Consider the following 225,967-nt stretch of genomic DNA (forward strand, 5'->3'; position numbering starts at 1 on the left):
ACAGTAGAGTGCCGGCATGACGTTACGTGTGATCCTGTTTTCCCTTTGTCTGGGCCTGCTGGCCGGCTGTGCCAGCGCGCCGTCGCCCGATGTGCGTCGCACGACCGCGCCAGGGACAGGGGAGGTCGTCGCGGGCACCGCGCAGACCACGCCGCTGAAGGAAGGCGACGCGCCGGTGACCGGGCCGCAGGCGCAGATCCGGCGCGGCAACGGGCAGATGATCAACCGCAGTGCGGCGAGTGCACCGTTGCCGTCGCTGGGCGGCGCCAGCAGTGGATCGGCCACGTTCAATTTCGAGGGCGAGTCCGTCCATGCCGTGGTGAAGGCGATCCTCGGCGACATGCTGGGACAGAATTACGTGATCGCGCCGGGCGTGCAGGGCACCGTGACGCTGGGCACGCCGAAGCCGGTATCGCCGGCCGAAGCCCTCAACCTGCTGGAAATGGTGTTGGGCTGGAACAACGCGCGCCTGGTCTACAGCGGCGGGCGCTACAACATCATCCCGGCCGACCAGGCACTGGCCGGCAGCGTGGCGCCGCGCACCGGGCCTGCCTCCAATGCACGCGGCTACGAGGTGCGCGTGGTGCCGCTGCGCTTCATCTCGGCCAGTGAAATGAAGAAGGTGCTGGAGCCGTACGCGCGGCCCAACGCCATCGTCAATGTCGACGGCACCCGCAATGTCATCACTCTGGCGGGCACGCGCACCGAACTGGAAAACTACCTGCGCACCGTCGAGATCTTCGATGTCGACTGGCTGTCCGGCATGTCGGTGGGCGTGTTCCCGCTGCAGTCGGGCCGCGCTACGCGGGTGGTCGCCGACCTGGAGAAGGTGTTCGGCAACGACAGCAAGACGCCCAGCGCCGGCATGTTCCGTTTCATGCCGCTGGAGGGCGCCAACGCCGTGCTCGTCATCACGCCGCAGCCGGCGTACCTGGACCAGATCCAGCAATGGCTGGAGCGCATCGACGGCGCGGGCGAAGGCAGCCGGCTGTTTTCGTACGAACTGAAGTACGTCAAGGCGCGCGAACTCGCGCAGCGGCTGGCGGAAGTGTTCGGCTCCTCCGGCGGCGGAAGCAGCGGCGACAGCCGGTCGACCGGTGGCGCCGGAAACACCTCGCTGATGCCGGGCACCGATCCCGTGCAGATCAACGATGGCGGCATGAACAGCAATGGCGGCAGCGTCGATTTCGGCGGCAGCAGTGGCAGCAGCGGGAGTGCCGGGGGCGGGCTCGGCAGCGGGTCGCTCTCGCTCAACCAGCGCGACAACGGCAACGGCGCCGTGACGCTGGAAGTCGACGGCAACCGCGTCGGCGTGGCCGCCGTGGAAGAAACCAACACGCTGCTCGTGCGCGCCAGTGCGAGTGCCTGGCAGTCGATCCGCGAAGTGGTCGAGAAGCTCGACGTGATGCCGATGCAGGTGCACATCGAAGCGCAGATCGCGGAAGTGTCGCTGACCGGCGACCTCAGTTATGGCGTGAACTGGTACTTCGAGCGCGCGGTCACGGACGCGGGCCTGCCCGACGCCGTCGGACGCACCACCTGGAGCCAGCTTGCCGGGAACATCGCGGGCAGCACGGTCGGCGGCGTGAATCCCGGTGCCAGCTGGACCTTCCTCGGCCGCAACGCCGCGGCGATCATCTCGGCGCTCGACGAGGTCACCGACGTCCGCCTGCTGCAGACGCCGTCGATCTTCGCGCGCAACAACGTCGAAGCCACCCTCAACGTGGGCAGCCGCATCCCGATTTCCTCGGTCACCGTCAATCCGGGGCTGGGCACCGACAACACCTATAGCCAGGTGCAGTACCTGGATACCGGCATCATCCTGAAGGTGCGGCCGCGGGTGACGAAGGACGGCATCGTCTTCCTCGACATCGTGCAGGAAGTCAGCACGCCGGGCGACGTGCCGGACGACAACGGCAACGTGCGCATCAACACGCGGCGCTTCAAGACCGAAGTCGCGGTCGAGGCAGGCAACACCGTGATGCTGGCCGGCCTGATCAGCGATGGCGCGACCAAGGGCTCGCGAGGATTCCCGGGGCTGAGCCGCCTGCCGGTGATCGGTGGCCTGTTCGGCCGGCAGACCAGCAGCAGCGACCGCAGCGAAGTCATCGTGCTGTTGACGCCGACCATCGTCCGCAACCCGCAGGAAGCCAACGACCTGACCGACGAGTACGGCAAGCGCTTCCGCGCGCTGGAACCCCTGCACACGCCGCGCTCCAAGTGACGCCGCCGGCCGCATCGCCCCTGCCCATCGTCCTGTTGCCGATCGGCAGCGACGACGATGCGCTCGACGCCTGCCTCGGGGCGCTGGACGCCGGCACGCCCGCCGGCACGCGCCTGTGGCTGGCCGACGACGCGCAGGCCGGACCCCGTGGCCTCGCCATCATCGAGCGCTGGCTCGCCCGCACGCGCCTTCAGGCCGATTACACCCGCCGTCCGCGCATGCTCGGCGAGGTCGCGCACGTGGACCAGATGCTCGCCGCGTGCGGCGACGCGGACGTGGTGGTGCTCGCGCCCGACGCGCAGCCCTTGCCCGGCTGGCTGCAACAGCTGGCCGCCTGCTTCGCACGCGACGCCGCCATCGCCACCGCCACCCCCTGGTGCAATGCCGGCGAAGCCGCCGCGTGGCCACGCCTGGGCGAAGTGAGCCCGCCACCCGCCGATGTCGAACGCACGGCGCACGCCTGTGCCGCGATGTCGCCGCTGCATCCCGAGCTGCCCGCCGCCGTCGCGCACGCCGTCGCGTTGCGCGGCAGTGCGCGCAAGCGGGTCGGCGGACTGGACGCGGCGAGCTATGGCTCTTGGTATGCCGCGCTGGTCGACCTGTCGCTGCGGCTCGCCGGCCTGGGGTGGCGCAACGTGCTGTGCGAGACCGCGTTCGTCGCGCGTGGCGGCGAAGGCGGCCCTGCCGACGGCGACATGGACGCCTTGAATGCACGCTGGCCCACGTTCACGCCCAGGCTGGCGACGTTCCTGATGGAGGATCCGCTGCGCGTACCGCGCGAACGGTTGCATGTGTTGTATGCGGAAGCAGGATCGCCGGAGCGCCAGCGTGACCTCTTCGGTTGACGCGTCCGGCATCGCCGCGGTGGTGGTGACGCACGAAAGCGCGTCCAGCATCGACGACTGCCTGATGCGCCTGCGCGTGGCGCATGGCGTGCACGAGATCCGCGTGGTCGATAACGCGTCCACCGACGACACGATGGAGATCGTGCAGCGGCATGCCTTGCAAGATGCGCGCGTGCGCTTCATTGCCAATCCTGACAATCCGGGGTTCGCGGTGGGATGCAACCAGGGCGCGCGCGATACGCAGGCATGCTGGCTTGCGTTCGTGAACCCCGACCTGATGGTGGAAGCCGACACGTTGGCGCGGTTGTGCGCACACGCGGCCGATGCGGCGGCGGACAGGATGCTGCTGGGCGTGGACCTGGTCGACGAGGACGGCATGCGCGATGCCGCCGCGCGCCGTCGCGATCCGGTCTTCGCCGCCATGTTGCGCTCGCCCGGTGCGGCGTCGCGGCTGGGAGTGGCCGTCGACGAGGCGACCCCATTGCAGCCGGTCGACATCATCTCCGGCGCACTGATGCTGATGCCGCGCGCGCTGTTCGACAGGATCGGCGGCTTCGACGAAGGCTACCGCCTGCACGCCGAGGACATGGATCTCTGCCGGCGCGCGCGTGCGGCGGGCGCCCTGGTCGCCGTCGCCAACGATATCCGCGTGCTGCATATCCGCGGCGTGTCGAGTCGCGCCCGCCCGGTATTCGTGGAATGGCACAAGCATCGGGGCCTGTGGCGCTACTTCCGGAAATTCGAGGCCGCGCAACAGGGTCCGGTCACGCAGCTCGGCGTGTTCGCCGCGATCTGGCTGCATTTCGGCGCGGTGCTGGCGCGGATCCTGCTGCGTCGTCGTTGACGCGAAGCTAGTCGCCCGACACGTTGTGTCCGTGCTCGCGCAACGCCTGCAGGGTGATGTCCAGTTGGTGGTCCTGCACGAGCACGTAATCGGTATCGAACGTGGAGATGGCGAAGATGCCCACGCCGGCAGCCGCCAGGGGATCCAGCACGGCCTTCAGGATGCCGGTCAGCGCGAAGTCGAAGGGCCCCTGCAGCTTGAACATGCGCCAGCTGCGCTGGCAGCGGACATCGTCGGGGACGCATGTTTCTTCGCAGACCAGCGACAGTTCGTCGTCGGTCCAGCCGGCATGGCGCATGCCGTGAGTGGGCCACCACCCAGGTAGCGTGGCGTCGGCGGGCAGTTGCGCGACGGCGTAGCGGTCGGGCAGCAGCACCAGCGTCAGCGAGGGCGGGTTCACTCGGCGTGTCCGTTCCACCAGAACAGCGCGTTGACGGCCAGCACCACCACCAGGGTATAGATCAGGGACAGCGGGCCGCCGACGCGCCACAGCTGGCGCGAGGTGTAGTTGGCGGGGCCGACGATCATCGAGATCACCGGGTTGGACGCGGTCATCAGGTTGTTCGACGCGGACAGCGCCACGATCAGCGCGAACGCGGTTGGATTGCCGCCCGCCGCCAGTGCCAGGTTGATCGCCATCGGCACCATCACGATGGTCGCACCGACATGGCTGATGACCAGCGAGAACGCGGTCGTGAGCAGCGCGACGGCGATCTCCAGCACCCAGATGGGAATGCCTTCCGGCAACCGTTCCACGGTATGCCCTGCCACCCACGCGGCCGCACCGCTGCTGTCCATCGCCCAGCCGAGCGGAATCAGGCCGGCCATCAGGAACACCGTCTTCCAGTTGATCGCGCCGTAGGCTTCGTCCATGCGCAGCACGCCGGTCAGCAGCATGCCCGCCACGCCGGTCATCAGGGTCAGCGCGACCGGCAGCTTCGACGTCAGCGCGATGATGATGGTGATGGCGAAGATGGTCATCGCGATCTTGAACTTGTGCGGGCGCTGTTCGCCCTTCGGGTAGTCCGTCACCACCACGAAGTCGCGGCTTTCCGCCGCCAGGCCGAGGTCCTGCCAGATGCTGTGGAAGACCAGCATGTCGCCGGCGCGCAACTTCTCCTCGCGCACGTTCTCGCGGATGACCTTCTTGTCGCGGTTGATCGCCAGCAGGCTGATGCTATTCTGCTTGCGCAGGCGCAGCTCGCGCGCGGTCTTGCCGATGAACTTCGACGTCGGCGGCACCACGGCTTCGGAAATGCCCGCGCGGCTGGGATTGAACAGGTCGCCGAAGTGGCGCAGGCGCGAGGACATGCGCAGGAACTGGTTCTGCGCGAAGTCGCTGATCTCCTGCCGCGCACCCATCACGCCCAGCACGCTGCCCACCCAGATGCGCATGTCCGCGGGCGGGGCAAGACGGGTGTCGTTGCCGGTCTGCAGCGCCAACATCAGCGGCGCATCGTGCAGGGCTTCCGCCTCGCCGAGCGACATGCCGACGAGCGGGCTCTCGGCGCTGACGACCAGCTCGAACACGTCGCCCTCGATCCCGTAGGTGTTGGCGAAGTAACTCTCAGTGCGCGCGGGCGTGACCACGCCATCGCTGTCCTGGGTGTCGTCCTTGAGCTTCCGGTCGCCGACGTACCGGAAGTACAGGAGCGACGCGATCACCAGCGTCAGCCCGATCGGCCACGGCGCGAACATGCGCAGCGGCTCCAGCGTGGCCATGCCGGAGGGCAGGTTGTTGTTGGCGGAGACCAGCAGGTCGTTGAGCAGGATCAGCGGCGAGTTGCCGACCATGGTGAACGCGCCGCCCATGACAATCGCGGCCGCGATCGGCAGCAGCAACCGCTGCATCGACAGGCCGGTGCGCGACGACAATCGCGAGGCGACGGGCATGAACAGCGCCATCACCGACGGGTTCTGCATGAAGGACGAGTTGAGGCTGGCGATGGCCGTGGTCATCAGCAGCAGTCTCTGCTCGATGCCGTGGCCGCGCCGCAGCAGCCACGAGGCCAGCCGGTTCAGCGCGCCGGTACGGTCCAGGCCGGCGCCCAGGATCATGGTGGCGATGATGCTCATCACCGCGTTGCCGGAGAAGCCGCCGAAGATTTCCTCCGGGGCGATCAGCCCGGTGATGCCTAGCACCACCAGCACCACCAGCGCTACCAGGTCCGCGCGGATGCGCTCGAACAGGAACATCGCCATCGTGAAGCCGACCAGCCCGAGGACGAGCTTCATGTCGTTGGTCAGCGTCAGCGCGTTGTCCATCAGAACGGCCGGGATGCGGGATTCGGGATTCGGGATTGACGGGTCGGCCGAGCCACGCAGCCATGCGGACGCAGGCCATCGCGCGGTGGTCGCGCGGGGCAGGAGTGCACGCTCCTGCAGATCCCGAATCCCGAATCCCTAATCCCGGTCATAGACAAGATCCCACACCCCGTGTCCGAGCTTCTGGCCGCGTGTCTCGAAATGCGTCTGCGGGCGCCAGTCCGGACGCGGCACGCTGCCGCGCGGACCTGCCCGGTTGCGCAGGCCGGGCGTCGCATCCAGCACGTCCCACATGTGCTCGGCATAGGCCTCCCAGTCGGTGGCGCAATGCAGCCGGCCGCCCGGACGCAGCTTGCGCGCGATCAGTGCCGCGAATTCGGGTTGCACCAGGCGGCGCTTGTTGTGACGCTTCTTGTGCCACGGATCCGGGAAGTAGATGCGCACTTCATCCAGCGATCCGTCGGCGACTTCGTGCTGCAGCACTTCCACCGCATCGTGGTGGTAGACGCGCACGTGGTCGCTGCCGTCCTCGGCCAGCGCGTTGAGCAGGCGACCGACGCCGGGGGCATGCACTTCCAGGCCGAGGTAGTCACGGTCCTTGTCGTTCGCCGCGGCGAAACGGAGCGCCTCGCCGTTGCCGAAGCCGATTTCCAGCACGCGCGGTGCGGTGCGGCCGAACACCGCGTCGTAGTCGCGCGGCGCGCCGGTGTAGTCCAGCCCGAAGCGCGGCCATTGGGTATCGAAGGCGCGCTGCTGTGCCTCGGTGAAGCGGCCCTGGCGCAACACGAAACTGCGGATTTCGCGCCGTCCGTCGCTGATCGTGAACGGCTTGGGAGGGGTCTTGGCGCCGGGACTGGAAAACGGATCGGTCATCAGCCGATCAGTCCGTCGATCGGGCTGGAGGCGGACGCGTTGCGCTTGCGCGGGATGCGGCCCGCCAGGAAGGCTTCGCGGCCGGCTTCCACCGCTTTCTTCATCGCGCTCGCCATCAGCACGGGGTGTTTCGCGCCGGCGATGGCGGTATTCATCAGCACGCCGTCGCAGCCGAGTTCCATCGCGATGGCGGCATCGGAGGCGGTGCCGACGCCGGCATCGACCAGCACGGGGACTTTCGCGTTCTCGATGATTTCCAGCAGGTTGTACTTGTTCTGCACGCCCAGGCCGGAGCCGATCGGCGCGGCCAGCGGCATGACCGCCACGCAACCGATCTCTTCGAGGCGGCGGGCGAGGATCGGGTCGTCGCTGGTGTAGACCATCACCTGGAATCCGTCCGCCACCAGCTTCTCTGCGGCGGCCAGCGTCTGCACCACGTCGGGATACAGGGTCTTCTGGTCGCCCAGCACTTCCAGCTTCACCAGGGTGTGGCCGTCGAGCAGCTCGCGCGCCAGCCGGCAGGTGCGCACGGCATCGTCGGCGGTGTAGCAGCCGGCGGTGTTGGGAAGAATGGTGTAGCGGTCCGGCGGCAGCACGTCGAGCAGGTTGGGCTCGTTGGGCGACTGGCCCAGGTTCGTGCGGCGGATGGCGACGGTGACGATCTCGGCGCCCGCAGCCTCGGTGGCCAGGCGGGTTTCCTCGAAATCCTTGAACTTGCCGGTGCCGGTCAGCAGGCGGGAACGGTAGGACTTGCCCGCGATCACCAGCGGGTCATGGGGGGCGGTGTTGGACATGCGGCGATTATCGCCCATGAAGCCTCGGCGCGTCCCCCCGGGGTGCGGCAGGCCGAGGCCGTCAGCCGCCGCCGAGCGCGTGCACGATCTCGACGCGGTCGCCGGCGCGCAGCACGTGTTGCGCGTGCTGTCCGCGCGGGATGATCTCGCCGTTGACCTCGATGGCCACGCGTCGCTCGGCCAGCCCCTGCAGCACCAGCAGGGAGGCGATGGTGCTCTGGTCCGGCAGCGCCTGCGGCTGCCCGTTCAACTGGATGTCCATGCCGCCATTGTCGCCGAAGGCCGGCGCGCATGCCGCATTGCAGCGTGTGCAGGCGCGGCCTTGGTGGAACGATGCGCGCCATGCGCAGCCGTACGGCAGAGCCGGCACGCAGTCCCGACCATCCTTTCTTGCCCCGGAGATTCCATGAAGCGTTCCCTTTCGCCTGTCCGTTCCCTGCTGGCCGTGGCGCTGGCCGTGGCGGCGGCCCCCGCCCTGGCGGCGGACAGCCCGTACTCGCAGACGATCTTTTTCGGTGACAGCCTGACCGACTCCGGCCATTTCCGTCCGGCGCTGGTACAGATCGGTGGCCCTTCCGCCGCCATCCTCGGTCGCTTCACCACCAACCCCGGCCTGGTGTGGTCCGAGTATCTGGCCGAGTACTACGGCACGGGTGCCGCCAGCGCCAACCAGGGGGGCACGAACTACGCCGTCGGCGGTGCGCGCGTGGGGACCAACACCTCCGGCGCCCTCGGCGCGATTCCGTCGATGACCACCCAGCTGAACACCTATCTGTCCGCGAGCGGTGGCCGCGCCGATCCGAACGCCCTGTACACCGTCTGGGGGGGCGCGAACGACCTGTTCGCCGTGGTCGCCGGCGCCAACCCCACCGCGACCATCGGTGGCGCCGTCACCGCGCAGGTCGGCATCATCGGGCAACTGCAGAATGCGGGCGCGCGCTACATCCTGGTGCCGACGGTGCCGGACCTGGGCGTGACGCCCTCGTTCCGCGCCCAGGGACCCACGAATGCGGCCGCCGGCACGCAGCTGGCCACCACCTACAACACGGCGTTGTTCGGCGCCATCAACACCGCCGGCCTGCGGGTGATCCCGCTGGATACCTTCACGCTGCTGCGCGAGATCGTCGCCAGCCCCGCGGAGTACGGCTTCGGCAACGTCACCGGCACCGCCTGCAATCCGCAGATCACCGCGTCGTCGGTCACCTGCAGTCCGCTCAACTACGCCACGCCGAATGCAGCGGACGTGTATGCGTTCGCTGATGGCGTGCATCCGTCGTCGAAGGCCCACGACATCCTGTCGCAGTATGCGGTGGCGATGCTCGAAGGTCCGCGCCAGATCGCGCTGCTGCCGTACACCGCGTCGGTGCATGGCCGTGCCCGCGCTGATCGGGTGGCCTCGCACGTTGCGGGCAAGCCCGAGGCGGACGGCATGCGCTGGTGGGGCGACGTGCGGGGCGACTTCCTGCGTTATGACGACGGCAACCTGTACGACGGCGCGGGCCCCATGGGCACCTTCGGCGTCGACTGGTCGCAGGGTTCGTGGGTCTATGGCGCCTTTGCCGGCTACGGACGCGCGAAGTACGACTTCGGCCTGCGCCGCGGCAGTTTCGACGAAAGCGACGCCACGCTCGGCGGGTTCGCCGGCTGGTATGGCGACCAGCTGTGGGCGAACGCGCAGGTCAGCTACAGCTGGCTGTCCTACGACATCGACCGCGAAGTGCAGCTGGGCGGCGTGACGCGCCGGCACAGCGGTTCGCCGGATGGCACCAACCTGACGGTCGGCGCAAGCGCCGGCTACGAATTCGGCGACGGCGCCTTCCGCCACGGCCCGGTGGTGAGCGTGGTATCGCAGACCATCGAGATGGACGGTTACAGCGAGAGCAACGTCAACTCGACGGCGCTGGCCTATCCGGACCAGGACTTCGATTCGCTGATCGGCAGCGCCGGCTGGCAGGTGAGCTACGCGATCAACGATCACCTGGCGCCGTACGCCCGCCTCACGATCGACAAGGAGTTCGAAGACCCGGCCGACGAAGTCTTCGCGCAGTCGCTGTCCATGCCCGGCACGGCCCCCTATGCCGTGCCCGGCCTGACCCAGGACGACAGCTACGGCACGCTGCTGCTCGGCGCGCGCACGCAGCTGTTCGGACTGGACGCGAACCTCGGCGTGAATACCACCGTCAACCAGGGTGGTGGCGCCAACGCCACCGCGTTCATGACCCTGAGCGGCAGCTTCTGATATTGCCGTGCGATGCGGCGCCGGACCGCCGGCGCCGCATTGCCTTGCCGCCCGTCGCGGCATAGACTCGCGCCATCGTGCGGGTGTAGTTCAATGGTAGAACTGCAGCTTCCCAAGCTGCTAGCGTGGGTTCGATTCCCATCACCCGCTCCAGTCCGCGACACCCCCTTCCTGTCATCGGCCCATGCAGCGGGCATGGCATGCTGTGCCCGACCCCCCGTGAACGATTCCCCATGAAGCTCGCCATCCTGTCGCGCAACGGCAAGTTGTACTCGACGCGCCGCCTGGTCGAGGCCGCGCGCCAGCGCGGCCACACGGTCCGCGTGCTGGACCCGCTGCGCTGTTACATGCGCATTGCATCGACCGGTTTCCAGTTGCACTACAAGGGCCGTTCGCTGGCGGGCTACGACGCGGTGATTCCGCGCATCGGCGCTTCCATCACGCGCTATGGCACGGCCGTGCTGCGCCAGTTCGAGCTGATGGGCACGTACAGCCCGAATCCCTCCGATGCCATCCTGCGCGCGCGCGACAAGCTGCGCGCGCACCAGTTGCTGGCCGCTCAGTGCATCGACCTGCCGGTCACCGTCTTCGGCGACAACCCCGACGACACCAGCGACCTGCTGTCGATGCTGGGTCCGCCACCGCATGTGATCAAGTTGAACGAGGGCGCGCAGGGCGCCGGCGTGATGCTGACCGAAAAGCCTTCGGCTTCCCGCAGCGTGGTCGAGGCCCTCCGCGGTCTGTACGCCAGCTTCGTGGTGCAGGAATTCATCGCTGAAGCCGACGGTGCCGACCTGCGTTGCTTCGTCGTGGGCGACGAGGTGGTGGCGTCGATGCGCCGGCAGGCGCCGGAGGGCGATTTCCGTTCCAACCTGCATCGCGGCGGGACCGCCCTGCATGCGGTGGCATCCGATAAGGAGCGTGCCGTGGCGATCCGGGCCGCGAAGGTACTGGGGCTGGGCGTGGCGGGCGTGGACCTGATCCGTGCCCAGCGGGGTCCCCTGGTCCTGGAGGTCAACTCGACGCCGGGGCTCGAGGGCATCGAATCCGTCTGCGGCGTGGACGTCGCCGGGAGGATCGTGGAGCACCTCGCGAGGCAGGCTGAACAGGGCTGACCCGACGCGGCTGTGTCTTTTTCACGTGGAATTAACGCACTCTTTAACGGTCGTTTAATCGAAGGCCGCGTAGCCTTGGCCGGACCGCAGCTCTGCGTTCCTCCCGGTCTTTGCATCTGGAAAGCACAGGATTACGGTAATCGGGGCATTAGTTTGGCCCAGGCGGGCGACCACCCGCCTGGGCCTTGTTTTTTTGCACGCGGCTGTCGCCACGCGCTATGGCAGAATCCGGATTATTCCCATGCCCGAACTCTGCTGGGCGGGGCAGATCCTTCAACCTGACGAACGAGGTGTTGAATGTACAAGGTGGTACTCGGCTCCCTGCTGGCACTGGCCGCTCTCACCGCACACGCCAAGATCGACGCCGGCAACGACGGCGCCCCGGCCAAGGTGAATATCAACGGATCGTTCGAGGAACAGCGACTGGCCATCATCAAGGACCTCGATGGTGGCAAGGTCTATTCCGAGATCAGCCAGAAGGAGCGCAGCGACGTCAAGGATGCGCTGAACCGGATCTCCGGCGCGTTGGAGGCGACGAGTGGCGTGCAGGGCCTCAGCGAAGAACAGAAAGCCCGCGTATTCAACGACCAGGAACTGGTCAACAGCATCCTCACGCGCGCCGGTGAGGACAGCCGTCTGGTGTGCACGCGGGAGAAGGTGGTCGGCTCGCATCGTCCCACGACGCAGTGCCAGACCGTCGCGGAACGTCGCCGTATCCGGGAAAACGACCAGAACACCCTGCTCAAGAGCAACCGGGTCATCCTGCGCGGCAACAACTAAGGCGTCCTGATGCGTATTCTCGTCATTGAAGACAACAGCGACATCGCCGCCAACCTCGGCGATTACCTGGAGGAGCGCGGACACACCGTCGACTTCGCCGCCGACGGTGTGACCGGCCTGCACCTTGCCGTGGTGCACGAGTTCGATGCGATCGTCCTCGACCTCAACCTGCCCGGCATGGACGGGCTGGAAGTCTGCCGCAAGCTGCGCAACGAAGCGCGCAAGCAGACGCCGGTGCTGATGCTGACCGCACGCGATTCGCTGGACAACAAGCTGGCCGGTTTCGATTCCGGCGCCGACGATTACCTGATCAAGCCGTTCGCGTTGCAGGAAGTGGAGGTGCGCCTCAACGCGCTGTCCCGTCGCGGCAAGGGCGTACAGACGCGGGTGCTGGAGGTGGGCGAGCTGGAATACAACCTGGACACGCTGGAAGTCCGTCGCCAAGGCAAGCTGCTGCAGCTCAATCCCACGGCGCTCAAGATCCTGCAGGCCCTGATGGAGGCGTCGCCCGCCGTGGTGACGCGCCAGGAACTGGAAACGCGCGTCTGGGGCGAGGAATTGCCGGATTCGGACTCGCTGCGCGTGCACATCCACGGCCTGCGCGCCGTGGTCGACAAGCCGTTCGACTCGCCCTACATCCAGACGCGCCATGGCATCGGATACCGCATCGCCGCGCCCGATGCCAGCAGCTGAGTCGTCGAAACCCCGCCGCCACCGCCGCTTCCGGCGGCGGCTGCGCACCCGCATCATCCTGTCGTTCGTCCTGTTGGGTTTTGGCCTGACGGTGCTGTTCGCGTATGCAACGATTGTTGCGCGTCAGCGCGTCGAGAACCAATTGGTCGAAGACGTGATGAACCGCAATCTGGATGAATCTTGGCGGCGGTTCGCGCAAAGCGAAGGTCAGGTGATCGGTGCGCCGTTCGAGCAGGTGAAGGCGTATTACTACCTTCCCGACAAGTTTGAAAGCCTCAGGCTTGCAAAGCCGGAGTGGTATGCATTGCCTGACGGCATCCATAACATTACCGACATAGGCGATGACGGAAAGGCGTATCCCTTCAAGCTGGGAGTAAGGAAAACGCCGCAGATCTGGTTCTTCCTTGCTTATGACATGGGGCAGACGGCGCGCGCTGAAGTGCAGTTCAAGCGCGCGGTTTACGGCTCGATCCTTGTGTTCACTGTGTTTTCGCTGGTGGTCGGGTGGTGGTCCGCTTCCCGGGTCATGAGTCCGGTGTCCGAACTCGCCGCACGACTGCGTGCGTATCGCGGCAGTAGCAATCCGAGGCCGCTGGCGCCGCACTTTCCGCAGGACGAGGTTGGTGAACTCGCGAGGGCACTGGATGATTACTCCGGTCGCCTCACCGAAGTCGTCCAGCGCGACCGCGAGTTCAACGCCGACGTCAGCCACGAGCTGCGCACGCCGCTGGCCATCATCCGCGGCTCGGTGGAGCTGATGCTGTCGCGGCCGGACATGGACGAGAAGACGCGCACGCGCATCCAGCGCATCCAGCGTGCCGAGCAGCAGTGCACGGACCTGATCAGTGCACTGCTGCTGCTGTCCCGCAACGAGCGTGGCCACGGCAACACGGACGTCGCGCGCGTGGTCGACCAGTTGCTCGATGCGCATCGCGCCACGCTGGGCGGCAAGCCGCTGATCCTGCGCGTCGAAGGCGAAGGGGGGGCAACGGTCGATTCGCCGGAAGCCGCGCTGTCGGTGGCACTCGGCAATCTGATCGGCAATGCCGTCAAGTACACGAAGGAAGGCGAGGTGGTCGTGCGCCTGCTGCCTGATGCGGTCGAAGTCGTGGATTCGGGCCCGGGGCTCAGCAAGGAAGACGCCGCGCGCCTGTTCGAGCGTGGCTACCGCGGCACGCATGCGGGCCATTCGCAAGGGGGCGGCATCGGACTGTCCATCGTCAGCCGCCTGTGCGCGCTGTACGGATGGCAGGTAGGCGTGCGCCCGGGCGAGCAGAAGGGCGTGATCGCCACGCTGCGATTTTCACCCGATCGCGAGTCGGGCGACGCATCACGGTCGCTCCCCTGACCCCACCGACTGCTGTCAGAGCGTGATCCAGAAGCAGTTGTAGGCGCGGCGCAGGCCGAACGTGGTGTCGGCCGGCGTGGCGCTGTTCTTCAGCGTCTGCACGACGCGCAGTCCCGTCGGCCGTTGCCGTTGCGTTGCGGTCTGCGGGTAATAGCCGTCCTGGTTAGCGTCGACGACGGAGCCTTCCGCATCCAGTATCGGGGCCGGCGCGGGACGGACCGGCACGATATCGACCAGCGGGCGTTGGACCACCACGTCGAGCCGGTCGAGGATGCGCAGGGCACCCGCATCCGACGTGCCGGCCCAGTGGTAGACCCCCGCGAGCCTGTTCACGTCGCCTGCCTGGATCGCCGACGACACCTGCATCACCAGGTCGCTGAGCGTGCGCGAACAGCCGCCGCGGTAAAGCGCGCCGGTGGCGGCGGTCGTCGTCGTGGAAGGCAGACGGTCCATCGCGCCCACGTCCTCGCAGCGCTTGTCGGTGTAGACCGTCTCGCCGGACATCGTCGTGCAGCGTTGGACGCCCTGCTGTTGCGCCCGGGCGGTGGGCGACCCGGCACCGGGACACACGAGGAGGCCGGCGAGGGCGAGGAGAAAGAGGGTCCGCATGTCGCCAGCCTAATCCGGCATGCGCGCCGCGGTCATGGGACGTGCGCACGGAATGAGGGGTTGTTCACCTGCCGGTCGGATGCCCGCTGTGGAGAGCGTCAGGCGGACCAGCCGAGCCTCGACAGGACGGTCTGCGTCGGCTTGGCTAGGTTGAGCGTGTAGAAGTGCAGCGACGGCGCTCCCCCGGCGACCAGTCGTTCGCACAGGTTGGCCACGACGTCCGCGCCGAAGTCGCGGATCGCCTCGGCATCGTCGCCCAGCGCCTGCATTCGCTTGCCTATCCAGCGGGGAATTTCGGCGCCGCAGGCTTCGGAGAAGCGGCGGAGCTGCGAAAAGTTCGAGATCGGCATGATGCCCGGAATGATCGGGATCTCGACGCCGAGCTTGCGCACCGCGTCGACGAAGTGGAAGTAGGCATCCGGGTTGTAGAAGTACTGCGTGATTGCGCCGTTGGCGCCGGCATCGACCTTGGCCTTGAAGTGGCGCAGGTCGGTCAGCGCGTCCTCGGCCTGAGGGTGCGTCTCGGGATAGGCGCCGACTTCGATGTGGAACGTGTCGCCTTGCTCGGCGCGGATGAAGTCGATCAACTCCGAGGCATAGCGCAGGTCGCCCGGATGGCCCATGCCGGAGGGCAGATCGCCGCGCAGCGCGACGATACGCTTGCACCCGAGGGCGCGGTACAGGCGCAGCAGTTCACGGATTTCCTCGCGGCTGCCGCCGACGCACGACAGATGCGGCGCTGCATCGAAGCGATGATGCTGATGGAGGTGGCGGACCGTCTCCGAGGTATAGCTCAGCGTGGACCCGCCTGCACCGAACGTGCACGACACGTATTCGGGCTTGTACGCCTTCAGCCTGTCCGCGGTGCGATCGAGCTGCGCGCGCTGCTCATCGGTCTTGGGAGGGTAGAACTCGAAGCTGATGGAGGGCATGGACGGCGCCGTTCGGGTCGAGAGCGCATTGTATCTCTTCATCCGGATGAATGTGTATGGCTGGTGGCGTCCCGTCCTTCGTGACGGGAATTCGGCCAGATGTGTTGGCGCGGGGGCGGGTACGCTGTCGGCCTTCCGTCACTGGCTGCCGCATGACCATCGTCCTCACTCCCTTCGCCCGCACCCGGTTGTTCCCGACCGAGCCGCGTCGCAACGCCATCCAGGACTGCACGCCTCAGGCCTTCGAGCAGCGTTTGAACACGGAGCCGCCGGTGGCGGTGCTGGCGGGCTATGCGCCGTTCTGCCGACTGCACGTGCATCGCAACTGGACGTCGACACGGTGCCTGACCGTACCGATCACCGACGACAACCGGTCCCTGTTGCGATCAGGCTACGAAGCGCGGTCCTCGAAGGAACTGCCGGTGCTGGTGCGCTGGTTCGAAGGCGTCGAGCCGCCGGTGGCGGACTACCTGGTCGTCATCCTGTACAGCGCGGCGCAGTTGGCGCACGAGCGGGCGCCGATCGAAGGCGACTGGGGCATCGTCGGATGCCTGTACACGCAGGCGCCCGAAGAAATTCCGATGGCGCCCATCACGATGATGCGCAATGCGCTGGGCGTGGAGGAAGGCGGTTCGGGCGTGCCGATCAACCGCGAGGCATACCGGCGCAGCGTCGCGTTCTGGGAGCTCAACGCCAACTGGCGCCCGTAGTCCGCGCCGGGTTGCCGCTCAGCGCGACGCCAGCGCGGACAGGGCGCAGCGCAACTGGGCGGCGGGCGCCCGGGCCACGTCGATCCGTACAACGTCCGCTTCGTCCGTCGGAACTTCGAGGGTGGCGAACTGGCTGTCCAGCAGCGAGGCCGGCATGTAGTGGCCCTGGCGATCATGCAGACGTGCGGCGATCAGGGCCGCGTCGCCCGCCAGGAACAGGAAACGCATCGGCACGCCGGTCGCGCGCAACGCCTCGCGGTGGCGCCGACGCAGGCCCGAAAAGGCCAACACGACGCGCTCGCCCGATGCCGCGCGTTGCCGCAGGTCGGTGGCGATGCGGCGTACCCACGGGGCGCGCATCCGGTCGGTCAGCGGGTGGCCACTGGCCATGCGCGCCTTCGCTGCCGTGCCGTGGAAATCGTCAGCATCCAGGAATGTCGCCTGCCATGCGCCTGCCAGTGCACGTGCGAGCGTGGTCTTGCCACTGCCCGACACGCCCATGACCACGACGACGTGGACGTGGCCGCTCATGCCGGGAGCTCGATGCGCACCTGGTAGGTGCGGCCGGCCTCGATGCCGTGCAGCAGGGAATCTTCCAGCCACGCGCCATCCACGGCGACCCGCGTCGTCGCGACACCCGCAACGCGTTCCATGGCGACATCGAACCAGGCACCCCGGAAACGACGCGCTGCGCGTGCCGACGGCCAATGCGAGGGCAGCTGCGGCGCGATCCTCAACGCATCGCCCTCGCCGCGCAGGCCGAACAGGTGCTCCACCAGACAGCGATACATCCACGCCGCCGTGCCCGTGTTGAACAACTGGCTGGAACGGCCCGCCGTACGCGGGTGCAGGCGCCATGCGCCACGGTAGTAATTGGGCACGAACACCGGCAGCTGGCCGCGCTGCAGGCAATCCTCCGGTGCGGGCGACGGCAGCATCGCGCGCAGCACATGCCAGGCACGGTCCGCGTCCCCGGCCTGGTACAGGCTGTAGAGATAGAACGCCGCGGCATGGTTGTAGACCGCCCCGTTCTCGGCGGTGCCGGGGAACTTCTGCGTCACCCGTCCCACGTCCTCGCGCATGCGCGTGTAAGGCGGGTCGTACATCGCCACGCCGTAGGGCGAGACCAGGTGCGCATCGACCGCCGCGAGCATGCGCGTGCGCTTGTCGTCATCCGGCGCACCGCTGAGCAGGGCCCAGCTCTGCGGATTGAGGAAGATGCGGCCTTCCGTGTCGGCGGCGATGCCGAAGGGGACGTCGTCGTCGGTGATGCCGCGGCCATACCAGTCGCCATCCCACAGGTGCGCGTTCATCGCCGCGTTGCAGGCATCCGCGCCCGCGTGGAATTCGTCGGCGAGCGCGTCATCGCCGCGGCGTGCGCAGACCGCCGCCCATTCCTTCAGGGCGTAGGCGCTGGCCAGCGTCAGCCATCCGGACACACCGCGCCCGCGCCAGCCGACCATGTTCATCGGATCGCACCAGTCGCCCTGCGCGATGTAGCTCAGGCCGCGCGCATCGCGTGCCTTCAGCAGCCAGCGCATGGCGCGATCGATGCGATCGGCGACCGGAGCGGCATCGCCCTCGCGGGCAGTGACCAGTTCGTCGAGGATCGTATCGTCGCCCGTCTCGTCCAGATACGCGCGCAGGCAGATCGGCAGCCATACGCAATGGTCGGTATGCGGGATCTGGTTGATGTATTTCAGTTCTGCACCTTCGGACAGCAGGATGCCATCGGGCATCGCGCCGGACGGCTCCTGTTGCGACAGCGCATGCAGGAACGCCGCCCGCGCCACCTCGGGCCGCAGGAAGCCCATGCCCATGTGGTCCTGCAGGTAGTTGCGCGTCTGCGGATCGGTGGTCAGGCGGTTGACGTCGCCGTGGTAGTACACCTGCCGCGGCAGCCAGTGGTTGGCGAACGCATCCAGCCACGGATCCGGCGTTTCGATGCGCAGGCAGCCCGCGCCGGCCCCGATGTACGCAGTGCTTGCGCGCCGGGCTTCGGTGAACCCGTCCGGTGAAAGATGTCGCGCGCGCAGCTGGCGGATCTCGTCGTCATCGCGTGCGGGCGCGAACACGAAGCGGAACTCCTGAACGTCGTCGTCGTCGAGCGTCACGCGGTATTGCAGCACCGCCGTCGGCATCTCGTACGCTGCCTCGCCACCGCCCAAGTGCTCGCCGTCCACGATGCCCTTCGGGGCATGCAGCCCGCCTTCACCCTCGAATGTCGCCTGGTTCGCTTCCCAGGCGTCCGGCGCGCGCGCGTGCAGGAGCACGGTACGGTCCTTGAAATCGCGCTGGCGGAAATAGTCCTCGACTTTCTGGTATGGCGCGACGCTGTCGCAGACGATGGCGCCCAGGTCGGAGCGATAGCGTCCGGACTGGTTCATCCACGACATGTAGCCGACCGGGAAATACGGGTACAGGCTAAGCCGTCGCCGCCGGCCGGACCGGTTGCGCACGCGCAGCGTCCACAGTTCGGCCACGTCGTCGACCGGCAACACGACGCACATCTCCACGTCGATGCCCGCGCACTGCACGCGCCACGCCACGTCGTCGAGGCCGACGGAGAAGACGAACGAATCCGGTGCACGGCGCACGGGTTCGTGCGGCACGGAGAACAGGCCGCCATCGTCCTCGTCCTTCACGTAGCAGAAGCGTCCCGGATGGTGCGCGTAGTACGGCTGCTCCGGCTGCATGAAGCTCCTGGCTTCCAGCGTCGGCGCATGTGCGTACTTGGCCGGTTCCGGCTGCATGAACTGCGCGGTGGCGAAGCCGCGGCAGTTAAGCTGCAGCAGCATCCGCCGGTTCCACAGGAAGGTCGATGCCGCGGGCATGGCGGTGGGGCTGGCGAGGACGAAGCGGCGGCCGTTTTCCTCGAAGCCGTAAGGTGCCTCCGTCATGCCGCCGCCTCGCGGCGCGATCGCAGCTCGGCCTGCACCTGCGCCAGCGTGGCGTCATCCAGCGGATAGAACCGCATCACCCCCGCCGCGAGCAGGGCGACGCCCCCCGGAATTGCCGTCAGCAGCAGCACGATGCCGAGCCGCGACGCATCCGACTGGGCGGCGTTGGCCACGTAGCCCATGCCGGCCAGGATCCACGCGATCGTCGCCGACGCCAGTGCGCCGCCGAGCTTCTGCGAGAACGTCGCAGCCGCGAAGGTCATCGCGGTGGCGCGGCGTCCTGTCTTCCATTCGGTGTAGTCGGCGCAGTCGGCGTACATGGAGAACGCCAGCGGCGATTTCGGTCCCAGCATCAGTCCCACCAGCAGGTTGAGGGCGAACATCCACCACACGGACTCTGGCGGGATGAAGAACATCGCGCAGCTCACCACGCCGACGCCCGCCATCAACCCCGCCATCAGTCGCCGCTTATCCACGTAGCGCGTCATCAGCGGCGTCAGCCCGGCGCCCACGGCGAGGGCGAGCGCGTACGCACCCAGGAACAGACCGGTCAGGTCAGGCCGACCCAGGTGGTACTTCAGGTAGTAGGCCAATGAACCACCACGCATCACGATGGTCACCATGATGATCAGCGCGAGCGCGAACAGCACCATCCACGGCCGGTTGTGCAGCAGGTCGACGATATCCTGGCGGACGTCGCTGGCCTGTTGCGGCGGCGGCGACACGCGTTCGCGCGTGGACAGCGCTACGGTGACGAAGGCCGCCGTGGCGATCACGCCGTACAGCGAGAGCGTCAGTTGCCAGCCCAGCACGTCGTCGCCACGTCCCAGCCAGCGCACCAGGTCCAGCGTCAGCCAGTTGACCGCCATCGTCCCAGCGAACGCGGCGATGAAGCGAAAGCTGATCAGCTGCGTGCGCTGCTGGCTGTCGCCGGTGATCACGCCCGACAGCGCGGAATAGGGGATGCTCACCAAGGTGTAGGCCAGCATCATCAGCGTGAAGGTGGCATAGGCCCACACCAGTTTCGCGCCCTGGCCGAGGTCGGGCACGGTCCACGTCAGCACACCGGTGAACGCCAGCGGCAACGCGCCGTACAGCAGGTACGGACGGAAGCGGCCGAAGCGGCTGCGGGTGCGATCCGCCAGCGCGCCCATCAGCGGGTCGGTGACGGCATCCACGATCTTGGTGACCAGCATCATGGTGCCGACGGCCGCAGCGGCCAGGCCCATCACGTCGGTATAGAAGATGAGCAGGAACGCGGAAATGTTCGCCCAATAAAGGTTGAAGCCGAAGTCGCCGACGCCGTAGCCGATCTTTTCGCCCAACCGGGGTTCCGTCGAGGGTAGTGCCTTGTCGGCGGGGTGCGCGGTGCCGCCGCTCCCCTGGTCGCGTTGCATGTCCACTCCCGGTGCTGGGTCATTGCGCCGCAGGCCGGGTACCGGCTGGGGCGATGTACGGCGGCCAAGCTTGCGATGATCGCCGGAGCGAGGCAAGCGCCCGGCGGTATGGAAATGGTTGTGAACGAGGGCGCGCGCCGGACCCTCGCTGCACGGAATGCAGAACGGGCGCCCTGGGGCGCCCGTTCTTTCATCGCAGTGATGACGCGGTGATCAGTAGCGGTAGTGATCCGGCTTGTACGGGCCTTCGACCGCCACGCCGAGGTAGTCGGCCTGGTCCTTGGTGAGGGTCGTCAGCTTCACGCCGATCTTCTCCAGGTGCAGGCGCGCGACTTCCTCGTCGAGCTGCTTCGGCAGGCGGTAGACGGTCTTCTCGTACACGTCCTTGTTCGCCCACAGGTCGATCTGCGCCAGCGTCTGGTTGGCGAAGGAGTTCGACATGACGAAGCTCGGGTGGCCGGTGGCGCAGCCCAGGTTCACCAGGCGGCCTTCGGCCAGCAGGAAGATCGCATTGCCGTTCGGGAACACGAACTTGTCGACCTGCGGCTTGATGTTGATGCGCTTGGCGTCCGAGGCGTACAGCGCATCCACCTGGATCTCGTTGTCGAAGTGGCCGATGTTGCAGACGATGGCCTGGTCCTTCATCGCCTTCATGTGCTCGAGGGTGATGATGTCCTTGTTGCCGGTCGTGGTGACGTAGATGTCGGCCTGGCCCAGGCTGTCCTCGACGGTGTTGACCTCGAAGCCTTCCATCGCCGCCTGCAGCGCGCAGATCGGGTCGATCTCGGTGACGATGACGCGGGCGCCATACGCGCGCAGCGAGTGCGCCGAGCCCTTGCCGACGTCGCCGTAGCCGCAGACCACGGCGACCTTGCCGGCCAGCATCACGTCCATCGCGCGCTTCAGGCCGTCGGCCAGCGACTCGCGGCAGCCGTACAGGTTGTCGAACTTCGACTTGGTAACCGAGTCGTTGACGTTGATCGCGGGCACCAGCAGCTTGCCCTGCTCGGCGATCTGGTACAGGCGATGCACGCCGGTGGTGGTCTCTTCGGAGACGCCCTTCCAGTCCTTGACCACGCGGGTCCAGTAGCCGGGACGCTCCTTGGCGACGCGCTTCAGCAGGTCCTTGATCACCTGCTCCTCATGGCTGCCCGACGCACTGTTGACCCACGTCGTGTCGCCCTGCTCCAGCTCATAGCCCTTGTGGATCAGCAGCGTGACGTCGCCACCGTCGTCCACCACCAGCTCCGGGCCCGTCAGGGTGCCGTCGGGCAGGGTGAAGGTCAGCGCGTCGAGCGTGCAGTCCCAGTACTCTTCCAGCGTCTCGCCTTTCCAGGCGAACACCGGCGTGCCGCTCGCGGCGATCGCGGCGGCGGCGTGGTCCTGCGTCGAGAAGATGTTGCACGAGGCCCAGCGCACGTCGGCGCCGATGTCCTTCAGCGTCTCGATCAGCACGGCGGTCTGGATGGTCATGTGCAGCGAGCCGGTCACGCGCACGCCCTTCAGCGGCTTGGTGGCGGCGTGCTTGCGGCGGATCGACATCAGGCCGGGCATCTCGTGCTCGGCGATGTCCAGTTCCTTGCGGCCCCAGTCGGCCAGGGAGATGTCGGCGACCTTGTAATCGCCTTCGGTGGAAAACTTGCGTACTGCGTTCATGGCTCTTGCTCCGGTCTGTGCGATCAGGGTCGCAGGGTATCCGGGCGCCGTTGCAGGTTCATTCCACCGAGCCTGGCCGGACTATGTGGAGAGTCCGCACAGGATGTGCAGGCTCTTGCGGAAGGATCCGCACATGTCACGGTCGCAGCGCCCCTCGGCGAAGGGTCGCCATTATATCGCTTGTTCCGGATGAAACGATGGCGCACGGCTCACGCCTGATCGGGTAGGCTCAGGCATGCTGCCCTGCAGCAGACCAGTTGTCTGTCCGAACAATACCAATCCAGACCAAACCGAACGACGGGATCCACGCCCCCGCATGAACAGCCCCCGCAGTCTCGAATTCGCCCCACCCGATGTTCCCCTGCGTGAAGACGTGCGCCGGCTCGGCACGCTGGTCGGTGACATGCTGGCCGAGCAGGTTTCTCCGGAGTTTCTGGCAGGCGTGGAGCGGGTGCGCACCACGGCGATCGCGCGCCGCCAGGGCGGGGAGCCGCCCCAGATCCTGGCTGGACTGCTGGAGGGTCAGGCGCCCGAACAGGCGGAGTCCCTGATCCGCGCGTTCAGCACGTATTTCCAGGTCGTGAACATCGCCGAGCGCGTGCACCGCATTCGCCGGCGCCGGGACTACCAGCGCGCCGGCAGTGCCCGTCCGCAGCCCGACGGCCTGCACGACACGCTGGCCAAACTGAAAGCGCAGGGCGTGAGCCTGGCGGAACTAGCGGAGTGGCTTCCGCGCATCGACGTGGAGCCCGTCTTCACCGCGCACCCGACCGAGGCCGTGCGCCGCGCGCTGCTCGAGAAGGAGCAGCTGATGGTCGCCAGCCTGATCAACGGCCTGGACGGCACGCGTACGCCCGGCGAACTGGCCACCGACACCGCGCGCTTCCGCATGGCGCTGACGTCGGCGTGGCAGACGGCCGATTCGTCGCCGGTGCGTCCTGGCGTGGAGGACGAGCGCGAGCATGTCGGCTTCTACCTGATCGAGGTGCTCTATCGCGTCATCCCCGTACTGTACGAAACGCTGGAAAGCGCGATCACCGAGGTCTACGGCGTCGCACCCGAGGTGACCGCCCGGCTTCCCCGTGTGCTGCGCTTCGGTACTTGGGTCGGCGGCGACATGGACGGCAATCCGAATGTCGACGCACACACGGTTACCGCAACCCTGGACACGCAGCGACGCGCCATCCTCACGCGCTACCTCAAGGAACTGCGCCAGCTCACGACGCTGCTCAGCCAGTCGAGTTCGATCATCGGGGTGTCGGACGATGTCGTCGCACGCCTCGATCACTACCGCGCCCTGATGCCAGAGGCTGCGAAGAAGTCGCGACCCCGCCATGGCGACCAGCCGTACCGGCTGCTCAACGACCTGATGCGCGCCCGCTTGCAGGCCACGCTGGAAGATCGCCCCGAAGGCTATGCGTCGCCAGACGAACTCGCGCAGGACGTCGATCTCATCCTGCACAGCCTGGAAGCCCACCGCGGCATCCATGCCGGCTGGTTCGCGGTGCGCAGGCTGGCGTGGCGGGTGCGCACGTTCGGTTTCCACCTCGCGCGGCTCGACGTACGGCAGGAATCCAGCGTGCACGCACGCGCGGTGGCGGCCGCGCTGGGCGACGGTGACTGGGAACAGCGCGATGCGGTCGAACGCGCTGCGTTGCTGGGTCCGTACGCCAGCGGCGATGCGGTGCTGCCGGCGTCCGACCAGGAAGGCAACGAGCGCCTGGATGCGGTGTTCGCGGCCCTCGCCGATGCGCGTGCGCGCCACGGCACGGATGCCCTGGGGACCTACATCATCAGCATGGCGCACAGCCGCGCCGACGTACTGACCGTGCTCGCGCTGGCGCGCCGGGGTGGGCTGGTCGACGACGCAGGCCAGGTGCCGCTGGATATCGCGCCGCTGTTCGAAACCATCGACGACCTCGGCCACGGTACCGACGTCCTGCGCGACCTGCTGGCCGATCCGGTCTACCGCGCCCACCTGGCCGCGCGCGGCAACGTGCAAATGGTGATGCTGGGGTATTCCGACAGCGGCAAGGACGGCGGCATCGCCGCCTCGCGCTGGGGCCTGCAGCGCGCGCAGGTGGACCTGGTCGACGCGGCGCAGGAGCTGGGTATCCGGCTGACGTTCTTCCATGGCCGCGGCGGCTCGATCATCCGTGGCGGCGGCAAGACCACGCGGGCGCTGGAAGCCGCGCCGCGCGGCAGTGTGGACGGCCGCCTGCGCGTGACCGAGCAGGGCGAGGTGATCCATCGCAAGTACGGCATCCGCGCGCTTGCGTTGCGCTCGCTGGAGCAGTCGGTGGGTGCGGTGCTGCTGTCCAGCCTGCGGCCGCGTCCCCCCGAGCCGCGCGAGACACGCTGGCGCGAGATCATGGCGCTCGTCGCGCGCGAGAGTTCGCAGGCCTATCGCGCCTTCGTGCAGGCGCCGCGTTTCATGGACTATTTCCGCAGCGCCACGCCGATCGACGTGATCGAGCGTATGACGCTGGGCTCGCGTCCATCGCGACGGCTCGGACAGGATGCCGCGCTCAGCAACCTGCGTGCGATTCCCTGGGTGTTCGCGTGGAGCCAGGCGCGTGCCGTGATCCCCGGGTGGTACGGCGTGGGGACCGGCCTGCAGGCGGCGGTCGTTGCGTATGGTGAAGAGGCACTGCGCGAAATGGCGCGCGACTGGCCCTTCTTCAAGACCTTCCTTGACGACGTGTCGATGGTGCTCGCCAAAGGCGACCTGAGCATCGCCGAGATGTACTCGAAGATGGCCGGCGACCTGCATGAAGAGTTCTTCCCGAAGGTGCAGCAGGAGCATGCCGCCGTCCTGCGCTGGGTGCTGGCGCTCAATGGCAACGACTGGCTGCTGCAGCACGACCAGCGATTGGCGCTGTCGATCCGGCTGCGCAACCCCTACATCGACCCCATCAGCGTGATGCAGGCCGATCTGCTGAAGCGCTGGCGCGCCAGCGACCGCGAAGACGATGCACTGCTGCATGCGCTCGTCGCCAGCATCAACGGCGTGTCGCAGGGCGTGCAGAACACCGGGTGAGCGCGAGATCTGTGGCGTGGGAGCGACGTGAGTCGCGATGAGGCGTTACTGGCGTGCCATCGCGACTCACGTCGCTCCCACATCGGCATCACGGCGCTTCAGCCATCCAGCTCCGACCATCGCTGGTACGCATGGTCCAGTTCCGCCTGTCGGGCGGCAAGTTCATCGTTTGCGCGCTGCAGGTCGGCCGGCGCTTGCTGGTAGTAGGCCGCATCGTTCATCGCGGCCGTACGTGCGGCGATGTCGGTTTCCAGGGCTTCGATGCGCGCCGGCAGCTGTTCCAGCTCGCGCGCTTCCTTGAAGCTCAGCTTGCGCTTGGTGGCGGCCACCGGTTCGGGCTGTTTCGACAGCGCGGGTTTGACCGGTGAGGATGTCGTGGCGGTCGCGCCGGGCACGCGGCGCTGGCGCAACCAGTCCGAGTAACCGCCGACGTAATCCCCCAGTCGTCCTTCGCCCTCCAGCACCAGGGTGCTGGTGACCACGTTGTCGAGGAAGTCGCGATCGTGGCTGACCAGCAGCAGCGTGCCTTTGTAGTCGAGCAACAGTTCTTCCAGCAGCTCCAGCGTCTCGACGTCCAGGTCGTTTGTCGGTTCGTCCATCACCAGCAGGTTGGATGGCTGCGCGAACAGCTTGGCCAGCAGCAGCCGGTTGCGCTCACCGCCGGACAGGCGGGTGATCGGCGCACGCGCGCGTTCGGGCGAAAACAGGAAATCCTGCAGGTACCCGATGACGTGCTTGCGACTGCCATTGATCTCGACGAAGTCGCTGCCCTCGGCGACGTTCTCCAGCGTCGTGCGGGAGTCGTCCAGCTGGCTGCGGTGCTGGTCGAAGTACGCGATCTGCAGGCCGGTGCCCAGCTTCACTTCGCCCTGCTGCGGCGCGAGTTCGCCCAGCAGGATCTTCAACAGGGTCGACTTGCCCGCGCCGTTGGGGCCGATGATGCCCACGCGGTCGCCGCGCATGATCGTCGCGGACACGTCGTCCAGCAGCACGCGACCGTCGTAGGCCTGGGTGATGTGCTTGGCCTCGATGACCTTCTTGCCCGACGACTGCGCCGCCGCGGCCTCCATCCTCACGTTGCCGGACAGCTCGCGGCGCTGGGCGCGCTCGCGGCGCATCGCCTTCAGTGCGGTGACGCGGCCTTCGTTGCGCGTGCGGCGGGCCTTGATGCCCTGTCGGATCCAGACCTCTTCCTGCGCCAGCAGCTTGTCGAAGCGCGCGTTCTCCTGCGCCTCGGCGTGCAGGCGTTCTTCGCGGCGGCGCAGGTAGTTGTCGTAGTCACCCGGCCAACTGGTCAGCTGGCCGCGGTCGATTTCGAGGATGCGGGTGGCCAGCGAGCGCAGGAAGCTGCGGTCGTGGGTAACGAAGACGATGCTGCCACCGAAGGACTTCAGGAAGCCTTCCAGCCAGGCGATCGCCTCGATGTCGAGGTGGTTGGTGGGTTCGTCCAGCAGCAGGATGTCGGGGTTGCGGACCAGGGCCTGCGCCAGCAGCACGCGGCGCTTCATGCCACCGGAGAGCGCCGCGAAGTCGGTCTCCTCCGGCAGCTCCAGCCGTGTCAGCACCTGCTGCACGCGCAAGTCCAGGTCCCAGCCATTGCGCGCCTCGATCAACGCCTGGGCTTCACCCATCGCCTCCATGTCGCCGTCGTGGAGTGCATGGTGGTAGCGCGCCAGCAGCTGGCCCAGGTCGCCCAGGCCCTCGGCGACCACGTCGAACACGGTGCCCTGCGTATCCTGCGGCACTTCCTGCGCCATGCGCGCGACCACCACGCCGTTCTGTACGCGGATCTCGCCGTCGTCCGGCTTCAGCTCGCCGGCCATCAGGCGCATCAGGGTGGATTTGCCCATGCCGTTGCGGCCGACGATGCAGACGCGCTCGCCGGGTTCGATGGACAGGTCGACGTGTTCGAGGAGAAGCGGCCCGCCGACGCTGAAGTCGACCCGCTGGAATTGCATCAGGGACATGCACGTATTGTAGCCGGCGCGCCCTGCCGGCGGCCGCCGGTCAGGCGGTTTCGATGGCCCGGCTGCCCAGTTCGGCGTGCCGGCGTTCCATTTCCTCGCGCAACTGGCGGCGCAGGCGCGCGGCGGCGAAGCGGCGGATCTCGTCCGGCGTGGACGGCGCCAGTGGCGGGACCGGGGTGGTCCGGCCGTCGTCGTCCACCGCCACCATCGTGAAAAAGCAGCTGTTGGCGTGGCGCACGCTCTGTTTGCGGATGTCCTCGGCGACGACCTTGATGCCGATTTCCATCGACGACGTACCGGTGTGGTTGACCGAAGCGAGGAACGTCACCAGTTCGCCCACGTTGATGGCCTGGCGGAACATCACCTGGTCCACCGACAGGGTGACCACGTACTTGCCGGCGTAGCGGCTGCCACACGCGTACGCCACCTGGTCGAGCAGCTTGAGGATCGCGCCGCCGTGGACCTTGCCGGAGAAGTTGGCCATGTCCGGCGTCATCAGCACCGTCATGGTGAGCTGGTGGCTTTTGAGCGATTCCATGGCGCGCCTCCTGGGGGTGAGGCGCGCAGGCTAACCGATCCCGACACGCCCTGTGATGGTCACCCGTGTCGTAGAGCGGAGCTTGCTCCGCTTCACGCCTGGTGAAAGAAAGAACGGGCCGCTTTCGCGGCCCGTTCTTCGAGGCGGAGGCGCTGGATCCCTGTGTTAGCAGGGATGACGGCCCGGCAAAGGCGCCTGCGAACGCAGGCGCGCCGGGTCGTCACTTCAGCTTGGCGTCCTTGCGCAGCGCTTCGGCGCGGTCGGTCTTCTCCCACGAGAAGGCGGTCGCGGTGTGCTTCTTGCCGGCGGCGTCCACGTAGCTGATCTCGCGCGGCTTGCGACCGAAGTGGCCGTAGCTGGCGGTCGGCTGGTAGATCGGGTGCTCGAGGTCGAGCATCCGGGTGATGCCGTACGGGCGCAGGTCGAAGTGCTTGCGGATCAGCTTCTCGATCACGTCGTCGCCGACCTTGCCGGTGCCGAAGGTGGTGACCGAGATCGAGGTCGGCTCGGCCACGCCGATGGCGTAGGAGACCTGCACTTCGCACTTGTCGGCCAGGCCGGCGGCCACGATGTTCTTGGCCACGTAGCGCGCGGCGTAGGCCGCCGAGCGGTCGACCTTCGACGGATCCTTGCCCGAGAACGCGCCGCCGCCATGGCGGGCCATGCCGCCGTAGCTGTCGACTATGATCTTGCGGCCGGTCAGGCCGCAGTCGCCCACCGGGCCACCGATGACGAACTTGCCGGTCGGGTTGATGTGCACCTTGTTCTTCGGCAGCGCGTCCAGCCACTTCTTTGGCAGCACGGGCACCAGGATCTCGGCGCGCACGGCCTCGATCAGGTCCTTCTGCTTGATGTCCGGGTCGTGCTGGGTCGACAGCACCACGGCGTCCAGGCCCAGGACGGTGTTGCCGTCGTAGCGCAGGGTGACCTGCGACTTGGCGTCGGGGCGCAGCCACTTCAGCTTGCCCTTCTTGCGCACCTTGGCCTGCTGTTCCACCAGGCGGTGGCTGTAGTACAGCGGGGCGGGCATGAATTCCGGCGCCTCGTTGCAGGCGTAGCCGAACATCAGGCCCTGGTCGCCCGCACCCTGTTCTTCCGGCTTCTTGCGGTCGACGCCCTGGTTGATGTCGGGCGACTGCTTGCCGAGCATGTTGATGATGGCGCAGGTGTGGCCGTCGAAGCCGACGTCAGAATTGTCGTAGCCGATGTCATTGATGACCTTGCGCGCCAGCGACTCGATGTCGACCCACGCGCTGGTGGTGACTTCGCCGGCCACGATGGCGGCGCCCGTCTTCACCAGCGTCTCGCAGGCCACGCGCGCGCGCTTGTCCTGGGCCAGGATGGCGTCCAGCACGGCGTCGGAAATCTGGTCTGCGATCTTGTCCGGATGGCCTTCGGAGACCGATTCGGAGGTGAACAGGTAGCTGGACATCAGGCTTATATCCTTTGATTCGGATGAAAAGATGGGCGCGCATGATACACGCCGGGGGCGGTGCGTGCATTCTGCGCCGTTCAGGGTCCGCCGGGGTTAAGCGGGCATCAAGCGCACCTGTCACCGGATTGCCAGAAAACCGCAACCGCACTGTCGCAGGCCAGGTGCAGGCTGCGCGGCGAAACCCCGCCGCCGGTCCCGCCATGCATCCGCTGGAACGCCAGATCGCCGAACGCTATCCCCACTGGTTCCGCGGTCGCCGCGCCCGGCTGACCCAGCCGCTGCTGCGCACACTCGGGCGCTGGTCGAAGCTCGACCAGGCCTATGCATTCCTTGCGGACCACGGCCACCTGCAAGGGCTCGACTTCATCGATGCCGCGATCGATCACCTCAACCTGCGCCCGACAGTGGATGCGGCCGGCGAGCAGCGCATCCCGGCGCAGGGACGGCTGCTGATCGTGGCCAACCATCCTTCCGGCGCGCTGGATGCGCTGGCGCTGCTGCAACTCGTCGGTCGCGTGCGCCGTGACGTGAAGATCGTGGCGAACGATGTCCTGTCCGGCATCGCCCCCATCGCCGGTCTGCTGCTGCCGGTGCGGATTCTCGGCGGGAAGCCCAGTGGCGAGAGCGTGCGCGCCGTGGAGCAGGCGCTGGCGGCCGAACAATGCGTCATCGTCTTTCCGGCCGGTGAGGTGTCGCGCCTGGGCCCGCGCGGCGTGCGCGACACCCGCTGGCGCCGCGGCTTCCTGCGCTTCGCGCGTGCGACCGGTGCGCCGGTGCTGCCGATCCGTGTGCAGGCACGCAACTCGCCGCTCTTCTATGGGGCCTCTGCGCTGTTCAAGCCGGCGGGTACGGCGTTGCTGGCGCACGAGATGTTCCGCCGCAGCCAGCGGCGCCTGCAGCTGCATGTCGGCCAGCTGATGCGGATCGATACGGACGGCGATGCAGCCGTGGCGATCGCGCGCGTGCGTAGTGCACTCTACGCGCTCGGCCGGCGGACGCGGCCCGGAACGAACGAGGGCCGCGATGCGCCGGAGCCGCTGCTCGATGCCCTGGCGCCGGACACGCTTGAGGCCTGCATCGCCACCCTCGACGTGCTGGGGCAGACGACGGACGGAAAGCGCATCTGCGTCGGCCGGCTGGCCGGTGGCTCGCCGCTGCTGCGCGAGATCGGCCGGCTTCGCGAACTGACGTTCCGCGCGGTGGGCGAGGGCACCGGCAAGCGCCTGGACGTGGATGCGTTCGACACCTGGTACGAACACATCGTGCTGTGGGATGCCGCCCACAGGAAGATCGCCGGTGCCTACCGGATCGCGCGCGGCGCGCCCGTGCTGGCGGCGCAGGGACTGAAGGGCCTCTATACCGCCACGCTGTTCGACTACGCCGACGACGCGCTGCCACGCCTGGCCTCTGGCATGGAGCTGGGCCGCAGCTTCGTGGTGCCCGACTACTGGGGCAGCCGCAGCATCGACTACCTGTGGCAGGGCATTGGCGCCTACCTGCGCCGGCATCCGCGCGTGCGCTACCTGTTCGGTGCGGTGTCGATGAGCGCCGCCCTGCCGCTGCACGCGCGCGAACAGATCGTGGCGTACTACGCGCACTACTACGGCGATGCGAACGGCGAGGCGCGATCGCGCCATCCGTTCCGCTATACCGCCACGCCGCCGCGTTTCGACGCGCTGGACGCCGATACAGCCTACCGTGTGCTGAAGACCAACCTCGACACGCTGGGCGCGACCATTCCGATGCTCTACAAGCAGTACACCGAGCTGTGCGAGCCGGGTGGTGCGCGTTTCCTGGCTTTCGGGGTGGACCCGGACTTCAGCGATTCGATCGATGGCCTGATCGAGGTGGACCTGCACCGCATCCGGCCGAAGAAGCGCGATCGCTATCTGGGCGAGGCGTGGCGTCCGATGGAAACGGCCGCATGATTCCGCGGGCCGCGCCACCTGCGATGCGGCGCGCGGTCTTCGTCTCCGACGTGCATCTCGGCTCCAAGCACTGCCACGCGGCGGAGTTCGCCGATTTCCTCGCAGGATTGCGTTGCCGGCGCCTTTATCTGGTCGGCGACATCGTCGACCTGTGGTGGATGGCACAGCGCCGCGCGTCCTGGGATGCGGCCCATAACCGCGTGGTTGAGGCGCTGCACGCGCTGGCACGCAACGGGACCGAACTCGTCTACGTGCCCGGCAACCACGACAGGCCGATCCGCCGATTCTGTGGCCTGATGCTGCCTGCCATGCAGGTGCGGCGCCGCGCGATCCACACCACGCTCGATGGGCGCAGGCTGCTGGTCACGCACGGCGACGACTATGACGGCGTCACCCACTTCGGCGGCCTGCAGGAAAAGTTCGGCGACTGGCTGTACTACCGCATCCTCACCGGCAACCGGTTGACCAACCAGTTGCGCCGCCGCTTCGGCCTGCGCTACTGGTCGCTGGCGGAATACCTGAAGCGGCAGAGCGACGCCGCCGAACGCTACATCGCCCGTTTCGTGCAGGCGGGACTCGACGACGCGCGTCGGCGCGGGCTGGATGGCATCGTCTGTGGCCACATCCACCGCGCCTCGCTGCTCCAGCGCGATGGACTGCTCTACGCCAACGACGGCGACTGGGTCGAAAGCCTCACCGCGCTGAGCGAGGAGGCCGACGGCACGCTGTGCCTGCTGTCGCATACCGGCAAGGTGCTGCACGAGGTGGCGCCGCGGTTGCGGCTGGTGCCGCAGGACTCGCAACGCGCCGCGTGAGCGGTGTCGCCGTGCAGGCGAGGTGATGGTCGCCGGCGTGGCGCGCTCCTACAATCACGCCATGGATTCCCTCAGCCAGATCGTTCTGGGTGGCGCCGTCGCCGCCGCCATCGCCCCTGCAGGGCATCGCCGGGCCGCCCTGCTCGCCGGCGCGGCCCTGGGCACGCTGCCCGACCTCGACAGCCTGCCGATCGCCCTCTTCTCCGACAACCCGGTCACGCTGATGACCGTGCACCGCAGCTTCAGCCATTCGCTGTTCGTGTTGCCGCTGGTGGGGTGGCTGATCTGGTGGCTGTTCAGACGCTATGGCCGCGGACGGGTCGCCGCAGCGCCCGCGCGTTGGTTCTGGGCGATCCAGCTGGCATTGGTCACCCATCCCTTGCTCGACGCCTTCACCGTCTACGGCACACAACTGTGGTGGCCGCTCACGCCGCCGCCGGTGATGTGGTCCAGCGTGTTCATCATCGACCCGCTGTATACGGTCTGGCTGCTGGTGGCGTGCGTCGCGGCGTGGTGCCTGCGCGAGCGGGTCGCCGCGCAACGGGTACTGGTGGCCGGCCTGGTGCTGAGCACCGCTTACCTGGGGTGGTCGCTGGTCGCGAAGTCCAACGTGGATCGCGACGCGGAGCGCACGCTGGCGTCGATGGGTCTCGGCGATGCGCCTTACTTCTCGGTGCCGATGCCCTTCAATACGCTGCTGTGGCGCGTGGTGGCGATGACGCCGTCGGGCTATGTCGAGGCCGAGCGCTCGGTACTGGTCGACGAGGGGCCGCTGCAGTTCCGCGGCTACCCCTCCAACGTGCAGGCCTACCGTGAAGCGGCCGGCGTGCCGGCGGTCCAGCGCCTGGCCTGGTTCAACCGCGGCTTCATGCGCGCGCAGGTGCAGGACGGGCGGCTGGTCCTGTCCGACCTGCGCATGGGGATGGAGCCCGACTACAACTTCCGCTTCACCGTGGCCGAGCAGCGCGACGGGCGCTGGCAGGCGGTTGCGCCGGTACAGCACCCCTGGTCGATGCCGGTCTCCGGCGGCGACGGCATGCGCCGCCTGCTGGCCGCGATGTGGCACCGGACGTGGCACCCGTCTGCGGAGCCGGTTCGTGCCGCGCTGGGCCCTGGCACTGCCCCGCCTGCGCCGACTGCGACGCCGGACGCTGCGTCGGCGCCCTGACTCAGTACACCGTCGCGCGCGCCTGCACGAAGGCGTAGAAGAACACGGCGTCAGGATCGTTCTGCACATCGTGCATCTCGCGGCGCATGCCGTCGACGATGTCGCGGGTGACCCGCCCGGCGTCCACGAGCGAATCCGCCGCCGACAACAGCAGTTCCTCCCAGAACGCGATCATGTCCTTGCGCCGTGCGGGCTCGCGGTTGTCGAAGTGCACGGTCTTGATCTCGGTCGCCACGTCGCGATAGCCGCCGGCCAGCAGGAGGTTGCCGAGCTTGGCCCCGATGAACGGGTCGCCGTTGCTGTCGTACTGGAAATCGTTGAACGCCATCCAGTAACGCCAGGTGTTGGGCGAATAAGGATGCAGCAGGAACGAGGAGTTCATCACCTCGGTGATGTAGATCGGTGAGCCCGGCGCCAGGACGCGGCGGACCTCGCTCAGCACGCGCGCCGGATTCGGCACGTGTTCCAGGATCCAGCACAGGAAGGCGGCATCGAATTCGCGCGCGCCGTAGGGCAGGCGGCTGGCGTCGGCCTGCTGCAGCGTGTAACGGTCGCGGCACCAGGGCATCGTGGCGAGGTTCTGCTTCGCCGCCGCCAACTGCACCTCGTTGAGGTCCACGCAGGTGACGTGCACGTCCGGGAACCGGCGCAGCAGGATTTCGGTCTGCGCCCCGACGCCGCTGCCGACCTCGAGAAGCCGGCGCGCGCCGGTGTAGTCGATGTGGTTGAAGAGCGTGCTTTCCAGCAGCCGGGCCTGCTTCATCAGGCGGGCCTGCTCCACCGATGAGAATCCGTGGAGATAGGTGCGGCTTTCAGTCGTCTCGGGCATGGCGGGGTTCCTCAGGCGGCGGCGGGCAGGTCCGGCACGGCACCGGCGATGAGTGCATCGAAATAGTCGCGCGTCAGCCGTACCTGCTCGTCCGCGCTCTCGGCACGATTGACCACGGCACGGAAGGCGATGTTCTCGGGGCGATCCTTCGCATACCAGCCCAGATGCTTGCGGGCGATGCGAACGCCCTGCGGCTCACCATAGAAGCCATGCAAGGCCTCCAGGTGGCCGAGCAGGATGTCGCGGACTTCCTGCAGGGACGGCGGCGGCAGGCGTTCGCCGGTGGCCAGGTAGTGCGCGACCTCGCGGAAGATCCAGGGACGGCCCTGCGCAGCGCGGCCGATCATCACCGCATCGGCCCCCGTCGTCGCCATCACGTGCGCTGCCTTTTCCGGCGAATCGATGTCGCCGTTGGCCACGACCGGAATGCGCAGTGCAGCCTTGATCGCGGCGATGGTGTCGTACTCGGCGGTGCCGGTGTAGTGCTGGTCGCGCGTGCGGCCGTGGACAGCCAGCGAGGCGATGCCGCTGGCCTCGGCGATGCGCGCGATGACGGGCCCGTTGCGATGGTCGCAATCCCAGCCGGTGCGGATCTTCAGGGTGACGGGAACGTCGACCGCCTTCACGACGGCTTCCAGGATGCGGCCCACCAGCGCCTCGTCGCGCATCAGCGCCGAGCCGGCCCAGGCATTGCACACCTTCTTGGCCGGGCAACCCATGTTGATGTCGATGATCTGCGCACCGTGGTCGGCATTGTGGCGCGCGGCATGGGCGAGCTGCTCGGGTTCGGTGCCGGCGATCTGCACGCTGACCGGGCTGGGTTCACCGTCGTGGTCCATCCGGTGCAGCGATTTGTTCGTGTTCCAGAACCGCGGGTCGCTGATGGTCATCTCCGACACCGCCAGCCCCGCGCCCAACCGCTTGCACAGCAGGCGGAACGGCTTGTCGGTGACGCCGGCCATGGGGGCCAGCATCACGGGGGCGTCGATGCGATAGGGACCGATCTGCATGCCGGCATTATCCGCCGTTTGTCCCCGGGGAGAACCGGCAGGACTACGCGCCGTAGCGCGCCGCCAGGTCCGCGCGCAATGGCATCGCCAGCGCGGCACCAGCACGTTCGGTCGACAGCGCCGCGTAGCGGTTGGCGAACCGCACGTGATCGGCAAAGCAGGGCAGTGCGGCCTCGGCCAGCGATGCCGCGAGTGCGCCGTTGAAGGCATCGCCGGCGCCGGTCGTATCGACGACCGTGGCCGCCTCCGCCGCGACGCGGTAATGCGGGCGGGCGTCGCCGCGCAGTGCGTCGTCGGGATGCGACACGTACACGCCGGTGGCGCCCAGCGTCACCACCACGGTGCCGTGGGGGAACAGCTGACGACAGTGCTGGTGCAGGGTGACCCCATCGAGCGTGGCGACATCGTCGGCGCTGATCCGTTCGCCCAGGTGGCGTGCGAGCAGGGCGGCGAATTCGGTTTCGTTCGGCGTGATGACATCGGCGTGCGCAAGCAGTTCGGTCGTCGTCGCGGCATTCGCCGGTGCGGGGTTCAGCAGGGTGGTGGCACCGCACTGGCGGGCGGCCTGCAGCGTGGCCAGCACGGTGTCCGCGGGCGATTCCAGCTGGGCCAGCATCACGCCTGCGGCGACGAGCACGTCCGCCTGCCCCGTGGCGAAGTCGGCCGACAGGGTCGCGTTGGCGCCGGCGCCGATGACGATGGTGTTGCGCCCGTGCGCATCCACATAAATGCCGGCGGTCCCGGTGGGCTCCTCGCTCGCGTCGACGCGCAGTGCCAGGCCGTCGGCGGCCGCCAGATCACGCGCCAGCCGCCCCCCGGCGTCGTCGCCCAGCGCACAGACGAACGTGGTGTCCGCGCCCGCCCGCACCGCCGCGACCGCCTGGTTGAAGCCCTTGCCCCCGGGCCCACTGGCATAACGTCCGGCGATGGTGGCGCCCGCCGCCGGCAGCGCGTCGCAGCGCCAGACATGATCGACATTGAACGAGCCCACGACGACGACGCGGGCGGCAGGGAGGTGCGTATTCATGGTGCGATACCTGAGGTCCGGAACGCGGCATCGCCACGCCCACGGGAAGGGAACGTAAACAGGATGGGCGGGGCGGCCGGCGGCCGCCGCTCCCGGGTCAGCCGAAGTGCGACAGCACGCCGGCGATGGTGGCCGTCATCAGCGTCGCGATGGTGCCGCCCAGCACGGCGCGCAGCCCGAACCGTGCCAGGTCGGAGCGACGCTCGGGCGCCAGGCCGCCGATGCCGCCGATCTGGATCGCGATCGAACTGAAGTTGGCGAAACCGCACAACGCATAGGTCGCGATCAGGCGGCCCTCATCGGTCAGCGTCACGCCGGGCGTCTGCCCGTTCACGATGCCGGCCAGCTGCAGGTAAGCGACGAACTCGTTGATCACCACCTTCTGGCCGATCAGCGAACCCACGGTGGTCGCGTCCTGCCACGGCACGCCGATCACCCAGGCGATGGGCGCCAGCAGGTAGCCGAAGATCGTCGCCAGGTCGGTCGGCTTGCCGATCGCGGAGGCCAGGCCGGTGATCTCGCCCAGCCACGTCAGCGGCGCATTGATCAGCGCGATCAGGGCGATGAACGCGAGCAGCATTGCGCCGATGTTCAATGCCAGCTTCAGGCCATCGCCGGCGCCCGCGGCAGCGGCGTCGATGATGTTGCTGGAGGTCTTCTCCACTTCCATCTTCACGGTGCCGCGGGTCAGCGGCGTGCCGGTTTCCGGGATCAGCAGCTTCGCCACCACAAGCGTGGCGGGAGCGGCCATGATCGAGGCGGCCAGCAGGTGCTTGGCATAGAAGGCCTGCTGCTCCGGGTCGCCGCCACCCAGCATGCCCACGTAGGCTGCAAGCACGCCACCGGCGATGTGGGCCATGCCGCCGATCATCATGGTGATCAGCTCGGACTCGGTCATCTTCGGAATATAGGGGCGCACCGTCAGCGGCGCTTCGGTCTGGCCGATGAACACGCTGGCGCAGACGCTGGTGGTTTCCGCGCCGGAGACCTTCATGACCTTGGTGATGGCCAGCGCCATCATCCGCACGATGAACTGCATCACGCCCAGGTGGTACATCACGCCCATCAGCGCGGCAAAGAAGATGATGGTGGGCAGTACCTGGAAGGCGAAGATGAAGCCGAACTTCTCGGTGTCCATCAGGCTGCCGAAGATGAAGCCGGAGCCCGCCTTGACGAACTCGAGGATCTTCACGAACCCATGGCCCAGCCAGTCGAACACTTCGCGTCCGCCGGGCACCAGCAGCACCAGCGCGGCGAAGGCGATCTGCAGGGTGACGCCCGTGGCGACCAGCTTCCAGTCGATGGCCTTCCGGTTGTTGGAAAACAGCCAGACGATGCCGATCAGCACCGCCAGACCGAACAGGCCAAAGCCGATCCGCCCCAAGACTTCCAGCATGTATTCCCCCAGACCTTGCATGTTGTTCTGACCGGGCAGTCTAGCAGCGCGCCGGCTTCCCCAGACCGTTCAGCCAACCCCTCGCCACGCGACCCAGAGGGCCAGGCCGAAGAACACCACGGCAGCCAGCGTGCGGGCCAGCTTCAGCGGCAGCCTGTCGGCGAACCGATGGCCCAGCCAGACCACCGGCAGGTTGGCCAGCAGCATCCCGATCGTGGTGCCCGCGATCACCTGCCACAGCGGCGTGTACTTGGTCGCCAGCAGGACGGTGGCGACCTGGGTCTTGTCGCCGATCTCCGCCAGGAAGAAGGCAAGGGTGGTGGCGATGAACGCGCCGTGCGCGGGCAGTTTCTCGTTCTCGTCCAGGGTGTCCGGCTTTAGCGTCCACAGGGCCACGGCCAGGAAGCTGGCGGCCACCAGCCAGCGCAGGACGTCCGGTGACAGCCATTGGGTGAGCTCAGCGCCCAGCCAGGCGGAGATGGCATGGTTCACGACCGTGGCGGCGAGGATGCCCCAGGCGATGGGCCAGGGTTTGCGGTAACGCGCCGCAAGCAGCAGCGCGAGCAGTTGGGTCTTGTCGCCGATCTCGGCCAGGGTGACGGTGCCGGTGGAGACCAGCAGGGCATGCAGCGATTGCATCGAAAACTCCGGGGCCAGGCGTTCGCGGATGGACGCGAAGGCAAACGGCACGCAGCCCGGCCCGGGTTAGCGCGACGCCTGCCTTCGGTCTTGCCCGGCGAAGCGGATCGCTTCGTCCCGCGCACCATGGTCGGCTGACCAAGTGTGTTGACGCGCGGACCCCGTCAGGACGGGTGGGCTACTCCCCGGAGGAGGAAAGTGCGCACATTGTAATGAGACGGACGCGGGCACGGCGGAGACGTTCTCATTTAGACGGCGGCGGGAGGCACATGCACGGAATGTTGACTCGCAAATAAGAATCATTATCATCGATGGCGTTCCTTCCCTGGAGCCCACCATGATCCCGACCCTCACCACCTCGCCCATGCTCGACACGCGTTCGCTGCGCGAGCGCCTCTCCTTGCCGGCCACGCCACGCAGCGAAGACCTGCTCCACAGCGACGCTCTGTTGAAGGGGCAGCGCGAAGTCCTGATCCGCCATGGCGACCGCGTCTATCGCCTGCGTCACACCAGCAATGACAAGCTGATCCTCACCAAGTAGTTCCAAGGTCGCCGCCACCGATGGCGGCGACCCGCTTCTCTCTCCACCGGGCCAGCCAAGGATTCTCCGGCCGCCAGCCTTCCGGGTCTGATCACCACCCACAGGAATGCTGTACGCCATGATGCGTCCCACGCTGCTCACCGCGGCCGTGTGGCTGGCCCTTGCCGGCCATGCCCATGCCGCTCCCGCCACCGATGCGGCTTCGCCCTCTTCCTCCAGCGCCGATGCGAATGAACTGGCGCGCATCCAGGTTACCGCCACGCGCAGCGAGCGCGCCGTCACGGACGTGCCGAACACGGTCAGCGTCATCGATCGCGAGGAACTGGACGACCGCCTGGTCCGCGACATCAAGGCACTGGTGCGCTATGAGCCCGGCGTGACCGTGACCTCCAGCTTCGGCCGCTTCGGCCTGGGTGGCTTCCGCATCCGCGGCCTGGAAGGCAATCGCGTACGCATCCAGACCGATGGCATTCCGGTATCGGACGCGTTCTCGATCGGCAGCTTCTCCAACGCGAGCCGCAACTTCGTCGACTTGGACACGTTGAAGCAGGTCGAGATCGTGCGCGGGCCGTCCAGTTCGCTGTACGGCTCGGATGCGCTCGGCGGCGTCGTGTCGTTCATCACCAAGGATCCTTCGGACTATCTCGATGACGGCAAGGATGCGTACTTCGGCTTCCGCCTCGGCTTCGACAGCAGCTGGAACGGCTTGTTCGGCAACGCCACCACGGCCTTCGGCGGCGAGCGCTGGAGCGGCCTGGTCAGCGTGGGCCACCGGCAGGGCCAGGAGACCGAAAACCAGGGCGATGTCGGTGGCGTCGGTGCCACGCGCACGTTGCCGAACCCACAGGAACGGGACGGCCGCAGCCTGCTGACGAAGCTGGTCTTCGCGCCGAGCAAAGGACAGCGGTTCCGCCTGACGGTGGAAGGCAACGAGGACAACGCCGATACCGATCTGTTGACCCAGCAGGGGTATCAATCGCTGACGCGCGCCACCAACGATCGCGTGATCGCGCGCGACCACCAGACGCGTGCGCGCGTCGCCTTCGCGCATGAGTGGGACAACCTTTCGGCGGCATTCGCCGACAGTCTGGACTGGCAGGTCTACCGCCAGGACAGCGAGACCACCCAGTACACGCGCGAGGAACGCGCGCTGCCGGCGCCGACGCTGCGCGACATCCGCGAGCGCGAGTTCAATTTCGACCAGCGGACCTATGGTCTCCAGGCGAATTTCCGCAAGGCGTTCGGCACCTCTGTTCGCCACGACCTGATCTATGGCCTGAACCTCGCACGTACCGAGACACGGCAGAAGCGCGACGGTCTGCGCACGTTCCCGCTGACCGGCGTGAGCACGCCGGTCATGTCGCCGGATACGTTCCCCGTGCGCGACTTCCCGGTGAGCAAGACCACAACGGCCGCCCTGTACGTGCAGGACGAGATCAGCTTCGCTGACGGCGCGTTCCGATTGGTTCCGGGCCTGCGCGTGGACCACTATCGCCTCGATCCGCAGCACGACGCGATCTTCGACGCCGACAATCCGGGCGTGGCGCTGGCGGACATCCGCGAAACCAGCGTGTCGCCCAAACTCGGCATGGTGTGGACGTTCGCGCCGGCGTGGTCGCTGTTCGGTGGATATGCGCATGGCTTCCGATCGCCGCCGTACAACGACGTCAACATCGGGTTCACCAACGTGCAGTTCGGGTACACCGCCATCGCGAACCCGGACCTGAAGCCGGAAACCAGCGACGGCGTCGAACTGGGCGTGCGTTATGCAGGCGAAGTGGCGTATGCGAGCTTCTCGGGCTACTACAACCGCTACGACGACTTCATCGAATCGATGCGGCCCATCGGCTACAACGACGACGGGCTGATGGTCTACCAGTCGCAGAACATTTCCGAAGCGCAGATCCATGGCCTGGAGCTCAAGGCGGGCCTGGACATCGGTGCGCTGTCCGATGCGTGGGCGGGCTGGTCGTTGCGCGGTGCGGCCGCGTGGTCGCGCGGCAAGGACCGCAGCACCGATACGCCGCTGGACAGCGTGGACCCGCTGACCGCGACGCTGGGCCTGGCATACGACGCCTCGTCGTGGGGCGCGGAACTAGCAGGCCGTTTCGTGGACCGCAAGCGCCGCGTGTCGGACCCGGACTACTACCGCCAGGCGGGCTATGGCGTGCTCGACCTGTACGTGCGCTGGAATTTCGCGCCTGGCGCGAAGTTCAACGTCGGCGTCTTCAACCTGGCCGATCGTCGCTACATCGACGCGGGCGACATGGCGCTCGTTGCCACCGGCAGCACCACGCTCGATCGCTACACTGCGCCGGGCCGCACGCTGTCGGCCAGCGTGGCGGTGAGCTGGTAACCGCCATGCCGATACTGCGGGCACTCCCCGGTTCCGTCACGGGCGCATCCACGGATGCGTTCCCGGGCGCCGCGCAACTCGCGGCGTTGGGACCGGTGTTGTGCCTGTATCGCACGCAGCACGGCAGCGAACTGGCAGGCTGGCAACAGGCGGTGCGGGTGGAAGCCCGCGCCGGCGTGGGCAGCGACGGTCTGGACGAACGATTGCTGTTCTTCGACGCGCAGGGACGGTGCTGCTGGCGTCTGTGCCTGTTGCCGGACAGCGATTTCGTGGCCTGGGATCGCCTGGTGGCGTCGCTGCCGCAGGGCGCCGACGGTGAAGCCGCCGGGCTGGCCGACCGCCTGTGGCAACGCCTCGCGGGGCGCTTGCTCGGCGGGCAGTGGCGCGCGTGCGCGCTGCAACTCCATGCGGTGCCGCAGCCCGCCTCGTTGCCGGTGCTGGCCGCCAGCCTGTCGTTGATGTCGGTGTTGGGCGTCAACACGGCGCGTCGCATCGCCCACGCGGAAGGCGCGGAACTGGAAAGTGGGCTGCACGACTGCTGCTGCGCATCGTCGACCCGCTACAACGCGTCCCTGCCTGGCGCGGATCGACAGACCCCCATGGAGGCGGGCGACAAGGTCGTGCCGCTGATCAGACTCAAATGAGAGAAGCCACCATGAAAACACCGGTCGCCACCCTGCTGTCCACCGCCTTGCTGCTGGCCGCAGGCCAGGCCTTCGCCGCCGACCCTGCCCGCGATCGCCAGTCGATCCTGGCGATGCAGGGCGATTACACCGTCGACTTCGCCTTCGACGAAACCGTCCTGCTGCAGCCGGGCTACGAGCGGCAGGCGGCCAGCGCAGCGGCGGCGATGAGACCGTCATCGTCGTCGAAGACACGCCGAGCCGGATCGTCCTCCAGCACATCCTGGTCGACGCCAAGAGTGGCCACGTGACCAAGCACTGGCGGCAGGACTGGACCTACGAGGCACCTACGCGCTTCGAGTTCAGTGCCGATCAGACCTGGAGCGTCCGCGCGATCCCTGCCGATGCGACGCGCGGCGCGTGGACGCAGTGCGTGTATGAGGTCAGCGATGCGCCGCGCTACTGCGGTACCGGCCGCTGGGAGTACACCAACGGCGTGACGACCTGGACCAGCGATCTGAGCTGGCGGCCGCTACCACGTCGCGAGTACACCAAGCGCAGCGACTACAACGCCCTGTCGGTGGTCAACCGCCACACGCTGACGCCGAACGGCTGGACCCACGAGCAGTTCAACACCAAGGTCCTGCGAAAACCTGACGGGGCGCAGGTGGAACTGGCGCGCGAGTTCGGCTTCAACGATTACATCAAGACCACCGAGGTCGACTTCAAGCCCGCGCGCGACTACTGGCAGGCGACGGCCGGCTACTGGGCCAAGGTGCGCGCGCATTGGGATCGATTCCTGTCCCGCGCGCCCGGCGTCCACCTGAAAACCAAGGTGGATGGCATGGCGATGATCATTCCGTTGTTCACCCAGGCCGGCGACGTGCAGGAAGGCAAGATGGTGGCGGATGCGGCCATCGCCAAGGTGTTCGCCGACTGGGTCGAACCCGCACCCGCAGAACGTGCCGCGGCGGCCGGGCAATCGCGCTGAAGGTTCTCTCCGGCACAGGGACGTGCCGCCTTTGCAGAAAAAGACCCCCGCGGTTGCGGGGGCAGGGGATTCATCGGTTTCTCTTCTAGTAATACGTGTCAGAGCAGCGTGCTGCCCTTGCCGGATGGCGGTACGGGCGCAGCAGGCGGCGGGGGCGGCAGCGGCATGTCGCCGCCGTCGTCTTCGAAGGTCTGCACCTTGCCGTCCTGGTCGACGATCATCACGCGCCGACGCTCCACGACGTTCGGCGCCTTGCCGGCGGTCTCGGCCGTACGCGGCTTCACGACCACACGCGATGTCGAGGGAAAACGGAACGCCGCGGCTTTCGGTACGGTCACGGTGCTGGTCCGGGTCTGGCGGTCCCGCAGGTATTCGATCGCGACCTTGGCGTCTTCCGGCTTGTCGCGGAGCGCCTGCGTGACGTCGCGAGGCGAGGTGACGGTTGCGCCGTCGATCTTGCGGATCACATCGCCCGCCTGCAGGCCCTCGAGTTCCTCGCCGACAGACAGCACGAGCACGCCGGCGTCCGTGCCGAAGTAGCGACCCAACGAAGCATCCACCGTCGCCAGGTTGAGGTTGCTCCAGCGGAAGGCATGGGCGAGTGCGGGCAGCTGGCAGTCCTCGCCCTTGCAGTCGCCCAGTCGCCCGAGCTTGCGGAGCTCGAGCTGGACTTCGGGTGCGATGACGGTGCTGATCTCGCCCATCGGCAGGGGCACGCCTTCGATCCTCGGCATGCCGCCGTCGGCGCTGCTGAAGAAGACGGCGCCCGGACCCTGGCCGGCGAATGCTACGCGCGGCGATACCTGGGTGGGAGTGACGCTCGCTTCGTGTGTTTTGCCGTCGCGCTGATAGGTGACGTGCACGGGGGTATCCGCCTTGAGGTTGGCCAACCGCGCGCGCGCGTCGGCCACGCGGGCGTCGGCGGTGGCGCCACCGATCGTCTCGCCGGCCACGCGCAACAGCCGATCGCCCGCCGTCAGGCCGGCCTTGGCCGCGCCGCTGTCCGGCGTCACGCCCGTGATGCGCACGCCTGCCGCGTCGTCGCCCGAGAGCAGCACGCCGAGGCGCGGCCGACGCACGACGATGTGATCGATGTCGACGGGTGCGCGCATGGCGCCGGCGTCCCGCGAGAGTTCGGCGACGCGTTTCGCGGCGCGCTGCAGGTCCGCGCGGGCGGCGTCCAGTTCCCTCTGTTTCGCCGCATCGCCCTGCTGGGCCAACGCCGGCAGCGGTGCGATCAGTGCAAGGGCCAGCAGCGACCGGGATAGGGGCTTGAGCATGGAAGGTCTCCTTGTTGCGTGTTCTGGATCAGTAGATGGCGCTGTCGGCGGCGGTATCGTTCAACGCGACCTGCCAGCGTTGGGTGGCTTCCACGCCGGTGAGCTGGCGCAGCGTGTCGACGCGCTCTTCCCACAGCGCGGTGCGTGTGGCCTCGGACAGGGCGGGTTGCGAGAGGGCCAGGTCGATGTGGCTGACCTGGTCCTGCAGGTCGGCGCTGACGGTGAGGGCCGCCACGTTGCCGGTACTGCTGTCGGGTAGTTGCGCCAGCACGGCTTCGAGTCGCGCGGATTCGGTGTAGAGCGCATCGAGACGGGCCGGCTCCGCCGGCGCACGAACAGGCATAGGGCGCGCAACGGCTGGACGCGGCGACGGCGCGTCAGCGATCCGTTGCGTCGTGGAGACACCCACGGGTGCGGCGGCGGGTTCGGCGGCGACGGATCGCGCCGGCATGTCCGGAAGCGCCGGTGCCGTGGCCACGACCCCAGGCGCGCGTTGCGACGGCGGCATCGGGGTCTGTGCATCCCGCCAGTGCATCAACGGGATCACGGCGGCGAAGAAGGCTGTCGCGGCCATCGCGAGGACGGGACGTCGCCAGCGCACCGGACGTGCCGGCACGCGCGCTGGCGGCAGTGCAGCGACGACGCGCTGCCATGCGCCGTGAGGCGGCGTTTCCAGCGGCAGGGCGCAGAAGGCATCGCCCCAATCGCGCGGCATGGGTTCGCGGGAACGGGAATCAGGCATGGACGGTGTCCTCGATGTTCAACAGCGCCCGCAGCCGGCGCGTGCCGCGGGAGACCTGCGATTTGGAGAAGCTCGGCGTGCGCTGCATGAGCCCGGCGATCTCCTCGTGGGTATAGCCCTCGGCGTGGTAGAGCCACAACACGCTGCGGGTCGCCGCGGGTAGCGCTTCCAGTGCGCGCTGCAGCAGCGCGGCGTCGGCCGCGGCCGCGGGGGGCAGGCCCTGGTCCTGCGGCAGGTCGTCTTCCTCCACCGAAATCTCGGCAACCAGTCGCTTCTGCCGGCGCAGACGCAGCAGGGCTTCGTTGACCGCGATCTGCCGCAGCCACCCCCAGAAGGGGCAGTCGGCGCGATAGTCCGGTAGGTGGTGGAACAGCTTCAGCATGGTGTCCTGCAGCACATCGCCGGCCTCCTCGCGGTCGCCGCAGATGCGCAGCGCCAGCGTGAACACCGGCCGCTCGAACCGTCGGTAGATCTGCTCGAACGCCTCCCGGCAGCCGGTGCGCGCGCGGGCGACCAGGGCGTCGGGGATGTCGATGGCGAACTGCGATCGGCTCAAGCGGGGAAATTCGTCGGGGTTCGGAGGTAGGGATGCGGCGGAAGGCAATACCGTCGCAGGGGCGGTGAAGTTCCCGTCGGCGCCCTGCCTCCGGCGCCTATAATCGAGGCCACATCACGGGAGGGGGCCAGCATGGATTTCGGTATTTCGACACTCGTGGTCGCGGCGGTGGCGCTGTTCATCGTCGTGACCTTCTTCAAGGGCGTCCGCGTCGTCCCCCAGGGGTACGAGTTCACCGTGGAGCACTTCGGCAAGTACACCCACACCATGTCGCCCGGCCTGCACTTCCTCATCCCGTACATGCAGAGCATCGGCCGCAAGGTCAACATGATGGAGCAGGTGTTCGAAGTGCCCTCGCAGGACGTCATCACCAAGGACAACGCGGTGGTGAAGGTGGACGGCGTGGTGTTCTTCCAGGTGCTGGACGCCGCCAAGGCGGCCTATGAAGTGTCCAGCCTGGACCAGGCGATGATCGCCCTCGTGCAGACGAACATCCGCACGGTGATCGGTTCGATGGACCTGGACGAGTCGCTCAGCCAGCGCGAGACGATCAACGCCAAGCTGCTCGGCGTGGTGGACCATGCGACCAGCCCGTGGGGCGTGAAGGTCAATCGCATCGAGATCAAGGACATCCAGCCGCCGCGCGACCTGGTCGACGCGATGGCGCGGCAGATGAAGGCCGAGCGCGACAAGCGCGCCTCGATCCTGGAAGCGGAAGGCGCGCGGCAGTCGGAAATCCTGCGTGCAGAGGGCGACAAGCAGAGCGCGATCCTGGAAGCCGAAGGCAAGCGCGAGGCCGCCTATCGCGAAGCCGAGGCGCGCGAACGCCTGGCGGAAGCCGAGGCCAAGGCCACCGAACTGGTGTCCAACGCCATCGCGCAGGGCGACGTGCAGGCGATCAACTACTTCATCGCGCAGAAATACGTGGAAGCGTTCAAGGAACTGGCCACCGCGCCGAACCAGAAATTCGTGCTGATGCCGATGGAGGCCAGCGGCATCATCGGATCGATCGGCGGCATCGCCGAACTCGCCAAGGAGGCGCTGGGCAAGCAACAGGTTGCTGCGCCGCCGCGCCCGCCGCGCGTCCCGGGAGGCTGACATGAGCATCAAGTTCGCGTTCTGGGCGATCGCGGCGCTGGTGCTGTTCGCGGCGGAAGCGATGGCGCCGGGCGCCTTCATGCTGTGGTTCGGCTTCGCGGCGGTGGCGATGGCGATCGTGGTGCTGGCCGCCCCGGGCGTGGGCTGGCTGGCGCAGGTCGTGCTGTTTTCCGTGCTCGCCGTGATCTCCGTGGCGGTCTACCGCAAGTGGTTCCGCGGCAAGGGGCGGCAGAGCGACAAGCCGCTGCTCAACCGCCGCGCCGAGCAACTGGTGGGAACCGTCGCCACGCTCGACCAGCCCATCGAAGGCGGCCGCGGCCGGGTCAAGATCGACGATGCGTTCTGGACGGTGGAGGGTGCCGACCTGCCCGTCGGCACGCGGGTGCGGGTGATCGCAGTGAATGGCATGACACTGAAGGTGCAGGAGGCGTAAGTGGGCGTTCCGCGGCTGGCGTGGTCGATGTCGGTGCTGGCGCCGTTGGCGGTGGCGGCGACGGACCTCGTCGGCAAGGTCATGCCGCCTTACCCGGACGGGCTCGACGAGTTGGGTGGTAGTTGCGTCTCGGAATCCGCGGATCCGGCCCGCGTCTGCGATTACTCCGTCGGCGTGCTGGCCGCACCCGCCGCCAGGATCGATGGCGACCCCGTGCCGCGCTTCGTGGTGGCAGGCCAGTTCGCCGGCCGCGACGGCGCCCGTGCGCAGTGGCGCATCACCGATGCGCTGCCGTATCCCACCGGTCGGACCGGCTACTACCTTCAGTTCGGCACCTGCCGCGTGAACGGGCGCGACGACGCGCGCGTGGCGGCGATCGTTCGGCAGCACGACACCGCGACGGAATGGCTGAAGGATGTCGCGTGGGCGGGCCGGCTGCGGTTGCCGGATGGCCGCTTCGAGGTGCTGGAGGCGCGTTCCGTGGACTGCATCAACGAGGCCTACTACGGCCTTTAGCGCGCGGCGTACGACGGCGCTCCGTCGTGCCGCACCGCGCTGGTGCGTTCTGGGATAATAGCCCTCTTTGTCCGTCCCGGAATCCGTCATGACCCAGAAGACCATCCTCAACGACACCCATCGCGCGCTCGGCGCGAAGATGGTCGACTTCGGCGGCTGGGACATGCCGATCCACTACGGCTCGCAGATCGAGGAGCATCACCAGGTGCGCCGCGACGCCGGCATGTTCGACGTCAGCCACATGACCGTGGTCGACCTGCGCGGGCCGCGTACGAGGGAATTCCTGCGCCAACTGGTCGCCAACTCGGTCGACAAGCTGCAGAAGCCAGGCAAGGCGCTGTACACGGCGATGCTCAATGCGCAGGGTGGCGTCATCGACGACCTCATCATCTACTTCCTGGCGGAGGACTTCTTCCGCCTGGTGGTCAATGCGGCCACCCGCGAGAAGGACTTGGCGTGGATCACCGCGCAGGCGGCGCCCTTCGACGTCCAAGTCGCCGAGCGCCCGGACTTCGCCATGGTGGCCGTCCAGGGTCCGACCGCCCGCGAGCGCGTGCACGGGCTGTTGCGGGAAGAAGACCGCGCGAAGGTCGGCAAGCTGACCCGCTTCGCCGCCGCCGACGCCACCAGTACCCAGGGCGTGCCGCTGTTCGTCGCGCGCACCGGTTACACGGGCGAGGACGGTTACGAGATCGTGCTGCCGCAGGCGCAGGCGGTGGCGTTCTGGAACGCGCTGCTCGATGCCGGCGTCAAGCCGGCAGGCCTGGGCGCGCGCGATACGTTGCGCCTGGAGGCCGGCATGAACCTGTACGGCCAGGACATGGACGACACCGTTTCGCCCTACGAAGCGGCGCTCGCCTGGACGGTCGCACTGGACGAAGGCCGTCCGTTCACCGGCCGCGCCACGCTGGAGGCGCAGAAGGCGACCGGCGCGGCGCGCCAGATGATCGGCCTGGTCATGGACGAGAAGGGGGTGCTGCGCCACGGGCAGAAAGTGCTCACCGCCCATGGCGACGGCGAGATCCTGTCTGGCACCTTCTCGCCGACGCTCGGCAAGGCGATCGCGTTCGCGCGCGTGCCGGCCGGCGACATTCCGCTGGGCGCCGCGGGCGGCGTACGCGTGGACATCCGTGGCAGGGACGTGCCGGTGCGCGTCGTGAAGTTCCCGTTCGTGCGCGACGGACAGCCGCAGCCGGGTGTCCTGGAGTGAGCCGCGACTGGCAGCCTTCACTTCCGCATTCCTCCGCTAAACTATCGTTCCCTTCCCGACCCACGCAGCGATCCGGAGCACCCCATGAGTGAGATTCCTGGCGATCTGAAGTTCCTGAAGTCCCACGAGTGGGCCCGCGTCGAAGCCGGCGGTCGCGTCACCGTCGGCATTTCCGATCACGCGCAGGGCCTGCTGGGCGACCTGGTCTACGTCGAGCTGCCCAACGTGGGCGACCGCATCGAAGCCGGCAACGCGAGCGCGGTGGTCGAGTCGGTCAAGGCGGCCTCCGACGTCTACAGCCCGATCACCGGCAAGGTCGTCGAGGTCAACGCCGCGCTGGCCGACAAGCCCGAAACCATCAACGAAGACGCCTACGGCGAAGGCTGGATCTTCGTCCTCGAAGCCGAGGAGCCGGAGCAGCTCAACGACCTGCTCTCGCCCGACGACTACGCCGAGCTGATCGAAGACGAAGACCACTGAGGCAATCCTGCAGGCGGTCCCCGACGGGGAGCCGGCGATGGCGGACGATGATCCGCCGCTGCCGGCTCCCCGTTTCGTTTCCGACGCGGCGCAGCGCGCGGAACAGACGGCGGGGTGCGTCGTCGCCGTCGCGCGCCACCTTCCGCGGCGGGAAAAGTGGAATGGCGGGTACGCGCCGGACGTCACGCGTTCGTGCGGCGGAGTGGCATGCGCGGCAGGCGATCGCGAGCGTTCTCCCATCGACGGCATGGTTTCGAACGTCGCGATGCGTCGCCTGGCGAAGAAAAAAGTTTGCGCAATTTGGCGCAATCGGGCTTGTGCGACGCGAAATCCGACACCCCAGACGAAAGTTTTTTTTAGCCGCCGTTCAAGCCATCGGCGTGCACGTCGGTGCGACCGCATGGCATGCCGCGCCGCGTGGCCGACGCGTGGTGCGCGCATGCGCCATGAAAAAAATGCGCGTTTTACCGATGTTTTTTTTCACGCGCATGTCAGTGGGTCGCGTCGAGGGCATCCGCCATCGCCACAGGACGGTGGTTCCGCGCGCTCGCTGCCGCCGTGTCGCCGGGAGGGGCGTCGGAAAAAAGTTGCGCGAAGGTGTTGACACCTTGAAAAACCGTGATTAGGTTTCGCCCCAAGCAGCACCGGCTGCGGAAGCGAGTGAGTCGAATCAACACGACAGCGCGAGAGACAACACAGCCCATCGTCCGCACCCAGATCGCGGTGGACGCAGGCCTCGCTTCCCCCGGAAAAACGCAACGCACCCTTTCCACCGCACCCGTGTCGCCTGGCGACGCGGGTGTTTTCGTATTTGTAGGGAGCCGGGTTTCGCACGCCGGGCGCCCTGGGGAATCCGTATCGCCGCGCGTGTCGCGACGACGGCTGCCGGCGGGTCCGACTCCCGCGGCGTTTCTTGCAGCTGGGCCTGCCTCCGGGCAGATGTGCTGTAACCAGACGTAAAAATCCATAGTTCACTGACGAGGAGCCATCACATGGCAATGAAGAAAGCTGCGAAGAAGAAACCGGCCGCCAAGAAGGCTGCCAAGAAGGCCACCAAGAAGTCTGCTGCCAAGAAGACCGTGAAGAAGGCAGTGAAGAAGGCTGCCAAGAAGGTCGCCAAGAAGGTCGCCAAGGCCAAGAAGGCAGTGAAGAAGGTCGCCAAGAAGGCTGCGAAGAAGGTAGCCAAGAAGCCGGCGAAGAAGGCCGCCAAGAAGACCGCGAAGAAGGCCACCAAGAAGGTAGCCAAGAAGCCGGCCAAGAAGGTTGCCAAGAAGGCCGCCAAGAAGACCGCGAAGAAGGCTGCCAAGAAAGTAGCCAAGAAGCCGGCCAAGAAGGCCGCGAAGAAGGCCGCCAAGAAGCCTGCCAAGAAGTCCAAGAAGAAAGCGGCCCCGGTCGCGCTGCCGGCCACCCCGGCTCCGCTGATCTAAGCCCACCCCGGTTATCCGTAACACCATGGACTCTCTCCCTGTGCCCAGCGGGGGGAGAGTTTTTTTATGCGCGAACCGCTAGGCTGCCGCTTTCCGGATGCCGACGGGGTGGCGCGTGAAGTTCATCAAATGGGTGCTCGCGGCCATTGCCGCACTAGGGCTGGTGTTCGTGGTGGGCGGGTTGTTCCTGCCGTCGACCACGCATGTCGAGCGCACCGTCGTCATCAAGCGCAGCCCCGGACCCGTCTTCGACACGCTCGACTCATTCCGGCGCTTCAACGACTGGTCGCCGTGGGCGGAGTATGACCCGCAGGCCAGGTACACCTTCGAAGGTCCGGACCGTGGCGCGGGCGCGCGCATGCGTTGGGTGGGCAACCGGGCAGTGGGCAGCGGCAGCCAGGAGATCATCGCCAGCGAGCCCCAGCGTCGCATCGTGGTGGCGCTGGATTTCGATGGCAGCCAGGCGCAGGCGACCTATCTGATCGCGCCGGAAGGCGACGGAACGCGCGTGACCTGGGCGTTCGACAGCGCGCACGGGTTCAACCCGCTCAAGCGTTGGCTGGGCCTGCTGTTCGACCGGATGATCGGTGCGGACTACGAGAAAGGGCTGTCCAGGCTCAAGGCGATGCTCGAACAGGACGCGCAACGCTGACGACGACGGCTACCCGGTCGATGGTTCCCCATCGCACCGGCAGGGTCCGATGAGTGCTCAGCGCGGCGATGCGGTCGCGCGCTGCGAAGAAGTCCCGCTGTCCTTCCGGTTGTCGACCGGCGTTCCGTCGGGCGACTCGGCGAGCAGCAGATCGTAGTCGGCAGGCGTTTCTACCCACGGCTGGCCCGGCAGGCCCATCGCACGATCGAGGATGGTCGGCAGCAGGCCGGACGGCAGCGAGCTGTCGCTGTTCCACACCAAGGCCACGCCGAGATCCTGCCCCGGCACGAGGGCGACCAGCCCCCGGTACCCCTGCACGGCACCGGCATGGAAAACCACCTGCTGGCCTGCGTAATCGAACACGCGCCATCCCAGCGCATAACTGGCGGAGTTGACGCGCTCCCGGCGCCAGCCGCCGCGCATTTCCCCGGGCGTCGTCACCACCGGTGCATGCAGCGTCGCCAGCAGGGGCGCGGGCAGCACGTCGGGACGATGACCTGTCTGGGCGATCAGCCACTGCGCAAGATCGCTGGCGCTGGCGTTGACCCCCGCCGCCGGCGGCAGGCGGTAGTAGGTGGGCTTCGGCGTGAGCGACACCCAGCCATTGCGGCTGCGCACGTGCGGACGCGCCCAGCGCGTGCTGCCTTCGATGCCGGCCAGGCCCATGCTCGCATCGTTCATGCCCAGCGGCTTGAAGATGCGGCGGTCCACCGCCTGGTCGTAGAACGTCCCGGACGCAGCGAACACCACGTCGCCGATCAGGCTGAAGGCGACGTTCTGGTAGGCGTAGCACTCGCCGGGCGCGCACTTCAGCGGCGCGTAGGCCAGCTTGCGGGCCACGTCGTAGTACTCGGCATTGGCCTCAATGTCGCGATCGAACGCGTTGTGCGCCTGCAGGCCCACGCTGTGGCTGAGGACATCCGCGACGGTCACGTGCGCCGTCGCATTGGCATCGCTCAGCTGGAACCCCGGCACGAACTGGTTGACCTTGCTGTCCCAGCGCAACGACCCGTCCTGCACCATCAGGCCCGTCAGCGTGCTCGCGAAGGCCTTCGACAGCGACGCCAGCCGGAACACGGTGTGCGAGTCGACCTGTTGCGGGTTCACCACGTCGGTGACGCCATAGCCGCGCGCGCTGAGCACGCGGCCGTTGTGCACGATGGCCATCGCCAGGCCAGGCACGCGCTGGCCGACCGTGAGGTGCTCGGCCATGGTTTCGAACGCACGCACGTCGAAGCCCGCCGCGAGCGGCTGGACGTTCTGCTCCGCCAGCGAGGTGCGGTAGGGACGCGGCTGCGTGGGCGACATGTAGGGCGCCGTGCTGGCCGCCGCATTGCCCGTCGCCGCGGCGGCCTGCGGGCCTTGGCCGGCGGCCTTCCAGCTCGACGGTGTCTGCGCCGTGGACGAAAGCGTCAGCGGCAGCAGCAAGCCGATCATGCCGACACGGAAGACATGGCGCGATCGCCGGCTTTTCTTGGGGTTCATCGTGCGTGGCGCCTGCGTGAGCGGATGCTGTCTGGGATCATAACGCCGCTTTTTTCGGTTGCACAAACAAGGAGAGGTTCCGTGTGCATGTTGTTCATCCTGTTGCGGATTGCGGATGTGCGGAACGTCCCAATTCAGCAAGGTGGACTGCCCGCGATGCGAGGGCTTGCATCGCGTTCAGGAAGATCCACTAGACCACATGCAAGTGCCGCGCCAACAAGGCGCACGCCAGCGCGACGCGCGGGCATCCGCTGAACAGATGCACGGCTCGATCGCCGCGTGGGGGCTGTGTGCGGCGGGTGCGAACTCAGGCGACGGTGGCCAGTGCGCTCGGTGCCGTGTGTGCCGGGAGGTCGTCGCCACACAAGGTGGGACGGCAGCGGATCAGATCCGACGCACGCTCGGCGATCATGATGGTGGGTGCGTTGGTGTTGCCGCCGATCAGCGACGGCATCACCGAGGCGTCGATCACCCGAAGCCCCTCGATGCCGCGCACGCGCAACTGCGGGTCGACGACGGCGTCCTCATCCTCGCCCATGCGGCAGGTGCCGACCGGGTGGTAGACGGTCTCCGCCTTGGCGCGGATGAAGTCGACCAGCTCCGCATCGGACAGGTCGGTGCGGCGGGGATGGATCGGTGCTCCGCGGTAGGCGTCGAACGCGGGCTGGGCGAACAGCTCGCGCGACAGCTTGGCGCACTCGACCATCATCTTCAGGTCGAAGCCTTCCGGGTCGCTCAGGTAGTGGGCTTCGATGCGCGCGTCGGCACGAGGATCCGCGCTCGCCAGCGCGATGCGGCCCCGGCTTCTCGGGCGCAGGAAGCAGGCATGCAACGTATAGCCGTCGCCGGGCAGCCGGTGACGACCGTGGTCGTCCAGCATGGCCGGCACGAAATGCATCTGGATGTCGGGGCGGTCGTCCGGAGCCAGCGGCGAGCGCACGAACGCGCCGGCCTCCGCGATGTTGCTGCTGCCCGGGCCGCGATGCCCGCGCAGGAAGTAGTCGAAGGCCGTCTTCAGCTCGCTGGTACGGTCGTAGGTGATGCGCTGCGTACTGTGCTGCAGGGTGCAGATGTCGAGGTGGTCCTGCAGGTTGCGGCCGACGCCGGGCAGCGCGTGCCGCACGCTGATGCCCGTCTGCTGCAGGTGATCCGCCGGGCCGATGCCGGACAGCATCAGCAGCTGCGGCGAGTTGATCGCGCCGCCGCTCAACAGCACCTCGCGTCCGCACCGCACGACGATCTCATGGCCGCCGCGGGCGTACGCGACGCCGACGGCGCGTCCCTTCTCCAGCAGGATGCGCCGCACCAGTGCGCCAGTGACGATGTCGAGGTTCTGGCGGTCGCGCGCCGGGTCCAGGTAGGCCACCGCCGCCGAACAGCGTGCACCGTCCTTCTGCGTCACCTGGTAGAGCCCGAAGCCCGCCTGCGTCGGACCATTGAAGTCATCGTTGCGCGCGAAGCCGGCCTGCACCCCCGCCTCGACGAAGGCTGCGGACAGCGGATTGGTGTAGCGCAGATCGGACACGTGCAGCGGGCCGTCGCCGCCATGCAGCGTGTCCGCACCGCGGGTGTTGTGTTCCGAGCGGCGGAAATAGGGCAAGGCGCCGGCCCAGCCCCAGCCGGCGGCACCGGCAGCCGCCCAGTCGTCGTAGTCCTGCGGCACGCCGCGGATGTAGCACATCGCATTGATCGAACTGGACCCGCCCAGCACCTTGCCGCGGGGCCACCACAGGCGACGGTTGTCCAGGTGCGGCTCGGGCGCGGTGTCGTAGTTCCAGTTGACACCCTTCTGGCCGACCAGCTTGGCCAGGCCGGCGGGCATGTGAATGAAGGGATGCCAGTCGCGCGGCCCGGCTTCGAGCAGCAGCACGCGGCACGCCGGGTCTTCGCTCAGGCGGTGGGCAAGGACGCAACCGGCCGATCCGGCGCCCACGATGATGTAGTCGTACACATGCTGCCCTGTTGCGAAGTCCGGCCGAACCTAGCGGCGGGGGATAGAGCAAATGCTCGGGCATTCGACGCGTCCGGCGCCGGGGACGCGCACGGCGGGATTCCGGCGGAGCGCATACCCGGAAAGGCTGGCGATGTTGCAGTGCATCGGATACCGTGCGCGCCACAGGCGGGCGGTGCCCGCGTCCCGATGAAACGATCGCAGGCCGCGCCCATGGACCCGTCTTCACCCGCGACCACCCGGTTCGGCCGATTCCGCACGGCGCTGTCGGAGTCGCCGCCGCTGCTGTGGGCGTTCGTGTATTTCTTCTGCCTTCTCAGCGGTTACTACGTGCTGCGGCCGGTGCGGGAAGCGATGGCGGCCTCCAGCGACATCGAAGCGGTGTTTCCGCCGGCACTGATCGCCTTCTTCGCCAGCCGTGGCATCGCGCTCAGCGAATTCACGCTGCAGTTCATCTTCAGCGCCGTGTTCGTCATCATGCTGGTGCTGCAGCCGGTCTATGGCTGGCTGGTCAGCCGCTTTCCGCGCCGGGTGTTCCTGCCGGTGATCTACGGCTTCTTCATCGCCACGCTGCTCGTGTTCTACGCCATGTTCGACAGTGGCATCGCGGGGCGCGGACTGGCCTTCATCCTGTGGATCACGGTATTCAACCTGTTCGCGGTCGCCGTGTTCTGGAGCTTCATGGCGGACGTGTTCACCAATGCCGAGGCGCGCAAGTTCTACGGGTATATCGGCGCAGCCGGCACGATGGGGGCATTCCTGGGGCCCGTGCTGACCAAGACGCTGGTGGTGCGAGTCGGCATTCCCAACATGATGCTGGTGTCGGCCTTCCTGTTCTCGGTCTGCGTGCTCTGCATCTTCAAGCTGCGGACGTGGGCGGTCGCCCGCGAGGCGCTGCGCGAGCAGGTCAGCGGCGAGATCCCCATGGGGGGCGACGTGCTGGCGGGGTTGAAGCTCATCGCGCGCGAGCCGCTGCTGCGCTGGCTGGCCGCGATGGTGGTCATGGGCGTCGGCGTGGGCACGCTGCTCTACAACGAGCAGAATGCCATCGCCCGCACGATGTTCAGTTCGGCCGAGCAGCGCGCCGACTACTTCGCCACGCTCGATCTCGCGGTGAATTCACTGACCCTCGTGGTGCAGCTGCTGGTGACGCGCTTCCTGCTGTCGCGCTTCGGCATCGCGCCGGCGCTGCTGATCCCCGGCTGCGCGATCATCATCGGGTTCTCGATCCTGGCCGCATCGCCGCTGCCCATGATGATCGCCATCGTGCAGGTGGTCACCCGCGCCAGCGAGTTCTCGCTGGCCAAGCCGGCGCGCGAGACTATCTACACGCGGGTCGGCCGCGAGTGGCGCTACAAGGCGGGGGCGGCGATCGACACGGTCATCTATCGCGGCGGCGACCTCAGCTTCGTCTGGCTGCACAAGCTCCTGTCCGCGTTCGGGTCGAACGTCGTGTTCGGTGCCGGCCTGCTGGTCGCCAGCGCCATGACCTTCAGCGCGTGGCGCCTGCTGCGCGAAGAGTCGAAGCTGCCGTCCGAACGGGCGGCGAGCGACCCGTCGACGGCCACGAGGACCTCCTGACGTCCTTGCACGATGCCGCTATGCTGCCCGGCACATGACGGGAGGCCTGGATGGACGTGATCGCTTCGGTGTTGGTGGTACTGGTGGCGGTGCTACACGCCTGGTTCCTGGTGCTGGAAATGTTCCTCTGGACCAAGCCCGCTGGTCTGAAGGCCTTCCGCAACACGGCCGAGAAGGCCGAGACCACCCGCGTGCTGGCGGCCAACCAGGGGCTCTACAACGGCTTCCTCGCCGCCGGCCTGTTATGGGGACTGTTCACCGCGCAATGGAACGTGGTGGTGTTCTTCCTGCTGTGCGTGGTCGTTGCGGCGCTGTACGGCGCATGGAGCGTCAGTCGGCGGATCTTCTACGTGCAGGGCGTGCCGGCGATCGCGGCGTTGGCCGCTATCTGGCTTCTCTGATCCGGCATTTAAACCGATGTGGGAGCGATGTGAGTCGCGACCGCTCCCTCCGGCAGGTCATCTTCGCGGACGGATGTTATGCGTCGCGACTTACGTCGCTCCCACGACGGCTACGCATCAGTCGGTGCGCGGTGGCTTCGGCGACACCCACATGGAGATGCGCGCGCGGAACACCGGCTCGTCCTGCGGATTGCTGACCACCACGTCCATCGGCAGCTCATAGCCATCGACGGATTCGCGGGGCTCGAAGGCCGGGGTCGCGACCGCGGTCATCGTCCCGACGGCCTTCTTCAGGTACTCGACCGTCATGCCCTTGGGAATCCAGCGCATCGAGCGCGGGATGCTGACGTCGGTGGTGAGGCCGCCGACGAATTCAGCCAGGTTGCACAGTGCGATCGCGTGCACGGTGCCGAGGTGGTTGGTGACCGAACGGCGATGGCGGATGGTCGCTTCGCCGCGGCCGGGTTCCAGCCGCACCATGCGCGGGCCGATGCTGCCGAAGTAGGGCGCCTTGAAGCAGATCAGGCGCGAGAACAGCCAGTGGCCTAGCGGCTTGCGGCTCAGGCTGCGGTAGATCTTCAGGACGTCGGCGCTCATCGTGTGCTCCTGTCGCGACGACGGCGGGACATGCCCGCCGTCGTCGTGTCTTTCGTGGTGGCGTCAGGCCGCTTCGCGCGGTTGCCGCTTGTTCTGCGGCAGGTCGTAGTAGCTGGCGGCACGCAGTTCGTGCACGTCGAAGTCGTCCACGGTGATCGTGTCCAGCGTGATCGCGCGCAGTTCTTCCAGCTGCCTGCGCTCTTCCGCGGTGATCCAGCCCTCGCGCACGCCTTCATCCAGCTGCGCGCTGTAGTCCAGGGCTTCGATGTCCCTGGTCTTCAGCGCCTTCAGGAACTTGCGCTCCACCGGCTCGGCGGCCACGGCGGCGGCCAGGTAGCTGTCGATGCGGCCGCCGGGGTTGTTCTCGCACGGGGTCAGGAACACACCCTGGCCCAGGCGGTCGCGCGCTTCGTTCGGCGCCATCAGCAGCATCGCGACGCGATGGCTCAGGCGGTCGCCCGGTGCCACGGCGCGGCGGCCGAACGGGAACACTACCGGCCACAGCAGCCAGCCCAGCGGCTTGATCGGGAAATTGCGCAGCGCCTGCGACAGCGCCAGCTCGATCTCGTACGCACTGTTGTGGAACGCCCACGCCAGCAGCGGCTTGTCGGCTTCCGGGGCGCCGTCGTCATGGTGGCGCTTGAGCACCGCGCTCATCATGTACAGGTGGCTCAGTACGTCGCCCAGGCGGCCCGACAGCGATTCCTTGAACTTCAGCTTGCCGCCCAGCGCGCCCAGCGAGATGTCGGTGAGCAGCGCCAGGTTGGCGGCGTACCGGTCCAGCTTGCGGAAGAACTTCTTCGTGTACGCATCGCCCGGGGCCGCACCGATCTTCGAACCGGTGATGCCGAACCAGAACGAGCGCACCGCGTTGGAGATGGCCCCGCCGATGTGCGGGTAGAGCACGGCATCCAGCTGGTTGACGCCGGCACGGGTATCCGGGTCCTGTGCCGCGCGCATTTCCTTGATGATGTACGGATGGCACAGGATCGAACCCTGGCCGAAGATCAGCAGGCTGCGCGTCATGATGTTCGCGCCTTCCACCGTGATGGCGATAGGCGAGGCCTGCCACGCACGGCCAGCGAAGTTGCGCGGGCCCAGGATGATGCCCTTGCCGCCGACGATGTCCATCACGTCCTTGGCGACATCGCGGCCCATGTTCGTGCAGTGGTACTTGGCGATCGCCGACGGTACCGACGGCACGTCGCCACGGTCCACGGCGGCCGCGGTGGCCTGCGACAGCGCGCTGATCGCGTACGCCTTGCCACCGATGCGGGCCAGCGCCTCCTCCACGCCTTCGAAGCGGCCGACCGACAGGCCGAACTGCTTGCGGATGCGGGCATAACTGCCGGTGACGCGCGCGCCGAACTTGGCGCCGCCGCTAGCGGTGGAAGGCAGGGTGATCGAGCGGCCCACGGCCAGGCACTCGTTGAGCATGTTCCAGCCCTTGCCGGCCATCTCGACGCCACCGATCAGCTGGCTCAGCGGGATGAACACGTCGCGGCCATGGATGGGGCCGTTCTGGAACGGCGAGTTCAGCGGGAAGTGGCGGCGGCCGACGTCCACGCCGGGCGTATCGCGCGGCAGCAGCGCCAGGGTGATGCCGATGTCGCGCGTGTCGCCGATCAGTCCGTCCGGGTCGTACATGCGGAACGCCAGGCCGATGAGCGTGGCGACCGGCGCCAGGGTGATGTAGCGCTTGTCGAAGGTCAGGCGGATGCCCAGCACGTTGGCGCCGTTCCATTCACCCTTGCAGACGATGCCGTAGTCGGGAATCGAGGTCGCGTCGGAGCCGGCAAACGGGCCCGTCAGGCCGAAGCAGGGCACCTCCTGGCCGATCGCCAGGCGCGGCAGGTAGTAGTCCTTCTGTTCCTGCGTGCCGTAATGGTTGAGCAGTTCGCCCGGGCCCAGCGAGTTGGGCACGCCGACGGTGGAGCTGACCACGCTGCTGACCGAGGCGATCTTCTGGATCACCTTGTGGTGCGCCAGCGCGGAGAAGCCCAGGCCGCCGTACTGCTTCGGGATGATCATGCCGAAGAACTTGTTCTTCTTGATGTAGTCCCACAGCTCCGGCGGCAGGTCGGCGTGGATGTGGGTGATTTCCCAGTCGTTGGTCATCCGGCACAGCTCTTCCACCGGACCGTCCAGGAAGGCCTGTTCGTCGGCGGTGAGCTGCGGCTTCGGATAGGCCAGCAGCTTGTTCCAGTCCGGGTCGCCGGTGAACAGGTCGCCTTCGAAGCCGACCGACCCGGTTTCCAGCGCGATGCGCTCGGTCTGCGACAGCGGCGGCAGTGCGCGACGCAGGAAGCCCAGCGCCGGCGCCGTGATCAACGGCTTGCGGATCGCCGGGATCAGCAGCGGCAGCGCGATCGCCACCACCACCAGCGCCGCGACGACGGTGGCCGTGGGGTTGGCGCCCAGCAGCCAGCACGCGACCAGCAGGCTGGCGGTGATCGCGGCCCAGTAGGCGAGCCGGATCCGATGGTAGGCGGCGAATGCGCCCGCCAGCAGGAAGGCGAGGAAGGGGATGACGATGCTCATGGGGTTGCTCCGGACACGGATTCGGTTACATCGGATTCGGCATGGCCCGGCGCAGCCGACAGGCTTGCCAGGTATTCCAGCACGGTGGCGGTAAATGCGTCGTTGTCGTCGCCGGCCACCATGTGCGTGGCCTGCGGCAGGTGCACGTGGCGCGCATGCGGCACCAATCGCTGGAATTCTTCGACGGTCTTCTCCGAGACCAGGTCGCTGCGCCCGCCGCTGATCAGCAGCACGGGGCACTGCACCCGGCGCGCGGCCTCGGCGATGGCCTCCTGGTGCTGGGCGCTGTCGCGCGCGAGCTCGTCGACCAGGCGCGGGTCCCAGTGCCAGCGCCAGCGGCCATCGGCGCCTTCGCGCAGCAGCTCGCGCAGGTCGTCGGCGGATTTGCGCGTGCGACGCTGCGGTTGGTACGCGGCAATGGCGTCCGCCGCGTGATCGAGCGACGCGAAGCCGTCGGGGAACGCGGTCATGAAGGCGAGGATGCGCTGCAGGCCGGCGTGCTCCCAGCGCGGGGTGATGTCCACCAGCACCATGGCGCGGAACAGGCCGGGCCAGCGCGACTCGGCGATCAGCCCGAACAGCCCGCCCATCGACGCGCCGACCAGGACCGGCGGTTCCGGTTGTTCACCGGCCACCACGATCAGGTCGTCGGCGAACTGGTCGCCCGCATAGGGAAGATCGGGGGCATTGCGGCCGGACTCGCCGTGGCCACGCGCGTCGTACGCCAGTCCGGCATATCCCTGTTCGGCCAGCCATTGCCCGGTTCTATGCCAGGCGCCCGCGGTCTGTCCGAACCCGTGCGCGTAGATCAGCGCGGGATGGCTCTGCAGGGCGCGGGGCGACGGGAAACGACGAAGCGCGAGCGGCACCTCCCCCTGTCCTTTCAGCACGCGATCCTGACCGGCGTCGATGACGCGGGAGTGCGGCGCGGTAGCAGGAGAGGTGGAGGTGACCATACGGCCAAGTATGGGCTGTCGCATTTAGAGCAGTCAATCGGTTTGGCATTCGCGTTTCACATGCAACCGATTGATTTGTCTTTATTTGTGGTGCGCTGCAGCATACATACCGCTACACACCTCGGCGTATGGTTAAATGCCGGCCATGAGCACGCCCAGCCCCGAAACACCCGCCAGCGCCCCCGCCCGCAACGCCCGCCTCAGTGCCGACGACTGGGCCCAGGCGGCGCTCGACCTGATTGCGGAGCAGGGGGTGTCGGCGGTGGCCGTGGAACCGCTCGCCCGCCGGCTGGGTGTCACGAAGGGCAGCTTCTACTGGCACTTCCCGTCCCGCGATGCGCTGCTGCAGGCGGCGCTGGAGCGTTGGGAAGTCGGTGAACAGGAAAACATCTTCGGCAGCCTGGAAAAGGTGGCCGATCCGCGCGAACGCCTGCGCGCGCTGTTCCAGCTTGTCGGGCACGAGGTCAAGCCGCACATCATCTACAGCGAACTGCTGAAGGCGCTGGACCACCCCTCCGTGCAGCCGGTCATCGACCGCATCTCGCAGCGCCGGCTGGACTATCTGGTGGCGATGTTCCGACAGGCCGGCCTGCAGCGCACCGATGCCACGCATCGTGCGCGCCTGGCCTATGCGGCCTATGTGGGCTTCCTGCAACTGTCGCTGCAGCTGCAACAGCCGCGCATGACGTCGGAAGAGTTCGAGACCTACCTCGAACACGTCATCTCGACGTTGATTCCGAACTGACGCTTCATAAGGCGGCGCGTGGTCGCCGTGTGGAGGGCGGGCTACGTCGCGCCCGTCATTTGATTGGTGCGGGCTCGTCGACGGCTTGCATGTGCGAAGACAGCAGCCCCAGATCGGCCCGTACTTCCTGATCGTCGAACTGCGTGGTCGAGGTGATACGAACCGTCGCATGAACTCTCGGCTCGGCATCCAGATAGCAATCCTTGCATCACTGGATCGTCAGTACCTTCAGCGTCGACCCTTCCGGGAAGCGCGTCCGCGAGATGACCTCCGGTCCATCAAAGCCGGGCGGCTGGACGACTTTGTAGGTGCTAGGTGAGGGGCCGTAGTTCTGATCCAGGCTCACGCGATAGACGGTCATGTCGGCCGTCGCCCTGTACTCGTTGCCGACATATCGCGCGTACTCCGAATCGCGGCTTACATCTTCGTAGGTGACTGGATAGCAGCCAACCAGCAGGAGCGTCGCGAGCAAAGCAATGAATCTGGCGTTCATCGATGATCTCCTCCCGCGGGGCTCGCGCCGGATCGCCGCGTCTTTCCAGCGCGCGCGACCGCATAGAGCGCGACGTAGCAAAGGCCGAGGGCGAGCGGCAGTGCCCAAGCCTGTGGGCCATTGCCGTAGTTCAGATATGCGGCGTTGATGTGGATCGCGGGTATCGTCGTCAGTGGGAGGGCGATGACGGCACGACCATCGAGCCTGCGTGAGCGCCACAGCAGCCATGCGGATGCCGTCAGCAGCGCCAACTGCAGGTAAACCCAGCCGCGATACACGGCGCTGTCGGACACGAGCAATGCGAGATGCACGGGAATCGACGTCAGTACGCAGGCGGCCAGCAGGCGCGAGAGCAAGCGGAAAGCCCATACGCCGGGAGATGCGTGCGACGTGGCGGCGCGCGTGACCTCCCTCACGCCGGCCCCATCGCCACTTGCCGCACGCCACCCCGCCACTCCCGCTGCTCGCGCACATATCCGCTGCGTTCCAGCCACCGGAAGATCGAGCGCACGGTGACGACGGGGTAGTCGCCGGACAGGCGCGTGCCGACGGGGTGGTCGGTGAAGTCGGTGTTGGCGGAGAACAACCCGCCCAGTACGCGTTTGGAATAGGCGATGTGCACCGTGTCCGGCACGAAGCCGTCGCCGCGGGCGAAGGCGTACGCACTGCGGCGGTCGTAGATGCCGCGATCGGCGAGGGCGGCGGCCATCACTTCGACGAGCCACGCGGTGGAGTTCTGGTAGTCCTCGCTGCCGGGTCGCGCGATCAGGTTGTAGCGTGGGTGGTGCAGGCTGTGGCGTGGCATCTGCTGCAGTCGCGCGGCCAGGCGGTCGGCGACGTCCGGCGTGAACCAGACGATGCGCAGGTCCTGGTTCACCAGGTCGTCGGCGAAGAAGTTCACCAACCCCTGCGCATACAGGCCGGACCGGTCGCTGCCGCATTCGTTGAGCAGGTGCACCACCGTCCAGCGGCCTTCGGCGTGGTCGCGCACCGCGAAACCGGCGTGGCTGTAGACCAGGCCCTGCTTCGACAGGTCGGTGCCGACGCGTGTGATCAGCGCCACCGGCGCATCCACCTCGTCGAGTTGCCGCGCCGCCAGCAACGCGGTGCGCGCGGCGTCCGCCACCTTGTGCGGCGGCATCTCCAGTTGCTTGCAGGCATCGCCCGCGCGTGCCGTCCCTGGCAGCGCGAGGACGAAGGCGAAAAGGCATGCCGCGAACGTGCGGATCACGCGATCACCCGCCGTATCGGTGGCTGTGGATGTGCGGGCGGGCGGCGTCGTTGGCGATGAAGCACAGCGCTTCGCCGGCCGCGCTGAGGATCCAGCCGGTCGACACCGCAGCCACGCTGATGGCCGTGCCGACCGCGATGCCTAGCCGCTTGATCGCCTCCGCGCTCAGGTACACGACGAACGAGGCGGCGCCCACCACGCCCGCTGCGGCGACCGACACCGTGACCGCCACGCTGCCCGCCACCACGGCGACGCCGGTCACCACGGCGGACGCGCCATGGCCCAGTGCGTGGATCACCGCGACGGGCACTTCGATGGAGGCTTCGAGACTGGCCTGCGACATACGGCTGGCGCCATCGGACTGGGGGGCGGCCTGCGCCGGGAGGGTCATGCCGCCGGACAGGGCGGTGGCCAGGGCAAGCGATAGCGAGCGGGCGATCAGGCGGGTCATGGCGGCCTCCGGCGATGTCGCCGCACCTTGGCTGCGCTCGCCCGCGGTGTTCAACCGGCATCGACGAGGTAAGCTCCGGCGCAACAACCGGTATAGGAATCCGCTACCGATGGCCGTCTCGGTCGACCTGATCGATGCCCTGAAGCGCTGCCTGCGCGCGCAGGAACTGACGTACCGCGAACTCGCCGTCCGCATCCGCATGAGCGAAGCGGCGGTCAAGCGCATGTTCTCGCGCCGCGCGATGAGCCTGCAGCGGCTCGAGCAGATCTGCGATGTGCTCGATGTCGGCCTGGCCGAGCTCAGCGCCGAAGCCTCGCGCGGGCGCAAGGCGATGGCCCAACTGAGCGAGGCGCAGGAACAGGCCCTGGTGGACGACCCGCCGCTGCTCATGGCGCTGTTCCTCACCCTGAACCGCTGGCGCCAGGACGACGTGATGGGCCACTTCGGCTTCACGCCGGCGCAGTGGACCGGTCTGCTGGTCAAGCTGGATCGCCTGGGCATCATCGAACTGATGCCCGGCAACCGCGGCCGCGCGCTGACCGCGCGCAACTTCCGCTGGCGTGCCGATGGCCCGATGGAGCGCTACTTCCGGCTCACCCTGCTGACCGATTACTTCGCCGATCCATTCGACGGAGAACAGGATGCGCTGCTGCTGCTGAGCGGCAGCCTGAGCATCGACGGCGTGAAGCAGCTCCGCCAGCGCCTCGAGGAGGTCGCGCGCGAGTTCGATGCGTTGCTCGCCCGCGATGCGACGCTGCCGGCGGAAGACCGGGTGGGGGTCAGCCTGGTGCTGGCGCAGAAGCCGTGGCTGCTGCAGCTGTTCAATCCCTACCGGCGCTCGCGCGAGGCGTAGCCGCCGGGAAGGAGATCGGGCTCGGAATGTCATCGATGGGGCTCGGAAAGCCATCGATGGCCCTTGTTGCTCCATCGATCGCCCTCTGAGCCCCGTCGATGGCACGTTGAGCTCCATCGGCATCGCCCCCGAAGCCCCATCGATCGGGCTCCGTGCTCCATCGATGACATTCCGAGCCCGAGCGATGAGGCTCCGAGGGCGATCGATGGCATGGCGAGTCCCATCGATCGCTCTCGGAAAGCCATCGATCGGGCGTCCGGGCCTCATCGTTGGCTCTCCGAGCTCGATCGATGGCCTTCGGAGCTCCGTCCTTGGCGCGCAACGCCCTGTGTGGCGGGCCTTCTCTGGCCCTGGTGAGACGGAATGACCCTCGTTCCCCCTCCCGGATGACCGCCCGTCGACGTTCTCCTCGTCTGAAGGACAAGACATTGGTATCATTTTGGTCTCACTTTTCGAGGGTGTGGCATGAACGCAGCGGTCGATGTTTTCAAACGCAACGAATTTCCGGGCAGTTCGCTGGCCGCGTTGAACGCCTGGGTCGCCGAGGTCGCCGCGCTCACCCAACCCGACCACATCCACTGGTGCGATGGCAGCGATGCCGAGAACGCGCTGCTGACGAAGCAGATGCTGGCCGACGGCACCTTGCTGCCGCTGAATCCTGAAACCCACCCGCACAGCTGGCTGCACCGCTCCAGCCCGAGCGACGTGGCACGCGTCGAGCACCTGACCTTCGTGTGTACCGCGCAGCCCGACGATGCCGGCCCCAACAACCACTGGATGGCCCCGGCCGAGGCGCACGCGAAGATGGACGCGCTGTTCGCCGGATGCATGCGCGGACGCACGCTGTACGTGATCCCGTACTGCATGGGCCCGATCGATTCGCCGCTCTCGCGCTGCGGCGTGGAGATCACCGATTCGCCGTACGTGGTGGCGAACATGCGCATCATGACCCGCATGGGCGCACCGGCGCTGGCGCGGATCGAGCGTGAGGGAACGTTCGTGAAGGGCCTGCACTCCACCGGCGAGCTCGACCCGGACCGCCGCTTCATCATGCATTTCCCCGACGAGCTGACCATCAAGAGCTTCGGCTCCGGCTACGGCGGCAACGCGCTGCTGGGCAAGAAGTGCCACGCCCTGCGCATCGCCTCGCACCAGGCGCGCCATGAAGGCTGGCTGGCCGAGCACATGCTGATCGTCGGCATCGAGAACCCGCAGGGCGAAACGCATTACATCGCCGCCGCGTTCCCGTCGGCGTGCGGCAAGACCAACCTGGCCATGCTGATTCCGCCGGAAGGCTATCGCCAGGCGGGCTGGAAGGTGTGGACCGTCGGCGACGACATCTGCTGGATGCGCCCCGGCGCCGATGGCCGCCTGTACGCGATCAATCCGGAAGCCGGTTTCTTCGGCGTGGCGCCGGGCACCTCCGACAGTTCCAACCCCAACGCGCTGGCCACCATCAGCCACCACACCATCTTCACCAACGTCGCCGTCACCGACGAGCAGGAGCCGTGGTGGGAAGGCCTGGACACGCGCACGCCGGCGCTGGACTGGCAGGGGCGCAAGTACGATCCAGCCAACGGGCCGGCCGCGCACCCCAACTCGCGCTTCACCGTGTCGGCCAAGCAGTGCCCCAGCTATTCGGCCAAGGCCGAGGATCCGCAGGGCGTGCCGATCAGCGCCATCGTCTTCGGCGGCCGCCGCGCCTCGCTGGTGCCGCTGGTGTTCGAAGCGCGCGACTGGACGCACGGCGTGCTGGTCGGCGCGGCGATGGGCTCGGAAACCACGGCCGCCGCGACCGGCGCGGTCGGCGTGATGCGTCGCGACCCGATGGCGATGAAGCCGTTCTGCGGCTACAACTTCGCCGACTACTTCGCCCACTGGCTGTCGTTCGACCGGGCCGGCGCGAAGCTGCCCAAAATTTTCCACGTGAACTGGTTCCGCAAGGGCGGCGACGGCAAGTTCCTGTGGCCCGGCTTCGGCGAAAACCTGCGCGTGCTGGAGTGGATGATCCAGCGCGTCGAGGGCAAGGCCGACGCGGTGGAAACCCCCATCGGCCACCTGCCGCGCGCCGAGGACCTCAACCTGGATGGCGTGGCGCTGAGCGATGAAGCGCACGACCTGCTGTTCGGCTTCGACCGCGCCGGCTGGCAGGCGGAGTTCGCCGGCATCGGCGAGTACCTGCAGGAATTCGGCACCCGCACGCCGCAGGCATTGAAGGACGAACAGCAACGCATCGCGGCCCGTCTGGCCCACTGATTCCCCGCCTCGCGCATCGTTTTCCTGCGCAAGCCCCGCGCACGTCCTCCCGGGACGCCGCGGGGCTTTTTTGTGCGGGCGCGCGGCCTGCCGTGCTCTGGGATAATGCCGGCGCTCGCTCCCACCGAAGGCCGACATGACCCAGACCCTCCGCATCGCCATGGCGCAGTTCGATTTCCCGGTCGGCGCCGTCGCGCAGAACAGCGAGAGCATCCGCCGCATGATCGCCGAGGCGCGCGACCAGTACGGCGCCGACGTGGTGCTGTTCCCCGAACTGGCGGTCAGCGGCTATCCGCCTGAAGACCTCTTGCTGCGTCCGCGCTTCCTGGCCGATTGCGAAACCGCACTGAGGGAGATCGCCGCCACCACGCACGGCATCGTCGCCGTGGTGGGCTGGCCGCAGAGCGCTGGCAGCGTGGTGTACAACGCTGCCAGCGTGCTGCGCGACGGCGCGGTCGAGGCCACCTACCGCAAGCGCGAACTGCCCAACTACGCGGTGTTCGACGAGCGCCGCTACTTCGACGTGGACCCGGATGGCGGCGCCTGCACCTTCGAGGTGAACGGCGTGCCGCTGGGCCTGGTGATCTGCGAAGACCTCTGGTTCCCCGAGCCGCTGGCCGACACCGCCGAGGCGGGCGCCGTGCTGACGCTGGTGCCCAATGCGTCGCCGTTCGACCGCGACAAGCATGCGCAACGCGATGCGCTGATCGCCGAGCGCACGCGCGAGACCGGCATGGCGCTGGCCTACCTCAACGTGGTCGGCGGGCAGGATGCGGTGGTGTTCGACGGTGCCTCCGTGGTCGCCAACGGCGACGGCACCGTGCATCCGGCCGCGGCGGCCTTCACCGACCAATGGCTGGTGGTCGACTTCGACGTGGCCACGCGTGCGTTCAGTCCGGTGGTGTGGATGGACGACGGCGACGAGAGCCGCGATGCGCTGGCGTGGCGCGCGATCGTGCGCGGCATCCGCGACTACTGCGGCAAGAACGGGTTTTCGAAGGTCTGGCTGGGCCTGTCCGGCGGCATCGATTCGGCGATGGTGCTGGCGCTGGCGGTGGACGCGCTGGGCGCGGACAACGTCACTGCGGTGCGGCTGCCGTCGCGCTATACCGCAGGCCTGTCCAATGACCTCGCCGCCGAACAGTGCGCGGCGATGGGCGTGAAACTGGAAGCCATCTCGATCGAAGCGCCGTTCAAGGGTTTCCTGGACGCGCTCGGCCCGATCTTCGGCGACAGGCCCGCCGACACCACCGAGGAGAACCTGCAGTCGCGCAGCCGCGGCGTGATCCTGATGGCGCTGAGCAACAAGTTCGGCGGCCTGCTGCTGACCACCGGCAACAAGAGCGAATACGCGGTGGGCTACGCCACGATCTACGGCGACATGTGCGGCGGCTACGCGCCGATCAAGGACCTGTACAAGACCGAGGTGTTCGCGCTGGCGCGCTGGCGCAACACCGTGGGCGGCGCACCGGTGATCCCGCCGGCCGTCATCGACCGACCGCCGTCGGCCGAGCTGCGCGAGAACCAGAAGGACCAGGATTCGCTGCCGCCGTACGACGTGCTGGACGCGATCCTGTTCCGTTACGTGGACCTGGAGCAGTCGCGCGACGAGATCGTCGCCGCCGGCTTCGACGCCACCACCGTGGACCGCATGCTGCGGCTGGTGCGCATCAACGAGTGGAAGCGCCACCAGGCCGCGCCCGGCCCCAAGGTCTCGCGCCGCGCGTTCGGCCGCGAACGCCGCTATCCCATCACCAACAAGTACGCGCTGTGAGCGCGACCGCGAGCCGGAGACCGGAATGACAAGGAAGAAAAAGCGTTCACCCCATCGCGACCGGCCCGCGGTGCCGGCGCCGCGTCCGGCCACACCGCCGGACCGGGTGATGCTGGCCCTGGCGGCGCTGGGCCTGCTGATCACCGGCTACCTGGCCTGGACGGCGGGGAGCGGGTCACCATCCGCGTTCTGCGGCGCCGACGGGGGGTGCGATGCGATCCGGCGCAGCGGATGGTCCACGCTGCTGGGCGTGCCGATGGCGCTGTGGGGCTTCGGCCTGTATGCGCTGGTCGCGCTCGTGTCGCTGGCACGCAAGGCGTCGCCGCTGCTGCGCTGGCAACGCCAGTGGCGGCTGGTGCTGCTGGGACTGGCGGTCAGCGTGTACCTCACCGCGATAGGGGCGTTCGTGCTCGATGCGTACTGCATCGGTTGCCTGGCCTCGCTGGCGGTGCTGGCGGCGATGTTCGCGTGGCTGCAGCTGCGCCGTCCCGCCTCGGCGCCGGGCCAGCCGTGGACGCGCTGGTGGGGAGTGCAGGCGGTGCCGGTCTTGTTGGTGCTCGCGGTCCTGCACGTGCACCAGAGCGGACTGCTGCACCAGCGACCCGAGAGCCGTCGCGCAGAGGCGCTCGCGCAGCACCTGGCCGATTACGGCGCGAAGTTCTATGGCGCGTCCTGGTGCGTGGAATGCAGTCGGCAGAAGCGCCACTTCGGCCACGCGGCCGATCGCCTGCCCTACGTGGAATGCTCGCCGGGGGGGCGCAATACGCCGATGGTCTCGGCGTGCGCAGCGGCGGGCGTCACGGTGTTCCCGACCTGGATCATCGACGGCATCGAACACAACGGCGTGATGGAGCCCCGGCAACTGGCGGTGCTGACCCGCTTCGACTGGGACAAGGCCGGCGCAGCCGACTGACCCGGCGGTAATGCCCGGAGAAAGAAAAAGGGCCTCGCGGCCCTTTTTCTTTGCGATCGCCCGACGGCGTCAGTCGTCCTTGCGCTGGTCCACGGAATTGCTGGATTTCTCGCCGGCGAACGGGTTCAGGCGGCGCACCATCCATGGGTAGTCCGGGAACTTGCCGGCCAGCCAGGGGTGCTGCGGATCGTTGAGTTCCAGCACGCGCCTGGCGTCGTCGGCCAGCGTCTTGTTGCCCAGATGGGTGTAGGCCTCGGCGAGCACGGCGATGGCGTCGTACTGATAGGCGCTCTGCGGGTAGGTTTCCAGCAGGTACTTGGCGCGGCTGGCGGCGGACACCCAGGCATCGCGGCGCAGGTAGTAGATGGCCGTGTCCAGCTCATGCAGGGCGAACTGGTCGCGCAGCACGGTCATGCGCTGGCGCGCATCGGCGGCGTACCGGCTGTTGGGGTAGTTCTCCGCGACGCGGGCGAAGTCGTTGTAGCCCTGCATGGGCGTGGCCAGGTCGCGGCGGCTGGCATCCAGGCGCCACACCTTCTGCAGGAACACGGTGTCGCGGTTGGAGTTGGCCAGTCCGCGCAGGTAGTACATGTACGGGATGTTGCGGTGGGTCGGGTAGGTGCGGATGAAGCGGTCGATGGTGGTGACGGCGTCGTCCAGCTTGCCGGCCTTGTACTCGGCATAGGCCGATTCCATCAGCGCCTGTTCGGTGTACGGGCCGTACGGGTACTGGGCGATCAGGCGGCGGAAGCTCAGCAGGCCGCGGTCCCAGTTGTTGTTGGCCATCGCCTGGTGCGCTTCCTGGTACATCACCTCGACCGGCTGGTTCTCCGCCGCGTCCTTCTTCTTGAAGATCTTGCCGCAGCCGGTACCGGCGAAGCCGACGACCAGGGCCAGCAGCACCAGACGGGTGGCGGCGGAAGGGCGGGAGAAGCGGGGAAAGGCACGCTGGGTCATGGGCTGGCGGCAGGCCGCGGCAGGGAAACAGGCCGTCGATGATAGCCTAGGCGCCGCCTTCGCCATGAACAATCGGCCAATACGGACCGGCGCATGGCCTCTCTGGACGTCTTTCCGCATGACCGAACCCGATTCCCTCGATACCCCGCGCACGGCCATCGTGCCCGCCAGTGCTGCCGGCCGGCGCTTCGACGCCGCCCTGGCGGAGCTGTTCCCCGAGTTCTCCCGCTCGCGCCTGACCGAGTGGATCAAGTCCGGCAATGCCCTGCTGGATGGACAGGTGGTGCGTCCCCGCGACCCCGTGCGCGGCGGCGAGACCGCCAGCCTGGACGTGGTGCTGGACACCCAGACCCATGCCGAGCCGGAAGACATCCCGCTCGACATCCTGTACGAGGACGAACACGTCTTCGTGCTGGACAAGCCCGCCGGGCTGGTCGTGCACCCCGGCGCCGGCAATCCGACCGGCACGCTGGTCAATGCGCTGCTGTTCCGCGACCCGTCGCTGTCGGCGCTGCCGCGGGCGGGCATCGTGCACCGGCTGGACAAGGACACCTCCGGCGTCATGGTGGTGGCGCGCACCCTGCCGGCCCATACCTCGCTGGTGGCGCAGCTGGCCTCGCGCGACGTGCACCGGCAGTACCTCGCCGTGGTGGTCGGCGCGATGGTGTCCGGCGGTACCGCCAACGCGCCGATCGACCGCCACCCGCGCGACCGCCTGAAGATGGCGGTACGCGAGGACGGCCGCGACGCGGTCACCCACTACCGCCTGCGCGAACGCTTCCGCGCGCACACGGCGCTGGAATGCCGACTGGAAACCGGCCGCACGCACCAGATCCGCGTGCACATGGCGCACATCAAGTACCCCATCGTCGGCGACCCGCTGTACGGCGGTCCGCTGCGTTTGCCGAAGGGCGCCAGCGACGACCTGATCGCGGTGCTGCGCAGCTTCCGCCGACAGGCACTGCATGCGGAAACGCTGGAATTCGCACATCCGGTCAGTGGCGAGCCCGTGCGGGTCACCGCGCCGGTGCCGGCCGACATGGTCGCCCTGCTGGCTGCGCTGCGCGCGGACACCCAGGCACAACGCAAGTGAATCGCGCGCCCGCCGTCGCGCCCGACTGGCCCGCACCGGCGGGGGTGCACGCCTTCACCACGCTGCGCCATGGCGCGGGCATGTCGCAGATGCCGTTCGACCACTTCAACCTGGGCAACAAGTACGCGGCCGATGGCGATGACCCGGCCGTGGTGGCCCGCAACCGCGCGCAACTGGCGGAGCTGGCCGGACTGCCGTCCGCCCCGCACTGGTTGAAGCAGGTGCACGGCACGGACGTCGTGCGCGTGGACGTGCCTGCCGACTCCGCCGCACCGGAGGCCGTCGCCGATGCGCTGGTGACCTCGGAGCCCGGCGTGGTGCTCGCCATCCTGACGGCCGATTGCCTGCCCGTGGTGTTCGCGGCGAAGGACGGCCGCGAGATCGCCGCCGCGCATGCGGGCTGGCCGGGTCTGTCCAAGGGCATGCTCGAAGCGACCCTCGCCGCGATGCGCACCCCGGCCACGGAGGTGATCGCATGGATCGGCCCGGCGGCCGGGCCGCAGCGCTATGAAGTTGGCGAGAACGTGTTCGACGCCTTCGTCTCGCAGGATGCGGGCGCGGCCGGGGCCTTCGCGCCGACGCGTCCGGGCCATTGGCTGGCCGACCTGCCCGCGCTCGCGCGCCGCCGCCTCGTTGCGCGCGGCATGCGGGCAGAGGACATCCACGGCGGCGATCTCTGCACGATCAGCGAACCCGACCGCTTCTTCTCCCACCGCCGCGACGGCCGCAGCGGACGCATCGCCACGCTGGCGTGGATGCAACCGTAAGCCCGCTGTTCGCAGCATTGCTGGGGCCGGCGTTCACCACGCTGCCGGAACCGGTGCGCGCGCTGCATGTCGCGCAGGGACTGAAGCGGTACGTCGGCGAGGTGCAGGTCGAACGCGGATCGGGCCTGCTGTCACGACTGGTCGCCGCGGCCACGCACCTGCCACCCGCGGGCACGGGATCACTGTGCGTCGAGATCGACGCATCGGCGGACCACGAACGCTGGATTCGCTACATCGGCGGCCGCGCCATGCCCTCTCGGTTGTGGCGCGAGGGCGACGTGCTGTGCGAAAGACTGGGCGTAGCGACGTTCGGGTTCCACCTGGAGGTCGTGAACGGGGCGATAGTCTGGCGCGTCGTCCGGGTCGGCGTGTTCGGCGTGCGGCTACCGCCCCGCTGGTTCACCGGCGTCGGCGCGCGCGAGTCCGCGGACGGCGAGCGTTACGCGTTCGATGTGTGGGCCTCGTTGCCGCTCGTCGGACTGCTGGTGCACTACACGGGCTGGCTGGATGTACGCAACGAGTGAATGGCTGTCCTTCTCCCCGCGTGCGGGGAGAAGGTGCCCGGAGGGCGGATGAGGGGCGCTTCTCGTTGTCGACACGGGGAGCGGGCGTCAGTGCATCGCGCATTGCGCCTGTGCGGTGGCGCGATGGGTGGCAGGCTCCGTTCGCCCCTCACCCGCCGTTGGCATCCTTTCCCCGCGCGCGGGGAGAGGGGGGAATCATCCTGTTTAATGGAGAGGTTGCGTGACGACACGGGATTCATCCCGCCCGCAAGGTCCGGTCATCGTCTTCGACGGCATCTGCGTGCTGTGCAACGGCTGGGTACGCTTCTTGTTGAAGCATGACGGCGAAGGCCGCTACCGCTTCGCCGCCATGCAGTCAGAGCGCGGACGCGCGCTGCTGGCGACGCACGGCCTGGACCCCGACGATCCGGCTTCGTTCCTCCTGGTCGATGGCGATAGCGCGTGGACCGACAGCGACGCCATCCAGCGCGTGCTGACCGGGCTGGGCGGAGCATGGCGCCTGGCGGGGTTCATCGCATGGGTGCCGCGTTCCGTGCGCGATCCGCTGTACCGCTGGATCGCGCGGAACAGATATCGCTTGTTTGGCACCACTGCATGCCACGTGCCGACGGAAAAGGAGCGCGCGCGCTTCCTGTAGCGTGCGCCGCGCGCACGACGGGCGGTGGAGGGATCCTGCGGTCGTGCGCACGGCGCACGCTACGCATTCATCCAGGCGGGTGTCGGGACCCGGCGACGTTCGCGCCTGGCTTCGGAATGACACGGTGTCGTGTACCAACAGAACAGGAGCGGGCGCGGTTCCGTAGCGTGCGCCATGCGCACGGCGGGCGGTTGACGGATCCTGCGGTCGTGCGCACGGCGCACGCTACGCCGTCATCCCGGCTTGCGACGGGATGACGGCGGGGTCCATCAGAAGGTGTAGCGCACCCGGGTGTAGTAGTACGCGCCGTTGCTGCCGATGGGCGACAGCACGTCGTAGGGCAGGTTGCCGAAGTAGTAGATGTCTTCGTTCGACAGGTCCGGGTACTCGTCGGTCAGGTTGAGGCCACCCAGCGCCACGCTCCACTTCGAGGAGACCTTGTATTCGACTTCCGCATCCAGCTGCCACTCGGCGCCGTAGGTCTGTTCCGGCTCGAAGCCGCCGCCGAAGTTGAACACGCGCTTGGCGCTGCCATGGCGGCTCACGCGGCCCAGCAGGTTCCAGCGCTCGCTGTCCCAGTTCGCGGTGAGCTGCGCGCGCGTTCGCGGCGCGGCATCGGTCAGTGTGTTGCTCTCCTCCACGCCGAACAGGACGTAGCTCGGGTCGATGGCGAGCAGTTCCGCCGGCGTGGACGCGATGTTCTTCAGCTCGGTCTTGGCGTAGCTGTAAGCGCCGGTCAGCAGCAGGTTGCCGTCGCCCAGCGCCTGCCGCCAGTTGGCCACCACTTCGGCGCCTTCGGTGCGGGTGTCGGCGGCGTTGATGAAGAAGTTGGCGCTCTGCACGCCAGGCACGCCGAAGTTGTCCAGCACGAAGTCCGTCAGCGCGTCGCCGCTGATGCGTTCGGTAAGCGCCACGCGATCGTCGATGTCGATGCGGAACACATCCAGCGACACGTCGAAGTGCTCGCCGATCCGGCTGGTGAAGCCCAGGCTGAGGTTCAGCGACTTCTCCGGATCCAGGTCCTGCGCGCCGAGTGCGCGGGCGATGGGATTGTTCACCGACAACAGGCGGCCCTGGGTGAGCTGGCCGGATGCGTCGTAGCCGGTGGAGGTCGACTCGAACCCGATCTGGCTCAGCGACGGGGCGCGGAAGTTGTTCGACACCGAACCGCGCAGGGCGAATGTGGGCGCGAACTCATAGCGGGCGGCGAGCTTGCCGGTCAGCTCGCCACCGAAGTCGTCGTAGTGCTCATAGCGCGCGGCGATGTCGGTGGTGAATTTCTCGCCCCACTGGCTGCTGAGGCTGGCGTAGACGCTGGACACGTCGCGGTCGAGGTCGGCGGTGTCCTGTGGCGTCAGCCCGCCGCCGGCCTGCGAGCCGGTCGGGCGGTCGGTGAAGGGACCGGCTGCGTACGAGGCGGGATCGCCTGCGCCGGTCTCGAAGGTTTCATGGCGGAACTCAAGGCCGGTGGCGAACGTATGCGCGCCGAACACGCGGCTCAGGTCGAGGTTGGCGAGCGTTTGTGCGGACTCGTAGTCGCCGGTCTTGAAGCGCGTGGGGCTGGTCGGGCCGAGCGAGGCGTTGAGTGAGTCGCGCAGGCGGTAGGTGAAAGCGTTGCGGCCGTGGTTGAGGCTGGCGTCGTAGTCCCAGTCACCCCACTGCCCGCGCACGCCGCCCACGCCGGCCAGGTCCAGGTTGTCGCCTTCCGAGATCGGGCGGTAACCGTTCGGATACACCTCCTTCCAGTTCGCCACGCCATCGGGGTAGCGGAAATAGTTGGCGCCTTCGGTATCGCTCTGGTGGTAGGTGCCGAAGGCGTACAGCTCGGCCGATTCGCCCAGCGGTACGGCCGCGTTGAGCCACGCGTTGATGTCGCGCGAACTGCCGTCGCCCAGCACGTAGTTGCGCTGGCCGGCCAGGGCCAGGTTGTCCGGCGTCTGTTCCTCGAAGAACGGGATCTGGTCGAAGCCCGCGCGATTGGTGCCCTCGCGCTGCTTGTACTCCAGGCCGACCCGGAAGAAGCCGCCGTCGCCGATGCGGTCGCCGACCTGCGCGCTGAAGAAGCCGCTCTGGCCGTCGGTGACGGTCCGGTCGATCGGCTCCACCTTCGTGTGGTGCGCGCCGTAGCTGGCTTCGAACGCGCCACCTACCGGCGCGTCGTTGAGGATCACGTTGATGACGCCGGCCACGGCATCGGAGCCGTACTGGGCGCCTGCGCCATCACGCAGCACTTCGATGCGCTTGATCGCGCTGACCGGGATGGCGTTGAAGTCCACCGGGGTGTTGCCCTTGCCGATCTTGCTGTCGGTATTGACGAGCGCACTGGTGTGGCGGCGCTTGCCATTGACCAGCACCAGTACCTGGTTGGGGCTCAGGCCGCGCAGCTGTGCGGCGCGGATGTGGTCGGCGCCGCCGGAGTTGGACTGGCGCGGGAAGTTCAGCGAGGGCAGCAGCGCCTGCAGCGCGCTGCCGAGCTCGCCGTTGAGCACGCCTGCCTTGCGGATGTCCTCGGCGGTCAGCACGTCGATGGGCGAGGTGGATTCCAGCGCGGTGCGGTCGGTGGCGCGGGTGCCGGTGACGATCACGGCGTCAAGGTCGGTGGCGCCGGAAGTCTGTGCAGCGGCGGGGAGGGCAAGCGCCAGGGCGATGGCGGCGCCCAGCGGGGCAAGGATCGGATGCGGCATGGAAAGTCTCGTGGAGCGAGGGGAGAAACCGGATAAAGTCTATCGCTTTATTGCGATGAAGCGATATATTAAGTCGCGATGCGGCGGCTGCGTCATCTCTGCTCCCCATCTGCTTATGCCGCCGCGTCATATGGCCGTCGCGTCGGCATGTTCCATCCTGTCCTCCTCCCACGAGGTTTGCCCCATGTCGCACCGTGCTGTCTGGTTGTCGGTCCTGCTTGTGCTCGCCGGCTGCGTGTCCACGCCACCGCCGTCCTCTCCCGCCACCCCCACCGCCTCGTTGCAGGGCGACGAGTTGCGGCCGGCGACCGCCAGTGGCTGGGTACGCAGCGAGCTGTACTTCGGGGTGGGCGAAGAGACGGGGCCGGCCGACCGTCCGCAGGCCGAGCCGATCACCGAGGCGACGTGGCGCGCGTTCCTGGACAAGGAAGTGACCGCGCGCTTTCCCGATGGCCTGACCGTGTTCGATGCCTACGGCCAGTGGCTGTTCCGCGGCGCGAAGGAGCCCAACCGCCTGAAGACCAAGGTGCTGGTGGTGCTGCACGAGGACACGCCGCAGCGCCGCGCCGACATCGAGGCGATCCGCCTGGCATGGAAGCAGGCGACCGGCCACCAGTCGGTGCTGTGGTCGCGCCACGCGGTGGACGTATCGTTCTGAACCCGGTGCGCCCGCCGATCGCGCGGGCGCTTATGCTGGCGACCTCCCGCCCACCCCACTGATTACCGATTCCATGACCGCATCGGCTTCTCCCGTGCGCCGCTGGTTCGTACCCGGCGACCTCAACGGCTTCTTCGGCCTGGTGGTGGACAACCTGTCCATCCTCGGTTTCATCGCCGCCGCGCTGATCGGCATCTTCCAGTTCCCGGCCGAGGTGGTGTTCACCCGCATGTTCCCGGGCACCGCGCTGGGCGTGCTGGTCGGCAACCTGATCTACACGTGGATGGCGCATCGCCTGGCCGCGAAGACCGGCCGCGATGACGTCACCGCGATGCCGCTGGGCCTGGATGCGCCGACCAGCATCGGCATGGCGCTGCTGGTGCTGGGCCCGGCCTTCGTCGGCTTCAAGCAGGCCGGCATGGACGAGCAGGCGGCGGCCACCGCCACCTGGCAACTCGGCATGGCCGCGCTGGTGGTGATGGGCGTATTGAAGCTGGTGCTCTCGTTCTTTGGCGATGCGGTCACGCGCGCGGTGCCGCGTGCGGGCCTGCTGGGGTCGATCGGTGGCGCGGCGCTGACGTTGCTCGGCTTCCTGCCGCTGATCGAAACGCTGCGCCAGCCCATCGTCGGTTTCGTCACCTTCGGGCTGCTGCTGTACGTGCTGGTGGCGAAGGGCAGGCTGCCGGTGAAGCTGCCCGGCGTGCTGCTGGCCTTCATCGTCGGCACCGCGCTGTACTACGGCCTCGGTTTCGCCGGCCTGGGCGCGCCCGGCTTCAAGGTGCCGGATGCGGTGCCGCTCGCGCTGACACTGCCGCTGCCCACGCTGGGCTGGCTCGATGGGTTGGCCTACACCGTGCCGTATCTCCCGCTGCTGCTGCCGTTCGGCCTGCTGATGGTGGTCGGCGGCATCAACGTCAGCGAGAGCGCGCGCGCCGCGGGCGATGACTACCGCACGCGCGACGTGCTGCTGGCCGAAGCGGTCTCCACGCTGGTCGCCGGCGTCTGCGGCGGCGTGGCACAGACCACGCCTTACATCGGCCAGCCCGCGTACAAGCACATGGGCGCGCGCAAGGGCTACACGCTGCTGACGGGCATCTTCATCGGCCTCGGCGGCGTGCTCGGCTACGTGTCAGGCCTGGTGCAGTGGCTGCCGGTGGCGGTGCTGGCGCCGATCATCGTCTACGTGGGCCTGGACATCACCGTGCAGGCGTTCACCGAAACGCCGCGCAAGCACGCCATCGCGGTAGCGCTGGGCTTCCTGCCGTCGGTGGCGTACCTGCTGACGATCAAGTTCGGCAATCCGGCGTGGATCGCGCCCGACCGGTTCGCCGGCCTGTACGAAGGCGTCGACGGGCACGGGCTGCCGGACCTGGCCACCATCGTCACCTTGGGCAACGGCTTCATCATCACCGCGATGATCTGGACCACCGCGCTGGTGGCGATGATCGACGGCCGCAACGGCCGTGCGGTCGTCGCTTTGCTGGTCGGCGCAGTGCTGACATTGTTCGGCATCATCCATTCGGTCGATCCGCGCGGCGGCATCTACCTGCCGTGGGACGTCGACGGCCTGCGCGCGACGATCCTGTGGCAGTTCGCGGGGGCGTATGCGGCGCTGGCGGTGCTGCTGGCCGCGCTATCCCTCCAGAAGAAGCCGTAGGGCGGGCCCTGGCCCGCCGTTTCCGGTGCATGCGCGGACGGTGGGCCAAGGCCCACCCTACGTGAATCCGGGTCTCAGCAGGTCTTGAAACACCGCCGCTTAACCGCATCTGGGTAGCATCGGCTGGCGTTCGCCGGCCCCTGACTCTCTGAGGTTCTCCCCATGCGGATGGACAAACTGACCTCGCGTTTCCAGCAGGCGCTGGCGGATGCGCAGTCGCTGGCCGTAGGCCGCGACCACACCATGATCGAACCGGTGCACGTGCTCACCGCCCTGCTCGAACAGCAGGGCGGCAGCACGCGGCCGTTGCTGGCGCAGGCCGGCGTCAACGTGCCCGTGCTGCGCGAGCGGCTGGGCGAAGCGCTCGACAAGCTGCCCAAGGTGACCGGCCAGGCCGGCAACCTGTCCATCGGCAACGACCTGTCGCGCCTGCTCAACGTCACCGACAAGCTGGCGCAGGACAGCGGTGATACCTACATCGCCAGCGAATGGTTCCTGCTGGCTGCATTGGACGACAGCGGGGCGGCGGGCCAGGAACTGAAGGCCAGCGGCGCCGACAAGCAGAAGCTGCGCGCCGCCATTGAACGCCTGCGGGGCGGCGAGAAGGTGCAGTCCGAGAACGCCGAGGACCAGCGCCAGGCGCTGGAGAAGTACACCATCGACCTGACCGAGCGCGCCGAGATCGGCAAGCTCGATCCGGTGATCGGCCGCGACGAGGAGATCCGCCGCACCATCCAGGTCCTGCAGCGCCGCACGAAGAACAACCCGGTGCTGATCGGCGAGCCCGGCGTCGGCAAGACTGCCATCGTCGAAGGCCTGGCCCAGCGCATCGTCAACGGTGAAGTGCCCGAGGGCCTGCGCGGCAAGCGCGTGCTGTCGCTCGACATGGGCGCGCTGATCGCCGGTGCCAAGTTCCGCGGCGAGTTCGAGGAACGCCTGAAGGGCGTGCTCAACGACCTGGCCAAGAACGAAGGCCAGATCATCCTCTTCATCGACGAGCTGCACACGATGGTCGGCGCGGGCAAGGCCGAGGGTTCGATGGATGCCGGCAACATGCTGAAGCCCGCGCTGGCGCGTGGCGAACTGCACTGCATCGGCGCCACCACGCTGGACGAGTACCGCAAGTACGTGGAGAAGGATGCCGCGCTGGAGCGCCGCTTCCAGAAGGTGTTCGTCGGCGAGCCCAGCGTCGAGGACACCATCGCCATCCTGCGCGGCCTGAAGGAAAAGTACGCGGTGCACCACGGCGTCGAGATCACCGACCCGGCCATCGTCGCCGCCGCGCAGTTGAGCCACCGCTACATCGCCGACCGCCAGCTGCCGGACAAGGCCATCGACCTGATGGACGAAGCCGCCAGCCGCATCCGTATGGAGATCGATTCCAAGCCGGAGGAAATGGACCGGATGGAGCGGCGGCTGATCCAGCTCAAGATCCAGCGCGAGGCGCTGAAGAAGGAAAAGGACGCGCAGTCGAAGCAGCGCTTGGCCGATCTGGAAACCGAGATCGAATCGCTGCAGCGCGAGTTCAACGACCTGGAAGAGATCTGGAAGGCCGAGAAGGCGACACTTACCGGCGCGACGAAGATCAAGGAGCAGATCGAGCGCGCGAAGCTGGAGCTGGAAGCCGCGCAGCGCAAGCAGGACTACGCGCGCATGAGCGAACTGCAGTACGGCCAGCTACCGGAGCTTGAAAAGCAGCTGTCGGCCGCGCAGGAGGCCGAGCAGAAGGGCTTCCGCCTGCTGCAGGACAAGGTCACCGACGAGGAGATCGCCGAGGTCGTCAGCCGCTGGACCGGCATCCCGGTCAGCAAGATGCTGGAGGGCGAGCGCGAGAAGCTGCTGCAGATGGAGCAGTCGCTGCGCGGTCGCGTGATCGGCCAGGAAGAGGCGATCAAGGTCGTCTCCGACGCGGTCCGTCGCTCGCGCGCCGGCATTTCCGATCCCGACCGTCCGAGCGGCTCGTTCCTGTTCCTCGGCCCGACCGGCGTCGGCAAGACCGAGCTGTGCAAGGCGCTGGCGGAGTTCCTGTTCGACAGCAGCGACGCGATGGTGCGCATCGACATGAGCGAGTTCATGGAGAAGCATGCGGTGAGCCGCCTGGTCGGCGCACCCCCGGGCTACGTGGGCTACGAGGAAGGTGGCTACCTGACGGAGGCCGTGCGTCGTCGTCCCTACAGCGTGATCCTGCTGGACGAGGTCGAGAAGGCGCACCCGGACGTGTTCAACATCCTGCTGCAGGTGCTGGACGACGGTCGCCTGACCGACGGACAGGGCCGCACGGTGGATTTCCGCAACACGGTCATCGTGATGACGTCCAACCTGGGGTCCAGCCTGATCCAGGACATGTCCGAGGGCGATGGGTCGGCTGACACGCCGGAGCGCTACACGCAGATGAAGGCGGCGGTGATGGGCGTGGTGCAGGCGCACTTCCGTCCGGAGTTCATCAACCGGCTGGACGACATCGTCGTGTTCCATCCGCTGGACAAGACGCAGATCCGCGAGATCGCGCGCATCCAGACGCGTTACCTAGCCAAGCGGCTGGCCGAACGCCAGATCGCGCTGGAACTGGACGACTCGGCGCTGATGCTGCTGGGCAACGTCGGCTTCGACCCGGTGTACGGTGCGCGGCCGCTGAAGCGCGCGATCCAGGCACAGCTGGAGAACCCACTGGCGCACAAGATCCTGTCGGGTGCGTTCGCCGCCGGCGATACGGTGCGCGTTCGCGCGGAAGGCGGCCAGCTGGTGTTCGAGACCGTCGCGCGCTGACGGACGGTAGGCCAGCGCCTGTCCTGCTTTCGTCCATCGGCGCGTGGTAGTACGTTATGGGGCGGCCTGCGATAGGGCAGGGCCGCCGCCGTGCGCGCGAGGACGCGGAGCTGGCAAGGGGCAAGGGCGGACGGATGGCTGATCATGCAGGGCAGCCGGTGCGTGGCCTGGGCGGGAGCATGCAGGTGCTCCTGTTGGGCGGCATGTGCCTGCTGCTGCAGCAGATCCCGATCCGCTACCGCATCGACTTCTTCGGCGAACTCGCCGATGCCTCGCTGATCCACCTGCATACCGGCCTGCTGCTGGCCATCGCCATGCTGGTGCGCGATGCGCGCGTGGTGGCGGGCTGCTTCGTGCTGACGTTCGCGGGCTGGACGCTCCGCCAGCTCTACCTGTTCGATGACGGCCAGCCCTCGTGGACGTTGGCGTGGGGCGCAGCCTCGTACCTGTTCCAGTACGGCTGGACGCGGCTGTGCGCGCGCTGGATGGGATGGCCGCGCATGGCAGGCACGGGCGTGCAGCGCGGCGACCTGATGCGGTTCGCCGCGATCGGGCTGCTGCTGTACCCCATCATCATCGCGCTGCTGGGCTTCAGCATCGCGCTGGTCAATACGCCGGCCGTGGCGGTGAGCGCCGCCTTCCAGATGTTCTTCGCCAAGCAGTTCGGCGTGGCGGTGGTGACCCTGCCGCTCGTCATCGGCTGGCAGGAACGTACGCTGCCCGCGGCGCGCTCGACGATCGGCCGGCATTGGATGTGGCCGGTGGTGTTGGGGCTGGGCCTGGCGATCAGCCTGTGGGCGGCGGTGCAGGTCCGGCAGTCCTTGGGTGGCGTATCGCTGCCGTCGGCGCCGGTGCTGATGGACTACCGCTTCGCGCTGCTGCTGGTACTCGCCTGGTGCATGCTGCGCCTGCCGCCGCGCTGGGCGATGCTGTCCCTGTCGCTCACGCTGTTGCTGCTGGTCGGCATGGTGGCGGGCACGGCCGAGTACGCCAACACCCCGGTAGGCTTCTTCAACCTGCTGCACATCGCGGCGGAAATGAACATCCTGCTGCTCGCGATGCTCTACCTGTGGCTGACTAACCGCGACCGCTCCGCGCTGGCGGAGCAGCTGTCGGAAGAAACGCTGCGCGACCAGGTCACGGGCCTGCCCAACCTCAAGGCGTTGCGGGGGCGCATGGAAAGGCCACTGCCGCGCACGGAGCTGGGCTACCTGTTGCTCGACCAGACCGACACGCTGGTGGCCGGCTTCGGGCTGGACACCCAGGCGCAGGCGATGAACGCGACCGCGCGGCGGGTGGACGACCTGGTCGAGGCGTACTACGTCGGCACCGGCCAGTTCGCGCTGCTGCCGCGCCCGGGGCGCGACGCCGACCTGTGGGAACGCGTGATGGCCCGCGTCGAACATGCGGAGATCGATGTCGACGGCGAACCGATACGGCTGCTGCCGTACCTCGGCGTCGCGGCGTTCAACGGCGCGCACGCGAGCGTGATCGACCGCGCCGTGCTGGCCGCGTCGCACCTGGCGTTCGAGGCGCGCCAGCACGGGGAACTGCGGCCGCGCTACAGCGACATCGGCGACACCCAGTTGCGGCGCACGCACCGCCGGCAACTGCACGATGCCACCGAAGCCCTGGCCAGCCTGCGCAGCGAGCGCGTGGTGCTGTACTTCCAGCCCATCCGCGATCTGGTGGAGGACATGCAGGGCGAGCCCCGGCCGCTGGCGGGCGAAGTGCTGTGCCGACTGATCGACGAGCGCGGCGACATCATGTCGCCGGCGCGCTTCATGGCACCGCTGGAGGCGGCGGGGCGGGGCGCCGAACTGGACCTGGCGGTCATGCGCGCGCTGTTCCGGCTCCTGCGCAAGACACCGGCCGCGCTGCCGCATTGCCGCGAGATCGCCATCAACCTGACCGGACAGAGCCTGGCGTCGATGAGCTTCCAGGTCGAGCTGCGCACCTTGCTGGCGGGTTCGCCGCTGCCGATGCACGCGCTGTGCTTCGAAGTCACCGAAACCGCGGCCATCTCCAACACCGCGGCGGCCAGCCACCTGCTGGCCGACCTGCGCGCGCTGGGCTGCCACATCGCCATCGACGATTTCGGTACCGGCATGCAGAGCTTCGCGCGCCTGCGGGAGCTGCCGGTGGACGTGATCAAGATCGATGGCTCGTTCGTGCGCAACGTGGCGCAGCTCGGCAAGGACTACGCCGTGGTGCAGGCCTCGGTGGCGGTGGCGAAAGCCTTCGGCGCGGTCACGGTGGCGGAGTTCGTCGAGGACGAGGACACGGAATACTGCCTCCGCCGCCTGGGCGTGCACCGCGTGCAGGGGTACCTCTACGGCGCGCCGCGGCCGCTCGCCGACGTGCTGGCGGAAACGGCCGCCGAGGCCGCCGCCTCGCGCGAGTGAGGCGGCGGCTCAGGCACTCGTGCGCTGCGGGCGGTAGGGCGGCGTGGACATCACCATTTCGGCCAGCGAGAACGCGAGTTCGCGTTCGGCCAGCACGGCGCCGTCGGCGCCGTGTTCCAGCAGGTGCTTCACTTCGCCGTCGCTGTGCGCGCGTGCCAGCAGGGTTAGCGAAGGGTTGATCGCGCGCAGCTTGGCCAGTGTCTCGCCGGCTTCCAACGGCTGGGGGATCGCCAGCACGGCGATCTTGGCGCGCTCCGGGTGCGCTTCCGCGAGCACGCGGTCGGCGGCCGCACTGCCGCGGATCGCGGGAATGCCCGCATCGTGTGCGCGGGCGACGTGGTCGCCGTTGTCGTCGATGACGATCAACGGCACGCCCCGGTCGCGCAGGACGCGTGCCAGCTCGCTGCCCACGCGGCCGTAGCCGATGATGATGGCGTGGTCGGTGACGTCCAGCGACGGACCGGGCGGCACCTCGGGTTCGGCTGGCAAGGGTGCCAGCGCTTCCTGCTTCGTCTGCCAGCGGTCGAGCCACGAAAACAGGAACGGGTTGGCGATGATGGACAGCAGCGAGCCGGCCAGGATCAGGTCGCGCCCGTCCGGCGGCAGGATCTTCAATGCCACGCCCAGCGCGGCCAGGATGAAGGAGAACTCGCCGATCTGCGCCAGGCTGACCGAGATCGTCAGCGCGGTGCCGGTCGGATGCTTGAACGCCTTGACGATGTAGTACGCCGCCACCGACTTGCCGATCACGATGATCCCGAACGTGGCCAGCACCTGCCACGGATGCGCCACCAGGATCGCCGGGTTGAACAGCATGCCGACCGAGACGAAGAACAGCACCGCGAACGCGTCGCGCAGCGGCAGCGAGTCGTTGGCGGCCTTGTGGCTGAGCTCCGATTCGTTGAGCAGCATGCCGGCGAAGAACGCGCCCAGCGCGAACGACACGCCGAACAGCGTGGCCGAGCCGAACGCCACGCCCAGCGCGATCGCCAGTACCGACAGGGTGAACAGCTCGCGCGAACCGGTGGCGGCGATCTTCTCCAGCGTCCACGGGATGGCGCGCCGACCCACCACCAGCATGAAGGCGACGAAGGCACCCAGCTTGATGAAGGTCCAGGCGATGGCCACCATGAACGTGCCGAAGCTGGCACCTTCAGCCTGGGCTTCCGGCCCGAATGCCTCCGCCAGCACCGGCAGCATCACCAGCGCCAGCACCATCACCAGATCCTCGACGATCAGCCAGCCCACCGCGATGCGGCCGCGCCTGGTCTCGAGAAGGCGACGTTCCTCCATCGCACGCAGCAGTACCACCGTGCTCGCCACCGACAACGCCAGCCCGAACACGAAGCCGTTGAGCGGTGTCCAGCCCATGCCCCACGCCAGCGCCCACCCCAGGCCGGTCGCGACCACGATCTGCGCGATGGCGCCAGGAATGGCGATCGCTTTTACTTCCAGCAGGTCTTCCAGCGAAAAGTGCAGGCCCACGCCGAACATCAGCAGCATCACGCCCAGTTCGGACAATTGTGTGGCGAGTTCCTGGTCCGCGACGAAGCCGGGCGTGAATGGACCGACGAAGATGCCTGCGATGAGGTAACCGACCAGCGGCGAGAAGCGCAGTTTGTGGGCAAGCGCGCCCAGCACGAAGGCCAGGGCGAGGCCTACCGCGATGATGTTGATCAGGTCGGTGTCATGGTGCATCGAATGGCGCGGTTCCGCGGCGTGATCGGTCGAGTGTCGCCGATGCGGACGCTTTGTCGCAAACCCGCGACGCATGCCAAGCCTGCGTCGCGCGGTTCAGTTGCCCCCATCATGGGAACGCCCCGCGCGAGGCGGGGCGTTCCGGCGAAGCATGGTGCGCGTGGCTTACCAGGTATAGCTGATCCGCCCGTATGCATAGGCACCGTTGAAGCCGAACGGGCTTTGCGACGGATACGGCAGCTGGCCGGTGGTCGAGGTGTTCAGTGCCGGCGAGATGAACAGGTTCTCGTCCGGATACTCGTCCAGCACGTTGTCACCGCCCACGGTGAACTGCCAACCGCCGGTCTTGTAGCTGAAGGCCAGGTCGAGCAGCCACTTCGCGCCGAACGTCTGGTCCAGCACCGGGTTGGCGTTGAGGATGGTGAACTCGCCGTAGCGCGTGGCGGTAGTGCTGACGCTGAAGCCGCCCTTGGTCCAGATGCCGTTGAGGAAGAACTTGTCGCGCGGCGCGCCCACCTCGAAGCGGCCCAGTTCCACGCGGCCGAAGCGCAGCGCGGTGGGATCGATCGCCGTGAGCGCGGCCGGATTCGGCGCCACGCGGTCGATCGTGGTCTTGTTGTAGTTGTAGCCGCTGGTGAAGTCGAGCGTGCTGGCCGCCAGTGCCCACTTGTACGTGCCGACGATGTCGACGCCCTTTGTGGTCGTGTCCAGCGCGTTGGTGAAGTAGCGCCCGCCCGCGACGTCCGGGAAGCCGTTCGCGTTGAGCCAGGTGCGCACGGCGGTACTGGTCAGGTTCTCCGACAGCGTGATGCGGTCCTTGACCTTGATATGGTACCCATCGATGGTGACGTACAGGTTCTCGACCGGCGTGAGCACCAGGCCCAGGCTGAGGTTGTCCGATTCCTCCGCTTTCAGCGGTTCCGCACCGAGCGAGATGCCGGCCGGGTTGGTCACCCGGAACGTCACCAGGTCGAAGGGCAGCCCGCCGATGAAGTTGGTCGACGTGGTCTGGTAGTACTGCTGTTGCAGCGACGGCGCGTGGAAGCCCGTCGAGGCCGTCGCACGCAGCGCCACCGCGTCGTTGAACGCGTAGCGGCCCGTCAGCTTGCCGGTGGTGGTGTCGCCGAAGTCGCTGTAGTCCTCATAGCGCACGGCGACGCCGGCGGACAGTTTCTCGGTCAGGTCGCCTTCCAGGCCGGCGTAGAACGAAATGTTGTTGCGGTCGAAGCTGCCGCTGTCGCTCGGCCGGAAGCCCGGGAACACCTGCGCACCGGACGGAGCGGGTGCGCCGCCGATCAACACCCCGCCGTTGATGTACGACCCGGGTTCGCCGGCACCGATGGTGAACTTCTCGCCTCGCCATTCCGCGCCGTAGGACAGGGTGACCGGATAGGCCAGGCCCCAGTCCAGTTGCTTGTTGAAATCGAAGTTCAGCACGTGCTGCTTGAGTTCCAGAGAGCCGGCATAGAACGCGGTGGGCGAGGTGGGGCCCAGGCTCCGGTTCAACGTGTTCTGGATGTCGAACTCCAGTTCGTTGCTGCCGTAGGTGTAGCTGATGTCGATGTTGGTGCCGCCGGCGGTGAAGGTCTTGATGCCGCTGGAAACGCTGACGTCGGTGGACGTGTTGAAGATCTGCGGCAGGAAGCCGTCCGGATAGATCGACGGGATGTTGCGCGAGTCGCCGGCCGGGCGGAAGAAGCCGTTGGAGAGCGTTTCCCGCTTGGTATGGAGGCCGTAGGAATAGAACGTCAGGTAGTCGGTGACGTCCACTTCGCCGTTGTACAGGAAGGAGGCGTTGTCGACCTCGGGGTCGCCATAGCGCTGCACGACCTTGCCGCCCGGCGCGCTGGTTGCCGTCACCGTCCCCAGGAAGGGACGTGCCCGGTCGGTCTGGTCCTGATGCCCCGCCTGTGCGGCCAGGTGGACCTTGCCGCTCTCACCGAGCTTGAAGCCGGCATCGGCAAGCGCCTGGTACTGGCGGCCGTCGCCGGCGCTGTAGCCGCCGCCGGTCACGCTGACGCTGCCGCCGCTGTCGGCGCCCTTCAGCACGATGTTGATGACACCGGCGATGGCGTCGGAGCCGTACTGCGCGGAGGCGCCGTCCCGCAGCACTTCAACGCGTTCGATGGCGGAAATCGGGATCGAGTTGAGGTCCACCGGCGAGGAGCTGCGCCCCTGGCTGCCGTTGACGTTGACCAGCGCGCCCGGGTGGTAGCGCTTGCCGTTCACCAGCACCAGGGTGTGGTCGGGGGCCAGGCCGCGCAGCTGGGCCGGACGCATCGCGTCCGTACCATCGTTGATCGCGGCGCGGGGGAAGTTCATCGAGGGCACGGCGCGCGAGAGCGCGGTGGCCAGTTCCACCGTGCCGGTGGACTCCAGCACCTCGGGCGTGATGATGTCGATCGGTGCAGTGGATTCGGCCACCGTGCGATCCGCCACGCGGGTGCCGGTGACGATCAGGGTGTCGAGCGTTTGCGCGTCGGACGACGCAGGGGCTTCCTGCGCGAGGGCGATGGGTGTGGCGAGCGCCAGGGCGACGGCGAAGGCGAGGGGCGAAAGCTTGCGGGTCATGGTGGCTCCAACGGGATGGAAGGACGGCGCAGCAGGGTCGATGGTGGCAGGAAAGTTGCCGCTGAAATCAGTTTTGTGCGTTGCACCAACCCCTTTGTTACCGCCCTATGACATGGATGTCAATGGATTCTTAACAACTGTGAGGCGGCCCGCTACCGATAAACTACGCGGCCGCTCTTCCCCAAATCCCCGTAGGTTGTTTCTTGATTTCCCTTCGTAATTTCGCGCTCCGCCGTGGTGAGCGCCTGCTGCTGTCCAACGTCGACCTCACCCTGCACGCGGGCTACCGCGTCGGCGTGGTGGGTCGCAACGGCGCGGGCAAGTCCAGCCTGTTCGCCGCCGTCCAAGGCGAACTCGAGGCCGACAAGGGCGACCTGGACCTGCCCGGCAAGGTGCGCATCGCCAGCGTGGCGCAGGAAACACCCTCGCTCCCCGACCCGGCGCTGACCTTCGTGCTCGGAGGGGACACCGAGGTTGCCGCCGTGCTGCAGGCCGAGGCCGATGCCACCGCGCGGGAAGATTGGGAAGCGGTGGCCAATGCGCACCAGAAGATGGCCGAGATCGGCGCCTACGACGCCGAGGCGCGCGCCGGCAAGCTGCTGCACGGCCTCGGTTTCCCGGCCGACACGCACCACCGCCCGGTGTCGTCGTTCTCCGGCGGCTGGCGGGTGCGCCTGAACCTTGCGCGCGCGCTGATGATGCCCAGCGACCTGCTACTGCTCGACGAGCCCACCAACCACCTCGACATGGACGCGGTGCTCTGGCTGGAGCAGTGGCTGCTGAAGTATCCCGGCACGCTGCTGCTGATCTCGCACGACCGTGAGTTCCTCGACAACGTCGCGACCCACACGCTGCACCTGCATGGCGGCGGCGCCAAGCTGTACACCGGCGGCTACACCGACTTCGAGCGCCAGCGCGCCGAACAGCTGCGCCAGCAGCAGATCGCGCACGAGAAGGAACAGGCAGAACGCGCGCACCTGCAGAGCTTCATCGACCGCTTCAAGGCCAAGGCATCGAAGGCCGCGCAGGCGCAAAGCCGCATGAAGCGCCTGGCCAAGCTGGCCGGTACCGAGGCCGTGCGCGCGGAGCGCGAATTCCGCATCGAGTTTGCCGAGCCGGCCAAGCTGCCGTTCTCGCTGATCCGCCTCAACCATGTCGAAGCCGGTTACGGCGGCGACGCCGTCATCCTCCACGACGTCGGCTTCGGCCTCGAAGCGGGCCAGCGCATCGGCCTGCTGGGCCCCAATGGCGCGGGCAAGACCACGCTGGTGAAGACCCTGGTCGGCGAGCTGCCGACCATGGCGGGCGACCGCATGGCGCACCCGGACCTGCGCATCGGCTACTTCGCGCAGCACACGGTGGAGTCGCTGCATGAAGGCCAGTCGCCGATGGACCATTTCCGCGAACTGTCGCCGGAAGGCAGCAACCAGTCGTTCCGCGACTTCCTGGGCAAGTGGAACTTCCCGGGCGACCGCGCATTCGAGCCGGTGGATGGCTTCTCCGGCGGCGAACGCGCCCGCTTGGCGCTGGCGCTGATCGCCTGGCAGCAGCCGAACGTGCTGCTGCTCGACGAACCCACCAACCACCTCGACCTGGAGATGCGCGAAGCCTTGGCCGAAGCGCTCAGCGATTTCGATGGCGCGATCGTGATGGTCTCGCATGACCGCCACCTGATCGGCCTGGTGTGCGACACCTTCTGGCGCGTCGCCGATGGCGTGGTCGAGCCGTTCGATGGCGACCTGGACGAATACGCCGCCTGGTTGCGCACGCGCGCCTCCGCGCAGGGCAGCAAGCCGCTGCGCAGCGAGCCCGCGCCCGCCCCGAAAGCCGCGCCAGCGCCCGTGCGCAAGGTCAATCCGGTGAAGTTGGCCGCCGCCGAGGCCAAGGTCGCCGAACTCGAAGGCAAGCTGGCCGATGTCGATGCGCAACTCGCGGACCCGAAGAGCTACGCCGACGCCGAACTCGCCGCGCGACTGGGCCGGGATCGCGAAGCGCTACAGCAGCAACTGGCGAAGGCCGAAGAGGCCTGGTCGGCGCTGTACGACGAGGCTTGAATCGCGCCACCGCCATCCCCACACCCCGTACGTCCGTCCCACCCCCCCCGATCAGCTGCCATGCCCATCTACGCCTTCGAATGCACCCAGTGCGGCCACAGTTTCGACCGCCTGCAGAAACTGTCCGATCCGGATCCCGACACCTGCCCCGCCTGCAGTGCGCACGCGGTGAAGCGCCAGCTGACGGCGCCGTCGTTCCGGCTGGCGGGCAGCGGCTGGTACGAGACCGACTTCAAGAAGGACGGCGACAAGAAGCGCAACCTGGCAGACGGCGGCGAAGGCGCAAAGCCTTCCGGTGAGTCGAAGCCTGCCGAGGCGGCGCCGGCGAAGACCGAAAGTACGCCGGCGAAGACGGAATCGAAGCCGGCGACGCCGTCGTCTTCGTCGTAAGGCAGCTCGGTGTAAGGTGCATTCCTTGGCTAGCGAGGAATGCGATGAGCAGAATTTACGTGGCGATATTCGCGTTGCTGTGCGTCAGCGGATGTGGAGAAAAGGCGCTGCATTCAGGACCCCTGGCGCTGGGAATTGATGCGCCGGTGCCCATCGCCGCCGAGCCTCGTGACCAGTTCTGGTCCAATCTGCGCTTCCACTGCGGCAAGGCCTACGCCGGCCGCATCACGGCCAACCAACCTGCGTCGACCACCCCGGATCCCTTCGAGGGCAAGGCGCTGGTCATGCATGTGCGTGGATGCAGCGACCCGACGCGCGAGATCCGCATTCCCTTCCACGTCGGCGATGACCATTCGCGTACCTGGGTGCTGACGCGCACCGGTACCGGCGTGAGGTTGAAGCACGATCACCGCCACGAAGACGGCAGTCCGGACGCGGTGACGATGTATGGCGGCGACACGGCCGAGCCGGGCAGCACGCGGCGGCAGGCGTTCCCGGTGGACGCGGATTCGATCGTGATGTTCGAACGGGAAGGCCTGGCGGCCTCGGTGACGAATACCTGGGCGATGGAGCTGGTGCCAGGCAAGACCTTCGTCTACGAATTGAGCCGGCCGAACGGCCGGTTGTTCCGGGTGGAATTCGACCTCGCCAGGCCGGTCGACCTGCCGCCGGCACCCTGGGGCGCCGGCGGTTGAATGAGTAGGGATCGCTCAACGCGGCCCGAAGCGACCGCGGCAGCCGCGATCCACCCAGATCTGGGCGCCCGTGTAGCCCCAGCTGTAACCCTCGCGACAGCTGGTGTTCGAGATCTGCTGCAGCAGGATCGGCCGGCCCTGCCGCGGGTCGTACGCGCAGGTCTTGCGGCGGTTGTCTTCGCTGCTGCAGGTCACGGAGTAGTTGCTGGAGCCGCCACCGCCACCGATGCGCGGACCGAACTCGGCGCGGCAGCCGTTGCCCACGTAGACCTGGCCCTGTTGCGACTGCCAGCTCCGGCCTTCCACGCAGGCCGCGTTCGACAGCTGTCGGGTCAGGCGCGAGTGGCCACTCCACGGCGTGCGGCAGGTGCGCCCGCGGCCGTCGTTGCTTTCACAGCGGATCGTGCCGCCGGTGGCGTTGCCCTGGGCGAATTCGCCGCGGCACCCCTTCCATACGGTGATCAGGCCGTCCTGCGAGCTCCACGTGGCGCCCTCTTCGCAGCGGCTGTTGGAGATCTGCCTCACCAGCCGCGACTGCCCCCGCCATGGCGGCGTGCAGCGCTTGGCGTCGCCGCTCTTGCTCTCGCAGAGGATGGTGTTGCCGTTGGAAGGCGGGTTCGGATTCCAGCCGCCGCTGTTGCCGCCGAGCGACTGCGCGATGTCCTGCTTGATCCGACTGAAGGTCCAGTTGGACCGGTTGACCTGGTCCAGGTAGAAGCGGAGCTGGTCGTCCGGAATGCGGCGACCGCGGGACTGTTCGGAATACTCCAAGCTGATGACCCGCGTCTGGTCCTGGACGGACAGCTGGCGAAGGTTCTCAGGTGCATAGGCCCGCGTACCGATCTGGGCGACAGCGCTGCCGGCCACCAGGGCCAGCAACAGTACGAGCACGGACTGCAACAACGGCTTCTTCATGGTGGCACCCTCCTGGGGAGGCGCCAGCATACGCCCGGCCCGTTAAGGCCGTGCAGGGGCGGAGGTGGGGCTGGCGGGCAGGGGACCGGGTAAACTACCCGGCTTGACCGGCCTGTCCGGCCGCGGAACGTCCCGGCCCCGGTCCAAACCCAGTGGAGCCCCCATGCGTACCCATTTCTGCGGCCTCGTCGACGAGGCCATGATCGGCCAGACCGTGACCCTGTGCGGCTGGACCGATGTCGCCCGCAACCTCGGCGGCGTGTGCTTCATCGACCTGCGCGACCACGAGGGCATCGTGCAGGTGACGGTGGACCCGTCCAGTGCCGAGGTGTTCAAGGTGGCCGCGTCGCTGGGGTACGAGGACGTGTTGCAGGTCGAAGGCGTGGTGCGCGCGCGCGAAGCCGTCAACGCCAAGATCCGTACCGGTAAGGTGGAAGTGATCGCGACGAAGATCACCGTGCTCAACAAGGCCGAGCCGCTGCCGTTCCATCACCACGAAAACCCGGGCGAGGACATCCGCCTGAAATACCGCTACCTGGACCTGCGCAGCCCCGACATGCAGCGCAAGCAGCGCACCCGCATCAAGCTGGTGCAGGCGCTGCGCCGCTGGCTGGACGCACGCGGCTTCCAGGACATCGAGACGCCGATCCTCACCAAGGCCACGCCGGAAGGCGCGCGCGACTTCCTGGTGCCGGCGCGCATGCATCCGGGCGAGTTCTACGCGCTGCCGCAGTCGCCGCAGCTGTTCAAGCAGATCCTGATGGTGGCCGGCTTCGACCGTTACTACCAGATCGCGCGCTGCTTCCGCGATGAAGCGCTGCGCGCCGACCGCCAGCTCGAGTTCACCCAGCTCGACATGGAGTTCGCCTTCGTGCGCGAGCGCGACGTGCAGGACGCCGTGGAAGGCATGATCCGCGACATCTTCGCCGAGGTGATGGACGTGCGGCTGGACGCACAATTCCCGCGCATGACCTGGGCCGAGGCGATGCGTCGCTACGGCTCGGACAAGCCGGACCTGCGCATCGCGCTGGAGCTGGTGGACGTGGGCGAACTGGTGAAGTCCAGCGAGTTCGCGGTGTTCACCGCCGCCGCCAACGATCCGGACGGCCGTGTGGCCGCGCTGCGCATCCCCGGCGGTGCGTCGCTAAGCCGCAAGCAGATCGACGAGTACGCTGCGCATGCCGCCAAGTACGGTGCCAAGGGCCTGGCCTACATCAAGATCGACGAGGCTGGCGAAATCTCCTCGCCGATCCGGAAGTTCTTCGCCGAAGACGCCTTCGCGGCGCTGGTGAAGCACGTCGGCGCCGGCAACGGCGACATCGTGTTCTTCGGTGCGGGCGGCTACAACAAGGTCAGCGACTTCATGGGCGCGCTGCGCCTGAAGGCCGGCAAGGACTTCGGCCTGGTCCAGGACGGCTGGAAGCCGCTGTGGGTCACCGACTTCCCGATGTTCGAATGGGACGACGAGGCGCAGCGCTATGTCGCGCTCCACCATCCCTTCACCGCGCCCGCGGTGGACGACATCGGCGATCTGCGTGCGAACGCGAAGACGGCGGTATCCCGCGGTTACGACATGGTGCTGAACGGCAACGAGATCGGTGGTGGTTCGATCCGTATCCACCGCCCCGACATGCAGAGCGCGGTGTTCGAACTGCTTGGCATCGGTGCGGAAGAGGCGGAAGCCAAGTTCGGCTTCCTGCTGGACGCGCTGCGCTTCGGCGCGCCGCCGCATGGCGGCATCGCGTTCGGCATCGACCGTATCGCGGCGCTGATGGCGGGCACGGAGTCGATCCGCGACGTCATCCCGTTCCCCAAGACCACCAGTGCGCAGTGCCTGATGACCGGTGCGCCGTCGCCGATCCCGGACGAGCAGCTTGCTGAAGTCCACATCCAGGTTCGTCCGCGGACTTGACCGCTAAGCGGTCAAGCCCCCGTCATTTCGCCAGGGCGAAATGACGGGCCCCGCGCCGTTGCATGCCACAACCCCGCGGCTGACGCCGCGCCCCCTTGACTCAAGGGGGCTCAACATCAAGAGAACCAAGATGACGGAAGTTGCTTTTTCGCTGGAGTGGGAACGCCTGGGCAATGAAGGCGCCGATGCAGGCCTGGTGACGGAACGCGCGCGCGTGTTCGGCGGCTGGCTGGTGCGTGTCGGCACGTCGCCGGCCGCGATGGCGGTGACCTTCGTACCGGACGGCCAGGGCCGCTGGGACGGCGAGGACTTCGGCGAGGACGACTACGAAGAAGAAGACGAAGAAGAGTACGAAGAGGAAGAAGACGAGGACGCCGACGAGGAAGACGAGGCGGACGAAGAGGAAGAGGAAGAAGAGGACGCGTAAGCGTGCAGATCCGCCGCGCCACCGTCGATGACGCCGCGGTCCTGTCGGACCTGGCGTCGCGCACCTTCACGGAAACCTTCGGACATCTGTATCCGGCGGAAGATCTTTCGGCATTCCTCGCCGACGCCTACGACATCGACAAGCAGCGGGTCATCCTGTCGCACCCGGATTACGCGGTGTGGTTCCTCGAGGACGATGGCGTTGCCGTGGGTCATGCGGCCGCCGGGCCGTGCGGGTTGCCGCACGCGGACGTGGTGAAGGGCGATGGCGAGCTGAAGCGGCTGTACGTGCTGGCCTCGCACCAGAACGGCGGGTGGGGCGGGAAGCTGTTCGCCGAGGTGGAACGGTGGCTGTTGAAGGACGGGCCGCGGACGCTGTGGATCGGGGTGTGGTCGGAGAACTTCGGTGCGCAGCGGTTCTATGGGCGGCAGGGGTTTGTGCGGGTCGGGGCGTACAAGTTTCCGGTGGGGAAGACGCTGGATGATGAGTTCATCCTGCGGCGGGATGCTTCTTCTGTCGGTTGATGCAGGAGCTTCCGCTAGCCCTTCGGTCTAGCGGGTAACTTTTCTTCGTTGACGCAAAGAAAAGTCACCAAAAGAAAGCGTCTTTCACGACGAAGCAATCCCATCAGTTCGTTGCTATCAGAAAACGGCGGACATCCATGTCCGCCGCCCTCCGGGTCTGCTAGTGCTCGCCGCCGTTCGTAGACCGGGAAGATCACGCCCATCCCCGTAGGGGGCGCCGCTTGGGCGCGATGCTTTCCATGCAGGCGGGGATAGAGCATCGCAGGCATGGCCCGCTGCTACAGGACAGCACTGGCGAGGCGTAATACGGCGGACATCCATGTCCGCCGCCCTCCGGGTCTGTTGGGCTCGCTGGCGCATCGGGATGCGGAAGATCGAAAGCGAACGGCCGCTTGATGCGGCCGTTGCTTTGTCTGCGTATTGGAACTTACTTCTGCAGGAAGTCGAGCAGGTCCTGGTTGACGCGATCCTTGTGGGTATCGGTCAGGCCATGGGGAGCGCCGGCGTACACGATCAACTTGGCGTTCTTGATGAGCCTGGCCGAGCTGCGCCCGGCGGCGTCGATGGGGACGATCTGGTCGTCGTCGCCGTGGATCACCAGGGTGGGGATGTCGAACTTCTTCAGGTCGTCGCGGAAGTCGGTGGCCGAGAACGCGGCGATCGAGTCGTAGGTGTTCTTGTGGCCGCCCTGCATGCCCTGCGCCCACCAGCTGTCGATCAGGCCCTGCGATACCTTCGCGCCCGGGCGGTTGAAGCCGTAGAACGGGCCGGACGGGATGTCCTTGTAGAGCTGCGCACGGTTGTCCAACTGGCCTTTGCGGATGCCATCGAACACTTCGATCGGCAGGCCGCCCGGGTTGTCCGCGGTTTTCAGCATGAGCGGCGGAACCGCGCTGATCAGCACCGCCTTCTTCACCCGGCCGGTGCCGTGGCGACCGATGTAGCGCGCCACTTCGCCGCCGCCGGTGGAGAAGCCGACCACGGTGACGTCCTTCAGGTCGAGTGTGTTGATCACGGTGGCGAGGTCATCGGCATAGTGATCCATGTCGTTGCCGTCCCACGGCTGGCTGGAGCGGCCGTGGCCGCGGCGGTCGTGCGCCACCACGCGGTAGCCCTTGGAAGCCAGGAAGATCATCTGCGACTCCCAACTGTCCGAAGACAGCGGCCAGCCATGGCTGAAGGTCACGACCGGACCGTTCTTCGGGCCCCAGTCCTTGTAATAGAGCTGCACACCGTCGGCGGTGGTGATGGTGCTGGCGGTGCGTTCTGCGGCCACCGGCGCGGTGGCCGGTGCGGCCTGGGCGGTCATTCCGGCCTGGGTGGCGACGGCCAGCATGCTGGCGGCAAACGTGCGGGTGAGCGTGTTCATGGGATTGGATTCCTGTGGAGGGTGGTCAGGAACAGCGGTCAGTCGGCGATCGCCAGCGTCACGTCGATGTTGCCTCGCGTGGCGTTGGAGTACGGGCAGACGATGTGTGCAGCGTCGACGAGGGCCTGCAGCTGGTCGCGGGCGATGCCGGGTGCAGCGATGGTCAATTCCGCCTGGATACCGAAGCCGGTGGGGATCTGGCCGATGCCGACCTTGCCGGTGACGGTGGTGGTGCCAGGCAGGCTGATCTTCTGCTTGCCGGCGACGAACTTCAACGCACCCAGGAAGCAGGCCGAGTAGCCGGCGGCGAACAGCTGCTCGGGGTTGGTGCCCGGGCCACCGGCGCCGCCCAGTTCGCGCGGGGTCGACAGCGTGACGTCCAGCGCGCCGTCGGACGAGGTGGCCTGGCCTTCGCGGCCACCCGAGGCGGTGGCAGTGGCGGTGTAGAGGATCGTTTCGATGGACATGGCGTTACTCCTGCAAGGGTGGGGGGGTCCGGAGCGGGGTGGCCGTCCGGTGAGGTGTACTTTGCGCGCTCCGTGCGTACGATTCGTGACGTATAGTCCTGATAACTTGATCGGGAGTACCGATGTGGTCGACAGGCTCGCTGTGCTGCTGGAACGGTTCTCGGTGTCGGCGGAGGTGTTCCATGCCGGCGCGCTCTGCGGCATCAACACGCTGGAGGCGGAGCCTGGCGTGGGCCAGCTGCACCTGATCCAGCGAGGACCGCTGGAGGTGTTCCACGGCAGCGCGTCGCTGCGCATCGACGCGCCCAGCCTGCTGCTCTATCCCCGTGCGATGACGCACCGTTTCGTCAGCGACGACGAACGCGGAGCCGACATGGCCTGCGCCAACGTGCGCTTCGACGGCGGCGCGCAGAATCCGATCGGCGCCGCGTTGCCGGACGTGGTCTGCCTGCCGCTCGATGGCATCGTCGGTGCGCAGGAGGTGCTGGCGTTGCTGTTCGAGGAGGCCTTCACCCAGCGCTGCGGCCGCACCGCGCTGGTCAACCGGCTGTTCGAGGTGGTCATGATCCAGGTGCTGCGGCAACTGATGGAGACCGGCGAGGTGAAGGGCGGGATGTTGGCCGGCCTGTCGCACCCGCGCCTGCGTCACGCCCTCGTCGCCATGCACGAGGCGCCATCGAAGGACTGGACGCTGGACGACCTGGCGGGCGTGGCCGGCATGTCGCGCAGCGTGTTCGCGACGCATTTCCGCGAGGCGCTGGGCACCACGCCGGGCCAGTACCTGCAGGGCTGGCGGGTGGGCCTCGCACAACAGGCGCTGCGGCAGGGCAGGCCACTCAAGGTGGTGGCCTCGGACGTGGGCTACGGCAGCGAGGCGGCGCTGTCGCGTGCGTTCAAGGCGCACAGCGGCATGTCGCCGCGCGAATGGAAGCGCCTGCATGCAACGCACTGACGCGGTGGGCCACGAACCCGCGCTGTCGCCCATACGGCCGCGCATGAATGATGCGAGAGACGACACCACCCGCGTGCTGCTGGTGCACGGCATCTGGAATGCGAAATCCTGGCTCGCTCCCCTCGCACGGCGATTGCGCCGCGAAGGCTTCGAGGTCGAAGTGTTCGGCTATCCCAGCATCCTGGGCGGCCCGGAGCCAGCGATCGCCGCCCTGATCGAGCGGCTGCAGGCCTCGCCGCCGGTGCATCTGGTCGGGCACAGCCTGGGCGGCCTGATAGGACTGGAGGCACTGCGTCGCGCGCCCGGCTTGCCCGTGCGGCGGATGGTCTGCCTAGGGTCGCCGCTGTGCGGCAGCGGCGCCGCCCGCCGTCTGGGTCGGCACGCTTGGACGGCGCCCGTGCTCGGCCGCAGCGGCGCGCTGCTGCAGACGGGCTGCGTGCCATGGGACGGGCACGTACCGGTGGCGATGGTGGCGGGGAACGTCGCGCGCGGCATCGGGCGCCTGATCACCCGGTTCGACGGCGCGTCGGACGGCACGGTCGGACTGGAAGAGACCCGGCTGCCCGGCCTGGCGGCGCACTGCGTGGTGCCTGCCAGCCACACCGGTCTGGTGTTCTCCGCCGATGCCGCCCACCAGGCGGCCTGCTTCCTTCGCAACGGCCGCTTCGACGGACAGGACTGACCTGCGCAGGCGGGCGCGTATAATCCGCGCCCTTGTCAGTGCACTCCGGAAGTCACCATGGGCAGAGGCCCGTCGATCGAAGCCCGCAAGAACGCCACCGATGCCAAACGGGGCAAGATCTTCACCAAGATCATCCGCGAGATCGGCGTGGCGGCCCGCGCCGGCGGCGGCGAACCCGCCAACAACCCGCGCCTGCGTGCGGCCGTGGACAAGGGCCTGTCGGCCAACATGTCGAAGGACGTCATCGAGCGCGCCATCAAGAAGGCGACCGGTGAGCTGGAAGGCGTGGTGTTCGAAGAGATCCGCTACGAAGGCTACGCGCCGGGCGGCGTCGCGGTGATCGTCGACTGCCTGACCGACAACCGCGTGCGCACCGTGGCCGAAGTGCGCCATGCGTTCGGCAAGCACGGCGGCAACATGGGAACGGAAGGCTCGGTCGCCTTCATGTTCAAGCGTCTCGGCGTGCTGAGCTACGCACCGGGGGCCGACGAAGAGAAGATCACCGAAGCGGCCATCGAGGCGGGCGCCGATGACATCGTGGTCTATCCCGATGACGGCTCGATCGACGTGGTCACCGCGCCGGATGCTTTCCAGGCCGTCAAGGAGGCGATGACGGCCGCCGGCCTGGCGCCGGGCCACGCCGAGATCACCTACCGTGCCGACAACGACATCCGCGTGGAAGGCGAGACCTCCCTGCAGGTGAAGAAGCTGCTGGACATGCTGGAAGACCTCGACGATGTGCAGGACGTCTACTCCAACGCCGACCTGGGCGCCGACGCGTACGCGTAAGCCGATCCCGTGACCCGCATCCTCGGCATCGACCCCGGTTCCCAGCGCACCGGCATCGGCATCATCGATGTCGATGCCACGGGCAAGGTGAGCCACGTCCACCATGCACCGCTGGTGCTGCTGGGCGCCGAGGATTTCCCGCAGCGCCTGCGCGTGCTGCTGGATGGGCTGACCGCCATCATCGCCGCGTGGCAACCGGACGAAGTGGCCATCGAGAAAGTCTTCATGGCGCGCAATCCGGATTCGGCGCTGAAACTGGGGCAGGCGCGGGGCGCCGCCATCAGTGCCGTCGTCCTGCGCGACCTGCCGGTGCACGAGTACGCCGCCAAGGAAGTGAAGCTGGCCGTCGTCGGCCGTGGCAGCGCAGAAAAGACCCAGATCCAGCACATGGTCGGCATCATGCTCAACCTGCACGGCAAGCTGCAGGCCGATGCGGCCGATGCGCTGGCCGTCGCCATCACCCACGCACACGTGCGCGCCACCGCCAAACGGCTGGGCGTGAGTTCGCAACTGGCCTGGAGCAGGAAATGATCGGACGTCTTCGCGGCATCCTGGCGTACAAGTCCCCGCCCTGGCTGGTGATCGACGTGGGCGGCGTGGGCTATGAGCTCGAGGCGCCGATGAGCACGTTCTACGACCTGCCGGACGTGGGTCGCGAAGTGCTGCTGTTCACCCACCATGCGCAGAAGGAGGACAGCGTGTCGCTGTACGGCTTCCTGCGCGAGGGCGAGCGCCGGCTGTTCCGCGACGTGCAGAAGGTCAGCGGCATCGGCGCGAAGATCGCGCTGGCGGTGCTGTCCGGCGCCAGCGTGGACGAGTTCGCGCGCATGGTGCAGGCCGGCGATGTCACGGCGCTGACGCGCATCCCCGGCATCGGCAAGAAGACCGCCGAGCGCATGGTGGTGGAACTGCGCGACCGCGCGGCCGACCTGATGGGTACCGGCGTGGGCGGCATCACCGCGCTGCCGGCGGATCCGCAGTCCGAAGCCACCATCGCCCTGCAGCAGCTCGGCTACAAGCCCGCCGAGGCCACCCGCATGGCGCGCGATGCCGCCGCGCCCGGCGACGATGCCGCCATGATCATCCGCAAGGCCCTGCAGGCCGCGCTGCGCTGAGCGCTGCGTTAGAGCATCCCTTCACTTCCACAGCGCTACCCTGCCGGCCGCCATGTCCACCCCACATTCTTCCCACGCCGCGCCCGGCGACACCGGCCAGCACGGTCATTCCAAGGCAGGCATGGTCGCGCTGGTGGCCGGCGCGGTCGGCGTGGTGTTCGGCGACATCGGCACCAGCCCGCTGTACACCATCAAGGAGATGTTCCACCCGCACTTCGGCCTGACGCCCGATCCTGACACGGTGCGCGGCCTGTTGTCGCTGGGCTTCTGGTCGCTGCTGCTGGTGGTGACGCTGAAGTACGTCATCGTGATCATGCGCGCCGACAACGAAGGCGAGGGCGGCATCATGGCGCTGACGGCGCTGGCGCAGCGCAGCCTGGCCAAGGGCTCGCGCATGAGCTACACAGTCGGCATCCTCGGCATCTTCGGCGCGGCGCTGTTCTTCGGCGACGGCATGATCACCCCGCCGATCACCGTGCTGGGTGCGGTGGAGGGCCTGGAAGTCGTGTCGCCCGTCTTCAAGCAGTGGGTGGTGCCGATCAGCCTGGTCATCCTGACCGGCCTGTTCGCCATGCAGCGTTTCGGCACGGCGAAAGTCGGCAGGGCCTTCGGTCCGGTGATGATCACCTGGTTCATCGTGCTGGCCGGCTTCGGCATCTACAACATCGCACACAATCCCTCGGTGCTGGCGGCGCTCAACCCGTACTGGGCGTGGCATTTCTTCGTGACCCACGACTGGCACGCCGTGCTGATCCTCGGCGCCGTGGTGCTGACCGTGACCGGCGGTGAGGCGCTGTACGCCGACATGGGCCACTTCGGCAAACGGCCCATCCGCTGGGGCTGGTTCGGCTTCGTGCTGCCGGCGCTGGTGCTGAACTACTACGGCCAGGGCGCGGTGCTGCTGCGCCATCCCGAAGCGGTCGCGAATCCGTTCTACATGTCGATCCCGGACTGGGCGCAGATCCCGATGCTGGTGCTGGCGACGACGGCGGCCGCGGTGGCTTCGCAGGCGGTCATCACCGGCGCGTTCTCGGTGACGCGCCAGGCCATCCAACTGGGCTACCTGCCGCGCCTGCACATCAAGTACACCTCGAAGGACACCATCGGCCAGATCTACGTGCCGTCGGTCAACCTGATGCTGTACCTGGCGGTGATCGTGCTGGTGCTGAGCTTCCAGAGCTCGGGGGCGCTGGCCACGGCGTATGGCCTGTCGGTCACCGGTACCATGCTGATCGATACCTTGCTGCTGGCCATCGTGGCGTACACGCGCTGGCCGGATTCGCGCCGCTGGGTACTGCCGTTGTGCGGCGTCTTCCTGGTGATCGACCTGGCCTTCCTGTTCGCCAACGGCGCCAAGCTGGTCACCGGCATCGGCGCCTGGGTGCCGCTGTTCATCGGCATCACCGCCTTCACGATGATGCGCACCTGGCGCCGCGGCCGCGAGCTGCTGCATGGCGAGGTGCAGAAGGAAGGCATCCGGCTGGATACCTTCCTGCCGGGCCTGATGCTGGCGCCGCCGGTGCGCGTCCCCGGCACGGCCATCTTCCTGACCGCCGACAAGGGCGTGGTGCCGCACGCGCTGCTGCACAACCTCAAGCACAACAAGGTGCTGCACGAGCGCAACGTGTTCCTGACGGTCGAGACGCTGACCGTGCCGTATGCGCCGAAGAAGAAGCGCCTGAAGATCGATCCGATCGGCGACGATTTCTACCGGGTGGTGATCAGCTACGGTTTCGCCGAAACGCCGGACGTCCCGCAGGCACTGATGGGGTCGTGCGACCAGGGCGGCGTGTATTTCGACCCCATGGAAACCACGTACTTCGCCAGCCGCGAAACCGTGGTCGCGCGTCGACAGGGAGGCATGCCGATCTGGCGCGACAAGCTGTTCGCGGCCATGCATCGGAATGCGGCGCCTGCGACGGGGTTCTTCCGGATCCCGGGCAACCGCCTGGTCGAGCTCGGCGCGCAGGTCGAGATCTGACCGCGCGTCGCGTGCGGGGCGCTGCCGTAAACTTGGGCTCCGCCCCACGCAAGGAGGCAGGATGCCGCCGCATGACCGCCTGACCGTGCTCGACGTGCTGCGCGGCATCGCCATCCTCGGCACGCTGGGCACCAACATCTGGGTCTTCATGTATCCCGGCGGCTTGCTCGGTTACATGGAGTCCGGGTGGGGACGAGCATCGGAGGCGCACTGGGCCGTGCTGGCATTGCAGCAGCTGACCCAGGGCAAGTTCCTCGGTCTGTTGGCGCTGATGTTCGGCATGGGCATCGCCTTGCAGCAGCGTTCCGCGGCGGCGCAGGGTGCCCGGTGGCCGGGTCCGTACCTGATACGCGCGCTGCTGCTCTTCGTCGATGGCGTGCTGAACTATCTGTTCGTCGTCGAATTCGATGTGCTGATGGGCTATGCGCTCACATCGGTGATCGTGGCCTTCATGTTGAAGCTGGGTGCCCGGGGTCGGTGGGCCTGGCTGGCCGTGGCCGCCACGCTCCACCTGATGTTCCTGGGCATCATCGTCGTTGCGCTGGCGCTGTGGGGTGACCAGCTCGCGGCCGAGCCGGCCGTCGCGACGGCAACGGTCAATGCGAGCTGGTGGGACCTGGTGGTGGCGCGGATCGACCACGTCTGGCTCTTCCGCCAGGAAATGATCTTCATCGCACCGATGAGCGTGGCGTTGTTCCTGGCCGGGGCGCGCCTGCTCGATGCGGGCGTGTTCGAGGCTCGCGGCGCGGGCCTGCGCCGTTGGCTGATGGTCATCGGCCTGGGGCTGGCGTGGCCCATCGACATGGCGTTGGGCGTGTTCGGAGGCGAAGCAGGCATCATGGCCGGCCGCTACGGCAGCGCGCCATTCGTGGCGGTGGGACTCCTGGCGGCGGTCGCGGAAGCGTCGCAGCGGCGGCCAACACCCGGCTTCCTCGGACAGCGCTTGGCCGAGGTGGGCCGCATGGCATTGAGTGGGTATGTGCTGCAGAACCTGTTGGCGTCCGCCCTTTGCTACGACTGGGGGCTGGGGTTGGCGCGGCGTGTTCCGGATGCCGCTTCGGTGCCGGTAACGATCGCGGCCTACGTGGCGGTCGCGGCCTGCGTGATGCTGTTCGCCCACGCGTGGCAGCGACATGCGAAGCGGGGGCCGTTGGAGTGGGTGTGGCATGCCTCCTACGAGCGGCTGACGCGCGGGATGAGGTCACGGCCTGTCGTGGCGGCCTGATCGCGCGGTCGCAAGCACAGCCGGTCCGTCATAATGGCGCCATGACCGCCGACCGCATCATCGATTCCTCCGCCACCCGCGAAGACGACGCCATCGAGGCCAGCATCCGGCCGAAGCGGCTGGACGAGTACCTCGGCCAGAAGCCGGTGCGCGAACAGCTGGACATCTACATCCAGGCGGCGAAAGGACGCGGCGAGGCGCTGGACCACGTGCTGATCTTCGGGCCGCCCGGCCTCGGCAAGACCACGCTGAGCCACGTGATCGCCAACGAGCTGGGCGTGAACCTGCGCGTGACCTCGGGCCCGGTGATCGAGAAAGCCGGCGACCTGGCGGCGCTGCTGACCAACCTGCAGCCGCACGACGTGCTGTTCGTCGACGAGATCCATCGCCTCTCGCCCGTCGTCGAGGAAGTGCTGTATCCGGCGATGGAGGATTTCCAGATCGACATCATGATCGGCGAGGGCCCTGCGGCCCGTTCGATCAAACTCGACCTGCCGCCGTTCACCCTGATCGGCGCCACCACCCGCGCCGGTCTTCTGACCGCGCCGCTGCGGGACCGCTTCGGCATCGTGCAGCGACTCGAGTTCTACTCGCCCGAAGAGCTGACCCGCATCGTGCAGCGCTCGGCGCGCATCTTGGGCATGGACTGCGTGCCGGAAGGCGCCGCGGAGATCGCGCGCCGTGCCCGCGGCACGCCCCGCATCGCCAACCGCCTGCTGCGCCGCGTGCGCGATTACGCGCAGGTCAAGGCCGACGGTCATATCGACGTCGATGTCGCGCGCGCGGCGATGCAGATGCTGAAGGTGGACCCCGAGGGCTTCGACGAACTCGACCGCCGCATGCTGCGCACCATCGTCGACAGTTTCGATGGCGGTCCGGTGGGCGTCGAGTCCCTGGCTGCCGCGCTCAGCGAGGAGCGGGGCACGCTGGAAGACGTCATCGAACCCTATCTGATCCAGCAGGGTTTCCTGATCCGCACCGCTCGCGGACGCATGGCGACCCGCAAGGCGTACCTGCACCTGGGACTCACGCCGAAGGGGCGCGTTCCCGAACCGGGCGATGCGTCCGGTGAACTGTTCTGAGCGGCACTGGTTACAGGTTGGTATGCACCACAGGGTGCGGGAGCGCATGCGTTGACTACTGATTCGACGAGGATCGCCGCGGAGGCGGTGCCGTTCATCTTTCCGACACGCGTCTATTGGGAAGATACCGACGCCGGTGGCGTGGTGTACCACGCGCAATACGTTGCTTTCCTCGAACGGACCCGTACCGAATGGTTGCGGGTCCGGGGCCATGCCCAGGAACGACTGCGCCAGACCCACGACCTGGTGTTCGCCGTCCGCGCGATGCGCCTGGATTTTCTGCGTCCCGCGCGGTTGGACGATCTGCTGCACGTGTCGGCGCGCATCCACCAGTGCAAGCGGGCCAGCGTGGTCTTCGCCCAGTCGATCGAGCGGGACGGCGAGGTCCTGCTGACCGCTGAGGTGAAGGTGGCGGCGCTGAGTGCCTCGGGTTTCAGACCCGTTGCGCTGCCCGAGGCGTTGTATGACGAATTCCGCCGGCTCGAAACCCCGGGCCGTCCGCTTTGACCTGATGCGCAACACGAACCGAACGACGAGGAACGACGGATGATCGCAACGCTACTGGCCTTCCAGGACACCGTGGTGGAGGCGTTGCCGCCGGAGACCGCCGCCGCGACGGCCGATGCGGCCGCCGCCACCGTGCACAGCGGCATCAACTACATCGACCTGATGCTCAAGGCCAGCCTGCCGGTGCAGTTGATCGTGCTGCTGCTGCTGGCCGGGTCGCTGATCAGCTGGGTGATCATCTTCCGCAAGGGGCGCGTGTTCAAAAACGCCAACCGCGATGCCGACGAGTTCGAGAGCCGCTTCTGGTCGGGCGCCGAACTGCACAAGCTCTACGCCGGCGCCGCCGACCGCAATCGCATGGTGACCGGCCTGGAGGCGATCTTCGAAGCGGGCTTCCGCGAGTTCACCCGCCTGCGCGACAAGCGCGGCCTTGACGGACGCGCGCAGCTGGAAGGCGCACAGCGCGCCATGCGCGTGACTTATACGCGCGAAGTCGACCAGCTTGAGCGCAACCTGGAACTGCTCGCCAACATCGGCTCCACAGCGCCTTACGTCGGCCTCGTAGGTACGGTGTTCGGCATCATGGTGACGATGCACGACATGCTCAACAGCGGCGAGCAGGCAGGCATCGCCGCCGTCGCGCCGGGCATTTCGGAAGCGCTGTTCGCCACGGCGATCGGCCTGTTCGTCGCGATTCCCGCGGTGTGGGCGTACAACCGCTTCACCACCCGCGTCGAGCGGCTGGCGGTGCGCTACGAGAGCTTCGCCGAAGAGTTCAGCTCCATCCTCCAGCGCCAGAACGCAGCCGAGTAAGCGGAGTTCCCCATGGCCGGAAGCATCGTCCACCGCAAGCGGCGCAAGCTGAAATCCGAGATCAACGTCGTGCCCTACATCGACGTGATGCTGGTGCTGCTGATCATCTTCATGGTGACCGCGCCGCTGCTCACGCTGAGCGTGGACGTGAAGCTGCCGTCGTCCACGGCCAAGGCCGTGGAAACCAAGAACGACCCGATCATCGTCGTCGCCTACCCGGATGGCCGGCTGGGCCTGCAACTGCCCGGCGACAAGGCGCCGCGCACCGTCGACGCGGCGCAGCTCGAGGCCATGCTGGCGCCGATCAAGGCCGAACAGGGCAACGAATTGCGCGTACTGCTCGCAGGCGACGCGGATGCGCCGTACCAGCGGGTGATCGACGCCACCGAGGCGCTGAAGAAGGCCAAGGTGACCAACGTCGTCCTGTGGACCAAGCAGTAACGCGCCATGCACGCTGAAGCCTTCCAGCGACAGACGCTGCCGCAGGACGAAGGGCTGGGCCGGGCGGTTGCGTGGGCCATCGGCCTGCACGTGCTGCTGCTCGTGGTGCTGCTGGTGTCGCCGTATTTCAAGTGGGACCGCGAGCGACTGAATGCCGCAGGCTCGCAATCGATGGAGGCCACGCTCGACGTGTCGTCGTCCGATGCGCGCGCGGTCGAACGGGCGCTCGATTTCCAGCCGGCGCCGATGCCCGAGCCGGTGCAGGAGCCGGCTCCCGAGGACACCGTCCCGCCCCCCCAGCCGATTCCCGAGCCTGCACCGCAGGACGCGCCGGTCGAACGCCAGGCGCAGGCGCAGGAACGCATTCCGGTGCCGGATGAGGTCGACCAGGATGAAGCGCGCCGTGAGGCGATTTCGCAGGAAAAGGCGCGACAGGAGCAGGAGGCCAAGCGCCGCCAGGAACAGATCGACCTGACCGAGCGCAAGCGCCAGGAGCAGGCCGAGCAGCAGCGCCGGCTCGCCGCCCAACAGGAAGAAGACAGGCAAAAGCGCATCGCCACGGAGGCCGCGCAGAAGGCCGAGGCCGACAAGAAGCGTCTTGAGGAGATCCGGCGCCAGCGCGCGCAGGCGGCCCGCGAGGCGCAGCTGGCCGAACAGAAGCTCCGTCAGCTCGCAGATGCGCGGGCGCGGCAGGCGGCGGCCACGGCGACGTCCACGCAGGCGCCGTCCGCCGGTCCGGCGGGCACCGGCGGCACGGATGAGGATCTGAGGGGGCGCTATGCCGCCGCCATCCAGGAGGCTGTCTTGCGTCAGTGGACGCGCCCGGAGTCCGTGCCGGTCGGTACGCGGTGCCGTGTGGTGATCCGCCAGTTGCCCGGCGGCGATGTGGTCAGCGCAGAAGTGCAGCCGGGGTGCGCCATGGATGCGGCGGGGCAGGACTCGATCGAACGCGCCGTACTCAAGGCGCGACCGCTGCCGTACCGCGGCTTCGAGACCGTCTTCGCCCGCACCCTGACGCTGAACTTCGAGGCCCGCGACCGCTGACTTCACGCCGCGTTTCGCTGCCTTCCGTTCACAATTGTTAAAACGTTCACGTGGGGGCTGGTATCCCTTTGCCGCCCCGCCCAACCGCAGAGTCGTTGCCCATGAAGAAACCGTTGCGCTGGTTCGCCTTGATCCTGTTCATGCTCGCCCCGGTGCTGGCGTCCGCCCAGCAGCAGGGTCTGGAGATCGACATCATCGGCGGCAACGCCTCGGCCCTGCCGATCACCGTGGTGCCCATGCCCTACCAGGGTAGCGCGGCCGCTCCGCCGACCGACGTGTCCGCAGTTGTCCGTGCCGACCTCGAGCGCTCGGGCGCCTTCCGCACGTTGCCGGAGGCCCGCATCGCCGAGCGTCCGACCCGGGGTGGCGAGATCCAGTATCCGACCTGGCAGGCCCTGCGCCAGGACTACATCGTGGTCGGTCGCGTGGTGGATGCCGGCGACGGCGGCTATCGCGTCGAGTACGAACTCTTCGACGTGGCCAAGAAGGAGCGCATGCTCGGCCTGGCCATGACGGCGCGCTCGAATGCGCTGCGTGACGTCGCCCACCAGATGGCCGATGCCATCTACGAGAAGATCCTCGGCGTGCGTGGCGCGTTCTGGACCCGCATCGCCTACGTCACCGCTGCCGGCACCGGCAAGGCAACGCGCTACGCGCTGATGGTGGCCGATTCCGACGGTTACAACCCGCAGACGGTCGTGCGTTCGGCCGAGCCGCTGCTGTCCCCGTCATGGAGCCCGGATGGCCGCAAGCTGGCCTACGTCAGCTTCGAGAGCGGCAACTCGGCCATCTATATCCAGGACATCTCGACCGGTGCGCGCGAGAAGATCGCCAGCTTCCGCGGCATCAATGGCGCGCCCGCGTTCTCGCCCGATGGCCGCCAGTTGGCGTTGACGCTGTCGCGCAGCGGCAATCCCGAGATCTACGTGATGGATCTCGGCAGCCGTTCGCTGCGCCAGCTCACCAATACGTCCGCCATCGACACCGAGCCGGTGTGGAGCGCGGATGGCGGCAGCATCTACTTCACCTCCGATCGCGGCGGTCGCCCGCAGATCTACCGCGTGCCCGCCGCTGGCGGCAGCGCCAGCCGGGTGACGTTCGAAGGCAACTACAACGCGACGGCTACGGTGTCGTACGACGGCAAGAAGGTGGCAGTGGTGCAGGGCAGCGGCAACAACTACCGCATCGCCCTGATGGACAGCAGTCTGGGTGGCGCGCGCTGGTCGTCGCTGTCGCCGGGCTCGCTGGACGAGTCGCCGAGTTTCGCCCCCAACGCCAGCATGGTGCTGTACGCCGCACGCGAAGGCGGGCGCGGCGTGCTGTATGCCGTCTCCGCGGATGCGCGCGTACGCCAGCGTCTGGTCGTGGCGAATGCGGATGTGCGCGAACCTGCGTGGTCGCCCTACCGTACCGCTCGTTAAGTTTGTGTCTACAATGTGACCCCTCGCTCCACCTGTCCCCCTGTTCCAATGACGCAAGGAATGACCATGAACAACACCACCCGTGTTCTGATGCTGTCCCTGATGTCCGTCGCCGTGCTGGCGGGCTGCAAGAAGGACGTGAAGCCGACGCCGCCGGCCGACACCACCACCACCACGCCGACCACCCCGACCACCCCGACCACGTCGGGCGTGTACGGCCCGGGCGACCTGGACACCGACGCCTGCCTGCGCCAGCGCGTGGTCTACTTCGACCTCGACCAGGACGCCCTGAAGCCGGAGTTCCAGGCCATCATGGGGTGCCACGCCAAGTACCTGCGTGACCGTCCGTCCTCGCGCATCACGCTGGAAGGCCACGCCGACGAGCGAGGCAGCCGTGAGTACAACATCGGCCTGGGCGAGCGCCGCGGCAACGCCGTGAATTCCGCCCTGCAGGCCAGCGGCGGTTCGGCCAGCCAGCTGTCCGTGGTCAGCTACGGCGAAGAGCGCCCGGTCTGCACCGATTCCAGCGAGTCCTGCTGGTCGCAGAACCGTCGCGTCGAGATCGTCTACACGGCCAAGTAAGCCGTCGTCGCCACGATGATCGTGAAGAAGACGTACTACCTGCTGGTCCTCGCGGCGGCCCTCGTGGCCGCCGCTCCCGCTCACGCGCAGCGCGTCAGCCTGGCCGATCGCGTGGCCGCGCTGGAAGCGAAAGCGAACAATCCGCAGCAGAACCTGGACCTGCTCAACAAGGTCACGCAGCAGGAATCGGAACTGCGTGAGCTGCGTGCCCAGCTCGAGCAGCTGCAGAACGAGAACGAGCAGCTCAGGCAGCGGGGCCGTGACCAGTATCTCGACCTGGACGGTCGCCTGAACCGACTGGAAGGCGGCGCCGCGCCGTCACCGGTCGGCACGCCGACGACCACACCCCCCCTTGGCAGTGCGCCGGCCACCGCGCCGGCGCCCGTCGTGTCCGCTACGTCCGAGCGCCCACCCAGCGTCCACGGGGACACGGGAGCGATGTCCGCGGCCGGTGACGAGCGTACCGCCTACAACGTGGCCTTCGACAAGCTCAAGGCAGGCGATTACGCGGATGCCGCGCAATTGTTCACCAGTTTCCTGCAGCTCTATCCCAGCGGCGTGTACGCCCCCAACGCCCTGTACTGGCTGGGCGAGAGCTACTACGTCACGCAGAACTACGCGCTGGCTGCGGAGCAGTTCCGCGCGCTGCTGGCGCAGTATCCGACCCACGACAAGGCGGCAGGCGCCCTGTTGAAGATCGGCCTGTGCGACTACGGCCTCGGCAAGCTGCCCGAAGCCGAACGCACCCTGGGCGAGGTTATCGCCAAGTACCCGGGCACGGATGTCGCCCGTACGGCCGACGACCGCCTGCGCGCCATCCAGCTCGGCCGCCTGCGCTGAGTCGAGGAGATACCGGTGCTCCTGACGGAGACGCCGGACCGGCAGGGCGTATCATGCGCACCCCATGAATGATGCCGCCCGCCCCAGCGAAATCGTCCAGTCCCCGCTGGAACGCCTCAAGATCACCGAGATCTTCCTGTCCCTGCAGGGCGAGGCGAACGCGGTCGGCTGGCCTACCGTGTTCGTCCGCCTGACCGGCTGCCCGCTGCGCTGCCAGTACTGCGACACTGCCTATGCCTTCCACGGAGGCGAGTGGCGCGAGATCGACGACATCGTCGCCGAGGTCGCCCGGCATGGCGTCCGCCACGTCTGCGTCACCGGCGGCGAGCCGCTCTCGCAGAAGCGCTGCCTGATGTTGCTGAAGAAGCTCTGCGACGCCGGTTTCGACGTCTCCCTGGAAACCTCGGGCGCGATCGATATCGCCGAGGTCGATCCGCGCGTGTCGCGCGTGGTGGACCTCAAGACGCCCGGTTCGAAGGAAATGGCGCGCAACCGCCTGGAGAACCTGCCGCTGCTCACCGCGCGCGACCAGGTGAAGTTCGTGCTGTGCGGCCGCGCCGACTACGAGTGGGCGCGCGGCATGCTGGCCGAGCATCGCTTGCCCGAGCGCTGCGACGTGCTGTTCTCGCCCAGCAAGTCCGAACTGTCGCCGCGCGACCTGGCGGACTGGATCGTCGAGGACCGCCTGCCGGTTCGCTTCCAGATGCAGTTGCACAAGCTGCTGTGGGATGACGAGCCGGGACGCTGAGCAGCGCCTGCGGTAGCCTACCCATCACCCCACGAAACATCGCCCCATGAAGAATGCCGTCGTCCTGCTGTCCGGAGGCATGGACTCCGCCGTCGTCGTCGCCATCGCCCGCGAGCAGGGCTTCGCCGTGCATGCGCTGAGCGTGCGCTACGGCCAGCGGCACACCTCCGAACTCGATGCCGCCGCGCGCGTGGCCACTACGCTCGGCGCCGCCGCGCACAAGACCGTGCACGTGGACCTTCGCAGCATCGGGGGCTCCGCGCTGACCGATGACATCGACGTGCCCGAGGCTGGCGGCCCCGGCATCCCCGTGACCTACGTGCCGGCCCGCAACACCATCATGCTGTCGGTCGCGCTGGGCTGGGCCGAGGTGCTGGGCGCCAGCGACATCTTCTGCGGCGTCAATGCGGTGGACTACTCGGGCTATCCGGATTGCCGCCCGGAATTCATCGAGGCCTTCGAGAAGCTGGCCAACGTGGCGACCAAGGCAGGCGTGGAAGGCGCCGGCTTGCGCATCCAGGCGCCGCTGCTGCGCATGAGCAAGGCCGACATCGTGCGCGAAGGCGTGCGCCTGGGCGTGGATTTCGCGCAGACCGTGTCGTGCTACCAGGCCGACGCCGAGGGCCGGGCCTGCGGCCATTGCGACGCCTGCCGCCTGCGCGCCGCCGGCTTCGCCGACGCCGGCGTGCCGGATCCCACCCACTACGCCTGACGGGCGCGTTTCGCCCCCGTGCGGACGATGCGCTAGAATGCGCGTCCCGGTGCAAGGCCGGGATGCGTTCCCGGGCCGTTAGCTCAGTCGGTAGAGCAGAAGACTTTTAATCTTTTGGTCGAAGGTTCGAATCCTTCACGGCCCACCACGCACATCCCGCCGCCGCGCCATCATCGCGCCGAGTTCGCGTCGGCGCCCGGCAGGGAATCTTCCACGTGGCGATGGCAGTGCGTGACTGGACGGCGCAGGCGATCCAGCGCATCGAAGCGGACTTCAACCGGTCTGCCGACACCCACCTGATCCCGCTGCCGCTGCCCGGTTTTCCCGGCATCGATGTCTATCTCAAGGACGAGTCCAGCCATCCGACCGGCAGCCTGAAGCACCGGCTGGCACGCTCGCTGTTCCTGTATTCGCTGGCGAATGGCTGGCTGCGCGAGGGCGCGCCGGTGATCGAGGCCTCCAGCGGTTCGACGGCCGTGTCCGAGGCCTATTTCGCGCGCCTGCTCGGGTTGCCCTTCATCGCCGTGATGCCGTCGTCGACCTCGCCCGACAAGATCGCGGCCATCCAGTTCCAGGGCGGACGCTGCCACCTGGTCGAGCAGGCGGCGGAGATCAACGAGGTCTCGCGGCGACTGGCGCAGGAAAGCGGCGGCCACTTCATGGACCAGTTCACCTATGCCGAGCGCGCCACCGACTGGCGTGCGAACAACAACATCGCCGAATCCATCTTCAAGCAGATGGAAGCCGAGCCCCATCCCGTGCCGGCGTGGATCGTCTGCAGCCCCGGTACCGGCGGCACCAGCGCCACGTTGGGACGCTACGTGCGCTATCGCCGTCATCCCACGCGCGTGATGTGTGCCGACCCGGAGCACTCGGTGTTCTTCGACCAGTACCGGGGCGCGTGCGGAGGTTGCGACGACACCACGCTGACCTGCGCGCGCGGCTCCGGGATCGAGGGCATCGGTCGCCCGCATTGCGAACCCAGCTTCATCCCGGCGTGCATCGATGCGATGGTGAAGGTGCCCGACGGCTTGAGCCTGGCGGCCATGCGCCACGTCAACGCGGTGCTGGGTCGCCGGGTTGGCGGATCGACCGGCACCAACTTCGTCGGCATCCTCGCCGCGGCCATGCGCATGCGCGAAGAAGGCCAGGTGGGGTCCATTGTCAGCATCCTGTGCGACAGTGGTGAACGCTACGCGCACAGCTACTACAACCGGGACTGGTATCTGGAGCGCGGCATCCCCATCGTGGAGAACGACGATGCCATCGCCGCCGCTGTCGCCGGACGAGGCCTGCCGTCGCTGGCACGGGCCGACTGGCCGGACTGAAATCCCCTTTTTGCAGATGGTATTGCCATGACCAATCCACTCCTCGACTTCTCTGGCCTGCCGCGGTTCGACGAGATCCGCCCCGAGCACATCGCGCCTGCCATCGACCAGTTGCTGGCCGAGGCCGAGGCGGCCGTGAAGGTGGCGGAATCCGTCACGCCGGTGACATGGGATACCTTCGTGGTGCCGCTGGACGATGCGACCGAACGCCTGTCGCGTGGCTGGAACCAGGTGACGCACCTGGAGGCGGTCGCGAACTCGCCGGCGCTGCGCAGCGCGTACAACGCGCAGTTGCCCAAGGTGACCCGCTTCTGGAGCGCACTGGGACAGAATCTTGCACTGTACCGGCAGTACCGCGCGCTGGCGGATGCACCGGAGTCGGCGCAGTACGACGAGGCGCGCCGCAAGGTGCTGGACAATGCGCTGCGCGACTTCCGCCTCGGCGGTGCCGAGCTGCCGGACGCACAGAAGGCGCGCTTCGGCGCGGTGAAGGAAGAACTGGCGAGCCTGTCGGCGAAATTCTCCCAGAACGTGCTGGACGCGACCGACGAGTACGAATTCTGGATCAAGGACAAGCAGCACCTCGGTGGCCTGCCGGCCGACGTGGTGTCGGCCGCACGCGCCGCGGCGAAGGCCGACGACGAACCGGGCTGGAAATTCACCCTGCAGATGCCGTGCTACCTGCCGGTGCAGGCCTACGCCGACGACCGCGCGTTGCGCGAGACCCTGTACCACGCCAATGCGGTGCGCGCCTCCGAACTCGCCGGCAACGACGCACTCGACAACTCTGCGCTGATCGACCGCATTCTCGCCCTGCGTACCGAACTGGCCGCGCTGCTGGGCTTCGCCAGCTACGCCGAGTATTCACTGGCCACCAAGATGGCCGATACGCCGGACGAGGTGCTGCAGTTCCTGCGCGACCTCGCCGCACGCGCCAGGCCGCACGCGCAACGCGACCGCACGGAGCTGGAAGCGTTCGCCCGCGACCATCTGGGTCTGGAAACGCTTGAAGCCTGGGATCTCGCCTACGCCAGCGAGAAGCTCAAGCAGGCGCGCTACAGCTTTTCCGCGCAGGAGGTGAAGCAGTACTTCACCGAGCCGGCGGTGCTGGCCGGCCTGTTCGGGGTGATCGGCGACCTCTACGGCCTGCGTGTCGAGCAGGATGAAGCGCCCACGTGGCATCCCGACGTGCGCTTCTATCGCCTGGTCGACGGCGACGGCACCCTGGTCGGCCAGTTCTACCTCGACCTGTACGCCCGCGAAGGCAAGCGCGGCGGCGCCTGGATGGACGATTGCCGCAACCGCCGCGAGACGGCGAACGGCACGCAGACGCCCCTGGTGTATCTGGTGTGCAACTTCGGCAAGGGCATGGACGGCAAGCCAGCCACCTTCAGCCACAGCGACGTGACCACGCTGTTCCACGAAATGGGCCATGGGCTGCACCAGTTGCTGACGCAGGTCGGTGAACTCGGCGTGGCCGGCATCAACGGGGTGGAGTGGGATGCGGTGGAGCTGCCCAGCCAGTTCATGGAGAACTTCTGCTGGGAATGGGAGCGCGTGCAGTCCATGACCGCCCACGTGGACAGCGGTGAGCCGCTGCCGCGCGCGCTGTTCGACCGCATGGTCGCGGCCAAGCACTACCAGAGCGGGATGGCGACCGTGCGCCAGCTGGAATTCGGCCTGTTCGACATGCAGCTGCACAGCGCGTTCGACGCCGGCAACGACACCGTGCTGGCGCTGCTGGACCGTGCACGCGACGAGGTGGCCGTGAACGTCCCGCCGGCGTTCAACCGCTTCCCCCACCAGTTCAGCCACATTTTCGCGGGTGGCTACGGGGCGGGGTACTACAGCTACAAATGGGCAGAGGTGCTCAGCGCGGATGCCTATGCTGCCTTCGAGGAAGCCCCCGCGCACGTGGCCGAAACGGGGGCGCGGTTCCGGCATGAGGTGCTGGCGCGTGGCGGCAGCCGCAGCGCGGCCGAGAACTTCCGCGCGTTCCGCGGCCGCGCGCCGCGCATCGAGGCCTTGCTGCGTCACGCCGGCATGGCCGGCTGAGCGGTTCGAGCGCGCTCCCGGGCGCCTCGATCCAGGTGCGCACAGGGCCGGGGCCGGGCGTTTGACCATGACTGTAAACGTTTTCATAATGCTTGCCCTGTCATACCCGCGTTCCGGGGAGGATCGCTTACATGCCGCATCAGCGAAGGATCGAGGGCCTGATCGCCGCCATGACACTGGAGGAGAAGATCGGCCAGCTGGGCGCCTTTGCCGATGCGTTGCGGCCGTTCGCGTTCGAGTTCAATCCGGAAACCTTCGCGCGCGATGCCGAGCAGGTGCGCGAGCAGATCCGCAGCGGTCGCGTCGGTGCGCTCTTCAATGGCGTGGGCGTGGCGGAAGGCCGTGAGGCGCAGCGCATCGCGGTGGAGGAAAGCCGACTCGGCATTCCGCTGCTGCTGGGCGCCGACGTGATCCATGGCATGCGCACCGTGTTCCCGATTCCGCTGGGTGAGGCGGCCAGCTTCGAGCCCGACCTCGCCGAGCGCACCGCGCGCGCCACCGCCAGGGAGGCCACGGCCGCGGGAATCCACTGGACGTTCGCGCCGATGGTCGACGTCGCACGCGACCAGCGGTGGGGCCGCGTCGCCGAAACGTCGGGCGAAGACGTCTACCTGTCCTGCGAGTTCGCCGCCGCCCGCGTGCGCGGCTTCCAGGGCGACGACCTGACGGCGTCCGATTCGCTGCTGACCACGCCCAAGCATTTCGCCGCCTATGGCGCGATCTCCGCGGGACTGGATTACAACTTCGTGGACATGGCGCCGCAGACCCTGCGCGACGTGCACTTGCCGCCGTTCAAGGCGGCGATCGATGCCGGCGCGCTGGCGCTGATGAGTTCGTTCAACGACATCAACGGCGTGCCCGCCTCGGCCAACCGCGAGCTGCTGACCGACATCCTGCGCGGCGAATGGAAGTTCGAGGGTTTCGTCGTCTCGGACTACACCTCCGACCTGGAGCTGGTGGCGCACGGTTATGCCAGCGACGAGGCCGACGCCGCGCAGAAGGCGCTGTCGGCCGGACTGGACATGAGCCTGCAGAGCGGCATCTATGCCGGCCACGTCGCCACGCTGGTCGAGCAGGGTCGCCTGACCATGGACGAGGTCGACGAGGCCGTGCGCCGCGTGCTGCACGTCAAGGCCGCGGTTGGCCTGTTCGACGATCCCTACCGCTGCCTGGATGCCGGGCGCGAAGCCGACCAGTCGCACATCGCTGCGCACGATGCGCTGGCACGCGACTGCGCGCGCCGCTCGGTCGTTCTGTTGAAGAACGAAGGCAACCTGCTGCCCCTGAAGAAGGCCGGCCAGCGCATCGCGCTGATCGGGCCGTTCGCCCAGGACACCGCCAACCTCGGCGGCTGCTGGAACATCTTCGGCGACGCCTCGCGCATGGTCGACATGGAGACGGGCGTGCGCGCCGCGCTGGAGGATCCCTCCGCGCTGGTGGTGGTGCCGGGCAGTGGCATCGAGGCACCGCTCGAAGGCGGCATCGAGGCGGCAGTGGCGGCTGCGCGCGAGGCCGATGTCGTATTGCTGGCGCTGGGCGAGCCGCACGAGTTTTCCGGTGAGGCGCAGTCGCGCACGCAGATCGTGATCCCGGCCGCGCAGCAGGCGCTGGCGGAAGCGGTGGCCGCGGCGGGCACACCGGTCGTCGTGGTGTTGCGCAACGGTCGCGCGCTGGCGCTGGAAGGTGCGGTGCGCGATGCGCAGGCGATCCTGGTGGGCTGGTTCCTCGGCACACAGACCGGTCCCGCGCTCGCCGACGTCGTGTTCGGCGACTACAACCCGTCGGCGCGGCTGCCGGTGAGTTTTCCGCAGGATGCCGGGCAGCAGCCGTACTTCTACAACCATCCGGCGACCGGACGCCCCAATGTGCCGGGTACGCCGCGCTTCTTTCAGACGCGCTGGCGCGAAGTCAGCCACGCCGCGCTGTATCCGTTCGGCCATGGCCTGTCGTACACCCGTTTTGACTACGGCGTGCCGCAACTCGACACGGCGCGCCTGGGTTGGGACGACGCGCTGACCATCCGCACGCGCGTCGCCAACCAAGGCACGCGCGATGGCGAAGAGGTCGTGCAGCTTTACCTGCGCGACCGCACCGCCAGCCGCGTGCGGCCGGTGCGCGAGCTGAAACGCTTCCGCAAGATCGCGCTGGCGGCAGGCGCATCCCAGGAGGTGGTGTTCACGCTGACACGCGCCGATCTCGAATTCCACGGCGTCGACAACCGACCCGTCGCCGAACCCGGTCTGTTCGACCTGTGGGTCGCGCCGTCCAGCGCCGTCGGCGACGCAGTGACGTTCGAACTGCTGGCTCCCTGAGTCCGCATGACCTGGCATGAAGCGGCGACGCCGGTCGTGGGCGCGCGCGAGCGCATCGCCACGCGCGTCGTCTTCTTCGTGGCAGGGTTCGCCATCTCCGCCTGGGCGCCGCTGATTCCGTTCGCCAAACGCCGGCTTGCGCTGGACGACGGGCAGTTGGGCCTGATGCTGTTGTGCCTGGGCGTGGGATCGGTGCTGATGATGCCGCTGGCGGGCGGCCTGGCGGCCCGGTTCGGATGCCGACGCGTGATGCTGGCGGCGGGGGCGGTGATCTGCGCGTGCATGCCGGCACTGATGCTGGCGCCGACCCTTCCCCTGCTTGCGCTGGTACTGGCGCTCTTCGGTGCGGGCATGGGCGTGCTCGACGTGGTGATGAACGTGCAGGCGGTGATCGTCGAACGCGCTGGCGGCCGCGCGATGATGTCCGGCTTCCATGGCATGTACAGCGTCGGCGGCATCGCCGGCGCCGGGGGTGTCGCAGGCGCCCTGGCGCTCGGCGCGTCGCCGTTGTCGGCGATCGTCGCCATGGCGATCGTTGCGGCGCTGCTGCTGGCGACCTGCCGCCGCGGGCTGCTGCTGGAAGGGGACGGAGGCGATCATCCGGCGTTCGTGCTGCCGCGTGGACGTGTGTTGCTGATCGGCGCGGTGTGCTTTGCGATGTTCCTGTCGGAGGGGGCGGTACTGGACTGGAGCGCGGTGTTCCTGACATCGGTGCGTGACGCTGACCCTGCCATCGCCGGTTTCGGGTACGTCGCCTTCGCGGTGACGATGACGATCGGCCGCCTGACCGGCGACCGGATCGTGCATGCCCTGGGTGCGTTCCGGGTCGTGGTGTGCGGCGCGCTGCTTGCCGCCGCCGGGTTCGCGCTGGTCGTCCTGGTCGCGTCGCCCCTGGCCGGACTCGCCGGCTTCGCCCTGGTCGGTGCCGGCGCGGCGAACGTGGTGCCGGTGATGTTTTCCGCTGCCGGTCGCCAGCGCAGCATGCCCACGCACCTGGCGGTCGCGGCGGTCACCACGATGGGCTATGCGGGTGTGTTGCTGGGACCGGCGGCGTTGGGCTTCATCGCCAAGCTCACCTCGCTGGCGACCGCGCTGGGATTGCTCGTCCTGCTGCTGACGGCGGTGGCAGCGGTCGCACGCGTCGCCACGCGCGACTGATACGCCTACGGGCGCGGCGCGCCGCGCATCATCGGACCGGCGGGATAGCCGCCGTGCGGGCCGTAATACCCGCCGGGACCATCGTACCGGTCCACGTTGATGTTGAGATTGAAGGTGCGCGGCTTGCCTTCGTCGTCGTACGTGGTCTTGCAGAGGTTGAGGTTCGCTGCGTTGTAGGTGCTGCGGCCATGGCCCTTGCTGTAGCCGACGCCTGCGGTGACGCTGCCCGACACGCCGTCGCCATCCTCATCGCCGTAGCGGACGCAGGGATCGACCGGAGTGGCCGGCGACGCGCCCTTCTTCGGGCGTGCCGGTTGCGTATCGCCATACCAGGTGCCGGGCGGATCCTGACGGTATGCAGCGGAGGAGGGCAGGCTGAGATCCAGCGCTTCGGCATTCGACTGGGCCGATGCCGACGAGGCGCTAAGCAGGGCCAGCAGGGCGAGGGGCAACGTCTTCATGGGCAGTCCCGGAAGCGCGGTCCGCCGGCTGGCCGACCTTGCACGAACGCTACCAGTCGCGGATTGAACGCGGGCTGGATAAAACGCCCGCGCGACGCGGAGCGTCACCCGACCGCGCGCAGCACGTCCAGCACGCGTTGCCCGTAGCGCTCGAGCTTGGCGCCACCAATGCCGCCCACCCGCGCCAGGTCGGCCAGCGTGGCCGGCTGCTGCTCGGCGATGTTGCGCAGCGTGCTGTCGTGGAAGATGACGTAGGCGGGCACGTTCTGCTCGCGGGCCAGCTCCGCGCGCAGGTCGCGGAGACGCTGGAAACGCGGCAGGTCGGCGGCCTGCACCGGGACGCCGCTGCGAGGGCTGCGGTCGCGTTCGCGGCGTTCGCGCTGTTCCTTGCGCAGCTGCAGGCGGCGCTCGCCGCGCAGCACGGCGCGACTGCCTTCGGTCAGGCGCAGGCTGCCGAACTCGGCTTCGACTTCCAGCAGGCCGCAGGCCACCAGCTGGCGGAACACGCTGCGCCAGGTCGTGGCGTCCAGATCCTTGCCGATGCCGTAGGTGGTCAGGTGGTCGTGGCCGCACTGGCGGATGCGTTCGCTCTCGCTGCCGCGCAGCACATCGATGACATGGTTCACGCCGAAGCGCTGGCCGCTGCGATACACGCAGCTCAGCGCCTTCTGCGCAGCCTCGGTGGCATCCCACGTCTCGGCCGGACTCAGGCAGTTGTCGCAGTTGCCGCATTCGTGCGGATAGGTTTCGCCGAAGCCGGCCAGCAGCACCTGCCTGCGGCACTGGGTGGATTCGCAGTAGCCCAGCAACTGGTCCAGCTTGCGCCGCTCCAGCCGCTTGCGTTCTTCGCCGGCTTCGCCCTGTTCGATCATCTGCTTCAGCAGCACCACGTCGCCCAGGCCATAGCAGAGCCACGCCTCGGCTGCTTCACCATCGCGGCCGGCACGGCCGGTTTCCTGGTAGTAGCCTTCCATCGACTTGGGCAGGTCCACGTGGGCGACGAAGCGCACGTCGGGCTTGTCGATGCCCATGCCGAAGGCGATGGTCGCCACCATGACGATCCCTTCCTCGCGCAGGAAGCGGCGCTGGTTATGCGCCCGCACGCTCGCGTCCAAGCCGGCGTGGTACGGCAGGGCATTGAAACCCTGCTCGGCGAGATAGTCCGCGAACTGCTCGACCCGCTTGCGCGACAGGCAGTAGACGATGCCGGCCTCGCCCTTGTGCTTGCGCAGCATGTCGCGCAGCTGGTGGCGGGCATTGTCCTTCTGCACGACGGTGTAGCGGATGTTGGGACGATCGAACGAGCTGACGAACTTCTCGGCGTCGACAAGGTTCAGGCGCTCGGCGATCTCGCGCTGCGTGGGCGGATCCGCGGTGGCGGTCAGCGCGATGCGCGGCACGTCGGGCCAGCGCTCGTGCAGCAGGGTCAGTTCCAGGTATTCGCGGCGGAAGTCGTGGCCCCAGGCCGAGACGCAATGCGCTTCATCGATGGCGAACAGCGCGATGCGGCTGCGGTCCAGCAGCGACAGGAAGCGGCCGGTCAGCAGCCGCTCCGGCGCGACGTAGAGCAGGTCCAGCTCGCCCTGCAGCAGGGCCTGTTCGACCTGCTGGGCCTCGTCCGTGGCGAGCGAGGAGTTCAGGAACGCCGCCCGCACGCCGAGCTGGCGGAGGGCGTCCACCTGGTCCTGCATCAGCGCGATCAGCGGGGAGACGACGATGCCGGTGCCGTCGCGCAACAGCGCAGGCACCTGATAGCACAGCGACTTGCCGGCGCCGGTCGGCATGAGGACCAGGGCATCGTGGCCGGCGGCGAGGTGTTCGACGATGGCCTGCTGGTGGCCACGGAAGGCGCTGTAACCGAAGACGCGCTGGAGGGTTTCGAGTGCGGGGGACGACATGGGGACAAGGATAACGCGGTGAAAGGTGTCAGCCCGCGTTGAGGGCACGATGGGCTATCGGAAATCGGTGTGGCGTGGGGTAGGAGTTGATCCTGATTCGAGCGGGCCACCGTAAGCCCCTCTCCCTGCGGGAGAGCGGTTGGGGTGAGGGGTAACGGAGTCCTTCTCTTCGTGCGGGATTGGTAGCGGCCATTTCCGCAGCAGTTGCTGCTCTTGACGGCTTGCCGGAAGGCGCTTTCCATTTCTTGAATATGGCGCCGCTCGCCGCGGGGGCCCTACTTGTCTTTGCTTGTGCAAAGAAAAGTAGGCAAAAGAAACACACCCCGGCGGTCCGCCCGCCGCTGCGCGGCGGGCGCGCAGTCCCGGCGGGAATTTTCGGACAGGGCATCCTGCCCTGGCCGAAAACGGCGCACGTCCTGTGCGCCGCCCCTGCGGGGTTTTACCCGCCGTGACTGCCGGACCTCAGGGGCCCCGAGAGCCGCAGCTGAAAGATCGACGTGCTTTTTGCCGTTGGTGTTGCCTTCGGGTCCCCATGAGGCACGGCGAGTGGGTCGGGTAAAACCCGAAGGGCGCCGTCATGGATGACGGCGTTTTCGTATGGCACAGGGATGTGCCTTACGAAAATTCCCGACCCAATTGCGAACCCGGAGCGAAGCGCAGGGCGTGCCGCTTGGGGCGTGTTTCTTTGGTTCCTTTCTTTGCACGAGCAAAGAAAGGAACGCCCTCCGCGGCGAGCGGCACCATGCGTCCGAGACAGAAAGCCTCTCCCGCCAGGCCATCGACAGCAGAGCCCATCGCGGATGTGGCAACCGCCAGCGCGGGGCGAAGACATCGACTTCGTTGGTCCTCACCCCAACCCCTCTCCCGCAGGGAGAGGGGCTCAGAAGGGCTCAGACCAAAAACGCCCGGACAAGCCGGGCGTTCTGAGTTTCACTCGGGCATGGCTTACTGCAGCAGCGAGCGCAGCATCCACGCGTACTTCTCGTGCGTCTGCAGACGCTGCGTCAGCAGGTCCTCGGTCGGTGCATCGTCCGCGTCGTCGGCGATGTCCAGCACCTTGCGTGCCGTGCGGCAGACGGCCTCGTTGCCGACCACCAGCTGGCGGACCATTTCGCGCCAGTCGGCGCTGTCGGTCAGCCCCGGCTCTTCCGGGATCGAGGTCAGGCCGACGAATTCGCGGTAGGAGCCCGGTGCATTGAAGCCCAGCGCGCGGATGCGTTCGGCGATCTCGTCCAGCGCCGTCCACTGCTCGGTGTACTGGGTCTCGAACATCGTATGCAGCGAATTGAACATCGCGCCGGTGATGTTCCAGTGGAAATTGTGGGTCTTCAGGTAGAGCGTGTAGCTGTCGGCGAGGAAGCGCGACAGGCCGTCGGCGATCTTCTTGCGTTCGCTGCCGCTGATCCCGATATCGATGTTGGGTGCGGACGGAGCCGAGGCGAGCGGGGCGGTGACGGGTGCGGCCTTGGTCTTGGCGGGCTTGGTCTTCGGCTTGGCCATGCGGATTCTCCTGTGGGTGGGTTGAGGCGGCACAATGGGCACACTAGAACATGTGGCGTGAGCGAAAAGTTTCAACCGTTCCCCGAAGAATGAATACCCCCCGCGATTCCTCTCAACCCCATCCCGACCGTGCCGCCCTCGAGCAGGCACGGCGATCGTTCGACCGTGCCCTGAGCCGCGACCGGGGCCGCCTGCAGGGTCTGTGGTCGCGCTGGCAGGGCAAGCCGGCCGATGCCGGCGCGCGCCAGGCCTTCGAACAGGCGCTGCACGCCTCCGTCGCCGCCCGTGAACGCCGTGGTTCCACGGTACCCGCAGTGACGCTCGACGACAGCCTGCCCATCGCGCGCGAGGGCGAACGCATCGTCGAGCTGATCCGCAACCATCAGGTGGTCGTGATCGCAGGCGAGACCGGCTCGGGCAAGACCACCCAGCTGCCCAAGCTCTGCCTGGCCGCCGGGCGCGGTGTGGCCGGGATGATCGGGTGTACGCAGCCGCGGCGCATCGCCGCGCGTGCGGTGGCGCGCCGCGTGGCCGAGGAACTGAAGACCGAGATCGGCCGTGGGGTCGGCTTCCAGGTGCGCTTCAACGACCAGGTGGGCGACGACACCCACATCAAGTTCATGACCGACGGCATCCTGCTGGCGGAGATAGCCAGCGACCGCTGGCTGTCGGCCTACGACACGATCATCGTCGACGAGGCGCACGAACGCAGCCTCAACATCGATTTCCTGCTCGGCTACCTCAAGCAGCTGCTGCGCAAGCGCCGCGACCTGAAGGTGATCGTCACCTCCGCCACCATCGATACCGCGCGCTTCGCCCGGCACTTCGACGATGCGCCGGTGATCAGCGTGGAAGGGCGCACCTATCCGGTGGAGGTGCGCTACCGCGCGCTGGAGGGCGAGGGCGAGCAGGAGGGGGAGCGCACGGTCAACGACGGGATCGTGGCGGCGGTGGACGAGATCACCCGACAGGACGCGCGCGGCGACGTGCTGGTCTTCCTGCCCGGCGAGCGCGAGATCCGCGACGCGCACCAGGCGCTGGAGCGACGCAAGTACAGGAATACCGAGGTATTGCCGCTGTATGCGCGCCTGTCCAACCAGGACCAGGACCGCGTTTTCAACCCGGGTCCGAACCGGCGCATCGTGCTGGCGACCAACGTCGCCGAGACCTCGCTGACGGTGCCGCGCATCCGCTACGTCGTCGATCCCGGGTTCGCGCGCGTCAAGCGTTACAGCCCGCGCAACAAGCTCGACCGCCTGCACATCGAACCGGTCTCGCAGGCCAGCGCCAACCAGCGCAAGGGCCGCTGCGGACGCATCGCCGAAGGCATCTGCTATCGCCTCTACGCCGAAGCCGATTTCCAGTCGCGCGCCGAGTTCACCGATCCGGAGATCCGCCGCTCCAGCCTGGCCGGCGTGATCCTGCGCATGCTGCAGCTGGGACTGGGACGGATCGAGGATTTTCCGTTCCTGGAGGCGCCCGACGAGCGCGCGGTCGCCGACGGCTGGCAGCAGCTGGTCGAGCTCGGCGCCATCGACGGCGAGCGGCGCATGACCGCCATCGGCAGGCAGATGGCGCGCCTGCCGGTGGACGTGAAGCTGGCGCGCATGCTGGTGGCGGCGCAGGCCGCCGGCTGCCTGCGGCCGATGCTGGTGATTGCCTCGTTCCTGGGCATCCAGGATCCGCGCGAGCGTCCGGCCGATGCGCGCGGCGCGGCCGACACCGCGCACGCGCAGTTCGCCGATGGCCGGTCCGAGTTCGTCGGCGTGCTGCGCCTGTGGGATGCGTACCGGCAGGCGCACGAAGATCTCACCCAGTCCAAGCTGCGCGACTGGTGCGGTCGCCACTTCCTCGGTTTCCTGCGCATGCGCGAATGGCGCGAGCTGCACCGCCAGCTGCGCCTGCTGTGCGAGGAGCTGGGGTGGAAGGAAGAGGCCGTCGAGGCGTCGATGGCGCCGCTGCTCGCCGGCAGCAGCGCGCCGCCGGTCGCGCGCGACGACGCGGCGGCCGCGAAGGCCACGCGCGGCCAGCTGCATCGCGCCGCGCGCCTGGCGCGCGAAGGCAAGCCCGACGCGCCGTTGGCGCCGGTTGCCGCCGGGGTGCTGAAGGAGCCGGCGCACAGCGGTGGGGGCTTCAGTGAGCGCGTGCGGGCCGGCGCCTACCAGACCCTGCATCGCGCGCTGGTGGCCGGCCTGCCCACGCAGATCGGCCATCGCACCGACAAGGGCGATTTCCAGGCGCCACGCCAGCGCCGCTTCCTGCCATTCCCGGCCTCGCCGCTGTCGAAACGGCCGCCGCCGTGGCTGCTGGCGGCCAACCTGCTGGACACGCAGAAGGTCTGGGGCATGACGTTGGCCGCGATCGAACCGGACTGGGTGATCGCCGAACTGCCGCACCTGCTGCTGCGCAAGCATTTCGATCCGCACTGGTCGCGCGCGCAGGGGCAGGTGCTGGCGTCGGAGCAGATCAGCCTGTTCGGGCTGGTGCTGGCACCGAAAAAGCCGGTGCACTACGGCCGCATCGCACCGGGCGAAGCGCACGACCTCTTCGTGCGCCAGGGCCTCGTGACCGGCGAGATCAACACGCGCGCCTCCTTCGTTGCCGACAACCTGAAGACGCTCGAACAGGCGCGCGAGGAAGAAGCGAAACTCCGGCGTGCGGGACTGGTCGCCGACGAGGACTGGCAGGCGCGCTGGTACCTGGATCGCGTGCCATCGGAGCTCCACTCCGCCGCCGGCCTCGATGCGTGGTGGAAAGCGCTGCCGGCCGACAAGCGGCGAGCGCTGCACTGGTCGCTGGCCGACCTGTTGCCGGGCGAGGGCAGCGAGGAAGATCGCTACCCAAAATACTTCGCGCTCGGCGATGCCCGCCTGCCGCTGCAGTACCGGTTCGAGCCCGGTGCCGCCGACGACGGCGTGACGCTGGAGGTGCCGCTGCACCTGCTCAACGCGCTGGATCCCGCGCGGCTTTCCTGGCTCGCCCCGGGCTTCGTGGCCGACAAGGCGGCCGGGTTGATCCGCAGCCTGCCCAAGGCCATGCGGCGCAACTACGTGCCGGCACCGGATTTCGGTCGCGCGTTCTTCGAGGCGTTCGCAAAGCCGACCGCCGATGACATCCGCGGCGAACTGGCGCGCTTCCTGTCGCGTGCGACGGGCGTGGCGGTGGGTGCGCTCGACTTCGACGAGGCCGCGCTAGAGCCGCACCTGCGCATGAACCTGCGCCTGCGCGAGGATCCCCGTGGGGGTGGCGAGGGCAAGGTGCTGGCAGAATCGCGCGATCTCGACGCGCTGCGTGCGCGCTTCGGCGCGAAGGCGGGGCAGGCGTTCGCCGCGCGTGCGGGTCGTGCGATGGCCGCTAGCGGGCTGCGCGATTTCCCCGCGCAACCGATTCCGCAGGACGTTCCTGGCGAAGCGGGCGTGCCCGCCTATCCGGCGCTGCGCGACGACGGCGATAGCGTCGCGTTGCAGGTGTTCGCCGATCGCGCCGAGGCGGATGCGTCGCACCCGCGGGGCGTCCGTCGCTTGCTGGACATCGCCCTGGCCGACAAGGTGAAGCAGGCACGCAAGCAATTGCCCGTGTCGCCCAAGACGGGCCTGCTGTATGCGGCCATCGAGTCGCAGGAACGCCTGCGCGGCGACATCGTCGATGCGGCGATGAATGCGCTGCTGGCGGAAGGGTTGGCGACGATCCGTGACCGCGCCGCGTTCGAACAACGGCGCGAAGATGCCGGCAAGCGCCTGTTCGGCGAGGCCATGGCGCGGCTGGAGCTGGCCGAGGCCATCCTGTCGGCGGTAGCGGAACTGAAGCCCCAGCTCGACGCGCCGTTGATGGGATGGGCGCGGGGCAACCTCGATGACCTGCGCATGCAACTCGCGGCGCTGGTACGCCCCGGGTTCCTGCGCGAGACGCCGGCCGACGCACTGGCGCAACTGCCGCGCTACCTGAAGGCGATGGCCTTGCGTGCGGAGCGGGCCAAGCGCGATCCCGCGAAGGACCAGGCCCGGATGCTGGAGCTCAAGCCGTTCGCCGATGCCCTGGCGCAGGCAACGCAGGAAGGGGTTGCGGCATCGCCCGCCTGGCAGGCGTTGCGCTGGGATCTGGAGGAGCTGCGGGTGTCGGTGTTCGCCCAGGAACTGGGCGCTAGGAGCGCCATCTCGCAGAAGAAGCTAGCGCAGCGCCTGCAGGCCTTGCGCGGATAAGTCGCCTCGCCGGCACGAGACCGTCAGGGCGTCCCGTCGGACGCCATCCGGTTGCGCACAATCTGGCCGAGCTTCTCGGTCGCGATGCGATCGACAGCGGGAGGAAAAAGCACGAGATGCCCTTCCTGCCGCTTCTCCGACAGTGCCGCCAGTAGACCAAGTCGCTGCGGCTTCATCGGCGAAGCCGACGCCAGATGCTGCGAATCCTTCGCGACCCGCGCGCCTTCGATGCCGACGACCCAGAAAAGACGTGGCTCGCCGCCGTCGTCAGGCACCCAGAATCCGCCACGCAGCAGGTTCATTTGTTTGCCTGCGTTGCCGCGGTAGAACGCCGCATCCGGACCCAGATAGAAAACGCCGCCGCCAGCAGCCACGGTGGCGACGTAATCGCCGGCACGCAAGCCCATTTCCATGTCGGGCACGGCCCAACTGGTCGAGCGCTCATCGAAACGGATCTGTTCCGCCAGCATGATCGTCACCGGATTCTCCACCGGGACCAGGGCCGAAGGCTTGAACACGAGTGGCCTGTCCGCGCGACCGGCCATCGCCGGGAGCGCCAGGGTGAGCAAGGCGAAAAAGACGAGCGTCACCAAGACGCTCGGGCGCGCGCGCGCCTCAGTCTTGCATCGCCCGGCGAACCGTCTTCTGGGCGCCGTGGACGTCCGACGCGTCCCACGCCTTTCCCCTCCCAGGATGGGTGCCGATGTGCTGGCCCGTGCCTCGTTTCCGCCCTGTTGCGAAATCTCCATATGTCTCACCTGTATGCCATCAGCTTCCGATCGTTGTCTTGGGCGCCGGAAGCATGGATGGCTCACTGGAACGCATTGCCCGGATCTAGGCTGGAAGCGCCGGGGACGATGCGCGCACAGCACGCCACGTTCCGGTGTGCGGGCGGCATTACTTGACGCGGCGCACCTTGGCGGCCGTGTTGTAACCATCGATGCGGAGGAACCAGTTGTTGAACAGGCCCGGCTTGATCGTCACCGCCGGGTTCGTCTTGCGTACGCCCTGCAGGCTGGCGGACTCGATCTGCTCCCACACCTGGCCATTGGCCAGCGTATAGCGCTTACCTTCGGCGAAGCCCTTGAACTCCCCCTCCAGCGTGCTCTTGATCGGCTCGTCGGAGCCGAAATCGAAAAAGCCGCGGTTCTCCTGCTCCACCTGCTTGCGCGTGTCCGCCTTGGCCTGGGTGACCGCCACCTGGGTCTCCTGCCGCACCTGCTCGACAGCGCGTGCGGTTTCGGTACCCACCTTGCGCGTGAGCCATGCGCTCAGCGTCGCCAGTTCGGCATCGCTCAGCTTGTCGAGGCCGGCGGCCTTGAATTCCTCTGCGCTCATCGATTCGCGCAGGTTGCCGAAGCGCGCGTCGGATGCGGCGTCCTGCGCGAAGGCGAGCAGCGGCGCGCTCGCCAGTACCAGGGATAGAAACAAGCGGCTCATCTTCATGGTTGTTCCTGCGGTCGACTGGCCGTTAGTGTAGTCATTCCGGCGACGCTCGGTCGCCTCTCCGTACGTCCATGGTTCCCCCCGCCCACGACATCGCGACGCTGCTGCGACGGCCGGCCCTGCAAGCGCTGCCTGCCCCGTTGCGCCGCGCGCTCGCCGATGCGGCGACGGCGGCCGGTGCGCAGGACGGCATGCCCGATGCCATCGGGGTGCTGGACGACACGCTGGATACGCTGGCCATGCTCGGCGCCGACGGCGACGTCATCCTGGCGGCGCTGCTGCACGGGGCGCCGGGGCTGCAGGCGGCCGTCGGCCGTGCGGCGGGTGCGCAGGTGCCCGGCCTGGCCGACCTGCTGGAAGGGCAGGTGGCCGCGGCGCAGGTCTGGGCACTGCATGCGGAGCAGACCCGAGGCGCCAGCACCGAAGGCTTGCGCCGCCTGCTGCTGGCCATCGTGCGCGACCTGCGCGTGGTCACCATCCTGCTCGCCCGCCAGCTCGCCCGCATGCGGGCCGCGGGCGCCCTGCCCGAATCCGATCGCCAGGCACTGGCGCGGCTGACCCGCGACATCCATGCGCCGCTGGCCAATCGCCTGGGCATCTGGCAACTGAAGTGGGAGTTGGAGGACCTGGCGTTCCGGTACCTGCAGCCGCAGGTCTACAAGCAGATCGCCACGCAACTGGACGAAAAGCGCGTCGGCCGCGAGCGCTACATCGGTGCCGTCATCGATGCGTTGCGGGCGGCGCTCGCCGACCACGGGATCCACGCCGACATCAGTGGCCGGCCGAAGCACATCTACAGCATCTGGCGGAAGATGCAGCGCAAGCAGGTCGGCTTCGACGAGCTCTACGACCTGCGCGCGGTCCGCATCGCCGTGGAAGATGTCGCCGCGTGCTACGCCGCGCTGGGCATCGTGCATGCGTTGTGGGTGCCGATCCCCAGTGAGTTCGACGACTACATCGCGCGCCCGAAGGCCAACGACTACCGGTCGTTGCATACCGCCGTGGTCGGCCCCGAGGGGCGCACGCTGGAAGTGCAGATCCGCACGCACGAGATGCATGCGCAGGCCGAGCTGGGCGTGGCCGCGCACTGGAAGTACAAGGAAGGCAAGGCCGGCGGCGATGCCTTCGACCGCAAGATCGCCTGGATGCGCCGGCTGCTGGACGGAGCGGCCGAAGGCGCGGGCGGCGACGGCGCACTGGCGGGGGAGCTGGACGCCGAACTGGTCGAGGACCGGGTGTACGCGCTGACGCCGAAAGGCGAAGTGGTCGACCTGCCGCAGGGGGGCACGGTGCTGGATTTCGCGTACCACGTGCACACGATGGTGGGTCACCGCACGCGCGGCGCCAAGGTCAACGGCCGCATCGTGCCGCTCAACCATGTGCTGCGCAGCGGCGACCGCGTGGAGATCCTGACATCGAAGGAGCCCGGACCGCGCCGCGACTGGTTGCTGCAGGCCAATGGATTCCTCGCCAGCGGACGTTCGCGCGACAAGGTGCGTGCGTGGTTCCACAAGCTCGATCGCGCCCGCAACCTGCAGGCCGGGCGCGAGTTGCTGGAAAAGGAGCTGAAGCGCCTGGGCCTGCACCATGCCGACCTGACGGGAGCGGCGAAGAAGTTCCATGCCGACAACGTGGACGAGCTCTACATCCAGGTGGCACTGGGCGATGTGGGCCCGCACCAGGTGGGTCGCGCGTTACATGAAGAACAGCGTGCGCCCGCGGAGCCGGAGGGTTCCTCGCTGCCGGTGTTGCGGCCTCCGCGCAGGGTCGCCAGGCCCGGCAAGTCGAAATTCACCGTGCAGGGCGTCGGCAACCTGCTGGTACAGCTCGCCCGCTGCTGCCAGCCGGTACCGGGCGAGCCGATCGCGGGTTACCTGACCCGCGTGCGTGGCGTCACCGTGCACCGCACCGACTGCGCGGCGTTCGCCCGGCTGGCGGCCACGAGCCCGCAGCGCGTATTGCCGGTGGAGTGGGGCCAGGCAGGCGGCGGTTACGAAGTGGACGTGCAGGTCACCGCGCTGGACCGCAAGTGGCTGCTCAAGGACATCACCACGCTGATCGCGCAGGAAGAAGCCAACGTGCTGGACATCAACAGCCAGGGCAACCGCGCGAATGGCCGCGTCCACCTTCGCCTGCGCCTGAAGGTCGCCGACTTCGGCCAGCTGTCGACGCTGCTCGGGAAGCTGGATGCGCTGCCCGGGGTGGAAGACGCACGACGTTCAGGCTGAGTGGGTATGCTGCGGGCGTGACCCGCGAAGACCACCACGACGCCGGGCGAAGCCGACGCATCGAACCGCACATCGACTGGGCGCGCGTTGACGCATCCGTGCCGCCTTCGCGGCGTACCCCGGTGCCGGCGTGGCGCGACCGGCGGTACTGGCGCTGGGTGGTGGGCATCGTGCTCGCCCTGGCGGTGGCGCTGGTGGCGCTGCGCCAGCCGCTGGCCGACCTGCTGTGGCCCGAGACCGGCGTCCAGTCCCTGCTGGACCAGGCGGACGAGGCGCTGCAGGCCGGCCGCCTGGATGCCGCCGACGGGACGGGCGCGCGACAGCTGTACGAGGCAGCCCAGGCGATGGACAACGACCGCACCGAAGCGGCCGATGGCCTGCGTCGCGTCGCGGAAGCGGCACTTCGCGCGGCGGATTCGGCCCTGCAGCGCCACCGGTTCGACGAAGCGCGCGTGCACCTGGCGCTCGCACGCGATCTCCACGTGCCGCGGCCGGACGCGGACGCGTTCGCCGCCAGGCTGCGCGCCCGGGAAGCGGCGCATGCCGGCGTCGATGGACTGCTTGCGGCCGCGGCGCGTGCGCACGCGGACAAGCGCCTGTCGGAAGGCGATGACGCGGCGTTGCCGCTGTACCAGCGCGTGCTCGCGCTGCAGCCCACGCGCCTCGAAGCCCTGGAGGGTCGGGAGGACGCGCTGTCCGACCTGTTGCAGGAAGCAGGACAGCGGCTGCAGCGGGGTGAATTGGGCGAGGCGGCCAGCAGGATCGCGGCGGCGCGCACCTTCGATCCTGGACACGTCGATCTTCCACAGGCGGAAGCCGCGCTGGCGGCGGCGGTGGATGCACGACGCCGTGCGGGTGCACGGGACCTGGCGCGCGGGCGCTTGTCGGCGGCGCGATCGGCCTATGAAGCCGTGGTGGCGGCCGTGCCGGATGACGCGGCGGCGCAGCAGGGGCTCGAGCAGACGGGCATTGCCCATGCTCGGCAGGCTGAACGCGAAGCGGGCGACTTCGATTTCATGCAGGCGGAACGCGAACTCGCGCTTGCGCGCACACTGGCGCCGCAGTCGTCGCGGGTGGTACAGGCGGAGCAGTCTGTCGCCCGTGCCCGCGAAGCTCAGCAGCGTCAGGGCGCTGCGCCGTCGCTTGCGCCACGCGAGCGCGACCGGCGTGTCCAGGCGCTGCTGGAGCGCATGGCACAAGCCGAAGCGCAGGGGCAGTGGCTGACCCCACCCGGCGACAGTGCGTACGACACGTTGCGTGCGGCACAGGCGCTCGCGCCGGACAACGCTGCCGTGAAACAGGCGGCGCTGCGCCTGCTCCCCGCCGTCCGTACCTGCTATGAAGACGAACTGCGCGCCAACCGCGTCCGGCGCGCACAGGCCTGCCTGCAGGCGTGGCAGACCTTGCAGCCGCGGGATGCCGCACTGGCGGATGCGCGCCGTCGCCTGGCGGAAAAATGGATTGCCGTGGGAACGGAGCGGCTGGGGATGGGGGACGTGGCGTTCGCCGCCCAGGCGTTGCAGGAGGCGCGGCGCCTGGACGGTGCGCTCGCCGGGCTGGACGATTTCGACGCGCGCGTGCGGACGGCGCAGGCGGCCACGCCCTAGCGCTGGAAGATGCGCCGTACCGTGTCGCGCGCGGCGTCCAGCGAGAAGTGGCGCGCGATGTTGTCGCGGCCATGTTCGGAGAGCGTCCCCCAGAGTTCGGCATCGTCGTACAGCCGCAGCACGGCCTCGGCGAACGCGTCCGCGTCATCCGCCACCAGCACGTCGTGCCCGTGGGTCAGGTGCATGCCTTCGATCGCGCACGAGGTCGCCACCACCGGCTGGCCGTGCGCCATGCTCAGGTTGACCTTGCCCTTCACGCCGGCACCGAAGCGCAGCGGCGCCAGGGCGATGCGCGCGCCGTCCATGTAGCAGCCGATGTCGGCGACATGCCCGTGCACCAGGATGCCCGGTTGCACCTGCAGCGCCCGCACGTCCGCCGGTGGTGCCATCCCGATGCAATGGAAGCGGATGTCGGGTCGCCGCGCCTGGATGCGCGGGAAGATCTCGCGCCCGAACCACAACACCGCATCGACATTGGGCGGATGGCGGAAGCCGCCGACGAAGACCAGGTCCTTGCGCTGCCCGAAGGGCAGCCCGGTGTCCGCCAGTTCGTGCAGGTTCGGCAGGACCTCGACCTCGGTGGCGGGCAACAGGGTGGACAGCAACTCGCGCTCGGCCGGACTGACGACCAGCGTGGCATCCGCCTGCCGCATCAGCGCGAGTTCGCGATCGCGCGTTCGCTCGGCGGCGCGTCGCAGACCGGCGTCGCCGGACAATTCGGCACCGCGCAGTTCGCGCAGGAAGTGCAGGTCGACGGTGTCGAACACCACGCGCGCCTGCGGGGCGAAACGCCGCACCAGCGGGAGGAACTCGGCGGCCACGTAGTGGCGGGACAGCATCACCACGTCGAAGCGCGGGCCATGTTCGCGCAACCATGCCGAGGGCCGTGTCGCGAACGGCGCGTGCCACGCTTCCACGCCGTGTCGCCGCAAGCGTGCCGTATCGCCCTCGACCTGGCGCAGGTCGGCAGGCAGGAACACCACGTGGACGCCCTCGTCGACCAGCATGCGCATCAGATTGACGAGGCGCAGCGAAGCGGAATCGTGGTGCGGGCGCGGAGTTTCCGCATCGATGATCAGGACCTGGCGGCGCGGACGCACGACCGAGCCGGCGCTCGGCAGGCTGCCGGCACGTGGCTGCTGCACCAGCGCGTCCTTCCACTTCGCCGCGAACACGCCGCGGTTGCGTACCTGGTAGGCCTTCGTTCCACTGCCGGTGTCCGTGCCGGAGGTGACGCCCTCCAGATGGACGACCCGCGACGCGGGCTGGCAGACGACGCGCAGGCCGTACGCGCGCACGGCGAAGGCGAGGTCGGTGTCCTCGTAATAGGCCGGCGAGTAGCGCGTGTCGAATCCGCCGAGCGCGTGGAACAGTCGCGCGGGAATCGCGATGGCGGCACCGGAGCAGTAGTCCGCGTCGCGCAGGCTCGCATAGCGCGGATCGTCGGGAGAGTCGAAGCGGCCATAGTTCCAGGCCGATCCATCGTCGAACACGACGCCGCCGGCTTCCTGCAGGCGTCCGTCCGGATACACCAGCTGCGCGCCCACCAGGCCGATGCCCGCCTGCGTGTCGAATGTGGCGAGCAGCGCATCCAGCCATCCCGGCTGCGGGATGGTGTCGTTGTTGAGGAACACCAGGCAATCGCCCGTGGCCAGCGCGGCGCCGTCGTTGCACGCGGCGATGAAGCCGCCATTGGCGCTGCGGCGGTGATAGCGCAGGCCGGCGACCTGCGGCATCCATTCGCCCGTATCGTCGGTGGAACCGTCGTCCACCACGATGATCTCGCAGGATGCGGCCGGCGGATGGTCCGCCAGCGCGCGCAGGCAGGCCAGCGTGCAGGCCGCCTGGTTGTAGACGGGGATGATGATGCTGGCGCGCGGCGCTTGGCCGGCCGGCACGGCGAACGGCGCGAAGGGTAGGTCGGCGGGGAGGTAGAGCGGGGTGGAGATCGGCGGGACGTGGCGCGCGAACTGCCGTCGCACGCGCGCCCAGGTGGGTCCCAGGCCACGCGTGCGCAGGCTGGCAAGACCGCGCCGGACCAGGCCACGCGCGCGTTCCAGCATGAAGCGCACGTCGGCCCACGACATCGACATTCCGTTGCAACTCCAGCTGAGCAGGGGGGAAGCGGGCCGGGCGCACCCTCGGTGGCTGCGCTAGACTCGCCCGAATTCCCATTGTCGCATCCCCTGTGGCCCGCAACGACTACGACGACGAAGCGCTGGACGAAGACGACATCGACGACGGCGATGGGCCCGGCTGGCGGCAACGCCTGCTGACATGGGGCCTCGCCCTGGTTGGCCTGGGCCTGGGTTTCCTGATCCCCTACACGCTGTACCTCAACCACCAGGTCAGCGAGCGCTTCGGCGAACTGCGCTGGCAGATCCCGACCCGCGTGTACGCGCGTCCGCTGCAGGTCGCGCCGGGCCTGGCGATGGATGCGCAGACGCTGAAGACGGAACTCGATGCGGCGTCGTATCGCGACGACGGCACCGGCGAGAGCCCGGGCACTTACGCGCGCGATGGCGGTCGCTTCACCATTTCCAGCCGCGGCTACATCGACGTGGACGGTCGGGTGGCGCCGCGCCGCGTGCAGGTCAGCCTGTCCAATGGGCGCATCGCAGTGGTGCGCGACCTCGCGCGCAAGCAGAACCTCAAGGCGGCGCGGCTGGATCCGGCGCGCATCGCCACGCTGTACGGACAGAAACAGGAAGAACGCCGCCTCGTGCGGCTGGAGGAAGTGCCCGAACTGCTGGTGACCGGGCTGCAGGCGGTCGAGGACCGCGATTTCAAGGATCACCACGGCGTCGACCTGTCCGGCATGGTGCGCGCGGCATGGCTGCTGGTGCGGTCGGGCGGCGATACGAAGCAGGGCGCCAGCACGCTGACCCAGCAGCTCGCGCGCAGCGGCCTGCTCGGCATCGGCAAGGAACAGACTGCCACGCGCAAGTTCAACGAGATCCTGTACGCGTTGATCCTGGAAGCGCGCTATGACAAGCGCACGATCCTGGAGGCGTATTTCAACCAGGTGGACCTGGGACAACGCGGCAGCCAGGCCATCCACGGGGTCGCGGCCGGCGCCGAATTCTGGTTCGGTCGCGACCTTGACAGCCTGACCACCGAACAGGTGGCGCTGCTGATCGGACTGGTGAAGGGGCCGTCCTGGTACAACCCGCGCCGCAATCCCGAGCGCGCCACGCAACGTCGCGACTACGTGCTCTCCAAGCTGCACGAGACGGGCCTCATCGACGATGCCGAATACAAGCGCGCGCGCGCCGCACCGCTGGGCGTCACCAAGACGCCGGGCATGGCTGCCGCCAATCGCTTTCCCGCCTATGTGGACCTGGTGCGCCGCCAGCTGGCGCGTGACTACCCCGAAAGCGCACTGCAGGGCGCGGGCTTGAGCGTGCTCACCGGCATGTCGCCGTCGGCGCAGGCGTACGCGGAAGCGTCGGTGATGCGCACGATCAAGGCGCTCGAGAACAAGCGCCGACCGCCGCTGCAGGCCGGGATGGTGGTGACCGACGTGCACGACGGCGACGTGCTGGCCGTGGTCGGCAGCCGCAATGTGTCGGAGATCGGATTCAACCGCGCGGTGGAGGCGCAGCGTCCGGTGGGTTCGCTGCTCAAGCCCTTCGTCTACCTGCTCGCGTTGGCCCAGCCCGACCAGTACTCGCTGGCGTCGTGGGTCGACGATTCGCCGGTGACCGTGCAGCTGGGCAAGGGCCGCCGCTGGACGCCGGCCAATTCCGACCGTCGCAGCCATGGCACGGTTCGCCTGGTCGATGCCCTGGCGCGGTCGTACAACCAGGCCACCGTGCGGGTGGGCATGAAGGTCGAACCGGACCGCCTGGCGCAGCTCATCCGCGTGCTGGCCGGCATCCAGGCGGAGCCGAATCCGGCCCTGATCCTGGGCGCGACGGACCAGAGCCCGTACGCGATGGCGCAGCTGTACCAGTTCCTCGCCTCCGGTGGCGAAATCCAGCCGCTGCATGCGGTGCGCGGCGTCCTCGATCCCGATGGCAAGCTGCTCAAGCGCTACGACAAGACGCCGGCGCCGGCGCAGGAGGGCGACTCCATCGCCGCCAACCTGATCACGGTGGCGTTGCAGCAGGTGGTGTCCAGCGGTACCGGTCGCCAGTTGATCGGCGACGGTCTGGGCCGGCTGCAGTCCGCCGGCAAGACCGGCACCAGCAACGACGGCCGCGACAGCTGGTATGCCGGCTATACGGGCGATCACCTGGCCGTGGTGTGGATGGGCAACGACCAGAACGAACAGACCGGCCTCTACGGCGGCACCGGTGCGATGCGCGTGTGGTCGGGCCTGTTCTCGCGCCTGCCGAGCGCACCGCTCAAGGTGTCGGGCAAGGGCCTGGACTGGCAGTGGGTGGTCGGCTCCAACAGCACCGACGCGAGCTGCCCGGAAGCGCGCCAGCTCCCGTTCGTCTCCGGCTTCGCGCCCGCGTATGCCGCCTGCGTGGTGGAAGAGCCGGTGATGGAAGGCGAAGAGTCGGAAGGCGGCGGGTGGCGCAGCTGGTTCGGCCTGGACCGCAAGAAAGACGAATCACCGCCCCCCCAAGAGACACCGCCGCCGCAACCGTGATGACGAAGCCTGCATTTCCCTTGTTCCTGGTGTTCCTCGCCGGCTGCGCCTCGGCGCCCCCACCGGAAGCGCCCGCCGCGCGCGATCCCCTGACCCCCGAGCAGCGCCTCGCCGCCATCCGTGCTGCAGCGGGCGATGACGACCGCGAACTGGCGGTGCAGCCGCTGCGTGATCCGCAGGTCGAAGACCTGCGTGAGCGCGCGCAGCAAGCGCTTGCCGCGCGCAACGCCACCGCCGCGGCCGACGCATTGAACCAGGCCCTGTTGCTCGTGCCCGAAGATCCCGCCGTCCTGCAGGAGCGTGCCGAAGTGGCGCTGTTGCAGGGCGACTACGCCCGTGCCGACACGTTGGCGCAGCGTGCCTTCCAGCTGGGTTCGCAGGTCGGTCCGCTGTGCCGGCAGCACTGGGAAACCGTGCGCCAGGTGCGGCAGCATGAACAGGCCGTGCAGCCCGCGCTGCCGGTGCGCCACACGCCCGAGGATGCCGCGCAGCACGCGGCACGCGCGGCCACCCTGCAGGCCTCGATCACCGAGGCCGAAAGCCGGCGTGATGCCTGCACCGTGCCGGTGATCGAGCGCATGTGAAGGGCGCCGCGTCAGTCGCGACGCGGTACCCTTGCCTCCATACGCCGCTTTCGCTTTCCCGATGTCCCAGCTAGCCCAGGCCAGCCGCGACGCCCTCAGTGAGGGCGGTGCCCTGGCGGAACGACTCGACGCCTTTGCGCCCCGCGACGCCCAGCAGCGACTGACGGCGGCGATCGCCGACGCCTTCGACGCGCGCGACGTGCTGCTGGCGGAGGCGGGTACGGGCACCGGCAAGACGTTCGCGTACCTGGTGCCTGCGCTGTTGTCCGGACTGAAGACCATCGTGTCCACCGGCACGCGTGCGCTGCAGGACCAGCTGTACCACCGCGACCTGCCGCGCGTGCGCGATGCGCTCGGCGTGGCCGGGCTGAAGTCGGCGCTGCTCAAGGGGCGCAGCAATTACCTGTGCCGCTACCGGCTCAACCAGGCCAAGGGTGATCCGCAGGCGCTGCGGACCACGTTCACCAGCCGCGAGCACGTGGACCAGTTCCAGCGCATCGTCGCCTGGGGTGGGCGCACCAAGCTCGGCGACATGGCGGAGCTGGCGGCGCTGCCCGACGACTCGCCGCTGCTGCCGCTGGTCACCTCCACCATCGACAACTGCCTGGGCAGCGAGTGTCCGTTCTGGGACGACTGCTTCGTGGTGCAGGCACGCCAGCGCGCGCAAACCGCGGACATCGTGGTCGTCAACCACCACCTGCTGCTCGCCGACCTGGCGCTGAAGCAGGAGGGGTTCGGCGAGATCCTGCCGGGTGCGCAGGCGTTCGTCATCGACGAAGCGCACCAGCTGCCGGAACTGGCGGCCAACTTCTTCGGGGAAGGTTTCGGCATGCGCCCGTTGCAGGAGCTGGCGCGCGACTGCCTGGCCGAATCCAAGGATGCCGCCGGTGCGCTGTCCGCCCTGCAACCGCCGGTGCGCGCGCTGGAGCAGGCGCTGCGCGAACTGCGCGCGGCGATGGAAGGCCTGCCGGCACGCGGGACACGCGAACGCCTGCTGGCCAAGCCGGAGGTGGCGGCCGGCTTCGAGGTGCTGTCCGCTGCGCTCGAGGAACTGTCGGCGGCGCTCGCGCCGCTGGCCGAAGCATCGCTGGGGCTGGAGGCCTGCGCCGCACGGGCGAAGGAGTTCGGCACGCGGCTCTCGCGCTGGTACCAGGCGCGGTCGGGCACGAGGGCATTCGACGATGATCCCAGCCCGGACGAGGGCGCCGGCGACGTACTCTGGTACGAACTGACGCCACGCGCCTTCCGCTGCCAGCGCACCCCGCTGGACGTATCCGGGCCTCTGCGCCAGCACCGCGAACAATCGCGCGCGGCATGGGTGTTCACCTCCGCCACGCTGGCGGTCGGGGGGCGCTTCGACCATCTCGCCGTGCGGCTGGGACTGGACGATCCGCCGACGCTGCTGCAGCCGAGCCCGTTCGACTGGCCGCAGCAGGCGTTGTGCTACCTGCCCACCGGATTGCCGGATCCGAATGCGCCCGGTTACGGCGCGGCGCTGATCGCGGCATTGCGACCGGTGCTGGTCTCCTCTCGGGGGCGCGCATTCCTGTTGTTCGCATCGCATCGCGCGCTGCGCGAAGCCGCCGACGCGCTGCGGGGCGGGCCGTGGCCGCTGTTCGTGCAGGGCGAGGCGCCGCGCGGCACCCTGCTGGAGCGCTTCCGCGAATCGGGAAACGGCGTGCTGCTGGGCGCGGCGAGTTTCCGCGAGGGCGTTGACGTGGTGGGCGACGCGTTGAGCGTGGTGGTGGTGGACAAGCTGCCGTTCGCCGCGCCCGACGATCCGGTGTTCGAGGCGCGCCTTGAAGCGGTACGCCGTGCCGGCGGCAATCCTTTCCGCGACGAACAGTTGCCGCAGGCGGTGATCGCGCTGAAACAGGCGGTGGGCCGGCTGATCCGCAGCGAAACCGACCGCGGCGTGCTGGTGCTCTGCGATCCGCGCCTGACCGGCAAACCCTACGGGCGCGTCTTCCTCGATTCGCTGCCCCCGTTCCGTCGCACCCAGCGCGTGCAGGACGTCCAGCGCTTCTTCGGTGCCGAGATCGAGGAAGCCGCGCCGCCCGCGGTGCCCGCCGGCGACGCGGACGACTGGTTTGCCGATGCACGCTTCTGATCGCGGCCCTGCCGCGTTTAAGCTAGCCGCTTCGCTCCTTGCGCACGACCCATGAAGCTGCTCGCCTTCGAAACCGCTACCGAAGCCTGTTCCATCGCCGTCTACGTCGATGGCGAGGTGCGCGAGCGCTTCGACGTCGCGCCGCGCCGCCATGCCGAACTCGCCTTGCCCTGGGCGGAAGCCTTGCTCGCCGAGGCCGGCCTGGCTCGCAGCCAGCTCGATGCGATCGCCCTGAGTCGCGGCCCCGGTGCCTTCACCGGAGTGCGCCTCGCCATCGCGCTGGCGCAGGGCATCGCGCTGGCGCTGGATCGGCCGCTGGTACCGGTGTCGACGCTCGCCGTGCTCGCGGCGCAGGTGCCGCCGCCGCCGGTGAGCGCGGGCGAGGGCGGCTGCGACGTCGCCGCGCCGCGCGCCATCCTCGCCGCCATCGACGCGCGCATGGGCGAGATCTACACAGGCACGTTCGTGCACCATGGCGATCGCCTCGAGGCGACGTCCGGCGAAGCGGTGGTCGCGCCAACGGACTACGTATTGGCCGGCGACGCGTGTGGCTGGGTCGGCGTGGGGACCGGCTTCGCGGCCTCCGGGGGCGCGCTCGCCACCCGGCTGGAGACGCGTTTCGCGCGCATCGATGCCCATGCGCTGCCGCATGCGTCGGATCTTGCGAGGCTGGCGGCGGATGCCTTCGTGCGCGGCGAGGGGATCGCGCCGGAACATGTCGAACCCGCCTACCTGCGCAACAACGTCGCCCTGACCCTCGACGAGCAGAAAGCGCTGCGCGCCGCGCGCAGCTGAGCCGACCGAGCTTTCCGCCGGGGGATGCCATCGGTCATGGTTGACCCGGATGGCGCAGACTGTACTATTCGTATTAGTACAGTTGAGCGAATCCCGCCATGGCCCGTACCACTCCCCTGATGTTGCAGATCGCCACCGGCGACGCGCGGCCCATCGTCCGCCAGATCATCGACGGCATTCGGCTGAAGATCGCCGCCGGTGAGTTGAAGCACGGCGACCAGTTGCCCAGCGTGCGCGGCCTGGCCCAGCAACTGACGATCAATCCGAACACCGTGGCCAAGGCTTATGCGGAATTGACCACGGAGGGCTGGCTGGCGTCGCGCCAGGGCATGGGGCTGTACGTGGCGGCGCCACGCCAGCGCCTGTCCGATGCCGAACGCGAACGACGCCTGGACGATGCCATCGGACGCTTCGTCAACGACGTGATCCCGCTGGATTTCCCCCCCGACGACGTGCAAGCCCGCGTCTCGCACGAATTGCGGCGCTGGTCGTCGCGCCGCACCGCCTGAGCAGGACGCGCATCCATGTCCGACGACTACGTCATCGAAACCCGCGCGCTGACCCGCCGCTACGGCAGCAAGCTGGCGCTGGACCATCTGGACCTGGCGGTGCCGCGCGGGCGTATCCATGCGATCGTCGGTGCCAACGGCGCCGGCAAGTCCACGCTTTTTCGCATCCTCCTCGGCTTCCTGCCACCGTCGTCGGGGGCGGCGCGCATCCTCGGCCGCGACAGCCAGTGCCTGCGGCCCGACGACCGCAGCCGCATCGGCTTCGTCAACGAAGAACACACGCTGCCGGGATGGATGCGGGTCGATCAGGTGCGCGCCATGCAGCAGAACCAGTACCCACGCTGGAATGCACGGGCGTACGACGATGTCATCGGCCACTACCATGTGCTGCCGCGCCAGAAGGTGTCGCAGCTCTCGCGCGGTGAGCGCGCGGGATTCAACCTGGCGCTGGCGCTCGCGCAGTCGCCGGAACTGCTGGTGCTGGACGAGCCGACGCTGGGGCTTGACGTGGTCGCCAAGCGCGCATTCCTCGAGTCGCTGTTGTACAGCACCGCCGCCGAACACTGCACGGTGGTGTACTGCTCGCACCAGATGGAGGAGATCGAGCGCGTCGCCGACAACCTCATCATCCTCGAGCGCGGGCAGCTGAAGCACATGTCCGCGCCCGAAGACTTCACAGCGCGGGTGTCGCTATGGATCGCCGACGTTCCGTTCAAGGGTCCGGACCCGCGCACCGTGCCCGGCCTGCTTGAAGTGCAACGCCTGGATGGCCTGCACCACTACCTCGTGCTGGACCAGGACGAAGGCTTCGCCGACTTCCTGCGGGCGCAGGGAGCGCGCTCGCTCCAGTGCATGCCGGTGAGCCTGGACCGTGCGGTCAACGGTTTCCTGGCCAAGAACCACGCCGCGCCCGCGGCCGCCTGAGGAGATGCCCATGTTCGATTTCTTCAGGAGCGAGCTCGTCCGTTTCCGCGCCTGGGCGGTAACCGCGGCGGTGGTGCACGTGCTGGCCCTGGCCTTCATGGCACGCGTGGTCGATCTGGGCCAGCAACCGCTGCTCGTGCATCGTGTGATCGGCGGCGTGTACGCCTTGTGCGGTCTGTTGCTCGGTCTGTACCAGATGGGCAGCTACCGCAAGCCCAGCCAATGGGTGAGCCTGCTGCACAGGCCGATGCCGCCCGGTCGCATCGCCCTCGCGCTGTCGGCGTCGGCGTCGGTGCTGCTGGCGGTCGCCGTGGCGCTCCCGCTGCTGGCCATCGCAGCCTGGCAGGAGACCCTGACGCCGCGCGTCGTCGATGCGCGCCACTGGCTGCTGCCCCTTTCGGGCTGGCTGATCGCCACCACCGCTTACCTTGCAGGTGCGTTCTGCGGCCTGCGCGGCTGGCGTTGGTCCGGCGCGGCACTGGCGCTGTTGGTCTGGCTGTTGGTCAGCCGTGCATATGGGCCGGCGATGATCGCGGTCGAACTGGTCGTGCTGGCCTGGCTGGCGCTGCTGTTGCGCGTCGCCTTCGCTGCTGACCTGGATTCGCCTCCACGCCACCTGCTGGCGACCGCCGCTGTCGCGTTGCCGTTGCAGGTGGCCTTGCACCTTGCGCTCCTCGTACTGCTGTTCTGCATCGAGATGCTGTGGGTCATGCAGGGCAGCCATCCGAACAACACCCCGGCGCCACCCCCTGGCGGGCACAACGAAGTGGAAAAGATGGATGCAAGGGACCGCATGATCGCGGGCCTGCGCGGCAGCCAGCATCCCGATGCCGCGTTGCTGCGGGAACAGGTTCGCCTGTCCGATCCCGAGGGGCTGGGCGTGCAGGTGCCCAAGCTGCCGCAACGCCAGGAACTGGCCAATTTCCGCCCGATGGAGTTCGACGACGGAGAGCGCCGCGAACGTTGGGTGTTCAGCCACGACGACATGCGCCTGCAGGGCTATCGTCTTGCCGACAATCAGGCGGTGGGCACGCTGGGCGTGGGTCCGTCGCACGCGCCGTTTCCTGCCGTGGTACTGCCCGGTGACGGGTTGCCGGGCATGAACCCCGGGGATGCGGTGCTGGTCGGCGGCGACACTCTGTACCAGTACAGGAGCCAGCAACGCCAGGTGGTGCCGCGCCTGCGCGTGAGGACGGGCGAAACACTGATGGGGGGCGGACCGCTGGGGCAGGGCGTGGGCATGCTCAGCGATCGCGCACTGTACTTCTACGACGGGCGCCCGCTGGTGGAAGACGATGCCGTGGTATCGCCCCGGTTGCGCGTGCCGTTGCCGGGCGCGATGGGCGACCTGCGCAATCTGGACATGATCGAACTGGTCGATGGCCACCTCATCTCGCTCGCCTTCTCGGCGAAGTCGCACGCCGAGGGCGCCGCGCCCGTGCAGATCACGCTGCGCACGCACGACGATGGCCGTATCGAAACGGTGCATCGACGGGCGCTGGCCTTCGACTATCCACCTGTCTACCGCTACCGCGACTGGTGGCCTTCGCCGCTCCTGTCGATGATCGAAACGGAAGCACGCGACCTGTTCGCGCCGCCGCTGCCGCTCGATGTCGTCCATCCCGCGCCACGTCCGATGTCGATGGCCTGGCTGGCAGGCGTGCTGTCGCTGCTGTCGCTGGTCGCAGCGTTCTGGCGGACCTCGCTGACCGGGCTCTCGCCGGCCGCGCGCTGGGGCTGGGTCGCGGCATGCGGGCTGATCGGCTTGCCGGCGCTGGGCAGTCTCTGGCTACTGGTGCCAACACGCGAGACCGCACCCGGGATGAATCCGTCCCATCCAGCGACGGACTGACGGCGACCGCCCTCGCCCCCTCCAGGAGAACCGCATGAGCCTTCTCTCTTCCGGCGCCTGCAGGCGTCCGTGGGCATCGCTGTGGCTGGCGGTCGCGATGCTCGCGTCGGCGCCCGCATCAGCGGCAGCCGACACGGCACTGGTCCGCTACCTCGCCACGGAGCGCGCGCGTGCGCCTTCACCGGTCTTGCCGCGCGGCGTCTTGCTGCAACGGGGCTCGATCATCGACATCCGCCTATCGCCGGACGGACGTCGCGTGGCGTGGCTGCGCGAGCGCGGCGAACACCAGGAGCTGTGGCTGCACGTCGTCGCCGACCGCGAACCCCGCCGCCTGCTGGCGGACACGGCGGCACAGGCGCTGGACTGGAGTCATGACGGACGCTGGCTGCTGTTGCGGTCGGCGCGTGACCTGCAGGCGATCGCCGTGGCGGGACAGGGAGGTTCCGGTCGCATCGCAGCGCTGGGCGATGGCAGCGCGACCGCAATGCTCGATGTCGACCATAGCCAGCCTGCGGCCGTACTCCTCGTGGAACGCGAAGGCACCGTCGCCGCACCGCGCGCCTGGCGCCTGGTGCGCGTGGACATGCGCGGACGGCGCACCGTGGTGTGGCAGGACCGCCAGCGCATCGTCGATGCGTTGCTCCGGGACGACGGCACGGTGGCCTGGCTGCAGCGCGTGGAAGCCGACCGCCTTGCCATCGTCGCGATCGATCGGGCGGTCGCGACGCAGGTCGTGCGCCACGACCCCAGCCGGCGCTGCGCACTTCGGGGCATCGCGGCCGATGGCTCGGCATGGGTGAGGACCGACGTGGACGGGGATCTCGCGCGCGTCGCACGGCTGTCGCGCGAAGGACGCCTGCACGACGTGCATGCCGATCCCGACCGCGTGGCGGACGTGGACAGCATCATCGAGGATCCTGTCGACCGGCGGCCACGCTTCGTCGCCTATCGCAGCACGGCCGCCACGCTCCACGCGCTGGATCGCGACGATGCAGCACACCTGGCGGTCCTGCGCTCGAAGCTGGCAGGCGGCGACCTTGCCCTGCAACTCGGCGTGGGTCGCGAGGCGCGCTGGCTGGTGGAGGCCTCGTCGCCGCAGAATCCCCTGCGGCGCTGGCATCTCTACGATCCGGCTTCACGGACCCTGTCGACGTTGCTGGAGGAAACGCCGGTGGACCGTCGCGGCGGCAGTGCGGCGGTCGTGGTGCCCGAAGCATCGCTCGCACGGCCGCTGCCGTTGACGTGGAAGGCATCGGATGGGCGCGCGCTGCACGGATTCCTGTGGCTGCCGCCGGGGCGCGATGCCGCGGAGCTGCCGTTGGTCGTGGTGCCCCATGGGGGGCCCTGGAATCACTGGAAGCCCGAGTACCGGTCGCTGAGCCAGTTGCTCGCCAACCGCGGTTATGCGGTGTTCGAGCCCAACTTCCGCGGATCGACCGGTCATGGTCGCGATTACGTGCTCGCCGCGGGTGCGGATTTCGGCAACGGCCGGGTGCAGCGCGACATCACCGACGGAACGCGCTGGCTGCTGGCGCAGGGCGTCGGCGACCCGGACCGCGTCGGTATCGCGGGCGCGTCCTTCGGCGGATATTCCGCGCTGCTCGGCGTCACCTTCACGCCGGACCTGTTCAAGGTGGCGGTCGCCACGGTGCCGCCGCCGGACTTCGGCTGGGTGCTGCGCTGGGTGCTGCGCAATCCCGAGGCGCTGGATATCGGCGGCGCCGTGTCGATGGAGACATGGTTGCGAGGGCAGGGCATCGACGTGGCGGATGCTCAGGCGATGGCGCGCCTGCACGCGCAGTCCCCGCTGGCGAATGTCGACCGCCTGCAGCGGCCGGTACTGCTGGTGGCAGGCGGCGAGGACCGCCGCGTGGGACTTGCAGGCGTCGTCGAGTACGCCGCGCGCTTGGAACTGGCGAACAAGGAGGTCGCACTGCTGGTCGACGCGCAGGCGGGCCACGACGGCGGCTCGCCGATCGCCCGGGAGGCGCGCGCCTACCTAATCGAAGCCATGTTGCATCGCGAACTCGGTGGCATGCCCCCGGCATCGCCGGACCCGGAACTGCGGCGGTACCTGCGCAGGAATCTCCGCCTGCCGGGCGCCCTGGCGCCCTGACGCTCACTCGTCGCGCACTTCGCCCCCGGGCAGGAAGCGCCAGGTGCGGGTGACGTGCAGGATGTCGACGTTCTCCGCCGTTTCAGGCAAGGGCGGGAACGGCGAGGACAGCTGCACGATGCGCTGCGCCGTCGAATCGAGCAGGGGGATGCCGCTGGACTGGATGATGCGGGTCTGCTCGACGCTGCCGTCGCGTCGCACTGCCACGCTGATCACCAGCGTGCCCGCGAGGCGGCGGCGCCGCGCTTCGTCGGGGTAGTTGAGGTTGCCGACGCGCTCGGCGCGGTCCACCCACGCGCGCAGGTAGTTCGCGTAGACGTATTCCTTCGTGCTCGCCGACACGAACTTGCGCTTCGGCCGCTTGGCGTACAGCTCGGAGCGCAGGTGGTACTCGGCGGCCAGCCGCGCCATCTCGGCATCGCGCTGTACCTTCTGCTCGCCTTGCGGAAGCTCGGGCTGGTCGGGTTGCGGGCGGGCTTCCGGGGCAGGCGTGCGGGCGTCGCTGTCGCGCGTGGTCACCACGCGGGTTTCCTGCGGTGGCGCCGGCGCGGTGGTCTGCGCGCGCAGCGGCTGGGGCGCCAGTCCCGTGTCGGGCTGGGGGATCCAGCCGGCCTGGCTGTCGCGGGGACGCCTGGCCTGGTCGCTTTCTCCGCCGCCCTCCTGGTTGGCGGCGGCCAGGAAGTCGGCCTCCTTCGGCGTCAGCGGCGTGCTGGTCTGGCTCAGGATCACATCCAGCGTCGGCATGACGGGCGCGGCGTCGTCGAGCGCAAAGCCGACGCCCAGCACCAGCAGGCCATGCACGATCAGCGACAGCGCCAGCGTGGCGCCGAGGCGTTCGTTGGCGCCGATCCTGGGCGGTGGTACGGGAACCGCCGACATCTCAGCGCGCCATCTTCTTCTCGATCACATCGAACAGCTGCCCGGCGATGTTCAGGCCGAACTGCGCATCCAGCTCGCGCACGCAGGTGGGGCTGGTGACGTTGACTTCGGTGAGATAGTCGCCGATCACGTCCAGGCCGACGAACAGCATGCCGCGTCGCTTCATCTCCGGACCGACCTGCGACGCGATCCAGCGGTCGCGGTCGCTCAGCGGCCGGCCTTCGCCGCGGCCGCCGGCGGCCAGGTTGCCGCGGAACTCGTCACCCTGCGGGATGCGGGCCAGCGCGTAACCGACAGGTTCGCCGTCGACCAGCAGCACGCGCTTGTCGCCGTCCTTGATGCCCGGGATGAAGCGCTGCGCGAGGGTCAGGTGGCCGGGACCGACCAGGGTTTCCAGGATGACGTTGGTATTGGGGTCGCCGGCCTTCACGCGGAAGATCGAGCGCCCGCCCATGCCGTCCAGCGGCTTCAGCACCGCCTCGCCGTGCTCGGCGACGAAGGCCTTCAGTGCGGCCGGGTCGCGGCTGACCAGCGTGGGCGGGCAGCAGTGCGGGAACAGCAGGGCGGCCAGCTTCTCGTTGTAGTCGCGCAGTCCCTGGGGGTCGTTGACGATCAGCGCGCCGGCCCGCTGGGCGACGCCCAGCACGTGGGTGTCGTAGAGGTACTGGTCGTCGACGGGGGGATCCTTGCGCATCAGCACGACCTGGCCCGGACCGAAGGCGAGCTCACGCGCTTCGCCGAGGGTGTACCAGTCGGCCTTGTCGTCCCGTACGGTGAGCGGGGCCACCTGCGCGTGCGCCACGCCGTCGCGCAGTGACAGCCGCCCGGGCGCGACATAGTGCAGGCGATGGCCGCGCCGCTGGCCTTCCAGCAACATGGCGAAGGTGGTGTCCTTGGCGATCTTGATGGACCCGATCGGGTCCATGACGACGATGACGTCCAGCGGCATGGGGAGGGTTCTGCGGGAGACGCCGCGATGGTATCAGGGCGCGTGCGGTCGCCGCCCCGCGTGCGGGTGGAACACCCTGTCGCGGGTGCCGGCGAAAACTGCGACGCAGTTCGCATCATCCCGTTCATCGGAACGGCGGTCGGCGCTGCGGCTTGACAGTGCGCGCCGTGATAGGGGATATAGGCAGCAACGCAGCGTGGCCGGTTCGTCAATGAAGCCACGCGCGCATGGGGAAATCAGGTAATGACGCAGAACGAAGGCCAGGCCGGTGGATTCCACGGCCTACGGGTCATGGTGATCGATGACTCGAAAACCATCCGCCGCACCGCGGAAACCCTGCTGAAACGCGAGGGTTGCGAAGTCGTGACCGCGACCGACGGGTTCGAGGCCCTGGCCAAGATCGCCGACCAGCAGCCGCAGATCATCTTCGTGGACATCATGATGCCGCGCCTGGACGGGTACCAGACCTGTGCGCTCATCAAGAACAACCAGGTGTTCAAGTCCACGCCGGTCATCATGCTGTCGTCCAAGGACAGCCTGTTCGACAAGGCGCGCGGGCGCATCGTGGGCTCGGAGCAGTACCTGACCAAGCCGTTCACGCGCGAGGAACTCCTCGACGCCATCCGCGCCCACGTCAGCACCTGAGGGGCTGGCGCCATGGCGACCATTCGCACTGAAGGCACAGGGGGCGGGCGATGATCCGCACACCGTTCGACACGCTCGCCGAATACGAGCGCCGCAGCCTGGCGCACGCCGTGCTGCAGCCGGCGCGCGAGATCGCCCAGGACCAGTACCGCGGCGTCGGCTACCGTGTCGGCAAGCGCCGGCTGATTTCCAACTTCGGGGAAGTGGTGGAAATCGTGCAGATGCCGCCGGTCACGCCGGTGCCGGGCGCGCACCCGTGGCTGCTGGGCATCGGCAACCTGCGCGGCAACCTGTTCCCGGTGGTCGACCTGAAGCAGTTCCTCGAAGGCGAGCGCACCGTGCTGCACGAGGGCCAGCGCGTGCTGGTGATGCGCCAGGCCGGCGGCGACGTCGCGCTGACCATCGACGAGCTGTACGGCCAGCGCAGCTTCCACGAATCGCAGCAGGTCGAGCCGGGGGATCTGGCGGACGGCCGCTACGGGCATTTCATCGATCGCGCCTTCGCCAGCGACGATCAGCGGTGGGGCGTCTTTGCGCTGGGGTTGTTGGCGCGCACGCCCGAATTCCGCCAGACCGCGCTCTGAGCGCGTACGACAAGCACAATCCAGGGGTTGAACGATGAGCACTGCGACGGATTCTCCTAGCGCCGGCAAGGTCGGCAGTTTCGGCAACAACTTCTGGTTGCTGCTGCTGGCGCTGTCGGTGCTGGTCTTCGGTGCCAATACCGGCGTGGCGACCTACCAGGGCAGCCGGTTGTCCGGCGCCAGCACCGGCGCATCGGACATGCGCGTGCTGTCGCAGCAGCTGGCCAACCAGGGCCGTGAAGCGGTGGCCGGCAACGCCGAGGCGTTCAAGGCGTTCAAGGAGACCAAGCAGTCGGTCGAAGCCACGGTGTCCAGCCTGCAGAGCCGCTTCGGCAGCGAGGGCGCCATCGCCGGTCCGCTGGCCAAGCTGAGCGCCACCTGGGCACCGCTGGGCAAGAGCGCCGACCAGATCGTCGCGTCCGAAGCCGCCGTGCTGGCGCTGGCCGGCAACGCGGACCGGTTCGCCACCCAGGTCCCCAACCTGCAGGCGCAGCTCAACGAAGTGGTGCGTGCCATGTCGGCCGGCGGTGCGCCGTCGTCGCAGATCTACAGCGCCCTGCAGCAGGTGGTGCTGGCGGGCACGATGGCCCGTCGCGTGACGGAAATCCGGGCTGGCGGCGCCGGCGCCGCGACCGCAGGCGACGCGCTGGGCCGCGACGCCGTGCTGTTCGGCCAGGTGCTGGACGGCCTGCGCGACGGCAACCCGGACCTGGGCATCGCGCCCGTCCGCAACGCCGCGGCGCTGTCGGCGCTGCAGAATTCGCAGACGCTGTGGACGGCGATGAAGAAGGACCTGGACGCGATCCTGGCCAGCTCGCGCAACCTCTTCGCGGCGCAGTCCGCCGCGGCGGCGCTGACCAACGGTTCGGGCGAGATGCTGCAGGACAGCACCAACCTGTTCCAGGCGTTCTCGGCCTTCGGTTCTGTGCGCGATACGCGCCTGTTCCCCAATTTCTGGCTCGGCATCGCGTCGGGCATTGCGGCGCTGGTCTCCATCATCGGCCTGCTGTGGTCGCTGTACCGCACCCGCCAGCGCGAGCAGGAAATGCGCTACCAGACGCAGGTGGAATACAACAGCCGCAACCAGCAGGCGATCATGCGGCTGCTGGACGAAATCAGCTCGCTGGGTGAAGGCGACCTGACGGTGAAGGCCTCGGTGACCGAGGACATGACCGGCGCCATCGCGGACGCCATCAACTACGCCGTCGACGAACTGCGCAACCTGGTGACGACGATCAACGACACTTCGGTGCAGGTGGCCGCGTCGACCCAGGAAACCCAGGCGACGGCCCTGCAGCTGGCGGAGGCCGCCGGCCACCAGGCCGACCAGATCACCACCGCCTCCGACCGCATCAGCGAGATCGCGACCAGCATCGACCAGGTGTCGAAGAACTCCACCGAGTCCGCCGAAGTGGCGCAGCGCTCGGTGCAGATCGCGACCGAGGGCGCCGGCGTGGTGCGCGAGACGATCCGCGGCATGGACCAGATCCGCGACCAGATCCAGGAAACCTCCAAGCGCATCAAGCGCCTGGGCGAGTCCTCGCAGGAAATCGGCTCGGTCGTGGAACTGATCAACGACATTTCCGAGCAGACCAACATCCTGGCGTTGAACGCCGCCGTGCAGGCGGCCTCGGCCGGTGAAGCGGGCCGTGGTTTCGCGGTCGTGGCCGACGAAGTGCAGCGCCTCGCCGAACGCACCTCGGGCGCGACGCGCCGCATCGAATCGCTGGTGCAGACCATTCAGGCCGATACCAACGAAGCGGTCAGCTCGATGGAGCAGACCACCGCCGAAGTGGTCTCCGGTGCGCGACTGGCCGAGGACGCGGGTACCGCGCTGGGCGAGATCGAGCGCGTGTCGAACGACCTGAACAACCTCATCAAGGGCATCTCCGGTGCCGCGCAGCAGCAGTCTGCCGCCGCGCTGGACATTACCCAGACGATGGGCGTGATCCGCCAGATCACCTCGCAGACCTCGCTGGGCGCCGGGCAGACGGCCGAGTCCATCGGACACCTGGCGCAGTTGGCCGCGGATCTGCGCCGTTCGGTCGCCGACTTCAAGCTGCCGGGCTGAGGACGGGACGCACCGCATGAATTTCCTACGCCATCCCGCCCGCCTGCAGCGCGAGGCTGACGGTTCCCTCGTCGCCGCGGGAGCCCGCCCATGAGCGCGCTGCGCGAAGCCATGAGCCACGCCGTGCTCGGCTGGGTGAAGCCCGAACTCGACGAGACCCTGCGCCAGGTGCGCCAGGAAATCGAGGCGTTCGTCGAGGCGCCCGCCGACACCAGCCGCATGCGCTTCTGCGCCGGCTACCTGCACCAGGTGCAGGGCACCCTGCGCATGGTGGAGTTGTATGCGCCGGCGATGGTGGCCGAGGAGCTCGAACTGCTGGCCAAGGCCTTGCAGGACGGCAGCGCAGGCGATCGCGACGAAGCATGCTCCACGCTGATGCGCGGCGCCGTGCTGTTGCCGGATTATCTGGAGCGGCTGCAGGAAGGCCATCGCGACATCCCGATCGTGCTGCTGCCGTTGCTCAACGAGATCCGCGCGGCGCGTGGCGCGTCCGGGCTCAACGAAAGCATGCTGTTCCCGCCGGGGTCGCGCGACGATGCGGCGCCAAGCGAGGCCGAGATCGACCACGCGCGCAGCAGCCTCAGTGGCCGCAACCGCGAGCTGCTCGACACCGTCGGCAATGCGGTCAAGGAAGAACTGCTGCGCGTCAAGGACGCGCTCGACCTGCACCTGCGCACCGGCAGCGACGCGCACGAACTGGAATCGCAGGTCACCGAACTGGGCAATGTCGGCGATACGCTCGGCATGATGGGCCTGGGCGTGGCCCGTGACGTGGTCATGCAGCAGCGCGACACGCTGCGCGAGGTCGTGGCCGGGACGCGTCCCGCCGACGAAGGCACGCTGCTCGACGTGGCCGGTGCCCTGCTTTATGTCGACGCATCGCTGGACGACCAGGTCGCGCGCCTGGGCAGCGGTGGCGATGCCGGCCCGGACCCCAGCGCGGCCGAGTCGCAGCGCACGGTGGAAGTGCTGGCGCAGGAAGCCATCATCAATTTCGCCGGCGCGCGCGAGCGCTTCGTCGCGTTCATCGAGACCAACTGGGATCACGCCGAACTGGCGGAGGTGCCGCGGCTGCTGGACGAAGTGGCTGGTGCCCTGCGCATGCTCGAGCTGGGCCAGGCCGGCGACTACGTGGTCGGCGTGAAGCGCTACGTCAGCGGCGAGCTGATCGGCAAGAAACGCGTACCGGGCGGCCAGCAGCTGGACACGCTGGCCGATGCGATGGCCAGCCTGGAGTACTACCTGGAGGCGCTGCGCGAGCGGCGTCCCAACCGCGAGGACATCCTCGAGATCACCCGCGGCAGCCTGGAAGCCCTGCGCTACTGGCCGCTGCCCGCCGAGACCGTCGTCGCCGAGACGCCCGCCGCCGCGCCCGCGGCCGAGGCATTGCCGGTGCCGCCACCCGCTGTCGACGCACCCGCGCTCCCGTCGTTCGGCGAGCTGTCGCTCGAGCCGGTCGATGCCGCGCCTGCACCAGCACCGCATGCCGGGGCGAACCCGTTCGATCCCGTCGGCTTCGAGGAAGCCGACAGCGTCGAGGCACCGACGATCGAAGTCGCCCCGGCAGGGGTGGAACCGACCGTCGACAGCGAAGAGGTCGCCACGGCGGATGCGCCGGCCGACGCACTGCCCGGGATGCCCGAAGCGCCCGTTGCCGTGTCGGACACCGACGCCGACGCCGACGCGCTGCCCGACCTGCGCCACGAGATCGCTGCCGCAGCGGCCGCCATGCCGGCTGCCGTCGTAGGCGGTTTCGACGGCGATACCACCGACATCGACGACGACATCCGCGAGGTGTTCCTCGAGGAATTCGACGAAGAGATCGTCAACCTCCGGCAGCTGCTGCCGGCCTGGCGCAGCAATACCGAAGACCTCGAACGCCTGCGGCCGATCCGCCGCGTCTTCCACACGCTGAAGGGCAGCGGCCGTCTGGTCGGCGCCAAGACGCTCGGCGAATTCAGCTGGAAGGTCGAGAACATGCTCAACCGCGTGCTCGACCGCACGCGCGCGCCCAGTCACGCCGTCGAAGTCCTGCTGGAGCAGGCCTGCGACGCGTTGCCCCAACTCAATGCCGCGCTGCGCGGCCAGGGCAGCGTGACGGCGGACCTGGCCGGCCTGCAGGACGTGGCAGACCGGCTGGCGGCGGGCGAAGACGCCTACTACAGCGCGGAACCGCCGGTCCTCGGCGACGAGGCCGACTTCGTCGAACCCGCCTCCGTCGCGCCGCCGGCCACCTTCGCGGACGACGCGCCAGCCGTGTTCGAGCCGGAAACCGAGGGAACCCCGGCATCGGTCGACGCCGTGCTCCGCGAAATCCTCGAGGCCGAAGTCGACAACCACCTCGATACCGTCGACCACTGGCTGCAGAAGGCCCAGATGGAGGCCACGCCGGTCAGCGAAGACCTGCTGCGCGCCATCCACACGATGAACGGTGCGCTGGCGATGGCCGACGTGCCCGAGATCACCCAGGTCACCGCGCCGGCCGAACAGTACGTCAAGCGCCTGCTGGCCGCGGGCGAAACGCCCACGCCGGAAGGTGTCGCCGCACTGGCCGATACCGCGCAGGCGATCCGCCGCAGCGTCGCCGCGTTGCAGGCTCCGTCGCCGCGCATCCCCGTGTTCGCCGCACTGGCAGGCCAGTTGCGCGCGCTGGGCGACAGCCTGCCCGATGTACGCCACGGGGCGCAGATCGTCGACGACACCCAGCAGGGCACGTACGTCGGCCAGACCACGGCCGCGCCGGTGTCGCCGTCCGACATCGAACTGGCGGCGCTCGACCTGTCGGCATACCTCGACAGCGAGACGTTGCAGGGCGCTGGCGAATCCGCTGCCGCGACGTCGCAGCAGGGCGGAGCATCCGACGACCTGTCCCTGCCTGCTTCCGACGAGCACACCGACACCCTCGCGCCGGTCGAGGCGCATGACGCGCCCACGCCCGTCGAACAGGACGTCAAGACGTTCTACGACATCGATTACCGCATCCTGCCCCGCACGCGGGCCGCGGATGTGGAGGGTGCACCGGCACCGGTCGAGGCGCTCGCCACGGATGCGCCGGCAGCCATCGAACAGACCGACATGGCCATCGGCGAGCCTGAGCTTTCGCTCGAGGCTGCCGCAGAAGGCGTCGAGCCGGCGGCCGATGAAGTGGAGCCGGTCATCACGGACGCACCGGCGCCGGCCGCCGACGAGGCAGTGCCCGGCGTCGAAGACGATGCGCTGACGGTCGATGGCGATCTGCCGGCCTTCCTCGCCGAAACCGACGGGGCGCAGGCCGCGGATGAAGGTGCCGAGGCGGCCGATGACGCCGTGCCGGCGTCGACGCCTGAAGAAGCCGCGACGGCGGACGACCTCGCCCTGACCGACATCGACGCGGCCGATGCCACGACCGCATCGGCGGGGATCGCCGACGAAGCCGAGGTTCCGACCGCAATCGAGGACGACAGCGCGATGGCGGACGATGCTGTCGAGACGGTCGATCCGTCGCACGTGCCGTCCGACGATGCCGGAATCGCTGTGGACTTCGCCGGCAGTGCCGTGACGGATGAGGCGCCTGCCTCCGATGCGATCGCCGTGGACGGGGGCGACGTGCCTGCCTCCGCGGAGGACGCCGTCGTCGAGGACACGACCGTGGCCGAAGCCGCGGATGCCGGCTTCGACGACACCGTCGAGGTGGCCGAGGCGCCGGAACCGGCGCCGCTGGATGTCGAAGCCGTTGCCTCCGTCGAAGCCGAGGAGTCTGCCGTGACCAGTGCACCCGCCGACATGCCGGAGCCGGAAGAGGCCCTCGACCTGACCGGTCTCGACCTGGACCTGGTCGAGATCTTCGTCGAGGAAGGCAACGACCTGCTCGACCACGCCGACGACCTGATCGCCAAGCTGCGTGAAACCCCGGAAGACCGCGCGCTCATCACCAGCCTGCAGCGCGACCTGCACACGCTGAAAGGCGGCGCTCGCATGGCCGGCATCCATGCCGTCGGCGACCTGGGGCATGCGATCGAGACGATGCTCGAGTCGATCGCGGGCCAGCGCACGGAGTTGGACCGCCGCGCCATCCAGTTGCTGGAACGCGGCTTCGATACGCTGCACGGGCAACTGGCCCGCGTCACCGCGCGCCGCGCGGTCTCGATCCCCGACGGCATGATCGCCGAGTTCAACGCGCGCGCCCGCGGCATCGAGCTGCCGGATGCGCCCGTCGTCCCCGACGCGCCCGCTGCGCCGATCGAACTCGCGCCGCTGTCGGCACCGATCGATACCGAGGCCGCCGCGCCGGTGGAGGAAGAGTTCTTCCCGGTGGGCCAGCAGGAACAGGTTCGCGTGCGCGCCGACCTGCTCGACCGCCTGGTCAACAACGCCGGCGAGGTAGCGATCTACCGCGCGCGCCTGGAGCAGCAGCTGGGCGCGTTCCGCGGTGCCATGGCCGAGCTCGACCGCACCAACATCCGCATGCACGACCAGCTGCGTCGTCTCGACCTGGAAACGGAAGCGCAGATCGTCGCCCGTTACCAGCGCGAGCACGACAAGCAGGATCCCACGTTCGATCCGCTGGAGCTGGACCGCTTCTCCACGCTGCAGCAGCTCAGCCGCGCGCTGGCCGAGTCGGCCGCCGACATCAGTGGCCTGCAGGGCGTGCTGGACGATCTCGCGCGCCAGTACGACAGCCTGCTGCAGCAGCAGTCGCGCGTCAGCTCGGAGCTGCAGGATGGCCTGATGCGTGCGCGCATGCTGCCGTTCGAAGGCATCGTGCCGCGCCTGCGCCGCGTGCTGCGCCAGGCGGCCACCGAGACGCACAAGCAGGTCAGCCTGCAGTTCTCCGGTACGCACGGCGAAATGGACCGCAACGTGCTGGACCGCATGACCGCGCCGCTGGAACACCTGCTGCGCAACTCCGTGGCGCATGGCCTGGAAACACCGAAGGAAAGGCGCAAGGCCGGCAAGCCGGAAGAAGGCACCGTGCACGTCGCACTGCGCCGCGAGGGATCGGAAATGGTGCTGGAGGTGTCCGACGACGGCGCCGGCCTGAACCGCGACGCCATCCGCAAGCGCGCCGAGCAGCGCGGCCTGCTGCAACCGGGCGCCGTATTGCCCGACAGCGCGCTGGACCGCCTGATCCTGGAGCCCGGCTTCAGTACCGCCGACAAGGTCAGCCAGTTGGCGGGTCGCGGCGTCGGCATGGACGTGGTCTACAACGAAGTGCGCCAGCTCGGCGGTTCGCTGGAAATCAGTTCCGTGCCCGGCAAGGGCGCCACGTTCACCCTGCGCCTGCCGCAGACGCTGGCGGTCAGCCAGGCGGTGTTCGTGCAGATCGGCGAAACGCAGTTCGCGGTGCCGGTGGCGGCGGTCAGCGGTATCGGCCGCATCAGCCACGCCCGCTTCAGCGCCGGTGCCGGCAGCTACCACTACGCCGGCGAAGACTACCCGCTGTACAACCTGGGCCATCTGGTCGGGCAGGGTGCCGCCAAGGCCGAAGGCCAGCCGCAGGTGCCGCTGCTGCTCGTGCGCTCCGGCGACCTGCGTGCCGCCGTGGCGGTGGACCAGGTGCTCGGCAACCGCGAGATCGTGGTCAAGCCGGTCGGCCCGCAGATCTCCTCCATCCCCGGCATCTACGGCGCCACGATCACCGGCGACGGCAGCGTGGTGGTGATCCTGGATGCGGCACCGCTGGTGCGCCGCCACCTGGCGCAGCCGCAGGAGCCTGCAGCGCAGGCGCCGGCGGTGGAACAGCGCCGGGTGCCGCTGGTGATGGTGGTCGACGACTCGCTGACCATGCGCAAGGTCACCAGCCGCGTGCTGGAACGCCACAACTTCGAGGTCAGCGCCGCGCGCGACGGCGTCGAAGCGCTGGAGAAGCTGGAAGAGCGCGTACCCGACCTGATGCTGCTCGATATCGAGATGCCGCGCATGGATGGCTACGAGCTGGCCACCGCGATGAAGGCCGATCCACGCTTCAAGGACGTGCCGATCGTGATGATCACCTCGCGTACCGGCGACAAGCATCGCCAGCGTGCCTTCGATATCGGCGTGCAGCGCTACCTGGGCAAGCCCTACCAGGAGCTCGATCTGATGCGCAACGTGTACGACCTGCTGGGAATCGCCCGTGTCCGTGAGTGAAGCCAAACGCGTAGCCCTGCTGGCGCGCCCGGGCGAGGCGCGCGAGCGCCTGCGCGTGGCGCTGCACGACGCCGGCGCCGAGATCGTGCTGGAAGACGACCCCAACGCCCTCGACGCCGACGCGCTCGGCAACAGTGCGCCGCAGGTGGTGCTGGTGGCGCTGGAGCCGGCCATCGAGGACAGCCTCGAGCGCTTCGACAGCGTCTTGCATGACCCGGCCGTCGCCGTGATCTTCGACGAGGCCGATCTGGCCGCCAAGCGCCAGGGCTGGGAGGCCCAGCGCTGGGCGCGCCACTTGGCTGCCAAGCTGCATGGCCATCGCGACGTGCTGCCGCCCGGTCGGGAAGAAGACGTGGGCCTGCAGCTCGAACCGGGATTGCCGGTAACGCCGGCGCAACTGCACGAAGGGGCAGAGATTTCCCTGCACGTGGAGGAAGCGGCCGACATGGCGCTGGAACTGCCGAGCGACGATTTCGCCTATACCGGCGGCCTGCAGGTACGCGAGGGGAACGAGCAGGTCGTCGACGTCGATGACTGGCTGCGCGCGGCGTCGCCGCAATCCGAATCCGACCTCCCGCAGACGCCGCCGCCGCTGCCCGAGTTGCCCGCTGCGGTTCCGCCGCCCTTGCCTGCGTCCGTGTCCAAGTCCACCTTCGATCTCTCGACCCTGGAGCTCGAACCGCTGGATGGCGCATCTGCAGGCGCGACGCGCGTGCAGGGCGCGGTGCTCGTATTCGCCGGCATCGGGGGACCCGACGCCGTGCGCAAGTTGCTGGCCGATCTCCCGACCGGCTTTCCCAAGCCGGTGATGGTGCACCTGCGCCTGGATGGCGGCCGTTACGACAATCTGGTGCGGCAGATGGAGCGGGTGTCGCACATGCCGGTGCTGCTCGCCGAAGCAGGCAAGGCCGCCGACGCCGGGCACGTCTACGTGCTGCCTGGCGACGTCGTGCCGTTCGTCGATGCCGGCGCCGTGGGCTTCCGTCCCGGCGACGCGATCCAGGCCACGATTCCCCAATTGCCGCCGGAAGACAGCGCGGTGTTGCTGCTCAGCGGCAGCGACACCGGACTGGTGGATGCGGCGGCGGCGCTCGGCAAGGAGGGTGCCCTGGTCATGGGCCAGTCGCAGGAGGGCTGCTACGACCCTGCCGCACCGAAGGCGCTGGCCGCCCGCGGCGCCGAACTGGGCACCCCCGCGCAACTCGCGCAGCGCCTGACCGACCGCTGGTTCTGAAGGACACACGATGGCCCATTCCAACGACGAAATCCGCGGCGTCCTGATCCAGGCGGGCGAGTACCGGTTGCTGCTGCCCAATGCCACCGTGGCGGAAGTGCTGACACGCGCGCCGGTCGAGCCGGTTGCCGACATGCCCGGCTGGTTGCCGGGACGGATCGACTGGCACGGCTGGGCCGTGCCGCTGGTCGCCTTCGGGCGCCTGACCGGCAACGCGAGCGAGCCGGTCGCGCTGAACAGCAAGATCGTCGTGCTCAAGGCGTTGAGCGGCGACAAGGATCGCCCGTACTTCGCCCTGCTGACGCCGTCCTTCCCGCGGCTGGTGTCGGTACCGCGCGACGGCCTGCTGGCCGATGCGACCGAGGAGGATCTCCCCGTCGGGGTGAAAGTCCGCGTGCTGCTCGGTGATGAAGCCGCCGTACTGCCCGACCTGGAAGTGGTCGAAACGATGATCGGCGACGCGCTGGCCAGCGTGGCCTGACGTACCCCGCTATCTGCAGGAGCGGCCCTGGGCCGCGCCTGAAGTTTTCTCGTCGGCGTGGCTTCTTACAGGTCGCCGAAGCGCGACTGCAGTGCGGCGATGGCGGCGAGCCCGGCCGTTTCGGTGCGCAGGATGCGCGGGCCGAGACGGAGCCCGATGAAGCCCGCCGCCGACAGCGTGTCGCGATCGCGCGGCGACCAGCCGCCTTCCGGCCCGATCGCGACCACGACCGCAGCTGCATCGATCTTCACCGTGGCCAGCGACACGTCGCCGGTCGGGTCCAGCGTCAGCTTCGTCGTCCCATGATCGACCGCCTGTGCCGCGTCGCCCAGCGCCGTGGGTACCGCCAGCGACGGCAGGCGCGCACGGCCGCTCTGTTCGCAGGCCGAGGCGATGACGCTGCGCCAGTGCGCCATGCGCTTTTCCGTGCGCTCGGCATCGAGCTTCACTTCGGTGCGCTCGGCCATCACCGGGATGACCGAGGCCACGCCCAGCTCGGTCGCCTTCTGCAGGATCAGGTCCATCTTCTCGCCGCGCGCGATGCCCTGCAGCAGGCTGACGCGCAGCGGCGACTCGTTGTCGACGTCATGCGCACCGACCACGTCGGCCAGTACGCCCCGCTTGCTGATCGCGGCGATGCGCGCGTCGTAGTCGCGTCCGTCGCCATTGAACAACACGCAGCCGTCGCCCTCGCGCAGGCGCAGTACGCGGGCAAGATGGTTGGCTGAGGCGTCGGGCAGGGCGATCGACGTGCCGACCGCCAGGCCGGCATCGACGTGGCAGCGGGTCAGTCGCATGACGTGGCCTCGTCGATGGCGTGGCGGGTGACGTCGGCGAGGAGTTGCAGGGCATCCTCGTCCACGCAGTAGGGCGGCATCCAGTACAGCACGTCGCCCAAGGGGCGCAGCACCACGCCGCGTGCGAGCGCGGCCCGGTACGCCTTCAGCCCGATACGTGCCGCGGCGGGGAAGGGTGTCGCCTTGTCGCCGTCCTGGGTGAGTTCGAACGCGAGCATCATGCCGGCCTGTCGCACGTCGGCCACATGCCGGTGCGACGCCAGCGGTGCGGCGAGCGCGGCCATCGCGTGGGCCGTGCGGCGGTTGCGCGCCAGCACGTCGTCGCTGCGGAAGATGTCCAGCGATGCCAGCGCAGCGGCGCAAGCCAGGGGATTGCCGGTATAGCTGTGCGAATGCAGGAACGCGCGTTCGCGCGAATCGTCCAGGAAGCCATCGTAGAGCGCCTGGGTGGCCAGCACCGCGGCCAGCGGCAGGAAGCCGCCGGTCAATCCCTTCGACAGGCACAGCAGGTCGGGCAGCACGCCGCTCTGTTCGCTGGCGAACAGCGTGCCGGTACGCCCGAAGCCGACCGCGATCTCGTCGGCGATCAGGAACGCGCCGCTGGCATCGCACAGTTCACGAACGCGAGTCAGGTAGTCGGCGTGGTGCATGCGCATGCCGCCCGCGCACTGCACGCGTGGCTCGACGATCACGGCACAGACCTCGCCCGCATGCTGCTCCAGCAGCCTGCCCAGCGCGTCGGCAGCACGCGCGGCGCAGTCGGCCGGCGATTCCCCGGGGTGCGCCAGGTAGGCATCGGGCGAGGGCGCGAACACGGCCTCCGTCAACAACGGCGCATACACGCGGCGGTACAGCGGAATGTCGCCGACCGCGAGCGCGCCGAGCGTTTCGCCGTGGTAGCCGTTTTCCAGCGCGATGAACTTCGTGCGCCGGTGGTCGCCGCGGTTGTGGAACCAGTGGAACGCCATCTTCAGCGCCACTTCCACGCCGGACGAACCGTTGTCCGCGTAGAAAACCTTGGCCAGCGGCGCGCGACCCGCCTGCCGCGGCGCCACCGCCAGCAGCCGTTCGGCCAGTTCGATCGCCGGCGCATGGGTGAAGCCGGCCAGCATCACCTGTTCGAGTACGCCGGCCTGGGCCGCGATGGCGGCACTGATCCTAGGCTCGGCGTGGCCGAACAGGTTGGTCCACCAGCTGCTCACCGCGTCCAGGTAGCGCGATCCGTCTTGGCCGATGAGCCACGCGCCCTCGCCCCGGGCGATCGGGACCAGCGGCAAGGTGTGCGGGTGTTCACGCATCTGCGTGCAGGGATGCCACAGCACGGACAGATCACGGGCACGCCAGTGGTCCGCCTCTGCTAGCATTCCCGCTTGATGATCCTGTTGTCGCATCCCCCCATGATATCGGGCACCACCCCCTGCCGTCGCCACGCTCCGCGTGGAACGGGCGGAACGTGCGCCGTCGCATGAGCCGCCTTCCCACCATCCATGGGATCACCCAGCGCGCCGACGGGCCGGATCGCCACGTCGAAGAGCTGGACCTGGAGTTCAGTAACGGCGAGCGCCGCCGCTACCACCGCCTGCGCTCGCAGGGCCATGGCGCCGTGGTGGTGGTGCCGATGCAGGACGACGACACGGTGCTGCTGGTGCGCGAGTACGCCGCCGGCATGCACCGCTACGAACTGGGCTTGGTGAAGGGCCGGATCGATGCGGGCGAGACGCCCGAACAGGCCGCGGACCGCGAGCTGAAGGAAGAAGCCGGTTTCGGCGCGCACCGCTTGGACGTGCTGCGCGCCCTGACCCTGGCGCCCACCTACATGAGCCACCAGTCCTGGCTGGTGGTGGCGAGAGACCTGTACCCCGAGCGCCTGCCGGGGGATGAACCCGAGGAGTTGGAAGTAGTGCCCTGGAAGTTGCAAGACCTCGACCAGCTGATGCTGCGCGAGGATTTTTCGGAAGGCCGTTCGCTTGCGGCGTTGTTCATCGCCCGCGAATGGTTGAAAGAGCGGACATGAGCCGCATGACCGCAGACCTGCACGAAGCCGTCATCGTCATCGCCCGCGAAGCGGGCCTCGCCATCATGGCGGTGTACGAGAACGCCATCGACGTGCAGCACAAGAGCGACGACAGCCCGCTGACCGCCGCCGACATGGCCGCCCACCAGGTGATCATCGACGGCCTGCGCCGCCTGACCCCGCAATGGCCTGTGTTGTCCGAGGAAGCCGCCGACGTCCCGTGGGCCGAGCGCAGCCAGTGGCCGACCTACTGGCTGGTGGATCCGCTCGACGGCACGCGCGAGTTCATCAAGCGCAACGGCGAATTCACCGTCAACATCGCACTGATCGAGCAGAACGAGCCCATCTTCGGCGTGGTCCATGCGCCGGTCGGCGGCGAGACATGGCACGCGCGGCAGGGGCGGAACGCCTACCGCCGCGTCGGCGACGTGGATGCGCAGATCCGCACGCGGGCGCCGGCCACCGGCACGCTGAAAGTGGCGGCCAGCCGGTCCCATCGCGACGCGCGCACGCAGGCCTTCCTCGACGGCATGGGGACGATCGAAGACGTCGCGCTCGGTTCCTCGCTCAAGTTCTGCCGCATCGCCGAAGGTGCCCTGGACGTCTATCCGCGTTTCGGACCGACCAGCGAGTGGGATACCGCCGCCGCGCAATGCGTGCTGGAATCCGCGGGCGGCGCACTGCTGGCGCCGGATGGCCGTGCGTTCCGCTACAACCGCCGCGAGACGCTGCTCAATGGCGACTTCGTTGCGCTGGGCGACATGACGCTGCCATGGCGCACGTGGCTGGCGCTGGCGCAGGACGACGCGAATGGGCACGCCCGCATCGCCTGACGGCGACATCGCGCGGCTGTTGGCCATCATGGCCCGGCTGCGCGATCCCGATGGCGGTTGCCCCTGGGACCTGGAGCAGGATTTTTCCACCATCGCGCCGTACACGGTGGAAGAAGCCTACGAAGTCGCCGACGCGATCGACCGGCACGACCTGCCGGCCCTGAAGGACGAGCTTGGCGACCTGCTGCTGCAGGTCGTCTTCCATGCGCAGATGGCGCAGGAGCAGGGCGCCTTCGCGTTCGGCGATGTCGTCGCCGCCATCTGCGACAAGATGGTGCGCCGCCATCCGCATGTATTCGGCGAGGCCTCGTTCGCCGATGCCGAGGCGCAGACCGTCAACTGGGAGGCCATCAAGGCCGCCGAACGGAAGGCCGCCGGCGAGGAAGATGCATCCGCATTGGCCGGCGTGTCGCGCGGGCTGCCGGAATGGCAGCGCGCAGTGAAGCTGCAGGCGCGTGCGGCGCGCGTGGGTTTCGACTGGCCGGGCACCGCGCCGGTGATCGACAAGCTGCACGAAGAGATCGACGAAGTCCGCGTCGAGCTCGCCGCCGCACCCTCGCCGGAGCGCGATGCGCGGCTGGAGGACGAGATCGGCGACCTGCTGTTCGTCGCCGCCAACCTCGCCCGGCACGCGAAGGTGGATGTCGGCAGCGCGCTGCGCCGGGCCAACCTGAAGTTCGAACGCCGCTTCCGCGCGATGGAGGCGATCGCCGCCGCGGAAGGCACCACGATGTCCGCGCTGGACCTCGAAGCACAGGAAGCGCTGTGGACGCGGGTGAAAGCCACGGAGCGGAACCCGGTGTGACCCGCGCCTGCGTTAGGCTTGCCGCATGAAGACCCTGCTGCTGTTCCTCGTCACCGCGGTGGCCGAGATCATCGGCTGCTATCTGCCGTACCTGTGGCTGCGCAAGGGCGGCAGCGCCTGGCTGCTGGTGCCGGCCGCGGCGAGCCTGGCATTGTTCGCCTGGTTGTTGACGCTGCACCCCACGGCCTCGGGCCGCGTCTACGCCGCGTATGGCGGCGTCTACATCACGACGGCGATCTTCTGGCTGTGGGCGGTCGATGCCGTGAAGCCGACGCGCTGGGACCTGCTGGGCGCCGGCTTGTGCCTGGCCGGCATGGCGGTGATCATGTTCTCGCCACGCGCCGCCTGACCTTGTGGGAGGGGACATGAGCCGCTTCGCCAGCTTCCGCGAGTTCTATCCGTTCTATCTCGACGAGCACAGCAATCGCACGTCGCGGCGCCTGCACTTCATCGGCAGCTGCGGTGTGCTGGCGCTGCTGGCGATGGCCATCGTCGAGCGCAACGCGTGGTGGCTGCTCGCCGCGTTGTTCTGCGGCTATGGCTTCGCCTGGATCGGCCACTTCTTCTTCGAGAAGAACCGGCCCGCAACCTTCAAGCATCCGTTCTATTCCTTCGCCGGCGACTGGGTGATGTTCAAGGACATCCTCACCGGCAAGATCCGGTTCTGATCCTCTTCCTACAGGTTCATTCGTAGAACATCAGGAACGCCGCACCCACGATCAGGGCAAAGGCAGCGTAGTGGTTCCACTTCAGCGGCTGGCCCAGATACCAGGTGCTGAAGCCGGCGAAGACCAGCAGGGTCAGGACCTCCTGGATGGTCTTCAGCTGCACGACCGAGTACACCGTGCTGCCCATCCGGTTGGCCGGCACCATCAGGGTGTACTCGAAGAACGCGATGCCCCAGCTGGCCAGGATCGCCACGAACAGCGGCGAGGACTTGTACTTCAGGTGCCCATACCAGGCGAACGTCATGAAAACGTTGGAGGCCAGCAGCAGGAAAAGGGGCAGGATGCGGTCGATCATGGCAAGGCCGTCGGGAGGGGAGCGCGAAGCGTAATGCCAACTGCCGGCTGAATGGAGAGGGCGTCTTCACGCGGTGTCTACCGGTGGCCCGGTAGCTTCACAAACCTGAAGCCTCTCAAGGAGTTGTCATGCGACACAGTCAGGAAACCGCGGGTCTGGTGCTGGTGGTGGAAGACAACCGCAACATTTCCGAGATGATCGGGGAATATCTGGAAGGCCGCGGCTTTGAAGTCGACTACGCCACTGACGGCCTGGACGGGTATCGCCTGGCGGTGGAGAACAGCTACGACGTGCTGGTGCTGGACCTGATGCTGCCGCGGCTGGACGGCATGGAAGTCTGCAAGCGCCTGCGCACCGAGGCACGCAAGTCCACGCCGGTGCTGATGCTGACCGCGCGCGACACGCTGGACGACAAGCTGACCGGCCTGAGTTCCGGTGCGGACGACTACCTGACCAAGCCGTTCGCGATCCAGGAACTGGAAGCGCGCCTGCGCGCGCTGATCCGCCGCGAACGGCGCCAGGTGGGAGCCGAGGTGCTGAAGGTCGCCGACCTGGTGCTGGACCCGGTCAGCATGCGTGCCACGCGCGGCGGCACCGAGCTGATGCTCTCGCCCATCGGCCTGCGCCTGCTGACCATCCTTATGCGCGAATCGCCGCGGGTGGTGACGCGCCAGGAGATCGAGCGCGAGATCTGGGGCAATGGCCTGCCCGATTCGGACACGCTGCGCAGCCACCTCTACAACCTGCGCAAGGTGATCGACAAACCGTTCGACAAGCCGCTGCTGCACACCGTGCAGAGCGCGGGCTACCGCATCGCCGACATCGGCTGACCGGACCGTCGGCGCGCGGCATCTTCCTGCCTCCGCCCGACGACTGCCCATGCGCCACGGCCTGCCCCGCAAACTCAGGATCGCCTTCATCCTGCAGGCCGTCATGGTCAGCCTGGCCATCGTGCTGGGCGTGTACGTGATCTCCGCGGTCATCAAGCACAGCCTGATGAACACCGCGCTGCAGGAAGAGGCCGGGCACTTCTGGGAGCTCTACAGCGCCAGTACCGCGCAGCCGCCACCGAACACCTTCAACCTGCGCGGCTACCTGGTGCTGAAGGGGCACTCCAACCTAGTGCTGCCGGAAAACCTGCGCGATCTCCGTCCGGGCTTCCACGAATTGAAGGACGACGACCTGCTGGTGCTCGTCGACGAGCAACCGCAGGGCCGCCTGTACCTGGTGTTCCTGCGTTCGCAGGCCGAGCGTCTGGCCTTCTACTTCGGCACCGTGCCGATCATCATGACCCTGGTGGCCATCTACCTGGTGTCGTGGCTGACCTACCGCGCCTCCAAACGCCTGGTGTCGCCGGTCAGTTGGCTGGCACGGCAGGTGGCGGAATGGGATCCGCGCCGCCCGGATGTCAGCGCGCTGGCGCCCGAACGCCTGCCGAGCGACGTGCAGGGTGAGGCCCGCCAGCTGGCCTCGGCGCTGCACGGCCTGGCCCAGCGCGTCACCGCGCATGTGGCGCGCGAGCGCGATTTCACCCGCGACGCCAGTCATGAACTGCGCACGCCGCTGACCGTCATCCGCGTGGCCACCGACATGGGCATGGCGGAAGATGCGCCGCCACGCGTGGCCCGCGCCCTGCAGCGCATCCAGCGCGCCGGCCGCGACATGGAGGCGGTGATCGATGCCTTCCTGATCCTCGCGCGCGAAGCCGAGGTTGAACCGCAGAGCGAAGACTTCGACGTGGCCGACATCGTCATGGACGAGGCCGAAAACGCACGCACGCTCCTGCTCAACAAGCCGGTCGACCTGGAGGTCACGCTGCACGCGCGCCCGCGGCTGCATGCGCCGCCGCGGGTGTTCCAGGTCGTGGTCAGCAACCTGCTGCGCAATGCCTGCGCCTACACCGACCGCGGCCGCATCGACGTGCTGCTGGAGCCCGACCGGGTGGTCGTGCGGGACAGCGGCATCGGCATGTCGGCCGAGTCGATGACCCGCGTGTTCGAACCTTTCTATCGTGCCGACCCCTCGCGTCCGCACGGCAGCGGACTGGGCCTGTCCATCGTCAGCCGGCTGTGCGAACGCTTCGGCTGGAAGATCGAGCTGGACAGCGAGCTGGGGCGCGGCACCACGGCCACGATCCGCTTCGTTCCGTAAGCTATACGGGAACCGATCGGTACCGCACGCTGTCAACGCCGCGGCCTCCGGCGCGTTCCCCCTTCCGACTCCCCCTCTTCCGAGCCGACTCACTGCATGAGCCAGCCTGCACGCACTGCCCCCCGCAAGCCTTCCCCGTTGCCCAGGATCCTGGTTGGGGTCGCCGTCATCGCCCTCGTCGGTGCGGGCGCCTGGTACTGGACCTCGCGCAAGGCCGAGGGTGCCGAGAGCGCCTATCGCACCGCCACCATCGAACGCGGCGACATCCGCGTGGCCATCTCGGCCACCGGCACGCTGAGCGCCATCTCCACCGTGACCGTCGGCAGCCAGATCTCCGGCCAGGTCACCGACGTGCTGGTGGATTACAACAGCGAGGTCAAGAAGGGCGAGGTGCTGGCACGCATCGATCCGAGCACGTACGAAGCCCAGATCGAACAGGGCAATGCCCAGATCGCCAACGCGCAGGCCAGCCTGAAGCAGGCGCAGGCCACGCTGGCGAACGCCGAACTCGATTACACCCGCAAGGCCGACCTCGGCCGACAGAAGCTGGTCGCGCAGAGCGACGTCGACCTGGCGCGCGCGTCGCGCGACCAGGCACGCGCGCAGGTCAATGCGGCGCAGGCGCAGATCCGCCAGCAGACGGCGTCCACGCAGACCACCCGCGTCAACCTCGACCGTACCGTCATCCGCTCGCCGGTGGATGGCGTGGTGCTGACGCGCACCATCGAGCCGGGCCAGACCGTGGCCGCCAGCCTGCAGGCGCCGGAGCTGTTCACCATCGCCGAAGACCTGTCGAAGATGAAGATCGAGCTGGCTGTCGACGAGGCCGACATCGGCCAGGTCAAGGTGGGACAGGCGGTGTCCTTCACCGTCGACGCGTTCGCCGACCGCCAGTTCCGTGGCGAGGTTCAACAAGTGCGCCTGTCCGCCACCACCACCAGCAACGTGGTGACCTATCCGGTGGTCGTCAGCGTGGACAACAGCGACGGCACGCTGCTGCCCGGGCTGACCGTCAACGCCGAGATCGAGGTCAGCAAGCGCGACGACATCCTCAAGGTGTCCAACGCCGCGCTGCGCTACAAGCCGACCGGCGAGCAGGCCAACGCCTCCGCGACGGCGCAGGCGGCGCCCCAGGGTGGGCAGAACCGCGGTGGCGGCATCAGCGACGACCTCGTGCGCGTTGCAGGAAGCCTGCAGCTGAAGCCCGGGCAGCAGGCCGCCTTCGATGCGGCACTGACGGCGTTGCGCGAACGCCAGGCGGCGCGCATGGCACAGGCGCAGCAGCGCGGGGGTGCCAGCATGTTCGGGGGACCGGGCGGCGGCCCGCGTTCGGGTGGAAATGCGGGGGGCGGCGGCGCGATGCAGGCGCAGATGCGCCAGCGCATGGCCGAACGCATGCAGCAGGATTTCGCCCCGTTCCGCGCCACCCTGGATGACGCGCAGAAGCAGCGCTGGGATGGCGAGCTGCGCACATTGCTCACGGCCAAGCGCGCGCCCGTCTACAAGCTGGTCGACGGCAAGCCGGAGATGGTGCAGGTGCGCGTGGGTGCCAGCGACGGCACCAGCACGGAAGTATCCGGCCCGGTGAAGGAAGGCGACGTGGTGGTCGTGGGCGAGCGCGCGAAGGAATGAGCATGCCGTCCGCGACTGCCGGCGACCGCGTGCCGGTCATCCAGACGCACGCGCTGGGCAAGGTGTATTCCGCCGGGACCGAGGCGGAGGTCGTCGCGCTTCGCGGCGTGGACATGCGCGTGGACCGCGGCGATTTCGTCGCGATCATGGGACCGTCAGGCTCGGGCAAGTCCACGCTGATGAACCTGATCGGCTGCCTGGACACGCCCAGCGACGGGCGCTATCTATGCGACGGCATCGACGTGGCGACGCTGGATGCCGAACAACTGGCGATCCTCCGCCGCGAGAAGATCGGCTTCGTGTTCCAGGGCTTCCACCTGCTGCCGCGCATGACCGCGCTGGAGAACGTGGCGATGCCGCTAGGCTATGCGCAGGTACCCCCCGGCGAACGTGCCGAGCGCGCGCGCCAGGCGCTGGCCGCCGTCGGCCTGGCCGAGCGCGCCTGCCACCGTCCCAACGAACTGTCGGGTGGCCAGCAACAGCGCGTGGCCATTGCGCGTGCGCTGATCAACCAGCCCCCGATCCTGCTGGCCGACGAACCCACGGGCGCGCTGGACAGCAAGACCGGCGAAGAGATCCTTTCGCTGTTCAAGCGCCTGCGCGACGACGGCCACACCGTCATCCTGATCACCCACGACGCCGAAGTCGCCGCGCATGCCGACCGCATCCTGGTGATGCGCGATGGCGAACTGCACGAAGACCTGGACCATGCGGGAGGCCGGCCATGAAGTTCTCCGACATCCTGCGCACCGCGCTGCATGCGTTGCGCGGCAACTGGATGCGCAGCGCGCTGACCTCGCTAGGGGTCATCATCGGCATCGCCGCCGTCATCGTCATGGTGTCGGTAGGCCAGGGCACGCAGGCGGAAATCGACAAGCTGGTCTCCGGCCTGGGCTCGCAGCGCCTGGACATCAGCCCGGGCGCGGGCCGCGGTCCCGGCGGCGGTGGCGTACGCATGAGTTCCAGCAGCTTCTACACGCTGAAGGAAGGCGACGTGGAGGCGATCCGCAACGAGATCCCGGAAGTGCAGTACGTGGCCGGTGCGTTGCGGGGCAATACGCAGATCGTGTTCGCGGAGAACAACGCATCGACCAGCTGGCAGGGCGTGCAGGCGGATTTCTTCGACATCAACGGCTGGGTCGTCGCCAATGGCGAGGGCTTCGATGCGCAGGACTACTCCAGCGCCGGCAAGGTCGTGATCCTGGGCGAGACGGTGCGTCGCACGCTGTTCGGCGAGGACAGCGGCGTCGGCCAGACCGTGCGCCTCGGGCGCGTGCCGTTCACCGTCGTGGGTACCCTGGCGCCGAAGGGGCAGGGGGGCTTCGGCCAGGACCAGGACGACGTGATGATGGTTCCGCTGGAAACCGCGCGCCGGCGCCTGCTCGGGTCGATGGGCCTGCCGCCGGGCGCCGTGATGCAGGTGGCGCTGACGGTGGCCGATGCCAAGGACCTGAGTTACGTGCAGGGCGAGGTGGAAGCGCTGCTGCGCCAGCGGCACAAGATCAACCCGGGCGAAGAGGACGACTTCAACGTCCGCAACATTTCCGAGATCGTCGCCACGCGCACGGCCACGACCAAGCTGATGTCGCTGCTGCTCGGCGCGGTGGCGACCATTTCACTGATCGTGGGCGGCATCGGCATCATGAACATCATGCTGGTGTCGGTGACCGAGCGCATCCGCGAGATCGGCCTGCGGATGGCGGTAGGTGCGGGACCCGGCGACGTTCGCCGGCAATTCCTCGCCGAGGCGATGTTGCTGTCGCTGGGCGGCGGCGTGCTGGGTATCGTCATCGGCGTGGCCGGTGCATTGCTGGTCGGCCAGTTCAGCGAACTGCCGGTGGCATTGAACGGGCAGGTCATCGGCCTGGCGGCCGGCTTCTCGATCGCCACCGGCCTGTTCTTCGGCTACTACCCGGCGCGCAAGGCCTCGCAGCTTGACCCGATCGAGGCGCTGCGCTCGCAATAGGCCGTCGGGGGCTGGTGCGCTGCGGTCGCGGGAGTATGCTGGGTGCCCGTCGTGCCCACCGGTCCCGCGCCATGAGCCCGCATTCCTCCCGCCGGCCGCTTGCATTGGCGATCCATGGAGGCGCCGGCGTCATCGAACGGGGCAGCCTTGGCGCCGAGGCCGAAGCCGCGATCCACGCCGACCTCGCGCGTGCGCTCGATGTCGGGCACGCCATCCTCGCCACGGGCGGCAGCGCGCTGGATGCGGTGGAAGTCGCGGTGACGGTGCTGGAGGATTCTCCCTACTTCAACGCCGGTCGCGGCGCGGTGTTCACCGCCGAGGGCCGGCACGAGCTCGATGCGTCGATCATGGACGGGCGCCATCGTCGCGCGGGCGCGGTGGCCGGCGTCATGACGGTGCGTCATCCGGTGCGCTTGGCGCGGCGCGTGCTGGAGGATTCCCCGCATGTCTTCCTGATCGGCGATGGAGCGGAGCAGTTCGCCGATACGCAGCCCGGCATCGAACGCGTGCCGAACGGCTGGTTCTCGACCGAGGCGCGGCGCATGCAGTTGCGGGACGCGCAGCAGCGCGAGCAGCAGGCGTGGAACGGCAACGACGATCTGCGCGGACGCTACTTCGGTACGGTCGGTGCGGTGGCCCTGGACAGTCGCGGGCACGTCGCGGCTGCGACGTCGACCGGCGGCATGACCAACAAGCGCTGGGGCCGGGTGGGCGATTCGCCGGTGATCGGCGCCGGGACCTGGGCCGATGCGCGCTGCGCCGTCTCGTGCAGCGGGTGGGGCGAGTTCTACATCCGCAACGCGGTCGCCCACGACATCGCGGCACGGGTCGCCTACCGGGGCGATCGCCTCCAGGATGCGGTGGAGGATGTCGTCCTCGGCGATGTCCCGCAGCATGGCGGCGACGGCGGCGCCATCGCGTTGGATACCGATGGCAATGTATCGCTGGTGCTCAACACGCGTGGCATGTACCGCGGATGGGTGTTGCCGGACGGCACGCGGGGCACCGCGATCTACCAGGAGGCCTGATGCCGGCGGCACCGGGCGGGAGCGAAGCCACGCTGACGCACGAGGACTATCGCGCCCTCCGTGCGCAGGCGTTGCGGTTGTGCCGGCGCGCGCATGAAGCGGACGACCTGGTGCAGGAGGCGTTGCTCGCGGGACTGCTGGCCGGGCGGCACGATCTGCCATGGCTGTCGGGTGTCGTGCGCAACCAGGCCGCGATGGCTGCCCGCGCCGCCGGACGTCGCCGCCGGCGCGAGGCCGAGGCGGGCCTGTTGGCCGGCAGCGAAGAAAGCCCGTCGCCACACGGCCTCACCAGCGGTTCCACCGCCTGCCCGCCGTGGCTGGCCGCGTTGCCGCCCTCCGCACGCAGGCTGGCGATACTCGCGCTGCATGGCCTGTCGGCGGACGAGATCCGCTGGATCCTGCGCATCGAACCGACCGCTTTCCGCCAGCGCCTGACCCGCATCCGCAAGGCGCTCGCCGCACAGTCGCCGGCAGCGCGTGCGGAAAGCATCGCGCTCGCGCACCAGCGCGATCCGGCGCGCAGCGTGGACCTCGCCTTCGGCCTCGCCCGGCGCGCGCTGAAGGCGGCCATGCAGGCGGGCGAGGGGCTGGGTACGCATGATCCGGACGGTCATCTGATCCTGATCGATGCCGGTGCTCACACTTCGCCTTCCCGCGGCAACGTACGGAAGGGAATCACACAGGAGGACATCCCATGCTCGGACACTGCAAGGTAGGCGCCATCGTGTTCTTCGTTTCCGACCTGGCCCGGTCGGTTGGCTTCTATCGCGACACCCTGGGCCTGCCCATCGCCGCGATGGACGGGCATGACGGGCCGTTCGCGATGGGCGAGGTGGGCGAACTCGCCCTGGTGCTCATTCCACGGCCTGCGCGCGCAGGCGAATCGCCAGTCGTCGTCTTCAGCCTGGACGGGGGCATCGATGACCACGCGGAAGCGCTGGCTGCGAAGGGCGTGGACATCGTGGTGCCGGTCAGCGAATCGCCCGATGGCGGACTGTCGCTGGATTTTCTCGACCCCGATGGCAACGTGCTGAGCCTGCACCAGAACGAGGGTGCGCCACGGCGGCGGTGACCGCGCGATTCTTCCGCCGATGCGAACCATTCCCATGGCTACCGGTGGCAGGGTTCCGGCGCGCGACAGAGGAGAAAATGTTAGCTGAAAATCCATATCTAGAACGAAAATTACAAGCTAGATTCGACCCACTGCGCTGTCCCGCGCGGCAATCACAACACTCGGAGTCGGATCGGCTTATGAAGAAGAATCGCATGGCGGTGTGGGTGGGTTTGGCACTCGTGACGATGGGCGCGGCGCAAACCGCGAGCGCGGGTGGCAGGCCGGATCTGGTGATCAAGGGATTGAAGGCGGGCCAGCCGCACGTCAGTGGCGAGTTGCTGGTGAAGTATCGCGATGGCGCCGTGCTGGCTGACCGTGATGCGGTGGTGCAGGGCCTCGGTGCGCAGAAGCTGGAGACGGTGCGTCGCGGCAATGGCCGCAGCGGCGAAATCGCCCTGCTCAAGCTGCCAGGCAACGTGGATCTGTCCGCCGCCGTGCAGGTGCTGAGTGCAGACCCTGCCGTCGAGTACGCCGAGCCGAACTGGACCTACCAGCACAACGCCGTCTCCAACGACACCTATTCCACCAACGGGTCGCTGTGGGGCATGTACGGCGATGCGGGCACGCCCGCCAACGTCTATGGCTCGCAGGCGTCCGAGGCCTGGGCCGCCGGCCATACGAGTTGCGGCAACGTGGTGGTCGGGGTGATCGATGAAGGCATCTACTTCAATCATGAAGACCTCACCGCGAACATCTGGACCAATCCCTACGACCCGGTCGATGGCGTGGACAACGACGGCAACGGCTACGTGGACGACGTGCGTGGGTGGGACTTCGACGGCAACACCAACGACATCAACTCCGGCGGCGCCAACGACGACCATGGCACCCACGTGGCCGGCACCATCGCCGGTGTCGGTGGCAATGGCAAGGGCGTGGCCGGCGTGTGCTGGAGCGGCGTGAAGCTGATCAGCGGCAAGTTCCTCGGCCGTCGTGGCGGCAGCACGGCCAATGCCATCAAGGCGCTGGACTATTTCACCGACCTGAAGACGCGTCATGGCCTGAACCTGGTCGCGACCAACAATTCGTGGGGCGGTGGCGGCTACTCGCAGGCGCTCAGCGATGCCATCGACCGGGCCGGCCAGGCGGAGATCCTGACGATCGTCGCGGCAGGCAACGACAGCGTCAATTGCGAAGGCAACACCTCGGGGGCGTGCTACCCGGCGTCGTATCCCAACGCCAGCATCATTTCGGTGGCGGCGCTGCGGTCCACCGGCGCGCTGGTCTACAACTACGGTGTCACCACGGTGGACCTGGGCGCGCCCGGTTATGGCATCTGGTCGACCGTGCCGAAGGCATCGAAGGGCAGCGTGGTCTCCGGTTATGCCAGCTACAGCGGCACCTCGATGGCCACGCCGCACGTCACCGGTGCAGCTGCACTCTACGCATCCACGCGTCCCGGCGTGACGGCAGCGCAGATAAAGGCGGCGATTCTCGGCTCCACGGTGCCCACGCCTTCGCTGCAGGGCAAGACGGTCACCGGCGGACGCCTCAACGCCAGCGGCTTCTGATCCGCGCAGGCGATGCAACGAAGAAGCCCGGCATCGCCGGGCTTCTTTTTTTTTTGCGGACGCGGTTACTTGAGGTAGGGCGCGATCACGCGCTGCCAGATGACGTAGCCGGCACGGTTCAGGTGCAGCCGGTCCTCGATGAACAAGGATTCGTCCGGCTGGCCGCTGGCGTCCAGCATGGGCGTGAAGATGTCGATGTAGTCCACGCCCAGGCGCTTGGCTTCCGCCGCGATCAACCTGTTCGCCTCCCGCTGAACGGACAGCAGCTGCGCGCGCGACGGGCTGGGCTTGTTGCTGATGTACGCGATCCTGGTTTTCGGCAGGTCGCGGCGCACGCGTTCGACGAAGGCGATGAAGTCCGCATGCAGTTGCTGCGGCGTGCGCCCCGCGTTGAGGTCGTTGTCGCCGGCATAGATCAGGATCTGCCGCGGCGCGTACGGGACGACGATGCGGTCGGCATACCACGTGCTGTCGCGCAGTTCGGAACCGCCGAAGCCCCGGTTGATCACCGGCACGCCCGGGAAGTCCTGCGCCAGCGTATCCCAGAAGCGGATCGACGAGCTGCCGATGAACAGCACGCCCCCGCGCGGCGGCGGCGACTGCGCGTCGGCCGCCTCGAAGCGCTGCATGTCGGCTTCCCAGGCCGGGCTTGAGACCTGTTCGGGGATCCGCGGTGCCTCCTTGGCTGAAACCGGTGTCGCGGCCGTGGCCGGGGTCGTGGGTGGGCTTCCGGCACAGGCGGCCAGCAGTGCGGCCAGTGCGGAGGCGATCAGCGGCAGGCGTGCGGTATTCAGGAAGGGCACGAGGGGGAGGTCTCCTTGGACGCGGGCAAGCTAGTGGACCAGCCCGTTCCCGGGGATGCAAACCGCTGGCGAGGCGGCCCGAGATCGCCTTGTGGCAAAATTGGACGCTTGGGCGCGATGCATGCGCCGGCTCCACCCGACACCTCCCTCTGCTGGATCCGGCTTCGGCCCGACCGGCTGGGGCCGATGCGGGACCCCTTTCCGCCTCAACCCGCCCCATGGCAGACGAAACCGGACACTTCCCGCGCGGCCCCGGCCGCATCCTGAAAGCCACCGTCTGGTCCCTGCAGGGACTGCGCGCGGCGTGGATGCACGAATCCTCGTTCCGCCTCGAGGTCTACCTGCTGGTGGTGATGGCACCCTTGGCGCTGTGGCTGGGCAAAACCGGCCTGGAGCGCGCGGTGATGATCGGCAGCTGCCTGCTGGTGCTCGCGGCGGAACTGCTGAACTCCGCGGTGGAAGCGGTGATCGAGCGCTACGGTCCCGAACACCACGAGCTGGCCGGTCGCGCCAAGGACATGGGCTCCGCTGCCGTGTTCGTGCTGATGATGAACGTGCTGCTGTGCTGGGCGCTGATCCTCGCACCACGCTACCTGTGAATTTTTGATCCGAACCTAGGTACCCCCCGATGATGGAATTGCTTACCGATCCGCAGGTGTGGATCACGCTGGTCACGCTGAGTGCGATCGAGATCGTGCTGGGCATCGACAACCTGGTCTTCATCTCCATCGCGGTCAGCAAGCTGCCGCCGCACCAGCGCGAAGTGGCGCGCAAGTTCGGCATCGCGGTGGCGTGCATCACCCGCATCCTGCTGCTGTTGACCCTTGCGTGGCTGGCCGGCCTGACCGCCGACCTCTTCACTTTGTTCGGCCAGGGCATCTCGGTGCGCGACCTGGTGCTGATCCTGGGCGGCGTGTTCCTGCTGGTGAAGGGCACCAAGGAAATCCTGGAGCTGGTCAAGGGCGAGCCCGATTCGGAAGACGTGCATACGCGTCCCGCCGCTTCGTTCGCCGGCGTGATCGCGCAGATCGCGGTGATCGACATCGTGTTCTCGCTCGACTCGGTGATCGCGGCCGTGGGCATGGCCAACCACACCCCGGTGATGGTGGCGGCAATCCTGTTGGCCGTGGCGGTGATGCTGCTGGCGGCGCGCCCGCTGGGCCAGTTCATCGACAACAACCCGACCATCAAGATGCTGGCGCTGGCCTTCATCGTGGCGGTCGGCGCGTACCTGCTGCTGGACGGCTTCGAGATGCACATCCCGAAGGGTTATCTGTACGGTGCGATGGCCTTCTCTGCCGTGGTCGAGTGCCTCAACCTGTGGGCGAAGAAGCGCGCCAGCCAGCGCATGCTGCGCGAGTGAATCCGCGCCTCGCGAAGGCCCGGCGAAAGGCTCCCTCGGGAGCCTTTCGTTTTTCACGGAAGCCTAACGAAGCGCCGCAGGTGTGATCGGCGCACCTGCTTGCGCCTTCACGGGCAAGGTGCTGCAATCAGTTCGTCCGCCCTAGGGAGTGTCGTGCCATGCGCCAGGTGTCGCGTCTGTGGTTGATCGTCGTGCTGGTCGCGCTGTTGTCCGGTTGCGGGTACAACGCCATCCAGCAGAAGGACGAAGCGGTGAAGGCCGGCTGGTCGGAAGTCCTGAACCAGTACAAGCGCCGCGCCGACCTGATCCCCAACCTGGTCAAGACCGTGCAGGGCTACGCCCAGCAGGAGCGCCAGGTGCTGACCGACGTGACCAACGCGCGTGCGCGGGTGGGGCAGATCCAGGTCAATGCCGACGATGCGGCATCGCTGCAGCAGTTCCAGCAGGCGCAGGGCGAGTTGTCCAGTGCGCTGTCGCGTCTGCTGGTGGTGACCGAGAACTATCCCAACCTGAAGTCCGACCAGTCCTTCCGCGACCTGCAGGCGCAACTGGAAGGCACGGAAAACCGCATCACCGTCGCACGCGGCCGCTACATCCAGACGGTGCAGGACTACAACACCTACATCCGCCAGTTCCCGCAGGTGATCACGGCCAAGATCACCGGCGCCAAGGAGAAGCCGAACTTCACCGTCGAGAACGAGGCCGCGATTTCCGAAGCGCCTGCCGTCGATTTCGGCACCCCGCCGCCGGCCGCGCCGCAGGCGCCCACACCGCCGCCACCGCCGTCGCCCGGCAACTGAGCCACGCCGATCGCCGCCCTGCTGCGCGCGCTGGCGCTCTTCCTGCTGCTGGTGGCAGCGCCCGCATGGGCGCAGTCGCTGGCCGCGATCCCTGCGTTGGATTCGCCGGTGGTCGACACCACCGGCACGCTGGATGCCGCGCAGAAGCAGCAGCTCGAACAGCAGGCGCTGGCGTTGCAGCAGCGCAAGGGCAGCCAGTTGCAGGTGCTGATGGTGGCGACCACGCAGCCGGAGACCATCGAGCAATACGCGCAGCGCGTGTTCGACCAATGGAAGCTCGGCCGCAAGGGCGTGGACGACGGCGTGTTGCTGCTGGTCGCGAAGGAGGACCGCCGTGTGCGCATCCACCCCGGCTACGGACTGGAAGGTGCCATCCCCGATGCCATCGCCAACCGCGTCATCCAGGAGTATCTGGCACCGAAGTTCCGCGAGGGTGACTTCGGTGGCGGTATCGCCGATGCCACGGCGACCCTGGTGAAACTGATCGACGGCGAAACGCTGCCGGCCCCGGTCAGCACGCATCGCGCCAGTCCGGGCGGCGGTCGGGGTGGCGACTGGATCTTCGCCCTTTTTGCGGCCTTCATCGTGGCGACCCTCGTGCGCGGCATGTTCGGTCGCGCACCTGCGGGGTTGCGAGGCCTGTTCACCGGCGGCGCCGCCGCCGGGGTGGCGCTGCTGCTGTCTTCGCTCATTCCCGCCGGCATCGCGGGCGTGTTCGGCCTGCTGTACGGCCTGGCCTCGGTGTCGACCCGCGGTGGTTATGCCCGGCACCGCGATTGGGGCGGCTGGGGTGGCGGCGGAGGCGGCTGGGGAGGGGGTGGCTTTGGTGGGGGCGGGGGTGGCTTCGGCGGCGGTGGCTGGGGCGGAGGTGGCGGGATGTCCGGAGGCGGTGGCGCCTCGGGGAGCTGGTGATGCGCCTGCTGCGCCATCTGTTCGCCCGTTCCGCCCGGCGGCTGTTCCCCGAGGACAGCCTGCACCGCATTACCGGTGCCATCGCGGCAGGCGAGCGGCTGCATCGCGGCGAGGTGATGTTCGCGGTGGAGTCCAACCTGCCGCCGAGCGCCGTGATCGCGGGCGTGGATCCGCGGCAGCGCGCGCATGAGGTATTCGTCCGCCTGCGCACCTGGGATACGGAAGCGAACAACGGCGTGCTGATCTACCTGCTGCTCGCCGACCATCGCATCGAGATCGTGGCCGATCGCGGGCTGGCCGGCCGGGTCAGTGAGGCGCAGTGGCGCGAGGTCTGCCAGCTGATCGAGACGGGCATGGGCGAGGGCCGGGCCGAGCAGGCTGTCCTGGATGGCATCGCGGCGACCTCGGCGTTGCTGGCCCAGTATTTCCCGCAGCAGTCGGGCCAGGCCGACGAGGACGAACTGCCCAACCGTCCGCACCTGCTGGACTGATATCGGAGCCGTAGAGCGGAGCGTGCTCCGCTGACGTGATGCCCGGCTGCTCTCGCTCGGCCGGGCAGGCTCGGCGCTACGCGGGCGGCCAGTCATCCACGCACGGGGCGGGTGGGGCAGAATAGTCGCTCCCCACCGGCACTGCCGAGGCGCATGATCTACCTTCACCAGATCGACCCGATCATCTTTTCGCTGGGACCGGTCAAGCTGCACTGGTACGGCTTGATGTACCTGCTGGCGTTCGTCACCGCCTGGTGGCTGGGACGCCTGCGCGCCTCGCAGGGACGCCTGCCCGGCGTCAATGCGGATGCGTTCTCCGACCTGATGTTCTACGCGATGCTTGGCGTCGTGCTGGGCGGGCGTATCGGCTATGTGCTGTTCTATGGGTTCGGCACTTTCCTCGACAACCCGTTGTCGATCTTCAAGGTGTGGGAAGGCGGCATGAGCTTCCATGGTGGCCTGCTCGGCGTGATGGCCGTGGCGCTCTGGTGGTCGCGCAAGCACCGTTTGCACTTCTTCGACACGATGGATTTCGTCGCGCCGCTGGCCGCGCCCGGGTTGGGCTTCGGCCGGCTGGGCAACTTCATCGGCGCCGAGTTGTGGGGCAAATACACGCATGCCAACTGGGGCGTGATCTTCCCGACGGATCCTGAGCTGCGCAACTTCGATGCGCTGCAGCTCAAGGCGCAGTACGCCGCGGGCGCGTTGAACCAGTTCGCCCGCCATCCCTCGCAGCTCTATCAGGCCTTCCTCGAAGGGTTGGTGATGTTCGTCGTGCTGTGGACGGTCTCGCGCAAGCCGCGGCCGCGCTACCTCGTGTCGGGCCTGTTCGCGCTGATGTACGGCGTATTCCGCTTCCTGATGGAATTCGTCCGCGTGCCGGATGAAGGCCATTACGTCGCCTGGGGCTGGCTGACCAAGGGCCAGGTACTCAGCGTGCCGCTGGTGCTGCTGGGCCTGTACCTGCTGTGGCTGTCGCGCCGTGCGCCGACGCTGCAGCCCGTCGTTCCCGCGCCGGTCGCCGGCAAGTAAACCGTGAAGCCTTTCGCCGGAGACCAGGCATGAAGCAATACCTCGACCTGTTGCGCCATGTGCTGGAACAGGGTGCCGAGAAGTCCGACCGCACCGGCACCGGCACCCGCAGCGTGTTCGGCTGGCAGATGCGCTTCGACTTGAACGAAGGCTTCCCGCTGGTCACCACGAAGAAGCTGCACCTTCGCTCGATCATCCACGAGCTGCTGTGGTTCCTGAAAGGCGAAACGAACATCGCCTACCTGAAGGACAACAAGGTCAGCATCTGGGACGAGTGGGCCGACGAGCACGGCGAACTGGGCCCCGTGTACGGCAAGCAGTGGCGCAGCTGGGAGGGCGCCGACGGCAAGACCATCGACCAGATGCAGTGGCTGGTGGACGAGATCAAGCGCAATCCGGACTCGCGCCGCCTGGTGATCAGCGCCTGGAACGTCGCCGAACTGCCGAAGATGGCGCTGATGCCTTGCCACTCGCTGTTCCAGTTCTACGTCGTCGACGGCAAGCTCAGTTGCCAGCTCTACCAGCGCAGTGGTGACATCTTCCTCGGCGTGCCGTTCAACATCGCCAGTTATGCGCTGCTGACGCATATGGTGGCGCAGGCGACGGGCCTCGGTGTCGGCGACTTCGTGCACACGCTGGGCGATGCGCACCTGTATTCGAATCACTACGACCAGGCGCGCGAGCAGCTGGCGCGCGAGCCGCGCGCGCTGCCGAAGCTGCACCTCAATCCCGACGTCACCGACCTGTTCGGCTTCACCTTCGATGACATCGAGATCCATGGCTACGATCCGCATCCGGCGATCAAGGCGCCGGTGGCGGTTTAGCGGATGCGGATTTCGCTGGTCGCCGCTCTCGATCGCCATCGCGCCATCGGACGCGACAACGACCTGCCCTGGCGCCTGCCGGACGACCTGAAACGCTTCAAGGCGCTGACGCTGGGCAAGCCGGTGCTGATGGGGCGCAAGACCGCCGAATCCCTGGGGCGCGCGTTGCCTGGCCGTGTGAACCTGGTGCTGACACGCCGTGGCACCGTGCCGTTCGAGGGCATGCGGGCGGTCGCCTCCGTAGACGAAGCCATCGCGGTCGCCGATGCGCAAGGTGCCGACGAGCTGTGCGTGATCGGCGGTGGCGAGGTCTATGCGCTGACCCTGGATCGCGCGGATGTACTGCACCTCACCGAGGTCCACACCAAGGTGGAGGATGCGCATGCGTTCTTCCCGTCCTTCGATCCGACGGCTTGGCGCGAAGTCAGTCGCGAACCGCATCCGGCAGATGCGAAGCACGCGTTGGCCTTCGACTTCGTCGAGTACCGGCGCGTCTGACCGAACGTAGCGTGCGCCATGCGCACGACTGCGCGGTGCTGGGTCCATGCGGTCGTGCGCATGGCGCACGCTACGCACTCAATCCTTGGGCAATTCGCCCTTGGGTGGCGGCGGAACGTCACGGCCCTGTACTTGCACCAGCCGGATCTCGTCGGTGTCCAGCTGCAGCGCGGTGAGCTTGCCGCCCCACACCGCACCGGTGTCGATCGCGTGCACGCCATGGCCGATCATCAGGCCCAGCGTGGACCAGTGGCCGCAGACGATCTTCAGGTCCCGCTCGGCGCGGCCGGGGACTTCGTACCAGGGATACAGGCCCTGGGCCTGGCGGCCCGGCGCGCCCTTCTCCTCGATCGCCATGCGCCCGCGCGGCGTGCAGTAGCGCATGCGCGTGAGCACGTTGATGATGGCGCGCGAGCGGTCGTGCCCCGAGAGGTGCGGCGCCCAGTTCGGTTTGTCGCCGTACATGTTGCGGAACAGCTTGCGGTAGGCGTTGCCGTGCAGCTGCACTTCCACTTCGCGCGCGTGTTTTTCCGCGAGGGCGGTGGTCCACTTCGGCGCGAGCCCGGCGTGCACCATCATCCAGCCCAGTTCACGGTCCACGTGCACCAGTTTCTGCAGGCGCAACCAGTCCAGCAGTTCGCGGGCATCGTCGGCCAGCACCACGCGTTGCAGGTCGGGATTGACCTTGCGCTGTTCGTCCGGCGAGCGTTCGCCGATCGCCAGCAGGGAGAGATCGTGGTTGCCCAGCACCACCACGCAGTGATCGCGCAGCGAATGCACCAGCCGCAGCGTTTCCAGCGACTGTCCGCCGCGGTTGACGAGGTCGCCGCAGAACCAAAGCCGGTCCTGCGCCGGATCGAAGCGGATCTTCTCCAGCAGGCGCTGCGTCGCGTCGTAGCAGCCCTGCAGGTCGCCGATGGCCCAGACGGTCATCGCGGCGGACTCAGTGCAGGGTCCGCGGGACGGACAGGGTGAAGGCGGCGATGGGCGCGTCGAACCGGGTGCCGTCGTCGGCGAGCATGTCGTAGCGTCCCTGCATGGTGCCCAGTGCGGTTTCCAGGATGGCGCCGGAGGTGTAGCGGAAGTCTTCGCCCGGCCTCAGCCAGGGCTGTTCGCCGACCACGCCTTCGCCTTCCACTTCCTCCACCTTGCCGTTGGCGTCGGTGATGATCCAGTGCCGGCGAAGCAGCTGCGCCGGCACGCGGCCGCGGTTGTGGATGCGGATCGTGTACGCGAACACATAGCGCCCGTCCTCGGGCGCTGACTGGTCATCCAGGAAGCGCGTGGCGACATCCACGTCGATGGCGTAATCGGGGGAATCCATGCGTTCAGTGTATGCAAACGCGCGTAAAAGCGGAAACAACGCGGCGCGATGCCGCAACTCAGTCGTCCGCAGGCAGGTTGGCGAGGCGGACGAAACCATCCACGTCGACCTGTTCGGCACGCGCGTCCGGACGCAGGCCGGCGGCTTCGATCTGGTCCGTCGTGCACGTGCCACCCAGTGCATTGCGCAGGGTCTTGCGCCGCTGGCCGAACGCCGCGCGCACGACGGCCTCGAAGCGGCCAGGGTCGCTGATGCCGATGGACGTGGCATCGCGGGGCACCAGCCGGGCCACCGCCGAATCGACCTTCGGCGGCGGACGGAACGCGCCGGGCGGGACGACGAACAGCGCGTCCACGCGGCAGTACGCCTGCAGCATCACGCTGAGACGGCCGTAGACCTTGCTGCCGGGCTCGGCGGCCATGCGGTCCACCACCTCCTTCTGCAGCATGAAGACCATGTCGCGGATCGAGGCGGCGTGTTCGATGGCATGGAACAGGATGGGCGACGACAGGTTGTACGGCAGGTTGCCCACCAAGCGCAGTTTTTCGTCGCCGGCGAGCTTGCCGAAGTCCACGTCCAGGACGTTCTTGTGGATGATCGTCAGCCGGCCCACGCCCTCCGACGCTTCCATCAGCGGCGTGATCAGGTCGCGGTCGAACTCGATCGCCGTCAGCTCGCCATGCTTGCGCAGCAGTGGGAACGTGATCGCGCCCTGGCCCGGCCCGATCTCAACCAACCGGTCGCCAGGCTGCGGATTCACCGCCATCACGATCTTGTCGATGTAGCTGCGGTCGGTCAGGAAGTGCTGGCCGAGGGACTTCTTCGGGGGAGCCTTGAAGGACATGGGGGCGCGGAGCCTTTGAAAGCAGAAAAGAGTGTGTGGAAGTGAGGGGCGAGCAGGGCAGGCGGGAGCGACGGGGCGCGACATCTCCCTCACTCCTCACTGTTCTCCGCTCACTCCTCGCCGTAACGCCATGCGCGCACAGGTGGCCACGGCGGCGAACAGGCTGGCGGGATCGGCGATGCCCTTGCCGGCAAGGTCGAGCGCGGTGCCGTGGTCGACCGCTACGCGCGGATACGGCAGCCCCAGCGTCAGGTTCACCGCCTGCTCGAAGCCGCTGTACTTGAGGACCGGCAGGCCCTGGTCGTGATACATCGCGACCACGGCATCGAAGCCCCGCAGTTTCTGCGGCAGGAACGCGGTATCGGCGGGTAGCGGACCTTCAAGGCGCAGGCCGTCCGCGCGCAGGGCGTGCAACACAGGCTCGATGACCTCGATTTCCTCATTGCCGAGGTGGCCGGCTTCGCCCGCATGCGGGTTCAGGCCGAGCACGGCGATGACCGGGTCGGCGATGCCGAAGTCACGGCGCAGCGCGGCATGCGTGATGCGCAGTACCTGCTCCAGCCCACCGGGCGTGATGGCGTCGGGAACAGCCCGCAAGGACAGGTGCGTGGTCGCCAGCGCGACGCGCACGATGTCGTTGGCCAGCATCATCACCACTGGACAGTCCGCCTGTTCCGCCAGCAGTTCCGTCGTGCCCCGGTAAGCGATGCCGCCGGCGTTGATCGCCGCCTTGTGCACGGGGCCGGTGACCAGGCCGTCGAGATCGCCCCGCAGACAGGCGCCGGCCGCATGCGTCAGCGCATCGATGACCGCGCGCGCGTTGCGCGGCTCGGTCGCGCCGAAGGCGTTTGGGACAGCGTTGGGGAGGGGGTGCAGGCGCAGATCGCCCGGCTGCCGCGCGACCTCATGCTCGGCGAGCAGGCGGAGCGGCAGACCAAGCGCATCGGCTGCCGCCCCCAGCGTGACGGCATCGCCAAAGGCGAGGAGGGTGCAATCGTCGCGCACCTGCTGCGCCAGACGCACGCAGAGTTCGGGTCCGATGCCGCCCGGCTCGCCCGGAACCAGCGCGAGCCGCGGTACCACGTCAGCCGCCCGGCGTGGTCTCGGCGCCGGCATTGCGGAAGCTCACGTAGGCTTCGCCACGCAGTTCCTGCAGATAGCGGTTGTACTCGTCTTCCGCCTTGCGGCGGCCGATGGTTTCGCGCACCTGGGCGCGGCGGTTCTGGTCGGTCACATCCGTCTGGCGGCTGCCCACGCGCTGCACGATGTGCCAGCCCGCGTCGGTGCGGAACGGCGGGCTGACCTGGCCGTCTTGCAGGCCGGTGACCTGCTGGCCGAAAGCCGGACCGAACGCCTCGGCGGGGAACCAGCCCAGGTCGCCGCCTTCATCGCGGCTGTTGGCGTCCTCGGTGGATTCCTTGGCGACTTCGACGAAGTCAGCGCCGCCGGCGATGCGGGCGCGCAGCGTATCGATCTTGGCCTTGGCGGCGTTCGCGTCCTGCGTCGGCGTGATGCGGATCAGGATGTGGCGCGCGTTGTACTCGGTGACCGACCGCTGTTCGGCTTTCGCGCCGTCGCGCACTTCCACCAGCTTCAACAGCTGGAAGCCGCTGGGGCCGCGCAGTGGGCCGACCACCTGGCCGGGGCTCATGCCCTTCAGCATTTCCACGAACGCGGTGGGGATCTCGTCCGGGCTGCGCCAGCCGAGGTCGCCGCCTTCCAGGGCGTTGGGGCTGTCCGAGTAGCGCACGGCGGCGGCGGAGAAATCCAGCTCGCCCTTGTCGACAAGCGCCTTGACGCCGTCGATCTTGCTCTTGCCGGTATTGATCTGTTCCGCACTGGCGCCATCGGGCAACGCCACCAGGATGTGCGCGAGGTGGTACTGGACCTGTCCGGTGGCCTGCGCGGCGAGCGCGGCATCGACCTCGCCTTCGCTCACCTGCACGCGGCTCTGGGCGAAGCTCTGGCGGAGGCGCTGGATCGTCACCTCATCGCGCAGCGAACTGCGGAACTCGGCGAACGACATGCCGTCGGCTTCCAGCCGCTGGCGCAGGCCGTCGGGCGTGGTGCCGTTCTGCTGGGCGACCGCGTTGACCGCATTGTTGAGTTCAGCGTCGCTGATGCGGATGCCGCTTTCGGCTGCGCGCGCGACCTGCAGCTTGACCAGCACCAGTCGCTCCAGCACCTGGCGCTCCAGCACGTTGCGCGGCGGAAGCTGGCCAGGCTGGTTGGCGTACTGGGTCAGCACGTTCTGCACCGCGCGGTCCAGCTCGCTCTGCAGCACGACATCCTCGTTGACGACGGCGGCGATGCCGTCCAGGCGCTGCAGGGTCTGGGCCTGCACCGAGGTAGCGACCGTCGACAGGGTCAGCAGGCCGGCGATGAGGAAGCGGGAAAACGGCTTGGTCATGGCAATGGATCCGGAGCGTAAGAGGTGTCGTCCGGTCGCTGCGCGATATTGCTCGGCGGGACGAGATAGAGGTCGTCTCGGTAGTAACCGAGAATAGCACGGCGCAAGGTGCGGTCCGTGTCCTGGCCGGCCGAGCCCAGGCCTTTCAGGACGAATTCCACCTGGAATCCGGTGTTCATTTCGCCCTCGCGGTTGCGCACGTAGCGGCGTACCAGCGCGCGCACGGCCAGGCAGCAGCTGTCCCACTGCACGCCGGCGACGCCTTCCAGCAGACCCGGCTCCTGGTCGGTCGCGGCATCGCGATAGAAGGAATGGTAGTAGCGTCCCACCACGCTCCACGCCGGCGTCACCGGGTAGAGGAACGAGAAGTCGGCCTGCTCCAGCAGGTCGCGGCGGCGGCGGTACGTGATGTTGACCACGCCGTCGTCCGGCAGCAGGTAGCGGGCACGCACGCTGGCCAGGTCTTCGCGGCGGAATTTCGGGTCCCACTGATAGGAAGCGCCGATGGTCCAGCGATCCGTCGGCGCGTAGTTGGCGTCGACGACCCAGGCCGACTTGCCTTGCGCAAGGGGGACCTCGTTCGGCGCGGTGACGCGCACGTCGTCGAAGTAGCGGATCTGGCCGATGCTGGCCGACAGGCGTTCGAAACCATCCTTCTGCCGCAGCAGGCGCGTGGTCAACGCCAGCGTCAGCTGGTTCGCGTCGGTCTGGCGGTCCGGTCCGGTGTACCGGTTGTCGCGGAACAGCTGCCCGTAGCTGAAGTTGAACGGACGCGTGTCGAAGATCGGCAAGCCGTCTTGTTCGCGATACGGCGCGTTGAGGTAGAACAGGCGCGGCTCGAGCGTGTGCAGGAAGCGGTCGCCCTTGATCTCGGTTTCACGGTCGAAGTACACGCCCGCATCGAACGAGCCGATCGGCAGGCTGCGGCTGGGCGAACGATCATAGAACTCGGCGATCTGTGCCGCGCTCACCGGTTGCCCCGCGGCGATGCCATACGCGGCGCGCGCACGATCGGTGGCGATCGTCTGGGCCAGGTCGGCATCCAGCCTGTACTCGGTATGGCGATAGGCCAGCGTGGGCGTGACGTACCAGGACGCGCCCTGGATGGGGAACGAGATGGTCGGCTTGAGGTCGATGCGGCTGCCGCCGGCAAGTTCGTCGTGCTGGAAGCGCACCGCTTCCGCATGGCCGCCCACGTTGATCCAGCGGCTCAGCGGCTGGCTCCAGTTGAAGTAGGTGCGGGGCAGGCGGTTGTAGGGCAGCGAGGCTTCGGTGCTCAGGTAGTCGGAGAGTTGCCAGTGGTCGGCCATCAGGCCGGTGCTCCAGTACTCCCCGGCGCCGTAGATGCCGGCCGTGCTGGTGACGGAGGAGTACGCCTGGCCGAACAGCGAATTGCCGAAGTCCTCCTGGTAGCGCGCGTCGCTCAGCCAGATCAGGTTGGCGCGCGCCTGCCAGTTCGGACTGAACCGGTGGTCGCCTTCGAACGACAGAAAGCCGCGGCCGTCGTCCGGATCGGGATTGTTCGGATTGAGGGGATCGTAGTCCGCCTCGTTCATGCGGTCGCGGACCAGGTCGTCCTTGGTCATCCAGGTGCCCTGGATCTCGCCGCGTCCCTTCTCGTACAGATAGCGGAATTCCGCGCCCATCTGGAACCCGCGTTCGCTCATGTAGCGCGGTTCCAGCGTCGCGTCGTAGTTCGGCGCCAGGTTGAGGTAGATCGGCTGCTTCCAGTCGAAGCCGTTCCGGCCGGACAGGCCGATCGCCGGGTACAGCAGGCCGGTGTGGCGCTGGTCGTCGATGGGGAACTTCAGGTACGGCACGTACAGCACCGGCACCTTGCCCAGGCGGATGGTCGCGCCACGGGCCACGCCCCATCCGTCGTCGGTGTTGATGTCGATGCGGCGCGAGCGCAGTTCCCAGCGGCGGTCGTCGGGATCGCAGGTGGAATAGGTGGAGTGCAGCAGGCTGCCCTCCGGTCCCTTCATGTCGATGCGGTCGGCGCCACCGTTGCCGCGCCGGTCCACCAACTGGTAGCGCACGTTGTCGATCTGGTGCGTGTCGGCGCTCTGGTCGCCGCGGGCCGTGTCGGCGATCAGGCGGATGCCGGTGTCCTGGTACCGGATGTGGCCATCGGCGACGTACGTGTCCTTTTCCTGGTCGTACTTCAGGTTGTCGGCGCCCAGGAACTGGTCGCCGCGACTGAGGGCGACATTGCCCTGGTACTCGAGGTTGGCCTCGGTACCTCCCAGCTGGTCGCCTTCGATCGACGTCGGCTGACCGGCCCGCTGCTCGCGCGTGAGCTGGGGGTTGTCGGCCGACGGGGGCGCCGCCCCGCCGAATGCCGGGATGACATCCTGGATCGGGCACAGCGCCCAGCTTTCGGGCTTCTCATCGTCGGCCATCGCCGGCAGGCACAGGGCGATGCTGAAGGGCAACGGTAGCAGGCGAAGGGCGGTGCGCACGCGGTGCAAGGCTCGCTGTCGGACGAAAAACGGCCGTTAGCTTGCCCCATCCCATGCATGCGGGCAATGAAGGCCTCCGGCCGGTGTCGGTCGAGGTTCAGCGATTGGCCGGACTGCCGTGGCGATCAGCGCAGCGCGTCCACGTGGACCTTGGCGCAGTCGCTCAACGCCTCCAGGTCGTAGCCCCCTTCGAGCATGGACACCACGCGTCCGGCGGCATGCCGGTCGGCCAGGTCGCGCAGCTGCCGGGTCAGCCAGCCGAAGTCGTCGGTTTCGAGCATCAGGTCGGCCAGCGGATCGCGCATGTGCGCATCGAATCCGGCCGAGATCAGCAGCAGTTGCGGCTTGAAGTCGTCGAGCGCCGGCAGCAGTTCGTCGGCCCACGTGTTCTGGAAGCGGAACCCGCCGCTGCCCGGTGGCAGCAGCGCGTTGAAGACGTTGCCGACCCCCCGTTCGTACGGCGCGCCGCTGTGCGGATAAATGCCCGACTCGTGGCTGCTGAAGTAGGCCACGCGGGGGTCGTTGTAGAAGATGGCCTGCGTGCCGTTGCCGTGGTGCACGTCGAAGTCGATCACCGCGACGCGCTCAAGTCCGTGCCTGTCGCAGGCATGCGCCGCCGCGACGGCGATGTTGTTGAACAGGCAGAACCCCATCGCGGCCGTGCCGGTCGCATGGTGGCCGGGCGGCCGGACCGCGCAGAAGACGGTCCGGTCCTCGCCGTTCATCACGGCATCCACGCCTGCCACGCCGGCACCGGCGGCCCGCAACGCCGCGGCGCGCGAGGCTGGGGACATCACCGTGTCCGGGTCCAGCATGCGGTAGCCGGACACGTCCGCCTCCAGCACCTCCCGCACCAGCGCTTCGTCGTGCACGCGCCGCAGGTCGCCGAGCTTGGCGATCGGCGCCTCCCGCCAGTCGGCATCGGCGTGGTGCCGGCGCAGCGCATCCAGCACGACTTCCAGCCGGGCGGGCCGCTCCGGATGTTCCGGTCCGGGGTCATGGAGCAGGCAGGCGGGATGGGTGTAGATGATCACGGTGCCGGCATTGTCCGGGTTCGGGAAGTGGCGCAGACGGTCCCACGCGGTGGGGAGTCAGCGCCATTCTAAGCGCGGCCCTGTGGCGGCTGGCATTCGACCTTTCGGGGGCGGCGTGACGTGGCGTCCGCCGTCCGGGTCGCCGATGCTCTGTGCGAGCGCCTTAGGGTGCGATGCCCTGCCGGCGGGTCACCCCGCCGCATCGCGGGCAGGGCCCGCTCCTACCATGCTGCGGAGATCGGTGAGACCGCCCCGCGCTCAACGGCTCAGGCGTGGCGCCGCTCGTGTTTCCACAGCACTTCGCCGTGTCCGTCGGCGCGGGCCAGCACGCGGGCCAGCACGAACAGCAGGTCGGACAACCGGTTGAGATAGCGGATCGCTTCCGGGCGCACGGCGTCGTGACGGGCCAGCGTGACGGTTTCGCGCTCGGCCCGGCGCACGATGGTGCGGGCCAGGTGGCAACGCGAGGCCGCTTCGCCCCCTGCCGGCAGGATGAAGTCCTTCAGCGGCGGCAGGTCGTCGTTGTACTGGTCCAGTTGCTTTTCCAGCGCATCGACATCGTCACCGGTGATCGCCGCGTGGCCGGGAATGCACAGCTCGCCGCCCAGATCGAACAACTGGTGCTGCACGGTGGTCAACAGCGCGCGGATGTCGTCCGGCACGCTCGCCACCGCCAGCAGCACGCCGATGGCCGAATTGGCTTCGTCGACCGTGCCGTAGGCCGTGACGCGGGCCGAGTCCTTGCCCACGCGCGTGCCGTCGCCCAGGCCGGTGCTGCCGTCGTCGCCGGTGCGCGTGTAGATCTTCGAGAGGCGGTTGCCCATCGGCGCCCCGGGCCCGCTCAGCCGGCCGCGCGGCCGTGCGGCCGGGCCAGGCGCACCACCTGTCCGGCCAGTACGTGCACGATGACGGCCAGGCCCACGTAGATCGCGGCCACGCGCAGGTACGGCAGGTACCAGTCGCTGAAATTCTTCCACCAGCCGGCGACGGTGGGCTCGCTCACGACCGGGCTGAGCCAGTAGAAGCTGCCCTGGCTCAGCAAGTGGCAGACGGTGACCGAAGCCAGCAGCGTGCCGACCAGCAGCGCCAGCGTGCGGCCGTGGTTAGCGGTCTGGTAACGGCGAAGCAGCGCGCCACCCGCCCACATCGCACCGTAGGCCGGTACCAGGAACCAGTACGCCGGCGAAACGCAGTAATGCGTCCAGAAATTGATGCCCTGGCCGCTGATGACGATGTAGTCCACCGCCACGGCAGCCGCCATGAACAGCGGGAAAGCCCAGCGCGACCAGGTGCGCAGGTAATAGCCACCGATGAAGAAGGCCGCCCAGCTCGCGTCGGGCAACGGACCGATGTGACCGAAGGTCGTCGGCAGGTGCAGGCGGGTGAGGACCAGCAGGGCAGCGACCAGCATCAGCACGAGGGCGCGTTGGGAAGAGATATTCATCGGCACGGTTCCGGAGACTCAGCCCCGCATTCTACCGGAGCCTGCGCGTCGCATGCCCACGGACGGAGCGTGGGAGGCGGGGCGCTATCATGGCCCCATGAAAGAACGGCATGACGTGGTGATCGTGGGCGGGGGGCTGGTCGGCGCCAGCCTGGCCATCGCCCTGGACCGGCAGGGACGGGACGTCGCACTGGTGGAAGCCACGCCGGCCGGGCAGATGCCCGCGGTGTTCGACCAGCGCAATCTCAGTCTCGCCACGGCGACGGTCAATGCGCTCACCGCGCTGGGCGTCATGCAGCAGTTGCGCACGCCCACCGGACCGATCCGGCGCATCCATGTCAGCCGGCAGGGCGACTTCGGGCGGGTGAAGCTGGAGGCGGGGGACTACGGGCGCGAGGCTTTCGGCCAGGTCGTCGTGGCACGCGAGTTCGGCGAGGCGCTGGAGTCCAGCTTGGGCGGCCTGTCCCGGCTGACGCGCTACCGCCCCGCGCGCTTCGTGGGATTCGCGCCCGGCGAAGCGGGGCATCGCGCGCTGCGGGTCGCCGATGCGGACGGCGAGCGCACGTTGCACGCCCGCCTGGTGGTCGCTGCCGACGGAACCCGCAGTGCGGTGCGCGAGGCCCTCGGCATCGGTACGGATGAACACGACTACGGCCAGACGCTGTTCGTCGCCCGCGTGCGCGCCACGCATGCGCCGGACGGAACCGCCTTCGAACGCCTCGGCGGCGAGGGCCCCACGGCACTCCTGCCCCGTGGCGACCGTCACTGGGGCGTGGTGCACGGCGTGGCGCGGGAAGACGCCGACGACGTCGCCGCGCTGGATGACGCCGCCTGGCTGGCGCGGCTGCAGCGCGCGATCGGCTGGCGTATCGGCCGGCTGACCGCCAGTGGCGAGCGCAGCATGTATCCGATCGTCCGCGTGGTCGCGCAACGGCTGACCGCCGAGCGCGCGGTGGTGCTCGGGAATGCCGCGCAGACGATCCATCCCATCGGCGCGCAGGGCTTCAATCTGGGCCTGCGCGATGCCCTCACGCTGGCCGAAGAGATCGCCCGCCGCGACGATCCGGGCGATACCGCCAGCCTGGCTGCCTACGCCTCGCGCCGGCAGGAAGACCGCGACCGCACGCTGGCGTTCTCCGACGGCCTGGCACGGCTTACCGCCAATCCATCGCCGCTGCTGAAGCCGCTGCGCAGCCTGGGCCTGGTGGCGGTGGATGCGCAGCCTTCGCTGCAGTCGTTCCTGGTGGGGGGAGCGATGGGCTTCCGGGGCGACGTGCCGGCGCTGTGCCGCGGGGAGGCCGCATGAAGCGCCGGGGACAGATCGATGTCGCCGTCGTGGGCGGCGGAGTGGTGGGCGCGGCCTGCGCGCTGGTGCTGGCGCGCGAAGGGCTGCAGGTCGTCTTGGTCGAAGGCCGCGAGCCGTTGCGCTGGTCGCCGGCGCACCCGGATCTGCGCGTCTATGCGTTCGCGCCCGACAACGCCGCCTTGCTCGACGACGCCGGTGCCTGGGGCGCCATCCGCGACGCGCGCGTGCACCCGTATCGACGCATGCGCGTATGGGATGCCGGCAGTGGCGACGCATTGCGTTTCGACGCCGACACGCTGGGACGCACGCAGCTGGGCTGGATCGTCGAGCATGCGCTGCTGGTGGACCGGCTGTGGGCCGCCCTGCCATCGGCCGGTGTGCAGGTGCGCTGTCCGGCGCGCGTGGAGGCGCTGGAGCAGGACGAGAGCGGCGTCACCCTGCGGTTGGACGACGGTACGCGCCTCGATGCGCGTCTGGCAGTGGCCGCCGATGGCGCCGATTCCACCCTGCGTCGCCTGGCCGGTCTCGACGTCGCGACGCACGACTACGCGCAGCGGGGCGTGGTGGCATTCGTCCGGACGAGCATGCCGCACGAAGACACCGCCTGGCAGCGCTTCCTGCCGACCGGGCCGTTGGCCTTCCTGCCGTTCGCCGAGGGTCTCAGCTCGATCGTCTGGACGTTGCCGGACGGCGAAGCAGGACGCGTGCTCTCCTTGGACGATGCCGCCTTCGGTCGCGAGGTGACGCTGGCGATGGGGGGGCAGCTGGGCGATGTGGAAGCGGCCTCGCCGCGCGCGGCATTCCCGCTGAAGCGGCAACTGGCCAAGGACTACGTCGCCGGCCGCGTGGTCGTGGCCGGCGATGCGGCGCACGTGGTGCATCCGCTCGCAGGCCAGGGCGTGAACCTGGGCCTCCGCGACGTGGGCGCCTTGCGTGACGGGATCCGCGCCGCGCAGGCTCGGCGCGTCGACTGGTCCGCCACGCATCGGCTCGAGCGCTGGGCCCGCTCGCGCCGCAGCGAGAATGCGACCGCCGCGTATGCCTTCGAAGGCATCAACCGGCTGTTCTCGAACGACGACATGCACCTGACCCTCCTGCGCGGTCCGCTGCTGGGCCTGGCCGGCAGGCTGCCGCCGCTGGTGGATTTCTTCTGGCGCCACGCGGCCGGCCAGCGCCCGCGCTGACGCCGGCGGCACCCCGCATGCGATAGCCTCGCGATTCCCCACCCTGAGGCTGGCCGCGATGAGTATCGAACGTTCCTCGCCCGATGTATTCCGTCGGCGGCTGCTCGGTGCGCTCGGCGCGGCGGGCATGGCCGGCGTCCTGCCCCGCGTGAGCGCGACGGCCAGGCGCCCGCTGGGCGTCGCCCTGGTCGGTCTCGGCTATTACAGCCGAGACCTCCTGGCCCCGGCGCTGAAGATGACGAGGCATTGCCGGCTGGCCGGCATCGTGACCGGCACGCCGGACAAGGCGGCGGAATGGCAGCGCCGACATGGCATTCCCGACCGCAACGTCTACGACTACGGCGGTTTCGACCGCATCGCCGACAACCCCGACATCGACGTGGTCTATGTCGTGCTGCCCAACCACCTGCACAAGCCGTTCACCCTGCGGTCCGCGGCGGCCGGCAAGCATGTCTGGTGCGAGAAGCCGATGGCGATGGATGCCGCGGAGGCGCGCGCGATGATCGAGGCATGCCGGCACCAGCGGGTGCAACTGGCGATCGGTTACCGCATGCAACACGAGCCCAATACGCAGGCCGTCATGGCCTTGGCGCACTCGCGACCCTTCGGCCGCCTGCAGCGCATCCGCGCAGAGGCCGGATTCCGCGGATTCGACGACGCCGGCGGCGATCCGTGGCGGCTGGATGCGGCGCGGGGCGGCGGCGCCATGTACGACATGGGGGTCTACGCGCTCAACGCCGCGCGCTACACCACCGGCGCCGAGCCGGTCGCGGTCACCGCCACGGCGTCGGTGCAGCGCCCGGAGATCTTCCGCGGCGTCGACGAGACGATGCAGTTCCGGCTGGAGTTTCCCGACGGCATCGTGGCCGATGGCGAGACCAGCTTTGGCCGCAATCTCAATCTATTGCGCGCCGAGTGCGCGAACGGGTGGTACGAACTGTCGCCGTTCCAGGCCTACGAAGGCGTGCGCGGCGAGGCCAGCGACGGCCGCCGTTTCGATATCGCGGTCGGTGCCACGCCTGCGCAGCAGGCGAGGCAGATGGATGCCGATGCGCTGGCCATCCTGGAGCGGCGTGCGCCGCGGGTTCCTGGCGAGGAGGGCTGGCGCGACATGCAGGTACTCGATGCGATCTTCGCGTCCGCGCGCGCGGGTGGGAAACGCGTGGAGATCGCCGCGGGTTGAGTACGATCAGCCCGGAATGAACGGGAAGACGATCTTCAGCAGTCCTTTCAGGCCGCCTTCTGCGGTGCTGGCCACGGCCTTGGCGCCCAGGCTGTTGAGCGCGTTGCGCGCATCCTGCCAGCGCAGCTTGGTGACGTCCTTCTTCAGCAGGTCCGCGACCTCTTCCGAGGTGGGTGTGAGCGCCCTCAAGGCCTCGGTGACCGCGGCCGGATCGGGCTGCAGGTAACCCCAGCGCTCGGCGATGGCCAGCAGCGTATCGAAGCGCACGGCCACGACCTCCCGATTGCGCTCGTAGACCGGCAATGCTCCGACATCGAGGATGGCCTGTTCGAACTGCTGGTGGTCGTCCGGGTGTTCGACGCGGATGGCGAGGAAGCCGTCCTTGCGGCTGCGCTCGCTGACATGCTTGGCGCCCGACTTCAGGTTCGTTTCGGTCAACGCGCTGGCGACGATGCGCTGCAGCGCGGCGTCGCGTTCTTCCGGCACCAGGGCGCGCCAGCGGGCGTACCCATCGCGGCGCAGCGCCTTGATCTTGGCCGGCGTGACCCGCAGCTTGCCGGCGACGGTGAAATTGGATTCGTCCCGGCCGATGGCGCCGTCGCGCTCCAGCAACACGAAGATCAACAACTCCAGGTCGCGCTTGGTCAGCGACTGGAAGCCCTGCAGCAGGGTCAGGCGCAGGAACTCGGTGCCGAAACCGGCAGGGTCCTTGAGTTCGATGGGCAGCATGGTCGGTCTCCGTGTCAGGGAGGCATCTTGCCACGCGGGCATGTCACTGCCTGAGACCGCGGCGGCACCCCGTCACAGCCCGGTTTCGCGACCGGGAAACTCGGCGCGGAAGGCTTCGATCGCGCCGCGATCCTGCAGGGTGACGTAGACAGTGCGACCGTCCGGACCGCCGAAGGCCACGTTGGTCGGCTTCCGTCCTTTCAACGTCACCTCGCGCACTCGCCTGCCATCGGGCGACACCATCGCGACCACGCCGGCGCCGTAGCGTGCGATGTACAGGTTGCCGCGCACGTCGGTCCGCATGCCGTCCAGGCCGTGGTCGGAGAATGCGATCAGCAGGCGCTTGCCGGACATCGCGCCGCTGCCGTCCAGGTCATAGGCCCATACGCGGCGCTGCACGCTCTCGTTGACGTACAGCACATCGCCCTTCGGCCCGACTTCCACGCCATTGGTGGTGCCCATGCCGGTTTCCAGCAGCGTCGCCTCGCCATGGGGCAGGATGCGCCACAACTGGCCGGTAGCGCCGCGCCAGTCAGGATCGCTGGCGTAGAACATGCCGTTGGGCGCGAACGCGATGTCGTTGGGCTGATGTGCGCCCGGCAGCGTCGCGAACACGCCGATCGATCGGTCGCGCGGATCGATGCGCAGGATCCGGTGGCCGGTGTAGTCGGCGACGTACATGAAGCCGTCGGCATCGAAGCGGATGCCGTTGCCGGTGCTGCCCTCGGGAAGCGTCATGAACAGGTCTGCGCGGCCTTTGCCATGGCCGTCGAAGGTCACCCGGCCGATCGTGCCGTCGCGGCCATAGCTCACGGCATACAGCGCGCCATCGGGGCCGAACGCTGGCCCTTCGATCCCCGCGCTGAAGACACCGTCGCCGATGACATCGCGCGCGACGTACAGCGTTTCGTTGGCGGCGCTGCGGGCTCCCTGCACGTGCGCGCAGCCGGCGAGCGAGGCGACGAGCCCCAGGGCAATGATGCGGGTCGAGGCAGGTGACGTCATCCGTTTCCCTTGGTGGCGCGCAGCGCGTCTGCAGGTGTCAGCCGGGCGTGGCGAAGACGGTGATCTCTTCGCGGTCGTGGTAGAGCTGGCGCGCGCGCACCTCGAGCGGACGCCCAGCCTGGTCCGCGAACAGGTCCAGGCACAGTCGGGTCTCGTCCCAGCGTTTCTTCATCGGCAGCTTGAGGTTGAACACCGCATGCCGGCACCAGCCTTCACGGAACCACTGCGCCATGCGCTCGGCCACGCGGCGCGGCTGCTCGACCATGTCGCAGACCATCCAGTCCAGCGGCTGGGCGGGTTTCCAGTGGAAGCCGTCGGCACGCAGGTGCTCGACCAGTCCGGTGGCCAACACGTGATCGCGCAGCGGACCGTTGTCGACGCTGGTCACGCGCAGGTGGTGCCGGGTCAGCACCCACGTCCAGCCGCCGGGTGCGGCCCCCAGGTCGGCCGCGGTCATGCCCGGTTGCAGCAAGGCATCGCGCTGTCGCTCGTCGAGCAGCGACAGGAAGGCTTCCTCCAGCTTCAGCGCCGAGCGCGAGGGCGCATCGGGCAGCAACTTCAGGCGCGGGATGCCGAGCGGCCACGGCGCGCTGTCGCGTGCGTCGGCAACGCACAGGAACAGGTGGTCGCCCTGCACGAATACCACGTGCAGGCGCGGCAGGCGGGCGTCGTCCTTTTCGCTGAGGAATCCGGCCTTGCGCAACGCCGGGCGCAACGCATTGCCGAAACTGCGCGCCAACCCCGCCAGCGGCTTGGCGCTGTCGGAATCCGGATGCTCGACCCACAGGTCGCCAAAGCGTCCGCTGCCGGCCAGCGCGGCAAGCAGGGGCGTGATGCGGTCTTTCGGATCGATGCCGCGCAGTTCGGCGAGCAGACGCAGCTTCTGCCGGGCGAAGATCAGGTCGCGCCAGCGCAGCGCACGGTCCAGCGCCTGCGCCTGTTCGCAGACGTACACCACATGGCCGTCGTTGCGCTGCGCGCGCGCATACCCGGCGAACCCGGCCAGCGCGGCGCGCTCGGTCAGTTCGGCAGCGAGTTCGGGTTCGAATCCCTGGCGGCAAAAGGCCAGCAGGCCGGTCGTCGATGACATGGCGCGGTCGCGTGAAGCGGAGGGTGGCGGCTCCTGCCGCAGGCACAGGTTACAGGAGAAGCGCCGGTCGATGGCTTCTCCTGCCGCGCCAGGTCAGTACGTGTCGCCGCCCTGTTCGCCGTAACGCTTCAGCACGGCACGCGCGTCGTCCCGGCGCAGGTCGCGGACCACCTCGATGCCGCGCTTGTTGAGCTCGCCGATCCAGTCCGCCGGCAGCGGGCCTTCGTCGAACTCGGTCAGTTCCATCACGTCCTCGGCGCGCGCGCCGATCAGCAGGCGGTCGATGCCCGCCCATACCGTGGCGCCATAGCACTGGCAGCAGGGTTGCGACGACGTCGCCAGCACCACCGGCGCGACAAGGTCGTTGAGGCGCGGCGTCTGCAGGCGTTGCTGCGCCAGCATGTAGGCCATGTTCTCTGCGTGCGCCAGCGAGCAGGTATGCGGCATCACGCGGTTTACGCCCAGGGAGATGACGCGATGGTCGGGGCCGAACACCACGGCGCCGAACGGGCCGCCAGTGCTGGCGTCCACGTTGCGGCGCGACAGGTCGATGGCCAGCGCGACCTTCTCTTCGTCGCTCGCGAACGTCGCGGCGGGATCGACCAGGTCGTGGGTCCAGGCGGGCAGGGTCAGGTGGATCTGTTGGTAGAGCATTACTGGGTCGGCAATTTCGAGGAGGAGGAGTCGGATTCGCAGCGGCCGCTCACGCACTGGCACGCGGTCACGTCGGCGAAGCCGCAGACGCTCATGCGGCCGCTCGCAGCGCATTGGGCCTGGACGCCCTGCGGGTCGGTGGGGCTGTCCTTGTTGACGCAGGCCGGCATGGCGCCGCAGCAGTTGCCCACGTTCTTGACCGCACAGTCGGCGCTGGTCCGGCAGGCGTATTCCACGGTGATGGCGCCCGCTTCGCGCGGTGGCAGGTTGCCACCGGTCGGCTTGGGCGCCGGCGCCGATGCGGGGGGCGGATCGGTCGCCACGCCATCGGAGGACGCCGGCGCCGCACAGCCTGACAGCGCGAACAGGAACAGGCACGACAGCATGGCAGGCAACAGGCGCAGCGCGATGCGGGACATGGCGGACTCCTTCCTCGGTGGTGGTGCGCGCCAGCCTGCCTTTCGCCGCTTCAAGACGCGGTGAAAGAGGCCGGCCTCAGGCCTTGGTCGCCCAGGTGTCGCGCAGGGTGACGCTGCGGTTGAACACGGGACGCTCCGGCGTGTGGTCGTAGCGGTCGGCGACGAAGTAGCCGATACGCTCGAACTGGAACGACTGCTCGGGCGCCGCGCTGGCCGCGGCGGGCTCCACGTAGCCGGTCACCGTGCGGCGCGATTCCGGATTCATGTAGTCGCGGTAGGTCTTGCCTTCCGACTCGTCATCCGGATTGGGCACGGTGAACAGCCGATCGTAGAGACGAATGTCGGCGGCGACCGCATGCTTCGCGCTGACCCAGTGGATGGTGCCCTTGATCTTGCGTTCGGCGCCTGCCATGCCCGGGCGCGATTCCGGGTCCAGCCAGCCGCGCAGCTCGACGATCTCGCCGGCGTCGTTCTTGATCACTTCATCGCAGCGCACGATGCCGGCGCCACGCAGGCGCACTTCGCCGCCCGTGGTGAGGCGCTTGAAGCCCTTCGGCGGGACTTCCTCGAAATCCTCGCGCTCGATCCACAGCTCGCGCGAGAACGGCACGCTGCGCTGGCCGAACGACTCGTCCTTGGGATGGTTGGAGAACGTCAGCGCTTCCTCGTGGCCGTCCGGCAGGTTCGCCAGCACCAGTTTCACCGGATCGATGATCGCCATGCGGCGCGGCGCGGCGGCATCCAGGTCTTCGCGCAACGCACCCTCAAGGATGGAGATGTCCAGCAGCGAGTTCTGCTTGCTGATGCCCACGCGGTCCACCATCAGGCGCAGTGCCGCCGGCGTGTAGCCGCGTCGACGGATGCCCTGCAGCGTGGGCATGCGCGGGTCGTCCCAGCCATCCACCAGCTTGTCTTCCACCATCGCGAGCAGCTTGCGCTTGCTCATCACCAGGTAGTTGAAGTTCAGGCGCGAGAACTCGATCTGGCGCGGCTTGCTCGCTTCCTTCGGCAGGCCCTTCGCCAGCAGCGGCGCGACCAGGTCCGGCGAGCCGGCCAGGTCCACCTTGTCCACGCACCAGTCGTACAACGGACGGTGGTCTTCGAACTCCAGCGTGCACAGCGAATGAGTGATGCCTTCCACCGCGTCGCTCAGCGAGTGGGCGTAGTCGTACATCGGATAGATCGGCCAGTCGTTGCCGGTGTTCTGGTGTTCGACGTGCTTGATGCGGTACAGCGCCGGGTCGCGCAGGTTGATGTTGCCGCTCCCCATGTCGATCTTCGCGCGCAGCGTGCGTGCGCCGTCCGGGAACTCGCCCGCGCGCATGCGGCGGAACAGGTCCAGGTTCTCTTCGACGCTGCGGTCGCGGTAGGGCGAGTTGCGGCCGGGCTCGGTCAGCGTGCCGCGGTATGCACGCACTTCGTCCGCGCTCAGGTCGCAGACGAAGGCGTCGCCCTGGCGGATCAGCTTCTCGGCGGCCAGGTACAACACCTCGAAGTAATCCGAGGCGTGGCGCAGGTCGTGCCAGTCGAAGCCCAGCCAGCGCACGTCGTCCTGGATGGCGCGGACGTACTCGGGGTCTTCCTTGGCGGGGTTGGTATCGTCCAGGCGCAGGTTGCAGACGCCTCCGAACTCGGCGGCGATGCCGAAGTCCAGGCAGATCGCCTTGGCGTGGCCGATGTGCAGGTAACCGTTGGGCTCGGGCGGGAAACGCGTCTTCACCGAGGCATGGCGACCGCTGGCCAGGTCCTCGCGCACGATCTGGCGGATGAAGTCCCGCTTTTCCGGGGCGGCATCGTCAGACAGGGGGGCGGAGGGGGCAGCGGTATCGGACATCGGGGCGGGAGGCGTGGAAAAACGCCAGTTTAGCCGGTCTGGCGCCCGGGCTGGTCTATCCTGAACAGCCATCGCGCACCCGGTCCCCGCATGAGCCTTCCGACGCTCGTCATCGGCAACAAGAACTACTCCTCCTGGTCGCTGCGCCCGTGGCTGCTGCTGCGGCACTTCGGCGTGGCATTCGATGAGGTCCGTCTTCTGCTGGACACGCCGGGCTTCGCCGACGCGGTCCGCCGGCATTCGCCGACCGGCAAGGTGCCCGCCCTGCAGGATGGCGACGTGCAGGTATGGGATTCATTGGCGATCTGCGAGTACGCGAACGAGCGTTGGCTCGAGGGCCGGGGCTGGCCAGCGGACCTCGCGGCACGCGCGCTGGCCCGCGCCGCGGCGGCGGAGATGCATTCGGGCTTCGTCGCACTGCGCACGCAGCTGCCGATGAACAGTCGGCGCGTACCCGATGCGTACCGCTGGGATGCCGCCGCCCAACGCGACATCGACCGCGTGCAGGCACTGTGGCGCCAGCTTCGCGAGGCGCACAGCCGGAACGGCGTGTTCCTGTGTGGCGACTTCGGCATCGTCGACGCGATGTACGCGCCGGTGGCGATCCGCTTCGACGGCTACGGCGTGCAGGTGGACGCTGGCGCGCGCGCGTACATGGACGCGCTGTTCGCGCTGCCGGCCGTGCGGGAATGGCGCGAGGCGGCCGCGGCGGAAACTGAATCGGTCGCGGCCACCGATGCGGTGCGCGCGCCCCTGTAGCGGACGCCCGGTGTAGGCTGGCGTCGGAGGACACATCCATGCGCGTGGTCTACCTGGCCGACAACCTGTTCGATGCCCACTTGGTTAAGCACGCGTTGGAGGAGGCGGCGATCCCGGCCTTCGTCTTCGGCGAGTCGTTGCTGGGCGGCATGGGCGAACTGCCCCTGTTCGGCGTGCTGCGGGTCTGCGTGCCCGACACGGCGTTGCCGCAGGCCGAGGACGTGGTGAAGGCGCTGGGGCTGGATTCGCGTGGCGATGGCCCCATATCGGAAGGCGATGAAGAAGGTCTGGGCATCCTGCCCGCCTGATCCGCTTTCCGCCGACACGAGAGGTTCGCCATGCTGGGTATCGGAGCCTACAAGCAGCGCATGCCGCGCGCGGAAGACATGCTGCCGGGTCGCAGCACGCCGCTGCCGCTGCACAACGCGCATTTCGTCAACGGACACCCCCTGCGCGATGCGTTCGAGGGCCTGCAGCAGGTCGAGTTCGGACTGGGCTGTTTCTGGGGCGCGGAGCGCAAGTTCTGGAACGTGCCCGGTGTATACAGCACGTCGGTCGGATACGCCGGCGGCGGTACGCCCAACGCGACCTACGAGGAAGTCTGCTCCGGCCAGACCGGCCACAACGAAGTGGTGAGAGTGGTCTACGACCCGGCACAGGTGTCGTTCGAGCGTCTGCTGCAGGTGTTCTGGGAGAGCCACGACCCCACCCAGGGAATGCGCCAGGGCAACGACGTCGGGACGCAGTACCGATCGGGCATCCATTGCCATACACCGGAGCAGAAGGCGACCGCCGAAGCGAGCCTCCGGGCCTACCAGCAGCAGTTGAAGGCGGCTGGCTACGGCGACATCACCACCGAGGTCGTGTATCCGGCACCGCCGTTCTACTACGCCGAGGACTATCACCAGCAGTACCTGGCCAAGAACCCGAATGGCTACTGCGGCCTGGGCGGTACGGGTGTGAGCTGTCCGATCGGGCTGGACGCCTGAGTAACGCGGTCGTGGGAGCGACGCAAGTCGCGAATCCGTCCGAGCTTGCCCTGGCAGTTCGCGACTTGCGTCGCTCCCACGAGCGCTCTTTTCCTACAGTCGGGTGATGCCACACACGTAGACGACTTCGCAGGCTCCGCCGCCGGTGTCGTCGCGGCGGGTGGAACTGCGCCAGCGCCAGCCATCGGACGCGTTCGCTTCCACCAGCCAGCCATCGATCCGCACGCGCTCGCCCTGGCGAACGCCCGCGAGCATTCGCGCCACGGCATCGTTGCCCGGGATCATGTGCATGTTGGCGCTGCTGCTCGCGATTTCTTGCGGCGGCAGCGGCGCCTGGTCGCTCCAGCGATAGCGGTACCAGCGCGAGGACTGGCTGATGTCCAGCGCGTCGATCACCACATCTTCGGTCATGCGTGCCCACCCCAGCGCGAGGTCGGTCGGCGACAGGTCCGACTCGCGGCCGCTGCGGTAGTCCTCGCGGGACAGGACGCGGGCTTCCACGCTGAAGCCGGCGAGCGGCGTCAGCGTGGCGGCATCCAGCGCGAACGGCGCAAGGCTGTCCGGCACATCCGTCTGCAAGGGCGGCTCGCCCGATGCCACGCGGGGCGGCAACGGGCAGGCCAAGGCGATGTCGCCCGGCGCAGCAGGCGCCCGTGGACCTTCCCGCTTCTCCGAGAACCACCACCCCGCCAGGCAGGCCAGGATGGCGATCACCAGGAGGGTGCGCAGATTCACGCGGTCAGTTTCTCGCGGATGGTCGTGCGCAGTGCAGCCAGGTCCTTGGCGAAGGCGTCGATGCCGGTGGCGAGCTTTTCCTTCGCCATCGGATCGGCCTCGATCGCGGCGGCGAAGCTGTCGGCCGTCACCGGCGCCGCAGCGCCCGCCTCGGCGGACGTCGGTGACAGCTTGCGCGGCAGGTCGCCGTGCTCCTGGTCCAGCTTTTCCAGCAGGTCCGGCGAGATGGTCAGGCGGTCGCAACCGGCCAGCGCTTCGATCTGCGCGGTGGAGCGGAACGATGCACCCATCACCACGGTGGGGGAACCACGCCGCTTGAATTCGGCGTAGACGCCTCGCACGAACACCACGCCCGGATCCTCATCGATGTTCGCCGGCGCTTTCCCGTTGGCCACGTACCAGTCGAGGATGCGGCCCACGAACGGCGAGATCAGGAACGCGCCGGCCTCCGCGCAGGCGATCGCCTGGGTGGGGTTGAAGATCAGGGTGAGGTTGCAGTCGATGCCTTCGGCCTGCAGCACGCGTGCGGCTTCCACGCCTTCCCAGGTGGAAGCGACCTTGATCAGGATGCGATCGCGGCCGATGCCCTGGTCGGCGTACATCTGCACGAACTTGCGTGCCTTGGCGATGGTGGCTGCGGTGTCGTAGGCCTGGTCGGCATCGACCTCGGTGGAAACGCGGCCGGGAATCAGGCCGGCGAGCTTCGCGCCGACGCCGACGGTCAGGCGATCGACCACCTCGTCCACCAGCGCTTCGCCGCCACCCTGCGCACGCGCCCAGGCGAGGTGTTCTTCGATCAGGTCGGCGTACACCGGCAGGTCCAGCGCCTTCTTCACCAGCGTGGGATTGGTGGTGCAGTCCACGGGCTTGAGGCGCTTGATGGCGTCGTAATCGCCGGTGTCGGCGACGACGACGGATAGTTCGCGGAGTTGCTGGAGTTTGCTGGGCGTGGCGGAGTTCATGCGGTGGCTCGGCAGGGGAACAGGACGGGGAGGACAAGTATGCCTTGTCGTCCAGCGCGAAGGCTTGTGGTGGAAGGCTGAAATTGGCTTTGTTTTGGCATGGTGCGGCTCCTCGCGGAGAGGGTTTCAAGCCCCTTTCCCTGCGGGAGAGGGGTTGGGGTGAGGGGCAACGGAGTCCGGTTTTTGTTTTCACTTGCGGCTGCAATAGCCGCGAAGGGTTTTGCCTTTGATGGCCTTGTGGGAGAGGCTTTGTGTCGCTGGCACCATCGTCCACCACACATAAAATCGCTGCGAGCCTTGGCGTTGGAGCGTCGCAACATCGGCCGGCGCCACCAGTCTGCATGTCGATCCAGCAAGCAATCAGCGATGCAGGTCGCCACTCGCTTCCGGCTGGTACTCGATCGAGGTGACCCGCAGGCGCAGTGACCGGTTGCCGGCCGCCTGCCAATCGATCGTCTGCCCCACCGATAGCCCCAGCAGCGCGCTGCCGACGGGCGCGAGGACGGAGACCAGGCCGGTCTCGACGTTCGCTTCGTGGGGATATACCAGGGTCAGGCGATGGTGTTCGCCGGTGAGTTCGTCGTCGCACTCCACGCGCGAGTGCATCGTCACCACGTTGTCCGGCATCCGGTCCGGCGTGCGCACGTCGGCGCGGTTCAGTTCGTCCATCAGCGCGAGCGCTGCCGGGTGCCGGCGCAGCACGGGCGTGTCGAGCAGGGCTTCCAGGCGCGACAGATCGCGGCTGGACACGACGAGCGGGGGAAGCGAGGGCGGCAGGCCGCTGGTGCGGGTGTTGTTCATCGGGGTCCTCTGTGGATTTTGGGGTCGCGCAAAAGGAAACGGGCGACGCGTCGCCGCGCCGCCCATCGGAGTCCTGTTTGCCGCCCTACCGTAGCCCGGAAGGTGGCTTGGTTCAAGCCGCGCGCGCGCGCGGCGTGGGGCGTCCGGCCGGCGGTTGCGCGCCGCCCGTATCGGGCTCGAAGAGGCTGGGAGGCAGTTCGCGGAACACGCGCGCCAGCTGCAGCAGGAAATCGCTCATCGCCGAACTCTTCCGCCACACCATCGCGATCTGCCGGCTCGGGTGCGAATCGCTGAAGCCCAACAGGTGGATGTTCTGCGAGCGCGCCACCGGCGGCTTGACCGCCAAGGTCGGCAGCAGGGTGATGCCGACATCCGCGGCGACCATCTGGCGCAGCGTTTCCAGGCTGGTGGCGCGGAACTCCGATTTTTCGTTGGCGCCGGCGAGGCGGCAGACATCCAGCGCCTGCTCGCGCAGGCAATGTCCGTCTTCCAGCAGCAGCAACTGCTGCTGCGACAGTTCGGCCAGCGTCAGGGATTCGCGCTGCGCCAAGGGATGCGATTCCGGCACCGCCAGCACGAAAGGTTCTTCGAACAGGAATTCGGTATGCAGTTGGTCGTCGGTGATCGGCAGCGCCAGCAGGCCGGCATCCAGCTTGCCTTCGCGCAGGCGCGACAGCAGCACATCGCTTTTTTCTTCGACCAGCAGCAACTCCAGGTGCGGGAAACGCGCGCGCAGCTGCGGCACCACGTGCGGCAGCAGGTAGGGTCCCAGCGTCGGAAACAATCCCAGCCGTACCGTGCCGGCTTCCGGGTCCTGGCTGCGGCGCGCCGCTTCCTTCATCTGCTCGACCTCGGCCACGATGCGGCGTGCGCGGTCGGCGGCATCGCGCCCGGCGGGCGTCAGCATGACCTTGCGCGGCGCGCGTTCGACCAGGGGCACGCCCAGTTCGTCTTCCAGCTTCTTGATCTGGGTCGACAGCGTGGGCTGGCTGACGTAGCACGAGGCGGCGGCGCGGCCGAAATGCTTGTGGTCGGCCAGCGCCACCAGGTACTTCAGGTCGCGGAGATTCATGGAACTCCTCCCTCAGGGAACCGCCGTGCGGCGACGCGGCGCGGACCATGGCACGGCCCGCGCCCGCGCATCATGCCGCGACAGCGTCCGGGGTTGCCACCGGGGCCGACGTGCGGATCAGGTGGTCGAAGGCGCTCAGCGCGGCCTTCGAACCTTCGCCCATGGCGATGACGATCTGCTTGTACGGCACGGTGGTGGCGTCGCCGGCCGCGAACACGCCCGGCACGCTGGTCTGGCCGCGGTCGTCGACGACGATCTCGCCGCGCGGGCTCAGCGCGACCACGCCCTTCAGCCACTCGGTGTTCGGCAGCAGGCCGATCTGCACGAAGATGCCTTCCAGTTCGACGCGGTGCGTATCGCCGCCGGTGCGGTCCTTGTAGACCAGGCCGTTGACCTTGTTGCCGTCGCCCAGTACTTCCGTCGTCTGTGCGCTGGTGACGATGCGCACGTTCGGCAGGCTGCGGAGCTTGCGCTGCAACACATCGTCGGCACGCAGTTGGCTGTCGAACTCGATCAGGGTCACGTGGGCGACGATGCCGGCCAGGTCGATCGCCGCTTCGACGCCGGAGTTGCCGCCGCCGATCACCGCCACGCGCTTGCCCTTGAACAGCGGACCGTCGCAGTGCGGGCAGTAGGCCACGCCCTTGTTGCGGTACTCGTCCTCGCCGGGCACGTTCATCTGCCGCCAGCGGGCACCGGTGGAGAGGATCAAGGTCTTCGACTTCAGCGAGGCGCCGTTGGCGAGCTGTACCTCAATCAGCCCGTCCTGTCCGGCGGGAACGAGCTTCTCCGCGCGCTGCAGGTTCATCACGTCGACCTGGTAGTCCTTGACGTGCTGCTCCAGCGCAGCGGCGAGCTTCGGGCCTTCGGTATACGGCACGGAAATGAAGTTCTCGATCGCCATCGTGTCCAGCACCTGGCCGCCGAAGCGTTCGGCCGCCACGCCGGTGCGGATGCCCTTGCGCGCAGCGTAAATGGCGGCGGCGGCGCCGGCCGGGCCACCGCCGACGACGAGCACGTCGTAGGGCGCCTTGGCCTTGATCTTCTCGGCATCGCGCTTGCCGGCGTTGGTGTCGAGCTTGGCGACGATTTCTTCCACGCCCATGCGGCCGGCGCCGAACACCTCGCCGTTGAGGAAGATCGTCGGCACCGACATCACTTCGCGCCGCTCGACTTCCTGCTGGAACAGCGCGCCGTCGATGGCGACGTGCTGGATCTTCGGGTTCAGCACCGCCATCAGGTTCAGCGCCTGCACGACGTCCGGGCAGTTCTGGCACGACAGCGAGAAATAGGTTTCGAAGCGGTATTCGCCATCGAGCGAGCGGATCTGTTCGATCACGTCCTGCGCGAGTTTCGACGGATGGCCGCCGACCTGCAGCAGTGCCAGCACCAGCGAGGTGAACTCGTGGCCCATCGGCAGACCGGCGAAGGTCAGGTGGATGTCATGCCCAGGCGAGGTCAGCGAGAACGACGGCGTGCGTTCGCCACCACGCTGCTCGGTAACGGTGATCTTGTCGGAGACATCCTGCAGGTCCTTCAACAACGCCTGCAGCTCGGCGGAGCCGGCGCTGTCGTCAAGCTGCGCGGTGATGTGGATCGGGCGCACGGCCTTTTCCATGTAGGCGGTGAGCTGCGTCTTCAGATTGGCGTCCAGCATGGCGAACGTCTCCGTGGAGGGATTCTGGGAAGAGAACGGGGAGGAGGGGAAGTCAGGCGTTTGCAGGAGCGGCATGCGCCGGGGGGGAGGGAGCCGGTCAGGGAGGAGGGAACCGGCGAGCGGCGCATGCCGCTGCTGCAAACGTCCAAGCCATCCTCCGGGCCTGTGGCCCGGAGGTGGCGTGATGCGGTGTGGCGGCGGCGCATCCGCGTGCGGGAGCGCCGGTACTGCGGTGACGCTTAGATCTTGCCGACCAGGTCCAGCGACGGGGCGATCGTCTGCGCGCCTTCCTTCCACTTGGCCGGGCAGACCTGACCGGGGTTGGCGGCGGTGAACTGCGCGGCCTTCAGCTTGCGCAGGGTTTCCGACACGTCACGGGCGATCTCGTTGCTGTGGATCTCGGCGGTCTTGATGACGCCTTCCGGGTTGATGACGAAGGTGCCGCGCAGGGCCAGGCCTTCTTCCTCGATGTGCACGCCGAACGCGCGGGTCAGCTGGTGGGTCGGGTCGCCGACCAGCGGGAACTGGGCCTTGCCCACCGCCGGGGAGGTTTCGTGCCACACCTTGTGCGAGAAGTGCGTGTCGGTGGTGACGATGTAGACCTCGGCGCCGGCCTTCTGGAACTCGGCGTAGTTGGCGGCGGCGTCTTCCACTTCGGTCGGGCAATTGAAGGTGAAGGCGGCCGGCATGAAGATCAGGACCGACCACTTGCCCTTCAGGGTGCCATCGGTGACTTCGACGAATTCGCCGTTGTGGAAGGCGGTGGTCTTGAACGGCTGGACCGCGGTGTTGATCAGGGACATGGAAGATCCTCGTGAGTGGAGTGGGTGTGGTGAAGCGATGGCGCCATGGTAGGCAGCGACTATTTATATCTCAAATCGATTGATGGAATTGAATAGATAGTCTTTGGCTATCAATAGGTGGGGTCGGCACATGCGTTCAACAAGATCCGAACAAAAACTCAAATTTTTCAGTTACTTATATTGATGGCGATCTGACTGGATCAGGACGCTTCAAGAGCTCCCTTGCCGGCCCACGTCCAAACGAGGCCATTGCCGGCACTGCGAGAAGCCCCGAGCGCTCCATACGCCATTGAGCACCATGATGGTGCGTCGCGGCGATGCGCGAGCGTGGGGGTACCGCCGCCCGGTACCATGCGTGCCATGTCCGCTACCGCATCCCTCCGTCTCGACCACGCCCTGCGCGCCGCCGCGAGCCGACTGGCCGGCCCGGACGCCCGGCACGAAGCCGAGCAACTGCTGCTGCACGTGATCGGCCGCGACCGCGCCTGGCTGTTTGCGCATGGCGACGCCACGCTGGCGGACGCGGACGCCTCGGCGTTCGACGCGCTGCTGGCGCGCCGGATTGCCGGGGAGCCGGTGGCCTACCTGGTCGGGCGTCGCGGCTTCTGGACGCTCGACCTACAGGTGTCGCCTGCGACGCTGATCCCGCGCCCGGAAACCGAACGCCTCGTCGAACTGGCGCTGGAGCGCCTGCCGGCGGACAGGCCGTTGCGCATCGCGGACCTCGGCACCGGCACCGGTGCGATCGCGCTGTCGCTGGCGAGCGAGCGAGCGCAGGCGCAGGTGGTGGCAACCGATGTCAGCGCAGAGGCCCTGGCCGTCGCACGCGCGAACGGCGTGTCGAACGCCATCGCCAACGTCGAATTCCGCCACGGCAGTTGGTGGGCGCCGCTGCAGGGCGAACGCTTCCACCTGGTCGCGAGCAATCCGCCCTACATCGCCGACGGCGACGCGCACCTGGCACAGGGCGACCTGCGCTTCGAGCCTTCGACGGCCCTGTCGTCGGGTGCGGACGGGCTGGAGGCGATCCGCGAGATCGTGGGCGACGCAACGGCGCACCTCATGCCCGGCGGCTGGCTGCTGCTGGAGCACGGGTGGGACCAGGGCGCGGCGATCCGCGCGCTCATGACCGCCGCGGGTTTCATCGACGTGGCCACGGAGACGGACCTGGAGCAGCGGGACCGCGTGACCCTCGGGCGCGTCACGGAAGCGCAGGACGCGAGCCGCTAGACTGTCGCTTTCCTCCAGGACGGGCTGCCCATGCGCACGCTGTACCCCGATATCGAACCCTTCGACACCGGCACGCTGAAGGTCGATGACCGCCATGAGCTGTACTACGAGCAGTGCGGCAACCCGCAGGGCAAGCCGGTGGTGCTGCTGCACGGCGGCCCGGGCGCGGGCTGCAGCCCGAAGATGCGCCGCTTCCACGATCCCGCGAAGTACCGCATCGTGCTGTTCGACCAGCGCGGCTCCGGTCGCTCCACGCCGCATGCGGACCTGGTAGGCAACACCACCTGGGATCTGGTGGCCGACATCGAGAAACTGCGCGACAAGCTCGGCATCGAGCGCTGGCAGGTGTTCGGCGGCAGCTGGGGTTCGACGCTGGCGCTGGCGTACGCCGAAGCGCACCCGCAGCGCGTGACCGAGCTGGTGCTGCGCGGCATCTTCATGCTGCGGCGCTGGGAGCTGGAATGGTTCTACCAGGAAGGCGCGAGCCGTCTGTTCCCCGACGCGTGGGAGCACTACGTCACCGCGATTCCGTCGGTCGAACGCCACGACCTGATCTCGGCGTTCCATCGCCGACTGACCTCCGACGACAAGGCCACGCGCCTGGCGGCGGCGAAGGCGTGGAGCGTGTGGGAAGGCGCGACCAGCTTCCTGCACGTCGATGCGGATTTCGTCAGCGGCCACGAAGAGCCGGAGTTCGCGCTCGCGTTCGCGCGCATCGAAAACCATTACTTCGTGAACGGCGGCTTCTTTGAGGTCGAAGACCAGTTGCTGCGCGACGCATCGCGCATCGCCGACATCCCGGGCGTGATCGTGCATGGCCGCTATGACGTGGTCTGCCCGGTCGCCAACGCGTGGGAGCTGCACAAGGCCTGGCCGAAGGCGAAGCTCGAGATCACGCCGGCGTCCGGTCATTCCGCGTTCGAGGCCGAGAACGTCGACGCGCTGGTGCGCGCGACGGACGCCTTCGCCTGACGGGCCACCGCCGCACCGGAGAGAAGCTCATGGATTCGTCGCGCGCCACCGCTTCCGCCTTCGACCAGCGCCTGCTGGACCTGTACGACGATTACGTCCACGGCCGGATCGACCGGCGCGGCTTCCTGTCGGGTGCGGCCCGGTTCGCCGTCGGCGGTACGACGGCAGCCGCGTTGCTCGCGGCGTTGGCGCCGCAGTACGCGTTCGCTGAGCAGGTGGCCGCGGACGATCCGCGCATCACCACGGTCTACCGCACGTTCCCGGCACCGCAGGGCCATGGCGAAGGACGCGGCTTGCTGGCGATGCCGCGCGAGCCGGGACCGTATCCGGTCGTGCTGGTGGTGCACGAGAACCGCGGACTGAATCGGTACATCGAGGATGTCGCGCGTCGTCTTGCCGTGGCCGGTTTCATCGCGTTCGCGCCGGACGCCCTGTATCCGCTGGGCGGGTATCCCGGCAATGACGACAAGGGTCGTGAGTTGCAGGCCACGCTGGACCGCGCGAAGGTCATGGCCGATCTCGAAGCCGCCGCGCGCTTCGCGCAGGCGCTGCCGCGCGGCAACGGGAAGCTCGGCGTGGTCGGTTTCTGCTTCGGCGGGCTGGTGACCAACGTGCTGGCCGCGCGCCTGCCGGAGCTCGTCGATGCCGGCGTACCGTACTACGGCGGCCAGCCGTCGGCGGAGGAAGCATCGCGCATCCGCGCGCCGCTGCTGCTGCAGTTTGCCGAGCTGGATACGCGCGTCAACGCGGGGTGGCCTACGTACGAACAGCAGCTCAAGGACGCCGGCGTCGCGTACACGGCGCACATGTATCCCGGCGTGAACCACGGGTTCCACAACGACACCACGCCGCGCTACGACGCCGCGGCCGCCGAACTCTCCTGGCAACGGACGCTGGCGTTCTTCCGCAAGCATCTCGCCGGAGCCTAGAGCGACGGCCCCTCAGGGCTGCACGCAGGCTGTCCGGTCGCCGCATCCACCTGCGAACGAGACGGAGGGGTGCCTCGCGGCCGGTCGCGTGGCGGCGACCAGACGATGCGGACGTGCAGGGCGATGGTGGAAGCAGGGCAGGCGGGCGAGGGCAGGATCGGGCTGGAGGATGTCGACATCCCGCGGCTGGGCATGGCGGCGATGCGTTTCATCCAGGCGATCGAACAGGGTCATCACGGCGTGCTGTGGGACGCGGCGTCGGATGCGATCCGGCACTCGATGCCGCGCGATGCCTTCATCCATTCGCTGGCGCACCGGCACGACGTGCTCGGTCGCGGCACCGGGCGCCGCTGGACAGCGGTGCGAGTGGGTCGGCCCGCCACGCGCGCCGACCAGTTGCCGGGGACGTACGCGATGCTGGAATTCGCGGTGTCGTTCGGCGGACGTGGAACGCCGCATCGCGAAGTCATCACGCTGCGCCGCGAGGAAAGCGGCATCTGGCGCCTGGCGGGATACGGCGTCAACGCGACGTAGCGGTCAGCTGCGCGGCGTGCCGTCGAGGGTGTGGTCGATCATCCACAGGCCGGCCCAGAGCTTGGCGTCGAGTTCATAGCCCTCGCCGATCTTCTGCGCCAGCCAGGCGGCTGCCCGCACGCGCGGGATGGCGTGCACCGTGATGTCTTCGTCGCCATCGCCGCCACCTTCGCCGACCCTGCGAAGGCCGGTGGCACGCACGAAGGCGATCCGCTCGCTGCTGCTGCCCGACGAGGTGGGGCCGATCATCAGCACCTCCGCATGGTCGGCGGTCCAGCCGGTTTCTTCCTCCAGCTCGCGCACCGCGGACACCTCGATCGACTCGCCGGCGTGGATGTCGCCGACCAGGCCGGCCGGCATCTCGATCGTGCGCGCCTGCAGCGGCACGCGGAACTGTTCGACGAACAGCACTTCGTCGTCCGGTGTCACCGCGATGATGATGGCCGCCAGTCCGCCTGCGTGCGCGCGCTCCACGTATTCCCAGGTGCCGCGCACCATCATGCGCTGGTACTTGCCCTGCCAGACCACGCTGGCGGGCACCTTTCGCTTGTCGTCGTCGCGTTTGTCCATGCGGCGATGCTATCGGTTGCCGATGACGTTTGACAGACGGTCAGTACGCCGGCGGTTCCAGTCCTGCCGCCACGCGCAGGCGGCGTCGCGTCATCGGGCCGAAGCGCAAGGCATCGGACAGTCCGGCCAGCATGTCGCCGTCCGCCTGGCCGCGCGCATGGCCCGCGCCGATGTCGCCCAGCGGCGCATCCAGCGCGATGGTCGTGAGCTGCCGCCACAGCAGCGCGTGCTCGCGTTGCTCGCGCAGCCGCACGGCCAGCGTGGCGGCACCGCGCAGGCGCAGGAACGCGACCTCGTCCATCCGCGCGAGCAGGGTGTCGAGGTCGCCGAAATGCGCCAGCAGTACCGCGGCCGACTTGGCGCCGATACCGGTGACGCCGGGAATGTTGTCCACCGCATCGCCCGTCAGCGCCAGGTAGTCGGCGATCTGCCGCGCCTCCACGCCATGGCGCGCCTTCACGCCGGCGGCGCCCCAGCGCTGCCCGCGCGCGAAGTCCCACTGCTCGTCGTGTTCCTGCAACAACTGCGACAGATCCTTGTCGGCGGACACGATGACGCCGCGGAATCCCCGTGGCCGCGCTTCGTGGAGCGCACTGCCGATCAGGTCGTCCGCCTCGTACTCGCCATGCGCCAGCACGCTGAGGCCCAGCGCGGCGCACAGTGCCTTGCAGTGGGTGAACTGGCGCCGCAGTTCTTCCGGTGCAGGGTCGCGGTTGGCCTTGTAGGCGGGGTACAGCCGGTTGCGGAAGCAGCTGTCGAGGGCTTCGTCGAAGGCGACGGCGATGTGCGCGGGCCGCTCTTTCTCCAGCAGCTCGAGCAGGAAGCGCGCGAACCCGTGCACGGCATTCGTCGGCCAGCCGTCGGCGTCCTGGAACTCATCCGGCATCGAATGCCAGGCGCGGAACACGTACAGGCTCGCATCCACCAGGTACAGCGGGCGCGGGTGCGACGGATCAGGCATCGGGATTCCAGACGGTCAACAGCGCGGCGGGGTCCGGCCGCTCCCGCTCGGGCGCCAGCAGCCGCGGCGTGCCGATGTGGATGAAGCCCACGATCCTCTCGTCCTGCACGAGCCCCAGCCGCTGCGCCACGTGCGCGTCATAGGCCATCCATCCGGTCAGCCATTGCGCGCCGAAGCCGAACGCCTGCGCGGCCTGCAGCAGGGCGAAGCAGACGCTGCCGGCCGTCAGCAGTTGTTCCTGCTCGGGCACCTTGTGGTCGGGCGTGAGGCGCGCGACGACGGTGACGATGTCCGGGGCGCTGGAAAAACGACTGCGGTCCTTCTCCACCGCCGCATCGGGCGCACCGGGGTCCAGCGCACGGGTGCGCGCCGCCAGCGCATCGCCCAGTGCATGGCGCGCATCGCCGTGAAGATGGATGAAGCGGAACGGCACCAGCTTGCCGTGGTCGGGGACGCGGACCGCGGAGGCCAGCATGCGGAGCAGGGTCGCACGGTCCGGGCCGGGTTCGCCCAATTGCTTGGAAGGTACGGAGCGTCGCGCGTCCAATCCCTGCAACAGACTTTCAGTGAGCATCGAGGCGCCTTATAGTGGGATTCAGTGCACATTAGCGGTGCATGAGTTTAATCGCAGCGGATGCACCACGGTCCGCGCCACGCACGGCTCCTCACTGCAGGACGGGTCGCAGCGGACAACCTGGCCGACCGAACGACGCAATGCCCGCCACGCCACCGCCCCTTCCCACCTCCGGCCACCAGCTCGTCGAGCTGCTGCGCGACGCGATGCAGCCGCCGCTGCAGGCCGCGTTCGCCGATGTGGTGGACGGCCTGCGCCAGCCGATGCTGGATCGCCTGGAACAGAGCGAGGTGGACCGTGGCCCCTATCTCGACGGCCTGCTGGCGCTGCGTGAACGGCGCGAGGCCATCCTGCGCGGATTCCGCGAGGACCTCGACGCGGCATGGCAGGCAGCGGCGACGGGCGATCAGGCACCGGCGCAGTTCGGCACGGAGAAGACCGGCGCCAGCCTGGGCCTGGTGGAGGAGGACGAACTTGATGTCCGCCTGGCCACCGAACATCTCGCGGAGGTGATCGCGCGCGAGTGGCAGTCCGAGCTGTTGCGCCTGAACGGCTACCTGACCTGGCTTGACATGGGGGTGCGGCTGGATCCCGGCCTGGGACCCTATTCGCCGGCGCGCATCGCGATGGCCGCCTACCAGGGATTCGCGCGCGCGGCCTTGCCCGGCAACGTGCGGGCGCTGGCCATGCAGTGCTGCGAGCGCGAACTCGTGGAACTGGTCGGGCCCATCTACGAATCCATGCACGCGCGCCTGGTCCGCAGGCTGGGGGCGCAGGACACCTCGTCTCCTCGCATGCGCCGGGCGCTGGCGATTCCGTCCGCCGGCGACGAGGCGACCAGCGAACCGGACTGGATGACGCGGTTCTTCGTGTCCTGGGACCACGGTGACGCCGAGGCGGCCACCGGCCCGGACGCGACCGCCTCGCTGCCGCCCGCGCTCCACCAGTTGCTGGAAGAATCGCGCCTGCAGCGCGCCCGCAACCAGGGCGTCGCGCGCCCGGCTGAACGCACCTCGCTGTCACAGCGTGAACTGATCGTCGCCCTGACGCTGCTGCAGATCGCGCCCGCCGAGGTGCACGCGGAGATCCTCGCCCGGCCGGACCGACTGCAGGCGGCGTTCAAGCAGCAGATCTTCCTGCAGGCCGCGCAGCTCGGCGTCGCACCCGAGGCCGTGGCGATCTCCGAGGCGGACGAAAACGTCGTCGACCTCGTCGGCATGCTGTTCGAAGTGATCTTCCGGGAAAGCCACCTGACCAGCGAACAGGTCCAGCTTCTGGGCCGGCTGATGGCGCCGATGACCAAGGTCGCGCTGCAGGACCGCAAGCTGTTCCTGCATGCGACCCATCCCGCGCGCCGGCTGCTCAACGTCCTGGTCGAGGCATGTGACGGCAATCCGGGGCAGACCGAGTCGCAGCGCCTGTTGCTGGAGAAGGTCAAGGACACGGTGCAGCGACTGGTCGCGGATTTCGACGAAAGCCAGTCGGTGTTCCGCCTGGCGCGCGCGGAATTCAACGCGTTCTACGCACGCTATCGTGGCGAGGCGGAACAGGTCGAGCAGGCGCTCGCGGCGGAACAGCAGGCCAAGGACGCGGAAGCGGACCTGGTCGCGCGGTTCGCCTCGCAACTCGAAGACCGCCTGCAGCCGCAGGACATCCCGGCCCCGATACGGCGGCTGCTGAAGGAAAGTTGGCCCGCCTATGCCGCGCGCATGGAGGGGCTGGGCAAGCCCAAGGCGGCCCCGATGATGCTGGATGGCCTGCTGCAGGCCGTCGCCGATGCCCACATCCGCGACGATGTGCGCGGCTGGCATGCGGCGATGGACTGGCTGCAACCGATGTGGATGGCCTCGGGGCAGTCGCGGGCCGCCATCGCGATCTTGCGCGAGCGGCTGTTCGATGCACTGGTGACCCCGCAGGCCGCGGCCACCGAGGCGGCCGTCGAACCGCCTGCGCCCGTCGTGCAGGCGCCATTGCTGCCCGGGTTGCTGGAAACCCACGAATGGGTCGAGGGGCTCGAGCATCTCGACCCGGTGATGACGGACTATTTCCAGCACTTGCGCGAAGGCAGCTGGCTGGACTTCGTCGACAAGGATCATCGCGTGCAGGCGGGCCGTCTGAGCTGGATCAGCCCCTTCTCGCGCCGCATGATGTTCGTCAGCCGCTCGGGTTCGCGCATCTGCGTGGCGTCGGTGCAGGAGCTGGTGGTGATGGCGCAGCTGGGCCGCGTGCGCATGCACCGCGACGAGGACGCGTTCTACAGCGCCATGCAGGGCGTGGTCGACCGCCTGGCCGCACCGGCACAGGCTTGATTGTGACAACCTCGCCCCCCATGCAAGCGGCGTGCCGCAACGGTTTTCTGCGCGGCGCCCTGTTGCGCAGCGTCAAACTGCCGATGCCATCACGGTAGTCCGTCAGCCGGATTTCCTACGATGTCGCTGCGGATCCCCGTCCGCATCCCCCCACTCCCTTTCGCCCTCCGGGGCGGGGAACCCTGCGCATGTCGAACGTCCCCAACCTCGCCGACCGCCCCGGGCGCGATACGCGCCTGCTGGAGCAGGCACGCGATGCCGCGATCCCGCCGCTGGTGGATGCGTTCGCGGTCGCGTTGGGGCGTTTCGACGACGCCCTGTTCGACAGGGCGGAACGGGCCGGTCCCTCGCAGATGGCCTTCCTCGACGCCATGCGCGAACTGCGCCGTCGCCGCGAGGACATCATCGGCCGCTTCCGCGGGCAACTGCAGCGGTCGTGGAAGGCCTTCGAGGCCGGGCAGCCGGTGCCGAGCGAGCGGGTGTTCTTGGAGTCGGCGGAAGACACGCTCAGCCTGGTCTCGGAACAGGAACTCGAATCGCGCCTGGCCGTCCGCAATTTCGCCAGCGTGATCATGCGCGACTGCAAGCCGGTGCTTGCGCGGCTTGACCGACGGCTCGGCTGGATCGCCGGCGACATCACGCTGGATGCCGATCTCAACCCGATCGGCCCCGAGCATATCGGCGTGGCCGTGCACCAGGCGTTCGCTGCCTGTGACCTGGCGGCCGATGTCCGGCTGGTGGTGATCAAGCTGTGCGAGCGCGACTTCGTGCCGGCCATCGCCCGCATCTACGCCTCGCTCGACCAGCGCCTGATGCAGGTCGGCGTGATGCCGGAACTGCCTGCGCGCCGCGCGCCGTCGCCCTCGTCCACGGGCGCGCCCGCGCAGGAGTTCGACGCCGTCAACGATGCGGCGGCCGATGGCGAGGACCCCGGGGCGCCGGCGTGGGCCGCGCGCTTCCTCAACCGCATGGCGGGCGTCAGCCGCGGACTGCAGGCCAGCCAGGCCGCGCCGGCTGCGAGCGCATTCGGCGATGTGCCGCCCGGCTACGGCGGGGCCCCCGGTGCCCAGGGCGTGCTGCTGGAAGCCCTGCACCATCTGCTGCAGGAATCACGCCGGGGTCGCGATGCCGGCGATGCGCCGCCACCGCGCGCGGCCGATCCGCGCCAGCGCGACCTGTCGCAGCGCGAAATGCTTTCGGTGCTGTCCCTGCTGCAGGCGTCGCCCAGCGCCACGCTGCGCGCAGCCATCGGCGACACCGGCGAGTCGCTCTCGCAGCGGCTCAAGAACGAAGTGCTCAGCAGCGCCACGCAACTCGGCGTGGATCCGTCGCAGGCGCGCCTCGCACCGGTCGATGAAGATGCCATCGACCTGGTGGGCATGCTGTTCGACGTGATGCTGGACGAGCGCGATCTGGAGGGCCGGCCGCGCGAGCTGATCGGTCGTCTGGTCGTCCCGTTCGTGAAGGTGGCCCTGCTCGACCGTCGCATGTTCGTGCAGAAGACCCATCCCGCACGGCGCCTGCTCAACGTGCTGGCCGAAGCCTGCGAGGGCAACAACGGCGAAAGCGCCGCCGAGCGCACGCTGCTGACCAAGGTCGAGGAAGTCGTCGATCGCCTGGTCGCCGAGTTCAACGAGAATCTCGCGATCTTCCTGACCCTGGAAGAGGAATTCCGCGCCTACCTCGAGCAGCACCGCCGCCGTATCGAGATCGCCGAGCGTCGTGCCGCCGAGATCCAGCGCGGCCAGGAACGCCTGGAAGCCGCGCGTGCGCGCATGACGTCCGAGCTGGACGAGCGCCTCTCGGGCCGGCGCGTGCCGCAGGCCATCGAGGATTTCCTGCGCCAGCCGTGGGCGCACCACGTCACCATGACGGTCCTGCGCGAGGGCGACGAGGGCGACGGCCTGCGCGAAGCACTGGCGCTGGCCGACGGCGTGCTCGAGGAACTGACCGAAGCGCAGCGCCACGTGGTCGGCAAGCCGTGGCTGCAGGCCTGGCGTGCGCAGATGCTGAAGGTGTTCGCCAGCGTCGGCATGAACCAGGATGCGGCCGCCGGCGCGGTGGATGCGCTGCACGACACCCTGCAGGCCGTGGCTGCCGCGCGTCCGGACCTGGAGCGCGCGTTGCCCGAGCTGCCGCAGGTCGTGTTGCCCAAGCCCGTCGTGGAAGAGGAGAGCGCGTCCATCCAGCTGGTCGGCGGGGCGGATACGCTCGATTTCGACCACAGCGATGCGGACCATTTCCGCGGCCTGCCCATCGGTACCTGGCTGGATTTCATCGACAAGGACAACAAGGTGCAGGCGGGCAAGCTGTCGTGGGTCAGCCCGATCTCCTCGCGCCTGCTGTTCGTCAACCGCCGCGGCGTGCGCTTCTGCGTCGCCTCGCCCGAAGAACTCGCGGCGATGGTGCGGTTGGGACGCCTGCGCACCCACCAGAGCGAGGACGCGTTCGACAGCGCCATGCAGGGCGTGATCGAGCGCCTGGAACCGGCGCCGTCGGCCGCCGCCCCGGCGTAAGGGAATCCGCGCCGCGCGGCCTTGCCGCGCTCTGTTAGCATCGCGGCACGGATGACCTAACGACGAGGGGCGCAATGGCGGTCGAAGTTCGGGTACTGAAGGAAGCCGCCGAGGGCGAACGCCGCGTGGCCGCGACGCCGGAAACCGTGCGCAAGCTGATCGCCGCGGGCGCACGGGTGGCCGTGGAGCGCGGAGCGGGCGACGGCGCGGGCTTCATCGACAGCGCCTACGCCGACGCGGGCGCCGAACTCGTGGACGATGCGGGCCGCGCCGGCGCCGACCTGCTGCTGTGCGTGCAACCGCCGTCGGCCGGCGCCATCGAAGGCTTCAAGCGGGGCGCCACGCTGGTCGGCGTACTGCAACCCACTGCCGATCCGGCGCGTGCCGCTGCGCTGCAGGCGAATGGTATCCAGGCATTCCCGCTGGAGCGGTTGCCGCGCACCACGCGTGCGCAGGCGATGGACGTGCTGAGTTCGCAGGCCGGCATGGCCGGCTACAAGGCGGTGCTGATCGCGGCGCAGCTGGCGCCCCGCTTCTTTCCCATGCTGACCACGGCCGCCGGCACCATCCGTCCGTCCAAGGTGCTGATCGTCGGGGCGGGCGTCGCGGGCCTGCAGGGCGTTGCGACCGCCAAGCGCCTGGGTGCGCAGGTCGAAGGGTTCGACGTGCGTCCGGAGACGCGCGAGCAGATCGAATCGCTGGGCGGCAAGTTCCTCGACCTCGGCGTCAGCGCGGCGGGCGAAGGGGGCTATGCGCGGCAACTGACGGACGTAGAGCGCGCGCTGCAGCAACAACGGCTGGCCGAGCACCTCAAGGGCATCGACGTGGTGGTGTGCACGGCCGCCGTCCCCGGGCGTCCGGCACCGAAGATCGTCACCACTGCGATGGTCGACGGCATGAAGCCGGGCAGCGTTATCGTGGACCTGGCGGCCGAGACCGGCGGCAACTGCGAACTGACGCGCCCGGGCGATACCTACGCGCACCACGGCGTGACCATCGCCGGTCCGCTCAACCTCGCCAGCCTGGGTGCGGTGCATGCGAGCGAGATGTACGCCCGCAACATGCTGAACTTCGTCGCCCTGTTCGTCAGGGACGGTGCGCTGCAGTTCGATTGGAGCGATGAATTGCTGGCGAAGACGGTATGGCCGGATCGGCCGGCCACGCAGGCGGCCGCCTGACGCCGGACGTCAGCGTTCCGGCCGCCGGTTCCGATCACGGTCACGGTCACGCGGCGGCGGTGCGTTGTCGCGCATCCACGCCTCGCGCTGTTCGGGCGTCATCTTTTTCCACTCGTTCCGCAAGGCCTCGCGCTGCTCGGGGCTGAGCGTCTTCATGCGTGCGAACAGGGCGCGCGCATGCCGGCGCTGATCGGGACTCATGCCCTCAAAGCGCTTCATGCCGTGCCGCGCCTGCGCACGCTGTTCCGGCGTCATCGCCTGCCAGCGCTGGGCGCGTTCGAGCATGCGGCCGCGATCGCCGGGCTCCCGGTTCCAGCGGTCGCGCACGGGTGCGATCAGGGCTTCACGCTGTTCGGGCGTCAGCTTCTCCCAGGTCGGCAGCGGCGCGGGTGCGGACTGCGCGAGCACGTGGCCACTGGCCAGCAGGACGCCGAGGGCGAGGATGCGAAGGGCAGCGGCCTTCATGGGGTCGACTCCATGGCAAGGGGCTGTGCGTCGGCGGACGCCAGCCAGAGATACAGTTCGGGGTCTTCGTCGTACGCGCTGGCCACGCCGAGTTCCTCCGCAGTGAGGTCGCCCTCGCTCTCGCCGGCAACGGTCTCCGGCGCGGGCGGCACCGGGCCGCGGGGCAGCCATTGCAGACCGACACCGACCGCCAGCACCGCGGAAAAGGCCGTGGCCACCAGCCAACGCCCACGGTGGCGCGCACCGGCCGGCGCGGCCTGCCGCCCGGCCTCGTGGCGGGCGTTCCGCAGGTGCATCAGGGTCTGGGGTGAGACCTGCGCCAGCGACGCCTGGTGCAGGCGACGCGCGTACTGGTCGATGTCAGGGGCGGGGTTCATCGGAATTCCTCAAGTTGCCGTTGCAGGGCCTCGCGCGCGCGGGACAGGTGGGTTTTCACCGATCCCTCCGAGCAGCCCATCGCGCGCGCGGTGTCGGCCACATCCAGTTCTTCCAGCACGCGCAGGGTAAACGCCTCGCGCTGGCGCGCGGGCAGGCCGCGCAATGCCTGCACCAGGCGGGTATACGCCTCGCGCTGATCGTGGGCCTGCGCCGGCCCTGCGCCGTGGTCGGGCGCCCAGTCCACCGGTCCTTCCTCGCCGCGATCGCCCGTGGGCATCAGCCAGCGCAGGCGGAAGCCGGCGCGGCGCTGCAGGTCGACGATGCGACGGCGCAGGATGCTCCAGAACAGCGGTGACCATTCTTCGGCCGGCTTCTCGCGATAGGCCAGCATCTTCATCATCGCGTCCTGCACCGCATCGAGCGCGTCCTCGCGATCGCGCAGGCCGGCTTCGGCGAACCGGAACGCGCGGGGTCCGATATCGGCCAGGAAACGCTCGATCGTCGTCGCCAGCGGGGCGGGCGACGACGTTTCCGGCGGCGGGCTCGGGGCGGTGCTCACCAACATAGCTTAGCGGTCGCGTTGTGGATCAGCCGCGATGGTCCAGGCGCCGGTCGATGCGATCGCCACGGCGGTCCCAGCGCGCCTCGGCCCGTTCGCCCTTGCGATCCAGCCGGGTATCGATGCGGTCGCCGCGGCGTTCCAACCGGTTCGCGGCGCGGGAGTGACCATGATGGTCGGCCCACTGCGCACTGCGGTCGAAGCGCCGCTCGATACGGTCGCCGCGCGCGTCGGTCCGTTGTTCGATGCGGTCGCCCTTGCGGTCCAGGCGATGGTCGATGCGGTCGCCGCGATCGCCGGCGACGGCGGTGCCGGTGGCAGTCAGCAGCAGTACGGTCAGGCCGAGCAATGACGTGCGCTTCATGGTGGACTCCTCGGTGGGATGGGGCGGTGCAGGCAAGGAAACGCCCCGAGGCGTCGTCGGTTGACGCGGCAGCGCCGCCCACGCGCGGGTTCAGGTACGGTTATGATGCGGAAGCACCGGCCGACGCCCGTGCATCGACAACGTGGACGAGGTGGAGGAGCGGATGAGCGACGGGTTCGTGGCGCTGTACATCTTCATGCTGGCGGCCATCGCCGGCCACGTGATCATCTCGCGGGTGCCGGTGATCCTGCACACGCCGCTGATGTCCGGCTCCAACTTCATCCACGGCATCGTGCTGATCGGCGCGATGGTCGTGCTGGGCCACGCCGACACCCCGCTGGAAAAAGCCATCGGCTTCATCGCCGTCCTGCAGGGCGCGGGCAACGCGGCCGGCGGCTACGTGGTCACCGAGCGCATGCTGGACATGTTCAAGAGCAGCAAGCCCGCGGGTGGCAAGTGAGCAGCATGCCCATCGTTCCCGCGCCTGCGCGCACTGCGCGCGACGTATTCCAGGGGTTGAGCTACCTCCAGTACCCGGCGCTGCTGGTGGCGCTGGGGTACGCGGCGAAGTCGGGTTGGACGCTCGCAATGGCCGGCAGCGGGAGCTGGGCGGCGGTGTACGACGACTGGAACTATGTGCTGCTGTACGCCGGCATCGGTATCGGCCTGTCTTCCCTGCAGGATCCGACCCGCACGCAGAACGCGTTGTCGAAACGCGTCTGGCAGGACCCACGCAAGGGGCGCTGGATGCTGGTGCTGCTGTCTTTTTACACCGTCACCCCGATGGTGGCCGGGCTGTTCGGCGCATACCTGGCCGACACGACGGTGGTGAACCAGTTGTCGCTGGGCCTGGTGGCCTTCGGCTTGGGCATGGTCGGCCTGCTCAAGACCGCGATTGAGATGCGTGAGCACCATCGGGTGGACAAGCCACCCGCATCGTCGTCCGAAGGGAGCCGTGCATGAGTGCGTTGACGCTGGTGAAACTGAGTTACTTCGTGGCCGCCACGCTGTTCCTGCTGGGCCTGCAGCGCATGGCCAGTCCCAAGACCGCGCGCAGCGGCATCCAGTGGGCCGGCGTGGGCATGCTGATCGCCACGATCGCCACGTTCTTCCTGCCGGGGCTGCACAACATCGGCCTGATGATCGCGGCCATCGTGATCGGCGTCGGCCTGAACTGGGTCTGGGGCAAGAAGGTCGCCATCACCGACATGCCGCAGATGGTCGCGCTGTTCAACGGCATGGGCGGCGGTTCGGCCGCGGCGATCGGTGCGGTGGAACTGGTGCGCTACTCCGCCGGTGAGCCGGCGCCGTCGACGTTCACGCTGTCGTTGGCGGTCATCGGCGCGCTGATCGGCGCGGTCTCGCTGACCGGCTCGGTGATCGCTTGGGCCAAGCTCGACGGGCGCATGGACAAGCGCTACACCTTCCCGGGGCAGCAGTGGTTCAACGCGCTGGTGGCGCTGGCCGCCATCGCCAGCGGCGTGATGGCGCTGACCACCCTGGCGATGCCGTGGATCATCGCGTTCTTCGTGCTGTCGCTGGCGCTCGGCGTGCTGATGACGCTGCCCATCGGCGGCGCCGACATGCCGGTGGTGATCTCGCTCTACAACGCCTTCACCGGCCTGGCGGTCGCCTTCGAAGGCTACGTGCTCGGCAACGAAGCGCTCATCATCGCCGGCACCATGGTCGGCGCGGCCGGCATGCTGCTGACGCGGCTGATGGCCAAGGCGATGAACCGCAAGATCACCAATGTGCTGTTTTCCAACTTCGGTGGCGGCAGTGCGGCGATGCAGGAGATCGGCGGATCGATGAAGCCCATCGAGGCCGCCGACGTCGCCGCGATGATGGCCTACGCCGAACGCGTGGTGATCGTGCCCGGCTACGGCCTGGCCGTGGCGCAGGCGCAGCACAAGATCTGGGAGCTGTCGCAGAAGCTGATGGATCGCGGGGTGAAGGTGAAGTTCGCCATCCACCCGGTCGCCGGCCGCATGCCCGGCCACATGAACGTATTGCTCGCCGAAGCCGGCGTGCCCTACGACCTGATCGCCGACATGGACGACATCAACCCCGAGTTCGCCAACACCGACGTCTCGCTGGTGATTGGCGCGAATGACGTGGTGAATCCGGTGGCGAAGACCGACCCGGCCAGCCCGATCTACGGCATGCCCATCCTCGACGTGGTGAACTCGAAGAACACCATCGTCATCAAGCGCGGCAAGGGCACCGGTTTCGCCGGCATCGAGAACGCGCTGTTCTACGCCGACAACACCCGCATGCTGTACGGCGACGGCAGCGAGATGGCCAATGCGCTGGTCAGCGAACTGAAGGCGCTGGACGGCGGGCACTGAGCCCGCCGCTCCGCGTCAGCGCGTCCACCAGGCCGCAAGCAGCGGCGCCGCCACCAGCGCCGCGGCGTCCAGCGGGGAGGTGGTCAGCGACACCAGTGTCCAGGCATGGTGCGCGCCCAGCTTCAGCACCGAATCCCACGGATTGAGCCCGAAGGCAAACCCCATCTGGGTGGCGGCGATGGTCCACAGCGCCAGCAGGGAGATCGCGACGGTGGCCACGCCGCCCAACACGGCACGGCGCGCGCCGGCGGGCATGCCGCACAGGCGCAGCACCAGCACGATGTCGAGCGCGACGGCAAGCGCCATCCAGCCCGCCTGCCGCTGGAGGTAGAGCGCCAGCGCCACCCAGATCACCAGCACGCTGCCGCCGGCCAGCACGAGCATCAGGGGAACAAGCCATGGGGCGGCGCGACGCAGGGCGGGGGACATGGAGACTCCGGCAGGGCCGCCAAGGATACGGCCTGAACGCGGTCGCCGGGGCGCGAAGGCTACAATAGACCGCCTTGCAGCGCCCCACGCGCGTCCCCATCTGGTCTTGCATGTATTCCCGCAGCAGCGAACCCGTCCAATTCTCCCGCGATTGCGCCGCCGTTCTGGTGCCGCAGGGCGAACTCGTCACCCTGCCGGCCGGCAGCTACGGCTACATCACCCAGGCGCTCGGCGGCAGTTACACCGTGTTCGTCGAAGGCAACCTGATGCGCATCGCCGGCAGGGATGCGGATGCGATCGGCAAGGAACCGTCCGAACCGCTCTCGTTGCCCGACAACGCCAGCGACGAGGAAGTCGAGGCGATGGTGTGGAACCAGCTGCGCACCTGCTTCGATCCCGAGATCCCGTTCAACATCGTCGACCTCGGCCTGGTCTACGAAGCCAACCTCACCACCCGCGACGACGGCCAGCGCGGCGTCGACGTGAAGATGACGCTGACCGCGCCGGGCTGCGGCATGGGCGAGATCCTGGTCGACGACGTGCGCAGCAAGCTGGAGATGATCCCCACCGTGGCCGAGGCCGATGTCGAACTGGTGTTCGATCCGCCGTGGGGCCGCCACATGATGTCCGACGCCGCCAAGCTGGAAACCGGCATGCTCTGAGCCCGCGGCTCGCCCGATGCAGAACCCGTCAGGAAGAAAGAGATGAACGTGATGAACGCCGCCCCGTTGACCTACCGCGTGAACCGCTCCGACAAGGCCCGCACCCCGGACGAGCGCGACGCCATCCTCGCCAGCCCCGGGTTCGGCCTGCACTTCACCGACCACATGGTCGCCATCACCTGGGACAAGGCGCAGGGCTGGCACAGCGCGGAAGTCCGCGCCTACGGTCCGCTGTCGCTGGACCCGGCCGCCTCGGTGCTGCACTACGGCCAGGAGATCTTCGAAGGCATCAAGGCCTACCGCCATGCCGACGGCTCCATCTGGACCTTCCGTCCCGACGCCAACGGCAAGCGCCTGCAGCGTTCGGCCGCGCGCCTGGCGCTCCCGCAGCTGCCGGTCAACGAGTTCGTCGAATCGCTGCGCCAGCTGGTCGCCATCGATGGCGACTGGGTGCCGTCGGCGCCGGAGACCAGCCTGTACTTCCGTCCCTTCATGATCGCCACCGAAGCCTTCCTCGGCGTGCGCGCCGCGCACCGGGCCGGCTACTACGTCATCGCCAGCCCCGCCGGCGCGTACTTCGCCAAGGGCGTGGCGCCGGTGTCGATCTGGCTGTCGGAAGACTATGCCCGCGCCGCCAAGGGCGGCACCGGTGCCGCCAAGTGCGGCGGCAACTACGCCGCCTCGCTGCTGCCGCAGCAGGAAGCGCAGGCGCAGGGCTGCTCGCAGGTACTGTTCCTCGATCCGGTGGAAGGCAAGTACCTGGAAGAACTGGGCGGCATGAACGTGTTCCTCGTCTACAAGGACGGCCACATCGTCACCCCGGAACTCTCCGGCAGCATCCTTGAAGGCATCACCCGCGACAGCATCATCCAGATCGCCCGCGATCGCGGCCACACCGTCGAAGAGCGCAAGGTCTCCATCGATGAGTGGAAGCAGGGCGTGACCTCCGGCGACATCGTCGAAGTGTTCGCCTGCGGCACCGCCGCGGTGATCACGCCGATCGGCCAGCTCAAGGGCAAGGACTTCGCCGTGGGCGACCTCAACGCACCGGCCGGCGAAGTGACGATGGGCATCCGCAAGGAACTCACCGACATCCAGTACGGCCGCATCCCCGACCGCCACGGTTGGCTGGTGAAGTTGCGCGAATGAGGTCGAAAGCATCGTCTAAAGAAAAGCCCGCTGCGAAGTGGGCTTTTTTATTGCGTAATCAACGCGTGGTTCACCGAATAAAAAATTCGCATGTGCGGTGGTGCGCAGGAAGTAAATGAACCTACCTGCGGATGTCTACCGGTGACCTGCGCTTCATGCGTGTATCCCGGCGATTACGTTTGAAACATATATGGCGAACTGTGTCTTTCATCGCTGATTCAGCGAAGTGCTCTCCGTTAGCGTCGTCGTTGCGTCGTGCATTGCGCGGCGTGTACCCGGTCGAACGCAACAGCCCGTCCACCCCCTCCCGTTGCAGTCCCGCGCCCTCGACCGGGCGATTGCCGCATTGGCGGCTTTTCATTTCATCCTTGAGGGAGAGTCTGATGTCTGGATTTGCAAAGCGTGGTTCGCGTGTGCGCCTGCTGTGCCTGTCGTCCGCCGTGCTCGCATCGCTGTATGCGTTGCCGGCCATGGCCGGCCGTGTCGACATGAGTGGCCTGCAGGTGGAAGAACCGGGCGGCTACGACCGCTTCATCGTGAAGTATCGCGACGGCAGTACGGAAAGCACCAACGCGACGCAGCTGCAGCGCTCGCTGACCAGCGCCGCCAGCACCGGCGTCGCCAAGCGCGGCGGTCGCGCGCTGGGCCTGCAGAAGCTGCGCCGGCTCGCCGCGGGCGGTGCCGACGTGGTGCGGGCCGATCGCAAGCTGGACCGCATCGAAGCCGAGTCGCTGATGCGCCAGCTGGCCGCCGATCCGAACGTGGAGTACGTGGAGGTCGACCAGCGCATGTATCCGGTGCTGACGCCCAACGACCCGCGCCTGTCCGAGCAGTGGGGCTTCGGCACCACCACGTCCGGCATCAACGTGCGCTCGGCCTGGGACAAGTCCACGGGTGCGGGCGTGGTGGTGGCCGTCATCGACACCGGCATCACCAACCATGCCGACCTCAACGCCAACATCCTGCCCGGCTACGATTTCATCAGCGACACCTTCGTCTCGCGCGACGGCAACGGACGCGATTCGAACCCGAACGACGAGGGCGACTGGAACCCGGTCGCGGGCGAGTGCTACAGCGGTTCGCCGGTCAGCAACTCCAGCTGGCATGGCACGCACGTAGCCGGCACCGTCGCCGCCGTGACCAACAACAGCACGGGCGTGGCCGGTACCGCGTTCGGCGCCAAGGTGGTTCCGGTGCGTGTGCTGGGTCGCTGCGGTGGCCTGACCTCGGATATCGCCGACGCGATCACCTGGGCCTCGGGTGGCACCGTCAGCGGCGTGCCCGCCAATGCCAACCCGGCGGAAGTCATCAACATGTCGCTGGGCGGCGGCGGTACCTGTTCCGCGACCTACCAGAACGCGATCAACGGTGCGGTCGGTCGCGGGACCACCGTGGTGGTGGCCGCGGGCAACAGCAACACCAACGTGTCCAGCGCGGTGCCGGCGAACTGCCCGAACGTCGTGGCCGTGGCGGCGACCACGTCGAGCGGCTCGCGCGCCAGCTTCTCCAACTACGGCACCGGCATCGACATCTCCGCGCCGGGCCAGAGCATCCTGTCGACGCTCAACTCCGGCACCACCACGGCGGGCAGCGCGAGCTACGCGTCGTACAACGGCACATCCATGGCGGCGCCGCACGTGGCGGGCGTGGTCGCGCT

At 68.2% G+C, this 225,967-nt stretch carries 201 protein-coding genes, 2 tRNA genes, 3 pseudogenes and 1 riboswitch (2 of these 207 only partly in view); of the genes and pseudogenes, 127 read left to right on the forward strand and 79 right to left on the reverse strand.

The features are described from left to right. The 4 genes in view from Q0907_RS00795 to Q0907_RS00810 are tightly spaced (at most 9 nt apart) and all read left to right on the forward strand, a layout consistent with a single transcriptional unit that may run on beyond the window. On the forward strand, positions 1-7 hold the 3' portion of the coding sequence (locus tag Q0907_RS00795; RefSeq protein ID WP_299340543.1) for a general secretion pathway protein GspN. 827 nt of this gene lie to the left of the window's left edge; 7 of the gene's 834 nt are visible here — the last part of the coding sequence; the start codon falls outside the window, past its left edge; the stop codon is at positions 5-7. A 9-nt stretch (positions 8-16) separates the two neighbouring features. Then, positions 17-2,224 (forward strand): type II secretion system secretin GspD, encoded by a 2,208-nt coding sequence (gene gspD, locus Q0907_RS00800; protein WP_296279637.1) that lies wholly within the window; start codon positions 17-19, stop codon positions 2,222-2,224. Then, positions 2,221-3,069: a glycosyltransferase gene (locus Q0907_RS00805; RefSeq protein WP_299340546.1), complete on the forward strand. Its 849-nt coding sequence runs from the start codon at positions 2,221-2,223 to the stop codon at positions 3,067-3,069. Before gspD ends, Q0907_RS00805 begins: the two co-directional genes overlap by 4 nt. Continuing rightward, complete coding sequence (locus tag Q0907_RS00810) at positions 3,053-3,913, forward strand: glycosyltransferase family 2 protein (RefSeq protein ID WP_299340549.1); 861 nt, start codon at positions 3,053-3,055, stop codon at positions 3,911-3,913. Before Q0907_RS00805 ends, Q0907_RS00810 begins: the two co-directional genes overlap by 17 nt. A 7-nt stretch (positions 3,914-3,920) precedes the next feature. Here the strand turns inward: Q0907_RS00810 and Q0907_RS00815 are convergent, their stop codons facing one another. The 5 genes from Q0907_RS00815 to thiS all read right to left on the reverse strand — a co-directional run bounded on the left by Q0907_RS00815 (position 3,921) and on the right by thiS (position 8,107). Continuing rightward, a complete protein-coding gene (locus Q0907_RS00815) occupies positions 3,921-4,313 on the reverse strand; it encodes an ACT domain-containing protein (RefSeq protein WP_299340552.1) in 393 nt (130 codons plus the stop codon). Next, positions 4,310-6,178 (reverse strand): SLC13 family permease, encoded by a 1,869-nt coding sequence (locus Q0907_RS00820; RefSeq protein WP_299340554.1) that lies wholly within the window; start codon positions 6,176-6,178, stop codon positions 4,310-4,312. The genes Q0907_RS00815 and Q0907_RS00820 overlap by 4 nt, the downstream gene beginning before the upstream one ends. Before the next feature lie 138 nt (positions 6,179-6,316). Further along, complete coding sequence (gene trmB / locus Q0907_RS00825) at positions 6,317-7,051, reverse strand: tRNA (guanosine(46)-N7)-methyltransferase TrmB (protein ID WP_299340557.1); 735 nt, start codon at positions 7,049-7,051, stop codon at positions 6,317-6,319. Next, a complete protein-coding gene (locus Q0907_RS00830) occupies positions 7,051-7,845 on the reverse strand; it encodes a thiazole synthase (RefSeq protein WP_296279648.1) in 795 nt (264 codons plus the stop codon). The genes trmB and Q0907_RS00830 overlap by 1 nt, the downstream gene beginning before the upstream one ends. Positions 7,846-7,906: 61 nt before the next feature. After that, complete coding sequence (thiS, locus tag Q0907_RS00835; RefSeq protein ID WP_299340560.1) at positions 7,907-8,107, reverse strand: sulfur carrier protein ThiS; 201 nt, start codon at positions 8,105-8,107, stop codon at positions 7,907-7,909. 177 nt (positions 8,108-8,284) lie between these two features. Between thiS and Q0907_RS00840 the strand changes: the two genes are divergently transcribed. The 6 genes from Q0907_RS00840 (at position 8,285) to Q0907_RS00865 (ending at position 14,020) form a co-directional block, all read left to right on the forward strand. Then, on the forward strand, positions 8,285-10,084 hold the full coding sequence (locus Q0907_RS00840) for an autotransporter domain-containing protein (RefSeq protein ID WP_296279837.1): 1,800 nt from the start codon (positions 8,285-8,287) through the stop codon (positions 10,082-10,084). Between the two features lie 79 nt (positions 10,085-10,163). Next, positions 10,164-10,237, forward strand: a tRNA-Gly gene (locus Q0907_RS00845). Positions 10,238-10,317: 80 nt separating this feature from the next. After that, positions 10,318-11,199 (forward strand): 30S ribosomal protein S6--L-glutamate ligase, encoded by an 882-nt coding sequence (rimK, locus tag Q0907_RS00850; RefSeq protein ID WP_299340563.1) that lies wholly within the window; start codon positions 10,318-10,320, stop codon positions 11,197-11,199. 297 nt (positions 11,200-11,496) lie between these two features. Then, the gene (locus tag Q0907_RS00855; protein WP_296279652.1) at positions 11,497-11,979 is read left to right on the forward strand and encodes a hypothetical protein; all 483 of its coding nucleotides are present in this window, start codon (positions 11,497-11,499) and stop codon (positions 11,977-11,979) included. A 9-nt stretch (positions 11,980-11,988) separates the two neighbouring features. Then, positions 11,989-12,672 carry a response regulator transcription factor gene (locus Q0907_RS00860; protein WP_055936695.1) on the forward strand — a complete coding sequence of 228 codons (684 nt, stop codon included), beginning with the start codon at positions 11,989-11,991 and terminating at the stop codon, positions 12,670-12,672. Then, positions 12,659-14,020 carry a HAMP domain-containing sensor histidine kinase gene (locus Q0907_RS00865; protein WP_299342582.1) on the forward strand — a complete coding sequence of 454 codons (1,362 nt, stop codon included), beginning with the start codon at positions 12,659-12,661 and terminating at the stop codon, positions 14,018-14,020. The genes Q0907_RS00860 and Q0907_RS00865 overlap by 14 nt, the downstream gene beginning before the upstream one ends. A 15-nt stretch (positions 14,021-14,035) precedes the next feature. Here Q0907_RS00865 and Q0907_RS00870 read toward each other — a convergent pair whose 3' ends face one another. Beyond that, complete coding sequence (locus Q0907_RS00870) at positions 14,036-14,629, reverse strand: hypothetical protein (protein WP_299340566.1); 594 nt, start codon at positions 14,627-14,629, stop codon at positions 14,036-14,038. A gap of 98 nt (positions 14,630-14,727) precedes the next feature. After that, positions 14,728-15,561 carry a methylenetetrahydrofolate reductase [NAD(P)H] gene (gene metF / locus Q0907_RS00875; protein WP_299340569.1) on the reverse strand — a complete coding sequence of 278 codons (834 nt, stop codon included), beginning with the start codon at positions 15,559-15,561 and terminating at the stop codon, positions 14,728-14,730. Between the two features lie 152 nt (positions 15,562-15,713). On the opposite strand from metF, the gene Q0907_RS00880 reads away from it, so the two are divergent. Then, entirely contained in the window at positions 15,714-16,271 is a 558-nt protein-coding gene (locus Q0907_RS00880; RefSeq protein ID WP_299340572.1) for a DUF3228 family protein, read from the forward strand. Positions 16,272-16,289: 18 nt separating this feature from the next. Here Q0907_RS00880 and Q0907_RS00885 read toward each other — a convergent pair whose 3' ends face one another. From Q0907_RS00885 to ahcY, 4 genes are all read right to left on the reverse strand, one after another. Continuing rightward, positions 16,290-16,802 carry a gluconokinase, GntK/IdnK-type gene (locus Q0907_RS00885; RefSeq protein WP_296279660.1) on the reverse strand — a complete coding sequence of 171 codons (513 nt, stop codon included), beginning with the start codon at positions 16,800-16,802 and terminating at the stop codon, positions 16,290-16,292. Further along, positions 16,799-19,171, reverse strand: coding sequence for an NdvB protein (locus Q0907_RS00890; protein WP_299340575.1), 2,373 nt, complete (start codon positions 19,169-19,171; stop codon positions 16,799-16,801). The genes Q0907_RS00885 and Q0907_RS00890 overlap by 4 nt, the downstream gene beginning before the upstream one ends. After that, positions 19,168-20,568 carry an MFS transporter gene (locus Q0907_RS00895; RefSeq protein ID WP_299340578.1) on the reverse strand — a complete coding sequence of 467 codons (1,401 nt, stop codon included), beginning with the start codon at positions 20,566-20,568 and terminating at the stop codon, positions 19,168-19,170. The genes Q0907_RS00890 and Q0907_RS00895 overlap by 4 nt, the downstream gene beginning before the upstream one ends. Positions 20,569-20,781: 213 nt before the next feature. After that, entirely contained in the window at positions 20,782-22,224 is a 1,443-nt protein-coding gene (ahcY, locus tag Q0907_RS00900) for an adenosylhomocysteinase (protein ID WP_296279666.1), read from the reverse strand. 35 nt (positions 22,225-22,259) lie between these two features. Further along, a riboswitch (S-adenosyl-L-homocysteine riboswitch) is annotated at positions 22,260-22,386 on the reverse strand. Positions 22,387-22,540: 154 nt separating this feature from the next. Between ahcY and ppc the strand changes: the two genes are divergently transcribed. Then, the gene (ppc, locus tag Q0907_RS00905; RefSeq protein WP_299340581.1) at positions 22,541-25,264 is read left to right on the forward strand and encodes a phosphoenolpyruvate carboxylase; all 2,724 of its coding nucleotides are present in this window, start codon (positions 22,541-22,543) and stop codon (positions 25,262-25,264) included. A gap of 98 nt (positions 25,265-25,362) precedes the next feature. Here ppc and Q0907_RS00910 read toward each other — a convergent pair whose 3' ends face one another. The 3 genes from Q0907_RS00910 to metK all read right to left on the reverse strand — a co-directional run bounded on the left by Q0907_RS00910 (position 25,363) and on the right by metK (position 29,201). After that, entirely contained in the window at positions 25,363-27,231 is a 1,869-nt protein-coding gene (locus tag Q0907_RS00910) for an ATP-binding cassette domain-containing protein (protein WP_299340585.1), read from the reverse strand. A gap of 40 nt (positions 27,232-27,271) precedes the next feature. Next, a complete protein-coding gene (locus Q0907_RS00915) occupies positions 27,272-27,769 on the reverse strand; it encodes an acyl-CoA thioesterase (RefSeq protein ID WP_299340588.1) in 498 nt (165 codons plus the stop codon). Between the two features lie 220 nt (positions 27,770-27,989). Beyond that, entirely contained in the window at positions 27,990-29,201 is a 1,212-nt protein-coding gene (gene metK, locus Q0907_RS00920; RefSeq protein ID WP_296279675.1) for a methionine adenosyltransferase, read from the reverse strand. Positions 29,202-29,404: 203 nt separating this feature from the next. Here metK and Q0907_RS00925 point away from each other — a divergent pair, with 203 nt between their 5' ends. From Q0907_RS00925 to Q0907_RS00935, 3 genes are all read left to right on the forward strand, one after another. Further along, the gene (locus tag Q0907_RS00925) at positions 29,405-31,132 is read left to right on the forward strand and encodes a GNAT family N-acyltransferase (protein WP_299340591.1); all 1,728 of its coding nucleotides are present in this window, start codon (positions 29,405-29,407) and stop codon (positions 31,130-31,132) included. After that, the gene (locus Q0907_RS00930; RefSeq protein WP_296279678.1) at positions 31,129-31,947 is read left to right on the forward strand and encodes a UDP-2,3-diacylglucosamine diphosphatase; all 819 of its coding nucleotides are present in this window, start codon (positions 31,129-31,131) and stop codon (positions 31,945-31,947) included. Before Q0907_RS00925 ends, Q0907_RS00930 begins: the two co-directional genes overlap by 4 nt. Positions 31,948-32,008: 61 nt before the next feature. After that, entirely contained in the window at positions 32,009-33,115 is a 1,107-nt protein-coding gene (locus Q0907_RS00935) for a metal-dependent hydrolase (protein ID WP_299340594.1), read from the forward strand. A gap of 1 nt (position 33,116) precedes the next feature. Here the strand turns inward: Q0907_RS00935 and Q0907_RS00940 are convergent, their stop codons facing one another. The 5 genes from Q0907_RS00940 to Q0907_RS00960 all read right to left on the reverse strand — a co-directional run bounded on the left by Q0907_RS00940 (position 33,117) and on the right by Q0907_RS00960 (position 38,016). Further along, positions 33,117-33,944, reverse strand: a complete 828-nt coding sequence (locus Q0907_RS00940) for a class I SAM-dependent methyltransferase (protein WP_299340597.1) — start codon at positions 33,942-33,944, stop codon at positions 33,117-33,119. 11 nt (positions 33,945-33,955) lie between these two features. Next, the gene (gene dusB / locus Q0907_RS00945; RefSeq protein ID WP_299340600.1) at positions 33,956-34,954 is read right to left on the reverse strand and encodes a tRNA dihydrouridine synthase DusB; all 999 of its coding nucleotides are present in this window, start codon (positions 34,952-34,954) and stop codon (positions 33,956-33,958) included. A gap of 43 nt (positions 34,955-34,997) precedes the next feature. Then, positions 34,998-35,981: a ribokinase gene (locus Q0907_RS00950; RefSeq protein WP_299340603.1), complete on the reverse strand. Its 984-nt coding sequence runs from the start codon at positions 35,979-35,981 to the stop codon at positions 34,998-35,000. Positions 35,982-36,078: 97 nt separating this feature from the next. Then, a complete protein-coding gene (locus Q0907_RS00955) occupies positions 36,079-37,377 on the reverse strand; it encodes a nucleoside transporter C-terminal domain-containing protein (RefSeq protein ID WP_296279841.1) in 1,299 nt (432 codons plus the stop codon). A 69-nt stretch (positions 37,378-37,446) separates the two neighbouring features. Continuing rightward, the gene (locus tag Q0907_RS00960) at positions 37,447-38,016 is read right to left on the reverse strand and encodes a TMEM165/GDT1 family protein (protein WP_296279686.1); all 570 of its coding nucleotides are present in this window, start codon (positions 38,014-38,016) and stop codon (positions 37,447-37,449) included. 337 nt (positions 38,017-38,353) lie between these two features. Here Q0907_RS00960 and Q0907_RS00965 point away from each other — a divergent pair, with 337 nt between their 5' ends. The 4 genes and pseudogenes from Q0907_RS00965 (at position 38,354) to Q0907_RS00980 (ending at position 42,527) form a co-directional block, all read left to right on the forward strand. Beyond that, positions 38,354-38,557 (forward strand): hemin uptake protein HemP, encoded by a 204-nt coding sequence (locus Q0907_RS00965; protein ID WP_296279689.1) that lies wholly within the window; start codon positions 38,354-38,356, stop codon positions 38,555-38,557. Positions 38,558-38,675: 118 nt separating this feature from the next. Continuing rightward, entirely contained in the window at positions 38,676-40,913 is a 2,238-nt protein-coding gene (locus Q0907_RS00970; RefSeq protein WP_299340606.1) for a TonB-dependent hemoglobin/transferrin/lactoferrin family receptor, read from the forward strand. A 5-nt stretch (positions 40,914-40,918) separates the two neighbouring features. Further along, a complete protein-coding gene (locus Q0907_RS00975) occupies positions 40,919-41,557 on the forward strand; it encodes a Hemin transport protein (protein ID WP_299340609.1) in 639 nt (212 codons plus the stop codon). An 11-nt stretch (positions 41,558-41,568) separates the two neighbouring features. Further along, positions 41,569-42,527: pseudogene (locus Q0907_RS00980) on the forward strand (DUF6607 family protein). Between the two features lie 98 nt (positions 42,528-42,625). Here the strand turns inward: Q0907_RS00980 and Q0907_RS00985 are convergent. The 3 genes from Q0907_RS00985 to Q0907_RS00995 are packed head-to-tail and all read right to left on the reverse strand — an operon-like array spanning position 42,626 to position 45,105. Then, positions 42,626-43,807, reverse strand: a complete 1,182-nt coding sequence (locus tag Q0907_RS00985) for a PDZ domain-containing protein (RefSeq protein ID WP_299340612.1) — start codon at positions 43,805-43,807, stop codon at positions 42,626-42,628. A gap of 28 nt (positions 43,808-43,835) precedes the next feature. Continuing rightward, on the reverse strand, positions 43,836-44,549 hold the full coding sequence (locus tag Q0907_RS00990) for a hypothetical protein (RefSeq protein ID WP_299340614.1): 714 nt from the start codon (positions 44,547-44,549) through the stop codon (positions 43,836-43,838). Then, a complete protein-coding gene (locus Q0907_RS00995) occupies positions 44,542-45,105 on the reverse strand; it encodes a sigma-70 family RNA polymerase sigma factor (protein WP_299340617.1) in 564 nt (187 codons plus the stop codon). Before Q0907_RS00995 ends, Q0907_RS00990 begins: the two co-directional genes overlap by 8 nt. A 132-nt stretch (positions 45,106-45,237) precedes the next feature. Between Q0907_RS00995 and Q0907_RS01000 the strand changes: the two genes are divergently transcribed. The 7 genes from Q0907_RS01000 (at position 45,238) to Q0907_RS01030 (ending at position 50,921) form a co-directional block, all read left to right on the forward strand. Beyond that, positions 45,238-46,203: an SPFH domain-containing protein gene (locus Q0907_RS01000; RefSeq protein ID WP_299340620.1), complete on the forward strand. Its 966-nt coding sequence runs from the start codon at positions 45,238-45,240 to the stop codon at positions 46,201-46,203. Between the two features lies 1 nt (position 46,204). After that, positions 46,205-46,636, forward strand: a complete 432-nt coding sequence (locus tag Q0907_RS01005) for an NfeD family protein (RefSeq protein ID WP_299340623.1) — start codon at positions 46,205-46,207, stop codon at positions 46,634-46,636. Continuing rightward, a complete protein-coding gene (locus Q0907_RS01010) occupies positions 46,637-47,152 on the forward strand; it encodes a hypothetical protein (RefSeq protein WP_299340626.1) in 516 nt (171 codons plus the stop codon). Positions 47,153-47,240: 88 nt separating this feature from the next. Further along, the gene (gene gcvT / locus Q0907_RS01015; protein WP_299340629.1) at positions 47,241-48,362 is read left to right on the forward strand and encodes a glycine cleavage system aminomethyltransferase GcvT; all 1,122 of its coding nucleotides are present in this window, start codon (positions 47,241-47,243) and stop codon (positions 48,360-48,362) included. Between the two features lie 84 nt (positions 48,363-48,446). Continuing rightward, positions 48,447-48,842: a glycine cleavage system protein GcvH gene (gene gcvH / locus Q0907_RS01020; RefSeq protein ID WP_296279706.1), complete on the forward strand. Its 396-nt coding sequence runs from the start codon at positions 48,447-48,449 to the stop codon at positions 48,840-48,842. Between the two features lie 992 nt (positions 48,843-49,834). After that, complete coding sequence (locus Q0907_RS01025) at positions 49,835-50,269, forward strand: hypothetical protein (RefSeq protein WP_299340632.1); 435 nt, start codon at positions 49,835-49,837, stop codon at positions 50,267-50,269. A gap of 115 nt (positions 50,270-50,384) precedes the next feature. Next, on the forward strand, positions 50,385-50,921 hold the full coding sequence (locus Q0907_RS01030; protein WP_299340635.1) for an SRPBCC family protein: 537 nt from the start codon (positions 50,385-50,387) through the stop codon (positions 50,919-50,921). A 57-nt stretch (positions 50,922-50,978) separates the two neighbouring features. Here Q0907_RS01030 and Q0907_RS01035 read toward each other — a convergent pair whose 3' ends face one another. Both Q0907_RS01035 and Q0907_RS01040 read right to left on the reverse strand, forming a co-directional pair. After that, positions 50,979-52,406, reverse strand: coding sequence for a serine hydrolase domain-containing protein (locus tag Q0907_RS01035; RefSeq protein ID WP_299340637.1), 1,428 nt, complete (start codon positions 52,404-52,406; stop codon positions 50,979-50,981). A gap of 307 nt (positions 52,407-52,713) precedes the next feature. Next, positions 52,714-54,357 (reverse strand): choline dehydrogenase, encoded by a 1,644-nt coding sequence (locus tag Q0907_RS01040; protein WP_299340639.1) that lies wholly within the window; start codon positions 54,355-54,357, stop codon positions 52,714-52,716. Positions 54,358-54,570: 213 nt separating this feature from the next. On the opposite strand from Q0907_RS01040, the gene Q0907_RS01045 reads away from it, so the two are divergent. Beyond that, positions 54,571-55,938, forward strand: a complete 1,368-nt coding sequence (locus Q0907_RS01045; protein WP_299340642.1) for an MFS transporter — start codon at positions 54,571-54,573, stop codon at positions 55,936-55,938. A 50-nt stretch (positions 55,939-55,988) separates the two neighbouring features. Next, on the forward strand, positions 55,989-56,339 hold the full coding sequence (locus Q0907_RS01050) for a DUF1304 domain-containing protein (RefSeq protein WP_299340645.1): 351 nt from the start codon (positions 55,989-55,991) through the stop codon (positions 56,337-56,339). Between the two features lie 117 nt (positions 56,340-56,456). Here Q0907_RS01050 and Q0907_RS01055 read toward each other — a convergent pair whose 3' ends face one another. The 3 genes from Q0907_RS01055 to Q0907_RS01065 form a co-directional block, all read right to left on the reverse strand. After that, positions 56,457-56,936 (reverse strand): hotdog fold domain-containing protein, encoded by a 480-nt coding sequence (locus tag Q0907_RS01055; protein WP_296279720.1) that lies wholly within the window; start codon positions 56,934-56,936, stop codon positions 56,457-56,459. Positions 56,937-56,999: 63 nt separating this feature from the next. Next, positions 57,000-59,477, reverse strand: coding sequence for an acyl-CoA dehydrogenase (locus Q0907_RS01060; RefSeq protein ID WP_299340647.1), 2,478 nt, complete (start codon positions 59,475-59,477; stop codon positions 57,000-57,002). Beyond that, complete coding sequence (locus Q0907_RS01065; protein ID WP_299340649.1) at positions 59,474-60,433, reverse strand: alpha/beta fold hydrolase; 960 nt, start codon at positions 60,431-60,433, stop codon at positions 59,474-59,476. Before Q0907_RS01065 ends, Q0907_RS01060 begins: the two co-directional genes overlap by 4 nt. Before the next feature lie 145 nt (positions 60,434-60,578). Between Q0907_RS01065 and Q0907_RS01070 the strand changes: the two genes are divergently transcribed. Further along, positions 60,579-61,178, forward strand: a complete 600-nt coding sequence (locus tag Q0907_RS01070; RefSeq protein ID WP_296279725.1) for a TetR/AcrR family transcriptional regulator — start codon at positions 60,579-60,581, stop codon at positions 61,176-61,178. A gap of 208 nt (positions 61,179-61,386) precedes the next feature. Here Q0907_RS01070 and Q0907_RS01075 read toward each other — a convergent pair whose 3' ends face one another. From Q0907_RS01075 to Q0907_RS01090, 4 genes are read right to left on the reverse strand one after another with little or no spacing between them, the layout of a single operon-like run. Next, complete coding sequence (locus Q0907_RS01075) at positions 61,387-61,671, reverse strand: hypothetical protein (protein WP_299340652.1); 285 nt, start codon at positions 61,669-61,671, stop codon at positions 61,387-61,389. Then, a complete protein-coding gene (locus tag Q0907_RS01080; protein WP_299340655.1) occupies positions 61,668-62,027 on the reverse strand; it encodes a hypothetical protein in 360 nt (119 codons plus the stop codon). Before Q0907_RS01080 ends, Q0907_RS01075 begins: the two co-directional genes overlap by 4 nt. Positions 62,028-62,083: 56 nt before the next feature. Next, positions 62,084-62,902, reverse strand: a complete 819-nt coding sequence (locus Q0907_RS01085; protein ID WP_299340658.1) for a DUF2145 domain-containing protein — start codon at positions 62,900-62,902, stop codon at positions 62,084-62,086. Between the two features lie 4 nt (positions 62,903-62,906). Further along, on the reverse strand, positions 62,907-63,353 hold the full coding sequence (locus tag Q0907_RS01090; RefSeq protein ID WP_296279728.1) for a hypothetical protein: 447 nt from the start codon (positions 63,351-63,353) through the stop codon (positions 62,907-62,909). Positions 63,354-63,462: 109 nt separating this feature from the next. Here Q0907_RS01090 and Q0907_RS01095 point away from each other — a divergent pair, with 109 nt between their 5' ends. The 4 genes from Q0907_RS01095 to Q0907_RS01110 all read left to right on the forward strand — a co-directional run bounded on the left by Q0907_RS01095 (position 63,463) and on the right by Q0907_RS01110 (position 69,149). Then, the gene (locus Q0907_RS01095; RefSeq protein ID WP_296279729.1) at positions 63,463-64,206 is read left to right on the forward strand and encodes a helix-turn-helix transcriptional regulator; all 744 of its coding nucleotides are present in this window, start codon (positions 63,463-63,465) and stop codon (positions 64,204-64,206) included. A 465-nt stretch (positions 64,207-64,671) separates the two neighbouring features. After that, the gene (locus Q0907_RS01100; RefSeq protein ID WP_299340661.1) at positions 64,672-66,462 is read left to right on the forward strand and encodes a phosphoenolpyruvate carboxykinase (GTP); all 1,791 of its coding nucleotides are present in this window, start codon (positions 64,672-64,674) and stop codon (positions 66,460-66,462) included. 136 nt (positions 66,463-66,598) lie between these two features. Further along, positions 66,599-68,236 (forward strand): NAD+ synthase, encoded by a 1,638-nt coding sequence (locus Q0907_RS01105; RefSeq protein WP_299340663.1) that lies wholly within the window; start codon positions 66,599-66,601, stop codon positions 68,234-68,236. 25 nt (positions 68,237-68,261) lie between these two features. Continuing rightward, the gene (locus tag Q0907_RS01110; RefSeq protein ID WP_299340666.1) at positions 68,262-69,149 is read left to right on the forward strand and encodes a vitamin K epoxide reductase family protein; all 888 of its coding nucleotides are present in this window, start codon (positions 68,262-68,264) and stop codon (positions 69,147-69,149) included. A 69-nt stretch (positions 69,150-69,218) separates the two neighbouring features. Here the strand turns inward: Q0907_RS01110 and Q0907_RS01115 are convergent, their stop codons facing one another. Continuing rightward, positions 69,219-70,106 (reverse strand): outer membrane protein assembly factor BamD, encoded by an 888-nt coding sequence (locus Q0907_RS01115; protein WP_299340669.1) that lies wholly within the window; start codon positions 70,104-70,106, stop codon positions 69,219-69,221. A 118-nt stretch (positions 70,107-70,224) separates the two neighbouring features. Here Q0907_RS01115 and rluD point away from each other — a divergent pair, with 118 nt between their 5' ends. The 4 genes from rluD to Q0907_RS01135 all read left to right on the forward strand — a co-directional run bounded on the left by rluD (position 70,225) and on the right by Q0907_RS01135 (position 73,127). Next, positions 70,225-71,199: a 23S rRNA pseudouridine(1911/1915/1917) synthase RluD gene (gene rluD / locus Q0907_RS01120; protein ID WP_299340672.1), complete on the forward strand. Its 975-nt coding sequence runs from the start codon at positions 70,225-70,227 to the stop codon at positions 71,197-71,199. Then, positions 71,196-71,966, forward strand: coding sequence for a peptidoglycan editing factor PgeF (pgeF, locus tag Q0907_RS01125; protein WP_299340675.1), 771 nt, complete (start codon positions 71,196-71,198; stop codon positions 71,964-71,966). The genes rluD and pgeF overlap by 4 nt, the downstream gene beginning before the upstream one ends. Continuing rightward, on the forward strand, positions 71,951-72,490 hold the full coding sequence (locus Q0907_RS01130) for a DUF4166 domain-containing protein (protein ID WP_299340678.1): 540 nt from the start codon (positions 71,951-71,953) through the stop codon (positions 72,488-72,490). Before pgeF ends, Q0907_RS01130 begins: the two co-directional genes overlap by 16 nt. 220 nt (positions 72,491-72,710) lie before the next feature. Further along, the gene (locus Q0907_RS01135) at positions 72,711-73,127 is read left to right on the forward strand and encodes a thiol-disulfide oxidoreductase DCC family protein (protein WP_299340680.1); all 417 of its coding nucleotides are present in this window, start codon (positions 72,711-72,713) and stop codon (positions 73,125-73,127) included. Positions 73,128-73,396: 269 nt separating this feature from the next. On the opposite strand, the gene Q0907_RS01140 is transcribed toward Q0907_RS01135, so the two are convergent. Beyond that, complete coding sequence (locus tag Q0907_RS01140) at positions 73,397-75,811, reverse strand: TonB-dependent receptor (RefSeq protein ID WP_299340683.1); 2,415 nt, start codon at positions 75,809-75,811, stop codon at positions 73,397-73,399. Between the two features lie 184 nt (positions 75,812-75,995). Here Q0907_RS01140 and Q0907_RS01145 point away from each other — a divergent pair, with 184 nt between their 5' ends. From Q0907_RS01145 to Q0907_RS01160, 4 genes are all read left to right on the forward strand, one after another. Continuing rightward, positions 75,996-76,469 carry a DUF3574 domain-containing protein gene (locus tag Q0907_RS01145; RefSeq protein WP_299340686.1) on the forward strand — a complete coding sequence of 158 codons (474 nt, stop codon included), beginning with the start codon at positions 75,996-75,998 and terminating at the stop codon, positions 76,467-76,469. A 73-nt stretch (positions 76,470-76,542) separates the two neighbouring features. Beyond that, entirely contained in the window at positions 76,543-78,126 is a 1,584-nt protein-coding gene (locus Q0907_RS01150) for a hypothetical protein (protein ID WP_299340688.1), read from the forward strand. 162 nt (positions 78,127-78,288) lie between these two features. Continuing rightward, positions 78,289-80,892 carry an ATP-dependent chaperone ClpB gene (gene clpB / locus Q0907_RS01155; protein ID WP_299340689.1) on the forward strand — a complete coding sequence of 868 codons (2,604 nt, stop codon included), beginning with the start codon at positions 78,289-78,291 and terminating at the stop codon, positions 80,890-80,892. Positions 80,893-81,026: 134 nt separating this feature from the next. Further along, positions 81,027-83,297 carry an EAL domain-containing protein gene (locus tag Q0907_RS01160; RefSeq protein WP_299340692.1) on the forward strand — a complete coding sequence of 757 codons (2,271 nt, stop codon included), beginning with the start codon at positions 81,027-81,029 and terminating at the stop codon, positions 83,295-83,297. Between the two features lie 9 nt (positions 83,298-83,306). Here Q0907_RS01160 and ybaL read toward each other — a convergent pair whose 3' ends face one another. Then, positions 83,307-84,995: a YbaL family putative K(+) efflux transporter gene (ybaL, locus tag Q0907_RS01165; protein WP_299340695.1), complete on the reverse strand. Its 1,689-nt coding sequence runs from the start codon at positions 84,993-84,995 to the stop codon at positions 83,307-83,309. Between the two features lie 165 nt (positions 84,996-85,160). After that, positions 85,161-87,566: a TonB-dependent receptor gene (locus tag Q0907_RS01170; RefSeq protein ID WP_299340698.1), complete on the reverse strand. Its 2,406-nt coding sequence runs from the start codon at positions 87,564-87,566 to the stop codon at positions 85,161-85,163. A 203-nt stretch (positions 87,567-87,769) separates the two neighbouring features. Here Q0907_RS01170 and Q0907_RS01175 point away from each other — a divergent pair, with 203 nt between their 5' ends. Genes Q0907_RS01175 through Q0907_RS01185 form a run of 3 tightly spaced genes read left to right on the forward strand, consistent with a single transcriptional unit; the run spans position 87,770 to position 90,705 of the window. Further along, positions 87,770-89,620, forward strand: coding sequence for an ABC-F family ATP-binding cassette domain-containing protein (locus Q0907_RS01175; RefSeq protein WP_299340701.1), 1,851 nt, complete (start codon positions 87,770-87,772; stop codon positions 89,618-89,620). A 60-nt stretch (positions 89,621-89,680) separates the two neighbouring features. Next, positions 89,681-90,010 (forward strand): FmdB family zinc ribbon protein, encoded by a 330-nt coding sequence (locus tag Q0907_RS01180; protein WP_299340704.1) that lies wholly within the window; start codon positions 89,681-89,683, stop codon positions 90,008-90,010. 44 nt (positions 90,011-90,054) lie between these two features. Next, positions 90,055-90,705: a hypothetical protein gene (locus Q0907_RS01185; RefSeq protein WP_299340707.1), complete on the forward strand. Its 651-nt coding sequence runs from the start codon at positions 90,055-90,057 to the stop codon at positions 90,703-90,705. Positions 90,706-90,720: 15 nt separating this feature from the next. On the opposite strand, the gene Q0907_RS01190 is transcribed toward Q0907_RS01185, so the two are convergent. Beyond that, on the reverse strand, positions 90,721-91,620 hold the full coding sequence (locus Q0907_RS01190; RefSeq protein ID WP_299340710.1) for a DUF3011 domain-containing protein: 900 nt from the start codon (positions 91,618-91,620) through the stop codon (positions 90,721-90,723). Between the two features lie 163 nt (positions 91,621-91,783). Between Q0907_RS01190 and aspS the strand changes: the two genes are divergently transcribed. The 3 genes from aspS to Q0907_RS01205 all read left to right on the forward strand — a co-directional run bounded on the left by aspS (position 91,784) and on the right by Q0907_RS01205 (position 94,483). After that, positions 91,784-93,532: an aspartate--tRNA ligase gene (gene aspS / locus Q0907_RS01195; RefSeq protein ID WP_299340712.1), complete on the forward strand. Its 1,749-nt coding sequence runs from the start codon at positions 91,784-91,786 to the stop codon at positions 93,530-93,532. A gap of 130 nt (positions 93,533-93,662) precedes the next feature. Continuing rightward, positions 93,663-93,959, forward strand: coding sequence for a DNA primase (locus Q0907_RS01200; protein WP_299340714.1), 297 nt, complete (start codon positions 93,663-93,665; stop codon positions 93,957-93,959). Positions 93,960-93,961: 2 nt separating this feature from the next. Beyond that, positions 93,962-94,483 (forward strand): GNAT family N-acetyltransferase, encoded by a 522-nt coding sequence (locus tag Q0907_RS01205; RefSeq protein ID WP_299340717.1) that lies wholly within the window; start codon positions 93,962-93,964, stop codon positions 94,481-94,483. A 427-nt stretch (positions 94,484-94,910) separates the two neighbouring features. Here the strand turns inward: Q0907_RS01205 and Q0907_RS01210 are convergent, their stop codons facing one another. Together Q0907_RS01210 and Q0907_RS01215 are read right to left on the reverse strand one after the other, a co-directional pair. Further along, positions 94,911-95,852, reverse strand: coding sequence for an alpha/beta hydrolase (locus Q0907_RS01210; protein ID WP_296279769.1), 942 nt, complete (start codon positions 95,850-95,852; stop codon positions 94,911-94,913). A 38-nt stretch (positions 95,853-95,890) separates the two neighbouring features. Then, positions 95,891-96,319, reverse strand: a complete 429-nt coding sequence (locus Q0907_RS01215) for an organic hydroperoxide resistance protein (protein ID WP_296279770.1) — start codon at positions 96,317-96,319, stop codon at positions 95,891-95,893. Between the two features lie 124 nt (positions 96,320-96,443). Between Q0907_RS01215 and Q0907_RS01220 the strand changes: the two genes are divergently transcribed. The 22 genes from Q0907_RS01220 to Q0907_RS01325 all read left to right on the forward strand — a co-directional run bounded on the left by Q0907_RS01220 (position 96,444) and on the right by Q0907_RS01325 (position 118,106). Further along, positions 96,444-97,271, forward strand: coding sequence for an AraC family transcriptional regulator (locus Q0907_RS01220; protein ID WP_299342584.1), 828 nt, complete (start codon positions 96,444-96,446; stop codon positions 97,269-97,271). Positions 97,272-97,314: 43 nt separating this feature from the next. Beyond that, entirely contained in the window at positions 97,315-97,953 is a 639-nt protein-coding gene (locus Q0907_RS01225; protein WP_299342586.1) for an alpha/beta hydrolase, read from the forward strand. Between the two features lie 57 nt (positions 97,954-98,010). Then, complete coding sequence (locus tag Q0907_RS01230; protein WP_299340751.1) at positions 98,011-98,742, forward strand: YebC/PmpR family DNA-binding transcriptional regulator; 732 nt, start codon at positions 98,011-98,013, stop codon at positions 98,740-98,742. A 9-nt stretch (positions 98,743-98,751) separates the two neighbouring features. After that, positions 98,752-99,273 (forward strand): crossover junction endodeoxyribonuclease RuvC, encoded by a 522-nt coding sequence (gene ruvC, locus Q0907_RS01235; RefSeq protein ID WP_299340753.1) that lies wholly within the window; start codon positions 98,752-98,754, stop codon positions 99,271-99,273. Beyond that, positions 99,270-99,857: a Holliday junction branch migration protein RuvA gene (gene ruvA / locus Q0907_RS01240; RefSeq protein ID WP_296279773.1), complete on the forward strand. Its 588-nt coding sequence runs from the start codon at positions 99,270-99,272 to the stop codon at positions 99,855-99,857. The genes ruvC and ruvA overlap by 4 nt, the downstream gene beginning before the upstream one ends. 121 nt (positions 99,858-99,978) lie before the next feature. Then, the gene (locus tag Q0907_RS01245) at positions 99,979-101,838 is read left to right on the forward strand and encodes a potassium transporter Kup (protein ID WP_296279851.1); all 1,860 of its coding nucleotides are present in this window, start codon (positions 99,979-99,981) and stop codon (positions 101,836-101,838) included. A 61-nt stretch (positions 101,839-101,899) separates the two neighbouring features. Next, on the forward strand, positions 101,900-103,063 hold the full coding sequence (locus Q0907_RS01250; RefSeq protein WP_299340756.1) for a DUF418 domain-containing protein: 1,164 nt from the start codon (positions 101,900-101,902) through the stop codon (positions 103,061-103,063). Between the two features lie 41 nt (positions 103,064-103,104). After that, on the forward strand, positions 103,105-104,145 hold the full coding sequence (gene ruvB / locus Q0907_RS01255; RefSeq protein WP_296279775.1) for a Holliday junction branch migration DNA helicase RuvB: 1,041 nt from the start codon (positions 103,105-103,107) through the stop codon (positions 104,143-104,145). Positions 104,146-104,196: 51 nt separating this feature from the next. After that, positions 104,197-104,652: a tol-pal system-associated acyl-CoA thioesterase gene (gene ybgC, locus Q0907_RS01260; RefSeq protein WP_299340759.1), complete on the forward strand. Its 456-nt coding sequence runs from the start codon at positions 104,197-104,199 to the stop codon at positions 104,650-104,652. A gap of 39 nt (positions 104,653-104,691) precedes the next feature. Continuing rightward, positions 104,692-105,465 (forward strand): protein TolQ, encoded by a 774-nt coding sequence (gene tolQ, locus Q0907_RS01265; protein WP_296279777.1) that lies wholly within the window; start codon positions 104,692-104,694, stop codon positions 105,463-105,465. 12 nt (positions 105,466-105,477) lie between these two features. Beyond that, positions 105,478-105,906, forward strand: a complete 429-nt coding sequence (locus tag Q0907_RS01270; protein WP_296279778.1) for an ExbD/TolR family protein — start codon at positions 105,478-105,480, stop codon at positions 105,904-105,906. Positions 105,907-105,912: 6 nt separating this feature from the next. Beyond that, complete coding sequence (gene tolA / locus Q0907_RS01275; RefSeq protein ID WP_299340763.1) at positions 105,913-106,950, forward strand: cell envelope integrity protein TolA; 1,038 nt, start codon at positions 105,913-105,915, stop codon at positions 106,948-106,950. A gap of 101 nt (positions 106,951-107,051) precedes the next feature. Next, a complete protein-coding gene (gene tolB, locus Q0907_RS01280; protein WP_299340766.1) occupies positions 107,052-108,371 on the forward strand; it encodes a Tol-Pal system beta propeller repeat protein TolB in 1,320 nt (439 codons plus the stop codon). A 66-nt stretch (positions 108,372-108,437) separates the two neighbouring features. Continuing rightward, entirely contained in the window at positions 108,438-108,953 is a 516-nt protein-coding gene (pal, locus tag Q0907_RS01285; protein WP_299340768.1) for a peptidoglycan-associated lipoprotein Pal, read from the forward strand. A gap of 42 nt (positions 108,954-108,995) precedes the next feature. After that, on the forward strand, positions 108,996-109,793 hold the full coding sequence (ybgF, locus tag Q0907_RS01290; RefSeq protein ID WP_299342588.1) for a tol-pal system protein YbgF: 798 nt from the start codon (positions 108,996-108,998) through the stop codon (positions 109,791-109,793). A gap of 64 nt (positions 109,794-109,857) precedes the next feature. Continuing rightward, positions 109,858-110,541 (forward strand): 7-carboxy-7-deazaguanine synthase QueE, encoded by a 684-nt coding sequence (gene queE / locus Q0907_RS01295; protein ID WP_299340771.1) that lies wholly within the window; start codon positions 109,858-109,860, stop codon positions 110,539-110,541. Positions 110,542-110,587: 46 nt separating this feature from the next. Next, on the forward strand, positions 110,588-111,253 hold the full coding sequence (queC, locus tag Q0907_RS01300; RefSeq protein WP_299340773.1) for a 7-cyano-7-deazaguanine synthase QueC: 666 nt from the start codon (positions 110,588-110,590) through the stop codon (positions 111,251-111,253). 72 nt (positions 111,254-111,325) lie between these two features. Beyond that, positions 111,326-111,401, forward strand: a tRNA-Lys gene (locus Q0907_RS01305). Between the two features lie 73 nt (positions 111,402-111,474). Next, positions 111,475-112,581: a PLP-dependent cysteine synthase family protein gene (locus tag Q0907_RS01310; RefSeq protein WP_299342590.1), complete on the forward strand. Its 1,107-nt coding sequence runs from the start codon at positions 111,475-111,477 to the stop codon at positions 112,579-112,581. Positions 112,582-112,608: 27 nt separating this feature from the next. Further along, positions 112,609-114,636: a M3 family metallopeptidase gene (locus Q0907_RS01315; protein WP_299340776.1), complete on the forward strand. Its 2,028-nt coding sequence runs from the start codon at positions 112,609-112,611 to the stop codon at positions 114,634-114,636. Between the two features lie 131 nt (positions 114,637-114,767). Further along, positions 114,768-116,948 carry a glycoside hydrolase family 3 N-terminal domain-containing protein gene (locus Q0907_RS01320; protein ID WP_299340779.1) on the forward strand — a complete coding sequence of 727 codons (2,181 nt, stop codon included), beginning with the start codon at positions 114,768-114,770 and terminating at the stop codon, positions 116,946-116,948. Between the two features lie 6 nt (positions 116,949-116,954). Further along, a complete protein-coding gene (locus Q0907_RS01325) occupies positions 116,955-118,106 on the forward strand; it encodes an MFS transporter (RefSeq protein WP_299340782.1) in 1,152 nt (383 codons plus the stop codon). Positions 118,107-118,111: 5 nt separating this feature from the next. On the opposite strand, the gene Q0907_RS01330 is transcribed toward Q0907_RS01325, so the two are convergent. The 3 genes from Q0907_RS01330 to Q0907_RS01340 all read right to left on the reverse strand — a co-directional run bounded on the left by Q0907_RS01330 (position 118,112) and on the right by Q0907_RS01340 (position 121,965). Beyond that, complete coding sequence (locus Q0907_RS01330; RefSeq protein WP_299340785.1) at positions 118,112-118,567, reverse strand: hypothetical protein; 456 nt, start codon at positions 118,565-118,567, stop codon at positions 118,112-118,114. 104 nt (positions 118,568-118,671) lie between these two features. Continuing rightward, positions 118,672-120,465, reverse strand: coding sequence for a DNA helicase RecQ (gene recQ, locus Q0907_RS01335; RefSeq protein WP_299340788.1), 1,794 nt, complete (start codon positions 120,463-120,465; stop codon positions 118,672-118,674). A 945-nt stretch (positions 120,466-121,410) separates the two neighbouring features. Beyond that, complete coding sequence (locus Q0907_RS01340) at positions 121,411-121,965, reverse strand: Dps family protein (protein ID WP_296279801.1); 555 nt, start codon at positions 121,963-121,965, stop codon at positions 121,411-121,413. Between the two features lie 89 nt (positions 121,966-122,054). Between Q0907_RS01340 and hrpA the strand changes: the two genes are divergently transcribed. Then, positions 122,055-126,164 (forward strand): ATP-dependent RNA helicase HrpA, encoded by a 4,110-nt coding sequence (gene hrpA / locus Q0907_RS01345; RefSeq protein ID WP_299340791.1) that lies wholly within the window; start codon positions 122,055-122,057, stop codon positions 126,162-126,164. Between the two features lie 23 nt (positions 126,165-126,187). Here the strand turns inward: hrpA and Q0907_RS01350 are convergent, their stop codons facing one another. Then, positions 126,188-126,757 (reverse strand): hypothetical protein, encoded by a 570-nt coding sequence (locus Q0907_RS01350; RefSeq protein WP_299340793.1) that lies wholly within the window; start codon positions 126,755-126,757, stop codon positions 126,188-126,190. A 304-nt stretch (positions 126,758-127,061) separates the two neighbouring features. After that, complete coding sequence (locus Q0907_RS01355) at positions 127,062-127,610, reverse strand: hypothetical protein (RefSeq protein ID WP_299340794.1); 549 nt, start codon at positions 127,608-127,610, stop codon at positions 127,062-127,064. A gap of 71 nt (positions 127,611-127,681) precedes the next feature. Here Q0907_RS01355 and Q0907_RS01360 point away from each other — a divergent pair, with 71 nt between their 5' ends. Beyond that, positions 127,682-129,838 carry a bifunctional (p)ppGpp synthetase/guanosine-3',5'-bis(diphosphate) 3'-pyrophosphohydrolase gene (locus tag Q0907_RS01360; RefSeq protein ID WP_299340796.1) on the forward strand — a complete coding sequence of 719 codons (2,157 nt, stop codon included), beginning with the start codon at positions 127,682-127,684 and terminating at the stop codon, positions 129,836-129,838. Positions 129,839-129,855: 17 nt separating this feature from the next. Further along, positions 129,856-131,445, forward strand: a complete 1,590-nt coding sequence (locus Q0907_RS01365) for a hypothetical protein (RefSeq protein WP_299340798.1) — start codon at positions 129,856-129,858, stop codon at positions 131,443-131,445. On the opposite strand, the gene Q0907_RS01370 is transcribed toward Q0907_RS01365, so the two are convergent. Beyond that, positions 131,442-133,538, reverse strand: a complete 2,097-nt coding sequence (locus Q0907_RS01370) for a glycosyltransferase (RefSeq protein WP_299340800.1) — start codon at positions 133,536-133,538, stop codon at positions 131,442-131,444. The two genes, Q0907_RS01365 and Q0907_RS01370, sit on opposite strands and share 4 nt — an antisense overlap. A 95-nt stretch (positions 133,539-133,633) precedes the next feature. Between Q0907_RS01370 and mrcB the strand changes: the two genes are divergently transcribed. From mrcB to Q0907_RS01410, 8 genes are all read left to right on the forward strand, one after another. Further along, on the forward strand, positions 133,634-136,045 hold the full coding sequence (gene mrcB, locus Q0907_RS01375; RefSeq protein ID WP_299340802.1) for a penicillin-binding protein 1B: 2,412 nt from the start codon (positions 133,634-133,636) through the stop codon (positions 136,043-136,045). Continuing rightward, entirely contained in the window at positions 136,045-136,629 is a 585-nt protein-coding gene (locus tag Q0907_RS01380) for a hypothetical protein (RefSeq protein ID WP_299340804.1), read from the forward strand. The genes mrcB and Q0907_RS01380 overlap by 1 nt, the downstream gene beginning before the upstream one ends. Before the next feature lie 61 nt (positions 136,630-136,690). Continuing rightward, on the forward strand, positions 136,691-138,739 hold the full coding sequence (locus Q0907_RS01385; protein ID WP_299340805.1) for an ATP-dependent DNA helicase: 2,049 nt from the start codon (positions 136,691-136,693) through the stop codon (positions 138,737-138,739). Positions 138,740-138,790: 51 nt separating this feature from the next. Beyond that, positions 138,791-139,534, forward strand: a complete 744-nt coding sequence (gene tsaB / locus Q0907_RS01390) for a tRNA (adenosine(37)-N6)-threonylcarbamoyltransferase complex dimerization subunit type 1 TsaB (RefSeq protein WP_299340807.1) — start codon at positions 138,791-138,793, stop codon at positions 139,532-139,534. Positions 139,535-139,632: 98 nt separating this feature from the next. Next, positions 139,633-140,043 carry a GntR family transcriptional regulator gene (locus Q0907_RS01395; protein ID WP_299340809.1) on the forward strand — a complete coding sequence of 137 codons (411 nt, stop codon included), beginning with the start codon at positions 139,633-139,635 and terminating at the stop codon, positions 140,041-140,043. Positions 140,044-140,058: 15 nt separating this feature from the next. Next, entirely contained in the window at positions 140,059-140,967 is a 909-nt protein-coding gene (locus Q0907_RS01400) for an ATP-binding cassette domain-containing protein (protein WP_299340811.1), read from the forward strand. A 10-nt stretch (positions 140,968-140,977) separates the two neighbouring features. Further along, entirely contained in the window at positions 140,978-142,819 is a 1,842-nt protein-coding gene (locus tag Q0907_RS01405) for a hypothetical protein (protein WP_299340813.1), read from the forward strand. A 34-nt stretch (positions 142,820-142,853) separates the two neighbouring features. Continuing rightward, entirely contained in the window at positions 142,854-144,935 is a 2,082-nt protein-coding gene (locus Q0907_RS01410) for a prolyl oligopeptidase family serine peptidase (RefSeq protein ID WP_299340815.1), read from the forward strand. Positions 144,936-144,938: 3 nt separating this feature from the next. On the opposite strand, the gene Q0907_RS01415 is transcribed toward Q0907_RS01410, so the two are convergent. Further along, on the reverse strand, positions 144,939-145,814 hold the full coding sequence (locus tag Q0907_RS01415) for an energy transducer TonB (RefSeq protein ID WP_296282772.1): 876 nt from the start codon (positions 145,812-145,814) through the stop codon (positions 144,939-144,941). 1 nt (position 145,815) lies between these two features. Then, entirely contained in the window at positions 145,816-146,763 is a 948-nt protein-coding gene (gene gshB / locus Q0907_RS01420) for a glutathione synthase (RefSeq protein WP_299340817.1), read from the reverse strand. Positions 146,764-147,006: 243 nt separating this feature from the next. Here gshB and pilG point away from each other — a divergent pair, with 243 nt between their 5' ends. The 6 genes from pilG (at position 147,007) to Q0907_RS01450 (ending at position 157,886) form a co-directional block, all read left to right on the forward strand. Then, positions 147,007-147,408 carry a twitching motility response regulator PilG gene (pilG, locus tag Q0907_RS01425; RefSeq protein ID WP_162110591.1) on the forward strand — a complete coding sequence of 134 codons (402 nt, stop codon included), beginning with the start codon at positions 147,007-147,009 and terminating at the stop codon, positions 147,406-147,408. Between the two features lie 53 nt (positions 147,409-147,461). Then, positions 147,462-147,992 carry a chemotaxis protein CheW gene (locus Q0907_RS01430; protein WP_296282780.1) on the forward strand — a complete coding sequence of 177 codons (531 nt, stop codon included), beginning with the start codon at positions 147,462-147,464 and terminating at the stop codon, positions 147,990-147,992. A 34-nt stretch (positions 147,993-148,026) separates the two neighbouring features. Next, positions 148,027-150,063: a methyl-accepting chemotaxis protein gene (locus Q0907_RS01435; protein ID WP_296282770.1), complete on the forward strand. Its 2,037-nt coding sequence runs from the start codon at positions 148,027-148,029 to the stop codon at positions 150,061-150,063. Between the two features lie 90 nt (positions 150,064-150,153). After that, positions 150,154-156,171, forward strand: a complete 6,018-nt coding sequence (locus tag Q0907_RS01440; protein ID WP_299340819.1) for an Hpt domain-containing protein — start codon at positions 150,154-150,156, stop codon at positions 156,169-156,171. Further along, positions 156,158-157,405: a chemotaxis protein CheB gene (locus Q0907_RS01445; RefSeq protein ID WP_299340821.1), complete on the forward strand. Its 1,248-nt coding sequence runs from the start codon at positions 156,158-156,160 to the stop codon at positions 157,403-157,405. Before Q0907_RS01440 ends, Q0907_RS01445 begins: the two co-directional genes overlap by 14 nt. Before the next feature lie 10 nt (positions 157,406-157,415). Further along, entirely contained in the window at positions 157,416-157,886 is a 471-nt protein-coding gene (locus tag Q0907_RS01450) for a chemotaxis protein CheW (RefSeq protein ID WP_299340823.1), read from the forward strand. A 65-nt stretch (positions 157,887-157,951) separates the two neighbouring features. On the opposite strand, the gene Q0907_RS01455 is transcribed toward Q0907_RS01450, so the two are convergent. Together Q0907_RS01455 and bioA are read right to left on the reverse strand one after the other, a co-directional pair. Continuing rightward, complete coding sequence (locus tag Q0907_RS01455; RefSeq protein ID WP_299340825.1) at positions 157,952-158,683, reverse strand: 16S rRNA (uracil(1498)-N(3))-methyltransferase; 732 nt, start codon at positions 158,681-158,683, stop codon at positions 157,952-157,954. Further along, entirely contained in the window at positions 158,674-160,074 is a 1,401-nt protein-coding gene (gene bioA, locus Q0907_RS01460) for an adenosylmethionine--8-amino-7-oxononanoate transaminase (RefSeq protein ID WP_299340827.1), read from the reverse strand. Before bioA ends, Q0907_RS01455 begins: the two co-directional genes overlap by 10 nt. Before the next feature lie 74 nt (positions 160,075-160,148). Between bioA and nudE the strand changes: the two genes are divergently transcribed. Genes nudE through Q0907_RS01485 form a run of 5 tightly spaced genes read left to right on the forward strand, consistent with a single transcriptional unit; the run spans position 160,149 to position 163,003 of the window. After that, a complete protein-coding gene (nudE, locus tag Q0907_RS01465; RefSeq protein ID WP_299340829.1) occupies positions 160,149-160,697 on the forward strand; it encodes an ADP compounds hydrolase NudE in 549 nt (182 codons plus the stop codon). Next, positions 160,694-161,530 carry a 3'(2'),5'-bisphosphate nucleotidase CysQ gene (gene cysQ, locus Q0907_RS01470; protein WP_299340832.1) on the forward strand — a complete coding sequence of 279 codons (837 nt, stop codon included), beginning with the start codon at positions 160,694-160,696 and terminating at the stop codon, positions 161,528-161,530. The genes nudE and cysQ overlap by 4 nt, the downstream gene beginning before the upstream one ends. Then, entirely contained in the window at positions 161,508-162,335 is an 828-nt protein-coding gene (gene mazG / locus Q0907_RS01475; RefSeq protein ID WP_299340834.1) for a nucleoside triphosphate pyrophosphohydrolase, read from the forward strand. Before cysQ ends, mazG begins: the two co-directional genes overlap by 23 nt. Before the next feature lie 25 nt (positions 162,336-162,360). Further along, a complete protein-coding gene (locus Q0907_RS01480) occupies positions 162,361-162,684 on the forward strand; it encodes a YnfA family protein (protein WP_299340836.1) in 324 nt (107 codons plus the stop codon). Between the two features lie 16 nt (positions 162,685-162,700). Beyond that, positions 162,701-163,003, forward strand: a complete 303-nt coding sequence (locus Q0907_RS01485) for a DUF962 domain-containing protein (RefSeq protein WP_299340839.1) — start codon at positions 162,701-162,703, stop codon at positions 163,001-163,003. Positions 163,004-163,019: 16 nt separating this feature from the next. Here the strand turns inward: Q0907_RS01485 and Q0907_RS01490 are convergent, their stop codons facing one another. After that, the gene (locus Q0907_RS01490) at positions 163,020-163,358 is read right to left on the reverse strand and encodes a DMT family protein (RefSeq protein WP_296282759.1); all 339 of its coding nucleotides are present in this window, start codon (positions 163,356-163,358) and stop codon (positions 163,020-163,022) included. 128 nt (positions 163,359-163,486) lie between these two features. On the opposite strand from Q0907_RS01490, the gene Q0907_RS01495 reads away from it, so the two are divergent. The 9 genes from Q0907_RS01495 (at position 163,487) to Q0907_RS01535 (ending at position 172,760) form a co-directional block, all read left to right on the forward strand. After that, positions 163,487-164,188, forward strand: coding sequence for a response regulator transcription factor (locus tag Q0907_RS01495; RefSeq protein ID WP_055940490.1), 702 nt, complete (start codon positions 163,487-163,489; stop codon positions 164,186-164,188). Between the two features lie 49 nt (positions 164,189-164,237). Beyond that, the gene (locus Q0907_RS01500) at positions 164,238-165,509 is read left to right on the forward strand and encodes a HAMP domain-containing sensor histidine kinase (protein ID WP_296282758.1); all 1,272 of its coding nucleotides are present in this window, start codon (positions 164,238-164,240) and stop codon (positions 165,507-165,509) included. A gap of 96 nt (positions 165,510-165,605) precedes the next feature. Next, the gene (locus Q0907_RS01505) at positions 165,606-167,141 is read left to right on the forward strand and encodes an efflux RND transporter periplasmic adaptor subunit (RefSeq protein WP_299340842.1); all 1,536 of its coding nucleotides are present in this window, start codon (positions 165,606-165,608) and stop codon (positions 167,139-167,141) included. A gap of 2 nt (positions 167,142-167,143) precedes the next feature. Further along, positions 167,144-167,869: an ABC transporter ATP-binding protein gene (locus tag Q0907_RS01510; protein WP_299340845.1), complete on the forward strand. Its 726-nt coding sequence runs from the start codon at positions 167,144-167,146 to the stop codon at positions 167,867-167,869. Further along, positions 167,866-169,107, forward strand: coding sequence for an ABC transporter permease (locus Q0907_RS01515; RefSeq protein ID WP_299340848.1), 1,242 nt, complete (start codon positions 167,866-167,868; stop codon positions 169,105-169,107). The genes Q0907_RS01510 and Q0907_RS01515 overlap by 4 nt, the downstream gene beginning before the upstream one ends. Positions 169,108-169,178: 71 nt before the next feature. Beyond that, positions 169,179-170,135 (forward strand): isoaspartyl peptidase/L-asparaginase, encoded by a 957-nt coding sequence (locus tag Q0907_RS01520; protein ID WP_299340851.1) that lies wholly within the window; start codon positions 169,179-169,181, stop codon positions 170,133-170,135. Next, positions 170,135-170,851 carry a sigma factor gene (locus Q0907_RS01525; RefSeq protein WP_299340854.1) on the forward strand — a complete coding sequence of 239 codons (717 nt, stop codon included), beginning with the start codon at positions 170,135-170,137 and terminating at the stop codon, positions 170,849-170,851. Before Q0907_RS01520 ends, Q0907_RS01525 begins: the two co-directional genes overlap by 1 nt. Next, a complete protein-coding gene (locus Q0907_RS01530; RefSeq protein ID WP_296282752.1) occupies positions 170,830-171,207 on the forward strand; it encodes a VOC family protein in 378 nt (125 codons plus the stop codon). Before Q0907_RS01525 ends, Q0907_RS01530 begins: the two co-directional genes overlap by 22 nt. A gap of 179 nt (positions 171,208-171,386) precedes the next feature. Continuing rightward, positions 171,387-172,760, forward strand: coding sequence for a S8 family peptidase (locus Q0907_RS01535; protein WP_299340857.1), 1,374 nt, complete (start codon positions 171,387-171,389; stop codon positions 172,758-172,760). A 65-nt stretch (positions 172,761-172,825) separates the two neighbouring features. On the opposite strand, the gene Q0907_RS01540 is transcribed toward Q0907_RS01535, so the two are convergent. Next, complete coding sequence (locus Q0907_RS01540; protein WP_299340860.1) at positions 172,826-173,563, reverse strand: SGNH/GDSL hydrolase family protein; 738 nt, start codon at positions 173,561-173,563, stop codon at positions 172,826-172,828. 218 nt (positions 173,564-173,781) lie between these two features. On the opposite strand from Q0907_RS01540, the gene Q0907_RS01545 reads away from it, so the two are divergent. The 8 genes from Q0907_RS01545 (at position 173,782) to Q0907_RS01580 (ending at position 179,483) form a co-directional block, all read left to right on the forward strand. Then, the gene (locus Q0907_RS01545; protein WP_299340863.1) at positions 173,782-174,162 is read left to right on the forward strand and encodes a diacylglycerol kinase; all 381 of its coding nucleotides are present in this window, start codon (positions 173,782-173,784) and stop codon (positions 174,160-174,162) included. Positions 174,163-174,191: 29 nt separating this feature from the next. After that, positions 174,192-174,926: a TerC family protein gene (locus Q0907_RS01550; RefSeq protein WP_296282748.1), complete on the forward strand. Its 735-nt coding sequence runs from the start codon at positions 174,192-174,194 to the stop codon at positions 174,924-174,926. Positions 174,927-175,084: 158 nt separating this feature from the next. Further along, a complete protein-coding gene (locus Q0907_RS01555; protein WP_296282747.1) occupies positions 175,085-175,726 on the forward strand; it encodes a LemA family protein in 642 nt (213 codons plus the stop codon). Between the two features lie 9 nt (positions 175,727-175,735). Next, positions 175,736-176,638 carry a TPM domain-containing protein gene (locus Q0907_RS01560; RefSeq protein WP_299342592.1) on the forward strand — a complete coding sequence of 301 codons (903 nt, stop codon included), beginning with the start codon at positions 175,736-175,738 and terminating at the stop codon, positions 176,636-176,638. After that, the gene (locus Q0907_RS01565; RefSeq protein ID WP_299340866.1) at positions 176,638-177,129 is read left to right on the forward strand and encodes a TPM domain-containing protein; all 492 of its coding nucleotides are present in this window, start codon (positions 176,638-176,640) and stop codon (positions 177,127-177,129) included. Before Q0907_RS01560 ends, Q0907_RS01565 begins: the two co-directional genes overlap by 1 nt. Before the next feature lie 153 nt (positions 177,130-177,282). Next, positions 177,283-178,161 carry a prolipoprotein diacylglyceryl transferase gene (gene lgt, locus Q0907_RS01570; RefSeq protein WP_299340869.1) on the forward strand — a complete coding sequence of 293 codons (879 nt, stop codon included), beginning with the start codon at positions 177,283-177,285 and terminating at the stop codon, positions 178,159-178,161. A 29-nt stretch (positions 178,162-178,190) separates the two neighbouring features. After that, complete coding sequence (locus Q0907_RS01575) at positions 178,191-178,985, forward strand: thymidylate synthase (RefSeq protein ID WP_299340872.1); 795 nt, start codon at positions 178,191-178,193, stop codon at positions 178,983-178,985. Positions 178,986-178,988: 3 nt separating this feature from the next. Beyond that, on the forward strand, positions 178,989-179,483 hold the full coding sequence (locus tag Q0907_RS01580; RefSeq protein WP_299340875.1) for a dihydrofolate reductase: 495 nt from the start codon (positions 178,989-178,991) through the stop codon (positions 179,481-179,483). Positions 179,484-179,561: 78 nt separating this feature from the next. Here Q0907_RS01580 and Q0907_RS01585 read toward each other — a convergent pair whose 3' ends face one another. The 9 genes and pseudogenes from Q0907_RS01585 to Q0907_RS01625 form a co-directional block, all read right to left on the reverse strand. Further along, positions 179,562-180,416 (reverse strand): symmetrical bis(5'-nucleosyl)-tetraphosphatase, encoded by an 855-nt coding sequence (locus tag Q0907_RS01585; RefSeq protein ID WP_299340877.1) that lies wholly within the window; start codon positions 180,414-180,416, stop codon positions 179,562-179,564. A 10-nt stretch (positions 180,417-180,426) separates the two neighbouring features. Next, on the reverse strand, positions 180,427-180,807 hold the full coding sequence (gene apaG, locus Q0907_RS01590; protein ID WP_296278861.1) for a Co2+/Mg2+ efflux protein ApaG: 381 nt from the start codon (positions 180,805-180,807) through the stop codon (positions 180,427-180,429). 58 nt (positions 180,808-180,865) lie between these two features. After that, positions 180,866-181,651: a 16S rRNA (adenine(1518)-N(6)/adenine(1519)-N(6))-dimethyltransferase RsmA gene (rsmA, locus tag Q0907_RS01595; RefSeq protein WP_299340879.1), complete on the reverse strand. Its 786-nt coding sequence runs from the start codon at positions 181,649-181,651 to the stop codon at positions 180,866-180,868. Between the two features lie 96 nt (positions 181,652-181,747). Continuing rightward, positions 181,748-182,734 carry a 4-hydroxythreonine-4-phosphate dehydrogenase PdxA gene (gene pdxA / locus Q0907_RS01600; RefSeq protein ID WP_299340881.1) on the reverse strand — a complete coding sequence of 329 codons (987 nt, stop codon included), beginning with the start codon at positions 182,732-182,734 and terminating at the stop codon, positions 181,748-181,750. A gap of 34 nt (positions 182,735-182,768) precedes the next feature. After that, positions 182,769-184,061, reverse strand: a pseudogene (locus tag Q0907_RS01605) (peptidylprolyl isomerase); the annotation flags it as partial. Beyond that, positions 184,058-186,523 carry an LPS assembly protein LptD gene (lptD, locus tag Q0907_RS01610; protein WP_299340883.1) on the reverse strand — a complete coding sequence of 822 codons (2,466 nt, stop codon included), beginning with the start codon at positions 186,521-186,523 and terminating at the stop codon, positions 184,058-184,060. The pseudogene Q0907_RS01605 and the gene lptD, both read right to left, overlap by 4 nt. 125 nt (positions 186,524-186,648) lie before the next feature. Then, positions 186,649-187,557 (reverse strand): histone deacetylase family protein, encoded by a 909-nt coding sequence (locus Q0907_RS01615; RefSeq protein WP_299340885.1) that lies wholly within the window; start codon positions 187,555-187,557, stop codon positions 186,649-186,651. 266 nt (positions 187,558-187,823) lie between these two features. Continuing rightward, the gene (locus Q0907_RS01620) at positions 187,824-188,381 is read right to left on the reverse strand and encodes a cob(I)yrinic acid a,c-diamide adenosyltransferase (RefSeq protein ID WP_296278855.1); all 558 of its coding nucleotides are present in this window, start codon (positions 188,379-188,381) and stop codon (positions 187,824-187,826) included. 17 nt (positions 188,382-188,398) lie between these two features. Beyond that, the gene (locus Q0907_RS01625) at positions 188,399-189,001 is read right to left on the reverse strand and encodes a hypothetical protein (protein ID WP_299340887.1); all 603 of its coding nucleotides are present in this window, start codon (positions 188,999-189,001) and stop codon (positions 188,399-188,401) included. 97 nt (positions 189,002-189,098) lie between these two features. Here Q0907_RS01625 and ubiH point away from each other — a divergent pair, with 97 nt between their 5' ends. From ubiH to Q0907_RS01640, 3 genes are read left to right on the forward strand one after another with little or no spacing between them, the layout of a single operon-like run. Next, positions 189,099-190,307: a 2-octaprenyl-6-methoxyphenyl hydroxylase gene (gene ubiH / locus Q0907_RS01630; protein WP_299340889.1), complete on the forward strand. Its 1,209-nt coding sequence runs from the start codon at positions 189,099-189,101 to the stop codon at positions 190,305-190,307. Then, on the forward strand, positions 190,304-191,491 hold the full coding sequence (locus tag Q0907_RS01635) for a UbiH/UbiF family hydroxylase (protein ID WP_299340892.1): 1,188 nt from the start codon (positions 190,304-190,306) through the stop codon (positions 191,489-191,491). The genes ubiH and Q0907_RS01635 overlap by 4 nt, the downstream gene beginning before the upstream one ends. Before the next feature lie 58 nt (positions 191,492-191,549). Then, positions 191,550-192,674, forward strand: coding sequence for a Gfo/Idh/MocA family oxidoreductase (locus Q0907_RS01640; RefSeq protein ID WP_299340895.1), 1,125 nt, complete (start codon positions 191,550-191,552; stop codon positions 192,672-192,674). A 6-nt stretch (positions 192,675-192,680) separates the two neighbouring features. Here the strand turns inward: Q0907_RS01640 and Q0907_RS01645 are convergent, their stop codons facing one another. From Q0907_RS01645 to Q0907_RS01670, 6 genes are all read right to left on the reverse strand, one after another. After that, positions 192,681-193,403, reverse strand: a complete 723-nt coding sequence (locus tag Q0907_RS01645) for a hypothetical protein (RefSeq protein WP_296278207.1) — start codon at positions 193,401-193,403, stop codon at positions 192,681-192,683. Between the two features lie 72 nt (positions 193,404-193,475). Continuing rightward, entirely contained in the window at positions 193,476-194,408 is a 933-nt protein-coding gene (locus Q0907_RS01650; protein WP_299340898.1) for an SMP-30/gluconolactonase/LRE family protein, read from the reverse strand. Positions 194,409-194,445: 37 nt separating this feature from the next. Further along, the gene (rlmM, locus tag Q0907_RS01655; protein ID WP_299340900.1) at positions 194,446-195,498 is read right to left on the reverse strand and encodes a 23S rRNA (cytidine(2498)-2'-O)-methyltransferase RlmM; all 1,053 of its coding nucleotides are present in this window, start codon (positions 195,496-195,498) and stop codon (positions 194,446-194,448) included. Positions 195,499-195,591: 93 nt separating this feature from the next. Beyond that, a complete protein-coding gene (locus Q0907_RS01660; RefSeq protein WP_299340902.1) occupies positions 195,592-196,152 on the reverse strand; it encodes a nucleoside deaminase in 561 nt (186 codons plus the stop codon). After that, on the reverse strand, positions 196,152-196,571 hold the full coding sequence (locus Q0907_RS01665) for a hypothetical protein (RefSeq protein WP_299340905.1): 420 nt from the start codon (positions 196,569-196,571) through the stop codon (positions 196,152-196,154). The genes Q0907_RS01660 and Q0907_RS01665 overlap by 1 nt, the downstream gene beginning before the upstream one ends. Positions 196,572-196,647: 76 nt before the next feature. Continuing rightward, a complete protein-coding gene (locus Q0907_RS01670; protein WP_299340907.1) occupies positions 196,648-198,405 on the reverse strand; it encodes a glutamine--tRNA ligase/YqeY domain fusion protein in 1,758 nt (585 codons plus the stop codon). Between the two features lie 90 nt (positions 198,406-198,495). Here Q0907_RS01670 and Q0907_RS01675 point away from each other — a divergent pair, with 90 nt between their 5' ends. The 3 genes from Q0907_RS01675 to msrA are packed head-to-tail and all read left to right on the forward strand — an operon-like array spanning position 198,496 to position 200,153. After that, positions 198,496-199,164: a glutathione S-transferase family protein gene (locus Q0907_RS01675; RefSeq protein ID WP_299340909.1), complete on the forward strand. Its 669-nt coding sequence runs from the start codon at positions 198,496-198,498 to the stop codon at positions 199,162-199,164. Positions 199,165-199,202: 38 nt separating this feature from the next. After that, the gene (locus Q0907_RS01680) at positions 199,203-199,472 is read left to right on the forward strand and encodes a DUF2007 domain-containing protein (RefSeq protein WP_296278214.1); all 270 of its coding nucleotides are present in this window, start codon (positions 199,203-199,205) and stop codon (positions 199,470-199,472) included. Between the two features lie 30 nt (positions 199,473-199,502). Continuing rightward, the gene (gene msrA, locus Q0907_RS01685) at positions 199,503-200,153 is read left to right on the forward strand and encodes a peptide-methionine (S)-S-oxide reductase MsrA (protein ID WP_299340912.1); all 651 of its coding nucleotides are present in this window, start codon (positions 199,503-199,505) and stop codon (positions 200,151-200,153) included. Positions 200,154-200,246: 93 nt separating this feature from the next. On the opposite strand, the gene Q0907_RS01690 is transcribed toward msrA, so the two are convergent. From Q0907_RS01690 to ahpC, 6 genes are all read right to left on the reverse strand, one after another. Next, complete coding sequence (locus Q0907_RS01690; RefSeq protein ID WP_299340914.1) at positions 200,247-200,888, reverse strand: hypothetical protein; 642 nt, start codon at positions 200,886-200,888, stop codon at positions 200,247-200,249. Next, the gene (locus Q0907_RS01695) at positions 200,885-201,850 is read right to left on the reverse strand and encodes a transaldolase (RefSeq protein ID WP_299340917.1); all 966 of its coding nucleotides are present in this window, start codon (positions 201,848-201,850) and stop codon (positions 200,885-200,887) included. The genes Q0907_RS01690 and Q0907_RS01695 overlap by 4 nt, the downstream gene beginning before the upstream one ends. 360 nt (positions 201,851-202,210) lie before the next feature. Beyond that, positions 202,211-202,651 (reverse strand): nucleoside diphosphate kinase regulator, encoded by a 441-nt coding sequence (gene rnk / locus Q0907_RS01700; protein ID WP_299340920.1) that lies wholly within the window; start codon positions 202,649-202,651, stop codon positions 202,211-202,213. Between the two features lie 112 nt (positions 202,652-202,763). Then, a complete protein-coding gene (gene oxyR / locus Q0907_RS01705; RefSeq protein ID WP_299340923.1) occupies positions 202,764-203,723 on the reverse strand; it encodes a DNA-binding transcriptional regulator OxyR in 960 nt (319 codons plus the stop codon). A 70-nt stretch (positions 203,724-203,793) separates the two neighbouring features. After that, positions 203,794-205,380 carry an alkyl hydroperoxide reductase subunit F gene (gene ahpF, locus Q0907_RS01710; protein WP_299340926.1) on the reverse strand — a complete coding sequence of 529 codons (1,587 nt, stop codon included), beginning with the start codon at positions 205,378-205,380 and terminating at the stop codon, positions 203,794-203,796. A 239-nt stretch (positions 205,381-205,619) separates the two neighbouring features. After that, positions 205,620-206,183 (reverse strand): alkyl hydroperoxide reductase subunit C, encoded by a 564-nt coding sequence (ahpC, locus tag Q0907_RS01715; RefSeq protein WP_142125842.1) that lies wholly within the window; start codon positions 206,181-206,183, stop codon positions 205,620-205,622. A 360-nt stretch (positions 206,184-206,543) separates the two neighbouring features. On the opposite strand from ahpC, the gene prmC reads away from it, so the two are divergent. The 4 genes from prmC (at position 206,544) to Q0907_RS01735 (ending at position 209,848) form a co-directional block, all read left to right on the forward strand. Continuing rightward, complete coding sequence (prmC, locus tag Q0907_RS01720) at positions 206,544-207,413, forward strand: peptide chain release factor N(5)-glutamine methyltransferase (RefSeq protein ID WP_299340929.1); 870 nt, start codon at positions 206,544-206,546, stop codon at positions 207,411-207,413. 30 nt (positions 207,414-207,443) lie between these two features. Then, positions 207,444-208,385, forward strand: a complete 942-nt coding sequence (gene pip, locus Q0907_RS01725) for a prolyl aminopeptidase (protein ID WP_299340931.1) — start codon at positions 207,444-207,446, stop codon at positions 208,383-208,385. 29 nt (positions 208,386-208,414) lie between these two features. Beyond that, positions 208,415-209,314 (forward strand): dienelactone hydrolase family protein, encoded by a 900-nt coding sequence (locus Q0907_RS01730; RefSeq protein WP_296282066.1) that lies wholly within the window; start codon positions 208,415-208,417, stop codon positions 209,312-209,314. A gap of 105 nt (positions 209,315-209,419) precedes the next feature. Beyond that, the gene (locus tag Q0907_RS01735) at positions 209,420-209,848 is read left to right on the forward strand and encodes a DUF4019 domain-containing protein (RefSeq protein ID WP_296282064.1); all 429 of its coding nucleotides are present in this window, start codon (positions 209,420-209,422) and stop codon (positions 209,846-209,848) included. Between the two features lie 3 nt (positions 209,849-209,851). Here Q0907_RS01735 and Q0907_RS01740 read toward each other — a convergent pair whose 3' ends face one another. Genes Q0907_RS01740 through Q0907_RS01750 form a run of 3 tightly spaced genes read right to left on the reverse strand, consistent with a single transcriptional unit; the run spans position 209,852 to position 211,953 of the window. Beyond that, on the reverse strand, positions 209,852-210,418 hold the full coding sequence (locus Q0907_RS01740) for an NUDIX hydrolase (RefSeq protein WP_296282062.1): 567 nt from the start codon (positions 210,416-210,418) through the stop codon (positions 209,852-209,854). A 40-nt stretch (positions 210,419-210,458) separates the two neighbouring features. Then, positions 210,459-211,379 (reverse strand): 5'-3' exonuclease H3TH domain-containing protein, encoded by a 921-nt coding sequence (locus tag Q0907_RS01745; RefSeq protein ID WP_296282060.1) that lies wholly within the window; start codon positions 211,377-211,379, stop codon positions 210,459-210,461. After that, positions 211,372-211,953 carry a nitroreductase gene (locus Q0907_RS01750; protein WP_296282058.1) on the reverse strand — a complete coding sequence of 194 codons (582 nt, stop codon included), beginning with the start codon at positions 211,951-211,953 and terminating at the stop codon, positions 211,372-211,374. Before Q0907_RS01750 ends, Q0907_RS01745 begins: the two co-directional genes overlap by 8 nt. 140 nt (positions 211,954-212,093) lie before the next feature. On the opposite strand from Q0907_RS01750, the gene Q0907_RS01755 reads away from it, so the two are divergent. From Q0907_RS01755 to Q0907_RS01765, 3 genes are all read left to right on the forward strand, one after another. Then, positions 212,094-214,262, forward strand: a complete 2,169-nt coding sequence (locus Q0907_RS01755; RefSeq protein ID WP_299340936.1) for a DUF1631 family protein — start codon at positions 212,094-212,096, stop codon at positions 214,260-214,262. 188 nt (positions 214,263-214,450) lie between these two features. Then, the gene (locus Q0907_RS01760; protein ID WP_296282055.1) at positions 214,451-216,778 is read left to right on the forward strand and encodes a DUF1631 domain-containing protein; all 2,328 of its coding nucleotides are present in this window, start codon (positions 214,451-214,453) and stop codon (positions 216,776-216,778) included. 74 nt (positions 216,779-216,852) lie between these two features. Continuing rightward, positions 216,853-217,956 carry an NAD(P) transhydrogenase subunit alpha gene (locus Q0907_RS01765; protein ID WP_296282052.1) on the forward strand — a complete coding sequence of 368 codons (1,104 nt, stop codon included), beginning with the start codon at positions 216,853-216,855 and terminating at the stop codon, positions 217,954-217,956. Between the two features lie 9 nt (positions 217,957-217,965). Here the strand turns inward: Q0907_RS01765 and Q0907_RS01770 are convergent, their stop codons facing one another. Genes Q0907_RS01770 through Q0907_RS01785 form a run of 4 tightly spaced genes read right to left on the reverse strand, consistent with a single transcriptional unit; the run spans position 217,966 to position 219,722 of the window. Beyond that, on the reverse strand, positions 217,966-218,421 hold the full coding sequence (locus Q0907_RS01770; RefSeq protein ID WP_296282051.1) for a DUF3106 domain-containing protein: 456 nt from the start codon (positions 218,419-218,421) through the stop codon (positions 217,966-217,968). Further along, entirely contained in the window at positions 218,418-218,798 is a 381-nt protein-coding gene (locus tag Q0907_RS01775) for a hypothetical protein (RefSeq protein ID WP_296282048.1), read from the reverse strand. The genes Q0907_RS01770 and Q0907_RS01775 overlap by 4 nt, the downstream gene beginning before the upstream one ends. Then, positions 218,795-219,364 carry an RNA polymerase sigma factor gene (locus tag Q0907_RS01780; RefSeq protein ID WP_299340940.1) on the reverse strand — a complete coding sequence of 190 codons (570 nt, stop codon included), beginning with the start codon at positions 219,362-219,364 and terminating at the stop codon, positions 218,795-218,797. Before Q0907_RS01780 ends, Q0907_RS01775 begins: the two co-directional genes overlap by 4 nt. Positions 219,365-219,386: 22 nt before the next feature. Continuing rightward, positions 219,387-219,722, reverse strand: a complete 336-nt coding sequence (locus Q0907_RS01785) for a hypothetical protein (protein WP_299340942.1) — start codon at positions 219,720-219,722, stop codon at positions 219,387-219,389. 163 nt (positions 219,723-219,885) lie between these two features. Between Q0907_RS01785 and Q0907_RS01790 the strand changes: the two genes are divergently transcribed. The 3 genes from Q0907_RS01790 to Q0907_RS01800 are packed head-to-tail and all read left to right on the forward strand — an operon-like array spanning position 219,886 to position 222,070. After that, positions 219,886-220,182 carry an NAD(P) transhydrogenase subunit alpha gene (locus Q0907_RS01790; protein WP_299340945.1) on the forward strand — a complete coding sequence of 99 codons (297 nt, stop codon included), beginning with the start codon at positions 219,886-219,888 and terminating at the stop codon, positions 220,180-220,182. 5 nt (positions 220,183-220,187) lie between these two features. Beyond that, entirely contained in the window at positions 220,188-220,685 is a 498-nt protein-coding gene (locus Q0907_RS01795) for a hypothetical protein (RefSeq protein ID WP_299340947.1), read from the forward strand. Next, positions 220,682-222,070 (forward strand): NAD(P)(+) transhydrogenase (Re/Si-specific) subunit beta, encoded by a 1,389-nt coding sequence (locus Q0907_RS01800; protein ID WP_299340950.1) that lies wholly within the window; start codon positions 220,682-220,684, stop codon positions 222,068-222,070. Before Q0907_RS01795 ends, Q0907_RS01800 begins: the two co-directional genes overlap by 4 nt. 15 nt (positions 222,071-222,085) lie before the next feature. On the opposite strand, the gene Q0907_RS01805 is transcribed toward Q0907_RS01800, so the two are convergent. After that, a complete protein-coding gene (locus Q0907_RS01805; protein WP_299340951.1) occupies positions 222,086-222,499 on the reverse strand; it encodes a hypothetical protein in 414 nt (137 codons plus the stop codon). Positions 222,500-222,609: 110 nt separating this feature from the next. Here Q0907_RS01805 and sufT point away from each other — a divergent pair, with 110 nt between their 5' ends. The 3 genes and pseudogenes from sufT to Q0907_RS01820 all read left to right on the forward strand — a co-directional run. Continuing rightward, positions 222,610-223,161 (forward strand): putative Fe-S cluster assembly protein SufT, encoded by a 552-nt coding sequence (gene sufT / locus Q0907_RS01810; protein ID WP_296282035.1) that lies wholly within the window; start codon positions 222,610-222,612, stop codon positions 223,159-223,161. 51 nt (positions 223,162-223,212) lie between these two features. Continuing rightward, positions 223,213-224,310 carry a branched-chain amino acid aminotransferase gene (locus Q0907_RS01815; protein ID WP_299342594.1) on the forward strand — a complete coding sequence of 366 codons (1,098 nt, stop codon included), beginning with the start codon at positions 223,213-223,215 and terminating at the stop codon, positions 224,308-224,310. Positions 224,311-224,693: 383 nt separating this feature from the next. After that, positions 224,694-225,967 (forward strand): annotated as a pseudogene (locus tag Q0907_RS01820) (S8 family peptidase) (its annotated part continues 202 nt past the right edge of the window); the annotation flags it as partial.

Origin of the sequence: uncultured Pseudoxanthomonas sp. (assembly GCF_947498795.1) — a bacterium.
Taxonomy (GTDB): Bacteria; Pseudomonadota; Gammaproteobacteria; order Xanthomonadales; family Xanthomonadaceae; genus Pseudoxanthomonas_A.

Excerpts from the sequence above, each read along its gene's own strand:
- gspD (WP_296279637.1), top strand. The coding sequence starts at position 17 with ATGACGTTACGTGTGATCCTGTTTTCCCTTTGTCTGGGCCTGCTGGCC.
- Q0907_RS00820 (WP_299340554.1), bottom strand. The coding sequence starts at position 6,178 with ATGGACAACGCGCTGACGCTGACCAACGACATGAAGCTCGTCCTCGGG.
- trmB (WP_299340557.1), bottom strand. The coding sequence starts at position 7,051 with ATGACCGATCCGTTTTCCAGTCCCGGCGCCAAGACCCCTCCCAAGCCG.
- Q0907_RS00830 (WP_296279648.1), bottom strand. The coding sequence starts at position 7,845 with ATGTCCAACACCGCCCCCCATGACCCGCTGGTGATCGCGGGCAAGTCC.
- thiS (WP_299340560.1), bottom strand. The coding sequence starts at position 8,107 with ATGGACATCCAGTTGAACGGGCAGCCGCAGGCGCTGCCGGACCAGAGC.
- rimK (WP_299340563.1), top strand. The coding sequence starts at position 10,318 with ATGAAGCTCGCCATCCTGTCGCGCAACGGCAAGTTGTACTCGACGCGC.
- Q0907_RS00855 (WP_296279652.1), top strand. The coding sequence starts at position 11,497 with ATGTACAAGGTGGTACTCGGCTCCCTGCTGGCACTGGCCGCTCTCACC.
- Q0907_RS00860 (WP_055936695.1), top strand. The coding sequence starts at position 11,989 with ATGCGTATTCTCGTCATTGAAGACAACAGCGACATCGCCGCCAACCTC.
- Q0907_RS00865 (WP_299342582.1), top strand. The coding sequence starts at position 12,659 with ATGCCAGCAGCTGAGTCGTCGAAACCCCGCCGCCACCGCCGCTTCCGG.
- Q0907_RS00870 (WP_299340566.1), bottom strand. The coding sequence starts at position 14,629 with ATGCGGACCCTCTTTCTCCTCGCCCTCGCCGGCCTCCTCGTGTGTCCC.
- metF (WP_299340569.1), bottom strand. The coding sequence starts at position 15,561 with ATGCCCTCCATCAGCTTCGAGTTCTACCCTCCCAAGACCGATGAGCAG.
- Q0907_RS00880 (WP_299340572.1), top strand. The coding sequence starts at position 15,714 with ATGACCATCGTCCTCACTCCCTTCGCCCGCACCCGGTTGTTCCCGACC.
- Q0907_RS00885 (WP_296279660.1), bottom strand. The coding sequence starts at position 16,802 with ATGAGCGGCCACGTCCACGTCGTCGTGGTCATGGGCGTGTCGGGCAGT.
- Q0907_RS00890 (WP_299340575.1), bottom strand. The coding sequence starts at position 19,171 with ATGACGGAGGCACCTTACGGCTTCGAGGAAAACGGCCGCCGCTTCGTC.
- Q0907_RS00895 (WP_299340578.1), bottom strand. The coding sequence starts at position 20,568 with ATGCAACGCGACCAGGGGAGCGGCGGCACCGCGCACCCCGCCGACAAG.
- ahcY (WP_296279666.1), bottom strand. The coding sequence starts at position 22,224 with ATGAACGCAGTACGCAAGTTTTCCACCGAAGGCGATTACAAGGTCGCC.
- ppc (WP_299340581.1), top strand. The coding sequence starts at position 22,541 with ATGAACAGCCCCCGCAGTCTCGAATTCGCCCCACCCGATGTTCCCCTG.
- Q0907_RS00910 (WP_299340585.1), bottom strand. The coding sequence starts at position 27,231 with ATGTCCCTGATGCAATTCCAGCGGGTCGACTTCAGCGTCGGCGGGCCG.
- Q0907_RS00915 (WP_299340588.1), bottom strand. The coding sequence starts at position 27,769 with ATGGAATCGCTCAAAAGCCACCAGCTCACCATGACGGTGCTGATGACG.
- metK (WP_296279675.1), bottom strand. The coding sequence starts at position 29,201 with ATGTCCAGCTACCTGTTCACCTCCGAATCGGTCTCCGAAGGCCATCCG.
- Q0907_RS00925 (WP_299340591.1), top strand. The coding sequence starts at position 29,405 with ATGCATCCGCTGGAACGCCAGATCGCCGAACGCTATCCCCACTGGTTC.
- Q0907_RS00930 (WP_296279678.1), top strand. The coding sequence starts at position 31,129 with ATGATTCCGCGGGCCGCGCCACCTGCGATGCGGCGCGCGGTCTTCGTC.
- Q0907_RS00935 (WP_299340594.1), top strand. The coding sequence starts at position 32,009 with ATGGATTCCCTCAGCCAGATCGTTCTGGGTGGCGCCGTCGCCGCCGCC.
- Q0907_RS00940 (WP_299340597.1), bottom strand. The coding sequence starts at position 33,944 with ATGCCCGAGACGACTGAAAGCCGCACCTATCTCCACGGATTCTCATCG.
- dusB (WP_299340600.1), bottom strand. The coding sequence starts at position 34,954 with ATGCAGATCGGTCCCTATCGCATCGACGCCCCCGTGATGCTGGCCCCC.
- Q0907_RS00950 (WP_299340603.1), bottom strand. The coding sequence starts at position 35,981 with ATGAATACGCACCTCCCTGCCGCCCGCGTCGTCGTCGTGGGCTCGTTC.
- Q0907_RS00955 (WP_296279841.1), bottom strand. The coding sequence starts at position 37,377 with ATGCTGGAAGTCTTGGGGCGGATCGGCTTTGGCCTGTTCGGTCTGGCG.
- Q0907_RS00960 (WP_296279686.1), bottom strand. The coding sequence starts at position 38,016 with ATGCAATCGCTGCATGCCCTGCTGGTCTCCACCGGCACCGTCACCCTG.
- Q0907_RS00965 (WP_296279689.1), top strand. The coding sequence starts at position 38,354 with ATGATCCCGACCCTCACCACCTCGCCCATGCTCGACACGCGTTCGCTG.
- Q0907_RS00970 (WP_299340606.1), top strand. The coding sequence starts at position 38,676 with ATGATGCGTCCCACGCTGCTCACCGCGGCCGTGTGGCTGGCCCTTGCC.
- Q0907_RS00975 (WP_299340609.1), top strand. The coding sequence starts at position 40,919 with ATGCCGATACTGCGGGCACTCCCCGGTTCCGTCACGGGCGCATCCACG.
- Q0907_RS00985 (WP_299340612.1), bottom strand. The coding sequence starts at position 43,807 with ATGCTCAAGCCCCTATCCCGGTCGCTGCTGGCCCTTGCACTGATCGCA.
- Q0907_RS00990 (WP_299340614.1), bottom strand. The coding sequence starts at position 44,549 with ATGCCTGATTCCCGTTCCCGCGAACCCATGCCGCGCGATTGGGGCGAT.
- Q0907_RS01000 (WP_299340620.1), top strand. The coding sequence starts at position 45,238 with ATGGATTTCGGTATTTCGACACTCGTGGTCGCGGCGGTGGCGCTGTTC.
- Q0907_RS01005 (WP_299340623.1), top strand. The coding sequence starts at position 46,205 with ATGAGCATCAAGTTCGCGTTCTGGGCGATCGCGGCGCTGGTGCTGTTC.
- gcvT (WP_299340629.1), top strand. The coding sequence starts at position 47,241 with ATGACCCAGAAGACCATCCTCAACGACACCCATCGCGCGCTCGGCGCG.
- gcvH (WP_296279706.1), top strand. The coding sequence starts at position 48,447 with ATGAGTGAGATTCCTGGCGATCTGAAGTTCCTGAAGTCCCACGAGTGG.
- Q0907_RS01025 (WP_299340632.1), top strand. The coding sequence starts at position 49,835 with ATGGCAATGAAGAAAGCTGCGAAGAAGAAACCGGCCGCCAAGAAGGCT.
- Q0907_RS01035 (WP_299340637.1), bottom strand. The coding sequence starts at position 52,406 with ATGAACCCCAAGAAAAGCCGGCGATCGCGCCATGTCTTCCGTGTCGGC.
- Q0907_RS01045 (WP_299340642.1), top strand. The coding sequence starts at position 54,571 with ATGGACCCGTCTTCACCCGCGACCACCCGGTTCGGCCGATTCCGCACG.
- Q0907_RS01050 (WP_299340645.1), top strand. The coding sequence starts at position 55,989 with ATGGACGTGATCGCTTCGGTGTTGGTGGTACTGGTGGCGGTGCTACAC.
- Q0907_RS01055 (WP_296279720.1), bottom strand. The coding sequence starts at position 56,936 with ATGAGCGCCGACGTCCTGAAGATCTACCGCAGCCTGAGCCGCAAGCCG.
- Q0907_RS01060 (WP_299340647.1), bottom strand. The coding sequence starts at position 59,477 with ATGAGCATCGTCATCCCCTTCCTCGCCTTCCTGCTGGCGGGCGCATTC.
- Q0907_RS01065 (WP_299340649.1), bottom strand. The coding sequence starts at position 60,433 with ATGGTCACCTCCACCTCTCCTGCTACCGCGCCGCACTCCCGCGTCATC.
- Q0907_RS01070 (WP_296279725.1), top strand. The coding sequence starts at position 60,579 with ATGAGCACGCCCAGCCCCGAAACACCCGCCAGCGCCCCCGCCCGCAAC.
- Q0907_RS01075 (WP_299340652.1), bottom strand. The coding sequence starts at position 61,671 with ATGAACGCCAGATTCATTGCTTTGCTCGCGACGCTCCTGCTGGTTGGC.
- Q0907_RS01090 (WP_296279728.1), bottom strand. The coding sequence starts at position 63,353 with ATGACCCGCCTGATCGCCCGCTCGCTATCGCTTGCCCTGGCCACCGCC.
- Q0907_RS01095 (WP_296279729.1), top strand. The coding sequence starts at position 63,463 with ATGGCCGTCTCGGTCGACCTGATCGATGCCCTGAAGCGCTGCCTGCGC.
- Q0907_RS01100 (WP_299340661.1), top strand. The coding sequence starts at position 64,672 with ATGAACGCAGCGGTCGATGTTTTCAAACGCAACGAATTTCCGGGCAGT.
- Q0907_RS01105 (WP_299340663.1), top strand. The coding sequence starts at position 66,599 with ATGACCCAGACCCTCCGCATCGCCATGGCGCAGTTCGATTTCCCGGTC.
- Q0907_RS01110 (WP_299340666.1), top strand. The coding sequence starts at position 68,262 with ATGACAAGGAAGAAAAAGCGTTCACCCCATCGCGACCGGCCCGCGGTG.
- Q0907_RS01115 (WP_299340669.1), bottom strand. The coding sequence starts at position 70,106 with ATGACCCAGCGTGCCTTTCCCCGCTTCTCCCGCCCTTCCGCCGCCACC.
- rluD (WP_299340672.1), top strand. The coding sequence starts at position 70,225 with ATGACCGAACCCGATTCCCTCGATACCCCGCGCACGGCCATCGTGCCC.
- Q0907_RS01140 (WP_299340683.1), bottom strand. The coding sequence starts at position 75,811 with ATGCCGCATCCGATCCTTGCCCCGCTGGGCGCCGCCATCGCCCTGGCG.
- Q0907_RS01145 (WP_299340686.1), top strand. The coding sequence starts at position 75,996 with ATGTCGCACCGTGCTGTCTGGTTGTCGGTCCTGCTTGTGCTCGCCGGC.
- Q0907_RS01150 (WP_299340688.1), top strand. The coding sequence starts at position 76,543 with ATGACCGCATCGGCTTCTCCCGTGCGCCGCTGGTTCGTACCCGGCGAC.
- clpB (WP_299340689.1), top strand. The coding sequence starts at position 78,289 with ATGCGGATGGACAAACTGACCTCGCGTTTCCAGCAGGCGCTGGCGGAT.
- Q0907_RS01160 (WP_299340692.1), top strand. The coding sequence starts at position 81,027 with ATGGCTGATCATGCAGGGCAGCCGGTGCGTGGCCTGGGCGGGAGCATG.
- ybaL (WP_299340695.1), bottom strand. The coding sequence starts at position 84,995 with ATGCACCATGACACCGACCTGATCAACATCATCGCGGTAGGCCTCGCC.
- Q0907_RS01170 (WP_299340698.1), bottom strand. The coding sequence starts at position 87,566 with ATGACCCGCAAGCTTTCGCCCCTCGCCTTCGCCGTCGCCCTGGCGCTC.
- Q0907_RS01180 (WP_299340704.1), top strand. The coding sequence starts at position 89,681 with ATGCCCATCTACGCCTTCGAATGCACCCAGTGCGGCCACAGTTTCGAC.
- Q0907_RS01185 (WP_299340707.1), top strand. The coding sequence starts at position 90,055 with ATGAGCAGAATTTACGTGGCGATATTCGCGTTGCTGTGCGTCAGCGGA.
- Q0907_RS01190 (WP_299340710.1), bottom strand. The coding sequence starts at position 91,620 with ATGAAGAAGCCGTTGTTGCAGTCCGTGCTCGTACTGTTGCTGGCCCTG.
- aspS (WP_299340712.1), top strand. The coding sequence starts at position 91,784 with ATGCGTACCCATTTCTGCGGCCTCGTCGACGAGGCCATGATCGGCCAG.
- Q0907_RS01200 (WP_299340714.1), top strand. The coding sequence starts at position 93,663 with ATGACGGAAGTTGCTTTTTCGCTGGAGTGGGAACGCCTGGGCAATGAA.
- Q0907_RS01210 (WP_296279769.1), bottom strand. The coding sequence starts at position 95,852 with ATGAACACGCTCACCCGCACGTTTGCCGCCAGCATGCTGGCCGTCGCC.
- Q0907_RS01215 (WP_296279770.1), bottom strand. The coding sequence starts at position 96,319 with ATGTCCATCGAAACGATCCTCTACACCGCCACTGCCACCGCCTCGGGT.
- Q0907_RS01225 (WP_299342586.1), top strand. The coding sequence starts at position 97,315 with ATGAATGATGCGAGAGACGACACCACCCGCGTGCTGCTGGTGCACGGC.
- Q0907_RS01230 (WP_299340751.1), top strand. The coding sequence starts at position 98,011 with ATGGGCAGAGGCCCGTCGATCGAAGCCCGCAAGAACGCCACCGATGCC.
- ruvA (WP_296279773.1), top strand. The coding sequence starts at position 99,270 with ATGATCGGACGTCTTCGCGGCATCCTGGCGTACAAGTCCCCGCCCTGG.
- Q0907_RS01245 (WP_296279851.1), top strand. The coding sequence starts at position 99,979 with ATGGTCGCGCTGGTGGCCGGCGCGGTCGGCGTGGTGTTCGGCGACATC.
- Q0907_RS01250 (WP_299340756.1), top strand. The coding sequence starts at position 101,900 with ATGCCGCCGCATGACCGCCTGACCGTGCTCGACGTGCTGCGCGGCATC.
- ruvB (WP_296279775.1), top strand. The coding sequence starts at position 103,105 with ATGACCGCCGACCGCATCATCGATTCCTCCGCCACCCGCGAAGACGAC.
- tolQ (WP_296279777.1), top strand. The coding sequence starts at position 104,692 with ATGATCGCAACGCTACTGGCCTTCCAGGACACCGTGGTGGAGGCGTTG.
- Q0907_RS01270 (WP_296279778.1), top strand. The coding sequence starts at position 105,478 with ATGGCCGGAAGCATCGTCCACCGCAAGCGGCGCAAGCTGAAATCCGAG.
- tolA (WP_299340763.1), top strand. The coding sequence starts at position 105,913 with ATGCACGCTGAAGCCTTCCAGCGACAGACGCTGCCGCAGGACGAAGGG.
- tolB (WP_299340766.1), top strand. The coding sequence starts at position 107,052 with ATGAAGAAACCGTTGCGCTGGTTCGCCTTGATCCTGTTCATGCTCGCC.
- pal (WP_299340768.1), top strand. The coding sequence starts at position 108,438 with ATGAACAACACCACCCGTGTTCTGATGCTGTCCCTGATGTCCGTCGCC.
- queE (WP_299340771.1), top strand. The coding sequence starts at position 109,858 with ATGAATGATGCCGCCCGCCCCAGCGAAATCGTCCAGTCCCCGCTGGAA.
- queC (WP_299340773.1), top strand. The coding sequence starts at position 110,588 with ATGAAGAATGCCGTCGTCCTGCTGTCCGGAGGCATGGACTCCGCCGTC.
- Q0907_RS01310 (WP_299342590.1), top strand. The coding sequence starts at position 111,475 with ATGGCAGTGCGTGACTGGACGGCGCAGGCGATCCAGCGCATCGAAGCG.
- Q0907_RS01315 (WP_299340776.1), top strand. The coding sequence starts at position 112,609 with ATGACCAATCCACTCCTCGACTTCTCTGGCCTGCCGCGGTTCGACGAG.
- Q0907_RS01320 (WP_299340779.1), top strand. The coding sequence starts at position 114,768 with ATGCCGCATCAGCGAAGGATCGAGGGCCTGATCGCCGCCATGACACTG.
- Q0907_RS01325 (WP_299340782.1), top strand. The coding sequence starts at position 116,955 with ATGACCTGGCATGAAGCGGCGACGCCGGTCGTGGGCGCGCGCGAGCGC.
- Q0907_RS01330 (WP_299340785.1), bottom strand. The coding sequence starts at position 118,567 with ATGAAGACGTTGCCCCTCGCCCTGCTGGCCCTGCTTAGCGCCTCGTCG.
- recQ (WP_299340788.1), bottom strand. The coding sequence starts at position 120,465 with ATGTCGTCCCCCGCACTCGAAACCCTCCAGCGCGTCTTCGGTTACAGC.
- Q0907_RS01340 (WP_296279801.1), bottom strand. The coding sequence starts at position 121,965 with ATGGCCAAGCCGAAGACCAAGCCCGCCAAGACCAAGGCCGCACCCGTC.
- hrpA (WP_299340791.1), top strand. The coding sequence starts at position 122,055 with ATGAATACCCCCCGCGATTCCTCTCAACCCCATCCCGACCGTGCCGCC.
- Q0907_RS01355 (WP_299340794.1), bottom strand. The coding sequence starts at position 127,610 with ATGAAGATGAGCCGCTTGTTTCTATCCCTGGTACTGGCGAGCGCGCCG.
- Q0907_RS01360 (WP_299340796.1), top strand. The coding sequence starts at position 127,682 with ATGGTTCCCCCCGCCCACGACATCGCGACGCTGCTGCGACGGCCGGCC.
- Q0907_RS01370 (WP_299340800.1), bottom strand. The coding sequence starts at position 133,538 with ATGTCGATGTCGTGGGCCGACGTGCGCTTCATGCTGGAACGCGCGCGT.
- Q0907_RS01380 (WP_299340804.1), top strand. The coding sequence starts at position 136,045 with ATGACGAAGCCTGCATTTCCCTTGTTCCTGGTGTTCCTCGCCGGCTGC.
- Q0907_RS01385 (WP_299340805.1), top strand. The coding sequence starts at position 136,691 with ATGTCCCAGCTAGCCCAGGCCAGCCGCGACGCCCTCAGTGAGGGCGGT.
- tsaB (WP_299340807.1), top strand. The coding sequence starts at position 138,791 with ATGAAGCTGCTCGCCTTCGAAACCGCTACCGAAGCCTGTTCCATCGCC.
- Q0907_RS01395 (WP_299340809.1), top strand. The coding sequence starts at position 139,633 with ATGGCCCGTACCACTCCCCTGATGTTGCAGATCGCCACCGGCGACGCG.
- Q0907_RS01400 (WP_299340811.1), top strand. The coding sequence starts at position 140,059 with ATGTCCGACGACTACGTCATCGAAACCCGCGCGCTGACCCGCCGCTAC.
- Q0907_RS01405 (WP_299340813.1), top strand. The coding sequence starts at position 140,978 with ATGTTCGATTTCTTCAGGAGCGAGCTCGTCCGTTTCCGCGCCTGGGCG.
- Q0907_RS01410 (WP_299340815.1), top strand. The coding sequence starts at position 142,854 with ATGAGCCTTCTCTCTTCCGGCGCCTGCAGGCGTCCGTGGGCATCGCTG.
- Q0907_RS01415 (WP_296282772.1), bottom strand. The coding sequence starts at position 145,814 with ATGTCGGCGGTTCCCGTACCACCGCCCAGGATCGGCGCCAACGAACGC.
- gshB (WP_299340817.1), bottom strand. The coding sequence starts at position 146,763 with ATGCCGCTGGACGTCATCGTCGTCATGGACCCGATCGGGTCCATCAAG.
- pilG (WP_162110591.1), top strand. The coding sequence starts at position 147,007 with ATGACGCAGAACGAAGGCCAGGCCGGTGGATTCCACGGCCTACGGGTC.
- Q0907_RS01435 (WP_296282770.1), top strand. The coding sequence starts at position 148,027 with ATGAGCACTGCGACGGATTCTCCTAGCGCCGGCAAGGTCGGCAGTTTC.
- Q0907_RS01440 (WP_299340819.1), top strand. The coding sequence starts at position 150,154 with ATGAGCGCGCTGCGCGAAGCCATGAGCCACGCCGTGCTCGGCTGGGTG.
- Q0907_RS01450 (WP_299340823.1), top strand. The coding sequence starts at position 157,416 with ATGGCCCATTCCAACGACGAAATCCGCGGCGTCCTGATCCAGGCGGGC.
- Q0907_RS01455 (WP_299340825.1), bottom strand. The coding sequence starts at position 158,683 with ATGCGACTGACCCGCTGCCACGTCGATGCCGGCCTGGCGGTCGGCACG.
- bioA (WP_299340827.1), bottom strand. The coding sequence starts at position 160,074 with ATGCGACAACAGGATCATCAAGCGGGAATGCTAGCAGAGGCGGACCAC.
- nudE (WP_299340829.1), top strand. The coding sequence starts at position 160,149 with ATGAGCCGCCTTCCCACCATCCATGGGATCACCCAGCGCGCCGACGGG.
- cysQ (WP_299340832.1), top strand. The coding sequence starts at position 160,694 with ATGAGCCGCATGACCGCAGACCTGCACGAAGCCGTCATCGTCATCGCC.
- mazG (WP_299340834.1), top strand. The coding sequence starts at position 161,508 with ATGGGCACGCCCGCATCGCCTGACGGCGACATCGCGCGGCTGTTGGCC.
- Q0907_RS01480 (WP_299340836.1), top strand. The coding sequence starts at position 162,361 with ATGAAGACCCTGCTGCTGTTCCTCGTCACCGCGGTGGCCGAGATCATC.
- Q0907_RS01485 (WP_299340839.1), top strand. The coding sequence starts at position 162,701 with ATGAGCCGCTTCGCCAGCTTCCGCGAGTTCTATCCGTTCTATCTCGAC.
- Q0907_RS01490 (WP_296282759.1), bottom strand. The coding sequence starts at position 163,358 with ATGATCGACCGCATCCTGCCCCTTTTCCTGCTGCTGGCCTCCAACGTT.
- Q0907_RS01495 (WP_055940490.1), top strand. The coding sequence starts at position 163,487 with ATGCGACACAGTCAGGAAACCGCGGGTCTGGTGCTGGTGGTGGAAGAC.
- Q0907_RS01500 (WP_296282758.1), top strand. The coding sequence starts at position 164,238 with ATGCGCCACGGCCTGCCCCGCAAACTCAGGATCGCCTTCATCCTGCAG.
- Q0907_RS01505 (WP_299340842.1), top strand. The coding sequence starts at position 165,606 with ATGAGCCAGCCTGCACGCACTGCCCCCCGCAAGCCTTCCCCGTTGCCC.
- Q0907_RS01510 (WP_299340845.1), top strand. The coding sequence starts at position 167,144 with ATGCCGTCCGCGACTGCCGGCGACCGCGTGCCGGTCATCCAGACGCAC.
- Q0907_RS01515 (WP_299340848.1), top strand. The coding sequence starts at position 167,866 with ATGAAGTTCTCCGACATCCTGCGCACCGCGCTGCATGCGTTGCGCGGC.
- Q0907_RS01520 (WP_299340851.1), top strand. The coding sequence starts at position 169,179 with ATGAGCCCGCATTCCTCCCGCCGGCCGCTTGCATTGGCGATCCATGGA.
- Q0907_RS01525 (WP_299340854.1), top strand. The coding sequence starts at position 170,135 with ATGCCGGCGGCACCGGGCGGGAGCGAAGCCACGCTGACGCACGAGGAC.
- Q0907_RS01530 (WP_296282752.1), top strand. The coding sequence starts at position 170,830 with ATGCTCGGACACTGCAAGGTAGGCGCCATCGTGTTCTTCGTTTCCGAC.
- Q0907_RS01535 (WP_299340857.1), top strand. The coding sequence starts at position 171,387 with ATGAAGAAGAATCGCATGGCGGTGTGGGTGGGTTTGGCACTCGTGACG.
- Q0907_RS01545 (WP_299340863.1), top strand. The coding sequence starts at position 173,782 with ATGGCAGACGAAACCGGACACTTCCCGCGCGGCCCCGGCCGCATCCTG.
- Q0907_RS01550 (WP_296282748.1), top strand. The coding sequence starts at position 174,192 with ATGATGGAATTGCTTACCGATCCGCAGGTGTGGATCACGCTGGTCACG.
- Q0907_RS01555 (WP_296282747.1), top strand. The coding sequence starts at position 175,085 with ATGCGCCAGGTGTCGCGTCTGTGGTTGATCGTCGTGCTGGTCGCGCTG.
- Q0907_RS01565 (WP_299340866.1), top strand. The coding sequence starts at position 176,638 with ATGCGCCTGCTGCGCCATCTGTTCGCCCGTTCCGCCCGGCGGCTGTTC.
- lgt (WP_299340869.1), top strand. The coding sequence starts at position 177,283 with ATGATCTACCTTCACCAGATCGACCCGATCATCTTTTCGCTGGGACCG.
- Q0907_RS01575 (WP_299340872.1), top strand. The coding sequence starts at position 178,191 with ATGAAGCAATACCTCGACCTGTTGCGCCATGTGCTGGAACAGGGTGCC.
- Q0907_RS01580 (WP_299340875.1), top strand. The coding sequence starts at position 178,989 with ATGCGGATTTCGCTGGTCGCCGCTCTCGATCGCCATCGCGCCATCGGA.
- Q0907_RS01585 (WP_299340877.1), bottom strand. The coding sequence starts at position 180,416 with ATGACCGTCTGGGCCATCGGCGACCTGCAGGGCTGCTACGACGCGACG.
- apaG (WP_296278861.1), bottom strand. The coding sequence starts at position 180,807 with ATGGATTCCCCCGATTACGCCATCGACGTGGATGTCGCCACGCGCTTC.
- rsmA (WP_299340879.1), bottom strand. The coding sequence starts at position 181,651 with ATGTCCTTCAAGGCTCCCCCGAAGAAGTCCCTCGGCCAGCACTTCCTG.
- Q0907_RS01620 (WP_296278855.1), bottom strand. The coding sequence starts at position 188,381 with ATGGGCAACCGCCTCTCGAAGATCTACACGCGCACCGGCGACGACGGC.
- Q0907_RS01625 (WP_299340887.1), bottom strand. The coding sequence starts at position 189,001 with ATGAATATCTCTTCCCAACGCGCCCTCGTGCTGATGCTGGTCGCTGCC.
- ubiH (WP_299340889.1), top strand. The coding sequence starts at position 189,099 with ATGAAAGAACGGCATGACGTGGTGATCGTGGGCGGGGGGCTGGTCGGC.
- Q0907_RS01635 (WP_299340892.1), top strand. The coding sequence starts at position 190,304 with ATGAAGCGCCGGGGACAGATCGATGTCGCCGTCGTGGGCGGCGGAGTG.
- Q0907_RS01640 (WP_299340895.1), top strand. The coding sequence starts at position 191,550 with ATGAGTATCGAACGTTCCTCGCCCGATGTATTCCGTCGGCGGCTGCTC.
- Q0907_RS01645 (WP_296278207.1), bottom strand. The coding sequence starts at position 193,403 with ATGCTGCCCATCGAACTCAAGGACCCTGCCGGTTTCGGCACCGAGTTC.
- Q0907_RS01650 (WP_299340898.1), bottom strand. The coding sequence starts at position 194,408 with ATGACGTCACCTGCCTCGACCCGCATCATTGCCCTGGGGCTCGTCGCC.
- rlmM (WP_299340900.1), bottom strand. The coding sequence starts at position 195,498 with ATGTCATCGACGACCGGCCTGCTGGCCTTTTGCCGCCAGGGATTCGAA.
- Q0907_RS01660 (WP_299340902.1), bottom strand. The coding sequence starts at position 196,152 with ATGCTCTACCAACAGATCCACCTGACCCTGCCCGCCTGGACCCACGAC.
- Q0907_RS01665 (WP_299340905.1), bottom strand. The coding sequence starts at position 196,571 with ATGTCCCGCATCGCGCTGCGCCTGTTGCCTGCCATGCTGTCGTGCCTG.
- Q0907_RS01670 (WP_299340907.1), bottom strand. The coding sequence starts at position 198,405 with ATGTCCGATACCGCTGCCCCCTCCGCCCCCCTGTCTGACGATGCCGCC.
- Q0907_RS01675 (WP_299340909.1), top strand. The coding sequence starts at position 198,496 with ATGAGCCTTCCGACGCTCGTCATCGGCAACAAGAACTACTCCTCCTGG.
- Q0907_RS01680 (WP_296278214.1), top strand. The coding sequence starts at position 199,203 with ATGCGCGTGGTCTACCTGGCCGACAACCTGTTCGATGCCCACTTGGTT.
- msrA (WP_299340912.1), top strand. The coding sequence starts at position 199,503 with ATGCTGGGTATCGGAGCCTACAAGCAGCGCATGCCGCGCGCGGAAGAC.
- Q0907_RS01695 (WP_299340917.1), bottom strand. The coding sequence starts at position 201,850 with ATGAACTCCGCCACGCCCAGCAAACTCCAGCAACTCCGCGAACTATCC.
- rnk (WP_299340920.1), bottom strand. The coding sequence starts at position 202,651 with ATGAACAACACCCGCACCAGCGGCCTGCCGCCCTCGCTTCCCCCGCTC.
- oxyR (WP_299340923.1), bottom strand. The coding sequence starts at position 203,723 with ATGAATCTCCGCGACCTGAAGTACCTGGTGGCGCTGGCCGACCACAAG.
- ahpF (WP_299340926.1), bottom strand. The coding sequence starts at position 205,380 with ATGCTGGACGCCAATCTGAAGACGCAGCTCACCGCCTACATGGAAAAG.
- ahpC (WP_142125842.1), bottom strand. The coding sequence starts at position 206,183 with ATGTCCCTGATCAACACCGCGGTCCAGCCGTTCAAGACCACCGCCTTC.
- prmC (WP_299340929.1), top strand. The coding sequence starts at position 206,544 with ATGTCCGCTACCGCATCCCTCCGTCTCGACCACGCCCTGCGCGCCGCC.
- pip (WP_299340931.1), top strand. The coding sequence starts at position 207,444 with ATGCGCACGCTGTACCCCGATATCGAACCCTTCGACACCGGCACGCTG.
- Q0907_RS01730 (WP_296282066.1), top strand. The coding sequence starts at position 208,415 with ATGGATTCGTCGCGCGCCACCGCTTCCGCCTTCGACCAGCGCCTGCTG.
- Q0907_RS01735 (WP_296282064.1), top strand. The coding sequence starts at position 209,420 with ATGCGGACGTGCAGGGCGATGGTGGAAGCAGGGCAGGCGGGCGAGGGC.
- Q0907_RS01740 (WP_296282062.1), bottom strand. The coding sequence starts at position 210,418 with ATGGACAAACGCGACGACGACAAGCGAAAGGTGCCCGCCAGCGTGGTC.
- Q0907_RS01745 (WP_296282060.1), bottom strand. The coding sequence starts at position 211,379 with ATGCCTGATCCGTCGCACCCGCGCCCGCTGTACCTGGTGGATGCGAGC.
- Q0907_RS01750 (WP_296282058.1), bottom strand. The coding sequence starts at position 211,953 with ATGCTCACTGAAAGTCTGTTGCAGGGATTGGACGCGCGACGCTCCGTA.
- Q0907_RS01755 (WP_299340936.1), top strand. The coding sequence starts at position 212,094 with ATGCCCGCCACGCCACCGCCCCTTCCCACCTCCGGCCACCAGCTCGTC.
- Q0907_RS01760 (WP_296282055.1), top strand. The coding sequence starts at position 214,451 with ATGTCGAACGTCCCCAACCTCGCCGACCGCCCCGGGCGCGATACGCGC.
- Q0907_RS01765 (WP_296282052.1), top strand. The coding sequence starts at position 216,853 with ATGGCGGTCGAAGTTCGGGTACTGAAGGAAGCCGCCGAGGGCGAACGC.
- Q0907_RS01770 (WP_296282051.1), bottom strand. The coding sequence starts at position 218,421 with ATGAAGGCCGCTGCCCTTCGCATCCTCGCCCTCGGCGTCCTGCTGGCC.
- Q0907_RS01775 (WP_296282048.1), bottom strand. The coding sequence starts at position 218,798 with ATGAACCCCGCCCCTGACATCGACCAGTACGCGCGTCGCCTGCACCAG.
- Q0907_RS01780 (WP_299340940.1), bottom strand. The coding sequence starts at position 219,364 with ATGTTGGTGAGCACCGCCCCGAGCCCGCCGCCGGAAACGTCGTCGCCC.
- Q0907_RS01785 (WP_299340942.1), bottom strand. The coding sequence starts at position 219,722 with ATGAAGCGCACGTCATTGCTCGGCCTGACCGTACTGCTGCTGACTGCC.
- Q0907_RS01790 (WP_299340945.1), top strand. The coding sequence starts at position 219,886 with ATGAGCGACGGGTTCGTGGCGCTGTACATCTTCATGCTGGCGGCCATC.
- Q0907_RS01795 (WP_299340947.1), top strand. The coding sequence starts at position 220,188 with ATGCCCATCGTTCCCGCGCCTGCGCGCACTGCGCGCGACGTATTCCAG.
- Q0907_RS01800 (WP_299340950.1), top strand. The coding sequence starts at position 220,682 with ATGAGTGCGTTGACGCTGGTGAAACTGAGTTACTTCGTGGCCGCCACG.
- Q0907_RS01805 (WP_299340951.1), bottom strand. The coding sequence starts at position 222,499 with ATGTCCCCCGCCCTGCGTCGCGCCGCCCCATGGCTTGTTCCCCTGATG.
- sufT (WP_296282035.1), top strand. The coding sequence starts at position 222,610 with ATGTATTCCCGCAGCAGCGAACCCGTCCAATTCTCCCGCGATTGCGCC.
- Q0907_RS01815 (WP_299342594.1), top strand. The coding sequence starts at position 223,213 with ATGAACGCCGCCCCGTTGACCTACCGCGTGAACCGCTCCGACAAGGCC.